The organism is Sideroxydans sp. CL21, from assembly GCF_902459525.1.
GTDB lineage: Bacteria > Pseudomonadota > Gammaproteobacteria > Burkholderiales > Gallionellaceae > Sideroxyarcus.
In genome coordinates this window covers 3,145,147-3,374,925 of sequence record NZ_LR699166.1, presented here as the reverse complement: position 1 = coordinate 3,374,925, position 229,779 = coordinate 3,145,147, and the positions used below count along the sequence as shown (strand labels likewise).

The window sequence follows — 229,779 nt, the reverse complement described above, 5'->3', positions numbered from 1 at the left end:
CACGGGCCAAGATGTTCTGGCAATCGCTCATCGCGCTGTCGGTCGGAGTCTTCCTGTGGTCGCATGCGACATTGCCCGCACATACCGAACTCATTGTGCCTTTCTTCAAGCATCTGGTATTGCCGCTGGGTATGGTGGGTTTCATCGTGCTGGTCTATCTGGTTATCGTCGGCAGCAGCAATGCAGTGAATCTGACGGATGGCCTGGACGGTCTGGCCATCATGCCCACAGTCATGGTATCTGCAGCGCTTGCGATTTTTGCCTACGTTGCCGGCCATGCCGAATTCTCGAAATATCTGGGGGAGCCCTCGATTCCGGGCGCCGGTGAGCTGGCCGTCTTCTGCGCGGCGATCTCCGGCGCCGGACTGGCCTTTCTGTGGTTCAACGCCTACCCCGCCGAAGTATTCATGGGCGATGTGGGTGCGCTGGCACTGGGTGCGGCACTGGGCGCGGTGGCGATCATCATCCGCCAGGAACTGGTGCTGTTCATCATGGGCGGCGTGTTCGTGGTGGAAGCAGTGTCGGTGATGCTGCAGGTGTCTTACTTCAAATACACGAAAAAGAAATACGGAACCGGCAAGCGCATCCTGCTGATGGCTCCGTTGCACCATCATTTCGAGCAAAAGGGTTGGAAAGAGACGCAGGTTGTTGTCCGGTTCTGGATCATCACAATGCTGCTGGTGCTCATCGGTTTGGCTACGTTAAAACTCAGATAAAGAATGAATCAACTGCGCGGACAATCAGTGCTGGTGCTCGGTCTCGGTGAAACCGGGCTCTCGCTCGCGCGCTATCTGAGCGGGCAGGGTGCGCGCTTGCGTGTGGCTGACAGCCGCAATACCCCGCCCGGCGTCGCGATATTGCGCAGCGAGTTGCCGCATGCCGATGTGCAGTGCGGTCCGTTCAGCGACGAGTTGTTGCAGGGCATAGACCGAATCGCCATCAGTCCCGGTGTGCCGCTGGCCGAGCCGTTCGTGCAGCGCGCCATTGCGCGCGGCATTCCGGTCGAAGGCGATATCGAATTGCTGGCACAGCAAATCAATGTAACGAAACCGAAGCCCAAAGTCATTGCAATCACGGGTGCAAACGGCAAGACAACCGTCACCAGTATGGTCGGAGCAATGTGTGCGGCAGCAGGTCTGGATGCGCAGGTTGCAGGCAACATCTCGCCCGCCGTACTGGATTCGTTGCGTGAACGTGGCGGAAAACAACCGGCGATATGGGTGCTTGAGCTTTCCAGTTTTCAGCTTGAAACGACTTACACGCTGAACGCGGATGCCGCCGTGGTGCTTAACGTCACCGAAGATCACCTCGATCGCTACGATGGGATGGATAGTTATGCGGCGGCCAAGGCGCGCATCTTCCGCGGTAACGGCACTCAGATCGTGAATCGCGAAGACGCCCGCAGTGCGGCGATGCTGGTTGAAGAACGTGTGCAACTCAGTTTTGGGCTGAATCCGCCACTGGGTGCAGATGACTGGGGCATCAATCGTGAAGGTACAACGGTCTGGTTGATGCAGGGTGCGCAAAAGATCCTGCGCGCCGACGAGTTGCAGGTCAGCGGATTGCACAATGTCGCGAATGCATTGGCGGCTCTGGCGTTGTGCCGTGCGCTCGATTTGCCGCTTGAACCGTTGTGCGCAGCGTTGCGCGCCTTCAAGGGTTTGCCGCACCGTGTGGAGAAAGTCGCGGAAGTCGCTGGCGTCACTTATTACGACGATTCCAAAGGGACGAATGTAGGCGCGACCGAAGCGGCACTGAAAGGTCTGGGCAAACCGGCGGTAGTCATTCTCGGCGGTGACGGCAAAGGGCAGGATTTCACACCGCTGAAAGATGCCGTGACAAAGCATGCGCGTGCCGCGGTGTTGATCGGGCGCGACGCGTTGCTGATCGAGCGGGCGCTGCAAGGTTGCGGCAAGCCGGTACTGAAAGCACGCGACATGGATGAAGCAGTTCGCCTCGCAACAGCGAATGCACTGCCCGGCGATGCAGTATTGATGTCACCGGCCTGCGCCAGCTTTGATATGTACAGGAGTTACCTGCATCGCGCCGAAGTATTCATCGCGGCAGTGAAGAAACTGGAAACGGGGGCGGCATGTTCGACACAACACTGAACGCTCCCCGTCGCAATGTGGCGGAATACGACAACGTGTTGACCTGGATCGTCACTGCATTGCTTGCCATCGGTTTGGTGATGGTCTACTCGGCGTCGATCGCGACCGCCGAAGCAGGCAAGTACACCAATTACCAGCCGACATATTATCTGGTGCGTCATGCCATCTTCATTCTGGCCGGCGTGGCGGCCGGCGTGGTCGCATTCCAGGTCCCGACGCAGATATGGCAGAAGTATGCGCCGTATCTGTTCCTGGTCGGCGTGGTGCTGCTGCTGTTGGTATTGATCCCCGGCGTCGGCAAGTCGGTCAACGGCAGCCGCCGCTGGCTGTCGCTGGTTGTGGTCAATCTGCAACCGTCGGAGCTGATGAAACTATTCGCTGTCCTGTATGCGGCGGATTACGCCGTGCGCAAAGGCGCGGTGAAGGATCACCTGCTGCAACCTTTCCTGCCGATGTTCGGCGTGATGGCACTGGTTGGTGCGTTGCTGCTGCTGGAGCCGGACATGGGTGCATTCGTGGTGATCTGTGCGATCGCGATGGGTACGCTGTGGCTGGGCGGTTTCAACCTCAAGATATTCGGCGGGTTGGTGCTGCTGCTGCCACTCGCGTTCGCGGCACTGATCCTCTCGTCACCCTATCGCATGCAGCGCGTCATCGGCTTCATGGATCCGTGGTCCGATCCGTTCGGCAAGGGCTATCAGCTCAGCCACGCACTAATCGCGTTCGGGCGCGGCGAATGGCTGGGCGTCGGTCTCGGCGGCAGCGTGGAGAAATTATTTTACCTGCCGGAAGCCCATACCGACTTCCTGCTCGCCGTGACTGCGGAAGAACTGGGCTTGGTCGGCGTAAGCGCGGTCATCCTGCTGTTCGGCTGGCTCATCGTGCGCGCCTTCACGATCGGCCGTCAGGCGGCGATGTCGGAACGCCTGTTTGCGGCGCTGGTGGCGCAGGGCGTAGCAGTGTGGCTGGGTGTGCAGGCGATGATCAACATCGGCGTGAACATGGGCGTGCTGCCGACCAAGGGCTTGACCCTGCCATTCCTGAGCTTCGGTGGCAGCGGTGTGGTGGTGAACTGTGTGGCGGTCGCGGTATTGCTGCGGATTGATTACGAGAACCGGCGAGTGGCACGGGGACTTCCAATATGAGCAGAACCATCCTCATCATGGCAGGTGGAACCGGCGGGCACATTTACCCGGGCCTTGCCGTCGCCGACGCGCTGCGTACACAGGGATGGAACGTGGTTTGGCTGGGCGCACCGAACAGTATGGAAGCGGAACTGGTGCCCAAACACGGCTATCCGGTGGCGTGGGTGAATTTTACCGGTGTGCGCGGCAAAGGCATGTTGCGTCTGCTCGCGCTGCCCTTCACCCTGCTGCGCGCGCTGGGCCAAAGCGCGGTTGCGATCTTCAGCTATCGCCCCGATGTGGTGTTGGGTATGGGCGGATATATCACCATGCCGGGCGGTTTGATGGCGGCGATGTTGCGTCGGCCATTGGTCATTCATGAACAGAACTCGATTGCGGGCATGAGCAACAAAGTGCTGGCAAAACTGGCTGCACGCGTGCTGAGCGGATTTCCCGACGTACTGAAACGTACCGAATGGTGCGGCAATCCGGTGCGTGCCGATATTGCTGCATTGCCTGAGCCGAAAGAGCGCTACGCAGCACGCAGTGGCAAATTGAATGTGCTTGTCGTGGGCGGAAGTCTGGGGGCGCAAGCGCTCAACGAGGCAATGCCGAAAGCGCTTGCGCTGATGAACGAGCAAGACCGCCCGAATGTGGTGCACCAGACCGGCAAGAAAAACCTGGAAACAGTGCAGCAACTTTACAAGCAGGCAGGCGCAAAAGCCGATATCCGCCCGTTTCTCGACGATATGGCGACCCAGTATGCACATGCGGATGTGCTGATCTGTCGCGCGGGTGCATTGACTATTGCCGAGCTGGCAGCTGCCGGGGTGGCAAGCGTACTGATTCCGCTGCCGATCGCAGTGGATGATCATCAAACGCATAACGCGCGCTTCCTGAGCGAACGGGGAGCAGCTGTGTTGCTGCCGCAAAAGGAATTGAGTGGGGAAAAGCTGGCGCAATTGTTGCGCGGATTTGATCGGGAAAAACTGCTGGTGATGGCGCAAGCCGCGCGCAATCAGGCCAAGCCTGAGGCCACGCAGACGGTCGCGAAAGTTTGCGCAGAATTGGTTGCAGCATGAGCAGAGAACAGGATTTTCGTATGCAGGATGCAAGCGTCCGTGATTGTCGCATTGCCGAAAAAAGGTGATGCGGAGTGGGCGCGAAAAGGAATGAGGCAACTGGCATGAAACATAAAATCAAACATATTCACTTTGTCGGTATCGGCGGTTCCGGTATGAATGGTATCGCCGAGGTGCTGCTCAACCTGGGATTCAGGGTGAGCGGTTCCGATCTTGCCGACAGCGCGGTTACGCAACGTTTACAGACCCTGGGTGCGATCATTCATCATGGGCACGATGCAAAGAATTTGCGCAATGCCGATGCGGTCGTGGTATCCACTGCAGTGAAAGCGGACAACCCGGAAGTGCTGGCGGCACGCGAACAGCACATTCCAGTCGTGCCGCGCGCCGTGATGCTGGCGGAATTGATGCGGCTGCGTCAGGGTATTGCGGTAGCTGGAACACATGGCAAGACCACCACCACATCGCTGGTGACCAGTGTATTGGCGAAAGGCGGATACGACCCCACCTTTGTCATCGGAGGGCGTCTCAACAGCAGCGGTGCAAACGCGCGGCTGGGCACGGGCGAGTTCATTGTCGCCGAAGCGGACGAGTCCGATGCATCCTTTTTGTATCTCACTCCCATCCTTGCCGTGATCACCAACATCGATGCCGACCACATGGAGACGTACGGCCACGACTTCAACAAGTTGAAGCAGGCTTTCATCGATTTTGTCGAGCGCCTTCCATTCTACGGACGCGCCATCCTGTGTTCGGATGACGAGAACGTGCGCGATATCCTGCCGCGTATCAGCAAGCCTATCACCACCTACGGTCAGGGCGAGGAAGCGCAGATACGCGCCGTGAACGTGCGGCATGAGGCTGGCCGGATGCGCTTCACCGCGCAATGCCGCCACGACGAAAAATGCCTGTTCGAGGGCAAGCCGCTTGATCTCGACATCTCGCTCAATCTGGCGGGTATGCACAACGTACTTAACGCGCTGGCGGCTATTGCGGTCGGTCTGGAGGTTGGTGTTGCACCAGCAGCGATTGTTGCGGCACTGGCCGAATTCGAAGGTGTGGGTCGGCGCATGCAGCGCTATGGCGAGATACCGCTGGCGTCCGGCGGCTCGTTCACTTTGATCGACGACTATGGTCATCATCCGGTGGAAATGAAGGCGACGCTGGCAGCTGTGCGCGGCGCATTTCCCGGCAAGCGATTGTTGCTGGCCTTCCAGCCGCACCGTTTCACGCGTACGCGCGACCTGTTCGAAGATTTCGTCAAGGTGTTGTCCGGCGTGGATGCGCTTGCCTTGGCCGACATTTATGCGGCAGGCGAAGCGCCTATCGTCGCCGCAGACGGGCGCGCCCTGATGCATGCCCTGCGCGTAGTGGGGCAGAGCGAAGCGGTGTTCGTCGAGAACATCGCCGATATGCCGCAGACCATTTTGCAGATGGCACGTGCAGGCGATGTGGTACTGACCATGGGTGCAGGCTCTATCGGCGGCGTGCCGGGCTTGGTGAAGCAATTGGCGCAAAAATGAACATGAGCGAACCGACACAATTCAGTGCGACAGGATTGCGCGGAGAGATGTTCCGCGACGAGCCCATGTCGCGTCACGTGAGCTGGCGTGCCGGAGGTGCAGCGCAGCGTGTGTACCAGCCGGCCGATCTCGCCGACTTGCAGCATTTTTTGCGGCAAACGCCGACAGACGAGTCGCTGATCGCAGTGGGTCTCGGCAGCAATTTGCTCGTGCGCGACGGCGGATTCCGCGGCACGGTGTTGCTAATGGTGGGTGCCCTGACAGAGTTGCGCATGGATGGCCAATACATCTACGCACAGGCGGGTGTGCCTGGGGCGAAGTTGGCGCGTTTTGCAGCATCCAACAATTTGTGTGGCGGGGAATTTTTCGTCGGAATACCCGGAACCGTGGGCGGCATGCTTGCAATGAATGCGGGATGTTACGGCGGTGAAACCTGGCAGAAAGTGCGGCGCGTACAGGTGCTGACGCGTCGCGGTGAACTGATGGAACGTACACCACAGGAATATGAGATCGGTTATCGGCACGTAAAGAGGATTCAGGATTCAGGATTCATGATACGGGATGGGGTTCGGAGTGCGGAGGGTGTTACTGAATCCTGTATCCCGCATCCCGAGGCCTGCGATGAATTTTTCGTTGGTGCATGGCTAAAACTGGAAACAGGTGACGTGGAAGCCGCACGCAAAGAGATCAAGACATTGATGGAGAAACGCAGCGCCAGCCAGCCCCTGCAGTTGCCGAACGCGGGCTCGGTATTCCGCAATCCGCCAGGCAGCCATGCGGCGAAATTGATCGAGGAATGCGGACTGAAAGGCAGGCGCGTCGGCGGCGCACAGGTGTCGGAGAAGCATGCCAACTTCATCGTGAACGTGGACAAGGCGACCGCAACGGATATCGAGAACCTGATCGAGGAAGTACGGGCAGAAGTTGAATCAAAGACCGGGGTGCAACTGCATCCCGAAGTAAGGATCATCGGAGAGCGAGCTTGAAGAATTTTGGAAAAGTGGCCGTGCTGTTCGGCGGGCGTTCCGCTGAGCGCGAAGTATCGTTGAAGAGCGGTACGGCGGTGTTGGCCGCATTGCAGAGGAGCGGAGTGGACGCGCACGGATTCGATCCCGAGACACGGGATCTGCATGCCTTGCGGGATGAGAATTTCAACCGCGTGTTCATCGCTTTGCACGGCCGCTTCGGCGAAGACGGAACGGTGCAGGGTGCACTGGAGTTGATGAACATCCCCTATACCGGCAGCGGCGTGCTGGCTTCGGCACTCGCGATGGACAAATGGCGCACCAAGCTGGTGTGGCAGGCCGCAGGCTTGCCGATTCCCGATTACGAAATGCTCACCGAGCGCAGCGACTGGAACGGTGTGGTGCAACGTCTCGGTTTGCCGCTGTTTGTGAAGCCCGCAAACGAAGGATCGAGCGTGGGTATCACCAAAGTGAAGCGTGCCGAAGATTTGCAGGCTGCTTATGCGGAAGCGGCCAAATACGACAGCCTGGTACTTGCCGAGCGCTTCATCGGGGGCGGTGAGTACACGGTTGCGATTTTGAACGGTCGTGCGCTGCCGGTCATCAAGATTGAGCCTGCGAATGAGTTCTACGACTACGAGGCCAAATATCTACGCGACGACACTCGTTATTTGTGTCCGTGCGGTCTGACTGCGGAACAAGAGAGCGAGATGCAGCACCTTGCCCAGCTGGCATTTGCGCTTATCGGCGGGCAGGGTTGGGGGCGCGTGGACTTCCTGCGCGGCGAGGACGGCAAAGCCTATCTGCTGGAGGCGAACACATCGCCAGGTATGACCGACCACAGTCTGGTGCCGATGGCGGCACGACAGGCAGGCATAGATTTTGAGCAGTTGGTGATCCGGATACTGGAGGGGGCGCATGTGGGATAACACGCCACTGCTGCGCGGCATCGCGAACGTGCTGTTCGGTGCGAGCTTTGTGCTGGTGCTCTACGGCACAGCACGCTACGTGCTGCACTTGCCGGTGTTTCCCCTGCGCATCGTGGAACTGACTGCGGTGCCGCAACGCATTTCGCCCGAGTTGATGGAAAAAGTGGTGCATGAGCAAGTGAGCGGGAACTTCTTCACAGTCGATTTGGAAGCTACGCGACAGGCATTCGAAAAGTTGCCTTGGGTGCGCAAAGTGAGTGTGCGGCGCAAGTTTCCGTGGAGTCTGGAAGTGGAAGTGGAAGAGCAAGTGGCACTGGCCCGCTGGAACGGCACTTCACTCGTGAATACGTACGGGGAGGTTTTTTCGGCGACGACAGACCAGGTGTTGCCGGTATTCATAGGGCAGCCGGAAACCTCGCCGCAGGTAACGCAGATGTACGCCGACTTGAACGCAGCACTGCAGCCGTTGCACCAGCAGATCGTGCAAATAAGTCTGTCGCCGCGCTATGCGTGGCAGGTGAAGTTGGACAAGGGCATGGTGCTCGAGCTGGGCAGGGAAGAGATGCAAGAGCGGATGACTCGTTTCGTCAAAGTGTATCCGTACAGTCTGGCCGCATTGGCACGACCGGCCAACCATGTGGATCTGCGTTATCGCAACGGGTTTGCGGCGTATCTGCCGGGCGGCAATGTTTGAAATGGCAGCAAGGGGAAAGCGATGAGCAAGAACAGAGAGAACAAGAATTTGATCGTGGCGCTGGACATCGGCACGTCGAAGATCGCGTGCATCGTTGCCGAAATCAGGCCGGAAGGCACACTGGAAGTGATCGGGGCGGGCATGCACCAGTCTTCCGGCATGAAGAAGGGCATGGTGGTGAACATCGACGCGACGGTCGGTGCCATCCAGCGCGCGCTGGAAGAAGCGGAGCTGATGGCGGACTGCAAGATACGCGAGGTCTATACCGGTATTGCGGGCAGCCATATTCGCAGTTCGAATGCCAACGGCATGATCAAGATCAAGGACAAGGAAGTGGCACACACCGATGTGGTGCGCGCGGTGGAGACGGCCAGTTCGATCAGCCTGCCGGGAGACCAGCAGATCCTTCACATCCTTGAACAGGAGTTCAGCATCGACGGGCAGGGCGGTATCAAAAAGCCGCTGGGCATGAGCGGCATGCGCCTTGAAGTGGAGGTGCACATCGTCACCGGGGCGGTGGCGGCAGTACAAAACATCCTGAAGTGCATCCACCGCTGCGGGCTGGAAGTGCACGAGATGATCCTGCAACCCCTGGCATCGAGCAAAGCGGTGCTGGCGGACGACGAACGGGAGCTGGGCGTGTGCCTGGTGGACATCGGCGGCGGGACTACCGATGTGGCGATCTTCACCAACGGGGCGATCCGGCATACGGCGGTGATCCCCATCGCCGGTGACCAGATCACCAACGACATCGCGATGGCGCTGCGTACGCCGACCAAGGATGCCGAGGACATCAAGATCAAATACGGGTGCGCCTTGCGCCAGTTGGCGAACGATGCACCAATCGAAGTGCCGGGCGTGGGCGAGCGCAGTGCGCGCATGCTTTCGCGGCAGACCCTGGCGGAAGTGATCGAACCCCGCGTGGAGGAACTGTATTCACTGGTGCAGCAAGAGCTGCGCCGGAGCGGGTTCGAGGACCTGTTGTCTTCCGGCATTGTGATCACCGGAGGCAGCAGCGCCATGCAGGGCATGGTCGAGTTGGGCGAGGAAATATTCCATATGCCGGTGCGTATGGGCGTGCCGCGCAACATCGGGGGATTATCGGATGTCGTGAAAACGCCGCGCTACGCGACGGGAGTCGGTTTGCTGTTGTACGGGCTGGAGCAGCACAAGCGCGACGAAGTGTCGCGCGTTAATTCGGGATCGTTCGGCGATGTGATGGCAAGTATGAAGACGTGGTTTCAGCGCAATTTTTAGTAGTTTGGTTCAGGGTCGGTTTGCAATTTAGAAAAGGAGAAAAACATGTTTGAACTAATGGATGCTCAGCCGCAAGGTGCAGTGATCAAAGTGGTAGGGGTGGGCGGCTGCGGCGGGAATGCAGTCGATCACATGATCGATCAGGGAGTGCAAGGGGTCGAATTCATCGTCATCAACACCGACGCGCAGGCGCTGCGCCGCAGCAAGGCGCGTGTGCAGTTGCAGATTGGCGCAAACCTGACCAAGGGCCTCGGCGCAGGCGCCAAGCCCGAGATCGGCCAGGCTGCCGCGATCGAAGACCGCGAGCGCATCGCCGAGATCATCAGCGGCGCCAACATGGTGTTCATCACCGCGGGCATGGGGGGCGGAACAGGCACGGGAGCCGCGCCGATCGTTGCGCAAGTGGCCAAGGAGATGGGCATCCTCACTGTGGCAGTGGTGACCAAGCCGTTCATCTTCGAAGGCAAGCGCATGACGCTGGCTCAAAGCGGCATCGAGGAACTGGCAGTCTATGTCGATTCCCTCATCATCGTTCCGAATGCCAAGCTGATGGAAGTGCTGGGCGGAAAGACTACATTGCCGGAAGCATTCAAGGCGGCGAACGGTGTGTTGCAGGGAGCGGTGGCCGGTATCGCAGAAGTCATCAACGTTCCAGGCATGGTGAATGTGGATTTTGCCGACGTGTGCACGCTGATGTCGGAGAACGGCATGGCGATGATGGGTGCGGCATCCGCATCCGGAGAAGGCCGTGCGCAACGTGCCGCAGAACAAGCTATCGCCAGTCCCTTGCTGGAAGATGTGGATCTTTCCGGCGCGCGCGGTGTGCTGGTCAACATCACCTCCAGCAGCAGCCTGACTCTGGAAGAGCTGCATGAAGTGATGAATTGTTTCCAGTTTGCCGCACAAGAAGCGACGGTGATTGTCGGCTCGGTATTCGATGAGGCAATGGGTGATGAGATGCGCGTGACCATCGTGGCTACCGGTCTGGGCGTTCCAATGGCACGCAAGCAGCCGAAGCCGGTTCTGGCGTACGAGAAGCAACAGCGTACCGGAACGCACGATGCGCCGATGGTTAACTACAACGAGCTGGATATGCCTGCAGTGATACGCACCGGACGCCATCGCGAAGCAGTCGAAGCGATGAAGCAATCCGGCGTCGATCCGCTCGATATTCCGTCGTTCTTGCGCAAACAAGCGGATTAAGGCAGGAATTAGGATTTTGGACTTAGGACTTGCAGGGAGCGTTCGTGCAAAATCCCAATTCCCAGTTCCCAAATCCTGCCTTAGGGCTATGTTAAACTTCGCACCGATTTTGTCAGGTCATCACAAATGGTCAAGCAACGTACATTGAAAACGATGGTGCAGGCGACGGGCGTCGGTCTGCACACCGGCGAAAAGGTCTACCTGACCTTGCGTCCGGCTTCCATTGACAGCGGGATCGTGTTTCGGCGCATTGATTTGCCGGATTCCGGGGATATTCGCGCCGAGGCTCATGCGGTTAACGACACGCGGCTTTCCACTTGTCTGGAAGCGCATGGCGCACGTGTGGCGACGGTGGAGCACCTGATGTCGGCTTTGGCCGGCTTGGGTATCGACAACGCCATCGTCGAACTGACCAGTTCGGAATTGCCCATCATGGACGGTAGCGCGGGAACATTCATATTCCTGCTGCAATCGGCCGGCATCGTCGAACAGGCTGCAGCCAAGAAATTCATCCGGATTAAAAAAACGGTGGAAGTGAAGGATGGCGACAAATGGGTACGTTTTGAGCCGTATAACGGCTACAAGCTGAACTTCACCATCAATTTTGCCCACCCGGTGTTTGCCAACACCAAACAGACTGTGACGGTCGATCTTGGGGAACATTCTTATATTAAGGAAGTAAGTCGCGCCCGCACTTTCGGCTTCATGCAAGAAGTTGAATACATGCGTTCGCAAGGATTGGCGCTGGGCGGGAGCCTGGATAATGCCATCGTGATGGACGAATATCGTGTCATCAACCCGGATGGACTGCGTTTTGAAGACGAATTTGTGAAACACAAGGTTCTGGACGCCATTGGCGATCTTTACCTGCTCGGACATCCATTAATTGGCGCATTTTCCGGCTATAAATCCGGCCATGCCTTGAATAACGCCCTTTGTCGGGCCTTGTTGGCCGACGAGACGGCATGGGAATTCACCACATTCGACAAGCAGGAAGAGGCCCCCGATTTCCTGCGCCTGCAGCTACAGGCGGCCTGATTCGGCAGCAGCGATGCTTATCCGCCTCGCTATATTGCTCTCCATATTGTTGATTGTTTCATCCGCTGCCTTATATTTGGTCACGCGCGATCCGCGTTATCCCCGCTTCATATGGCAGGTGGTGCGATTCATGGGCTACGTACTTTTGGTGTTCGCTGCGTTATACCTGCTTGAACGCTATGGATTGGTTGCCTGGCGGGTACTGGTTTGAGCTAAACACGCTTGATCAGTCGCCTTAAAGCTGCTTTGAGGGGCGATTCGGCCAGATTTTCATCCAGTTTGTTCAAAGCTTCTTGAGCGGATTTACCCAATTTGCGCGGTTCGGAAGGCATGATGTGGGGAGGGGCCGTGACTTGCACCCTGATTTGAATTACAGTAACCTCGCATCCCCTTGCTTGAAAAAGGGAAATAAGGTCCGCGGACATCTGTCGCAGCTTGGCGGCCACCGCGCCGTTATTTGCAGCAATGACCATCGTTTGCTGGTTCAATCGTAATACCAGGCTGTTGCGTGCCAGATTGGGTGGAGCGATGGCTTCGTAGTGCTTTTGCAGGGCTGCAGTTTGCTTGGCTTTGCTCGAAAGTTGCCGTAATTCTTGATTGGAGGCCAAATAGGCGTTCAGGCGGGACGGCACAGTAGGTTTACAGGAATCGCATCAAAAAGGGGGTTGCGTGAATATTATTCTAGTTTCCAACCGATTTGCAAAAGCCCGGAGCATTTCGCTGACGGGAACGCATCTGGCCGTTCTGGCAATCTTGGCCGCACTGATGTTCGTTGCGGCGGTATTGGCCGCACAATATGCCATTGTGCGCTTCCAACCGGGCATGATGAGCAACGAATTGCGCGCCTGGATGGCCAGCGCCCAACAGGATGAGCAGCAAAAACAGGAAACCTTCATGCACAAGAGTCTGGATACTCTGGCTATGCGGCTTGGGCAGATGCAAGCACAAGTGCTGCGGCTGAATGGTTTGGGAGCACGCCTGGCCAAAATGAGCGGCATGAAGCCGGAAGAGTTCTCGTTCGACAAACCGCCTGCACAGGGGGGGCCTTACCTGCCGTCAGCCCTGCAACAACAAGTTTCCATGTCGAGCATGGAGCAACAGATGGCGGAGTTGAATGAGCTGCTGAGCGACCGTAGCGACAAACTGGTGGCGCTGGAAACATTGTTAATGCAGGACAAATTGAGCAAAAAGCTGTTGCCTTCGGTTCCTCCTATCAATGAAGTCTGGTATTCCTCCAATTTTGGTTGGCGTATTGACCCCTTTACCGGCAAGAATGCCATGCATGAGGGGGTGGATTACATGGTTCCGGAGGGTACGCCGATCCATGCTTCGGCTGGCGGGGTGGTGGTGTATGCGGACATGCATCCGCAGTATGGTAATATGGTCGAGATAGATCATGGCAATGAGGTAGTAACGCGTTATGCGCATGCGTCCAAGCTGTTGGTCAAAGTAGGACAGATGGTCAGGCGTGGGGATGAGATCGGTTTGTCGGGAAGCACGGGCAGATCGACCGGCCCACATCTGCATTTTGAAGTGAGATACAAGGGCATCGCCCAGAACCCGGTACGTTTCCTGGAAAATGCCAGGAGTTGACCGTTCAGGTTTTGCAGAAGGGTGAGGTGTGTGCCTCACCCTTTTTTATTTGTTTGTAACGGCAGCATAAGAAAATAACAGCATGATCTCAAAAATATTGAAGTCCGTATTCGGCAGTCGGAATGACCGTTTGCTCAAACAGTATCGCCAGACCGTTACTCGTGTAAATGCGTTGGAGGGACAGATATCCGCCTTGTCCGACGAGCAATTGCGTGCCAAGACGGCAGAATTCAAACAACGGGTGCAACAGGGTGAGCCTCTAGACGCGATCTTGCCGGAAGCCTTTGCCGTGGTGCGCGAAGGCAGCAAACGGGTATTGCAGATGCGGCACTTCGATGTGCAGCTGATTGGCGGCATGGTGCTGCATTACGGCAAGATAGCCGAAATGCGAACCGGTGAAGGCAAGACCCTGATGGCCACATTGCCGGCCTACTTGAACGCACTTTCAGGCAAAGGCGTGCATGTGGTGACGGTGAACGACTATCTGGCAGCGCGCGACGCCGAGTGGATGGGCAAGCTGTACCAGTTTCTCGGGCTGTCCGTCGGCGTGATTCTGACCAGTATGGAGCATGCGGACAAGCAGGTAGCCTACGGCGCGGACATCACCTATGGTACCAATAACGAGTTCGGCTTCGACTACCTGCGCGACAACATGGCAGCTAACGCCGAGGACCGTTTTCAGCGCGGTCTGAACTTCGCCGTTGTCGACGAGGTGGACTCCATTTTGATCGATGAGGCGCGTACGCCGCTCATCATCTCCGGCCAGGCTGAAGACAATCTTGATGTTTATTTGCAGATGAATAAACTGGTGCCGAATTTGAAACGTCAGGCAGACGAGAATGCGCCGGGCGACTTCCATGTCGACGAAAAGAACCACCAGATTTTGCTGAGCGAGTCCGGCCACGAGCATGCCGAACGCTTGCTGGCACAAGCCGGTCTGTTGCCGATTGGCGGCAGCTTGTACGACCCGGCCAATATCACGCTGATACACCATTTGTATGCCGCATTGCGGGCGCACAACCTGTTCTTTCTCGACCAGCATTATGTGGTGCAGAACAATGAAGTCATCATTGTCGATGAATTTACCGGTCGCCTGATGGCCGGACGTCGCTGGTCGGATGGCTTGCACCAGGCGGTGGAAGCCAAAGAAGGCGTTGAGATCCAGAAAGAGAATCAGACGCTGGCTTCGATCACGTTCCAGAATTATTTCCGCATGTACAACAAGCTGTCCGGCATGACCGGCACGGCAGACACCGAAGCCTACGAGTTCCAGAGCATCTACAATCTCGAAACGGTCATTATCCCGCCGCATCGTCCCACGGTACGCAAGGATATGATGGACAAGGTTTATCTCACTACGCGCGAAAAATATGCGGCGGTTATTGCCGATATCCGCGATTGCCACGAGCGCGGTCAACCCGTGCTGGTTGGTACGACTTCCATCGAAACCTCCGAATTGTTGTCGGGTTTGCTGGCAAAGGAAAAACTGCCGCACCAAGTGTTGAATGCCAAACAGCATGCGCGTGAAGCCGAGATCGTTGCTCAGGCCGGTCGTCCGAAGATGGTTACGATTGCCACCAACATGGCGGGACGCGGCACGGACATCGTGCTGGGCGGGAACGTGGAAAAACCCATCGAGCTGGTGCGTATGGACGAAAGCCTGGATGCGGCTGCAAAAGAGCAACGCATCGGGGAATTGCGTGCCGAATGGGAGCCGATCCACAAGCAGGTGATCGCGAGCGGAGGCTTGCATATCATCGGTACAGAGCGCCACGAATCGCGGCGCGTGGATAACCAATTGCGCGGCCGTTCCGGGCGTCAGGGCGATCCCGGCTCCAGCCGTTTTTACCTGTCGCTGGAAGATCCGCTATTGCGCATCTTCGCATCCGACCGCGTAGCGGCGATCATGAACAAGTTCAAGCTGCCGGAAGGCGAGGCCATCGAACACACTTGGGTGACACGCGCGATAGAAAATGCGCAACGCAAGGTGGAAGCGCGCAACTTCGATATGCGCAAACAGATCCTGGAATACGATGATGTCGCCAACGACCAGCGTAAAGTAATCTATCAGCAGCGTGCCGAATTGCTGGAAAGCACCGATATTTCGGAGACCATCAATGCAATGCGCGAAGGTGTATTGTCAGATACGGTTGCCGAACATATCCCGCATGGGAGCATGGAAGAACAATGGGATGCGGCGGGCCTGGAAAAAACACTGGGTGCAGAATATCAGTTGCACCAACCCGTGGCGCAATGGCTGGAGCAGGAAAAGCAACTGGATGAAAACGGCCTGCGGTCACGCATAATTGAAGCGGCGCAACAGCAATATCAGGCCAAGGTAGAACATGTAGGTGCCAACGTGATGCATGGCTATGAACGTATCGTCATGTTGCAGAGTCTGGACCAACATTGGCGAGAACATCTTGCAGCGCTGGACCACCTGCGGCAGGGCATTCATCTTCGCGGCTATGCGCAGAAGAACCCCAAGCAGGAATACAAGCGCGAAGCATTCGATCTGTTCGCTACCATGCTTGAAGCGATCAAGCGTGATGTGACGCAGACACTGATGAACGTGCAGATCCGCAGCGAGGCAGATGTGGCGGCAGCAGAAGCGCCCCATGCGCCTGAAAACGTGCAGTATCATCATGCCGATTATGAAGAAGCACTGGCTTCGACAGACAATACGGAAACTGAGCTCAAGCCTTTTGTGCGCGGCGGTGAAAAGATCGGTCGAAACGATCCCTGCCCTTGCGGTTCAGGTAAAAAATACAAGCAGTGCCACGGAAAGCTGGCTTAATTAACATAATCAATGCGTTAGTTTTTTGATGGCACCTTAATTTGTGTAATGAAAAATGGACTGAAACCTCAATTGTTCCGGCCAGATCATGTTTGAACTTATCTGCCCTCCAAACTGCAGAATGACGGGGGCCGCGATTTCAACTTCATTTGGCAGGATCAATAATGTAAAAAACGGGAGCTTGGGCTCCCGTTTTAGATGAAGCATCACCGCAGATCGCATGATGTTACTTTTTCTACGACGCGCAATAAAACAGACCAGAGCCAATCCTTCCAGAAGCATCGTGCATGAATTGAGTTCATGGACGGGCGAGATTGCGTTGTAAAATATTTTACCCATTCCAAATGAATGACCAATTGCTTAATAATTGGTAACCACCTGTATTATAAATAATAATTCATCATTGGAGGCTGAGCAAGTGCGCGAATCAGGTTATTTGCGCAGCCAAGGTGTCGACGATGGAATGGGTTTGAGGGGCATCCGCTGTGCTGTATCGGCGACCTGTGCGACATACAACAGTTCGCGTGCCCGCGCCAAGTTCCAGTATCTGTCAGTCGCGACTCAATACAGGCAGCGTTGAGATAAGGGGCCGCGTAGCGGCGTTCCAGGTTATTTCGGTCAACCAAGTGTGAAAACACCTGGTTAACCGAACAAAATTAATTACATTTTCGGATGCGGTGTTTGGTCTGGATTGGGATGAGTGTCATCTTCCAAATAGCAGTGCTTCAAATACTCATCTTTCTTCATTCCATCCAACTTCATGTTTTTTGCATTCTGATCGCATTGCTCCGCTTTTTCACTAAATTGAAAAGCTGTCATGTCGATTCTCTTCAAGCATGACTTCAAGAAAATATCTCTTTGATGTTTATTGGAAATCTTCGCACCTTCTTTAGAGCATTCTTTAGCATATTCAGCATCATGTGCAAAAGCGGGGGCGGCAATAGCCGCCAGCAGAAAACTGGTTAGTACAACCATATTCTTAGACATAAATTTCCTCGTCGCGTGTTAGCGTTTCCGGTTTCAAATTATTTCGGCCCAGCCAATACGGCAGAGCCTCTGGACATTCGTTTCTTTATTGCTGCAGTTTAGTCAACGCTTGCCAAAAGTGCCGGGAATGCCACTATCAATGTCGCAATAGCGGCCACGATCCAACGAACGTACTTGGCTGCTTCTTTGTATATGAGTTTCATTTGTTATCTCCAATTCTAATGGGATCCTGATTCAATATTTGGCGACTCCTGTCGTGCATTCCAGCACTGTTGAGTTAGGCAAAGCTGGCCAAAGCAGCGATGGACACCGCGGCTGCAGCAAGCCAACCCAAAACCGATTGGAACTGGATATCTGCCTTGTCTTCGCCGTTGATGATCTTGTCGTTCATGATGTTCTCCTAAAGTTTTCGATGAGATGAATTGCGTACGATTACAAGCTGGCGGCAATAGTCGCGATGCTGACAGACAGCGCCGCCAACCAGCCCAGATTCCCGATGAACTTCGTGTCATCGTTAGTCAATTCTTCCTTCTTGTTGATCTTCGCATTGATTCTGTTCAATTCCGCCTCAAGTTCTTTCAGGTTCCCTTGTTGCTTAAGAAGATCCTTGAGTTTTTCTTCATGTACCAATCTCAATGCGCTGGTGTCCAAACTCTTGTCCATTTCAAATTTCCTTTCAGTTAATGATTTAATGATTGCATTCGCGTCTATCAATCAGTTACCGTGCTATTTCTATTCGCGTCGTGAATCGTGTTGGTGATGCGATGTGTGCATATTGCTCGCAAACATGCGGTATGTATTTCAGTCGAATCTGATCATGGCCTAGGAAATTTCTGATGTGGCACTGGGAGTAATCTTCCGGATTCAGGTTTAAGCTGGAAAAGCCATAACAGTAACGTTTGCAAACGTCTTGTTTAAACGGCACAGAATGTGCAAAATGCCCATAAATAATCAATATGATAAAAATACTAATTGCAGAGGATCATGCCATCGTCCGAAACGGGCTGAGGCAGATCTTTTCAGACACGACCGACCTTGACGTTGTAGGAGAGGCGACCAATGGCTCAGAAGTATTGGAACTGGCACGCAAATTCGACTTCGATCTGCTGTTGCTGGACATGACCATGCCAGGCGTGACCGGACCGGAATTGATCAAGAGACTGCTTGCGGAACACCCCTCGATGAAGATACTGGTCCTGTCGATGAACAACGAATCACAATCCGTCAATCGAGCCTTGAAGGCAGGTGCTTCGGGTTATGTGACGAAAGATAGCGACCAGATTGTGCTTCTCGCGGCCATCCGCAAGGTAGCTACCGGACACAAATTCATCGACCCGGCCTTGGTGGAGGCGATGGTATTCGACAACGCCACCGGTGAAGATTCGCGCCATTCAATTCTGTCTGACCGGGAGCTGCAAGTATTGCAGATGCTGGCATCCGGTCTCAACCCGGGAGAGATCGCCGAATCACTTTTCTTGAGTGCGAAGACGGTGAGCACTCATAAGGCGAATCTGATGCAGAAACTTGGAATCGACAATAATGCGGATCTTGTGCGTTATGCGATCAAGCATGGCTTGGCGAGAGAGTGATTGCAGGATGGTTGGTTTTCGAATCAGAAACTTTCGTTGAAAGGAAGATCGAGGGATATTTTCGTCCCACCTCCCTCGCGCGAATCGATAGATAGCTTCGCACCGATAAGTTGAGCCCGGTAATACATATTCAGCATGCCAAACCCCTTCCTTTCTTCCTCATAATTTCTTGGCAATCCAACACCATTATCAGCAATTGTGAGCAGGATCTGTTTTGCATCCGAATAAAGATCGATCGAAAGGTGACTGGCCTTGCTGTGCTTCACAGCATTGTTGATGGCTTCCTGGGTAATGCGATAAAGATTTGTGGCGATCATGAAATCAATGATTTCGACGTCACCGCTGACATGGACTTCGCAGGGAATTCCCGAGACGATCACCACATCTTCTGCAAACTGTTCGAGCCCCTGCCTTAATCCGCGATTGGCTACATTGAAGGGGATCAGACTATGGGAAATATAGCGTGATCTCTTGATAGCATCCTGAGCAATCCTTTTCAGGACTTCCGCCTGTTCGCTGGCTGCATGATCAATCTTCGATAAACGGTTCGCCAATGACCCGGCCATGTATGCAGCACCAGTCAGCAACTGGCCAAGGTCATCGTGCAATTCCCTGCCGATTTGCGCTTGTGCCTCTTCGCTCACCTCGAGGACTTTCCGTTCCAGTACCTTTCTCGCCAACATTTCCTGTTCAAGTTTATTTTTCGTCGCCAATAGGTCCTGCGTTCGTTCGACCACCCTGACTTCCATCTCATCGCGTGACTTCTGCAACGCATCCTGCAAAGCGGATGCTTCCGTAATATCAGCCATGATGCCAATGATGCCCTGACTATTGGCGCCATCACCCGACAACTTGATCTTGGTGATTTCAAGCAAGTGGGGTTTTCCGTCCGACAGCTCGATAGTTTCGCGGGATATGACCGGTTGATTGCTTTTGAAGCAAAATACATCCGATCGTGCCAGTTTCGCACTGGCTTCACTGCCGATGACTTCGAAAGGATGGATCGATTCGAACCGCTGCTCCTGCACTCCAAATGCATCACAGAATGCCTTATTGACGAATCGATAGCGGCCATCAAATCCCGAGAACCAGATTCCAATGGGTGAGTTATCCAGAATTGCTTGTAACGTGGCCTTGCTCTCTGTAATCCTGGCCTTGCTTTCAGTGATCTCAAAAGCTGCTTGCAGTGCTCTTGCCCTATCGCGAACCAGGACCCATACAAGAATTGCAAGCAGGATGCTGATCCCGATTCCAGATTTAATAACAAGCAACGGCTTGGACTTGTCCAAATGAGCCTCGAAAGCAGGTAAGGACGACGTCTCGATTGTCCAGGGGTATCCTTGAACATCGATATGACGGATGGATTGAAACCAACTGGGGTAGAGGGCCTTATCGGTACGGCTATTATCCGTATCGAATAGCAGCGAGTTGTTGTTTGACTCCTTGCCATAAAAGATCTCAATGTCAATGTCGGTCTCGTTTCCGCCCAGAACGCCCGACATTAGGTCGCCAAGTACGAAAGTTCCGACAACGAACCCAATGCAATTTTCACGCCTTGACTCCGGAGTATCGTGTTTGCTTATCCGGTTGCTTGCTGAATCGAATTTGTACACAGGAACAAACATCAAAAAACCGGCCTGCTCGTAACCATCGGATATTCGGCCCACCGAAATCTTGTCCGTTACCCCCACTTCACCCGATGCGACAGCGTTCTCTTTAGCCGTCAGGCTTTTTGGATTCGAAAGTAAGCTTTCAAGTAGTTTTCTTTGATCATTTTTCTGGAACTGCTCGGTATAGAGCAGTCTGCCAATTTCGGATTTTGGAGTCGAGTTGTTCGTTACAAACAATATGCTGTGAATGCCGGGAAAGTTTTGCTCGAGATTGAGTGAGTTCACATAGGTATGAAACTCGCTTGAGTCAACAAATTCCGGCTTTGAAAATAGTGATTGGACTCCAATCAGAATTTGTTTGTAGGACAGGAGTCTTTCGGCTAAGCGATTGATGACATCATTAGAGCGATATTCAAAATCGATCTTGAGGTCAACCATGCTGGCGCGCTTGACGGCACCCCAAGTCTGATAGGTGAGTCCAAGAGCGATTGCCAGCACAAGTAATGGCAAGTATCTGAACATCATCAGTCTGGATATCGATTTCACGAGATTGTTATAAGTTATGTTCTATGAATGCGCACAATTAACTGTTGTAAGCCATGATGAGGCAGGTAATGATTAAAAAATGGCCGCCACGCAAATTTTAAGGGGAATTCCGGAATGACGTGCAACTTTGAGACATGCCTGTATTTAAGGCGCCGAAAACTGTCGAAGATATTTATGCATCAGTGGGCGCTATAACTGTAAGTGCAGGACATGCAACGCAAATTAAGTTGCTGTTGCCAGCAGCACAAATTAATAGCGTTCCATAAGGTGCCGTCAGAGGGTAATATTATTTGCAAGTAAGCTCTAAGTGCGTGCACATCAGGCTACTTCATATTCATGTAATGCAATGTTGTGTTAAATTGGCAAGCTGATGCGCTGAATATTGAGCACAATTGCCATGTTCTACAAATTTTGTATGCGCAATTTTTACTATTAAATAGATTAAATAATCAGTCTGGTATGGACGTTGCGTGGCAATACCAGCAGTGCCATGAAAAATTGAGCTGAACACCAAATTTTGGGAGAATTAAAAATGCCGACACACAATCTGGTTTTGCAAACACTGAACAATTCGACGTTGACGGAAGAATTGCGCGATGCCGAGATCGAGATACTGGCACGACTGTTCGAAGTCAAGGAATTCAAAAGCGGTGAAGCCCTGCTGCGCCCAGGCGAGGAGCGTCTGAAGAACTCCCTGATTGTTCTGGCCAGCGGAGAGGTGGAGGCGACTGCAACTCTGGGCGGAGAGCAAGCGACCCTACACCTGCTGCAGCCGGGAGACTTGGCCGGCATCATCACTTTTGCCGGGGGCAATGTTTCGCAGATCAGTGCGACCGTGATGGCAAAAACGGATTGTCAGGTGCTGCTGTTGGAACGCTCGAAATTTGAAGCCCTGCTGAACACACAACCCGCTATTGTTTATTACGTGATGCGCGGTATCGTGCGTCATACGCATGGAATTGTTCGCCGTATGAACACCGAAACTGTCGAAATGAGCAACTACATCTACAAGACAAAAGGACGTTTCTAAAGGAAGTTAAATGCCGGTAAATCTCTCAGCGCCCGTTGCGGCACAACTGTTGCCCGTCGCGGGCGTTTCTTTGGGGACTGCGGAAGCGGGCATCAAGCGCGCCGACCGCAAGGATCTGTTGGTTATCAAACTGGATGAAGGCGCGACCGTAGCGGGCGTGTTCACCGCCAACCGTTTTTGCGCCGCGCCTGTCACACTTGCGAAGCAACATCTCGCCGCGAACAAAGGAATACGCGCGCTGGTGGTAAACACCGGTAATGCCAATGCGGGAACCGGCGAACAGGGTATGGCGACTGCGCGTACTACCTGCGCTGAGCTGGCAAAATTGTTGGGCTGTGTGCCCGAGCAAGTGTTGCCCTATTCCACGGGCGTCATCATGGAACCGCTGCCCGTGGACAAAATCGTTGCCGGAATGCCGCAAGCCGTGGCGAACCTGAATGCCAATAACTGGTTCGATGCCGCAAACGCCATCATGACCACCGACATCGTTGCCAAGGCTGTGTCGAAGCAAGTGCAGATCAACGGCAAGACCGTCACTGTCACCGGCATGTCCAAAGGCTCAGGAATGATCCATCCCAACATGGCGACCATGCTGGGTTATATCGCGACGGACGCGGCCATCGCCCAACCGCTGCTGCAACAGATGGTGAGCGAGGCAGCCAATCGTTCCTTCAACTGCATCACAGTGGATGGCGACACTTCCACCAATGATGCGCTGATGCTGATCGCCACCGGCAAGAGTGGCGTCCTCGTTGATGCCGCGAACCGCGCGGCGATGCAAGCCGTCGTCACGGAAGTGGCAACCCTGCTGGCGCAAGCCATCGTGCGCGACGGCGAAGGCGCGACCAAGTTCATCACCATCAAAATCGAAGCTGGCCGCGATGAAGCCGAGTGCAGGAAGATCGGCTATGCAATCGCGCATTCGCCACTGGTCAAGACAGCATTCTTTGCCTCGGATCCAAATCTCGGGCGCATTCTTGCCGCGATTGGTTATGCCGGGGTGGGTGACCTTGATGTAGAGAAACTCAAGCTGTACTTGGACGACGTGCTGGTGGCCGAGAATGGCGGACGCGCGGGCAGCTATCAGGAGCAAGACGGGCAGCGTGTGATGCTGCAGAGCGATATTACAATTCGCGTGGTACTCAATCGCGGGGCGGTGAATGCGACCTTGTGGACATGCGACTTTTCATACGATTACGTAAAGATCAACGCCAGCTACAGAAGTTGAATCGCGGTTTCGGCAGCGGAGAGGATAGCAACGTTCCATGGACAAGTTAGACAAATTCCTCACCCGCGCCGAAAGCTTGCTCGCACGACTGGAAAATGTACTGCCCGGCGCGCAGCTGCAATCACCGGACTGGCAAGCTGCCGCTGCGTTTCGTTGGGATCATCAGCAACGCGCATTGCATCCCGTTCCGAATTTTCAGCGCATCGCGCTCACCGATTTGCTCGGTATCGACGACCAGAAACAACGCATCCTGCAGAATACGCTGCAATTCGTCCGCGGCGGCACGGCAAATAACGTCCTGCTTTCCGGTGCCCGCGGCACGGGCAAGTCGTCGCTGGTCAAAGCCCTGTTGAATGAATATGCCGACCAAGGTTTGCGCGTGATCCAGATCGACAAACAGGGGCTGATAGACCTTTCACACATCGTCGGACTGGTACAGGGCCGGGCCGAGCGTTTCATCCTCTACTGCGACGACCTCTCCTTCAATGATGCCGAACCCGGTTACCAATCGCTCAAGGCTGCGCTGGACGGGGACCTGGTGGCCTTCTCAGACAACCTGCTGATTTATGCCACGTCCAACCGTCGCCATTTGATGCCGGACTACATGCAGGACAACCTCGCTACGAAACATGTGGGTGATGAAGTGCATCCGGCGGAAAGCGTTGAGGAAAAGGTGTCGCTGTCGGAGCGTTTCGGTTTGTGGATTTCATTTTATCCGTTTGCACAGGATGAATATCTGGCCGTAGCCGAGCATTGGCTGGCTCATCATGGGTGGAAGCAGGGACTCACTGATGAGGTGCGAACAGCGGCGTTGCAGTGGTCGTTGATGAGGGGATCGAGAAGTGGAAGGGTGGCAGGGCAGTTTGCCAGGGATTGGTGCGGAAGGAATTAGTTTATCTCCTTTCGTGGAGAGCATCACAGTCTGTTCTTTCCATGGTCCTTGCCAAGAACGGCCCAAGCCGTCGGAAAACTGAAAGCTTGAAAGATCACATTGAACCCCCAACCCGAAAAAAACAAAATCATTGAAGTTTCCGCCGCTGTATTGCAACGGCCAGATAACTCCTTTCTCCTCGCCCAACGCCCTCCCGATAAAATCTGGGCTGGCTACTGGGAATTTCCCGGCGGCAAGATCGAGCCGGGCGAGACGCCATACACCGCACTGGTTCGGGAGTTGCATGAAGAACTCGGCATCACCGTCCAAACCGCTTATCCCTGGCTTACCCGCATCTTTACTTATCCGCACGCAACAGTGCGTCTGAATTTTTTCCGCGCGACGGCATGGAGCGGCGAGTTGCATCCGCATGAAGGCCAGCAATTCTCCTGGCAACAACCGGCTTGGGTTTTGGTCGATCCCATCCTTCCCGCCAACGCTCCCGTTCTGCGCGCACTTGAATTGCCGGTTTTGTACGCCATCAGCAATGTCGCCGAGATGGGGGTTGGGCCGTTCCTGGCAAGCCTGCAAGCCAAGTTGAAAAAGGGACTGCGGCTGGTTCAGTTGCGCGAAAAAGACCTCTCGCGTAGCGAATTGCGCGAGCTTGCACTGCGCGTAGTGGCATTGGCACACAAGTGCGGCGCGAAGGTATTGCTCAGCGGCGATGTGGCATTGGCACAGGAGGTGCGAGCGGATGGGGTGCAACTGACTTCGATTCAGCTTGCGGAATTGAAGGCGCGCCCGGCAATCGATTGGTGTGCGGCTTCCTGTCACAGTGCAGATGAATTACGCCGTGCTGAAACGTTAGGCTGTGATTTTGCATTACTGAGTCCGGTGTTGCCGACCAAATCCCATCCGGGAGCGCCGCATCTGGGTTGGGAGAAGTTCGCCGCAATGGCGGCAGGTTCAACGATTCCGGTATATGCCTTGGGTGGCTTGAACAAGGAGGATATGCAGACTGCGTGGCAGCACGGAGCTCACGGAATTGCTTTGCTGCGTCATGCTTGGTGATCAGAATCAGGCAATTCCTGCTCGCGTTGTTCAACGCGATATTCCTCGTTTGCCCATTTGCCAAGATCGATGAGTTTGCAGCGCTCGCTGCAGAACGGGCGGAAACGATTGTTGGTGTCCCATACATGCTCTTTGCCGCAAGTCGGGCAAGTGACGACAGGCGGTTTGCTCATTGCAGTGAACAGAAAGTCAGATCAAAAGGAACATCCTGATCGTAGAGCGCGGTCTTGGCGGCATACTTGGCCTCGACGAAGCGGATGTTGAGTGCGTATTTATTGGCACTGATCTCGGGAATGCACGGCAGGTCTGGATCGAGCGAAATGCGTAACATCTGCGCCACACGCCCCCCCTGCATTTGCTGGAAACTGCCGTGAAAGGCGGTGAAGTGGTGCACTTTGCCATTCTCACGCAGCAGCTTGAGCAAAATGGTAATCCCATCGTGTAATGGCAAGAGGGGACCGAGCCAGACGCCTAGACTCTGGCGACGGCGTTCCGGGCTTTGATGTTGCCAGTAATGATAGGAGGGGAGATCGAATTCGCAGACGCCGCCCGGGATGCAAGCGCGTTGCTTGATACCCATCAGCCACTCATCGTCGCGCAGATGCTGGCCGATCTTGCCACCCATGCTTAGCAGTCTTGAGCTGGCCCCTTCGATTTCGCCGAGTACCGCATCCAGTGCGTCTTCCAGGATTTCGGGATTGTTATGGAGGTTGTTTAACGCTTTCTTTTGGCGCTCCAGTTCTTGCAGCAGTTCGGATTTGAGATCGGCGCGGCTGGCAACTTCGAGTATCTCGAACAGGACGCCCAGCGCAGCATGATGGTCCGTACTTCTGTCGCTTTCGATAAACCGGTCGATGCGAAAGTAGAGGTCCTCAAGACGCAGCATGGTGCGAACTCTTTCATTGAGAGGGAACTCGTAGTTGATCACTTTCAGCTAGCGGGGAGGGGTTTAATTGGTTGCGAAAGATATAGCCAGTGCGGCATGCCGTCAATCGCTTTCCGTCGCCAATTCGGATAAACGGCGGTGCATTCCGACAATCTGCATTTTCAGGTCGCCCAGGCTGCCATTGTTGAGGATTATCTCGTCGGACAATGCCAGCCGTTCCTCGCGGCTAATCTGCTGGGCCATGATGGCCCGCACGGCAGACTCGTCCAGTTTGCTGCGTTGCATGGTGCGGGCTATCTGTGATTCTTCCGGGCAGTCCACGGTAATCACGCGTTGCAACCAGTTGGCATAGCGCCCGCTTTCAAACAGCAATGGAACCACAACCAGTGTGTAGGGAGCTGCAGTGGGGGATGCAGCTTGCTGCCTGGTCTGGGCGAATATAAGTGGGTGCAGAATGGCTTCCAGCTGCTTTTTTTTGGCAGGGTCATTAAAGACAATTTCGCGCATTTTGCTGCGATTCAGTGCGCCCTGTGCATCGATGATATCTGCACCGAAAGCGTTGCGTAATGCCGGAATGGCTGCCCCGCCAGTTTGCGTCAACTGGTGTGAAATGACGTCGGTATCGACGATGCGTACGCCTAGCGCGGCGAATATGTCAGCGACGGTGCTTTTGCCGCTGCCGATTCCGCCTGTCAATCCAACCAGATAGTTCACGGCGCCAGAAGTTGCAGATAATTCTGTGTCAGCGTTTGTCCCCAAAACAGGGCAATCAAACCTCCTCCTGCCAGATAGGGACCAAAGGGGATCGGGATATTCCGGCCGCGCTTGGTGAAAATGATGAGTGAGATGCCGACCACGGCTCCGACCAGCGAGGACAGCAGGATGACCAGCGGCAGTAAGGTCCAGCCCAACCATGCACCGATGGCGGCGAGCAATTTGAAATCGCCAAAGCCCATACCTTCCTTGCCGGTGGTCAGTTTGAATGCCCAGTACACGCTCCACAACGAAAGATAGCCAACCATGGCGCCGATGACCGCATTCGGTAAGGAAGTAAATGTCCCGTTGAGATTGAGCAGCAGACCCAGCCAGAGCAATGGTAGGGTGATGTCGTCCGGCAGCAGCTGGGTATCAAAGTCGATGAAAGCAAGCGCAATCAGCGCCCAAATGAATACAATCGCGGCAAGTCCGGCGAATCCGAAGCCGAAATTCCAAGCAGCATACGCACTCAGTATGCAGCTGGTAGCCTCTACCAGGGGATAGCGCGGAGATATTGCAGCTCCGCATCCGGTGCATTTGCCGCGCTGAAAGAGATAGCTGAGTACGGGAATGTTCTCTGCGGCGGTAATGGCGTGGCCGCAAAGCGGACAGGCGGATCGCGGCACCAACAGATTGTATTTGGGGGAGTCTTCCGGCGCTTTGCCGCTGAGTTCTGCGCATTGTTTATGCCATTCGCGTTCCATCATTTTGGGCAGGCGATGGATGACGACATTGAGAAAACTACCGACAACCAGCCCGATAATTCCGGCGAATAGGGAAAAAATCAGGGGGGAGGTTTGCAACAGAAGCAGCATCGAATCACCTTGGCATATAAAAAAGGCGCGGTCATCGCCGCGCCTGTTTGCGAACCGGTCGATTAGCCGACGGCCTGACCCATTTTGAAGATCGGCAGGTACATCGCGATCACCAAGCCGCCGATGAGCGTACCCAACACCACCATAATTACCGGCTCCATCAGGCTCGATAGAGCTTCCACCGCATCGTCCACTTCGGCTTCAAAAAAGTCGGCAACCTTACTCAACATGCTATCCAGCGCGCCGGACTCTTCGCCGATGGCGACCATTTGCAATACCATGCTGGGAAAAACATCGGTATTCTGCATGGCGACGGTCAGGCTGGTACCCGAAGTCACTTCGCGCTGAATGGCCTTGGTCGCATCGTAATAAACAACATTACCGGCAGCGCCCGCCACTGAATCGAAGGCTTCCACCAGTGGAACGCCTGCCGCGAACATGGTGGCCAGGGTGCGAGACCAGCGCGCGATGGAGGCTTTACGTACAATAGGTCCGAGAACGGGGATTTTTAGCATCAGTTGATCCATGCGTCGTTGCATGGTCTTGTTGCGCTTCCAGGCGTAAAAGAAACCGTACACACTGCCCCCGATGATGGCGAAAATCGCCCACCACCATGCCACGAAGAAATCGGAAATGGCCATGACCACCAGAGTGGGGCCGGGCAAATCGGCACCGAAGCTGGAAAATAACTGTTTGAACGCCGGGATCACGAAGATCATGATGACAGCGGTAATGACAAAGGCGATGACAATGATGGAGATCGGGTAGAACAACGCGGATTTTATCTTGCTCTTGATGGCAAGAATCTTTTCCTTATAGGTTGCCAGACGATCCAGCAGGCTGTCCAGAATACCCGCAGCTTCGCCCGCCCCGAGCAGATTGCAATACAGGTCGTCGAAATACAGCGGGAACTTGCGGAAAGATTGTTCCAGGCTGCTTCCGGTCTCCACATCGGTCTTGATGTCGAACAGCAAGCGCGAAACTGCGGGGTTGTCATGACCTTTGCCGACGATGTCAAAGGCTTGGAGCAGCGGTACTCCGGATTTCAGCATGGTGGCGAGTTGCCGGGTAAAAAGAGTGATATCTTTTTCCGTGACTTTGCCCCTGCCCGATGCACTTTTTTTGATTTTGGTGACGGTGATGCCTTGGCGGCGCAAGTGCGCGGATACACTGGCTTCGCCGGCACCGCGAATGTCGCCTTTGACTATCTTGCCGGCTTTATCCTTGCCTTCCCAGCTATATTGAATTTCTTTGGTTTTTGCAGACTTGTCGACAGCCATCCGGTTACCTCGATTCAAATGCGGTCCAGGGAAACTTCCCGTTAATTATCAAAACCAGCACAGACACGCCAGATTTTAAAGGATTTTTGAATGATGCACGGCTTTCTATTCTTTGTAAAGCGGCTAACTGCTTGGTTTGTTGGGTTGTACCGGGAAAATGCGCGCGACTTTGACGGCACGATCCTGGGTCTGAATAATCTCGATCGGATAGTTGCCGATCTTCAAACTGGTACCTGCTTCCGGGATGTCTTCCAGATGTTCCAGAATCAGGCCGTTGAGTGTTTTTGCCTCGCCCAAAGGCAGATGCAGGCCCAGTTTGCGATTCAATTCGCGCAGGCTGCTGCTGCCTTCGAGTAGCAGGCTGCCATCGTCCTGGCGCAGGAATTTTCCGGTCTGGGATGGAGATTGCGTCGTGAAATCGCCCACAATTTCTTCCAGAATGTTCTCCAGCGTCACTAGGCCGAGTAACTCGCCGTACTCATCCACTACCAATCCCAAACGGGTCTGGCGTTCCTGAAATTGCTGCAATTGCTTGAGCAACGGCGTGTCGGAAGGGATGAAATAGGCATCGTTGAGTATCTCGCGCAATTGCGTAGTATCCAGCGCTTCTTCCAGCAGCAGGGGCAATACCCGTTTGATGTGCAGGATTCCGATTACATTGCTGGGCATTTCGGAGTACACCGGTAGCAACGTATGATGGCAGGTAATGATTTGCTGGCGCAATTCTTCCGGCGCTGCATCGACGTTCAATGCCTCGATCTGGTTGCGCGGAATCATGACGTCATTGACGGTGATACGTTCCAGATCGACCAGATTGAGCAACATCTTCTGGTGTTTGCGCGGCAGAAAATTTTCGGCATCCAGTACCAGTGAGCGCAATTCTTCCAGGCTCATCTTGTGGTGGCTGTGATCCGTCTGCACCTTGATACGTAGCAGCCACAACATGCCTCGTACCATGGCGGTGGCAATGGATACGACCGGATAAAACAACTTGATAATGAGCGCCAGCGCATAGCTGGATGGCAAAGCCACGCGTTCTGCATGACTGGCGGCAATGACCTTGGGCATGATTTCGCTGAATACCAGAATTGCAAAGGTGATGGTCAGTGAACCGACCAGCAGCGCTGTGCTGTTGTCATGTCCGAACAGCCGCAACACGATGATTTCAGCCAATGTGGCAGCCGCTACATTGAGCAGGGTATTGCCAAGCAGGATGGAGCCGAGCAGTTTGTCGGTCTGCGCGAGTAATTTTGCGGTGAGTTTTGCGCTTTTGTTGCCTTTGCGCACCAAGTGGTTCAGACGGTAGCGGTTGATCGCCATCATGCTGGTTTCGGATGCAGAAAAGAACCCGGAGCAGATCAGGATAATCAGAAGGGCAATAAACAGCACGCCCGGCGAGAAATCGTCCAAAGCAAACAACCTTAAATTAACGCGATGTGCGCAGTATCGGGGCGGGGGATGGCAGTGTCAATCGCAGCGGCGCCTTACCATTCCTTGAACACGATGCCGATGCCGAGGGTCGTTTGCCAATGGTTGTAGTCGATCAGACTGTCTCCATAGCCGCTGGTGAATTGCAGATTGAGCTGGGAAGAATGACCGAGCTTGAACGGGCTGGCCCAGTCAAGTTGCATGAAGCCCTTATGCCCGTGCGGATCGAGGTTGCTGCGCAGCAGCAGAATGACTTCATCGTCGCGGTCCGGCGACCAATGAGTGACCAGTTCGGCACGCCCCATATAATTGACCATGTCCGGATTGTCGTCCTTGGAGGCATTTTCAGGGATGCGCCACCAGCCCCGTCCTGTCATATAGAAATCATCCCATTCCCAGCCGCCCTGGAGATACAAACGGTTCCAGCTCCGCGATTCCGGATTGCCGCGACCGTTCGATTGGTGCGATAAACCGAGATTGAGCAATTTCCATCCTTGCGCGTTGCCTGTGCCGAAGGTCCCGATTAGCTCGGGTTCGTAGTTGGAGTCGCGGAAAGGAGAGGATGCGCCCACATTGAACGCCTGCCAAAACGATTGCTGGGTGAATGCTCCCCAAACTCGAAAGTTCTTAAAACCCAGAAATTCCAGATCGCGGTAATTTCCTATCTCGGATTTGACGCTGTACTGGAATTTAATCTCTTCATTCTGATAGGGGTAAGGTGTCAGAACCGTATGATTGGGCGAAGGAGAGCTCGGCGAACTGTTGATGTTCGAGGTATGGCGCATCAACAGATAGTTCTTGCGATAGGGTTCCAGGCGGCGTATGCCGCTGGTGTCGGGATTCCCCTGTCCATCCAGATCCCATGCCCGGGTCAGGTAGCTGCGGGTTGGCGGCTTGGCGGCGGCGGCCTGGTCGTAACACTTCAGGCGGTCAATCTTGTTCACGATGCTGGAGCATGCTTCAAAAGCGGAATTTTCGGCATATGCAAGATTGGGGAGAAACGCGCAAATGAAAGGGAATACAAGGGCGCGATGCATGGGGCGAGAGTTTAGCGGGAAGCGCGGCGATACGACCAGATCATCAGGGCGATGCCGGCAATCACCATTGGCAGACTCAACCACTGTCCCATACTGATGCCGAATGTCATCAAGCCAAAGATGCCGTCGTCAGGGTTGCGCGTGAATTCGCCGATGAAGCGGAAGCAGCCGTAGCCGATGAGAAACAGGCCGGACACTGTACCCACTGGGCGAGGCTTGTTGGAGAATATCCACAACAAGGTGAACAGCGCGACACCTTCCAGCGCAAACTCATACAGTTGCGAAGGATGGCGCGGGATATTGTCCGCCTGGGGGAATATCATGGCCCAGGGCACATCGGTCGGACGCCCCCACAACTCTCCGTTGATGAAATTGCCCAGCCGCCCGAAGGCTAGGCCCGGCGGTACGAGAGGCGCGATGAAATCCATGAGCGCCAGCCACTGGATGTTGCGGTTGCGCGCAAACAGTATCATCGCCGCCAGTACACCGAGGAAGCCGCCATGGAACGACATGCCGCCTTCCCATACTGCGAAGATCTTCAACGGATGCGAAAAATAATAGCCCGGGTTGTAGAACAATACCTCGCCCAAACGCCCGCCGAGCACGACGCCGAGCACGCCGTAAAACAACAGATCGTCCAGGAATTTTTCGTCCCAGCCTGGACGATTGAGTGCGCGCAGGCGCTTTCTGCCCAGCCAGATGAACGTCACAAAGCCGAGCAGATACATCAGCCCGTACCAATGGATGCCAAAAGAGCCGAGATGGATGGCGACAGGGTCGAATTGTGGGTGAACGAGCATAGTGCGAATCGGTTAGAATTGAGCGACGGATTATACGTGCATCATCATTACATTAGAGAGACATCATCATGCCAGCTTATCGTTCCCGTACCTCCACCCACGGCCGCAACATGGCCGGCGCGCGCGCGCTGTGGCGCGCCACCGGCATGGTTGACGGCGATTTCGGCAAGCCCATCATCGCGATCGCCAATTCCTTTACCCAGTTCGTGCCCGGACACGTCCATCTTAAAGACATGGGGCAGCTGGTGGCGCGCGAGATCGAGAAGGCGGGCGGCATCGCCAAGGAATTCAACACGATCGCCGTTGATGACGGCATCGCCATGGGGCACGACGGCATGCTGTATTCGCTGCCTTCGCGCGACCTGATTGCCGACTCGGTAGAGTATATGGTCAACGCGCATTGTGCCGATGCGCTGGTGTGCATTTCCAACTGCGACAAGATCACGCCCGGCATGCTGATGGCCGCGATGCGCCTGAACATCCCGGTGGTATTTGTTTCCGGCGGGCCGATGGAGGCGGGCAAGGTGACCTTGCAGGGCAAGTCCAAAGGTCTGGACTTGATCGACGCGATGGTGGCGGCGGCAGACAGCAGAGTCAGCGACGAAGACGTGGCCGTGATAGAACGTTCCGCCTGCCCCACTTGCGGTTCATGCTCCGGCATGTTCACTGCGAATTCGATGAATTGCCTGACCGAAGCCCTGGGGTTGTCGCTGCCCGGAAACGGTTCGCTGGTGGCGACGCACGCCGACCGCAAACAACTGTTCCTGCGTGCCGGACGCACCATTGTCGAATTGTGCAAGCGCTATTACGAGCAGGACGACGCCTCGGTATTGCCGCGCGGCATCGCCACCTTCGAAGCGTTCGAGAATGCAATGACGCTGGATATCGCCATGGGCGGCTCGACCAATACCGTGTTGCATCTGCTCGCCATTGCGCGCGAAGCGGAAGTGGATTTCACCATGAAGGACATGGATCGATTGTCGCGCCATGTGCCGACCCTGTGCAAGGTTGCGCCGTCGTCCGAATACCACCTGGAAGATGTGCATCGTGCCGGCGGCATTGCCGCGATATTGGGCGAGCTGGATCGGGCAGGCTTGCTGCACGGCGAGGTGAGTACGGTACATAGCAAGACGCTGCGCGACGGACTCAAGCAGTGGGACATCGCGCAAACGCAAAACGAGGAAGTGAAGAAATTCTTCCGTGCGGCGCCCGGCGGCATCATTACCACCATCGCCTTTTCGCAATCCATGCTGTATCCGGACCTGGATACGGATAGAGCGCAAGGCTGCATACGCGACAAGGCGCATGCCTATTCCAAAGACGGCGGATTGGCGGTGCTGCACGGCAACATTGCGCTAGACGGCTGCATCGTGAAAACAGCCGGGGTGGACGAGAGCATTTTGAAATTCAGCGGGCGCGCGCGCCTGTTCGAAAGTCAGGACGCGGCGACTGCAGGTATCCTGGCCGACCAGATCGTCGCGGGCGACGTGGTGGTGATCCGTTACGAAGGACCGAAAGGCGGGCCGGGCATGCAGGAGATGCTGTATCCGACTTCGTACCTGAAGTCGAAAGGCATGGGCAAGGTATGCGCATTGCTTACCGACGGGCGTTTTTCGGGAGGTACGTCCGGTTTGAGCATCGGTCACGTTTCGCCGGAAGCTGCCAGCGGCGGTGCGATCGGCCTGGTGCAGGAAGGCGACCGCATCGAGATCGACATCCCGAATCGCAGCATCAATCTGGCGATCACGGACGCCGAGCTGGCGCAACGACGCGCTGCAATGGAAGCAAAAGGCAAACTCGCATGGAAGCCGGTGGAAGTTCGTCAGCGCAAAGTATCGTCGGCGCTCAGGGCTTACGCCGCCATGGTGACCAGCGCCGACAAGGGAGCAGTAAGAGACGTGTCACAGGTGGAGAACAAGTAGTGCAATAAAGCAAGGGAAGGACGGTAGCGTGAAAGCAATACTGGTTGCAAATCCCAAGGGCGGCAGCGGCAAAACTACGCTGACCACCAATATCGCAGGCTACCTTGCTTCGCGAGGGCAACGCGTGGCGATACTGGACCTGGACCGGCAAAAATCGGCAACGCAATGGCTTGCAAATCGACCGCGCAATCTGCCCGGCATTGAATTGATGCATTCCGAATCAGATATGAATGCGCCGGTGGACTGGCTGGTGATCGATTCTCCCGCCGGCTTGCACGGAAAAAATCTGGAACATGCCTTGAGGCTAGTGCACAAGGTGATCGTCCCCATTGCCCCATCGGCTTTCGATATTCAGGCCAGCCGTGACTTTCTGGAAGCACTGCATCATGAAAAAACTGTGCGCAAAGGAAAGATATTCGTCGGCGTGGTCGGTATGCGCATGGATTCGCGCACTCGTGCAGCACTTACGCTGGAGCAGTTCCTGAAAGGTTTGGATTTGCCAATTCTCGCCTATCTGCGTGAAGCACAGGTTTACGTCAATGCAGCTTTCGAAGGCAAGACCCTGTTCGACCTGTCACCCTCGTTGGCAGAGCGAGAACTTGAACAATGGGCCTACCTTACCAACTGGCTGGAGCGTTCGGAAGAATAGCCTTGGGGAAATGCAGAATCACATGGTTTATAAAAATTTAATTGGATCAATAGGCTATCGAATTCGGATAACGATATTAAATGGGTGTCAACTCTGCCGACCATTGTGGCGTTATTAGAATGCGCTAATGAAGGTTTGCAAACAGGCCCATGTTGTTTAGAATGCACTTCCGTTTGTTTGACTTTCATTTCACGCTTGTTTGACAAATAGACATAACTAAAAATGGAGAAAGATATGAAATCTATCGTTGTTTGCATGATCGCAGTTGCAGGCCTGATGGCGGCAGGTTCTTCAATGGCAACTGATATGCCCGATCTGGCCAAGAAGAGCAACTGCACAACTTGCCACAAGATCGACGGTAAGTTGGTTGGTCCGGGCTGGATGGACGTTGCCAAGAAGTACAAGGGCGATGCCGGTGCAGAAGCCAAGCTGGAAGCCAAGGTTGCCAAGGGCGGTGGCGGTGTTTGGGGTTCCATGCCTATGCCTGCAAATGCTCCCAAAGTTTCAGATGCAGACATCAAGACTCTGGTTAAATTCATTCTGGGTCTGGCCAAGTAAGCTTGAAAGCGATACTTGCAAAAAAGCCGACGCAAGTCGGCTTTTTTATTGCGCTGATTCGCTGAATTGACAAGGGATAGGGCGCTCCGCATAATCCGGACACTTTATTAACCCGCCGGATTTCAACAATGTTGATCAATAAATTTTCCCTGTTTGTCCTATTCGGCATCGCACTCGCCGGATGCGGGAAAAGTGAGACAGCATCGAAGCCCGCTTCTGATGAACTCGTGGTCAAGATCGGCGCAGCGGCTCCGCTCACCGGACCTCAGGCACATATCGGCAAGGACAATGAGAACGGCACGCGCATGGCGATCGACGACGCGAATACCAGGGGCGTGATCATCGGCGGCAAGAAAGCGCATTTTGAGTTGCTGAGCGAAGACGACCAGACCGATCCAAAAACGGCAACCATCGTGGCGCAGCAACTGGTTGATGCAAAAGTGAATGGCGTGATCGGACACCTCAATTCCGGTACCACCATCCCCGCTTCCGCCATCTACTTCAAGAACGGCATCCCGCAAATCTCGCCTTCCGCTACCGCAGTCAGATATACCGCCCAGGGTTACAAAACTGCATTTCGCGTGATGAGCAACGATGCCCAGCAAGGCAAGGCGCTCGGCGAGTTTGCGGCCAAGGTACTGGGAGCGAAGCAAATCGCGGTCATCGACGACCGCACCGCCTACGGGCAAGGACTGGCGGATGAGTTCGTCAAATCTGCCGAAGCCAATGGCGCGAAAATCATCGTGCGCGAGTACACCACCGACAAGGCGGTGGACTTCACTGCAGTGCTCACCTCGATCAAAGGCAAGCAGCCGGACCTGTTGTTCTTCGGCGGCATGGATCCGCAGGGCGTGCCCATGATCAAGCAGCTGCGGGCATTGGGTATCAAGTCGCAGTTCATGATGGGCGACGGCGGCTATACGCCGAAGCTGATCGAACTGGCCGGCGATGCAGCGGAAGGTGTGTATGCCTCGCTACCCGGTGTGCCGCTGGACAACATGCCGAGCGGGCGCGATTTCGCCAAACGCTATGAAGAACGTTTCCATCAACCTATCCAGCTCTATGCCCCGTATTGCTACGACGCCGTCAACGTGATGATCGCAGCGATGCAGAAGGCCGGTTCTGCCGAGCCCGAAAAGTATCTGCCGGAGCTAGGCAAGATCGAAATCGATGGCGTGACGGCGAGGATCGCGTTCGACGAGAAGGGTGATATCAAGGGTGGCGCAGTCACCGTGTACCAGGTGCGCCAAGGTAAATGGTTTGCCGTGCAGACGATGGGCGGCGCGCCCGCAGCCAAGCCGTGAGCCGGTTTGCAGTCATGGAAAGCGACACCGGGCGTGTCGCTTTTTCTTTGTATAGATTGCCAAAGTAACCGTGGAAATCCTTCTTCAGCAGATCGTCAATGGCCTGGTTCAGGGCAGTGTCTACGCTCTCGTTGCGCTGGGCTACACCATGGTGTACGGCATCCTCGGCCTGATCAACTTCGCGCACGGCGAAGTGGTGATGATAGGCGCGATGATCGCGATGACCGTGTTGCAAGCCCTGTTAACCGCGGCTATGGCACCCGTGCTGGCAGTATTGCTCAGCCTGCTGACGGCAATGGCGGCTTGCATGGTGCTGGGTTACGGCATTGAGCGCATCGCCTACCGTCCGTTGCGCAATGCGCCACGCCTGGCACCCCTGATCACCGCCATCGGCGTCTCCATCGTGCTGCAGAATGTGGCGATGATGATCTGGGGGCGCGAATATCATTCCTTTCCGCTGCCGTTCAACAGCGCCTCCCACCAGCTTGCCGGGGCAATAGTGAACGATGTGCAAATCGCCATTGTCATCGTCGCATTGCTCATCATGACCGCCTTGATGTGGCTGGTACATCGCACCCGTATGGGCAGGGCGATGCGCGCCGTGTCTGAGAATCCGGCAGCGGCAGCGCTGATGGGCGTGGACATCAATCGCGTCATTTCCGTCACCTTCATGCTCGGATCCGCTCTGGCGGCAGTGGCCGGCTTTATGGTGAGCGCCAACTATGGCATCGTGCATTACTACATGGGTTTCATGCTGGGTTTGAAGGCCTTCACTGCGGCGGTTCTGGGCGGCATCGGCAACTTGCGCGGGGCGATGCTGGGTGGCGTGTTGCTGGGCTTGATCGAAAGCCTGGGGGCGGGCTACATCGGCGACATCACCGGCGGCTTTCTCGGCAGCAACTATCAGGATGTATTCGCCTTCTTTGTCCTGATTGCGGTATTGATCCTGCGCCCGTCCGGCCTGCTCGGCGAGAAACTGGCGGAGCGCGCATGAAGCTGCATCGTTCATCGTCGAGCCGCTTTGTATTTGTTGCCGTGTTGCTGGTGCTGCCCTTCGTCATTGATGCGTTGCTCGGCCACGGTTGGGTGCGCATTGCTGACTTTGCATTGCTCTACATCATGCTCGCGCTGGGACTCAACATCGTGGTCGGTTATGCGGGCTTGCTTGATCTGGGTTACATCGCGTTCTTTGCGGTGGGCGCTTATACCTACGCCTTGCTCGGCTCACCGCAGTTCGGCCTGCACTGGCCGATGTGGATCACTCTGCCGCTGGGGGCGCTCATCGCCTGCGGGTTCGGCGTATTGCTTGGCGCGCCCACGCTCAAGTTGCGCGGCGACTACCTCGCCATCGTCACTCTTGGCTTCGGCGAGATCATACGCATCTTCCTCAACAACCTGAATGCGCCGGTCAACATCACCAACGGCCCGCAGGGCATCAGCGCGATCGATCCACTGCAGATCGGCAGCTTCTCGTTCGGCAACTCGTACAAGTGGTTCGGTTTGCGCGTGGACGACGTGCACCTGCATTACTACCTGTTCCTTGTCTTCACCCTGCTGGTGATCTTCGTTTCGCGCCGTCTTGAAGATTCGCGCATCGGCCGTGCCTGGGTGGCGATACGCGAAGACGAGGTCGCCGCCTCGGCGATGGGGATCAATACACGCAATATCAAATTGCTGGCCTTCGCCATGGGCGCTACCTTTGGCGGTATCTCCGGCGGCCTGTTCGCGGGCTTCCAGGGTTTCGTCAGTCCGGAGAGTTTCAGCCTGATGGAATCCGTGATGGTGCTGTGCATGGTGGTGCTGGGCGGCATGGGCAATGTCGGCGGCGTAGTGCTGGGCGGCATACTGCTGGTGGTGTTGCCGGAACTGTTCCGCAATGCGGCCGGACCGGTACAGCAAGCGCTGATGGGTCGTGTCGTGGTCGACCCGGAAAGCCTGCGCATGTTGATGTTTGGCTTGGCTCTGATTCTGGTGATGCTGTGGCGACCTGCCGGTTTGTGGCCTTCCACACAGCGCCGTCGCGAATTCGATGCCCAGGACAGTGTGCTGCAACAAGAACAGGAAACGGTGTATGGCGCCAGCAAGTGACCGCCTGCTCGAACTCGCCAATGTCGGCAAACACTTCGGCGGAGTGACCGCCCTGGCCGATGTCTCGCTGCACATCCGGCGGGGCGAGATATACGGCCTGATCGGGCCCAACGGTGCGGGCAAGACCACGCTGTTCAACGTCGTTACCGGGTTGTACCAACTGGACAATGGTTCGTTCGATTTCGACGGCCAGCGCTATGCGCACTGCAAACCGCATCTGCTGGCGCAAGCCGGCATCGCGCGCACCTTCCAGAACATCCGCCTGTTCGCCAACATGAGCGCGCTGGAAAACATCATGGTCGGGCGCCATCTGCGCACGCACACCGGCATTTGGGGCGCGCTGACGCGGCATGCCGCCGCCCGTGCCGAAGAGCGCGACACCGTGCAGCGTGCGCGCGAGTTGCTGGAATATGTCGGTATCGACTCCGCACACCAGACCCTGGCCAAGCATCTGTCCTACGGCGAGCAACGCCGCCTGGAGATCGCCCGCGCTCTCGCCACCGAACCAAAATTGCTGGCGCTGGACGAGCCTGCAGCCGGCATGAACGCGACCGAAACCGTCGCGTTGAAAGCGCTGCTGCAGAAGATACGTGTCGGCGGCGTCACCGTGCTGCTGATCGAACATGACGTCAAACTCATCATGGGGCTGTGCGACCGCGTTGCCGTGCTGGACTACGGCAAGAAGATCGCCGAAGGTGTGCCGGAAGAAGTGCGTCGCAATCCGGCAGTGATTGCCGCTTATCTGGGTGGCAGCGCAGGAGGCGATGCATGATGAATAGCCTCCTGGAAGTGGAAAACCTCAAAGTTTCCTACGGCGGAATCCAGGCGCTGAAGGGCATCAGCCTGAACATCGCTGACGGCGAACTCGTCACACTCATCGGCAGCAACGGCGCGGGCAAAACCACCATGCTCAAAGCGCTGGCCGGATTGCTGCATCCTGCCTCCGGCAAGCTCCATTATCGGGAAAAGTCCTTGCTGCATGTTCCGGCACATCAGCGCGTGGTTAATGGCATCGCGCTTGTACCGGAAGGCCGCGGTATCTTCGCACGGCTCACGGTGGAAGAGAATCTGTTGATGGGTGCTTACATCCGCAGCGACAAAGGCGGGATCACCGCCGACCTTGAACGCCAATACCTCCTGTTCCCGCGACTTGCGGAACGCCGCACGCAACTCGCAGGAACACTTTCCGGTGGAGAGCAGCAAATGGTCGCCATGGCGCGCGCTTTGATGAGCCAGCCGAAATTATTGATGCTGGACGAACCCAGCATGGGACTCGCGCCGTTGATGGTGGAGAAGATATTCGAAACCATACGCAGCATCTCTGCACAGGGCGTAACCATTCTGCTGGTCGAACAGAACGCCAAACTGGCACTGGAAGCCGCGCAGCGTGGCTATGTACTCGAGAGTGGTGCTATCAGCTTGTCGGGTACGGCGGGTGAGTTGCTGGGGAGCGATGCTGTGCAGCGCGCGTATCTGGGAGCGTAACCGGAATTGATTTGCTGGTGTCCCATTTCGGCGCAGCTTGCTTTGCCGGGATGTTCCTGCAACACCAAGCGGCCGCATGATTTTTATAAAAATCAGACGCGGCCAACTGGCTAGCAGCAAATTAAGAGCAGATCAAATTTTCAACCGTTCCACTGCCCTGCTTACCGAATCGTCACTCTTGGCAACCTTTTGAGCCGCAGCGATCAGCCCGTCTTCGGTCAGTTTCTGCTTGTCCGGACTTTCATTCCTGGCATTCAGGAAAGCCTTGAGTGCTTCCTCGAACCGGTCATGTTGTTCTTTGGATTTGGCGACCGATTTGTGGATGGCATTTATAATGTTACGAAGTTTTTCCTGCATCAGCGAGAGATTGTTCAGCAAGCTTCCGGAACGAGCCTGCCCGATCTCCACATCCAGATTTCCGGCTGCAATTACAGCCATTGCCGCACTGGCCTGTGAAGGCTCTCCGCCGAGCGGGGCCACCACCATGGATTCGATCAATAAACCAACCAGCACACTGAGTATCAGGGCGAGCGCTAGGCCGCCGCCGATGATGATTGCGGCAGTGGTCAGGGCACCTTCGCGCAACTCGGATTTCGGGTAGGCTGCGTATACCTTATAGCCCCATCCGGCAACATCACGCGAGTTCACACTCCAACCTGCAGGAACGGATTTGATGGTGGATTCCGCCTGTTCGGGGGAGATGCCTTGCGTGCTGAAACGGACTTTTCCCTTGCCGTCCACCAAAGCCAGAAATCCGGTTTTTAAAATTCTCGTCTTTCCTACGGCAGCTTCCACACTGGCGAGAGAAGCTTCATAACCGACGTAATATATGCCGATCAATTTGTTCTGGCTGTCCATCATCGGTTTGTATATGGTGAAAAAGGGATTGCCCAGAATATCGACCACACCTTCATATTCCCGATTGTCCATGATGGCCGCGAAAGCCGGCCCTTCCGGGTCCAGAACGGTGCCGACAGCCCTGGATCCATCCTGCTTCTTGACATTGGTTGTGATGCGGACAAAAGAGCCGTCAGACTTGGAAAAAATGGTTGCCGTGCCGCCGGCAAGTTGGGTTACCTTGTCCACGATGCGGAAATTGCCGGCTTGTGCTTCCTTGCCAAAGGAGATGTTGGGTGCGCTCACGCCGGGAACAATAACCAAGGAGTCGCCTGCCGACGCAGAACCTGCCGCGCTGGAAATATCCTCCAGGATGCTCATTGAAGTCGTTGTTTTCGTCGTCATCAAACGTGCGGATTCCTGCAGCAGACGTTGCACGGAGTCGAGATCGGACTGGACTTTCTCGGTCGCCGCCTTGTTTTGCTCAGAGTAGACGTTGAATGCCAACGCTACGGCGCCCAGAATGATCAGCACTATCGTCGGAACTACGACGGATCCGATGATTTTGGTTTTAAAGCTCATTGCCATACGTTTTTTCCTTTGTGGTTATTCTGTCGTCTGGTTGATCCGGTGTAACAATAAAGTGAATTCTTCGGCCAGGTCATTCCGCTCTGTATAGAGCAGATGCAGGATCGGCTTGAGTGTGGTTTTGAGATCGGCGACAGAATTGGCGTTCTGTATGGAACGGGCGAATTGCAGATTCTCGGGAAAGTGATTCAGGCAGAAATCCCCAAGGGAAAATTGTGCTTCGATGAAATCCACATTATCTACAAGTCTCCATGACTGATTTGGACTGAAAGGCGTATTGTCTTTCGAGCTTCCCATCCTTGCTCCCAGAGGTTTTTCTGATCGATAGAAATTGAACTGAATTAACCGCTCAAACCAATTAATTGTGTTAATTCTACATGAAGTGCCGCATGTCCAGCTCAACAAATCCTGTAGAAGTTCTGCGTAAAGTATCAATCGTTATAACAATTGAGAGGATATGTATAAAGGAATTCTGCAATGCAGATATTGGTTGTACATCGACCCTTGCGCCATTGATTAACACCTATCGATTCAAATTTGCAGTCACGGAAGGCTGGGGATGCTGCCTATAACCTGAAACGATTCACCAGATTTTGAAGGTTAGATGACATCTGCTCCAAATTGGCGGCAGCACCAGCCAGATGCCCGATAACCGATGTGTTTTCCTCTGTCATCAGCGCAATCGTCTCGACATTGCTGGCTATTTCGTTGCTGGCGATACTTTGTTCCTTGGTTGCGGCACTTATTTCCGTGACCATCACCAGTGTGTTGCGCGTTTCCTGGCGTATCATTCCCAGCGATTCCCGCGCGCGATTCGCCAGAACAACTCCCGATTGAACCTGGGTCTGACTTTGGTTCATATTGAGCATAGCATCATTGATTTGCTGCGTGATGCCGTCGATCATGCCCGATATCCGCAACGTTGCCGCGCCGGTGCTCTCGGCCAGTTTGCGCACTTCGTCGGCAACCACAGCAAATCCACGTCCCTGCTCACCGGCCCGGGCGGCTTCGATGGCGGCATTTAGCGCCAGCAGGTTGGTCTGGTCAGCCACCTTTTTTATGACCTGGACAATTTCACTGATCTCTTTCGAACGCTCGCCGAGTGAAGCGATGACTTGCGACAGATTCTTTACAGAATCGGCGATTCTCGATATCTCTGTCGATGCATCCTGAACAATTCGCTCACCTTCTTCCGAAAGAGTGCTTGTCTTGATTGAATTCACCTCGGTCGAACTGGCATGGTCGGAGACATGATTGATGCTCACTGTCACTTGTTCGACTGCGGCAGCCGTCGTGGTGGCCGCCTCGCTCTGGCGCCTGGAACTGCCGGCTACCTTTTCAGTGTTGACTGCCAGTTCGGTTGCCGCACCTGCTACTGCTTCAGATGCCTTGGTCAGGCCGGCAATGAATCCGCTAAAATCTGCTGACACCTTGTTGATGCCCCGTGCCAATGCAAGTATTTCGTTGCCGGAGTCATTGCGATACACCAGTTCCTGGCCGACAAACAAGGCTCCGATGGTCTGTCCCTGCTCCGATTTCACCGGTTCGTAGTGGGTCATGTAGGTTTTGCCGAACAACTGCGCAATCCCGGTATAAACCTCACCCTTTTGCAACTTCAGGTAAGCCCCGCCGGTGCTGTCGAGCATGGTGCCAACGACGCGCGAACCGTCTGGTTTTTTTAGCGAAGTGGCAATCCGCACCAGATCGTTGCCACGCATCGCAAAGATAGTGGCAACACCGCTATTGTTTTCGGTGATCCTGTCTACGATTTTCGTTTCAAGGTTGAGCGTTGTTTGGCCGCAGCGCAAGGCAGGGACTCGGATCTTGCCGACGGTGACAGGAGTGTCTGGGTCAAGTGAGAATGCTCCACTGAAATTCCCCGCAAAATCCCTGGCCAATTTTTCAGTTCTGGCCGCCAGCTCGGGGTCGGGATCGGTTTTAACCGGTGCCGCCCAAAGTATATTGACGCTCAGGTCTCCCCGGCCCAACGATGATACCGCTGTGACCAGTTCGCCCAACTGGCGGATGCGGTAATTCAACAGCCTGTCAAAGAGAAGTGTGGCCAGCAGTGCCACTGCGATGCTTGTCAGTGCCCATGCCGCAAAAGACATGGTCTGAACCAAACCGCCGACGGTGGCCAGCGCGAGTTCGGACAGCAGTAAAAGGCAAAGAAAGGAAAGTCTTATTTGCCAACTGATGGATAGATTTTTACTGTGTTTGGACAAGGTGTATACCTCAATTCGATTCAAAGCTTCATACAAATGCCGTGACGGCCTATCCGGATTGCTGCGATGATCTTCAACTCTATCGGCACAAAATCGATTTTATTGAAGGAGGTGGGCAGGAGTTTCACGCTCGAGCATTTAATTTCAAATACATACCTTTGCAAATTGATCATGAGGGGGCATGGGTTGCTTTTAGGCTGTGCTCGGAAGAAATGTTGCGTGTTCAAGTGTAAGCGAGCCGTGGCTTGATGCAAGGCATCATGCCGATGAAAACAACGATGAGTCTATGAGTCTTGAGCCAGCTTGGTCGTGATGAACTTCCACTCGGCAGGGTCAAGTGGCGTGATGGAAAGCCGGTTGCCGCGCTGAAGAGTGCGCAGGTGCTCCAATTCTGCATGTTTGCGCAATTCGTCTATGGAAATGAGTTCAATTTTCTTTACCAGCTTCACATCCACGTTGAACCAGCGCGGAGTCTCCTGCGTTGCCTTGGGGTCGAAGTATTTACTTTTCTTCTCGAATTGCGTGGCATCGGGATAAGCCGTGCTGCTGACCTGCGCGATACCGGCGATGCCGGGTTCCTTGCAGTTGGAGTGGTAGAACAGCACTCCGTCGCCGACCTGCATCTGGTCGCGCATGAAGTTGCGAGCCTGATAGTTGCGTACGCCATACCAGGCCACGGTTTGATCCGGCAACGCCGCAAGGTCGTCTATGCTGCAATCGCCGGGTTCCGATTTCATCAACCAGTATCTCATGCCAAACTCGCTGAAAAGAAAATGCGGCTTGCGCCGCATTTTGAATGGAGTCCCCCGCCTGTGCCGTTGACTCAATATCTTGAACCGGGGTTCAAGAGGGTCGGTTCCCGGTTACATCAGGTGCATCCGCGGGGGATGCTCACAACAGTAACTTTAATGGGGCGCAACCTAAGCATTAGCTCATTGGTTCAAAGAATTATGAGTCTGACGAACACCGCAGGGGACAAACTAAAACAACTCATCCTGTTCCGCTAACGTCGCGTCGATGGTTGCCTGCATGGAGTCCATTCTACGCTTGAATTCGGCGAGGTCAAATCCCCCGCCAATGCGTGTGGTGAGGAGCTCATGGGTGATGTTGAGCGCGGCCATGATGGCAATGCGTTCGATCGACGCGATCTTGCCGGCATCGCGTATCTCGCGCATCTTTTTGTCCAGATAAGCAACCGCATCAAGCAGTTCGGCGCGCTCATTGTCGGGACAGGCGACGCGCAATTCGCGGTCGAGGATAGTCACATCAAGTGAACTGACTTTGCTCATTGTGTATCCTCGGGAAGTTGGGACAGGAGCTTTTCCAGTCGCTGCGCCGCCTCGTTAACTTTGTCTTGGCTCTTGCGTTGCTGGCTTACAGCAGCTGCGATCTCCTGACGCAATTGCAGATTCTCGGCGCGCAGGCGCTGGGTAAGCTGTACCAGTTGGGCCAATTTTTGGTCGAGGACATCGAGTTCGCTATGCATGCCCGAACTATAAATTTAAAAAGCCTGTTAAGTCAATCGGTAACAGTGTGTTTTGCAAGTGCTTTGGAATTTACGCTATTAACCTCTGGTAGAATCTGGAATGCTTCAAGGTGCAGAAAGGTGCGAGCCTTTCAGTTAAACGGGAAACAGGTAAGGAGGCATTAACTCCAAAGCCTGTGCTGCCCCCGCAACGGTAAGCAAGTGTGGATTTGCCAATTGGCCACTGTGAGCAATCATGGGAAGGCGGTGAATCAAGACTTGTGAGCCCGGATACCGGCCTTGAGCTAGGTTCAGGAAATGCTGCGGGAGGCGCATGGATGCTCGTTCTTCAAAGGCCATCTTTTCTTCTCGCTGTATTCCTGATTTTGTTCAATGTTCCAACGGGGACGCTTGGAACCTAAAATTAGGAAGCATCATGAAACAAAAATACCTTTTTACCGCATTATTCTTCGCAGTCACCCCCCTCGCGCAAGCTGCAACCGATAGTCTGGACGAAGTGGTTGTTACGGCTACACGCATGCCACAGCCTTTGGACAAGACCATCGCGGATACCACCGTTTTGAACGAACAGGATATACGCAATTCCGGCGCGACGGACGTGCCGACACTGTTGCGTTCGCTGGCGGGGGTCGAGGTCGCCCAGTCCGGGGGATTAGGGGCGCAGTCCGGCATTTTCATGCGCGGGACAAATTCCAATCAGGTACTGGTGCTGATAGACGGAGTACGCGTCGACTCCGCCACAACGGGCTCAACCGCGCTCGAGCACATCATGCTGGACAGCATCGAGCGCATTGAGGTGGTGCGCGGCAACGTCAGCAGCTTGTACGGTTCCGAGGCCATAGGCGGTGTGATCCAGTTGTTTACCAAACATGGAACGGGGGCCCCGGCCTTGAATGCCAGTGCGGGTTTGGGCAGCTACGGTACACAACGTTTGTCAGCCGGAGTTTCCGGAGAAGTGAATGACACCTCGTTCAATGTGAATGCGGGCAGAGTCAAGACCGATGGCGTGTCGGCAATCAATCCGCTGCTTGCTCCGGGTACAAATACAAATCCAAACAACAATGGTTATGACAACAACACTGTCAATGCCCAAATCAAGCACACAATCAACGCAGATCACGCATTGTCTGCTTCCGTGTTCAGCACGCGCGGCAATACCTCGTTTGACAATCCGTATAATCCGGCCGTCACCGATGTCAACAATACCGTAGAGAGCATCGACAAGTATTCGCTGGCTTCCGACGACCAACTCACAAATATTTGGCACAGCCAGGTGCGTCTCGCACAAGGCGTGGACGATAGCCACACCTATCTCAACGGTGCACTTGCGTATCGTTACCGGACCCAGAACAATCAACTGGCCTGGCAGAACAATTTCAAGATTGCGGACGGTCAGCAATTGAGCCTGGCAACGGAACATTTGGGCCAGTCGGTCAACTCCGACACGATGTACACACAAGTCAAACGCAATGTGAACAGCGTACTGGGTGGTTACACGGGAGACTATGGCGCGCAGCAAATCCAGCTCAACCTGCGCCAGGATGACTATTCGGATTTCGGTACGGCAAATACCGGTTTGCTGGGTTACGGCCTGGCCTTCGCGGACAATTGGCGCGCTACGGCCACGGTCAGCAGTGCCTTCAAGGCGCCAACCTTCAACGACATGTATTACCCGTTGACGTTCGGTTATCAAGGCAATCCGAACCTGAAGCCGGAGCGTTCGCACAATAGAGAAGCCGGACTGCATTATGCAGCGAATGGACAGCATGTGGATGCAGTGTATTTCGATAACCGTATCAGCGACCTGATCGCAAACAACGCCGGATTCACAACCGTCGTGAACATCAACCAGGCGCAAATCACCGGCCAGGAACTAAGTTATGCGGGTGATTTCGGCGATAGTCATTTGAAAGCCAGCGCTACTTTCCAGGATCCCCGCGACGTTGGTACCAATGCGGTGCTGCTGCGTCGAGCCAGGGAGTTTGCGAGCGTTGCCGCGACTCATGATTTTGCGGCGTGGAATCTGGGGGCCGAGGTGCGATACAGCGGTGCGCGTCAGGATGCAAATTACTATACATATCCATCCACGGCTGTCACCCTGCCGGGTTACTCGTTGCTCAATCTGACATCGAGCTACAGTATTGACAAGCACTTCAGCCTGAACGCGCGCGTGGACAATCTGTTCAACCGCAATTATTCCGAGGTGTACAGCTACAACACGCTGGGCCGCACCTTGTTTGTCGGATTGAGCTATCGCTGATGGGTCGGCCGGGACGGCCGCTGTCGCCCGCCCCGGCCTTTTCTGTTAAAGTTGGCGCCAATTCAGGCTTGGCACGCACATATTAAGGAGACAACATGAAAATTTTGCAAAATAAAACGATATGGATAGGCGTGGCGCTGGCGTTGTTGATGGCGCTGACGCGTTTCAACCACTTCGGCTCGTCGGCGGTTTTGCCCGACGCGTCGTACGCGGTGTACTTTTTGGGTGGCCTGTTCCTTGGGCGGATACGCGGAGCGCTGGTTGTGTTGGCGTTGTTGCTGGTAGAAGCCGCGCTGGTGGATTATTACGCGATCAATTTCCTCGGTGTCAGCGGATGGTGCGTGACTTCGGCTTACGGTTTCCTCGTGTTTGCATATTCCAGTTTGTGGTTTGTCGGGCGCTGGTACGCGCCGCGCCATGATCTGACAAGCAAAAGCCTGGTTGGTTTGTTTGCTGCGGCAGTGGTTGCGGGCAGCCTGGCCTTCGTCATCGCCAACGTAAGCTTCTATCTGTTGGCCGGATATTTCGGTCGCATGAGCGCAGCAGAATATACTTCCAGCGTGGCGCAATACTTTGCCCCTTATGTCGAAGTGGCAGTGATGTACATCGGCGGGGCCGTCGTTTTGCAGATGCTGTACTCCATTTTGACGGGCAAGCAGCATGGTGCAAAGGCAGCCTGAATCGGTTTGCTGGCAGGAAGTCCGCTTCCGAATCCGAACCAAACCTGGACTTCGTTGAGCCGTTCGGTGTCTTTCAGTGCAACTCATTGAAGTCTGGCTACCTTGGATTTTGAGGAACAATGCATCAGGCTGAGCATTGTCTTGAAAATGGGAGGCAATTCAGTTGACACTGCTAACATATCTGGTAAATTTGATACCCGAGAAATTCACTCAACCAAATCTCACTAATTTCCCCAACCACTTTTTCAGGAGATCATCATGGCCGTACTCGTAGGTAAGCAAGCACCCGATTTCAACGCTGTTGCCGTCATGGGCAACAACGAGATCAATGAAACTTTTAACCTGAGCAAACACATCAAAGGCAAGGCAGCCGTAGTGTTTTTCTACCCGCTGGATTTCACTTTCGTGTGTCCTTCCGAGATTATCGCCTTCGATCACCGTTTGGATGAATTCAAGAAACGCAACGTGGAAGTGATCGGCGTCTCCATCGACTCCCACTTCACTCACCTTGCATGGAAGAACACAGCCGTCAACAACGGCGGCATCGGCCAAGTGCGCTACCCCCTGGTGGCCGACATCAAGCACGAAATCTGCAAAGCCTACGATGTGGAAGCTGCAGGCGGTGTAGCATTCCGTGGCTCATTCCTGATCGACAAAGCCGGTGTAGTGCGTCACCAAGTGGTGAATGATCTGCCGCTGGGCCGTAACATCGACGAAATGCTGCGCATGGTCGACGCGCTGCAATTCCACGAAGAACACGGCGAAGTCTGCCCCGCAGGCTGGAGCAAAGGCAAGGCCGGCATGAATGCATCGACGGAAGGTGTGGCCAAGTATCTGGCTTCGCACGCCAAAGAGCTGTAAGAAGAACAATCTGTTTCAGCAAAAAAGCTCCCTCGGGAGCTTTTTTGTTGTCATGAATACCGGGGGTATCTCAGTTGAGGCAGGGAGGTTAACTGCTTTTCAGCAACACCCATACTGCACCGCCGCCCCCTGCCTGCGGGGGTGCCTCGCAGAATGCCAATACTTGCGGATGCTGGGTCAACCAATGGCGGGTATGAACTTTCAATATGCCGTCCCGTCCTTCGCTGCGCCATCCCTTGCCGTGTATTACGCCGATGCAGCGCAACCCGCGTTGCGTTGCTTCATGCAAAAATTCTGCAAGCAGTTTTCTTGCCGCATCGGAGTTGAGGCCATGCAAATCAAGCTCGTCCTTCGGCGGCCATTCCCCGCGCCGCAATTTGCGCAGGGTCATCCGGTTCAAACCGGGACGAAGGAACTCGGTGACCGCGCTATCGCCCGCACCGTGATCGGACAAGACGTCGGCAACGGGAGGTGAAACAGGGTTGTCACGCCTGATGGATTTGCGCGGCCTGGCGGATGGTGCGATGCGGTCGGGTGGTGCAAGCGGTGTGACGCCTTCCAGTGCTTGCCGGAACAAGTCTGTGTCCTGTTCCGGCTTTTCCTTCACCAGTTACCCCAGTGACGAAAGGTACTTGTCCGCATCCAGTGCAGCCATGCAGCCGGTTGCCGCGCTGGTGCAGGCCTGGCGATAAACGTGATCCTGTACGTCGCCCGCCGCATATACGCCGTCGATACTGGTCACTGTAGCGTTACCTTCACGTCCGCCGCGGGTGACGATGTAACCGTTCTCCATCTCCAGTTGCCCGGCGAAGATGTCGGTATTGGGTTTGTGGCCGATCGCGATGAACACGCCGGCGACCTTGATGTCTTGCGTTGCGCCGCCTTGCACCTGCTTGAGACGCGCGCCGGTCACGCCGCTGTCGTCGCCCAGTACTTCATCCAGTGTCTGGTTCAATTGCAGGGTGATCTTGCCTTCTTTCACTTTCTCCATCAGGTGATCGATCATGATGCGTTCGGCACGGAAGGTATCGCGTCTGTGTACAAGCGTGACATGCTTGGCGATGTTGGCCAGATACAGTGCCTCTTCAACCGCGGTATTGCCGCCGCCGACGACAGCGACATCCTGGTTGCGGTAAAAGAATCCATCGCAGGTCGCGCAACCGGAAACGCCTTTACCCATGAAAGACTCTTCCGATGGCAGCCCGATATATTGCGCCGATGCGCCGGTGCAAATGATGAGCGCATCGCAGGTGTAGATGCCTGCATCGCCGATCAGCAGGAAAGGTTTCTGCTGCAGCTTGGCTGTATGGATGTGATCGAATACGATCTCAGTATTGAAACGTTCCGCATGCTGCTGGAAACGCTGCATCAGTTCCGGTCCCTGTACGCCGTTCACATCGGCAGGCCAGTTATCCACGTCGGTCGTGGTCATGAGTTGCCCGCCTTGTGCCATGCCGGTGATGAGTACAGGTTTGAGGTTGGCACGCGCGGCATAGACGGCGGCGGTGTAACCGGCAGGGCCGGAACCAAGAATGATGAGGCGGTGATGCTGGGTTGCTTTTTCCATATCGATGATATTGCTTTTCCGGGGTTGAGTATGGGCCGAAATTTAACAGTGACGGCCCCTGCTGTCGAGTAGAATGAGCCGATTCGCAACACCGAGGCGCTATGAAGAAACGATTATTCCTTGTCCTGTTGTTCATGCATTGCACTGCGCAAGCGGTAGATCTACCAGGTATCCCGGCCTTCATCGACGAGATGGTGGCCAAACACCAGTTCAAACGCGAGGAGTTGGAGCAGGCATTCAGGCTTGCCGAATTCCGCGCCGACGCCATCGACTCCATCACCAAACCAGCGATCCTCAAGCCCTGGGTGGAATACCGACCGAACTTCATCAATCCGCAACGCATCGGCGACGGTGTGCAATTCTGGGAAAAATATTCGGCTGCGCTGAAGCGTGCCGAAAAGCAGTACGGTGTTCCGCAAGAGATCATTCTCGGCATTCTTGGTGTGGAAACGATGTTCGGCCGCAACCTGGGGCGCTACCGGGCGCTGGATGCGCTGACGACCCTTGCTTTCGATTATCCGCGCCGGGCCGATTTTTTCCATGATGAACTGGAGCAATACCTGTTGCTGGCGCGGGAACAGGGATTCGATCTCCTGTCTGTTCAGTCTTCCTACGCCGGCGCGCTCGGTATACCGCAGTTCATGCCCAGCAGTTACCGCCGCTATGCGGTGGATTTCAACCACAACGGCAAGATCGATATCATGAACGAGCCGGAAGACGCGATCGGCAGTGTCGCCAACTATCTCAGGCAGTACGGCTGGCGCAGTAGCGAACCGGTGGCAATCCTGTGCAAGATCGAGGACGAAAAACGCCTGGGCATCGTGGGAGAGTCGCGCCCGTTCATTGCCTGGCAGGATGCAGGCGTGGTGCCGGTGAAGAAGCAGGAGGGATACCTGCCGCCTTCATGGCTGCTGGATTTCACGGTAGAGTCGGGCAAGGAATACTGGCTGGTGTTCAGCAATTTCAACGTCATCATGCGCTACAACAACAGCAACTACTACGCGATGTCGGTGTTCCAGCTGGCCGAAGAAATCCGTCGCGCGCGCTACTGAAGCGTGCGGTGGATGCGCCGCGCACCGTTGTAACGTGTTTTCCAATAGCGCATCTGCATCTGCTCGGTGCGCACACTTTCCCCGGTCCTGGGTGAGTGCACGAACTTGCCGTCGCCGACGTAGATGCCCACATGCGAGTAGGCCGCATGCTGGGTGTTGTAGAACACCAGATCGCCCGGACTCAATTCATCCACGCTGATCGGCGTACCGACGCGGCTGATTTCCCGGCTGGTCCTCGGCAGGGTTATGCCGAGCGAGTGGCGGTATACATGGTCGACAAAGCCGCTGCAATCAAAGCCGCCATTGGCCGAGTTGCCACCGTAGCGATAGGGGGTGTCGGCCAGGCTCACGGTATACATAACCAGATCGTTCATCCGGTCATCCGAGGCGGTATATTCCCGGTTGGGAGCCGCGCTGCAGGCGCTTAGCAGCAACAAGACGGAAAGAGTCAGCGGAATTTTCATGGGCGCAATGTAAGGCAGCGCAGGTATGCTGTAAAGCGCGGGTATTTTTCCGGCATGCCCGCGCACCGTGGAGCAAATGCCGACCTCTAACGGGTGATTGACCGCATCCCAAGTCGGGGCTATGGTGAGCCACTCTGGTATAGAATTATCCACTCGAATATTCGCAGGAGCAGACAATGAGTTTTACTGAAGCCGACGTACAGAATGCACTGAAGGGGCTGACTGATCCCAACACCAAAAAGGATTTCGTCAGCAGCAAGTCCGTGAAGAATATCAAGATCAACGGATCCGATGTCTCGCTGGATATCTTGCTCGGCTATCCTGCCAAGAGCGTGTGGGACGAGATCAGACAGCTGGTCGAAGCGCATCTGAAATCCGCATTGCCGGGAAGCGGCAAGGTCAGCGTCAACGTCAGCAGCAAAGTCGTGCCGCATGCCGTGCAGCGCGGTGTGAAACTGGTCGACGGTGTGAAGAACATCATTGCCGTGGCGAGCGGCAAGGGCGGTGTCGGAAAAAGTACCACCGCAGTGAATCTGGCGCTGGCCTTGGCTGCCGAAGGCGCCCGTGTCGGTATCCTGGATGCCGATATCTACGGACCTTCGCAACCCACGATGCTGGGCATCACGGGGCAGCCGGTTTCCAAGGACGGCAAGTCGATGGAACCCATGGAGGGACATGGTTTGCAAGCGATGTCCATCGGCTTCATGATCGAAGGTGACGATGCGCCGATGGTCTGGCGCGGCCCCATGGTGACACAGGCGCTGGAGCAGTTGCTGCGCCAGACGAATTGGGACAATCTGGATTACCTGGTGATCGACCTGCCTCCCGGCACGGGCGACATCCAGCTCACCCTGGCGCAAAAAGTGCCGGTCACCGGTGCGGTGATTGTCACCACCCCGCAGGACATTGCACTGCTGGATGCGAAAAAGGGCCTGAAGATGTTCGAGAAGGTGGATGTGAAAATCATCGGCATCGTCGAGAACATGAGCACGCATATCTGTTCCAAGTGCGGACACGAAGAGCATATCTTCGGTGCGGGCGGCGGCGAGAAGATGTGCGCCGATTACAAGGTGGAATTTCTCGGCGGACTGCCGCTGGATATCCGCATCCGCGAACAGGCCGATTCCGGCAAGCCGACGGTGGTGGCCGATCCCGATGGCAAGCTTGCCAAGGTCTACAAGCAGATCGCACGGCGCGTCGCGGTCAAAGTCGCTGACATGGCACAAGACCACAGTGCGGCCTTCCCCAAGATCGTGGTGCAGAACACCTGATCTGGAGAAAGTGACTGGCGTAGCGAACGGGCCGGGAAACCGGCCTGTTCTTCATGGCGTGAATGGTCAGATAGGGTTTGCCGACAAATGAACGATCAACAACTACTGCGCTATAGCCGCCATATCCTGTTGGAAGAGATCGGCATTGAAGGCCAGCAGCGTCTGCTGGGCAGCCATGCGCTCATCATCGGCGTCGGCGGGCTGGGTTCACCCGCTGCGTTGTATCTGGCTGCAAGCGGCGTCGGGCGGCTCACCTTGTGCGACCACGACACGGTTGATTTCAGCAACCTGCAGCGCCAGATCATCCACCGCACAGCAATGGTCGGCCAGCCCAAGGTCGTTTCGGCGCAGACTGCACTCCACGAGATCAATCCCGAAGTCGAATGCGTCGCCTTGCCGATTCGCGCCGACGAAGCGCGCTTGAACGAACTGGTCGCACAGGCCGATATCGTGCTGGATTGCAGCGACAACTTCGATACGCGCTATGCGGTCAACCGTGCTTGCCTGGCCCGGCGCAAGCCGCTGGTATCGGGTGCGGCCATCCAGTTCCACGGCCAGGTCGCCGTGTTTGATTACCGCCGCGACGACACGCCCTGCTACAACTGCCTGTTCCCGGAAGACAGCGAGGCGGAAGAATTGCGCTGCGCGACGACCGGCGTCTTTGCGCCGCTGGTGGGCATCATCGGCACTTTGCAGGCAGCGGAAGCGCTCAAGCTGCTGATCGGAATAGACCGCGGCCTGAGCGGCAAACTGCTTTCCGTGAACGCACTGGACATGAATATCCTGCGCAGTACCTTGAGCAAGGATCCTTCCTGTCGTGTGTGCGGTCAGAAGACAACGCCTGCATTTGAAAAAAGAGTGACTCAATAAATGGACAAGCTGACCCATTTCTCCGACGCAGGCCGTGCGCGCATGGTGGATGTTTCCGAAAAATCCAGCACCCAGCGCGTCGCCATCGCCAGTGGCGTGCTGCGCATGCAGATCGCCACGCTGGAGCGCATACGTACCGGGCAGATCGCCAAGGGCGATGTGCTGACGGTGGCGGATGTAGGCGCGGTGATGGCCGCCAAGCGCACACCGGATATCATCCCGATGTGCCATTCCATAGCGCTGTCCGGCGTGGAAGTCGAATTCAGCGAAATCCTTGAGCCGGACGCAGAAGGCTGTGTGGGCATCAGGGTGGTGACCACCGCCAGTTGCGTCGGCCAGACCGGTGTCGAGATGGAAGCGCTATGCGCGGCCAACGTCGCGTTGCTCACCATCTACGACATGTGCAAGGCGATCGACCGCGGCATGCGCATCGAGTGCGTGCAACTCGAAGAGAAGCGAGGCGGCAAGAGCGGCGTGTGGAAACGCGGTATGGCGAAATGATAAAGATACTGTTTTTTGGCCCCGTCGCCGACCGGGTGCAGATGCGCGAGACGCAAGTCGAATTCACGCCCGGGATGACATTGCACGATGTCATCGTGCACCTCGGCGCCCAGCACCCGAGCGCCTTCGGCATCGTCAGCTTCATCGCCGTCAATCAGGCACAGGTTCACGACAAGCAGTTGATCCTGCACGATAACGACGAGATCGCCTTTATGGCGAAGTTTTCGGGAGGTTGAGATGAGTCCGCTAACTTCTTCAACTATTTGTACGTTCGCCCTGAGCTTGTCGAAGGGAGGGTGGACAACTTATCGGTGCATTGGCGATGAGTGACCCTGTCCGCATTCAGGAAGCAGACTTCTCCCAGGACGAAGAGATCAGGGCATTGCAAGCCAGCTCGAAGCGCATGGGAGGCATCGCCACCTTTCTAGGGTGCGCCCGAGATTTCTCCGAAGGTCGCGAAGTATCCGAGATCAGCTTCGATGCCTACGGCAGCATGGCGATATCGGAAATGAACAAGCTGCGCAGCGAGGCCATCGAGAAATTCGGCCTGCTGGATGCGCGCCTCGTGCACCGCATCGGCACGGTGAAAGGCGGCGACAACATCGTGTTCATCGCGGCCGGAGCCGAGCATCGCGCCCCGGCGCTGGAAGCCTGCTGCTGGATGATAGACGAGCTGAAACAGCGCGTGCCGATCTGGAAGAAAGAGATCACGCCGCAAGGCGATGCCTGGGTGACGCCGCATCCCTAGTGATCGCCGATGAGGATTTCTGAATCAGGAATCGCTGAAGGAAACGGTCGGCTGGTATGACAGTTTTTGGTTGCTTTTAAAATCAGACGGAGGAGTTGGCAAATGAAAAACTGGAAGATGGCTACGCTTGCAGCCGCGTTTTGTTTATCCATGGTGTCCTCGGCTTGGGCAGAACCAAATGCAAAGCCCTGTGCAGAAGATGTCGCCAACTTTTGCAAGGGCGTGCAGCCGGGGCAAGGGCGTTTGGCGCAATGCCTCAAGCAACATTCAAATGAACTGTCGCCTGCCTGCAAGGATGATCTAAAAATAAAGAAAGAAAAGTTCCAGGATTTCGTCCAGGCATGCAAGGCAGATGAAGAAAAACTTTGCAGTGACATAAAGCCAGGGCGAGGCAGAATCGTTCGATGCCTCAAACAACATGAAAGTGAATTGTCTTCGGAGTGCAAAGAGAAGATGGAGCAACCAAGAAGTCGGTAGTGATCTGTAAGTCTGTTATCGGCCAAAAGCAGTCGTTTATTATTGTTAGTTTTGTTCAGAGCGCGCTTTTACTCATGATTATTGTCTTTGCTATAGATTCATTCGACAGTTGAAGGGCTTGTACGTGGACGAAGATATTTTCAAGAATATGACTGCGAGCTTCTTCAATCCTGAGATTCAGGGGTGCTTGTCGGCAGTGCAATCAATTACTGGCTATCAACTCTCTGCGGTCGATAGGCAACCCTTTCTCTACTTTCATAATTACCTGACAAATCCAGAGCCTGAATTTGTCTCGGCGTGGCGTGCAGACCCAGCGCTTGAAACGTGGTATCACAAGTTTTCAAATGGCGTTCTGATGGATCTTCAGAACACGTTGGCGTGCGTCTCTTACCATTATGAAAGACTTGTTGCTATTGAAACTGAAGTAATCGAAAGCATCGAGAAGTTTGATTACAGAAAGGTATTAGGTAATTCAACAATAGCTCTTGGTAATACCTTGGTTTGGGATTTCGAGTATCAAGCTTTCATCCTTGCCTACCGTCGATGTCTTGACTATTTGGCCAGAGCGATATGTACTTACTTTAAGAATGACTTTCATTCTTTTAGACGACTCGGCACATACCTTAAGAAACTTAAGCCTGAAAGCATAGCCAAGCCACTTATAGTGCTACACGAGAAGTACCGTCCAATGTTCGAATTCGTTCTTTCCGAAGGTGATCGAAAATCACTTCGAGATCAGATCTCACACTACGGGTATGTACAGGCAGGAACTATTAATTTGAGTCAGCGGGGCTTTATGCTAGCTGGCGGAGGTGAGGAATTGGGGTTTTCGCACGCATCAGGTGCAATTGCTTTATCCGAAGTACTCAACAGACATATGGCGAACCTAAAGTCTTGTGTTCGCGAAATGGTCTATCAATACGTAGATGCAATACGCGCCGCGCAGGTGACTTCACGTTGACCGCCCTGTTGAAATCGCAAGTGGCCGCTTCGGGTTAAATGCAGTCAGACATATTGAAACGAGTAACAACATTCATCGAATCCAACAACTGAATCCAGGCTCTTGTGAACAATGACAGTCATCTCAATCGTCGGGCATTCCGGTTCCGGTAAAACCACCCTGGTGGAAAAGCTCATTCGTGAACTGTGCGCTCGCGGTTTGAAAGTCGCGACGATCAAGCACGCCCATCACAAGGTGGAGCTGGATACGCCGGGCAAGGACAGTTACCGCTACAAGGATGCCGGAGCGGTGATGAGCATGTTGCTCACGCGCGACGCGCTGCAACTGGTGGCGGATGCCAAGGAGGAGCGCGAGCCGGAACAATTGGCGCAACGTTTTCTGGGCGAGGCGGATGTGGTGCTGGCGGAGGGTTTTTCGCATGCGCCGGGAGCAAAGATCGAAGTGCTGCGCCGTGCATGTGAACAGTCTCCGCGTTGCGCTATCGCAGACGGGTTGATCGCCATCGTTACCGATATGGACGAGGTCTATCCGCAATTGCCGCACTTTGCGCTCGAGGATGCGAGTGGTATTGTCGATTTCATCCTGAAACGGACTAAATGAAAGTGGCAAATTGTTTGTGGAACAAATGGTCGTTCGCTCCGACCCTTCAGCCAAGCCCGGGATTAAAGGCCATATCGAACGGTCGTTCATGGTTCGACAAGCTCACCACGAATGGAATGTTCTTATGAAGATAACGGATTGCACGGCGCTGATTCTGGCGGGTGGCGACTCAAGCCGCATGGGGCAGGACAAGGCGGAATTGGTGCTGGATGGGAAGACGCTGCTGGAAAGTGTTACGACGACTATGCACTCCGTCTTTCCCAAGGTGATCGTCAGCGTGCGGCAACTGCGTACAGGAGTGGATGTGCCGCAGGTGCGCGACGAACACACTGCCAGTGGGCCGCTGGCCGGGTTGGCGGCAGGGATGAAAAGTGCGGCCACACCATGGATATTTGCCGTGGCCTGCGACATGCCCTTCATCAAGCCGGCAATGATCGAGTATCTTGCGGGGCAGCGTGCGGGTCATCAGGCGGTGGTTCCCCTGGTGCGCGGCATTCCGCAACCGCTCGCAGCGTTCTATGCGACAAGTTGCCGGGATGTGGCAGAAAGCATCCTCAACGGAGAAGGCAAGCACAGCCTGCGCGCGCTGCTTGAAAAATTGTCGGTGTGCTATGTGAACGAGGAGCAGATGTTGGCGGTCGATCCGCAGCTGCGCAGTTTTTTTGATCTGGATACGCCGCAGGATGTGGCGATCGCGATGAACGAGGTGAAGAAGTAATGGAGCATTTACGTGCAAGCGAGGCGCTGAGCCTCATACTCGAATCGGTCCCGCTATCCGGGGTCGAGACAGTGATGCTGGAACAGTCGCTGGGGCGCGTGCTGGCCGAGGCGATCAGCGCCAATCGCGACCTGCCGCCTTACGACGTGTCGGCGATGGACGGCTTTGCCGTGCGCAGTGTGGATGTGGCGAATGCGCCGACCCGGCTTGCCATCATCGAGGATATCAAGGCGGGCGACATGCCGACCAAGACCGTGCAGGCCGGGCAGTGTGCGCGCATCATGACCGGCGCACCGATGCCGCGAGGTGCGGATGCGGTGATAAGAGTGGAAGATACGAAGGCATTGCCTGCAGGCGATGTGCAGATCGACAAGATAGTGAAACCCGGTAACGACGTCCGGCCGCGGGGTGAGAGCATGAAGAATGGCGATGTGGTGCTGACGGCGGGTACCGAGATCACGCCGGGGGTGATCGGTGTGCTGGCGACGGTGAAGGCGGCGCAGTTTACGGTGTATCGCCGCCCGAGCGTGGCCATCCTTTCGACGGGCGACGAGCTGGAAGGCATGCGCGATCCGGTCGATTCGAACAAGATCCCCGAATCCAACACCTATGCGCTGATGGGGCAAGTGCAGGCACTCGGCATCGAGCCGGTGCTGCTCGGCATCGCACGCGATGAACCCGCTGAATTGCGCCGCTACCTGCAGGAGGGTTTGCAGTTCGACGTATTGCTGGTCTCCGGTGGCACCTCGGTTGGCGTACATGATTATGTGCGCCCGACACTGGAAGCGTTGGGTGTGCAGATGAAGTTCTGGCGCGTTGCGATCAAGCCGGGGCACCCGCTCGCATTTGGCAGGGCCGATAAGACATCTGTGTTTGGTTTGCCCGGCAATCCGGTTTCCAGCATGGTCTGTTTTGAAGAGTTCGTCGCCCCGGCATTGCGCCACATGATGGGCAGCACGCGTCTGTATCGCCGCACCGTGACTGCCCGGCTTGCACACCCGGTGAAATTCCGTCCCGGGCGTACCGAGTTCGTGCGTGTGCAGCTATCGCGCGATGCCGCCGGATACATCGCGAGTTCCACCGGCTCGCAAAGCAGCGGGGTGTTGATGTCCATGGCCAGGGCGGACGGCTTGCTGGTGATTCCATCAGACAGCACCGGGCTGGCAGAGGGTGAACAGGTCACTGTGCAACTGCTGGACGGCACAGTCTTTCAGGACGAAATCGGGTACAGGGAGTAAGCATGAGCATCGCACGCATCGGTATTGTGACCATCTCGGACCGCGCCAGTCGCGGCGAGTACGAAGACAAAGGAGGGCCGGCGATGCGGGCATGGTTTACGCGCGTGTTGACCTGTCCGTGGGAAGCCGTGGCGAGGGTGATCCCCGATGAACAGGCGCTGATCGAGGCGACCCTCATCGAATTGAGCGATGTTGTTGGCTGCAGCCTCATCGTCACCACAGGCGGCACCGGCCCGGCCTTGCGCGACGTGACGCCGGAAGCGACCGAAGCTGTGTGCGAGAAGATGCTGCCGGGTTTTGGTGAGCAGATGCGCGCGGCATCCCTGAAGTTCGTGCTGACTGCCATCCTGTCGCGGCAGACAGCGGGGGTGCGCGGCAAGAGCCTGATACTCAACTTGCCCGGAAAGCCTTCCTCAATAGACGATTGCCTGAATGCGGTGTTTCCGGCGATCCCTTATTGCATCGACCTGATCGAGGGGGCGTATCTGGAATCCGATCCCGAACAATGCAAGGTGTTCCGTCCGGCACACGCAGTGCGTCAAAAGTAGGAGTTGCTCTGGGATATCAAGGATCTATAGCCGGGAACCATGATTTGAATAAATGCCCGGCGAGGCGTTCTTATTTTTTGTTCAAGTGGGCTTTAAAGTAAGTTTGAATGGAATCAAACTTTTCAGGAGTAGGAAACTGGCCCTTGTGAAACACGAACTGCTGTTGCTTGCCTGCGCCATCCAAACCCGAAATGCCGAATGTCTTTCCCGAATAGTCGGGGAAGTAGCGCAGGTTCTTCACCAGATTAACCTGGGTACCGTTACGCTGGACCAAGCCCAGATTCTCGTCTGTTACCTTGAGTGATATCGGCGCAGAGGGTAAAAGCATCAACCTGGTTTTGAATACCCGGTTAAACCCGGCGATGAAAAAGAAGCAAGTCAGGAAGAAGAACAGGTAACCCATGTTGTGGTCATCGTCGTACCAGAAACCAGCAGCGATCGAAGCCAGCGCCACCACGGTTGGAATGTACAGCAACAAATCCCATACCATTCCTTTGCGATCAGGCACCAAATCGAAATTCATCGTCTCCTTCATAAGCTGTCTACCGTATTCTGTTCAAATTGTATTTGCGGCAGCAACCAGGATCGGTTGATTGCCTCAAATGACAATTTTCAATTGATTGTTTTCAATGCACTGTCCATTTCACCGAGCAGCATCCTACCGGCTTGTTCAAACTGAACGACGCCATGCTTGTCGATGATAAAGGTCCAGGGGTCGCCCATGACTCTATAAGCCTTATAGGCCTGGGGATTGGCATATTGGTCTATGTGGATAAATATGATTTTGTCCTGATACTGATCCATCACGCCCTTCAGCATCTGAAGCTGCTGGTCGCAATTGGTACAGTGTCCCGGCGTGGCAAATTCCAACACGATCGGCTTGCCCGTCAGCAATGCCTTATCAACTGAATATTGATACATGCGGGGATCCGGCTGGCGATAAGTCGTGACCTTGCTGAAGTTTCCGTCGGCATCTGCCAGGGTTTTGGTGGGCAAACTCGGCGCGTGCATTCCTACCGCAAAACCGGCGGATAAATTCTGCTCGCAGCCGCTAACCGTGCTCAAAAGAGCCAATGCCAAGCATGCCGACAGGAACTTGCGTTTCTTCATAATGGCTTTTGCCACCCGACTTTGGTTGTTTTATACAAGTTATAGCCCCAGATGATGTTTGCAGACAGAACCAGCATGCCAAACATCCCGACAAAGGCCAGCAAATGACTCACTACTTTTTCGGTATTTTCGCCCGAGCCCAAGCCGCCAATCAGTCCGGCTGAAAGGAAAAAAACCACCATTCCGATCAATCCGAAATTGTGCATCCAGAAGTGTATTCTCACGAGACGCACGCTGTATATCTGGCGGCGGGAAACCGTAGGGACGACATAGTATAAAGCGGCGAATATCGCCATTTCAACCCACCCCAGCAGGTTGATGTGACCATGTGCCAGCGTGATCAGACGCCCGTGCGCGCTATAGTCCACAAAATAGCGGAAGGCCGGGACGCCACCCATAACTGCTCCCCACGTGAAGCCGATAATGCTGTAAATAATGCACGCGTAGACGAACCATAAAAGGTATTTGTTAAAGTCTTCGAGTTGTGCGGCGCTGTGCTCAATGCTTTGTTTCATGTTGCTCCTCTTGAGGTTTTGTTTTCATCCAATCGCGAATATCTTTGTATTGTGATCTCCAGCCGTCCGGAGCCCACATATCCAGCATGGCATCAATAAAACTTGAATCGCCCTTTGGTGGAATAAAAGACGAAGATGAACCCTGGTCAGACTTTAGCTCGGATAGAAAAACCGCCACGGTGTGCAATTCCGCATCCGGAAGCTCGGACACATAAGCGGCATCTTTGGGAGGGGCCCCATGATCCATGGTCTTTGAACCGTAAGTCTGTTCCGGCTTTTTAAGGAAAGCATAGAAGTAATCAACGTCATGCTTTGAACCCAGGCCATCGAGACTGATGCCCATACTCGTTCCGCTGCCAACCGCCCTATGGCAGGTATAGCAGTCTCTTTGCTGATATATCTGGTAGCCGCGCAAACCTTCGTCTGAAAAAACGAAGTGAGTCAGAATAGGAAACAAGGGCTTGTCCGAGTTTCGTCTAATTGATTCCAGGACCGTAAAATTGATCACCGTAATAACTACGAGTAGCGCAACTATCCCAAAAAGGATCTTTTCTCCTTTTTTCATGTTTCTCCAATCTTGCTACTATTATGAATTCGCGCAGTGCTTGCCTGTCAGGCAGAGACTAAAAAACAAAAAAGATACTGATCGCTATGATAGATCAGTATCCCTTTTAGTTCCAGCGCCAGCCAGTTGGCGCTGGTAGAAAATACCCGATGTCTGGCGTTTAACGTACTACCTTCAGCTTTTCCAGAACCGTCTGATTGCCGATTTCCATGCCGTCTCCACTCGTGCTATCCGGAGCCTGTGACAAGAAGGTGGCTACGTCAATGATGTCATCATCGGACAGGTTGTGGGCGACTTTTCGCATTTGCCCCATAGGGTCATTGGTACGGGTGGCGTCACGCCAGTTAGTCAACTGAGCAACCAGGTAGGTATATTTCTGCTGACCGATCTTGGGATACACCGGATCGGCACCGCGGCCGTTAAAGCCATGGCAGGATGTGCAAGCAGATACTCTATCTTTTTCTGCCACGCCCGGACCATTCCGTCCATAGCGAACAAGGATCGAGCCTTTGTAAGCCTCGCCAATTTTTGTTCCATCAGTTTTAAGCTGATTCAGGTCGGAGAGTTCGGCATTCCTTGGGAAGCTGTTCTCATATGCAGCCAGGTCGCGACGATCCTGTTCGCTCAAAGCCTTAGCAATGCCATTCATCTGCTGCATGATATTGTCGGTACGCTTGTCTTCAGCGAAATTCGTTAGTTGCTTGACGATGTACACATATCCAATATTTGCAAGCCTGGGTGCTTTCATTGCATCTTGCCCCATCGCCTTGTCGCCATGACATGTGGCGCAAGCTGGTACGCTCCCGTCCGGCTTGCCATTTTCGAAAATGCTTTTGCCGTTGGTTAAATTCACACTTACGGCGCTGCCGTCAGCCAAACTTGCACCTGAAAAAACCAGCATGGCGGCCGTCCCCAAACACGCCATTGCCAAATTTGATAATTTACGCATGTGCCTCCCCCTCAAATTATTAATTACCTGCAATTCATGCAGGACAAAGCCATTTCATTCCTTACATGCAACCGGATTCAGGTCCTGCCGATATTAAGAATGCTTTTTCATCAGAATAAAAGCCAAGCCGAACAAAAATACGAAAATACCTGCATACATAATAAGAACTTCGCTGGTCGTTACATCTGGCTCAAGCATGTGTATCTCCTTGATCAATCATCGTTATAAGAACATCCGCACTAAAAAATATACCCTTTCAGACGGCGCGATATTAGCACCAAGAAATCCCCGAAGCAATAGTGTTATTGCGCTCTTCTTACGTTAAATATGCGTTAAATTAACGTTAAATTGCGGTAAATCACGGTAAATACGCTGGAACGCATACAATTCCCTTGACAAGTTGAGGGGATGGTAATTACCATCTGGAAAACAAAGTTTGTATTAAAAATTCGTTGTTGGCCGCAATGCTTCAACTGATTGATTTTTAGATTTAAATGTAATTCAAATGAAATTCGATTGTGTCTCGAGTTATGGGGTAACCGGTTTTTTTGGCAAGTTTTGATTTTTATTAATTTAAGGGGGGTCATGAGTACAAAGAAAAAATCTCTATCCATTTGGCTGATTCTTGTGAGCGGGATGCTGACGGGAATGGGTAATGGCAGCGTTTTTGGCGCGACTTTAATGTGCCTGATGGGGCGCGGGGGGTTTAGTAACTGGGGTGGATCTGCGTGGATGGCGTATGACCCGTCAACCTTCACCGGGTTTATTGATGAGGCAATGATCGTTTTCGGAATTGCGTTTTGCGGAATTCTGTATGTTGGCTTGAATCGCCACTATAAATTGGAAGGCGATGCTGCCTGAGTTAGAGGGGCGGCCTCGTGCTTTCTGTTGATACTAATTATTTGAGGGGTGTGCTATGGCTTTAATTGCGGGTTCACTGGGCGTGCTATTAGCGTTTTCGAGCATGTTGTTATCGTGGTACATACTTGTCCCACATGAAGATGACAGCAGTGGCGATAATCACTAATTTTTCGAGTTGAGGGGGAGTAACATGTTTAAATATTTGTTTGCCAAGAACGAAGATATACCCGCCGGTTCGGCGGCGGTGTTCTTCGGATTTTCAGCGATTATCTGGTTCGTAATCGGTACCGGACTGGGATCGTTTAATGCGGCGAAACTTGCATTTCCGGATTTTGTGACCGGGAATATTTATTTCGCCTTTGGTCATATGCGCCAGGTTCACGTGATGGCGGTTATTTTTGGCTGGATTTCCATGGCGTTTGCCATGGCCATGATGTATATCACGCCGGCGTTGGGCAACACAAAGCTGTGGTCCGAAAAATTGGGTCTGTGGAACTGCTTGCTGTGGAACGTGGGGCTGACACTTGGCCTGACCGTTTTGTGGGCGGGTATCACGTCCGGCCGTGAATATTCGGACTTTCCGTGGCCTATAGACTTGTACTTGGCCTTCTTCGTGTTCATCCCGTTGGCAATCAACGTCTGGATGACGGTTTTGACTCGCCGTACTCAAGGTATTTACACCACAAACTGGTTCTTTGCTTCTGCCATTTTCATGGTGATCATCGTGTTCCTGGTGGGTAACTCTCCTGAGTTTTTCCACCTGACCGGTCTTACCGAGGCTTATCTGACTTGGTGGTTCGCGCACAACGTACTGGGACTCTGGATCACTCCGGTGGCTGCTGCGATCGCTTATTACACCATCCCCAAGGTCACGGGAAATCCGCTGTACTCGCACCGCATTGGTCACTTGCACTTTTGGTCTGTTGTGGTGTTCTATTCCACTCCGGCGGCGCACCACCTGATGTCGGCGCCTTTGCCTGAGTGGTTGAAGTCTTTCGCTTCCGTTGAAGGTGTGCTGATCCTGGTGCCAGCGATTGCGTTCGTATCGAACATCATGCTGACGATGAAGGGCAAGTGGCATATGTTCGTCGAGAACATCGAGGTGCGTTTTACCATCACGGGTTGCTTGATGGCTATTCCCCTGAATATGCAAGGCGGTTTCCAGCAAACTCGTGCGATTAACTGGTACATCCACGGAACAGGCTGGATCGTTGCTCACGCACACTTGGCTTTGCTCGGATTCTCTACCTTCCTCGAGGCTGCTGCGGTTTACCTGGGCTTGCAAACAATCATGAAGCGCAAGTTGTACTCCTTGACGCTGGCCAATATGCACTTCTGGCTGTTGCTGATCGGCTTCTCGATTTACTGGGTTTCCATGACGATTGCCGGTCTGATTCAGGGCGCTGGCAAAATTTACGAGGTTCCGTATATCGATGTTGTGATTGCTGAGCACCCGTACATGATCGCCCGTTGGATCGGCGGTACCCTGGTATTCACTGGCAACATTCTGTGGCTGTACAACATGTGGATGACAGCGCGCAAGGGAACTGAAGTGCCTGAGGGTCGTATGCCGCATGAACTGGGATACGAGCGCTAATATTAGCCAGTGTAAAATTTAGGGAGAATAAGCATGGCTGGATTTAGAGAATATAAAGTTGGTGCGAGGTTATTCGCCATGGCATTTGGCGGCTCGATGACGATTACGTTGTTTTTTCCGAGCATCAATATTGCGTCGGTATCTTCGACTGATGTAGCGCTTTCGAAGCAACTGGCAGTGGGCCATGAAACGGGCTTCAATCTGGAAGACCCGTTTCTGCAGGGCAAGAACAAGCCTATGGTTGTCGCTCTGAAGGCTGACCCGAAAACAGGCCAGCCGCTCGGAGAGCCTGTTTCAGTGTTCGTGTATCAACCGGGAACGACATTTCCTGCCGGGATATTGCATCCGCGGATTCTGGGGCAGGGTATCGAGCAGCTGAGCGTTGAGCAGGGTCATATTACCGATGCGCAAAAGGCCTACGGCGCGGTCTTTACCGTAAGCAAAGGGACGTACCAGGGGAAAGAGTTCAGCTATATCGATAATCTGACTGCTACCAAAGGGTGGATGCCGGCCGACGTGATGCACTTAGCCAAGGATGAGGATATTTCTCATGCAGGCGCCGGCAAGACGTATTTTGTGCGTGAAGGGTGCTGGTGGTGCCATACCCTGCTTCCGGAGCAGACACAGGACTGGCAGGTATTCGGTGCGCCCCCGATGCTGGGTGACTTCAACGGCGAATCTCCAACCGCGTTCGGTTCGGACCGTAAGGCTCCAGACTTGATGCACGTAGGTTCTCGCAACTCTTCCAAAGAGTGGTTGATGATGCACTTCTTCAATCCACGCCTGGTCCAGCCGCATTCGATCATGCCGCGCTTCGACTATCTGTGGGGCGAAAAGGATGCGTCCGGTAACAAGATCGATTACGACAAATGGCGTGCAGAGTATGACGAATATCGCGAAGGCAAACGTGTATCGCCTCCGGATGTTCCTGCTTATGCCAGCGATTCTGAAATCCGCAGTCTGATTGACTTCATGCTGAGTCTGAAGTAACGAGGAGGATACAAAAATGTCTTGGAATTTTAATAAGCCGCTAGTCACGATGTGCGATCCCGCGACAAACGAGGCCGATAAAGTGCTTTGGGAAAAGGAAAACTTGGGTGGAATCACCGAAGACAACCATCGCATGCCTATGCCTGTTGTATTGCTCGTTGTGTTGACTGTTCTCACTGCTTTTGCAGTTACTTTCCCGTTGTGGGGGCAACGCCCAAATGCAGCAATCTACGAAGGCTACGTAAAAGCGATGAACACTCCTGAAGTGCAGGCGATTCAGGATGATGAAGCTGCAATGAAAAAGATCGTTCAGATGAATTTGGGCGGCAAATATGATGAGCTGTTGGAGCGTCACCCTCTGAGCATGAATGATTTGCGCATCATCAAGCCACAAATCGAAGCATTGATGGCTAAGGGTGTGGATTTGCAGGAATACAACATCGTTGGAGATAGAGTGGTTCTGGCGAATTTCGAGGGCAACGTCAAGGCAGACGGAACCCCTGAAAGAAAGCAGCCATGGTGGGACAGGGGCTACACCATCGATATTTTCTACGTACTGTATTTCTTTACGATGGTGATTATCCTGATCAAGAGATTGCCGCCTTCAACCTGGCAGCCTAAGCATACGCATTGATAATTCGTATCGGATTGGCCTGAATTAATAAGGTCAATCCGGTTCGTCGGCAAACAATATAGGAGCAATTATTATGATAGAAGTCGATTTTGGGCCTGGCGTACTTGGCGGGATAATATTGATAGTGTTTATAGCGCCGACAATTTACTCGTTCTTTATTGATCGCATTAAGAAATAATCAAATCAATTTCAGCTGGAGTCAAATTTACCAGCATGATTGAAGCTATTTTGATAGGATGCGAATGGGTAAATAAATCGATGCTTTCAGTTGAATGGGTGCGCTCAGGAAATGAAGGCAAAGTCCAGCCGTAGCACTTTAGGCAAAATTAATCCCGTTTAAATAATTAGACGGTATGGAACCCCGGCTGAAACCGGGGTTTCTAATCAGTACTTATCAAATTGTTGCGGGAGTCTACGATTCAAATCTCCGATTTAAATTCCGCCGTTCCCGCTGTTTCGCAAATAAGCCCAGAAATTTCTCCGAAACTTGACCTCAGTATCGAAGGGATGCGCAGTCAACAGTTCAGTGAGTGGATTTTCGTATTTTTGCTGATAAGCATCATTATCTTTTCAGGGATTGTCATTGCTTTTATATTCAGCAAAAATCGACCGAAAGAAATGAAGTTGGGTGAACGATTCATGTTCACAGCGATAATAATGGGTATAGTCGTTGCTGTAATTGTAGGCGCAGTGCAAATGCTGGGCGGCTACCTTTTCTGAATATTTTGGTGGAGGAACATAATGGCAAATTTCATTGAAAATCTTCCCGATGGTTGGACCATATACCTGTGGCTGATTATAGGAGCGGTAATTATTCTTGCCGTAATTTACTGGATACGCTGGGGCATAAAAAATGAGCAGTTTGATGAAGATATCAAATATGTGCTTTTTGACGAGAAGGATCGGCCCAAGATGGCGCCGGAAGAGTTTGCAAAAAGCCAGTCTGTAATCAAAGCCCAGATTGCAAGCCGTGATCGATTTTTGGCTGCAGATGCCGAGAAGCACAAGTCCGGGGCATGAAGCGCGGAGAAAAAGCCGTACTGCTCATCATTGGGCTGGTCGTTGCGGCAGGGATGCTTAGGTCCCTGCTGCATGTCGAAGAGCAGCATGACCGGGAGATTCCTTTCTACAGCACTGCCAGCAACGATGTTGCCAGCAAAGCGATGGACATCTACCGCAGCAATAACTGTAGAAACTGCCATACGCTCTGGACCTTGAAAAACATGATGGAGTCGGTACCGGCGCCCATGTTGGACGGAATAGGTTCAATACGCACGGAATCATGGATTTACGATTATCTTTCATCTGCAGATCCACAGTCAGTATTACCTTCAAGACTGAAAAAGGAATATCGGATGCCTTCCTATTCAAAAATGCCGGATGAAGAGCGGCGCGTTCTATCAGCATACCTGGCAAGCTTGAAAGTTAAAGACTGGTATCTCGATCAGACTAAGAAATTAGAGTTTGAGAAATTGAATGGAACGGAGCCCCAGAAATGAAGCATAGATATCTAACGGGTCTGGTAGCACTCCTGGCAGGCATAGCCCTGAATCATTTGGGCGACAGATTGCTGGGGGTGAAAATAGAGCTGTTTTCAGGATTGTCGACCTTCAGCTTTGCTTGGGGAGTAGATTTGTTCGTTTTACCGTTTTTTGTCGGATTGGTCGTGTCCTGGATATTCGGCATGGGCGGAAAATGGCTGTGTTATTTCCCGCCATTGATAGTGCGCAGCATAAGTTATGCTGAAATTCTGTATGTCACAGGTGTTCCCCATGGGAGCATATTGCACCCGATGGGCTGGTGGGGATTTTATGTAATCCTGGCAATGGAAGCGGCTGGAATAGGCGGAATAGTTGGTGAAGTCATGATCAAGAGGGTGTATGGACGCACAAAAATAACTGCCGCCGCGGACAAGTCGCCGATCGCGGAAAGGAACTCCTGATGTCGAAATTGGACAAAAAGATCATATTAAGTCCGGCTGAACAACTTCGAAGAAAGCGCTTCTTTTCAGCCACAATAATTACATGCATAGCGCTGGTGGTTGTCGGAGGAAGTTTGCACGTAGTCAAACTGGGTTCGATACGTATGGGTGAAATGCGCGCTCTGGCAACCTATAACCTAAAGGAAGAATCAACCAGGATACGTGCTGCGGGAGAAGATATTGCTCTTCACGAAGAAAACGAAAACCGCAAGAATCAATCCGCAGGTTATACGGTGTCTGAAGCAGACGCGCTGCTGACAAAAGAGCAGTGGAAAGAGTTGGATAGTATGGTAACGATTCCTGCCGGGAAGTTTCTGATGGGCACAAACCTGAAAAATGCCGATGCGGCTTCCCATCCCCAACACCAAGTCAATCTGGATGCATTCCAGATCGATAAATATTTAGTGACCAATGCACAGTATGCAAGATTCATCGCGGCGACCGGACATCGTCCGCCATCCGATTGGAAAAACGGGAAAATTCAGGAAGGCACCCTGCAGTATCCTGTTACCCTGGTCAATTGGTACGACGCGTCAGCCTATGCGAAATGGGCTGGAAAGCGCCTGCCTACGGAGGCTGAATGGGAAAAGGCAGCTCGAGGTACAGACGGCAGGCGTTGGCCATGGGGTAATGAAATGGATCCGGCCCGCTTGAATACTTACTACAATGTGGGATCAGCGACTAATGTAACGACATATTCAAATGGTGCAAGTCCATATGGCGTGTTTGACATGGCCGGAAATGTGAACGAATGGGTGGAAGACGATTTCCTGCCTTATAAAGGCACGGATGCAGAAGCAGAGGTATTCAAGGGGAAAATCGCCAAAGTCCAAAACGAGCAGGACCAGGCGATGAAAGTAGCCGATTTGGTGCCGGTAAACAAGTACTACAAAGTCTTGCGCGGCGGGTCCTGGAAGGGCGATCCATTTTCGACCGCAACGTACCATAGGGACTATTCCTGGCCCAACTATGCCTCAGACTTTTATGGGTTTCGCTGTGCATCAAGCGTGAAAACTAATTAATTATCGGAGGTATATTATGAGTTCCATCTGGATGAGAACTGCCCTGATCCTCATCGGTCTGGCTGTGGCTCCACTGGCGCAGGCGGCAGTCGATAGCTACCGATTCGCACACGTTACTATTGCAACTCCATGGTACATTTTCATCTTCTTGTTGATGGGAGTTTTTGCACCATTTGTATTGATGGTTATACTGGCATGGAGAAATGCCATGCGAAAACCGACTTCTGAAATTACAGAAGAAGGCCAGAATCCTTCGCATCAATAGACAATTTTACTGAAAATCATATGACATTTTTCGGATTATCGATTTCTCGAACCTTTCCTGTTTTGCTGGCATTCCTGTTGTCGGTTTCTTGCGTTATTCCTGCGTATGCAGAGGACGCACCCCATGAAGGTGAAAGCGCCCAGATTTTGCAGGCATTTAATAAACAACACAGAGAAACAGAGCATGCAAAATCAATCACCGATAAAGACAAACAGCGCGTCATGTTTTTGTTGGGGGCCTCGCTGTTAACCCTCGTACTGATTACCGGAGGGTTGGGAATCGCGATGGGGCTGTTCGGGAAGTCGGTGTTCGTGGCTCACATGATATTTGCCGGGCTCAGCATGACGCTGGCTGTGGTTCACGCGGTCGTGGCATTAGTGTGGTTTTATCCTTTCTAGGAATTAAACAAGCAGATTGCCTGTTGCGCTCTCAGGCATCGCGCAATTTGTTGCGCATCCCCTTCGTAGCCTTACACAAATTCCACTCCCATTTAAGCCTCAGCAATTTCGAGTAGTACCAACGCCACTCATTCCGCCCATGAACATCAATTCAGGAAATACACACAAGATATGGTGGCTGGTAGCAATCCTGTATTTCTTTTCGGGCTTGACAAGTCTTGCCTATGAAGTGCTGTGGTCGCGCATGCTGTCCATGCAGTTTGGGGTCAGTATCTTCGGCGTGGTCCTGACTGTTGCAGCCTTCATGATTGGATTGGGCTTGGGTAGCCTGGCGGGAATCAAATGGGCCGGGCAAAGTAAAAACCCCATATCAGTATTTGCAGTTCTTGAAATTGGAATAGCAATATATGCCCTTTTACTTCCAATATTTCTCCGTTACACAAGCGGATGGATGGAAGGACTTTCAAGTCAACTGACCTTGCTGCAGTGGTATCTGCTCCAAGGTGCGGGAGCATTGTGTTTGTTGCTGATCCCGGCGTTTGCCATGGGAGTAGGTTTTGCGCTGGTGCTGAAAGTGGTTGAGCACACACCAATTTCCCTCGGAAAAATCTATGGGTTGAATACGTTAGGCGGAGTAGCCGGAGCAATATTTCCGTTGTGGAGTCTGCCGGCAATTGGATGGGCCGATTCAGTGAGAATCATGGCGGTATTAGGTTTGGGAGTCGGGATTACAGCACTGGCTTTGTCTCGCTCAATCAGCCAGGCAAGGGCATCATTACCGGAAAAGAAGAATGACGAACGACCACCCGTTTCGGCGCTGATGATTTATGCCGGGATCGGGGCCGGAAGCATCATGCTCGAGATTGGATGGGTGCGCATATACGGCATGATCATGTTACGCACAGAATATGTGCTTGGCTTGATACTGGCCGTGTTTCTTTTGGGGATCGCACTGGGCAGCCTTTTTTTGCCGCGATTGAAGAAATACGGTCTGTCAATTTTGATGCCGTTTGCAATTGGTGGAGGTGTGTTGCTGGGTTTGTTCCTCTTGCCGGCCACTTCTGCCTGGATAGAGCAAAGTGATTTCAAATCATTTTTTTGGGCAACAACATATCAGGCATTGATTTTGGGAATATTTACACTCCCGATTACATTGGCCCTGGGAGCCTGGTTACCGCTGTTGGCAACCCGTTACGAAAATGCTGAGTCAAGCGGCGTTTGGTTGTATGGGGCAAATTGCCTGGGCGGGGGTGCCGGAGCAATTATCGCCTGTTTGGTTGGCATTCCTCTGCTGGGCACCGTAGGGATGATTGCTTTGTGCGCAGTTGCAATCCCCGCATTTGGCCTGATCTGGGCAAATTCGCGCAGAGCCTGGTTGGGATTTGTCGTACTGCTCGTGGCAGCTTGGCCGTTGCGCACCATGCCTCCTGTGCATGAGTTGCTGCCCAAAATCGAAGCAGATAGCCGGAATCTTTATCTGTATGAAGATGCGATTTCGTTAACTCATGTTGTCCGCCAGCCGGATGGACAACGGATATTGCTGAGCGACCTGCAGCGTATGGATGCCTCAACCGATCCGAGTGCGGTTGAAATACAGAAAGATCAGGCCAGACTTGCATTGCTACTTCACCCTGCACCGAAAAGTGTATTGTTCCTTGGGTTGGGAACCGGAATCTCAGTGGCAGGATCCAAGCCATTTCCAAGTCTGATTCGAAGTGCAGTGGAACTATCACAGGGCTCGATTAACTCGGCCAAGTACCTCTTCTCGCCGGTCAATGGAAATATTCTGGATCAAGTACAAATACAAAGGGATGATGCAAGACATTTCCTGAGCAGCACACAACGCCACTACGATGTCATCGTGGGAGATTTATTTCACCCGGATATAGCAGGAATGGGGTCGCTTCTATCAGTGCAGCAATTTGAAAGAGCAAAAAACAGGCTGAACCAGGGCGGGGTATTTGTGCAATGGCTGGCGCTTAACCAATTCGAAATAGAATCACTCAAGGTGGTGCTGAGAAGTTTTGAGCGCGTGTATCCAAACGCACAATTGTTTATGGATGGCATGCATTTGGCCTTGGTTGGTCCCAAAGATGAATTTACTGGAGCAAGTTCGATTTTACAGAACTTAATGCGGATGGATGTTTCGGAGCAAAGCCAGGCAACAGGTGGAGAAGGGGGCTGGACCTGGATAGGACGATATTGGGGGCCAATAGATGAAATGAACGGTCCGATTCAGGACGAGTGGGAGCCATATATCGAATATAAATTGCCGAGAGCTCGCTACGATGGCAATGTGAATCTTGCTAATTTGATGTCGTGGTTGTTGCAACGTCATCCAGCGCCAGAATCCGCGATGAAAATGTTGGCAATAGATGAGAGTGACAAGAGTAAATTCGGGCGCGACTATGTGGCAACTGAACTCACAGTTCGTGCGTGGGTTTTATCCATTCAAGGTGATGCCGCAAAGGCGGGAAATCTGATTTGGTTGGCCTATCAGGCTAACCCTCAAGATCGCTGGATAGCAAATTCACTAGCTGATAGCATGTGGCAGTCCTTAACACAAGCCAAGGAACGGGGGCTGAGCGAGCGTGATGCCTTGCAGCGCATCATTAAAGTGTACCCGGACCATGTTGGTGCTTTACGTGCCCTGTGGCATCTGGAGTCAACTGAGGGTAAACCACAAATAGCAGAGCAGTACCGTTCACGTTTGCTTGCAAATTCACCCTTGGACAGTGAAGCGAGATCAATTCAATAAATTTGTAAATTATGCAGTTAGTTAAGAGGTAAACATGTCCTCCAGTATGCACAAAGCGCTATCCAGCATTCCAGTCAAAGTGATCGGTCCCGGCATGAAAAATGGGGCTGGGAATTATCAATGGAAGCGCCGCTCAATTCAAATAATCATTCTATTTCTGCTGGTGATCATTCCGGTGTCCGGACTGTTCCGGATTGACCCTGAAAATGGGGCGTTAGTTGTATTGGGCTGGCAAATCTGGTTCGCCGATTTTTTTCTGATATCCGGCCTGTGGATAATGATAGCCAGCGCATTGGTCGCGCTGTATTCCATCGCAGGTACTGTGTTTTGCGGATGGGCCTGCCCGCAAAACACCATAGCTGAATGGGCGAATCACATGACCCATAAACTGCTAGGCAAACGTGCTGAAGTCAGCCTGACCGGTGAAGCGCCAAAAGTGGCTGCAGCCAAGAATAAAGCGCTGAACTGGACGTTGCTTGCGCTCTCGTTCATAGGCGCGGCGATGTTTTTTGCCTTGTTGCCATTGCTGTATTTTTACCCGCCGGATGTGGTTTGGTCTTTCATGATTTTCAGAACGGATTCGAGACTGGCTGGTTCCTTGTATTGGATTTATTCTGTATGGGTAATGATGATCCTTTTGGATATAGCGGTGCTCAGGCATTTCTGGTGCCGTTTTGCTTGCGTCTACAGGGTTTGGCAACATTCGTTCAAAACCAAGGAAACGTTGCACGTGCTTTACGACGCCACCCGGGCTAACGAATGCGAAAAATGTAATTACTGCGTGACGACCTGTTTTATCGAGTTGGACCCCCGAAAAACAGAAATTTATGACAGTTGCATAAATTGCGGTGATTGTATTGATGCATGCAACAATTTGCATGCAAAAAAGGGAGGAATTGGCTTGCTGCGGTTTGAGTTCGGACAGCGAGCATCGGGCAAGATCCAAAAGCTTAGAGATAACACGATGTCGTTACTATCGAGATTTCGCTGGACCGCCCCCTTTGCAATTCTGGGTATCATTCTGTTTACATGGGGAGTATGGTCATATCAGCCATATCACATCGCGGTGGGCTATTTGCAGACGGAACATAATCAAACTGCGCGCGATTACCGTATCGAGATATCCAGCAAACGTTATCGTCCATCTGAATTAAGCGTTGCTGTGGAAGGCTTGCCTGAGAGCGCATTCACCCTGAGCAGGCCAACAGTAAGTATGCAATCGGTCGGCAGAACATCAGTCTTTCTTACCGTGTCACCGAAATTGGAGCGAGGCTTGCATCCATTTGCAGTGGTGGTTCGTTCCAATGATGGCTGGACCGGACGTTTTAATCTTCAGCATTTTGTTGAATAGGGGTATCTAGTCATGGAAAACACAGACAAAAAATTGGAACATTCGGATGAAATGACCAAATGGGGTGAGCTGCGCAAGGATAATTTCGGCTACAAATCCGATCAAGAACGCCTGGAAAAACGTGGGCTGGAAGATTGGGAATTGGTGGAGAAAATTCCAGAATCTCAACAAAAAGTCCCATATTGGTTCATGGCGGTTGTGGTGATTGTATTGCTCGTGGGGGTTGGGCTAAGTTTTCCATTCTGGGGCCTGCGACCGGGGGTGGTAGTCAATTGGGTTGATTGGGTAAAAGACCCGGGATTCCTAGGTTCGCTTGTATATATAGCTGCAGCTGCCGCATTTGTGTATTACATGGTGAATATGTACGGCTCGAATGTTGGAGGAAGACTTGATTCCGACAAGGAAAAGCAGAATGAAGAAAAAAATGAAAAGAATAAACAAGGTGGTAGCTCGGATAAATAACTAATGAAAAAGCTACTGCCAGTTATATTGAGTTTTATCGTGATGAATCTTGTCGCGTGCGGCGACAATAGCAAGCAGATTTTGATTCCTGCACAGCATTGGAAAGAGGCAGACGTTCGTATAGAAACACATCCAAATCCACCGCTCGCCGGAATGTCCGAAATTGTCGTTATTGTGACGGGACTACGCGGACGTCCTGTCCAGGACTTGACGGTGTCGCTGCGTGGAAATGACTCTATGCAATGGGTGCAGGCGATACAAGATGGAAATATTGGAGTGTATCGTCGGGGTATAGATATTGGAGACGGTGAATCAGTAGCACTTCAGGTGCAATTGCAACAAGGTACGGATAAAAAGGTACTGATATTCCCACTGAAGCTGGCAAAGAATAATACTTAAGTAACCGTAATGTCGTCCTTGGATCGGGATGTTATCGTCAAAATCACATTTGCCAGATAGGTACAAAAGCCTATGGCCATTGTTGTGCCGGAAAGCGCCATAACGGGCCCATAAAATCGGTGTACCGAAGCCATGTCTCCTGGGTTACTTATTAGAAGACCTTCCCAAATACCAAATACCATTTGTATTATGTAAAAGCTATACACCCCTATGCTGACCCACCAGAATGTATGCTGAACCAGTTTTATGGAATATATTTTTTTTCCAGTAAAAATTGGCAGTAAATAATATGTTACGCACATAGCAAGCAGAACCACGCCACCTACCAAATTCATGTGTGCATGAGCCAAAGGGTCAATCATATGGCCGGGACCACCGTAAGGGCTACCAATTGAATCAAGCCACGCGCGAACGGGGGGCATGACTTGAAACATGCCGTGAATGGTACCAATAAAAAATGAAAGAGCAGAAAGTAGCAGAAACTTTAAGAGATGCCGATGCAGAATGTTTGTTGTCATCGCAGGGTGCTAATGTACATATACGAGTCCTCGGACGACTTTGAACTGATTAAGGAGTTGTCTGGACTTGAGTGGATAAAATAAAGCATCAGAAAATGTCTGGCAATTCCCCAGAGTTTTCTGATGCTGTATTAGTCAATATTGTTGGATATTATTTACTTCTTATCAACGATGCGATCAATTCCCATTCCGGAAAGATGAATAGCAACCGCGACTCCCAAAGCAAAAATTGCAACCGGTACTAGAAGTTCAACTGGCATGGCACACTCCCCTTCAAAGATATATAAATGTATTTAAAAGTAAACAGACTGGCTGTCTAACTTTGAGGTCAAGTCTAGCGGAATCCACATACTCCCGCAACTCTTTAAAATGCATTTGAATGAATGCCGAAACTAATGGCGAAGCGGCTATTTTTTGCCTACGCGCCTTGCAATAACATCCCATGCCATACACACAATTGCACAAGCAACCAAAAGACAGGCAACGCCTATAATCTGATACTCGGATTCAGTGCTGACCAATCCACCTATAAACATATGCACGGCGAAGCCGGTAATAAACAACCCGCAAATTGCGGCAAGCAAGAAAATCAATAATTCAACAATCATGATTTCTTATCTGGAGTTATATCGGAAGAAGGGTGCTTGATTTGAACGATTACCCCACCTAGTTGCAAAGCGACGGTTTCCACTCTTCCTGCATCCATCATCGCAAGGTTATGAGAAAGAGAGCTGTTTTTCGGATTGCGCGGATCGAATATCAAATAATTGATACCTTTGAGCATTGAAAATAACGCTTCACTGTCCTGTGCGTTTGGGGGCAGGGGAAGCGCATCACATCTACAGGCCAGCATAGTTAATCCTGGCCACTGACTTGCCACCCGCATAGGAGTTTTTGCATCAGAAGATTGATTTAAATCACTATTTGAAAATAATCCGCTATCTTCCGCTAACGTTTTGATCAGAGCATCTCGTGGCGATAGATAATCCATAGGCAGTAATTGATAATTTTCCTTGTCAATTACCATGAAGGTCGTAGAAATAACGAAAGATAGTAATAAAACCGATCCTTGTTGTGTCCAAAAGCCTCTGTGTTGATTTGTGGATTTCTGCAACAAAAGCGGAAAGCCCCAATACAGGCATATTACCAACGCTACAACTCCAAATATTTCATCGCCGGTTAGTAAGCCAATTATGAGCGCGAATATAAGTATTCGACCAAGAAAGTCCGCCCATAAATTGCCGAATTGCTTCCAAATTACCAAGATCAAAGTGAACAATATTCCAATGCCGCAAAACCAATGGAAAGGGCCAAATGTGTCGCCCTCGGCCGTGCCTAAAAAAACTCCTGATAAGCTTTTGATCGGATTGGCAAACCATTCAATATTGCCCCATCCGGAAGTTAATGCGAGAGCCATAACAACAGCAAATGCTACTCCGCTATAAAAATAGATTCGATGTTTTTGGTCGAGCGGATTTTTATACCAAGACCATAACAGTGCTAAAGGATAGGCAAGGCCCAAGGGGTGAAGAGTGATACTGACTAAACATAATAAAATTTGAGCAAAATACATTCCTCCGAATGCCTGCTTAGATTCACGGTAAAGTTGATCAGACCAAGCTCCTAGCGCAAAGACAAACAGGAGGTATGGCGCGACAGATATTGTGTCAATTTGACTTATTAGCAGCGGAGAGATCAACAGCAATCCAGTGGCCAATAGTGAACTTTCGCCATATCCGCTACGAAAACGCCAAGCATGAAAAGCCCAGGCTGCAATTGCCATTACAAGCATTGTTGTTAATTTGGCTGCGAGTATATTTCCGGTCCATAAGATGCCGGCGGGGGCAAGAAAGATCGTACGAAAATCAGGGAAGCCTAAAGTTACAATCGGGCTGACAATGTTGTCTGATACCGACCAGACCAGCAATAAAGCATGAGCTGCGCCTTCATCAATTCCATAAGATGTTTTGTGCAATAGCATGAAACCGAGTATCGCCCAAATTGAAAGGGCGAAATAAGCTAAATACCTGTTTGGAATTCGAAATAGCCAATTGTTCATCTTAGAATTTAAGTCCTCAAGGATAGTTAAATTAATAGCATTACCGGTTAATTTGGGCCGACCCAACTATACATTGAGGTCAAGTATTAATTGTGGATTTTCTCATGAACGACCAGCGGTTGCCGACGACATATATAAATTAAAAATTGGCCTCTTTAAATTGACATCTTCCAACTCAAAGAATAGTATAAAAACGTAATTCAGAAATAATTTTGGCTGACTGTTCGATCGTAACTTTTTGTTATAAAACATATCACTACGAGGTGAAATTTTATGGAAAAAAAATCTGACGCCGGCACATTAAAAGCAAACCAACAAGCAAAGCTGAAAGAATTGCAAATGCAACAGGCAAAACTTAAAGAGTTGCAGGTTGAACTGGAAAGAATCAACGCCAAAATTAAAAATCACGAGAAACTTTCAACTGAAGATACCAAATTTATTGGCGATCTCGGTTGGCTCACTGCGTTATCAGTCACAATAGCTAGTATTGCAGCCAGTCTTTAAAGCAGATGCTTGGGGAGTTCGCTCGCTTACGGGGTGCATATTAAAAACCGCCCCGTAGTGAGTTAATCGCAAGGCCAGCTCAATGCTGGCCTTTTTTATTGGCGTCCCCGGCAGGGCATGCTTGCTTGGAGGCCTTCTACCCGATCTTCTGTAAAAAACATTATCAGCGATTGGTTTGTTCCATGTGCGCATTACATTTACAATGAGCCGAGTTTGAATTTGCCGCTTGCATGCGGCTGTCTGTGGAGTGTGCCGCATGAGTCGCTTATTATTCTTCTTGGCTGTCATCATCTTAGTCTACCTTTTGTTGCGATCATATCGCAGACAATCACTTCGGCAGGATACCCCGCCTTCTGCGGAGGAAATGGTACGCTGCGTAAAGTGCGGCGTTCATTTGCCCAAAAGTGAAAGCATTCTGGCGGGCGGCAATTTCTATTGCAGCGATGCGCACCGCCGCGAACATACCTCAAAATAATTTGAATGCGGGATAGTCTATCCCTCACTGGCTTATTTCCCTCCTTGCAAACGGCGGCGCCGTTATCGCAGGAAAGTTTGTGGCGTTCTATCAGTTTCTTCAATCTTTACCGCATGGTCCTCGGCGGGATGATGTTGCTTGTGCCGGCGTTATTCGGCGAAATGTTCTCGCTGAATGTTCATGACCGAACCTTGTTCTTCTGGGTTGCCGTTGCCTATACCTTGCTGGTGTTGATTTCGGTGCTGGCGGTAGGTCTTCGCAAGCCGCGAACTACCTTGCAATTAGCCTTCCAGATATGCACCGACATCGCTGCTATTGCATTGTTGACATATTTTAGTGGGGGTGTGCAGAGCAATCTGGGTATGTTGTTACTGGTGTCACTGGCACTGGCCGGAATGATCGGTCGTGGCCGCATCACCTTGTTGTTTTCCGCACTTGCCAGTATTGCCATGCTACTGGAACACGGATATGCAGTATTGACCCGGGACGCAGCCGGGGCGCAGTTCCTTCAGGTGGGCATCCTGAGTACATCCTACTTTGCAGTGGCTTGGTTGGCCCATACCTTGTCGAAGTATGCCGTGGCCAGTGAAAAACTCGCGTTACGTCGCGGAGTGGATCTTTCCAATATGGCTGAAGCAAATCGCCTGATGATTCAGGATATGCCGGATGGGGTGCTGGTAGTGGATGAGCGCGGGGTAGTGCGCCAATCAAATCCCGGTGCGGAAAGGCTGTTGGGCTATGTTTTTCCGACAAATGTTAAAACTCAGTTAGCCGAGTGCTCTCCTTTGCTGGATGCGATGTTCGCAGCATGGCGCCAAAACAAGGCGCTTGGACATGAGGTGCTGCGCTTGCCCGGAACTAACCATCCGGTACGTGTGCGCTTCTTGCCCGTGCAGCGCGACGGCTTTTGGGGTGTGGTGGTGGTACTGGAAGATATGCAGCGGGTTCAAGAACAGGCACAACAGGTCAAACTTGCGGCGTTGGGGAGGTTGACTGCAAATATCGCGCATGAAGTTCGCAACCCCTTGTCATCCATCAGCTATGCGACTGAGTTGCTGCAAGAGCAGGAGCATGACTCGAAACAGGCGAGGTTGCTGCAAATTATTTTGGATAATACGATGCGCCTGAATCGCATCGTGCAGGATGTAATGCAGGTCAACCGGCGCGATCGGCTGCGTCCGGAAAGCTTGAATCTAGCGTTGCGTATAGAGGAGGTTGTCGAAAACCTGTGCCAAGTCTCGCAGGTCTCGCGCTCAGTGTTCGAGTTGCGGCTTGATCCGGCATGCACGGCACATTTTGATAAGGGACATTTCGAGCAGGTGCTTTGGAATCTGTGTCGCAATGCTTTGCGGTACAGCCAGAAATTGCCGGGCAGTGTTCGTCTGCATGCATTTGCTGCCGATGGCGGGAGGGTGGTGCTTGAAGTGTCCGACGACGGAGCGGGCGTGCCAAACGATGCGGTGCAGAAGTTATTCGAACCATTTTTCACGACCGATGCAAGCGGGACGGGGCTGGGGTTGTATATTGCACGCGAACTTTGCGAAGCGAACGGAGCGATGATCGAATACAAGCGAGCCATCGATGGCGGAGCATGTTTCCGCATCATATTCAGGAGTGACGATGAGTCTTAAGTCAAAAAAGATCCCGCGTGTGCTGATCGTGGACGATGAGGCGGACATCCTGGAATTATTGGAGTTGACGCTGGTGCGCATGGGGTTGGAGGTAGTGCGTGCAAGCGGCGTGAAACAAGCCAAGGAACGCCTGGACTCGGAAAGCTTTGATCTGTGTCTGACCGATATGCGCATGCCGGACGGTGAAGGACTTGAGGTTGTGCGGCACATTGCCGAGCGCAGTCTGGATGTGCCGGTGGCGGTGATTACTGCCCATGGCAATCTGGAGAACGCAGTGGCAGTCCTCAAGGCCGGGGCGTTCGATTATTTGTCCAAACCGGTAGCGCTGGATCAATTGCGCACGCTGGTCACCTCAGCGCTCAGATTGCCCGGGCAAAGTGAGTTCAAAAAAGGCGAGGAAAGCGTTTTGCTGGGGAGTTCGCCTGTCTTGGCGCAAGTTCGTGAATTGATCAACCGTGTGGCGCGCAGTCAGGCGCCGGTGCATATCAGCGGTGAATCCGGCAGTGGTAAGGAGCTGGCAGCTCGACTGATCGTAGAAAAAAGTTCAAGGCATGGTCAGCCTTTCATTGCAGTAAATTGCGGCGCAATTCCCGAGAATCTGATGGAAAGCGAATTCTTTGGCTACCGCAAGGGTGCATTCACGGGGGCGGAAAAGGATAGGGAAGGGTTCTTCCAGGCGGCAAATCAGGGAACCTTGCTATTGGACGAGGTGGCTGACTTGCCAATGGCGATGCAGGTCAAGCTGCTGCGGGCTATTCAGGAAAGGAAAGTGCGCCGTGTCGGTTCTACGCAAGAAGAGTCTGTGGATGTGCGCATCCTCAGCGCAACTCATCATGACCTGGTTGCTTGCGTGCAACAAGGCAGGTTTCGACAAGATCTCTATTACCGCCTCAACGTCATTTCGTTGCATATGCCCTCATTGCGAGAGATGCGCGAGGACGTGCCGCAAATTGCCAACCAGGTTCTGGAACGCTTGCGCGGAAGCTCGACCGCCAAATTCTCAGCAGAGGCGCTGCGCGAACTGGAAAGGTATGACTTTCCCGGCAATGTGCGGGAACTGGAAAACATCATTGAGCGTGCACTGGCGTTGTGTTTTGATAACGTCATTGCGCCCGTTGATTTGCAGTTGATGCCGTTGCAGTCGGCACAAGGCGAGGTAATGCCAGGAGGGGTTGGCAAGTATCCCCTGACCGATTATCTGGATCGAATCGAGCGTGATGCCATTCTGGAGGCGCTTCATCAAACCCGTTTCAACCGCACTGCCGCAGCCAAGATACTGGGCGTAACGTTTCGTGCGCTGCGTTATCGCATGGAGCGCTTATCCATTACAGATAAGGACAACATCGATTGAAACCCGACTCGCAGGATTGGCTGAGCGGTGTGAGGCGGGTGGCATCGCCAAATCATGATGGTCGCCCCCCACATACCCATATCAATATGCTGGTCATCCACAATATCAGTTTGCCGCCCAATGAATATGGCGGGGATGCGATCAAGAGATTTTTCACCAATACATTGGACCATTCTGAGCATCCATATTATGAGCAGCTTAAGGACGTCAGGGTATCCTCCCATTTTTTGATTCGGCGAGACGGCCAGATCGTCCAATTCGTTCCCTGCAGCAAACGTGCATGGCATGCCGGCGTTTCAATGTGGCGAGGGCGTTCGCGTTGCAACGACTTTTCCATCGGCATTGAGCTGGAGGGTAGCGACTTTGAGCCATACACCGAGCGACAGTACAAGGCATTGGTGCGACTGGTTCGGCGCCTCAGGCGCATGTATCCCATAGTTGATATCGTCGGCCATTCAGATATTGCACCGGGTCGCAAGACCGATCCAGGGCCTTTCTTCAATTGGGATTGTTTTTCGGAAAGACAAAAATAACCGGCATCTCACGGTTATATTTCTAAAGAAGAAAATAAAAACCACGGACCGTGAAATATAAAGATATAGACCAAAATTCTTCTTGCATAAATTTAGTGATGCACTAGAATTAGTAGAAATGTATAGGTTGTACCACTAAATATAGTGGTTTTTTGTTTTCTGGCTGGATTCGGCTTCATATAACTGGTTCCGGCTCAAGCACACAAGGGGAGTTGTATGCTGATTGCTTCAAATAATGTTTCCACATCTGTTCCATCCACGCTTGCTTATCACGATTCCGAGTCTGTCGCTTCCTCCAGTAGTTTGCCCTTGGATCAATACAAAGTTATTCGCCGTAATGGTTCCGTGGTTGCGTTTGAACCAGGCAAGATATCCATCGCTGTGACCAAGGCATTTCTTGCGGTGAACGGCGGCCAGGGTGCGGCGTCTGCGCGAGTGCGCGAGCTGGTGGAGCAATTAACCGCGAATGTAGTGAATGCGCTGGTCCGTCGCCAGCCGCACGGCGGAACCTTGCATATCGAGGATATCCAGGATCAGGTCGAATTGTCACTGATGCGTTCCGGCGAGCATGATGTGGCGCGTTCCTATGTGCTGTACCGTGAACAACGCACGCAGGAGCGCTCAAAAAGCAAGAAAGACGCTGAGCCCGCGCATGTTCTGAATGTGAAAGACGGCGATGCGATCCGCGCGCTGGATGTGGATGCATTGATTGCGCAAATCAAGTCGGCCTGTGTGGGCTTGGGGTCTGCCGTCGATGAGGAAAAGATACTGAAGCTTACTTTGAAAGACCTGTATGACGGCGTTGCTATCGAAGAGGTGCGCAAGTGCGCCATTCTTTCCGCGCGCACGCTGATAGAGCAAGATCCGGCGTACAGCTTTGTCACGGCGCGTTTGCTGCTCAACAACATCTTTTGTGAGATTCTTGGCGAAGAGGTGGTTCAGGCCGACATGGCGGCACGCTACGCTGAATATTTTCCAAAATTCATCAAACGAGGTATTGAGGCCGAACTATTGAACGAAGAGTTGGCGCGTTTTGATCTGGACCGTCTCGGTAAGGCGCTGGATTCCAGTCGTGACTTGCAGTTCAATTATCTTGGGTTGCAGACGCTCTATGACCGTTATTTCCTGCATGTGAATGATGATCGCATCGAATTGCCGCAAGCATTTTTTATGCGGGTGGCGATGGGTTTGAGTCTGAATGAGGTCAATCGCGAAGAGCGCGCCATTGAGTTCTATCGCCTGCTGTCCAGCTTTGATTTCATGAGCTCCACGCCGACCTTGTTCAATTCGGGCACGCGTCGTTCCCAGTTGTCTTCCTGTTACCTGACTACGGTTGCGGACGACTTGGACGGAATCTACGAAGCACTGAAAGAAAATGCATTGCTGTCCAAGTTCGCGGGAGGGTTGGGAAACGACTGGACCAATGTCCGTGCACTGGGTAGCCATATCAAGGGCACCAACGGCAAATCCCAAGGAGTGGTGCCTTTCCTGAAAGTGGTGAACGATACTGCCGTAGCGGTAAACCAAGGCGGCAAGCGCAAGGGGGCGGTGTGTGCCTATTTGGAGACTTGGCACCTAGATATCGAAGAATTCCTGGAGTTGCGCAAAAATACAGGCGATGACCGCCGCCGCACGCACGACATGAATACGTCGAACTGGATTCCGGATATGTTCATGAAACGTGTGATGGAGGGTGCAGAATGGACGCTATTTTCGCCCTCGACTTGTCCCGACCTGCATGACAAGTTTGGCAAAGAATTTGAAAAGGCCTATCTGGGTTACGAAGCGAAGGTTGCAAGCGGTGAATTGAAGTTGTTCAGGAAAGTGGCGGCACAGTCGCTTTGGCGCAAGATGCTGACCATGCTGTTTGAAACGGGCCATCCTTGGGTGACCTTCAAGGATCCATGCAATATCCGCAGCCCGCAGCAGCACGTCGGCGTCGTACACAGCTCCAATCTGTGTACCGAGATCACGTTGAACACCTCCGATAGTGAGATCGCGGTGTGCAATCTCGGTTCTGTCAATCTGGCGGCCCATCTATATCCCAAAACACATGCCAAGGCAGGGCAGATCGATCATGACAAGCTCAAACGCACGGTAACGACGGCCATGCGCATGCTGGATAACGTGATCGACATCAATTTTTACGCGGTGGCCAAAGCACGCAATTCCAACCTCAAGCACCGTCCTGTTGGGCTGGGGATCATGGGTTTTCAGGATTGTCTGCACGATTTGCGCATTCCTTACTCGTCCAATGCTGCAATGGAGTTTGCCGACCGTTCGATGGAGGCGGTTTGTTTTTACGCCTACTGGGCTTCTACCGAACTGGCAGAAGAGCGCGGGCGCTACGCCAGCTATCGCGGCAGCCTGTGGGACAGGGGTGTTCTGCCGCAAGATTCCCTGGAAATGCTGCGCGAACAGCGCGGTGGATACGTCGAAGTGGACATGTCGTCCAGTCTGGATTGGGACGCGCTACGCGCCCGCATCAAGCAAAATGGCATGCGCAACTCGAATTGCGTCGCCATTGCCCCCACGGCGACGATTTCGAACATCATCGGTGTGTCGGCATGTATCGAGCCGACTTACCAGAACATTTTCGTGAAATCGAATCTGTCCGGCGAATTCACCGTCATCAATGAGCATTTGGTGAGTGACTTGAAGGCGCTGGGCTTATGGGATGAGGTGATGATCGCCGACCTCAAGTATTTTGACGGCAGCCTGGCCAAGATCGACCGTATTCCGGCTGATTTGCGCGAGCTGTACGCCACGGCATTTGAAGTAGAGCCGACATGGCTGATCGAAGCAGCTTCGCGCCGCCAGAAATGGATAGACCAGGCGCAATCGCTCAATATTTACATGTCCGGGGTGTCGGGCCGGAAACTGGATGAAACGTACAAGCTGGCATGGGTGCGCGGTTTGAAGACCACTTATTACTTGCGCGCCTTGGGGGCGACGTCGGCAGAAAAATCCACTTCTCGCGCCGGTTCCCTGAACGCGGTATCGAGCGGCAGTACGGGCGGGATGTCCGCTGTGCCCGTTGTCGAAGAAGCGAAATTTTGTTCGATTGACAATCCTGAATGCGAGGCTTGCCAGTAACAATAACCTGTTCGCCGCGCCAAGCGGTGAACGCTAAGTTGCAAAGGAACAGAAATGCTAAATTTTGAAGACGACATGACTGTGGCGGCGACAACAGTCGGCATGCGTGCGGATGTTATGGGAATCGGCGCCGCTATCAAGGCCGATTCGAACGAGCACACCTACACCATTGCCTCGACCTCCACCGGTCGTATTCGAGTCGAAGACAAGCGCATCATCAATAGCAATGCCGATGTGAACCAATTGGTGCCGTTCAAGTACAAATGGGCATGGGAGAAATATCTTGCTGGCTGCGCCAACCATTGGATGCCGCAGGAGGTCAATATGTCTGCGGATATCGCTTTGTGGAAGAACCCCAATGGCTTGACCGACGATGAACGCCGCTTGGTGATGCGTAATCTGGGTTTTTTCAGTACCGCCGACAGTTTGGCCGCAAACAATATCGCGCTTGGCACATACCGCCACATCACGAACCCGGAATGCAGGCAGTATTTGCTGCGCCAGGCATTTGAAGAGGCCATCCACACCCATGCCTACCAATACATCGTGGAAAGTCTGGGGCTGGACGAGGGGGAAGTGTTCAACATGTACCACGAGGTGTCCAGTATTCGCGACAAGGACGAGTTCTTATTGCCCTTTATCGATGTGCTGACCAACCCGGATTTCAAGACCGGCACGCCGGAAAACGACCAGAAACTGTTGCGCAGTCTGATCGTGTTCGCCTGCATCATGGAGGGCCTGTTCTTCTATGTTGGTTTTGTGCAGATCCTAGCGCTGGGTCGCCAGAACAAGATGACCGGCGCTGCCGAGCAGTACCAATACATCCTGCGCGACGAATCTATGCACCTGAACTTCGGTGTGGACGTCATCAACCAGATCAAACTGGAAAATCCGCACTTGTGGACCCCGGCATTCCGTGAAGAGATACGCGGCCTGATCCAAAAGGGTGTGGAACTGGAATACCGCTATGCCGAAGACACCATGCCGCGCGGCGTACTGGGCCTGAATGCGGGCATGTTCAAGGAATATCTTCGTTTTATCGCGAACCGTCGTTGCCAGCAGATCGGTATCGACGTGCTATATCAGGGGGCGACCAACCCGTTTCCATGGATGGCTGAGATGATAGATCTTAAGAAAGAGAAGAATTTCTTCGAGACTCGCGTGACCGAGTATCAGACAGGTGGTGCGCTGTCCTGGGATTAATGACTAGTCAGCCTTCTGGGCGGACGGCCCGCATAAATAAGCCCAGCCCGTTGAATTGATATACCGGACGCCCCTTTGCAGGGGCGTTTTCAATTTCACGGGTGAGCCTATTGCTTCGGTTATGGCCGGTCTGAGGAAACAAACAGTCGCTACGCGTCGGGATATTTAATTGCATTTTGTTGTTTCAGGCGCTGAACCGACTCTGAAGCGTTAGATTTTTGGGGGAAGTCGAGCAGGGTATTCGGTGACGAGGCGGTCTTGATAAATAATTTTCGGCGAGAAAAATTCTTTTGCGCGGTCAGAAAAGAATCTTGATCGAGGGTGTGCCAGTGGTCAGCAATAAAAAAATTGGCGGCGATATAGCAAAAAAATGCAAAAAACACAATTTATATATTGACAGCAAACATATTTAAGATAAAGTTGCAACCGCAAGATGTAGTAATAACTTTCTACGCCAAACACTAGCTGTAGTGTTCAAAAGATGCATAAAGATGCATAAAGAGGCAAATAAGGGGATTTCGCTTGCGCGAACTTGAAGATCGAGATTTGACTTACATAGCGCCGATGGCGCAAATCAAAAGCGAGATTCTTTCTCAGGGGTTCCTCTCCCTCCAAATTTCCAAGCTGCCTGTAGCGTCGTCAAGTCGGCTTGATCAACCTTCATCATTGCGTATCAATTCCACAACTGACTATGAGCTATAGCTGCTTGGGGGTTCCAAATACAGGTTCAATTCAAACCGGGAACTTTTCGGGGCAGGGCGATGCGCCTCTGCTGGAGAATAGTGTGCGGAACACAACGTTCGTGAAGCGATCTTTCGCTTGCCAGACGGGCGTTACTTTGTATTGAGGCGGGATTTTCAGAGGCTGCTTGGCAGCCTTTGTTGCAAGGGCTTCAGCCATGCCGTTTGCGGTATGTTGGAGGTGTAGTAGTTGTCTAGTTGTAGTGTGTTTTTTTGTTAACTTTCATCATTCAAGGAGGTTGAAATGGCATCAGCAAAGAAAGCTAAACCCGCGGCAAAAAAGGCGGCTGCAAAGAAACCCGCAGCCAAAAAAGTAGCAGCAAAGAAACCCGCTGCTAAAAAGGCTGTAGCGAAGAAGCCGGCAGCCAAAAAAGTAGCAGCAAAGAAACCCGCTGCTAAAAAGGCTGTAGCGAAGAAGCCGGCAGCAAAGAAAGTCGCTGCCAAAAAGCCGGCAGCCAAAAAAGTAGCAGCAAAGAAGCCCGCTGCTAAAAAGGCTGTAGCGAAGAAGCCGGCAGCAAAGAAAGTCGCTGCCAAAAAGCCGGCAGCCAAAAAAGTAGCAGCAAAGAAGCCCGCTGCTAAAAAGGCTGTAGCGAAGAAGCCGGCAGCAAAGAAGGTCGCTGCCAAAAAGCCGGCAGCCAAAAAAGCTGCAGCGAAGAAGCCTGCCGCAGTTGTAGCCAAACCAGTTGCAGCTCCGGCGGCAACATCACTGGCTCCATCTGCACCGGCCCCGGTTCGTCCGGCTGCGACTTGGCCTTTCCCTACACCCGGCATCAGCAAGCCGAACTAATGTGGTGGGAGGCTGTGAAGGCAGCCCCGATCAGGCAGTAGGACGGGGCTGATTCACGGTTGTCGGATAGCGAGCCGGACAGGCTTGGTAGTTTCTGTGCGCTTGGGAAAGTGCGGGGGTTCTGTCTCCTCTAAGAAACGTTCATTGTGTTGCTTGGCGTATCGTAGTTGGTCTGTGCAATGCAAAGGCTCGCACCGCTATCTGACGACAAGTTCGGAAATTTTCCACGGCTATGTGGAGGGGGTGTTGTCCTCTATAGGATCAGCTGGTGACTACTCATCGATACGGGTGAGGGGATGTCATACTCTAAAGAACAGTATGCATCCTTGGTTAATTCACTCTTGATGAAAAATTCATCTTTGAAATGTTCAGGTGTCAGCCAATTTGTTTGTCAATTGCGGACAAATGACAGATGTGGCTGATTAAACTGCTTTTGCAATCAGCACGATGTTACAAAACGGGGTGCCTTTGTGCATGGGAAGCGGTTCAACAGTAAAACCGTAGCGTCTAAAAATTTCCAGCCATTCCTGTAGGGTGCGGCAGTAGATGCGATTCAGGCGATGGCCGCGCAGAAAAAATACTGCGCGATCTACCCAGTTGCTGTAATGAAATGGCAAACCACCAGCAGCGTCACCGATACGGGTGATGAACGTACCTCCTGTAGGCAAAGAGGCGCGTATGCGGCGTAATACATCTTCCTGAGCCTCATAGCTGATATAGTGCAACACGTCGAGGATGACCACCACATCGGATTTGCCAAAGTCTGTGTTACAGATGTCTCCAAGTGCGAATTCTGCCCGCGTGCCGAGTGCGGCACGGGCTCTTTCCACATCCTTGGGCATCAATTCCAAGCCCCAGATATTCTCTATTTTAGGCGCGGCAGGCCATTGAACAGGCCAGTTGCCCGATTCATGCAGTGTTCGGGCTTCAAGCAGCCATGATGCTAGCAGACCTTGGCCGCAGCCGAGGTCGATCAAGCGTTTGGCACTGGGGATCAATCCATGCTCAAGCAGTCCGAAGAATGCAGGGTCTCCTTTAAGTTTGCCTTTCGCGAAGTTCCAGGCAAAGAATCCCGAAGCGCGGTAAGGCTGCGCGGCTCTGGCAAGTAAAATGCGGCGAAAGCGTTCTGTCATTTGATGGCGGAGCGAAGTGAAACGGAATGAAGATTCAGTTCTGCCAAACTATTCAGCAGACGCGGCAATACATCAAGGATGACAGGTCTTCCTTCAGGGGTTCGGGCGGAATTTCCATCGTGCAACAGCAAGATATCGCCGCATTTAAGGCCTTGAACCAACCTGTTGAAAACTATATCTGGTTCGCTCACTTGCGTGTCGAATCCGCGCCTGGTCCAGCTACACAGGCGGAGCCCCAGATGGGCAAGCACAGGATCAAGTTTGAAATTTCGGAAACCCGCCGTAGCGCGAAAAAAAAGCGGTTGCTGACCGGTGATGTCGCTCAGCAGTATCTGAGCGCCACGAACTTCACGAAGGATGCTCCAGGGGCCGAGCAACGAAAAATACCACTTGTGGGATAAGCTGTGATTCTCAATGGAGTGGCCGCGACGAATAATCTCGCGGCACAATTCAGGATATTGAGCGGCCAGTTTGCCGATACAAAAAAAAGTGGCTTTAGCTCCGTAGCAATCAAGAATATTTAACACTTGCGGAGTAACCTCGGGGTCTGGTCCATCGTCGATGGTAATTGCTACCTCTCTGCGGTTTTCAGCATCATGCGGCAAGCGAATGATATTTGGCCCGAGCAGAGTGCTACGTGGCAGCAGTCCGGCAATAGTGAAAATTCCGTGATTAATGAAGACGACGCCTAACAACCATGGCCAAAACCAGGTTTTCCACAGGGTAAAGATCACACAGCTGGCGAGTACCAGTATGGAAAGCCTGATTGCGAGTGGTGGCTTCCAATTGTGGCAGGGGAATTGCATCGGCACGTTACATATTGGATTTTAACCGCATTATACAATGTCATGCTGAGTATATCGCCACGGAGTTACTGTGCAAGTAAGCAAGATAATTTGTGCAATTTTTATCCTCGTCCTGAGCGCGTGCAGCACGCCGCCGCAAAAACCTGTTTCCAACGTGCGGGGAGATTACACCTTCACCAGGGAGTACATCACCTGGTTGATCGAGCGCGAGATGAATGATGCCGATGTAACCGGACTGAGCATAACGCTGGTAGATGACCAGCATGTAGTGTGGGAGCAAGGATTTGGGTACGCCGACAAGCAGGCAAACATCAAGGCAACACCGGACACGCTGTATCACTTGGGCTCCATTGCCAAAGTGTTCACTGCCACAGCGGCGATGCAACTCGCCGAGCAGGGCAAACTGGACATCGATCAGCCACTGCAAACATATTTGCCGGAATTTTCAATCAGGAGTCGCGCAGGCGACATCAACAAGATCACGCCGCGCAATATCATGACGCACCATTCAGGGCTGCCCTGCAACTGGGTGCATGGCATGAGCGAACGGAATCCTGGTCCGTTCACCGAGGTGGTAACAGCATTAAAAGATGAATACATGGCCTATCCGCCGGACTATGTGTTTGCTTATTCAAATCTGGGCGTGACCCTACTGGGGGCAAGTATAGAAAAGCGGAGCGGGGAATGTTACGCATGTTATATGTATAGTCATCTGCTGCAGCCGCTCGATATGATGCATTCTGAATTCGCGCCACGAATCCCGGGTAAAAGCTACGACAGGGGTAAAGAAATCGAAGCCATACCGCTGCGCGATTTGCCTTCAGGCGGCCTGATTTCGAGCGCAAGCGATATGGCGCACTTCATGCAGATGGTGTTTGCGGATGGCAAATATGCTGGCAGGCAGATTGTGACGCCGGAATCATTGCGAGAGATGTTCAGCGTGCAGAACGCTAATGTGGCGCTGGACTTCGATTTCAAGATGGGACTGGGCTGGATGCTGAGCGGAATAGATGTGCCGCGCGCAGGGACAGTAGCAAGCCATGGCGGCACTACGCTTAATTACCATAGCATGATGGTGGTATTGCCCGAACAAAAGCTGGGCGTGGTGGTGATGTCCAACTCGGTTACGGCAGAAGCTATGGTCGGCAAAATTGCAACCGAGACACTCAAACTTGCTCTGGAATCAAAGCGCGGCATCGTTCAGCCTGTAAAGATGGTTCAGGAAACGAAAGAAGTTCCACTCACCGAGGCAGATGTTCGGGCCTATGATGGATATTTTGATACGCTGATCGGGCTTGTAAAAGTAAGCGCCAAATCCGGAGATCTTGTGGCTGAAATAATGGGGCAGAAGCTGGAATTAATACCGCGCGAAGAAAATCAATTCGGTGCGAGATTCAAACTGTTTGGTTTCATTCCCCTCAAGATTGATGCGCTGGACGAATTGAATATTTCCCTGCACAGAATCGATGGGCACGATGTTTTGGCCTTGAAGAGCAATAATCAATCCATGCTGATTGGCGAGAAAATTGAGCCTGTTACCATTCCGCCGCGCATGCTGGATTATGTCGGCGAATACGAAATCATCAATAAATACGATGGTCCTTTGCCGCAATCGGTGCGCATTGTGTATGAAGACGGTCTGCTCATCGGCGAATTTACGTTCGCTGAAAAGCCGGGTTTCGTGTTTCGCGTAGCATTCAAGCCGGTCGCCGCTGACGAGCTGGTAACGGAAGGCCTGGGGCCGGGCAAGGGCGAGACGCTGCATCTGAAAAAGCTGGGAGCCGAGCCTCACATATATTTTTCCGGCTTCGATTTGCGCAGGAAGCCAGTCAACCATAGCTGATATGCGTCTACCGGAAAACGCAATTTACGATATAGCGCCCGTCGAATCTGGCGAACCTATCATGCTACTTATGTTGCCGGGTGCAATGAATACCCCCTGGCATCTAAAGGAAAACGGCCTTATTCAATCCCTGAGGGAAAGGAATTTGCCGGTTGATGTCCTTGCCCTGGATGCCCATGCCGATTTGTATCTAGATCGCGTCGGCATCGAGCAGCTACTTCACCGCACGCTGGATGAGGCTCGTTTGCATGGCTACCGCCGAATCTGGCTGCTTGGAATCTCGCTTGGCGGTTCGGGTGCGATGATTTGCGCTACACAACGCGCGGCGGAAATCGAGGGCATGTTCCTGCTGGCGCCCTTTTTGGGGACGCGTGGAATTATCGCAGAAGTGGAGGCGTCGGGCGGTCTGGCATCCTGGCAAGCAGGAAAGATTGAAAGCCGCGACCATGAACGTGCGCTGCTTGAACAGATCCGGTGCAGTCAGATTGGCTTGGATCAGTTTCCTGTCGTCTATCTGGGATTTGGGAGTGAAGATCGTTATCGAGGGGCAAGCATGTTATTACTCGATCGTATCCCGTCACATTGTGCAATCGTCAAATCAGGTGGGCACGATTGGGAAACTTGGAAGGTACTTTGGAATGCCATGCTGGATAAACAGCCTTTCGCCATGTAGCCAAGCGTAAATATAGAATTGACACCTGTTTGGCGACAACGTGCTGGAACAAGTCGCGGAAGTCCTCAAGCATACTGCGCTGAGAGCGGGAGACTACGTGTTTCGTTATGGAGGAGGAGGATTCTCCATCGTGACTTCCGGGCTTGATAGACAAGAATCCGGACAATTCACGGAGAAGTTACGACAAGGTATTTTTGCACTGAACATAGAGAACCTGAAATCCCCGCATCAACGTTTGACAGTTTCCGCCGGTTTTTGGTGTGTTACCGATCTGAGGAACATCATTCCAAGCGAGTTGCTGCTGAATGCCGACAATGCACTATACCGGGCAAAGGATGCAGGGCGAAATACGGTTGTGGATTTTGATGCGATACCTGGTTTTGAAACAGAGGAAAATCAATCGCAAATTACACCAGCCTGAGTAGGGTAGTGGCGTGGCGGCTTTGCCATTACTTGAATTCGCGCAATTCTTTCGGTGTGTCGTCGTGATTGCCATGCGGATGAAGATCGTAGGCTTTGACGAATATCTCTTGCGAGTTGTTCTTGGTTCGAGGCTCCGGAGTCTTTAAGTTATGGTACTGAACGTCTTCGCAGTAGTGAATCAGTTGATTCCTGATCTTATCGAGCAGGCTGTACTCCAGACAAAAGCCTTCACGGGTGAGCGCATTTTCCAGTGCCTCAAGAGAGTAATGTTGAACGCTATAACGGATCAAAAGACTGTTCGGCTGCGAACCAATTTCTACGTGGAAATTCTCCAGCCCAATCAGCAGCAGATATGCGTGAAAAAGCTGGTTTGGCGGGTCACCGCTGAAGACCAGCAGACGTTCCTTTTGCAGTTCGAACGGATTAATCACGTTACTTCCCGCGCAATATGTTCAAGCCCTTAAGCAGATTCAGGGCCTGGTTCAATTGGTAGTCGTTTTTCGCACCAAATTCGGCAACCTCGACTTTGCTGCCGTCGCCATCTTTGGCCTTGGTTTCGCTCTTGCTTGTTTTTGTTGTCGATTCACTCTTGTCCTCACCCTGGCTGTTGCTCAGGTGTTTGTCCAAATCGACCTCGCGCAGGCGGAATGCATTATCGAAACTGGCAGTCGCCGGATCTTCGACCACGATGTCGGGCACGATCCCCTTGGCCTGGATGGAACGTCCGCTGGGAGTGAAATAACGAGCAGTGGTGAGCTTGATCGCGGTATTGTTACCCAACGGCAATATTGTCTGCACCGAGCCCTTGCCGAACGATTGCGTACCCATGATGACGGCACGTTTCTGATCCTGCAGCGCACCTGCGACGGTCTCGGAAGCTGAAGCCGAGCCGCCGTTTACCAATACGACCATCGGAACCTTTTTGAATGAATCCGGTAGATCTTTCAGGTAATCGTTCCTGCTGCTGCCACGCAGGTAATTGTCAGGGTTGGCAGTAAGGTGCATTTTGGCGTCTTCCGTGCGTCCCTCGGTATAGACCACCAGCGCGTCCTTGGGCAGGAAGGCGGCGGATACCCCGACGGCGCTAGTCAGCAAGCCGCCCGGATCGTTGCGCAGGTCGAGTACTAATCCCTGGAGCGGACCGTTGTTTTGCTTCTGCAGATTATTCAACGCAGTGGCGAGGTTCTCCCCCGTATGTTCCTGGAACTGGGTGATGCGCACGAAACCATATCCCGGTTCTTCCAGTTTGGATTTCACGCTCTGCACCTTGATGACCGCGCGTGTCACGCTGATCTGCAAAGGCTTGGGTTCGTTCTTGCGCAAGATAGTGAGTACGATCACGCTTCCGGGCTTGCCACGCATGCGTTTCACCGCGTCGTTCAGGGTCAGGCCTTTTACCAGCGTGTCGTCGAGCTTGATGATGAGGTCACCGCTCTTGACTCCGGCTGTATAAGCGGGTGTGTCTTCTATCGGTGAAATTACTTTGACCAGGCCGTCTTCCATGCCGACTTCAATGCCCAGTCCCCCGAATTCGCCCTGTGTTCCGACTTGAAGTTCCTTGAAAGCATCGGCATCCAGATAGGCAGAGTGCGGGTCGAGTCCGCTCAACATGCCATTGATGGCTGACGTGATGAGAGCCTTGTCACTCACCGGTTCGACATAATCGCTCTTGATACGGCCAAACACTTCGGAGAAAGCGCGCAACTCTTCAACCGGCAGCGGCAATTCGGTATCTTTATCCGCAACGGCAGAAAAATTCAGGCTGACCAGAATACCTGCCACCAGACCGATGACCACAAGACCATATTCCTTGAAGCGACGACTCATTTGATTTTCCTTGTTAACGGATATGGTGAATATACCACCCCGGATGTTGACGCTTGTTTATGTCTGTTTCTCTCTAACTCTCTGTTGAAACAACTAGCCATTCGGCTGGACTAGCAAAAGAGCGGTGGTAGCCTAGTCGGGGGCAATCCCGCAAGCGGGAGAGAGGCAATCCGGACTTCAATGCCTGACCCATTTGCCCGGGTCGAAGGGTTTACCTTCAAATCGCAGTTCGAAGTATAAACCGGAATCTGCGTTGCCGCCGCTGCTACCCACGGTGGCGATAAGGTCGCCGCCGCGCAGACTGTCACCTACCTGCTTGTAGAGTGTTTCGTTGTTTCCGTACAGGCTCATGTAACCTTGTCCATGGTCGATGATGAGGAGATTGCCGAAGCCGCGCAACCAATCGGCATATACCACGCGACCGGGAGCCACCGCTTTGACCGGTTGGTTAGGGGAGGTGCGCAGGAACCAGCCGGTCCAGGCCATGGTGCTTTCCGGGCGCCGCGCGCCGAACCTGTTGGTCACCTTGCCTTTGACCGGCAAGGTCAGTTTTCCTTTGAGCGACTTGAATGCGACGCTGTCTGCCTGGGTGTCGGGCAAAACATGCGCGAGTTTCTCGACCAATTGCGACAGACGGCTTTCGTTGCGTTGCAAATGTCCGATCTCGCGGCGCTGTTGCTTCATCTGCTGCGATATTTTGTTCAGCATCAACTGGTGTGCATGTTTGTCCTGTTCCAGAAGCTGCCGTTGGTCGCGCTCTTCCGCTTGCAACGAGGCGATTTCGTCGCTCTTTTTGCGCGCCTGATCGGTTACCGCTTGCAACCTGGCACGGCCGTTGCGCAAGGACTGCAGGGTGGCAGCGCGGTTGCGCGCGATGTATTCGTAGTAACGCAACTCGCGTGCGACCTGGTTGGGGTCGTCGTTATTGAGCAGCAGTTTGAGGTATTCCTGTTCGCCCCCGTCCATATATTGCTGGTACAGCAAGCGTCCAAGCATGGCCTGTTGGCCTTGCAGTTCCTTGTCAATTGCCGAGGCGCGCTGCTGCAACTGCGAGAGCTCACGGTTGGCCGATTGCTGTTGCTGTGCGAGCTCGTGCAGTTTGCGGTTGCTGTTGCTGATGGCGCGTTCCGACTCGCGCAGGTTATCTGCCGCTTCGGCTTTGGATTCGTTGGATTTGTCAAAATCCTGCTGCAGGACGGAAATGCGCTTGCGCAATTTTTCCAGGTCATCCTGCTGCGAGGCTTGTGCCGCTCCTGCGAGGAGCAGCATCGCCAGCAGAGCGAAGCGAGACAATACGGTCACAGAATATGGATAAGCGACTTGCCGGTCATTTCCGGCGGTTGCGGCAGTCCCATCATCGCCAGCAAGGTCGGGGCAACATCTTGCAATGCGCCGGTTCCGGGTTCATCAATACTCGCCTTGCGCCCAATGTAAACGAAGGGAACCAGGTTGAGGGTATGGGCGGTGTGGGCTTGGTGTGTGGACAAGTCCCGCATTTGTTCGGCATTGCCGTGATCGGCGGTGATGAGCACCTCGCCGCCGCACTCCAGCATCGTCTTCACTACGCGACCTATGCAGATGTCCAGCGCTTCCACCGCCTTCACGGCCGCTTCCAGGATGCCGCTATGGCCGACCATATCGCCGTTGGCATAGTTGCACAGGATGGCCTGGTATTGCCTGCTGCGGATTGCGGCTTCGAGTTTGTCGGTGACTTCGAATGCGCTCATTTCCGGCTTCAAGTCGTAAGTGGCCACTTTGGGCGAAGGCACGAGCGTGCGGTCTTCTCCAGGGTAGGGCTGTTCCCTGCCGCCATTCATGAAGTAAGTGACATGCGCGTATTTTTCGGTTTCGGCGATACGCAGTTGTTTCAAGCCCAGATTGGAAAGATATTCGCCGATACCGTTATGGATGGAATCTGCCGTGTAAGCACAGGGCAGATGAAAATCTTCTCCGTAGCTGCTCAAGGTGGTGTAGTTCCCCAGTCTGGGGAAGCGAGTGCGGGCGAAGCCGTCGAACTTGTCGTCGGTCAGGGCACGCGTGATCTCGCGTGCACGGTCGGCGCGGAAATTCATGAACACCACTGAATCCCCGTCCTGCATTGCGGCGGATTCGCCGATGATGGTTGCCTGCACGAATTCGTCGTTCTCTCCGCGCGCATAAGCCGCATCTAGGGCAGCTTGGGGCGTGGCAAAACTGAACGACGCCTTGCCCAAAGTGAGCATGTCGTAAGCGATCTGCACGCGTTCCCAGCGATTATCGCGATCCATGGCGAAGAAGCGCCCCACGATGGTGGCAATACGTCCCGTGCCGAGTTGTGCGCATTTGTCCTGCAGTGATTGCAGGGACTGTGCTGCGCTGCGGGGCGGGGTGTCTCGTCCGTCAAGGAAGGCATGGATGAAGATTTTTTTCAGCCCGGCGCGCGCGGCCAACTCCAGCATGGCGTGTATGTGTGCCTCATGGCTATGCACCCCGCCGGGAGACAGCAGACCGAGTATGTGCAGCGCTGTTCCACGTTGTTTTGCGGAATCAACTGCTTGCACAAGTGCGGAATTGGTGTAGAAGCTCCCGTTCTCGATGGCCAGATCGACTTTGGTCAGGTCTTGGTATACCACTCGCCCGGCACCGATATTCAAATGGCCCACTTCGGAATTACCCATCTGACCGGTAGGTAATCCGACGCGCAATTCGGAAGCGTTGATCAGAGTGTGCGGATACTCACTCCATAATTTGTTCCAATTCGGTTTGCGAGCATTGGCAACGGCGTTGAAATCGGGATCCTCGCGATAACCGAAACCATCGAGGATGAGCAGAAGAACAGGAGTGATTGGTTGAGTCGATTGTGCGGTCATGCTGGCTTTTTTCTCACCAAGATATCAAAATATAAGTAGTTGCTAATTTAGTGCACCACGAGGCACCAGTGCGTCAGTGCAGAATTTTAGCCGATTTCGGGGCGAGACATGCCCCCACTTCCAAAGATGGCGGGCGAAATAATGACGAATAAACTGATCGATAAAGATGAACATATCATGGAAGCTTCGCTGGCGATCAAAGCCATCGCGCATCCGCTACGCCTGAAAATATTGTGCGTGCTTGCCGGCGATGAGTTAAGCGTTCAGGAAATCGTGGACAGCGTGGGTACGACACAGAGCAATATCTCGCAACATCTTGCAATCCTGCGCGACAAAGGCGTACTGGCCACGCGCAAAGACGCCAATCGGGTGTTCTATCGGATAGGCGATCCGCGCACACTCAAGCTGGTGGGGATGATGCGAGATGTGTTTTGTTCAACCTGAACATGGCTCAGTTCTTCTGACCGAAGTCGGCCAGACGCAGCAATAAGCCATGCCATACATGAAATTCCAGTAAAATCCCTGACCTTAAGGAGTTTTAAAAATGAACGCTGAACGCATAGTCCGTATCGTCGCAGGCAGTTTCATCCTGTTGTCATTGGCATTGGGTGTGGAAGTCAGTCCATTGTTTGTCAGTAAATATTTTTTGCTATTCACCGCTTTCGTAGGATTGAACCTGTTTCAGAGCGGTTTCACGCAGATATGTCCCTTGAATAGCATTCTTGCCCGCTTTGGTATCAAAGGCAGTTGCTAAACAAACCTTCTTCCTTTTCATTCGGCCTTGCCCGCATCAGTCTGACCTTCGTTGGTCTGATGTGGGTTTTGCCTTTTCTGTACTACAACCACGCCTATCCCATCACCACCTTCTACCAGGAGTGGGGCGCCGGTTTGCTGGGTTTGTGTGCGATGCCGCTGCTGCTGACAAGTCGTTATTGGCAAGCACCCGAAGTACCGCGCATTGTGATGTTGCCCATTGGACTGATGCTGTTGCTCATGGTGCAGTTCCTGGCCGGGCGCATCAGCTACTTCGATCACTTGATGCTTCTGGCGTTGTACTTCATGTTTGCCGCATTGCTCATTATGTTGGGGCAGCGTCTGCGGGTTGAGTTGGGATTGCCGGCATTGGCGACAGCACTGGCCGTATTTCTGCTGGCGGGAGCGGAACTGAATACGCTGGCGGGTATTTTGCAGCATTACCGTTGGAATACATTCCTGAACCCGGTCATTACTGCCAAGACCTCTCACGCAGTGTATGGCAACCTGGCACAGCCCAACCACTATGCCAATTACATCGCGTTGGGCATGATCTCGCTGGGGTTGCTGTATGCAAGGTTTTCCATGCGCATTTGGCAAGTGGCACTGCTAGCGGTCCCGATGCTGTTTGTCATGGTGTTGTCCGGGTCGCGCAGTTCCTGGCTGTATTTATTGTCCGCTGCCGGTTTGGCTTTCCTGTGGCAACGGCGAGATCAAACGCTACGACCACTGCTGTACTTCACTTTGGCACTGCTGCTGGCGTTCGGCCTGATGCACTTCGTGGTGCAAATACCCTGGCTGGAAGGTGCAACCGGAAGCGTGACAACGACGGAGCGCTTGTTCGGGGATAATGCCAGCGGCGCAATCCGATTGCACTTGTGGCGCGAGGCGGTGTTGATCTTCCTGCAATTTCCGTTGCTGGGGGCAGGTTTCGGGCAGTTTGCTTTTCAGCATTTTCAGCTCGCAGCGGAATTGCACAATACGGCCCTGACGGGCTTATACAACAATGCACACGATCTGGTGATGCAGACTGCGGCGGAAGCCGGCCTGTCGGGCGTATTGATTCTGCTGGGTACATTGGGCATGTGGTTCCGGCAATCTGTGCGCGGGGCGCAATACACTATTTATCACTGGTGGGGGTATGCGATTCTGGCTGTATTGGGTATCCATAGCCTGCTTGAATACCCGCTGTGGTACCTGTATTTCATGGGCGTGGCCGCAATCATGTTGGGTATATTCGATACGACGACCTATCGTTTGGAGTTGCGCAATGTAGGGCGCGCATCCGCCGCCGCCATGCTGGTTTTGGGCGCGCTATCGTTGACGCAGATGTTCTTGGGATATAAACGGCTGGAGAACGCACTGGTGATGAAAGGCAAGACAAGCGCCGATCGCAGTCTCGTTCCGCGCGTTCAAGACGAGTTAATGGCTGTTCACCAGTCTCCGCTGCTGGGCTCGTATGCCGACTTATTCATTGCCAGTACGATGGAGCTCAGCGCCGACCATCTGGAGCAGAAATTGGAGTTGAATGAACGCGCGCAACGTTTTATTCCGATCGCACCAGTGGTTTATCATCAGGTATCACTGCTGGCGCTATCCGATCGTGAGGCGGAAGCCAAGGCACAATTGGAACGAGCCATCTGGTCTTACCCCATGGATTACCCAACAGCACGTACTGAATTGGAAGAGTTGGCGCGCAAGGACCCCGCGCGGTTTTCCGCTCTGTTAGAATTCGCCACCCAAAAATACGAGGAGTACCAACGTGCTGCAATTCCTGCAAAATAACAGCTGGACAGTCCTGGTCGCAGTGTCCAGCGGAGCGATGCTGTTCTGGTCGTTCTTTGGCAACCGTTTGCGCGGTATCAAAGAGGTTGATCATATGGCCGCAATGCAGTTGATCAATCACAAGAACGCATTGGTTTTGGATGTGCGCGAACAAAACGAATATGATTCCGGGCATATTTTGAACAGCAAGCTTATTCCGGTGGGCAAGCTCCTGGAACGCATCGGTGAGCTGGAAAAATATCGCGAACGCCCCATCGTCGCGGTGTGCCGCAGCGGCCAGCGTTCGGCTTCCGCCTGTGCCGTACTGGGCAAGCAGGGATTTGCCCAGGTCCACAACCTGAATGGCGGTGTGATGGCCTGGCAAAAAGCCGGTCTGCCGCTGGAGAAATGATGGCCAAGATCGTCATGTATTGCACGGAAGTCTGCCCGTATTGCGTGCGCGCCGAACATCTGTTGCAGCGCAAGGGGATAAAGGATATCGAGAAGATACGCGTCGATCTCCAGCCCGAAATGCTCGAGATTATGATTCGGGAATCGGGTCGCCGTACCGTGCCGCAGATCTATATCAATGGCGAACATGTCGGAGGATACGACGACATGGCGGCACTGGATCGGGCGGGAAAACTGGATGCCATGTTGGCGAAAAATCAATGAGGAAAATGTCATGACTGAAGCAGCACAAACAAACACGCAGCCCGTCTTCAACATCGAAAAACTGTACGTGAAAGATCTGTCGCTGGAGATACCCAATGCTCCCGGTATATTTCTGGAGCGCGAAAATCCCCAGATCGATCTGCAATTGCAGACCCAGGCTGCGCCTCTCGAAGAAGGCTTGTTCGATGTCACCGTCACGGTCACGGTCACGGCAAAGCTACAGGGAAAAGACAAAGTGCTGTTCCTGATCGAGGCCAAACAGGCCGGTATATTCCAGATACGCAATTTGCCGGCGGAAGATATGGAAACGGTGCTGGCGGTTGCCTGCCCCAATATTCTTTATCCCTATTTGCGCGAAGTGGTGTCGGACGTGGCGGTACGCGGCGGATTTGCACCGGTTCTTCTCAATCCGATCAATTTCGAAGGACTCTTTCAGCAGCAAAAGCAGCAGTCACAAGCTGAAAGCCAGGCTACAGAGGCGGTCAAGCACTAACGGGCATTGCGATAGAGTCATCATTCGATAATGAAACTCGACATGCCCCTAACCCTCGCACCAACCCTCTCCCATAGGGCGAGGGAACGAACGAATCGCTGCGCGAGTTTAAGGTTGGCGAGACGCCTGGCGACAGTCCTGCTGTTGTTGGGCGTCGTCCATGCGGCCCACGCTTTTGACTTTGTTTCGGTTGCCGAGCCTGCCATCCTCTACGACGCCAATTCGCTGAAGGCGAAAAAATTGTTCGTAGCCACACGCTACCTGCCCTTGGAGCAAGTGGTTGTGCTGGACAACTGGGTCAAGGTGCGTGACAACTCGGGCAAGTTGTTCTGGATAGAAAAACGCCATCTGAGCAGCAAACGCTACGTCATGGTGACGGTTCCAACTACTACTGTGTATCGCAATCCTGACAATAATTCAGACGTGGTATTCAAGGCCACACAGCAACTCGGTCTGGAATGGCTCGGCAATACAGGTACAGGTTGGGTCAAGGTACGCCATGCGGACGGTAGCACGGGTTACCTGAAGTCCGGCGATGTGTGGGGCGACTGATGAAAATCGCAGTATTGGGTTCCGGGGCATGGGGAACGGCACTGGCAGTCAGTTTCGCCCCGCGCCACCAAGTCACCCTGTGGGCACGAGATGCGCACAGGGTAGAGGCGATGCGCAGCTCTCGCCAGAATCAACGCTATCTGCCCGATATCACCCTGCCTGCAGAACTGAAGCTTTCCGCCGATCTGGACGAGGTCCTGGCCGGTGTCGAGTTGGTTATCGTTGCCGTTCCGGTTGCGGCGCTGCGCAGCACGTTGCAACAGATTGCTAGCCGTTTCCCTCTCGCTGTTGAATTCCCTGCAGTGATTTGGGTGTGCAAAGGATTCGAGAGCGGTACTTCTCAACTTCCCCATCAGATCGTCACCGAGACATTGCCCGCCTCTTTTCCGCGCGGTGTGCTGTCCGGTCCCAGTTTCGCCCAGGAAGTGGCGCGCAGTCTGCCGACGGCCTTGACGCTGGCCTCCGGCGATGGCGAGTTCGCGCAAAGCACGGCGAAGGCGCTGCACCATTCCCGTTTGCGCATTTACTCCAGCACCGATGTGGTCGGCGTCGAGATCGGCGGAGCGATTAAGAACGTACTGGCCATCGCGGCGGGCATCTGCGACGGCATGCATATGGGCCTGAATGCACGTGCCGCCTTGCTCACCCGCGGATTGGCCGAGATGACACGGCTGGGCCTGCAAATGGGCGGTCATGCTGAAACATTGGGCGGGCTGTCCGGCGTGGGCGACCTGATACTCACCTGTACTGGCGATCTTTCACGCAACCGTCAGGTCGGCATGCTGTTGGCACAAGGCAAGTCGCTCGCGACTATCCTTGATGAGTTGGGACACGTGGCGGAAGGTGTGTACACGGCACGCGAAGTACACTGCATTGCCGCGCAACGCGGGGTTGAGATGCCGATCTGCGAGGCGGTATATCGCGTTTTGTATGAAAACCTTGCGGTGGGCAAAGCAGTCGAGGCGCTGCTGAGCCGTCAGCCCGGCAGCGAATTCATGGGCTGACTGCCGGCAAAGTTGCACTGCCGCCAAGCTTCGAACACCACCACGGCCACCGTATTAGACAGGTTCAAACTGCGGTTGTCCGGCAACATCGGCAAACGCAAGCGCCGCTCCGGCGCGATCGATTCCAATACCTCGTTTGGCAGTCCGCGGCTTTCCGGCCCGAACAAAAAGGCGTCCCCGGCTTGATACTGCACCTCGTGGTAGTGATGTACGGCCTTGGTGGTAAAGGCGAACAGGCGTGCCTGAGGCAAACTGCGCAAACAATCAGCAAGGCTGTCATGCACTTGCATTGATGCGTATTCGTGATAATCCAGGCCGGCGCGGCGCATATGCTTGTCGTCGAGCGCAAACCCCAGCGGGCGGATCAGGTGCAGGCGGACACCGGTGTTCGCACACAAACGGATGACATTGCCGGTGTTGGGCGGGATTTCTGGCTCGTACAAGATCACGTTAAACATGAAGAAAACACTCAGAAGGCTTGTCAGTACAGGGAAAAACGGCTAACTTCCGTCCCCATCAACAAGGTTTGGAAAGTCACAAGGGGGGAATTATGGCGCGTCCGGAGAAAATCCGCTTAGGCGATCTGCTGGTGCAGCAGAAACTCATTTCACTGGATCAGCTCCAGTTTGCATTGGAGCAGCAAAAGCGCAGTGGTCGCAAGCTCGGCCGCGTGCTGGTGGATAATGCTTTCGTCAGCGAAGATCAGATATCCGAAGGCATCGCCAAACAGCTCAACATCCCCTTCATCAACCTCAAGTACTACAACGTCAATCTCGAGATTGTGCGCCGCCTGCCGGAGAACCAGGCGCGGCGTTTCCGGGCGGTCGCGCTGGAAGAGCGCAACGGTGCGCTGCTGGTTGGCATGGCAGACCCGACAGATCTGTTCGCGTTTGACGAGATTGCGCGTCTGCTCAAGCGCGATATTGATGTTGCCGTCGTTACCGAAGGCCAGTTGCTGGAGACCATAGACCGTGTCTACCGCCGCACCGAAGAAATTAGCGGTTTGGCACGCGAAGTTTCGGAAGACTTGGGCGATAGCTACATCGACTTTGGTACCCTGAGCGATTCAGTCGGACTCGAAGAAGCGCCGGTGGTCAAGTTGTTGCAGACCATGTTCGACGATGCGACCCAGGTACGCGCTTCCGACATCCACATCGAGCCGCAGGAATCGCGCTTGCAAATACGCTTCCGCATCGACGGGGCATTGCACCTGCAAACGGAGACGGACAGCAAGATTGCGAATGCCCTGGCCTTGCGCCTCAAGCTGATGTCCGGCCTGGATATTTCCGAAAAGCGGTTGCCGCAAGACGGACGTTTCAACATGCGCGTTCGCGACCAGGCGATCGATGTGCGTATCTCCACCATGCCGACGCAATACGGAGAATCGGTGGTGATGCGTCTGCTCAACCAGAGCGGCAGTTTTCTGACCCTGGACAAGCTCGGCATGCCGCCGGATATGCTCAAGCGTTTCCGCGAAATTATCCAGCGTAGCAACGGTATGGTACTGGTCACCGGTCCGACCGGTAGCGGCAAGACCACCACGCTGTACGCCGGTCTGGCAGAGATCAACACCATCGACCAGAAAATCATCACCGTGGAAGACCCGGTGGAATACCGCTTGCCCGGCATCAACCAGGTACAGGTGAACGAGAAGATCGAACTGACTTTTTCGCGTGTGCTGCGCTCCGCCTTGCGCCAGGATCCGGACATTATTCTCGTCGGCGAAATGCGCGATGCCGAAACGGCACAGATCGGGATGCGCGCCGCGATGACCGGTCACCTGGTGTTGTCCACACTGCACACCCGCGACACCGCCGGTACCCTGTTCCGCCTGGTCGACATGGGCGCGCCAAAATACATGGTGGCTTCGTCGGTGCAGGCCGTGCTGGCGCAACGTTTACTGCGCCGCGTTTGCGAAAGCTGCAGCGAAAAACATATTCCTACGCCGCAAGAAGCCGAATGGCTGGAAGCGGAAGGCGTATCCCGTAACGATTGGGGCACGTTGCTGCATGGCCGAGGCTGTTCGCATTGCAACGGCACGGGGTATCACGGGCGCATGGGTGTCTACGAAATGCTGGAGATGGGGCAGGCACTGGTTGAGGCCGCCGCGCATGACGACAACTCGCACTTCATGCAAGTCGCGCGCGATCACCTGAAAGGCAAGACCCTGCTTGACGCTGCCTTGCGTGAAATGAAGCTGGGACGCACCAGCGTCTCGGAAGTCATGCGCATCAGCAACCAAGTTGAAGACTGATGCCCGTATTCGCCTACAAGGGAAGAAGCAGCCGCGGCGACCTCGTTCAGGGTTCGCTGGAAGGGGTGGATAGCGGAGTCGTCGCCGACCAGTTGTTGAAAACAGGCATTACACCGACCGACATCAAGCTGACGTCCCAGGTTGTTCGCAGTACCAGCGGTGCTCAGATAAGTCTGTGGAACAGGCTTACGATGGAGAAGAAGGTCGACACACAGGAAGTGATGTTGTTCAGTCGCCAGATGTATACCCTGCTCAAGGCGGGCGTGCCGATCATGCGCGCTCTGGCCGGACTGCAGGAATCCACGCAGAACCCCGCATTTGCCGCCATGTTGCAAGATCTGCGGGAAAGTCTGGACAGCGGACGAGAACTTTCTACCGCGTTGCGCCGCCATCCCAAGGTGTTCTCCCCGTTTTATCTGAGCATGGTGCAGGTCGGTGAAATGACCGGCATGCTGGATGTCACCTTCCTGCGGCTGTATGAGCATCTTGAGTTTGAGAAAGACATGAAAGACCGCATCAAGGCGGCTGTGCGCTATCCGATGTTCGTGGTGATTGCGATGGGCATCGCCATCGTCGTCGTCAACATCTTCGTCATTCCCGCTTTTGCCAAAGTATTTGCAGGTTTCCATGCCGAGCTGCCGCTGATGACCAGGATTTTGATGGGCTTCTCCGGCTTCATGGTGCAGTCCTGGCCGATCCTGCTGGCGTTGCTGATCGGTGCGGTGGTAGGGTTCCGTTCTTGGATTAGTACTGTGGACGGGCGCTACAAATGGGATCGCTACAAGCTCCACATCCCGATTGCGGGCAGGATCATCATGAAGGCGACATTGGCGCGTTTTGCGCGCAGTCTGGCGCTGTCGTTCAAGAGCGGCATTCCTATCGTGCAGGGTTTGAATTCGGTCGGGCTGGTGGTGGATAACGAATTCATGCGCAGCCGTGTCGAGCAGATGCGTGACGGTGTCGAGCGCGGAGAGAGCATCTTGCGCACTGCGGCGGCTACCGGTGTATTTAACCCGACCGTGTTACAGATGATTGCCGTGGGTGAAGAGACGGGTGACATGGACGGCCTGATGTTCGAGATCGCCGGCATGTACGAGCGCGAAGTGGAATACGAGATCAAAAGCCTGAGCGCGAACATCGAACCCATCATGATCGTCTTGCTCGGAGGCATGGTTCTGGTTCTCGCGCTGGGCATCTTTTTGCCGATGTGGGATTTGGGCAAAGTGGCGTTGCACAGATGAGGATGCGGGATGCAGGATATGGGATACAGGGTGATGAATACGCTCACCGATTTGGGGTGCCGCCTGATTCCCGTATCCTGCATCCTGAATCCTGCAAAGGATTTACCCTCCTCGAACTGATTGTTGTCATCAGCGTCGTCGCGATATTGGCGGGTTCATTGTTATCGCGTATACCCTATTATCAGGAACAGGCAGAAAAGACGGTCGTGGAGCAGACGGCGGGCGCGTTGCAAAGTGCATTGGTAATGCGTACCGGTTCCCTGATGACGCACGGAGCTGCGACAGAAAAAGAGTTGAATGCACTTGTTACAGGCAACCCGATAGACTTGCTACAGCAGAAACCCAAGAACTACGCAGGCGAGTTTTTTGACCCGACATCCAAGACCGTCACGCCGGGCCACTGGATGTTCGATCTGAAGTCGCATGAACTGATCTATGTACTGGATCGCAGTGATTATTTCACTCCCGGCAAAGACGGGCAGAAGTGGATACGTTTCCACGTCAAGCTTGAGTATGAATCGCCGGTAGGTGATGCCGCGGGAAGTAAAAAAGAGCTGGCCTCGACTTTATTCGAGCCTACCGAGCCTTATCGCTGGTTTGATTGAGGCACTTGTGAACCCCATCGTCGAAGCACTGTTGTTACGTTCTGCCGTCTTGTTTCTGATGCTGGGCAGCCTTGCCGGTCTCGTCGTCGGTGCGTTGCTGTTGTGGTTTCCGCAACGTTTACGAGCGGTCAGCAGTTTGCTCAATCGCTGGATATCCACCCGCCATCTGGATCAAACGTTGGATCGCGTCGTAGAGATTGACCCATGGTTCTATCGCCATCACCGCACCAGTGCCTGGCTGATTTTGCTGGCCTCCGCTTACATTATTTATTCATTTACCGTCGGCCTGAATCGAACGAACACTGTCATCGGGCTTTCCAGGTATTTCCATTTGCCGGAAGGGCTGGCTGGCGGATTGCTGGATGCAATGGTGTTGAGTGCCCTGTTGGGTGCATTGTTTTCCGCGTTCGTCAGCCTGTTTCTGTTGCTGCGCCCCAGCATGTTGCGCGACTTCGAACAAGGCGCAAACCGTTGGGTATCGCTGCGTCGCGGGTTGAAGCCATTGGAAATAGGGCGCGCAGGGGTGGATGAATATATCTTCAAATATGGCCGTCAGGCGGGCATCCTGCTGGTGCTGGGTAGTCTCTATACACTGACGTTGCTGACCTTCTGGTTCAGTCATTATCGCTGACCTTCTGTCGGTAATACTTTAACCGTTCATCCTAAGTCATTGCTGCAAGAATGATTTCGCTTGTTTTTTGAATGCAGATCAACTAGATTGGCAATATGTTCGGCAGGGTTGGGTGTTGCGGCATCAGGCTCTATGGACGGTTTGAAACAATATACGGGGCTGCGGTCCTCAATTTTTAGGAGAGAAATATGAGAAAGCAACAAGGTTTTACACTGATCGAATTGATCGTGGTGATCGTGATTCTGGGCATCTTGGCGGCAACGGCATTGCCTCGATTTATAAATGTACAAACAGATGCTCGAATCGCTTCAGTAAATGGTGTGGCAGGCGCGCTTCGTTCTGCTGTCAGTTTAGTCGAAGCAAAATATATGATAGTTGGTAGCAGCACAGCTACAACCGTAACTATGATGGATGGGACGTTAGTGACAGTTACTGCCGGCTCAGGTGTTCCAGTTGCTACCGCTGCAGGCATTGGTAATGCGATGCAGACCGGCTCTTCAGGTTTAATTGATGGCTATACTGTAAATTATTCAGGTACCGCCACTTTTTGGCCAAATAATGGTGGCTCTGCAACTTGCGGGATTTCCTACAACGGCACGACTGGTGTCGTGACTGTATCAGTAGGTACCTGTTAAGTTGGGTATGATGCAATAATTGCCTAGAAATGTACCAGGAATAATTAAACAGGGGGCTTCGGCCCCCTGTTTAATTATTCCGCAACCTTGTGCTTTGTTACACTGCAATACCGTGTGAATTGCAGGTTGTAAGGGATATTGTGACATGCTACTTAGTACTGAACAAACTGAAGGTATCAAGCAAGAGGTGGGATATCTCAGCCACGTTAAGGTAAAGATGCAGTCCTTCGATTCGGGCGAGAAAAACGAACGGGGCTTCACGCTGGTCGAATTAATCACAATTATTATCATAATTGGCATAATTGGTGTCGCCGCTATCCCGCGATTCGTTGACCGCGGCACATTCGATAGCCGGAGTTTTTATGATCAGGTAATTTCCACCTTGCGTTATGCGCAAAAGGCAGCCATTTCACAAAGACGTTTCGTCTGTGTCGTGATAGCGAATAACGCCGTCACCCTGACCTACGATGCGACTCCGCCCGGTGCGGGGCATACAGTGGCAAGTTGCCCAGGCAGTCCTTTAGCCAACCCTGCGACCGGGGTTGTGCCAGTCTCCACGTCGACGGGCGTGACGGTTACTGCGGGGACCTTCAATTTTGACGCTCTAGGAAGGCCGAGTGCACCGCAGAGCATTACGGTCAGCGGCAACGCGCCCATCACAGTGGAAGCGGAAACAGGCTATGTCCACTAATTCATTGTCTCGGACTCAGCGCGGCATCAGCCTCATCGAACTCATCATGTTCATCGTCATCATCAGCGTATCGATGGTCGGGATATTGCTCGTGATGAATCTGGTCATGGGACATAGCGCCGATCCGCTTGTTCGCAAGCAGGCATTTGCGGTCGCCGAATCGATGCTGGAAGAAATCGAGCTGCAAGCTTTGTCCGGTACAGCATGCGTAGGCACGCTGGGAGCGAATGCGGCGCGAGTCAATGTGAGTAGTGTGTGCGATTACAACGGTTACAGCACTACAAATGGTATTCGGGACTTTTCTACCAATGTGCAAGTATCCAGTTTGGGAAGCTACAACATCGCCAGTGTGGCCGTGACGCAAATCCCCACATTGGGCGGCACGCCGATCACGGCAGGTAGCGGAGTCATGATTACCGTGACAGTCGCTGACCCGACAGGGGCAACGGTAGGCGTGACAGGCTACAGGGCGGGTAAATGATGCATGCGCATCTGAAATCACAGTGCGGCTTTACCTTGGTCGAGATGATCGTGGTGATCGTCATCACCGGCATCATCGGCGGTATGGTTGCTATGTTCATCCGTGCGCCGGTGCAGGGTTATGTGGATAGCGCACGCCGAGCCGAGATGACCGACATCGCGGATACCTCGTTGCGGCGGCTGGGGCGTGATTTGCGCACGGCAGTTCCAAACAGTGTGCGTGTGCCTGCTCCGGCGGGTTCGACGTATGTCGAGTTTATGCCGACGAAGGATGGCGGGCGTTATCGGGTAAGCGCAACGGGGGGCGGCGGCGGGTGCGGCGCTGCGGGTGACGATCTTAATTTTGCTGCGGCAGATACGTGCTTCGAGATCGTCGGCTCACCAATCACTTTTGCAGCTGGTGACCAGATTGTGATCGGCAGCACGCAGTCCAGTGGCAATCCGCCCTATCAGCTTCCAACTTCGGCAACCGGCGTTCGTCGCGCTTACAACGGTGTGGTCGGAGCGGCGACTGCGGTCGTCATGACATCAACTGTTGCGTTACCTGTTTTTGCCGAACAGGACGGGCACCGTTTCGAAGTTGTGCCGAACGATCAGCAGGCAGTGACTTATGCCTGCCTGAATTTGGGTACCGATACCAATGGAGATGGAACAGGCACGCTTACCCGTTATTGGGGATACGGCTTCAACCCGATTCAAATAGCCCCTCCACTGGGTGGTTCCAACGCTATCCTTGCAGACAAGGTGAGTGCATGCAGCTTCGTTTACAACACCAGCAATGCACGCGACAGTCTGGTGGCGATTTCGCTTACCCTGACGCGTAGCGGCGAGAACGTAAGCCTCTACCACGAAATTCATGTGAACAATATACCGTGAGGAAGAAGCGAAAGTGAATCAACTTCAGCGTGGCTTCAGTCTGGTTTCCGCCATTTTCCTGCTAGTGGTGCTGGCAGTACTCGGTGCGGCGATGGTCACTTTTTCGACGACTCAAGACCAGGGCCAGGCGCTGGATGCAATGGGTTCGCGCGCTTATGAAGCGGCCAATGCGGGTATCGAATGGGCGGCGTATAACATCGCAATGAATCCCGGGGTGGCGAAGGCGGCCGCTCCGGTTTTCGTGCCGGGCACGGGTACGGCGCTCGGCGGGAAGTTGGCGCCGTTTACCGTGAATGTGGGGTACACCGCTGTCGCGCACAGCGATGCCGCAACAGCAGGTGCACTGGTTGGAAATATGTGGACATACGACATAGCTGCCAGCGCCGTGTATGGGATGCCGGGCACGACGGATTATGTTGAGCGCGTCGTCAATGCAAAGATGTAGAAATAATGGTTCCGGGAAACGCAGATGTTTAGTCTGTTTGCCGCACGAACGGAGAACTTGTCAGCGCCATCCCGATTAATCTTTGGAAAGTTGGAAAATGAGAAGAGTAAATCATTGGTTGAGGATGTTCGGTTTGATTGCGCTGACGGCCTTTGCGCAGAGCGCGCTGGCTCGAACCTGCACGGCGAAAACAGGTAATGTCAATTGGAGCAGTTCCAACAGTTGGACCGCTTGTGGCGGCAACACTCCTCAGAGTGGTGATGCGGTAATCATTCCGAATGGCAGTACGGTTACGCTAACTCAAAACAACAATGCGATTGCTAGTTTGACCATCAGTAACGGCGGCATCATCAACGACAATGGCAACAACCTGACCGTCAGCGGCAGCATTACGGTCAATGGAACGTTTGGCGTTGTAGGGGGCGGCGGCTCGCTGATTGCCAATGGTACCAATGTAGCTATATCCGGTACCGGTACTTTCGCTGATAGTGTTTTGCAAATCAACAACAGCGCGACGATTGCATCAGGCAGCACGCTTAATTTCAGCGCAGGCGGCATGATCGATGTCGGCCCCAATGCGCCGCCGCCCAATACCGTTACGCTCAATATCGCCGGGGCAATTACTGGAAGTGGGCAGCAAAATGGCAACACCATCCTGAACGGAAATGGCAACGCGAATATCACCGTTGCAGGTGGCGGTTCAATCAATGCGCCCGTGTCTGACATCACCTTGGTTGCTGGCGATGTACTGACCAACAACGGCACGGTAATATCGCAAACATTGACCACAGACTCAGGTGTGCCGTGGACACAAGGTGCCAACTCAAGCCTGACTCTGGGTAGCGCTGCAGGATTTCAGGGCACACTTTACGCATCTGCAAACGGAAATACGGTGACTTACCCGAATGGCACTGCACCGATAATCCCGTCGGGCAGCACCTACTTCAATCTTTACGGCCCGACATGCGCCCAGGTTCAATCTGCCGCACTAATCATTCTGGGTACCGGGCCATGCGGTGCGACACTGCCGTACTTGCAATACCATATGGATGAAGCGTCATGGGCGGGTACGCCCGGTGAAGTCACAGACAGTTCGGGCAATGGACTTAACGGTATGGCTGTCAACGGCGCGACTACAGCAAACACAACACCGGCTATTGCAGGGAATCCGGGCACTTGCAGCTATGGTGTATTCGATGGAATTTCAAATTATGTCGCGCTCCCCAACGCGTTTCCCAACCTGACCGCCAACTTTACTATCACCGCTTGGATGCGCACCACCGACAACACTAAAAGCGGTCAGCGTATCCTGATTGACGACCAGAACAATACGGGCGGTTACGGTTTTTCGTTGGGCGATGGCGGCACGGGCATGCTGCGTTTTTACGCACGGGGTTCTTCGCAAATTATCCTCGATACAGCCAATGTAATTAGCAACAACACTTGGTATTTTGTTGCTGCGGTAGCCGATATCAGCAATGCCAAGCGCTACATTTATGTGTACAACGCGACGGGCGGGTTCGTGACCAGTGCCAATATCAATTCGACGGGCTGGGGCACAGACAATGGTGCGGCTTCCATAGGCGGCGAAAACAACAGTTCTGCCGAGACCGGACCTTATTTTCACTTTTCCGGCAATCTCGATGAAGTGCAGGTATTTAACGGTGCGCTTACACAAGCGGCCCTGAACACTCTTGCCGTGCAAACCCATCCGTGCACAGGCGGTAGCGGTGGCGGCACGCCCAGCAGTTTCAACGCCATTGATGAAGCGTATACGCGCAGTGATGCGAATGCCCTGCAGGGTCATCTATATACCAAGTTGGCGGGCACGCCTTTTACGGTAAAAGTGGCCGCGTTGAATTCGACAGGTACAGGCATTCTGTCCGCATATGCTTCGTCAGGAAGCAAGACGGTCACAGTGAAACTGATCGATGACAGTGTCGGTACCTCCTGCAACGTTTCCGCCTCGGCGTGCTTGGCATGTAGCAAGTCGGTGGTTGCAACGCAGCCAATGATCTTTACTTCATCAGATGCCGGATTCAAGCAGTCTGCCAACTTTACTGTTCCCGCCTATTCCAATTTGATCGTGCAAATGAGCGACGGCACGACCACGGGGTGCTCAACGGATGCTTTTTCCGTGCGACCGTCCGGCTTCGCATCGGTGGCGGTAACATCTACATTGGGTATGTACAAGGCCGGCAGCGACAATATTGCGCTTGCGGCAACCACCACGCCAATTAGCGGCAATAGTGGCTATACCGGTGGTGTCCCCAAGATCAATGCTGCTTCAGTGCAGGTGGCTAGTCCTGCCACGGTGGGTACTCTGTCAGGCAGTTTCGCGGCTGCAACTGCCGGAACCTCTTCGGCTACTGCTTCGGGCAACTTTACCTATAGTGAGGTGGGAAATTTCTATTTCCAGGGACCGGACTTTACGTTAATACCTACCCGCATACCCGGCGTCTATGATGACACCTGGACCGCCATCGATAGCGGCGCCACAGCCGACTGTATCTCGGGCACGTCAGCAACGGCCTATTCAAACATCAAGGATATCAACGGTAAGTACGGTTGCAACTTTGGGATAACAGCCGATACCGGAAGTTTAGGCAGGTTCATTCCGGACCATTTCATTACCGTTGTGAATTTTTCTGCGGGCGTGCCAATGGCTTGTCCGGATAGCACGTGTCCGTTGCTTTATAACGGCATGGTTTATTCCGGACAACGGTTCAGTCTGACCGTGACTGCGCAAAATGCTGGCAACCAGACTACTCTCAATTACAGCACCGCGACTACTTTCGCTAAAACCGCTAATCTTACCGTTGTGGGCGCGCCTGGTACTACGACCGCACCAACAGGAGCAGGTACTCTGGGTGTATCAAGTGAGACGGCGTTTGTATTGGGTACGCTTACCGAAACCAACGAGAGTTATTCGTTCACTACAATACCGACCTTGCCAACCAACATTTTCATTCGTGCAAATGACGGCGAGGCAAGTTCGTTGCGGACGGTTAACCCAACTACCACCTCAATCGAAGGTGGCGTTAAGGTGGCAAGCGGACACATCAAGGTGTCCAATGCTTATGGCAGCGAGTTGCTGCCGCTGACGTTGTCAGCGACAGCGCAGTACTACACTGCGACTGGGTGGTTAAATAGCACAACCGACAGCGTCACGCCGTTGACGTTGGCGACAAGCTACCCTGTGGGAGGGGGCGCAACTGCGGTTACGCTGAATCCTGCAACCGGTATTTTGTCCGGCGGGGTGTTGACCATCACCTTGGGCAAACCAAGCGCCGGTGCGGGTATTGCGACGGTTACTCCGACAGCACCCAGTTACTTGCCGGTCATATCCGGGACTGCAACTTTTGGGGTATACAAGAACAATAACAATTACATCTACCGCCGGGAAAGCTATTGATGTCGCTAGATGTATTTTTGGATGAAAAATCCCTTGACAGCAATAGGTTAGTGAATTAACTTCACGCCAATTATGGAAATCCCGCAAATTTTTAAAGCTTTTCAGCGAAGTAGCCGCGATAGCAGTTGGGTTGCTGTCGCCATCAGCAAGCGTGGCATCCATATTGCACAGGCCAAATATGTGGGTACTCGCCCGCAAGTGACGAAGTGTGCTTTTTATCCGCTCGCTGAAGTTTCGGCTTCAGCGTTGGAAAAGGTACGCAAGGATGCACAACTTGATACCTCCAGATTCACCACGCTGCTTTCCGCCAGCGAATATCAATTGATGATGGTGGATGCGCCGAATGTCCCGGTCGATGAGTTGAAGACCGCGATACGCTGGAAGATCAAGGATGCACTCAGCTACCACATCGACGATGCAACCGTCGACGTCATGCAGATACCGAGCAATAAATACGGCAGCGACCGTCCGCAATCGCTCTATGCTGTCGCCGCATCCAACGAGACGATACGCAAGCGCATCGCGCTGTTCGAAAAAGCAAAAATCGAATTGAGCGTGATCGACATTCCGGAAATGGCACAACGCAACATCGCCGCCTTGTTCGAGATGGAAGCGCGCGGCTTGGCGATGCTGACATTCGGCGATGAGGGCGGGCTACTCACCATTACATGCGACGGCGAGTTGTTTTTGGCGCGCCGGATCGATATCACGCTGGGACAGCTGCAGGATGCGGACGAAAACCTGCGCCAGCAATATCTGGACCGCGTGGAATTGGAGGCGCAGCGTTCGCTGGATTACTTCGATCGCCAGTTCCAGCACATTCCGGTGAGCCGCATATTGCTTTCCGCGCCGCAATCGTTAGGGCTGGACAAGCTATTGACCAGCAGTCTGGGGATGCCTGTGGAGATGCTGGATCTGGCGCAGGGGATGGATATTTTTGCTGTGCCGGAGCTGTCGGACAGTGAATTTGCCAGCTACGCATTGCCCGTGCTGGGAGCCGCATTGCGCCAGGAAAAGAAGGCGCTATGAGCCAGCAGATCAATCTGTTCAATCCGATCTTCTTGAAACAGAAGAAATATTTTTCTGTGGTCACCATGCTGCAGGCGCTGGGTTTGATCGTGTTGGGTTCGGCAGTGTTCTATGCTTACGCTGTTTATCAGGTTGCACAACTGTCCAGGCAATCGGAGGAAACGACCAAACGTTATGCGGCTGAACAAGTCAGGTTGGCCAATTATTCCAATGAATTTTCACTGCAACGCTCTGGCCAGATGCTGGAAGATGAGTTGAAGCAAGTCGAGGCGCAGGCAAAGGCGCAAGACGCAGTGCTGACAACGTTGAAGAGCGGCATTATCGGCAATACCGAAGGCTATTCGGAATATATGCGCGCCTTTGCGCGGCAATCTGTCAATGGACTCTGGCTTACCGCGTTCGACATTGTCGGGGACGGAGTACAAATGAGCTTGAGCGGTGCTGTGGTGAACCCGCAACTGGTGCCTTCGTATATCCAGCGGCTGGGCAAGGAGAAGATCATGCGCGGCAAGACGTTCTCCACGTTGCAGATGCAGCAGCCGAAGAAGGATGGTGACCGACTTGTGCCACGCTATGTCGAATTCAACCTGCGTTCGATTGCGTTATCCGAGGACACGAAGAAATGACCATGCAGGTGCAGCTCAATAAAGTCGTTTCCAAAGTTGACGCGATGTCTTTGCGCGAACGTGCATTGATCTTCGCCGCCGCTGCGTTTCTGCTTGTATCGTTGATCGATGCCCTGTTTCTTGAGCCGCTGTTGGTCAAACAGAAGATGCTTTCCACCCAGGTTGTCCAGCAGCAGGAAAAAATGAAGGAAGCGCAATCCCAGATTGCCGCGTTATTGCAGGCCAAGCAGGCGGATGCCAACTCACCCCAGCGCGAGCGCATACGCTTATTGCGCCAGCAGATCGTCGATGGGAATGCCTACCTAAATGATCGACGCGACAAGCTGGTGCCGCCGGAAAAAATGGCTCAACTGCTGGAACAAGTGCTGAACAAAAATGACCGTTTGAAATTGGTCGCACTCAATACCTTGCCTGTGAGTCTGCTGATCGAGCCATCCGCGGATGCGCCTCCCAGCCAAACAACGGGGCTGGAAAGACAAATATATAAACACGGTGTAAAGATCACCGTGCGCGGAAGTTATGCAGACTTGTTGCAGTATCTGACCGCTTTGGAAAAATTGCCTACCCAGATGTACTGGGGGGTGGTAAAAATGGATGTGGTGCAACATCCTACCGTTGAACTGACCCTGACGCTATACACCCTAAGTTTGGACAAGACATGGCTACAGGTTTGAGGATGCTGTTATGTTTGCCCCTGCTGTGTGCGTCTTTGAATGCGGCGGCAGAGTTGTTGCCTGATCCGACCCGTCCTTCCATAGACCTGAATAGTAGCGGAGCGGGCGGAGCATCTGAAGTTTTGCCAACCGAAGATGTATCGCACGGACTGCAGTCCATCATTATCTCTACGCAACACCGGGCAGCGATCATCAATGGCGAGACGGTGAGCATCGGCGGCAAGTCTGGAGATTCCAGGCTGGTCGAGGTGAGAGAGAGCAGTGTCGTGCTGCAGAATGCGCAGGGTCGGCGCGTGCTGGAGTTGTTTCCCAAAGTAAACATCAGGATAAATGGGGACACTAAACAAGAAGCGCCAGCACAAGACAACATATCAGAGCAGGCTATTCTGCCGGGGAAAGCCGTAGGAGGAATTAAATGAAACGAGTGTCAGTATTGCTGACGGTATTGCTGTTGTCTGCCTGCGCAACGGGCGGCAACCCCAAGAACGTGGCGGCGGAGAAGATCAATCAGGAGATGGATGCAGCTGTCGCATCGCACGAGGCTGCAAAGCAGGAGGCTGTAAATCAGGCACTGTTGCCTCCATTGGCGGTCGCTACCCAGTCCGACAGCAAGCCTCCTGAAACCAGGTTCGATCTGGCGGTCAACAGCACTCCGGCAAAGCAGGTGTTCATGGCGATCGTTTCCGGCACACGTTACAGCGTGCTGGTGCATCCGGACGTGAGCGGGAATATTTCTCTTTCCCTGAAAGATGTGACCGTGTTCGACGCGCTGGAATCGATACGGGAGCTGTACGGCTACGAATACAAGGTGGACGGCACCCGGATCTACATCCAGCCGTTGACATTGCAGACGCGCATTTTCCAGGTGAATTATCTGACCGGAAATCGAGCCGGGACCTCCTCGGTGCGCGTGACATCAAGTGCGCTGACCGACAGTTCTTCAACATCGTCAGCCGGCGGTGCCGGCGGCGGCGCAAGTCAGAATATGAACCAGGGAACGACGATAGTCGGCGGCGGAGAAAACAAGAACCTGAAATTCGAGCGCGGCACCGACAACAGCAGCAAAGTCACCACCACGACGTCGACCGACTTCTGGAATGAATTGAGCTTGGCACTCAAGACGATTGTGGGCGACGAGAAAGGCCGCAGTATCGTCATCAGTCCGATGTCGGGAGTGATTGTGATTCGTGCCATGCCGGACGAATTGCGGAGCGTCAGCGCATATCTCAAGGCTTCGCAGATATCCATTGAGCGCCAGGTGATCCTTGAGGCCAAGATCGTCGAAGTACAACTGAACGAATCTTTCCAGTCCGGCGTTAACTGGGCGATATTCAAGAACGGACCGAATAGTCACTTGACCGCCGGGCAGGGCAGCCCAGGCAGTTCCCTGACTCAGCCCGGGACGGCATTGTCGAGCATCCCGCTCACGGCGACGGCTGGCTCATCGCTGCTTCCGACAGCGACTACGGCATTGCCGGCAGGTACGACTCCGGGAACAATGTTCGGCATGGCTTTCCAGAACAGCAACTTTGCCTCGCTGCTGAATTTCCTGGAGACGCAAGGCGATGTGCATGTGCTGTCCAGCCCTCGTATCGCCACCTTGAACAACCAGAAGGCCGTGCTGAAAGTTGGCACGGACGAGTTTTTCGTGACGGGGGTTACGGGCGGCATGGCATCGACGCAGTTGGTGCCGGGTATTCCGCCCACAGTCACGGTACAGCCGTTCTTTTCCGGAATCGCTTTGGATGTGACACCGCGCATCGACGAGAACAACGAGATCATCCTGCATGTGCATCCTTCAGTGAGCACGGTTTCGACCGTCAACAAGTTTGTAGACCTGGGCGTGCTGTTGGGAACCATGAATTTGCCATTGGCATCGAGCTCGGTCTCGGAAACGGATAGCATCGTGCGTGCGCGCGACGGACAGATCGTGGCCATAGGCGGCTTGATGCGTCAGGCAGAGACTAACGACAATTCCGGCATACCGGGATTGCCTAAATCGATCTTCGGACAGACTAACAGGACCACCGAGAAACGCGAACTGGTGATACTGATCAAACCGACCGTAGTGGACAGCGACAAGGACTGGTCGGACGATATCGCGCGCAGCCGTGAGCGCTTAAGCAACATGTCCAAATAATATGTATCTTGCGCACTTCGGCCTGCGCGAATTGCCGTTCTCGCTGACGCCCGACACCAGCTTCTTCTTTGCCTGCACCAATTATCAGGAAGGCCTGAACACACTGCTGGTGGCGGCGCGCACCGGCGAAGGCTTCATCAAGATCGTGGGCGAGGTGGGTAACGGCAAGACTTTGCTGTGTCGCAAGTTCATCGCCACGCTCAACAGTGACCGAGAAACCACCACGGCCATCGGAACGCAGGACGGCGGTGTCAGTGGACGCCATGCGGCGAAATTCATTACCGCTTACATCCCCAATCCCTACTTGGAACCGCGCAGCCTTTTGCTGGCGCTGGCGGAAGAGTTTCGCATCGAGGTAGATAACTCCTTTGACCAGCACCAATTACTGAAGGAACTGACGCGTACCCTGCTCAATTTTGCGCGCGATGGAAAGCGTGTGCTGGTGTGTCTGGATGAAGCGCAGGCAATGCCGCTGGAAAGCCTGGAAATGCTGCGCCTGCTCACCAATCTGGAGACTGAAAAGCGCAAACTGATGCAGGTAGTGTTGTTCGGGCAGCCGGAACTGGACGAGCGCCTCAAGCAGAATTCGGTGCGACAGTTGCGCCAGCGCATCAGCTTTCAATATGAACTGCAAGGACTGCATCGGGACGAAATGGATCGTTACCTGCGCCATCGCCTGGCCGTGGCCGGCTTCAAGGGGGAGACGCTGTTCGGTCCGAGGGCTGTCAATCTGCTGCACCGGGTTACGCGCGGCACGCCCAGGCTGGCGAACATCGTCGCACACAAGGCATTGTTGCTAAGCTATGCGGAAGGTCGCCAGCAGGTTCAGGCGCGGCATGTGCGCAAAGCCGCGGCCGATACGCCGGAAGCATACAAGGACTGGATGGTATGGGTCTGGTCGGGAGCTGCCGCGGTGGCGGTGTCTGCGCTTGTTGCGTTGGGAATGTGGCTGAAATGAGCCTCATCAACCAGGTATTGAACGAGCTGGAAAGCCGGGGTGCAAACGTGCCCCTGGGCGAGCAAACGATACGTGCCGTTCCTCCCCGCAAGCAATCGCATGTGATGCGCTATGTTTTTGCGGCGGTCACGTTGTTGATCCTGTTGGCGTCGGCGAAGTGGTATCTGGGACGCACAATGATTATTGCGCACGAACAGCCTGTAGTTGCGGTTATACCGAAGGTAGTCGTGCTCCCGCCAGCGGGTCCGGCATCGGCGATAGTTTCAGCCCCCGTCGAGACTGCGGGCATGACTCCCGGGTCCGGCATATCTCCGCCTGCCGCTGATTTGCATGGCAAGCAGATACTTGTGGTGAAGGGCGAAGAACAGCCTGTAACCGCGCCTGATGCGAAGAAGGCCGTGCACAAGCCTAAGCATGTGACGGATCGGATTGCCGACAACTCGGGTGGCATACCTGCAGAAAACTCTCAGGACCTGCAACTCAAGACAGTCAGCCCGCAACAACGGGCTGAGGGCGAATATCGCAAAGCCAATCTGGCATTGCAGGAAGGGAGAACGAATGACGCGCTGGCGGACTATGAGAATGCGTTGCTCATTGATTCATCGCATAAGGATGCGCGCAAAGCCTGGGTCGCTTTGCTGATCAGCCTTAAACGCAACGAAGACGCCGAACGCGTGCTGCAAAAAGGGTTGAAGCGCGACCCGCACGACGCTTCCTTTGCCATGTTGATGGCGCGTTTGCAGGTGGAGCGCGGCGCTATGCCGCTGGCCCTTGAAACGCTGCAGAAGACGTTGCCATATGCCGAGGATCAGGCCGATTACCAGGCATTTCTGGCAGCCTTGTTGCAGCGCCAGAACCTTCAGGAAGAGGCCGTTGCACATTATCAAGTCGCGCTGAAACTGGCACCCAATAACGGTATTTGGCTGATGGGTCTTGGAATCTCGCTGCAGGCGCTAAAACGCAACGACGATGCCCGTAACGCCTACCAGCGCGCGCTGGCCTCGAATAGCCTGAGCGCCCAGTTGCAGGCATTCGTGCAGAACAAGCTCAAAGAACTCTGAATTTAACCTAGAAACCTCAGTTGGACGGAGTGTAGTGTATGTTCATCGTGGTGCAGGGCAAGGCGCGACAACGAGGAATGGACATTCCATTCCGAGGAGGAGCAACGCCGCCATGCGCCGCGAGGGACATGCAATGCACTTCGTAGCGACTTCACCAAATGGGTGAGCGTAGACAAGTATCGAATTGTTTTCATATTCACTTCCTTACAACCTCAATGAAGCGGTCAACTGAGGTTTCTAGGTTTAATGGTCGTGCGGCAATGTCCGTGCCACCACCCAGGCGCTCACTTCACGTGCACCGGCCAGCTTCATGGCCTGTGCCAACTCACCGATTGATGCGCCTGTCGTCATCACATCATCCACGATCGCAACATGTTTGCCGCGCACATCGGCGTCGGGCTTGCAGGTGAAGGCCTGGCGCATGTTCTTGTCGCGTTCCTTCCACGGCAGCGAGGATTGCGGCGGCGTGTTGCGCACCCTCTCGCAGGCATGCGCAAGCAGGGGTATGCCCAGCCTGCGCGAGATACGGCGCGCCAGCAGCATCGATTGGTTGAAACCCCTTTCACGCAATCGCAATGGATGCAGCGGCAAGGCGACCAGGCAATCGGGCATTGTGTTTACCCGCTTTACAACGGCATCGGCCAGATAATTGACCAGTATCAATCGTTCGCGAAACTTGAGTGACTGGATCAGCTTGTCGAGCGGGAAGTTATAGCTGAACGCGGCCACGGTATGGTCGAAGGCTGGAGGTTGCTTCAAACATTCCCCGCACACATCGCCAGCCGGGGTGGGTAGGGCGCAAACCGGGCAGTGCTTTCCGGTCAGGCGCGGCAATTCGGTATCGCAAGCCGCGCAACACAGACCGCTCCGGCTGGGCGCGCCACAGAGCAGGCAGGGCTGTGCAGGCAACAGGTGTATAAATTTTGCACTGATGTTTAACAGGCGATGGGATAAAATAGACAAGTCGTTCCGATCCTGTGATGTTCCGGGGCGAAGCTCATTCCCTGTCATTCTACTTGCTTGCTCATATTTTTATGCAAACCAAAACCGTCGAATTCGCCCGTCCCGCCCAATCCCAAACGACGCCGCAGCGCTGGAGCGTCGCGGAAGTTGAGGCACTGTTCAAATTGCCCTTCTCGGACCTGATGTATCGCGCGCAACAAGTGCACCGCGAGCATTTTGACCCGAACGCGGTGCAGCTTTCTACCTTATTGTCGATCAAGACAGGAGGCTGTGCCGAGGACTGCGGTTACTGCTCGCAGTCGTCATACCACTCCGCTGGGGTGGAAAATACCAAAATGCTGGAACTTGACGAGGTTTTGAAGGCAGCCAAAGCGGCAAAACAAGCCGGTGCCGGCCGCTTTTGCATGGGAGCCGCGTGGCGCGAACCTTCCAGGGAAGATATGACGGCTGTGCTGGATATGGTCAAGGAGGTGCGGGCACTGGGTTTGGAGACTTGCGCGACGCTGGGCATGCTGAACGACGAGCAGGCCGGACAGTTGCGGGACGCCGGGCTGGATTACTACAACCACAACCTGGATACCGCACCCGAGTTCTACGGCAACATCATCAGTACGCGCGACTATCAGGACCGCATCGACACGCTGGAACGCGTGCGCAACGCAGGCATGCATGTTTGCAGCGGCGGCATCATCGGCATGGGCGAGAGCTTGACGCAACGCGCCGGCCTGATCGCGCAATTGGCCAACATGGATCCTTACCCGGAAAGCGTGCCCATCAATAATCTGGTCAAGGTGGAAGGCACGCCGCTGGCAGATACAGAAGATATCGACCCGCTGGATTTCGTGCGCACCATTGCCGCCGCGCGTATCACTATGCCGCAAGCATTTGTGCGGCTCTCTGCCGGACGGGGGGAGATGAGCGATGCGGTACAGGCGCTGTGCTTCCTCGCCGGGGCCAACTCCATTTTTTACGGCGACCAGTTATTGACGACGGGCAATCCTGCAGTCGAACGGGATCGCGCGCTGATGGATAAGCTCGGCATGCACCCGCTTACGGATAACCACTAGTCACCGGGAACACAGAGTATGCGGAGAATGTAAAGCAGAGGGCGCTTTTCGCTGTGTACTCTTTGGCAACAATGCCTTTCATACAATTACAAAACGAGCTGGATGAACGCGCGACACTTGGTCTGTTGCGCAGCCGCCGCACGCTATCCAGTCCGCAGTCCCCTCACATCATTGTGGACGGCAAACCCTATCTTGCCTTCTGCAGCAACGATTATCTCGGCCTCGCCAATCATCCGCAACTGATCGCGGCGCTGCAACAGGGTGCGCAGCAATGGGGAGTCGGTGCGGGAGCAGCGCATCTGGTGAACGGACACTTTGACCCACATCACCAACTCGAACAACAGCTCGCCGTGTTTGTCGGCAAGCCAGCAGCACTGCTGTTTTCCACCGGTTACATGGCGAATCTTGGCGCAGTGCAGGCACTGGTCGGCAAGGGTGATACGGTGTTCGCCGACAAGCTCAACCATGCTTCGCTGAACGATGCGATGCTGCTCTCGCGTGCCGAGGTGACGCGCTACCGGCATGGGGATGTGGCGCAACTGGAAAAGCAGCTCGCACAAACGCGCAGCGGGCGCAAACTTGTCATTACCGATGCCGTGTTCAGCATGGATGGCGATATCGCCCCGTTGCGAGAATTGCTGGCCTTGTGCGAGCAATATGATGCATGGCTGTACGCGGACGATGCGCACGGTTTCGGTGTTGTCGGCGAGCAGGGACGCGGTTCAATGGCGCATTTCGGCATCGCGTCCGAACGTATCGTCTACATGGCAACATTGGGCAAGGCAGCAGGCGTGTCGGGCGCATTCATCGCGGCCGAGCAGGTTGTCATCGACACGCTCGTCAACCATGCACACAGCTACGTCTACACCACGGCCACGCCGCCTGCCTTGTCTGTTGCGCTGTCGCAGAGCCTGCAGCTGATCGCCCAGGGTGATGGATTGCGCATGCATCTGAAGAAGCTCATTGCGCAGTTGCGCAACGGTCTGTCTGATCTGCCATGGCAACTGATGCCTTCGGATACCGCGATACAACCGCTCCTGGTCGGCGATAACCAGCTGGCACTGAAGCTGAGTGAGAGTCTGCGCGGGCGCGGCATCTGGGTCGCGGCGATCCGCCCGCCTACCGTGCCGCAGGGCACGGCAAGGTTGCGCATTACGCTATCGGCAGCGCACAGCGCGGCAGATGTGGATCAACTCATCGGGGCACTGCATGAGCTTGCACAGGAGTCGTAAATGCGCGCAGTGTACGCTTGGCCCCTCTCCTTTCGGGAGAGGGTTCGGGTGAGGGAGGCTCTATGCATATTGAAGTGACTGGCAGCGGAGCGCCGTTGTTGTTGATTCACGGTTGGGGCATGCACGGCGGTGTCTGGGAAGAGGTGGCACAGAAGCTGGCCGCAGATATCCGGGTGCATAGCGTCGATCTGCCGGGTTATGGCTACAGCGAAGCGGGAAAAATCACCACGCTCGATGCGATCGTTGACGAGCTGTCTGCCAGTTTCGATGAGCCGCTTGCAGTATGCGGCTGGTCTTTGGGAGGTCAGATCGCATTGCACTGGGCGGCACGCGAGCCCGACAAGGTTCGGCGCCTGATCCTGGTTGCGAGCACGCCGTGTTTCGCCCGGCGCGCAGACTGGAGTTGCGGCATGGAGAGCGAGGTATTGGCGCAATTCGCCGGCGATCTGGAGCAGAACCATGCGACCACCCTGCGCCGTTTCATCGCGTTGCAGCTGCGCGGCAGCGAGAACGAACGCGAATTGCAGGTGCGGTTGCGCGAACGCCTGTTCAGTCGCGGCGAACCGGACATGGTTGCCCTGCGTGCCGGATTGGATATCCTGCGTGATGTCGATCTGCGCGGAGAATTGCAGCATATCAAGCAACCAGCCATGATTATTGCCGGTGAGCGCGACAAATTGACGCCACCCGCAGCGTCGCGCTATCTGGCGCGAGCCATGCCATCGGCGCGATTGATGGAAGTGGCAGGTGCGGCACATGCCCCCTTTCTGTCGCACCCTGAAATTTTTGTCGAACAAATAAAGAGTTTTCTGCATGAATGAATTCGAGATAGACAAGCGGCAGGTCAGGCGCGCCTTCAACCGCGCAGCTCAACAATACGATGCGGCCGCAATCTTGCAGCGCGAAGTGTGTACGCGCATGCTGGAGCGACTGGACTACGTCAAGCTGCAGCCCACGCGCTTGCTGGATGTTGGTAGCGGCACGGGGTGGGGCACGCGCCAATTGGGCGAGCGCTACCCCAAAGCGGAAATCACCGCGCTGGATATCGCCATCGGCATGCTGCAACTGGCGCGCGGAACGTCGGGCTGGTGGAGCAAGTTGTTCTCGTCCAGGCGCGAGAATTACCTGTGTGCCGATGTCGAGGCTCTGCCTGTCGCCTCAGGCAGCATCGGGATGGTGTGGTCGAATCTGGCGCTGCAATGGTGCAACGATCTGCCTGCCACCTTTGTCGAATTGAACCGTGTGCTTAAAGTGGACGGCTTGCTGATGTTTTCCAGTTTCGGCGTGGATACCCTGCGGGAGTTGCGAACCGCCTTTCATGACGTGGATGGCTATAACCATCTCAGCCGTTTCGCCGACATGCACGATATCGGCGATATGCTGGTGGCGGCAGGTTTCACCGATCCGGTGATGGAAATGGAACGGATCACGCTGACCTACAACGATGTGCGGGCGGTGATGCAGGACCTGAAAAGCATCGGTGCGCACAATGCCACCGCCGGTCGCGCGCCTGGCATGATGGGCAAGGCGGCATGGCAGCGGGTTATCGAGAATTACGAAAAGCTGCGCCGCGACGGCAAACTGCCGGCCACTTTCGAGATCATCTACGGCCATGCGTGGAAACCTGCGCCGAAGGCGACTGCGGACGGGCGCGCCATCATCAGGACGGATTTCAAGCTATGAGTTATTTCGTCACCGGAACCGATACCGGCGTGGGCAAGACGCTGGTGAGTTGTGCGCTGCTGCACGCCTTCTCCGCGCGGGGCAAGCGTGTGGCCGGATTCAAACCGGTGGCGGCGGGTTGCGACGATGACGACCACAACGAAGATGCCAAACTGCTGCGCGCCGCGAGCACGGTGCAGGCCACCTACGGCCAGATCAATCCTTATTGTTTCCATCGTCCTATCGCCCCGCATCTGGCCGCACGGCATGCCGGCGTGAACATTGAGTTCCCGCGCATCATGGCCTCGTACCGGGAGCTGGCCGGGCAGGCCGACGAGGTCATCGTCGAAGGGGCGGGAGGATTCTGCGTGCCGCTGAACGACAGGCAGACCAGTGCTGATCTCGCCAGACAGCTCGGGCTGCCGGTCATACTGGTGGTGGGTATGCGGCTGGGATGCCTGAATCATGCCTTGCTGACGATGCACGCTATCGCCCATTACCAACTAGAATGTGCGGGTTGGGTGGCCAATGTGCTGGATGCGGGCATGCCCGCTTTGCAGGAGAACATCCAGGCATTGCGCGAGCGCATTGCGGCGCCGCTGTTGGGTGTCATTCCCTGTCAGCCGCAACCGGATGCCAGGGCGGCGGTTGCGCATTTGAATTTGGAGATGTTGGAGATAAAAGAAACCGATGGTTGAATTCAGTCTTGTCGCGGTGTTCCTGGTCGGGTTGCTCAGCGGCGTACATTGTCTGGGCATGTGCGGTAGCATCGTCGGTGTCTTTACCGCGCAAGTGCCGAAAGATGCGGCGCGCTGGCCGTTCCACCTGGCCTACAGCAGCGGGCGCATCATGAGTTACGCGATGGCAGGGGCGCTGGTCGGTGCGGTGGGGCAAGCCGGCTTGCTGATGCGCGACGCGGTTCCGGTGCAACATTTGCTCTTTACGTTGTCGAGCCTGATGCTTGTTGTGCTGGGCCTGTATCTTGCCGGTGTGTGGGGGGCGGTGCGGCAACTCGAACGGTTGGGCGGAGGTCTGTGGAAACGCCTGCAGCCCTATACGACCAGACTGTTGCCGGTGAACACGGTGCCGCGTGCGCTGGGATTGGGTGCGCTATGGGGCTGGCTGCCGTGCGGGCTGGTGTACAGCGTGTTGCTCACCGCACTGGCCAGCGGCAACGCGATGCGCGGCGCACTCATCATGCTGGCTTTCGGTCTGGGCACCCTGCCGAATCTGCTCGCGATCGGTCTGTTCTGGGAAGGTATCAAGGGCTGGGTGCAGTCGCCCCGCGTCAGGCTGATGGCGGGGTTGCTGGTGGCGATGTTCGGCGTGTACGGCTTGATCAAGGTCGGATACACATTTTATATAAACGGATGGAGCGGTAGCTGTCATGTCCCTGCGTAACCTGTTGCTGTTCTTGTTGCTGTCCCTGCTTGCCGCGTGCGGCGAGCAGACCCTGCCCTCCCCGTTCCAGGCCGGCGACGTGAGTGCCAAGTATGCACAAGCGGATTTTCATCTGAACGATGCCACCACCGGCAAGCCGGTCAGTCGGGAGGATTTTCGCGGCAAGGTCGTGGTGCTGTTCTTCGGGTATACGCATTGCCCGCAGGTGTGCCCGACCGAACTCGCGGAACTGGCGCAGATGATGCGCAAACTGGGGAAAGATGCAGACAGGGTGCAGGTGCTGTTCATCACGCTCGACCCGGAACGCGATACACCGGAACTGCTGGCGAAATATCCGGCGGCGTTCTATCCGACTTTCAAGGGACTGTCAGGCGATAGTGCGGCAACCGCGCAGGTGGCGAAGGCATTCGGCGTGACTTACGAGAAACAACCGAACAAGAACGGCGGTTACGATCTGGATCATTCTGCCGGGACCTATTTCATTGCGCCCAGGGGCCGCCCGATCCTGCTGTCGCCGTTCTGGCAACATTCCGACATGTGGGTGCAGGACGTCAGGTTATTGCTGGCATTCAGATGAGTTCATTGATCGACCTGTTGCGGTTCGAGCTGGACGAAAAAAATCTGCAGATACGCGCGGAGCAGGTCCGGGCACGCATCGACAGTTATCCGCTGATGCTGGTTGCAGAACTGATACTGGCACCGATGCTGGTGATGCTGATGTGGAACAAGATTTCTCATGTCGTGCTACAGGTTTGGCTGGCAATAGTTTATTGCGTGCATGGAATCGAGTATTTTTTCTGCCGCCGCCGCGGCACGCTCACCAAAACCGTTTTGCAGAACCTCGACTGGGATCGCACGTTCAGGCGTTTGACCGCGCTGGTTGCAATCACATGGGGCAGTGCCGGCGTGCTGATGTTCGTCCCCGGCGACCTGGCATATCAGGCACTGCTGATCTGCGTGGTGATGGGCATGTCGGCGGGCGCGGCGACCAGCAACCCGTTCCATCCTCCGTCGATGTTCATCTACCTGACGATCATGATCCTGCCACTGCTGGGGCGGCTCGCATGGGAAAACGATGCGACGCACTGGATATTGTTCGGCATGTTGATCATGTTCTTCATTTTCGTGCTCAAGTCGTCACTCGAGTTGATCCGCACCTTCGAACAGTCGCAGCGGCGCAGGTTCGAGAATGAGCTTCTGGTGGGCGCTCTGCTGGAGCGAAAAAGGGAAGCCGAAGCTTCGCGCCAGGTGGCCGAACAGGCCAATCAGGCAAAATCGAAGTTTCTCGCGACCGCCAGTCACGACTTGCGCCAGCCTTTGCAGGCATTGCGGTTGTTCTCCGATGCCTTGCAGGATACGGCCAGGGAAAAGGATACGATCCGCCTCGCTGAACAGATCGGCAAATCGGTCAACGCCCTGGTCGATATGTTTGATGACCTGCTGGATGTATCGCGTCTGGACGCGGGTATTGTTGAGCCGCGCAAGCAGCATTTCATGCTGGGGGAGTTGTTCGACCGGATATACGGCGACTTTGCTCCGGTCGCACAGGCTAAAGGACTGAGTTTTCAATTGCCCCTCTGCATCGGCAACGAGTGCGGCCCGCAAAACGTATGCAATGTGGCGATCTATAGCGACCCTTTCCTGCTGGAACGCATGCTGCGCAACCTTATTTCCAATGCCATTCGTTATACCGATACCGGCGGCGTAGTCGTTCGCTGTACCTGCAAGCTAGGGATGGTTGGTCTTGAAATTTCCGACACCGGCATCGGTATCCGGGCAGAAACTTTGCCCCACATCTTCGAGGAATATTATCAGGCCGACAATCCGCACCGGGACCGGCGCAAAGGACTGGGGCTGGGTTTGTCCATCGTGCGCCGGATCGAGAGTCTTCTGGAATGCGAAGTGCGGGTCAATTCGACGCCAGGGGTCGGGTCGGTATTCAGTTTCGAGGTTCCGATAGGCAATGCCGAAAACCTGGCACAACCTTTCGTCATCACCCATTCACACTACGACTTGAACGGTCGTGTCGTGGCGCTGGTAGAAGACGATCCGGATATCCGCGAAGTGATTGTCGACCTCCTGGAGCAATGGGGATGCAAGGTGCGGGCCGGAGAGTATGCCGAAGATGTCATGCGCAAGCTGGATATCGCCGGATTGCGGCCCGATTTGCTGGTGTGCGATTTCCGCCTGCCCTACGGCATGACGGCCATCCATGTCATCAAAATGATGCGTGAACAATGGGGCAATGATTTGCCGGCAGTGGTATTGACAGGCGATACCGCCAGCGCAACCCTGCAAGAGATACATGACAGCAACGCGATCCTGCTGCACAAGCCGATCGCGCCGATACGCTTGCGGGCGATGATGCATTTTGCCCTGCAAGGTGAAAACCAGAAGCCATTGCCTGGAGTGGTATGATTGCAGGCGAAGATTGAAGAGGGTCTTCACGTTCTTACTCTCGCTTGTGGGGAAAGAGTTCGAGAGAGGGGCTTCTTGCAAGGATTGAAGAGATATTAGGGGGGGTATGAAAATCAAGGTGCTGATGGCGGATGACCATGCGTTGTTCCGCGATGGCATGCACTATGTTCTGCAGCAGCTTGCTGACGAAGTCGAGATTCTTGATACCGGGAATTTCCAGGACGCATTGCAACTGGTAAATGACAATACCGACATCGATCTTGCGCTGCTCGATTTGAACATGCCCGGTAGCGAAGGTGTTCCCTCCATCCAGTTTTTTCATCTGCGCTACCCGGATATCCCGTTGGTGGTCGTCTCCGGTTCCGATCATCGCGACGACATCGAGAGCGTAATGGAATCGGGCGCGATGGGATTCATCTCCAAGATGTCGTCCAGCAAGATCATGTTGTCCGCGTTGCGCATGGTGCTGGAGGGCGGAGTCTATCTGCCTCCGCAACTCCTGCAGCAAGCGATGAACAGCGTCGACCAGGGCGAGACGCAGGTGAACAAGCGCTCGCAACGCGCTGCCAAATTCGGGCTTACCTCGCGCCAGCTCGAAGTGTTGACCTTTCTTGCCTCGGGGTTGGCGAATAAGGAGATCTCCAAAAGGATGAATTTGGCCGAGGGCACCGTGAAGATACACACTGCGGCGGTTTATCAGGCCTTGCATGTCAATTCGCGACTGGAAGCAGTCAGTGCGGCACGTCGCTTGGGATTCCTTCCGCCCGCCCCCAACGACTCCGAGGGAATTTAATGGCGCCACCCGAAAGCCCCCGCCCGCCGTTGCCGGAAAGATTGCTCGGCCTGTTGCGCGAATCGCGCTGGCTGCTGCTGGTGGCGGTAGCGCTGTATTTGATTCTCATTCTGTTTGGTTATGACCGCGCCGATCCCTCCTGGTCGCATAGTGCGAGCGCTGCCGTCACCCACAATCCCGGCGGAGTGCTGGGCGCGTGGCTGGCGGATGTCCTGCTCTACCTGTTCGGCTTTTCTGCCTGGTGGTGGGTGACGCTGATGTTGCAGCGCGTATGGGCCGGCTATCACCGCATTCGTGCCGACAGCATTTTCGACCAGCGCGCGCTCTGGGTCTCCTTGCTGGGTTTCCTGGTGTTGCTGTTTGCCAGCAGCGCGCTGGAAGCCCTGCGCCTTTACACATGGAAAATTGCATTGCCGCTGGCACCCGGCGGCATGTTTGGTGCCGCACTGGGGGGGGCGTTGTCGCATGCCCTGGGTTATATCGGCGCCACCTTGTTTCTGCTCGCATTGATGGTGGTGAGCTTCAGTCTTTATACCGGGTTGTCCTGGTTGCGTTTTGCCGACTGGCTGGGGACGGTGCTGGAAGAGGCCTGGTTCTGGGCGCGAAATGCCTGGCAGACGCGGCAGGACAAACGCATCGGCGCGCAGGCGATGCAGGAACGCAGTGTGGTGGTCGAAGAAGAAAAAAAACGCGTGGAAGAACACGAGCCGATCCACATCGAGATGCCGGTTTACGAAGTGCCGCGCTCGGCGCGGGTGCTAAAGGAGAAGCAGGTCTCCCTGTTTGCCGATATGCCGGATTCGGATCTGCCGCCGTTGCATCTGCTGGATGAGGCAAAGCAGCAGGTCGAAGTGGTTTCCGCCGAGACGCTTGAATTCACCTCGCGCCTCATAGAACGCAAGCTCAAGGATTTCGGCGTCGAAGTCAAAGTGGTCGGTGCCTATCCCGGTCCCGTCATCACGCGCTATGAGATCGATCCCGCCGTCGGCGTAAAAGGCAGCCAGATCACCAATCTGGTGCGCGACCTGGCGCGCGCCTTGTCCGTGGTCAGCATCCGCGTGGTCGAGACCATTCCCGGCAAGAGCTACATGGCACTGGAACTGCCCAACCCGAAACGCCAGATCGTGCACCTCTCGGAAATACTCGGCTCCCAGGTCTATGCCGAAATGCATTCACCGCTGACCATGGCGATGGGCAAGGATATTTCCGGCAAACCGGTGGTCGCCGATCTGGGCAAGATGCCGCATGTGCTGGTGGCCGGTACCACGGGCTCCGGCAAGTCGGTGGCGATCAACGCCATGATCCTGAGCCTGCTATACAAGTCCACGCCGCAGCAAGTGCGCCTGCTGCTGGTCGATCCCAAGATGCTTGAGCTTTCCGTGTATGAAGGCATTCCGCACCTGTTGGCCCCCGTAGTCACCGACATGCGTCAGGCCGCATCCGCCCTCAATTGGGGTGTGCAGGAAATGGACAAGCGCTACAAGTTGATGTCCGCACTCGGCGTGCGCAACATCGCCGGCTACAACCAGCAAGTACGCGACGCTGTCAAAGCCGGAAAGCCGCTGACCAATCCGTTCACGATCACGCCGGAGAATCCGGAAGCGCTGGAAGAACTGCCGTTCATCGTTATCTTCATCGACGAACTCGCCGACCTGATGATGGTGGTGGGCAAGAAGGTGGAAGAGCTCATTGCGCGCCTGGCGCAGAAAGCGCGCGCTGCGGGCATCCACCTGGTGCTGGCGACGCAACGCCCCTCGGTCGACGTGATCACCGGGTTGATCAAGGCCAACGTACCGACGCGCGTCGCGTTCCAGGTATCGAGCAAGATCGATTCGCGCACGATTCTCGACCAGATGGGGGCGGAAGCGCTGCTGGGCCAGGGCGACATGCTCTACCTGCCGCCGGGCAGCGGCTATCCGCAGCGCGTACACGGGGCGTTCGTTTCCGACCAGGAAGTCCATCGCGTCGCCGAATATCTCAAGGCGCAGGGCCAGCCGAACTATGTCGAGGGCGTGCTGACGTCGCTGGATGAAGCGGCCGAGGGTGAATACGATGGCGGGGGAGGCGAAGCCGAGGTCGATGCGCTGTACGACCAAGCTGTGGAGATCGTGCTGAAAACGCGCCGTCCTTCCATTTCGCTCGTGCAGCGCCATCTGCGCATCGGCTACAACCGAGCCGCGCGCCTGATCGAAGCGATGGAAAAAGCCGGGCTGGTGTCTCCCATGCAAAGCAACGGCAACCGCGAAGTGCTCGCACCAACCAGAGAAGGGTAAAGGGAGAAGGGGAAAGGGTAAAATCTGCAGCGGCACGGTTCTTACCCTTCCCTCTTCCCTCTTCTCCCTTCCCCCAATAACTCAGGTTTGGAACATGTTAGAAAAATCACTCATCACACTTTTATTGCTTGCATCGACAACCGCGCATGCGAGTGCCATCCAGAAGCTCCACACCTTTGTCGTGTCGACGCATTCCGCACAGGCCGACTTCACGCAGGAGGTGCTGGACAAGAACGGCAAGCGCATCCAGAGTGCTTCCGGCACCATGCAGTTCGAGCGCCCCGGACGGTTCCGCTGGGTCTATAAAAAGCCGTATGAACAGCTCATCGTCGGCGACGGCAAGAAATTCTGGATGTATGACGCCGACCTGAACCAGGTCACGGTGAAGAAACTGGATGCGGCGCTGGGCAGCAGTCCCGCTGCGCTGCTCTCGGGCAGCAACGAGATCGAACGCGACTTTTCGCTCAAGGACGTTGACGATCGCGATGGCCTGGAATGGCTGCAAGCCACTCCGAAATCGGCCGAGACGACTTTCCAGAAAATACTCATGGCGTTCAACGTTAAGTCGGAATTGGTGGTGATGGAATTGCACGATGCTTTCGGACATCACACCGTGTTGCGTTTTTCCGGCTTAAAAAACAATCCGTCTTTCGGTGCACAGCAGTTCAAATTCGTGCCGCCCAAAGGTGCGGACGTGCTGGGCGAGTAATGAGCGGCGCGGATCTGTTCGCCCCCAACCAGCCCGCCGCGCCCCTGGCCGAACGGCTGCGGCCCAAACACATCAACGAAGTCATAGGCCAAACGCATCTGTTGGGTGAGGGCAAACCGTTGCGCCTCGCATTCCAGTCGGGCAAGTTGCATTCCATGATCCTGTGGGGACCGCCGGGCGTGGGCAAGACCACGCTGGCCAGATTGATGGCATCGGCTTTCGATGCCGAGTTCGTGCCGTTGTCGGCGGTGCTGTCGGGGGTGAAGGACATCCGCGAAGCCATCGCGCAGGCCGAGCAGACTTTGCAGCAGAGTGGCCGCCACACCATCCTGTTCGTGGACGAAGTCCACCGTTTCAACAAGTCGCAACAGGACGCCTTCCTGCCGTTCGTCGAACAGGGATTGGTCACCTTCATCGGCGCGACCACCGAGAACCCCTCGTTCGAATTGAACAACGCTTTGCTGTCGCGGGCGCAGGTATATGTGCTGCAATCCCTGTCAGAAGCCGAGATGGCGCAATTGTTCGAGCGGGCGCGGCAAACGGCGTTGCCGGACATCACATTCGATGCGGCGGCGCGGGAGCGCGTTATCGGCTATGCGGATGGCGATGCGCGGCGGCTGCTCAATGTGCTGGAGCAGTTGCAGACTGCGGCGGCTGCGGCCAAATTGAAGAACATCGACGTCGCCTTCCTCGACAACACACTGGCGCAAAAACTGCGCCGCTTCGACAAGGGCGGCGAAGCCTTCTATGACCAGATCTCCGCGCTGCACAAATCGGTGCGCGGTTCCAACCCCGATGCTGCCCTGTACTGGCTGGTGCGCATGCTGGACGGCGGTGCCGACCCGCGCTACCTGGCGCGGCGTATCGTGCGTATGGCATGGGAAGATATCGGCCTGGCCGATCCGCGTGCCATCCAGCTGTGCAACGATGCCGCGGCTACCTACGAACGTCTTGGCTCTCCGGAAGGCGAACTGGCACTGGCGCAAGCCGTGCTGTATCTCGCGGTCGCCGCCAAGTCGAACGCCGGATACGTCGCGTATAATGCCGCCCGCGCCTTTGTCAGTCAGGACGGCTCGCGCGAAGTGCCGTTGCACTTGCGCAACGCGCCGACCAAATTGATGAAGCAACTGGATTACGGCAAGGACTACCGTTACGCACATAACGAAGAGGGCGGTTATGCGGCGGGCGAGAATTACTTCCCCGACGGTATGCCGGAAGTAAGTTTTTACGAACCCACCGAGCGCGGGCTGGAAGCAAAGATTTCGGAGAAGCTGGCGCATCTGCGCGAGCTGGATGCAAAAGCAAAGAAAATGTAGGTCGGGTTAGCGCCGCGTAACCCGACATTTGCAGTTGATCGGAATTTCATGTCGGGTTACGCGATGAAGCCGCTAACCCGACCTACACAGGAGCAGAGATGTTAGACATACAAGCATTACGCAACGACCTGGCCGCCGTGGCGGCACGTTTGGCGACACGCGGTTACACGCTGGATACGGCGAAGTTCGAGCAACTGGAAGCGGAGCGCAAGACCATCCAGACCCGCACACAAGAGCTGCAAGCCAAACGCAACGCTTCATCCAAACTGATCGGACAAGCCAAGGCCAAAGGTGAAGACACCACAGCAATCATGGCGGAGGTCGGTGCATTGGGCGACGAGCTGAAACAGCTCGAAGCGAAGCTGCCTCAACTGTTGCAGGAGATGGATGCGTTCCTGGCGGTCATTCCGAACACGCCGCACGCGACGGTGCCGGTGGGCAAGTCGGAAGCCGACAACGTCGAGGTGCGCAAGGTCGGCGAGGTCCCGAAGTTCGCCTTCGAGGTGAAGGATCACGTCAGCATCGGTGAGGGGCTGGGCGGACTGGATTTCGAGACGGCGACGAAAATCGCCGGTGCGCGCTTCTCGCTGCTGAAAGGTCCGCTGGCCAGGCTACACCGCGCACTCGCCCAGTTCATGCTGGACACGCACACCGAGAAACATGGCTACACCGAGACCTATGTGCCTTACTTAGTGAATGCGGATTCGATGCGCGGTACCGGCCAGTTGCCGAAGTTTGAAGAAGACCTGTTTTGTACCTTTAAAAATATCGACGAAAGTAACACGGAGGCTTTCAAAGAGTTCTGTGCATCGTTTTATGATTCGGTAACTAATATTACGCAAGCGGCGCGCTCTAACGAGAGCGAAATAGCTATATTGGGAGTGCTTGAGAATTATTTACAACAAAACAAAGGCTATTACCTAATCCCCACCGCCGAAGTTCCCGTGACCAACATGGTGCGTGACACGATCACGCCGCTGGAAAAATTGCCGCTGAAATACGTGGCGCACACGCCGTGCTTCCGCAGCGAGGCGGGTTCCTACGGCCGCGACACGCGAGGAATGATCCGCCAGCACCAGTTCGACAAGGTGGAGTTGGTGCAGATCGTGCATCCGGAAAAATCCTACGAGATGCTGGAAGAATTGCTCGGCCATGCCGAAACGATCTTGAAGAAACTCGGCCTGCCGTATCGCGTAGTCAAACTGTGTACCGGCGACATTGGTTTCTCTGCCGCGACGACCTACGACATCGAAGTATGGTTGCCGGCACAGAACACTTACCGCGAGATTTCTTCCTGCTCCAACTTCGAAGCTTTCCAGGCGCGGCGCATGCAGGCACGCTTCCGCAACGCTCAAGGCAAGCCGGAGCTGGTGCATACCATCAACGGTTCCGGCCTCGCCGTGGGACGCACATTGGTGGCAGTGCTGGAAAACAATCAACAAGCAGATGGAAGCGTGAAAGTCCCTGAAGTATTACGCCCCTATATGGGCGGGATTGAAAGCATTCGGGCAAGTTGATTGTTTTAGTTCCGGCGTAACCCGAATGCGGGTTAGCCTACACAGCAAGAATACTTGTGGCGGAGGCTAATATGAGCGCAGCGAATGTTAAACGAGCGATAGCGAGTGGCCGTAGCCAAAACTACCAGCAGGCCGACGGCAGCGTGCTGGTGCCGGAAGTGTTGCGCCCTTGCATGGGCGGACTGACCTCCATCAACGCGATCTGATTTCCGGGTGGGGCCAGCATGATGGAGCTGACACCCTTCCGTAAAACGGTGCTGGTCATGCTATTGGTCGCCATCCCGTGGCTCCTGGTCGGCGTAGTCAGTGTTGCTTTCCTCATGCAAGCGCATCTGGAAGAGGGAATGAAGTACTCGTTCGGCATGAAGATCTCCATCGTTGTTGGCGGGATCATGTGCATGCTCGCCCTCGTGGTGTGCGCCGATGCCGTGCGTAAGCAACAGGCCAATCCCTTGCTGTATATCTTTGCATTCTCCGGTTTTTGGTTTCTGCTCGAATGGCCAGGCAAAGCCTTGATGGCGATTCTGCGCTCGTGACGTGAGTTGGGGAAGGCAGCCTGACCTCGTTAAAAGTTCCTCGCGGTCGGATCGGAACTTGCTCCGTCAGCCTCGCACTGTGGATCAACCGGTTCCTGTTGTCGGCGCGACGGTAAACCTAATTGATGAGACTGCCCACGAAACTGTTTTTCAGAGTTGGCGGCAATTGATACAGATTTTCCTGGGCATCAAGGCGTTTCAGCATGTCCTGGTATAAGCGCACGGTCTCGACGAGGATCACTGCTTCACCGCCGCGCGCCTTGCCGTGCTTGGCATTGTTGTAAAACGAAGGGCGCGACAGCAAAGGCATCATGCGTTTTACGTCGGCCCACACGTCCGGGTTCAATCCGGACTGGCTTGCCAGGACGCGTGCATCCTCCAGATGCCCCATGCCCTGATTGTAGGCAGCGAGCGCCATCCACAGCCGATCTTCTTCGCTGATGCGCAGCGGCAGCTGTTCCTTGAGCAATTGCAGGTAACGGGCACCGGCAAGGATGCTGGAATGCGCGTCCAGGCGGTTCTCCACATTCATGCGGTCTGCAGTCTCGTCGGTCAGCATCATCATGCCGCGCACATTGGTGTATGAGGTGGCATTGGGATTCCAGTGCGATTCCTGGTATGAAAGCGCGGCAAGCAATTGCCAATCGATGCCGGTGAGATCGGCGGCTTCCTGGAACCAGTGCTTGAAATGCGGCAGCAGGGTACGCGTCTGGGCGATGAAGGCTTCGGCATCCATCGCATCGAGACGGTCATTGTGGCCGTAATAGCGGTCGATCAGTTGGCGCAAGGAACCGTCCTGTTTGATGCGGGCGAAGAATTGCTGCGCTTCGTCAAACAGTTTTGGATCGCCATCGACGGCAAAAGCCCAGGACATATCTGAAGGCGAATCGATATCCAGGGCGACCCCCAGTTCCGGGTAGTAATTTCGTGCGGTTGCGAGCTGCTCCTCGTTAGCAACCGTGCAGTCCAGTTTTCCGTAGGCGACTTCTTCCAGCAGTTCGGCGGACGAGGTATTGCGCTGCGATCTCCAGCCCAGCTTGTCATGCTCGTGACGCACTTCGCGCAAAGCCGCCTCTTGCGGCGATCCGGCGGCGACGGCGAGTTCACGGCCTTCAAGGTCGTCCAGATCATCCGGCGTCTTGCCGTGACAGATCAGCAGTTCTTCAAGCGATTGATAAGCCTTGCCGAAGCGCACCGCGTAATCGCTTGTGTTGCGGACGCCGGTTGCCAGATGGGCCTTGTGCGCGGTCAATGCAGGAAGGGCCTGGCCGACCGGAAGCGGAACAATCTTCAGTTTTACCTGCAACTGTTGGGCAAACTGTTCGGCGAGTTCGGTTTCAAAAGCGTTTTCTGCTTCCATTTCTGCAGGCGGAACGATGACCACCAGTTCGCCCTGATGCCAGTCTGGCAAGGGATCGATGGCGGTGGTCTTCATCCAGAGCCATGCGCACAGCGCAAGGACGACCGCGAGTTGTAGAGGGAGCAAGCTGCGCATTCAGGAACCTTCAATTGAGTCCCCCATGACCGCGCACACGGTTTTGCGGGATGGGATGCAAGGAAAACGACAACGCGAATGGTTATTCCATTCGCTAGGAGTTTGACGACGCAAACCGCCCGCAAAACCGTGTGCCCGAAGGGTTGCCAACAAAAATGGGCGCTCGCGGCGTTGCGCTCCTTGGCATCGTAGTAACACTGCCGCCATGACACGGTGCGTGAAGCGGTGAGTGCGGGAGTGGCGGCATGCGACTGCTCCCGCAAACGGCTGGCTTTGCCAGTAACGTGTCGCAGGCGCTACCGGCGTCGCGCGCCTTGCGATCATCCCATTTTTGTTAGCAACGCGGTTCATGGTGGACTCAATTGGAGGTTCCCCAACATTCTGCCCGAAAATCAAATGTTGCTGGTAAAATGCGCGCCCTCGCGATGCCAAGCATTATCGGCGCAGGTTGCGGGGTAGTATCCGGAGAGGTGGCAGAGTGGTCGAATGTACCTGACTCGAAATCAGGCGTAGGTGTGAGCCTACCGAGGGTTCGAATCCCTCCCTCTCCGCCAATATATGTCATACGCACAAGGCATTGTGCATCTGTCTCGCAAAGGCCCGCCACACGCGGGTCTTTGTTTTTTCAAGGTACACTTAGCGTTAGTCCCAAGTGTATTTTTACCCCACTGTCAGAGCCTTTGAATGAGCACTCAAATCCAGCCCATAAAATACGGACTCGATAGCCTCAAGACGGTCACGGAATAGATCGCAAAGTTCGCTGCGAACCCGTTCTCCACGTCACTCCATCGCCTTGGCATTTTTCGAAGAATACAAAAGCTGCAGGGAGCAGATTTAAGACAACACGTCGATTAAATTAACGGTAACTCCCCCTTGCGGTTCTGGATGACCTTTCGTCTTTCTTTCAAGGAAAAGTTCTATTGGTGTTTTGTTTTAATTGACGAGGATCAAAGTTAAATGGATTACTTTGGGTAAAGTGGCCCAATCAGTAATGCAATTCAACACTCATTCTATTTTCTGAGCTGAATTACGGCGACTGTTCCATCCATCTCAAAGATAAAGAATGAACATGACCGCCCGCACCATTTCCCTGTCTCCTGCGACAACACAGTTACACATGACCGATGCTGAACATCCCATCGTTGGTGGTCGCGTCGAGCTGCAACTTCTCACCACGCTCAAGTGCAATCTGAAATGCAGCTACTGTTCAATGAGCGTGGGTGAAGTGCTGGGCTCGCAAACCGAGCTGAAATACGGCATCGAACAACTCGCCGCCTTCATTGAACGGAACCTCGGCGGCAAGGAAATCTATGTCACATTCTATGGTGGCGAACCAACGCTCAACCGGGAGATGATGGAAACGGTGATGCGCCGTTTCCCGTCCTTCCGCTACCAGTTGCAGACAAACGGTACGCTTCTGGATAACTTGCCTGACTGGATGCTGCACAAGTTGTCCAATGTTCTTGTCTCTGTCGATGGCGGGGAGCAAACCACGGACGGTTACCGGGGCAGGGGTGTCTGGCGTCAAGTGCACAAAAACGTGAACCATGTGCGTGACCGGCTGGGTGGCAGTGTCACCGCACGCGTGACTTGGGGGAGCTCCGATACCAGCTTCGGGGAACTCGACGATCTCGCGGAATCGTTCGATTACTTGTATTGGCAGTTCGTCGCCGACGAACAATATTTCGGCGATTCGCTGGACAAGCGCAAAGCAGTACTGATTCAGCTTATCGACAAATTCTTTCTTCGCACGGACAAGCTTTACCCATTGATCCCGATCATGGGCATCGTGCGCAACAAGGTGTTGCCGAATCGCGCCAAGGAGCTCTACGCCGGACAAACACAGTGCCGCGTCTCGACGCACATCATCAACGTCATGCCGGACGGCAAGATATTTCCCTGTCCCGACATGACATACGTGCCGAGTATGCAGATGGGTGAGATACAGGGTAACTGGCTTAACAAAAGCCCGTTGCAATTGCATCCCGATATGCCATGCGCCGCCTGCGAAGCCTATTCTTGGTGTCGAGGTAACTGCATGAAGAATCTCTACTTGGGGTACGTGAAGAAGGACGAACGCTACCGTATCAATGTAGTCGAGCCGATTTGTGAATTGGTCCGTTTTATGGGGCGCGAGATCGACAGACATGATCCCCATGCATGGTTCGCCGAGGCTGCTCTGCCGGTGAGAAAGGAACTGATCGATGCGGAGATTTACGAGTACGTTGAGATCATGCCATAAAGATGCGCGGGGGCGGCAGTCTCCTTAAGATTGATTCCACTTCTCAATCAATAGTGAATTGGTGGCATCCCCTCTCCCGCATGCGGTAGAACGGAGTAAAATCAACCTTCACAAAGAAACAGCATGGCCAGCATGAGCCGTTCTGACCAAATGCAGCATTTACCATTTTAATTGCCCATGTTTTCACTGCCATCCATTTGGAATCTGATTATCTCCACTATCGTGTTTTCAATAGCGGCCAAATACATCCGCAACCATCTGCATGATCGTGGAATTCCGGAAGGTAGAAAGCGTAACTTGTGGGTGCTGGGGCTTGCCTCATTACTATCCTGGGGAGCAGGAGATGCGGCAGATTGGACAAAAGAAAAAATGGAAGGACAGCAACCGGTTACGCAAGCTTCGGTTGGGCCATCGCAATCGATGAAGGCTGCGGACCAAATCCCCAAGTGAACTGATGATCGTGTAGTACCCCCTTGCTTCCGGCTAAACTACCCGACAATAACCTTCAACTCATTTTGTAAACCGCTTTTCTCGGGGATTGAAAGCGTGACATGCGTGACGGCATATTTGCCGTGCTTTGAGTCAATGAATCAAGCGAGATGGCAGCAAGCATAATCAAGGGCGGCGAAATCGGCTGGAGGATGAGCCAAATGCCTCGCGGAACTTATTGCCGGGCTGGAATAAAGCCGATCTTGATATAGGGAAACGCCGAACAAACCACCTCTCTTTTGGAAGAGGGGAAAGCAGACTTGATCAGCGCTTCCTTGGTTTTAGTATGTGCACCGGTTATATGCGGTAAAGTAATACTCGTTGAGGAGGTTATTGCATGGCTGGATCGAACGGCAAGGATGCGGCAGCCTGGAATGAAGGCCTGGAACGCCGCACAAACCTGCATTTGCGCGACTTGTTCGAAAACGCCTACCGGGTTGCCTATCCTTTGCTTGATTCCGGCCAAGCCCTCAGCAATGCCGGATCGGCGCATTTTCTGAGAGTTGTTCTGCACGATTCATTTCCGGATCTTCATCCGCAAGACATCGCCATTCTGTCTGTCTCAATCGAGCGCGTTTTCAGGGAGCGGAGCAAGACAGCGAGTCAATAAGCGCATTGTTCGGCACAACCGCGTGTTTTTCGATCATTCGCCGAGTACAACCCTGCCATGGCAGGCCGAGCAGTTGGAGCGGCTTTTCACTTCGGGATTGACCCATTCCTTTTCGTTGATTACGTGATGTTCATGCTTGAACCACGGCGTATCGCTAATGCGCAAGCTGGCTGCACTATACCTTTCACCGCTGCCGGCATTCTGTTCCAGAAAAGCGAGAATTTTCTTGTTGTCTTTGGCGTCGAGTGTTGCATTTGTTCCGAAGTGCTTATCCAGGCCGCCCATCAGGCTTCGCCAGTTGTCTGCCGACAGCAGCTGCGGAGGGTAGGGGGTATGGCAGCTGCCGCACTCTTCTTTCCATTTGGGATTGTTGGGAGCCGTCAACCTGCCGGCCTCCGCGTGCGCCAGATTCATTCCAAACACCAGCAATAGTGCTGCTACCCGCTTCATGCTTGTTCTCCTTGAGTAACGATTGATTTAAAGGCCGTTGATTCTATCGCCGTGCATTCTACCCCCAAGCCGAACTTATCTTCCAGGTCTCCCCGCTCTTTTTATTGCATGCTGCTTACAGGATATGCACCACAAACCATTGTTCATCGGGAGTCTCGATAAAATGCGCGTCCTGCTTGCATGTCGGGCCGCAATGCCAATGAATACGCCAATGCAGGGCATTTCATGTTATGCGTTGCCGGTTATTTCCGTCGGTAAAACGCAGCTGCGGTGGTAAAATCGGCGCCTGAAATTTTAGCCGCCGACCATGCACCCTTCCTTCGTTCACCTTCGTCTGCATAGCGAATATTCCATCGCCGACGGGATCGTGCGCATTGGCGAAGCGGTAGCGGCAGCGAAGGCAGACAGCATGCCGGCGTTAGCGCTTACCGACTTGTCCAACGTGTTCGGGTTGGTGAAGTTTTACAAGGAAACGCGCGGCGCGGGCATCAAACCCATCGTTGGCTGCGACGTGTTCGTGACCAATGACGCAGTGCGCGATCAGCCATACCGTTTGTTGCTGTTGTGCCAATCCCATGCGGGTTATCTGCGCTTGTGCGAACTGCTCACGCAGGCTTATCTGGAGAATCAGTATCGCGGCCGTCCCGAGATACGCAAGGAGTGGCTCCGCGCCGGAACGGATGGATTGATCGCCTTGTCCGGTGCGCACTTGGGCGAAGTCGGGGCGACGCTGATGAACGGCAATGCGGCGAGTGCGAAAGTCGTCGCGCAGGAATATGCGGGGCTGTTCCCCAACCGTTTCTATCTGGAAGTTCAGCGCTATGGTGCGCCGCGCGAAGAGGTGCATCTGCGCGATACGGTGAAGCTGGCCGCAGAACTCGGGCTGCCGGTAGTGGCCACTCACCCTGTGCAGTTCATGACCGTTGACGATTTCAAGGCGCACGAGGCGCGCGTATGCATCGCCGAAGGCTATGTGCTGAACGACAAGCGCCGAGTGAAGCAATTTACCGCGCAGCAATATTTCAAGACGCAGGCCGAGATGGCGAAGCTGTTCGCCGACCTGCCGGAGGCTTTGCAGAACAGCGTGGAGATCGCCAAACGCTGCAACCTCACGCTGAAACTGGGCAAGCCGCACCTGCCGGATTTTCCCACGCCCAACGGCGAGACGCTGGACGACTTCCTGCGCAGCGAATCGCAGCGCGGACTGCAGGAGCGCATGCTGCATCTGTATCCCGATGCGGTGCAGCGCGCGGCCAAAATGCCGGAGTATCAGGCGCGCCTGGAATTCGAGGTCAACACCATCATCAACATGAAGTTCCCCGGCTACTTCCTGATCGTGGCCGACTTCATCCGCTGGGCAAAATCCTTCCGCGACGAGAAGTTTCCCAACGGTGTGCCGGTGGGGCCGGGGCGCGGTTCCGGCGCGGGCTCGCTGGTGGCGTATTCGCTGGGCATCACTGATCTCGACCCGCTGCGCTACGAACTGCTGTTCGAGCGTTTCCTCAATCCCGAACGCGTCTCCATGCCCGACTTCGACGTGGACTTCTGCCAGGATGGGCGCGAGCGTGTGATCGAATATGTGCGCCACAAGTACGGCGTGCAGAACGTGTCGCAGATCGCCACCTTCGGCACCATGGCTTCCAAGGGCGTTATTCGCGATGTCGGTCGCGTACTGGATTTTCCTTATGGTTTGTGCGACAGACTCTCCAAGCTGGTGCCGGTAGAAGGCGTGAAGCCGGTGTCGCTGAGAAAGGCGCGCGAGATGGAACCGGAGTTTAATGCCGTCATCGCCAGTGAAGAGGGTGTGGAAGAATTGATGGAGCTGGGCGAGCGTCTGGAAGACCTGACGCGCAACGTCGGCATGCACGCGGGCGGTGTTTTGATCGCTCCGGGCAAGCTCACCGACTTTTGTCCGCTGTATTGCGCCGAGGGCAGCGAAAGCACGGTAAGCCAGTACGACAAGGATGATGTGGAGTCCGTCGGCTTGGTCAAGTTCGACTTTCTGGGCTTGCGCACGCTGACGATTATTGATTGGGCGGTGCGATACATCAAAGGGCTCGGGATACAGGATCCTGGATACAGGATACAGGGGGAGGGTAGCGGCGCGCAGGGGGCAGCGGGTTCTACTGTATCCCGTATCCAGGATCCTGAATCCTTTGCAATTGAAAACATTCCCCTCGACGACAAGGAAACCTACGACCGCATTTTCAAGACAGCGAACACCACCGCCGTGTTCCAGTTCGAATCGCGCGGTATGAAGGACACGCTGGTAAAGGCGAAGCCGGACTGCCTGGAAGACCTCATTGCTTTGAACGCCCTGTACCGGCCGGGCCCGATGGATTTCATTCCCGATTACATCAACTGTAAACACGGTCGCCAGCAGGTGATTCTTCCGCATCCTCTGCTGGAGAAGGTGGTCGGCAATACTTACGGCATCATGGTCTACCAGGAACAGGTGATGCAGTCGGCGCAGGTGGTGGCGGGTTACACGCTGGGCGGTGCGGACATGCTGCGCCGCGCGATGGGCAAGAAAAAGGCCGAGGAGATGGCCGAGCAGCGCAGCATTTTCGTTGCGGGTGCGGGGAAAAACGGTATCGAAGAAAAAAAGGCGAACGAGATCTTCGACACGATGGAGAAGTTCGCGGGGTACGGCTTCAACAAATCGCACGCCGCAGCTTATTCGCTCGTGGCGTACCAGACCGCATATCTTAAATGCCACTACCCTGCCGCGTTCATGGCGTCGACCATGACCTCGGAAATGGTGAACACCGACAAAGTCAGTTTCTTCTACCAGGATACGGTACAGCAGGGGCTGACCATCCTGGCGCCGGACATCAATTCCTCGTGCTTCCGTTTCCAGCCGGTGGATGCGAAGACCATCGCCTATGGATTGGGCGCAGTAAAAGGCACGGGCGAGGCTGCGGTGGAGAACATCGTGGCAGCGCGCAAGGCAGGGCCGTTCAGAGATTTGTTCGATTTTTGCCACCGCGTGGACAAACGCATCGTGAACCGCCGCTCCATTGAGGCGCTGATCAGGGCCGGCGCGTTCGACAAGATCAACGATCATCGCTATCAACTGATTGCATCGCTGGATGCGGCACTGGGCAGCGCGGAACAGAAAGCGCGTGCGGCGAACCAGAACAGCCTGTTCGGCGACGACGAGGCGCACGCCATGCCGGTACGGATGGCGGATGTGCCGCGCTGGAAGATGCGCGAGCAATTGGCGCAGGAAAAGACCGCGCTGGGGTTTTACCTGAGCGGGCACCCGTACCAGGAGTTTGCGGAAGAGTTGTCCAACTTTGTAAAAATCAAATTGGCTGATATCACGCCGGACATCGTTGCACCCGCAAGCGGGAACGGCGGTTATGGCAATGGTGGCGGCGGACGTCGCAATAACGCGAAATCGCTGGTACTGGCAGGCATGGTCAGCGGTGTGCGCATCCTGCAGACGCGCCGCGGCAAAATGGCGGTGGTGACGCTGGACGATGGCAGTGCACAACTTGAAGTGACGGTGTTTAACGAACTCTATGACATGAACCGTGTCTGGATGCGCGACGACGAGCTGCTGGTGGTGAGTGGCAAGGCGAATCTGGACGATTACTCGGGCAATATGCGCGTTACGGCAGAAGAGCTGTTCCCATTTGCCGAGGCGCGCGCGACCTTCGCCAAACGGCTGGACATCACCTGCTCAATCGACGACAAAGTGCGCGTTCCGCAACTGGCTGAACTGCTCAAGCCCTATTGCGGCGGAAAATGTCCGGTACAGATCAACTATCGCAACCTGATCGGCAGCGCTCCTCTGCGGCTCGGTGATCCATGGCAGGTCACCTTGCCGGATGAATTGCTCGACGGATTGCGTGCGATGTGTGGTGCGCAGAACGTGCAGGTCGTCTACGCATAACCCTGTTTTTTGCTCTGTTAATGCCTGATATCTCCATTAGTGTGTGCTACCGTACAGACTGTTTCAGGCCTACCTTGTTACTCTTGTGGCCCGATGGGTTTGTGGGAGTTCGCGTTTCTCCATAAGAGGTCGTTTCTCCACCAAGAGGTTTAGGGGTCAGCTGAAACAATGCGTCGTTGAGCGCAGAGGCGCGAGTCAAATAATAAACAGGGACTCTGATGTCGCACCACCATAACCCCAACCAGAATCGTCTGCTGGCCGCGTTGCGTCCGGACGAACTTCAGGAATTGCTTCCGCATATGCAGGTCGTCCACCTCAAGGCTGGCGAGCAGATTGCCAGGTCGGGCGAACGGCTGAGCAATGTGTACTTTCCGATCGATAGCGCGATAGCGCTGTTCTACCGGCTGGAAAGCGGAGAGTCGGCGGGTGTTGCCGTTGTCGGGAACGAGGGTATGTTCAGCGTCGCCGAAGTTTTGGGCGGCGCGGCAATGCCATATTGGGCGACCGTGGAAACTTCCGGGCATGTGTTTCAGGTAACGTCGGACACACTGAGCGAGATGAATGGGCGCATGGCAAGTTTGCGCGATACTTTGCTGCTTTATGCGCAAGCCTCGCTGACCCAGATATCGCAGACGGTGGTCTGTGAAAAGCACCACTCTCTGACTCAGCAGCTGTGCCAGCATTTGCTGCTGATCAACGACAAGTCGCTTTCCGACGATTTCCGGCTCACGCATGAGGCGATCGCCAACATGCTGGGTGTGCGCCGGGAGAGCATTACCGAGGCGGCAGGCGAATTGCGCGATCAGGGATTGATCGACTACAACCGGGGCCACATCAAGGTATTGAACCGTCCCCGGCTGGAAAAGATGTGTTGCGAATGTTACGCCGTGGTGCGGGACGAGTTCACGCGACTATTGGGTGGAATGCGATAGCGTTCCCGTGCTGCGAAACAACGCTTTGCCGGGCGGGCTGTACATAACAATGAACACACAACAACGATTGATCGACATTGCCACACGCGACGTCACCTGCCTTCCGGTCGATTCCAACCTCGGCGAAGCTGCGCTCCTCATGGCGCGGCGCCGTTTCTCTTCCGTCGTGGTGACCGACAAGGACGCACATCCGGTGGGTATCGTCACCGAGCGCAACATCCTGCACGCCATGCGTGCTTCCTCTCCGCTTGAAACTCCGTTGCGTACCAGCATGTCTGCGCCGGTCGTTGTCGTCCCCTGCACGATGGACTGCCTGGATGCTTATCAGGTCTGCCTGCGCGAAGGGATACGTCATCTGGTGCTGGTGGGTGACGACGGTGCGGTTGCCGGCGTGGTCAACGAAACGGATTTTCGCCTGCACCTGAATCTTAGCGCGCTGGCAGGGCGGCGGCAGCTCATCTCGGTTGCGCAACGCGCCGTTCCGAGCCTGCCGCCCCACAGCAGCCTGATGCAGGGACTCAATCTGATGCAGGCAGTGCGCGCGAGCTGCGTGGTGGTAGTCGAAAACGAGAGGCCGGTTGGCATCGTTACCGAAAGGGATGTGGTGCGTTTCTATGCGAGCGAGCCGGAGCGGCTCGCCGTCCGGCTCGCGGACGTGATGACATCGCCGGTGCTGACGATCTCCAGCGATGCCACCATCAACCATGCCGCCGAGCAGATGCTGGAAAAGAAAGTGCGGCACCTGGCGTTGGTCGACGACACGGGCCGCATGGTCGGCCTGGCCGACGAGCACGACCTGACCCGGACCATGGCGTCCGGGCTGCTGGACGAAAAGCTCCAGGTGGACGAAATGTTTCTGCGGACTTTCGTCGATACCATCCCCGACATGGTCTGGCTGAAAGATATCGACGGTGTCTATCTCGCATGCAACCGCCGATTCCAGCTCCTGTACGGTGCGGAAGAGAAAGACATCGTCGGCAAGTCCGACCGGGATTTCGTGGACCAGGATACCGCCGAAGCCTTTCGCAAAAACGACCTGAAGGCGATGCAGGAGGACCGGACGATCTTCAACGAAGAATGGCTGACCTTCGCGGCTGATGGATATCGCGGATTGTTCGAGACCATCAAGACGCCGATGCGTGACAGTCAGGGACAGTTGATCGGGGTGCTGGGCGTATCGCGCGACATCACCCGCCGCAAACAGACCGCGCAGCAACTGGATAACTATCGGCAACGCCTGGAAGGACTGGTCGTGGAAGAATCGACCAAGTTCCGCGCACTGGTGGAACAATCGCTGGTCGGCATCTACATCATTCAGGACGGGTTTTTCCGCTATGCCAACCCCGGCTTGCTCGATATGTTCGGCTACGACTCGGCGGATGAACTTGTGGATGTGATTCCCGCCATTCAGTTCGTCAAGGCCGAGGACAGGGCGCTGGTCGAGACGAACCTCCGGCGCCGCCTCGATGGCGAGGTGGCTGCAATGCGGTACAGCTTTACCGCGTACAAGCGCAATGGCACCGCGATGGTCGTGGATGCACATGGACGCCGTATCGAATATCAGGGACGGCCTGCCGTCATCGGGACGCTGGTGGACATCACCGAGATGCGGCGCAGCAAGGAAGAGCTCAGGCGCTTGGTGGAGGAAAAGTCGGCCAAATTGCACCAGAGCGAAGAACTGCTGCGCACGCTGATCGAGGCGATTCCCGATCCCATCCAGTTCAAGGATGGTGAGGGACGCTGGCTGGAATCCAATCGTTCCGCTCGCCATGCGTTCGGCCTGGAAGGGCTGGACTGGCAAGGCAAGACTGATCGGGAGCTTGCGGAGACCGCCGACCCGAATTTCGGGGAGGTGCTGCTTCATTGCCATGAGACAGACGAAAATGCCTGGCACAAGGACGATGTCCTGCGCATTGAAGAGACCATCCCGCAGCCGGATGGCGATGAGCTGACATTCGATGTCATCAAAAAGCCCCTGTTCCATCAGGCAGGCGGGCGCAAGGGGCTGGTCATCATCGGGCGCGATATCACCGAACTGAAACGGGCCGAGGCGGGATTGCGCATCACCGCGAGCGTGTTCGATAACAGCCGGGAGGCGATTGTCATCACCGATGCGGAAAATTTCATCGTGAATGTCAATCCGGCATTCACGCACATCACCGGCTACGATCGCCAAGAGGTGCTGGGTCGAAACCCGAGGATACTGAGTTCCGGCCACCAGGACAGTGCGTTCTATACCGACATGTGGACATCGTTGAAAGACAAGAGCGCATGGCGCGGCGAGATATGGAACCGGCGCAAGAACGGCGAGATCTATGCCGAACTGCTTTCCATTTCGGTCATCCGGGACGATGCTGGCAAGGTACAACGCCATGTGGCGGTGTTTTCCGACATCACCTATTTCAAGGCGCATGAGGCCGAGCTGAGCCGCGTCGCCAATTACGACGCGCTCACCGGGATTCCCAACCGTCGCTTGCTTGTGGATCGTCTGGGGCAGTCTATTGCTCATGCACGGCGCAGCGGCAGGATGCTGGCCATCTGCTACATCGATCTAGACGGTTTCAAGGTCGTCAACGATCATCACGGTCACGAGACCGGGGACCGGCTGTTGGTGGATATCACGCGGCGGCTGCAGGAGATCTTGCGCGAGGGCGATACCCTGGCGCGCCTCGGCGGGGATGAATTCGTGGTGTTGTTCAACGAGCTGTCCCAGGAGTCCGAGTGCTTCCAGGTGCTGGACCGGATCACGCAGACGATCGCGATCCCCATACAAATCGGCGGGATCCAGGTCGCCGTGTCGGCCAGCATCGGCGTCACCTTTTACCCCGCCGACGATGAAGATGGCGATACCCTGCTGCGCCATGCCGATCAGGCCATGTACATCGCCAAACAGAGCGGCAAGAACCGTTACCATCTCTATGATGCCGTTTACGACCAGCGCATGCGTCTGCTGCGTGAAAACAGTCAGCGTATTTCGTACGGTCTGGGGGCGGGTGAATTCGAGCTGTATTACCAGCCCATACTGGAGTTGGCTAGCAGCAAGGTAACGGGCGTGGAAGCGCTAATCCGCTGGAATCACCCGGATCGGGGGGTATTGCATCCGGCGGCGTTCCTGCCTGGCATCGAGAATTCCGAGATTGGGATCAAACTGGGCGATTGGGTGATGGAAACCGCACTGGCGCAAATCCAGGCCTGGGGGCAGGCCGGAGTGAATTTGAAAGTCAGCATCAACATCTCCGCAGGTCATTTGCATTCCCCGGATTTTGTCGGCAAACTGCAACGCAAGCTGCGGCAGTATCCGGAATTGCCGCACGGCAGACTGCAGATCGAAGTGCCGGAAACGGCTGCATTGGAAGACATCGGCCAGTCCGCCGAAATTTTCGAAGCCTGCCGCAAACTGGGCGTCAGCTTTGCCCTGGATGACTTCGGCACAGGCTATTCCTCGCTGGCCTATCTGCGCAAACTCGGTGCCGAGATGCTAAAAATTGATCAGGCTTTCATACAGGGCATGACCAGGAATGACGGTGACAGAGTCCTCGTGCAAGGCGTGATCGCGCTGGCAAAGGCATTCAGTCGGCTGACCGTCGCCAAAGGTTTGGAGGATCCGCAACTGGTGGGAGTGCTCGCTGAAATGGGTTGCGGGTATGCGCAGGGCTATGGCCTCGCCTCGCCGATGCCCGCAAATGAATTTTTTGCCTGGTACGGAAATCGTTAAGCCGCGCGCCTTTTTCAACCATCTTTCTAAATTTCACATAATATCTGTCAAGATTCTTGCCAGGTTCAACGAAAAACGGGGCAACAACCTGTCACGGTTTCGAACTGACTAAAGGCCGCCCCGGCATGTTGTCATTGAATCTTTGCACGGCTTGAATTTGCCAATTCAGATCAGGAGTGTCCTCAAATGTCCAAAATCACCAAAGCGTTGTTCGTGATTGTGATCGGGCTGGGCTTCGCCGCATGTTCCACACCACCCGCCAAAGTGGAAAAAATGCCCGTGTGCATGTTTCCCGATTCCGACGACGCGGCTCCTCTGTGGGTGTGCGGCGCTCCTGTTGAAGGTATGGCAACCGGGGCGGTTGGCTCGGCAGCCAGATCGGATGCGGGTACTGCCTTCATGAAACAAATCGCCGCGAATGACGCGCGTGTCGAACTCGCGCAGAAGTTGAAAGTGCAGGCGCAAAACATGGTCGAACAATATGCCGAAGCAAGCGGTGCCGGAAGCAAGGAAATGATTGGGCGCGTGTGTGCTTCGGTCGCCAGGCAGATCACCGATCAAACGCTGTATGGTTCCCGGATATTCAAAAGCATCGTGGCGACTGACGGGGAGATGTTCGTGCTGGTGGGCTTGGATGAAGCGGGAATTCAGAACGTCGTCGAAACTGCAATCAAGGCCGGCATGAGCAATGATCAGGCTATCTGGAAGCAATTCAAGACCAAAAAGAATCTGGATGAGCTGGCTGCAGAAATTGCAAAACAGAAAACAGGAAATGCTTCAACGGACGCGGGCTCCGGACTACACTGACCGGGGCGCGAGCAATGATGCGTGCAGTTTGTGACAACCCGAAACCGGGCCGGCCAATCGAGGTGTGCGCCGATCTTGATAGCCCCTGCGGGTTACACAGTTGGGGTGAATGGTCCGAAACAGTGATTCGTTTCTTGAACAGCCTCCAAGCGCAGGAGTAGAATCGCACGCCTGCAAGCTGCGCATTCAATCGAGGGGTGTACAAGTAATACCAGATGGACGCCGTTGGAATATTGCCTCTAGATGTAATTGGCTGGCTGGTCCAGTTCTGGATAGCTCTCGGAGTGGCAGGGCTTGCATTGCAACGCACGCCGCGGTTGATCAATCGCGTAATCTTTCCGCTCAGCGCGCTGACATCGCTGCTGATGGCGCTTACGGGGCTGTGGGCCCTGGCCGCGGCACCCAACATCATGGTGCTGCCGCTGGGCCTGCCCGATCTTCCATTTCATCTCCGCCTTGATCCGCTGTCTGCCTTCTTCCTGATCCTGCTGGGCGGCGCATCCATGGGCGTGTCCCTTTATAGCGCGGGTTATTTCAAAACCATGGCGGGGGCACACTCGGTCTGGTATGCCTGGAGTATCACTTGTTCCTCGTCGGCATGACGCTGGTGCTGCTGGCGGACGATGCCTATATGTTCATGGTGGCGTGGGAAACCATGGCGCTGTCTTCCTATTTCCTGGTCACCACCGATCACAATATTCCCGAAATCCGCAAGGCGGGCTATCTCTATCTGCTGATCGCGCATGTCGGGGCGATTGCGATCCTGCTCAGCTTCGGTGTGATGCAGGGAGGGAACGGCATCGCTGCCTACACTTTCGATGCGATGCGCGCCGCGCACCTGAGTTCATTCTGGTCGTCGGTGGCATTCCTGCTGGCCCTGTTCGGTTTCGGTGCGAAAGCCGGTGTCGTGCCGCTGCATGTGTGGCTGCCCGAGGCACACCCCGCCGCGCCGTCGCCGGTATCCGCGCTGATGAGCGGCGTGATGCTCAAGACGGCGATCTACGGCATCCTGCGCGTCACCTTCGACTTGCTGGGCACACAGCTCTGGTGGTGGGGCGTGCTGGCCTTGGCGCTGGGTTTGATCACTGCAGTGTTCGGCGTGATGTTCGCCGCCGTGCAGGGCGACATGAAGCGGCTGCTTGCCTATTCCTCGATCGAGAACATCGGCCTGTTGCTGGTCGGCATCGGGTTGACCATCATTTTTCATGTTTACGGCAAGAACACCCTGGCAGCGCTGTCTCTCACCGCGACGCTGTATCACAGCCTGAACCATGCTTTTTTCAAGAGCCTGTTATTCATCGGCACTGGCGCTATTTTGCATGCCACCGGCGAGCGCAACATGGGACGGTTGGGGGGATTGATCCACCACATGCCCTGGGCGGCAGTGCTGATGCTGGTCGGCGTGCTGGCGATTGCCGGGTTGCCCCCGCTCAACGGCTTCGTGTCCGAATGGCTGCTGCTGCAGGCGTTTCTGCTGTCGCCGGGCTTGCCGAACAGTTACATCAACATGCTGGTGCCGGTGGCCGCGGCGGTGATCGCCCTTGCAGCCGCGCTGGCTGCGTATGTGATGGTGAAATTTTACGGCGTCATTTTCCTCGGCCAACCGCGCGAAAAAGCACTGGAACATGCGCATGACGCGGATTTGTGGGAACGCAGCGGGATGATCTGGCTGGCACTAGGCTGTGTGGTGTTGGGGCTCGCACCGGTGTTTGTGGTGCAACAGATTGATTTGGTCTCGCATGCGTTGATCGGCTCCGGTCTGGGCAATGCTGCCAACTGGGTATTCCTGGCGCCGGTGGATACCGAACGCGCGAGCTATAGTCCGTTGTATTTCCTGCTGGCCGTGCTCGGTGTGATGTTGCTGACCACCGTACTGGTGAGGCGTATGTATCACGGCCGGTTGCGCCGCAGTGCAGCCTGGGACTGCGGCTTCCCGGCGCAGACTGCGCGCATGCAGGACACCGCGGAAGGTTTCGGGCAACCGATCCGGCGCATCTTCGAACCGTTCTTCAAGATAGAGAGGGAAGTGCCGAGCCCGTTCGATACGCATCCCCGTTACCACGGGCAAACCGAAGACCGTCTGTGGTACATCCTGTATCTGCCGATCAAGCTGCTCACCGAAAAGCTCTCTTCCCTGGCTTCGCTATTGCAGCATGGGCGCATCCATTTGTACCTGGCCTATACCTTCGTCACGCTGGTCGTGCTGCTGGTGTTCGTGTGATGGAATTCCAGAACCTGATCTTCGCCATCCTGTTCCAGCTCGCGCAATTGCTGCTGGTGGTATTGCTTGCGCCGCTGCTGACCGGCTGGGTCAACCAATGTCAGGCGTGGCTGCAGAACCGTTCCGGTGCGGGCGTGCTGCAGCCGTATCGCGTGCTGCGCAAGCTGTTCCAGAAGGATGCGGTGATCGCGCACAATGCGTCGCCGTTGTTCCGCGTCACGCCCTACATCGTGTTCGGCTGCATGTGGCTGGCGGCCGCCATCATTCCGATCATCGCGGTGGACCTGCCGTTCTCGCAGGCCGCCGATGTGATTGCTCTGGTCGGGGTGTTCGCGGTGGCCAGGGTGTTCCTCGCGCTGGCCGCGATGGATATCGGCACGGCATTCGGCTCGCTCGGTGCCAGGCGCGAGATGCTGGTGTCCTTTCTTGCCGAGCCGGCCCTGCTGATGGTGTTCTTCACCGCATCGATGATCAGTCATTCCACCCAGTTGCCGCGCATCGTCGATGCGTTGGCGCATCATCATTTCATGTTGTATCCGAGTCTGGCCTTTGCGGCGCTGGCCTTCGTGATCGTGCTGCTCGCCGAGAATGCACGCATCCCGGTGGACAATCCCAGCACTCACCTGGAGCTGACCATGATCCATGAGGCGATGATCCTCGAATATTCGGCACGGCATCTGGCGCTGATCGAATGGGCAAGCAGCCTGAAATTGTTCGCTTACATCTCCATCGGCATCGCGTTGTTCCTGCCGCAGGGCATCATCGAGGTGGGCAACTGGGCGGGCTTGCCGCTGGCCATTGCTTTGCTGCTGCTGAAGTTGCTCGCGGCGGGTGCGGGGCTCGCCGTGTTTGAGGCTATATCGGCCAAGCTGCGCATCTTCCGCGCACCGGAGTTTCTGGGCACGGCGTTCCTGCTCGCCGTGCTGGGCCTGTTGATCCACTTCCTGCTCGGGGCCTGAGATGCAGATTCCGCTCACCCTCCAGTTCATCAACCTGCTGGCCGCGTTGCTGCTGCTGATCGCGTTCGCCATGCTTACACAGCGGCGCATTCTGTCGCTGATCAACCTGTTTGCGTTGCAGGGCTTCGTGCTGGCGCTCAGCACCTTTGTGGTGGCCTATTCCACTTCGCAGCACCATTTGTATTACTCGGCCGGACTCACCTTGTTGCTGAAAGTGCTGGTGCTGCCCTGGCTGCTGCATCGCCTGATCCGCAAACTGAATGTGCGCTGGGACGTAGAGACGATGATCAATATTCCCACCACCATGCTGGTGGGCATCGCGCTGGTGATCTTCTCCTTCAACCTGGCCGCACCGATCTCGCAATTGTCCGAGGGCATTACGCGCGGCCTGATTGGCATCGCGCTGGCCAGTGTGCTGCTGTCGCTGCTGATGATGCTGACGCGGCGCAAGGCAGTTTCCCAGGTGGTCGCCTTCCTGTCGCTGGAGAACGGTTTGTTCTTCGCCGCCACCAGCGCCACGCAAGGCATGCCGCTGGTGGTGGAACTGGGCATCGCGCTGGACGTGCTGGTGGCCACCTTCATCTTCGGTATCTTCTTCTTCCAGATCCGCGAGACGTTCGACAGCCTGGACATCACCCACATGGAGAAGCTCAAGGATGATTGACTCGCAACTCCTGGCGCTGCTGCTCATCCCGCTGTCGGGCGGCCTGTTGCTGGCCGTGTTCGGCTCGCGCAGCTGGGCAGCAGAGCTCAATTCGCTGATGAGCTTCGGCACTTTTGTCGCATCGGTGATCCTGACCATGCGCATCATCGATTCGGGGCCGCAGGTCGCCTTCGGCGAAGAGTTCTTTATCGACCAGTTCAATGTCTTCCTGGTCGCGCTGACGGCGTTCGTCGCCTTCACGACGTCGCTGTTCTCGCGGCCTTACATGCGCATCGAGCAGCATCACGGCAAGCTTTCCGTCGGCATGCTGCACTTGTACTACAGCATGTACCAGATGTTCACTTTCGCAATGCTGGTGGCGCTGACTACCAACAACATGGGCATCGTCTGGGTGGCGATGGAAGCGGCGACGCTGACCACGGTCCTGCTGGTCAGCCTGTATCGCACGCCGGCCAGCCTGGAAGCGGCGTGGAAATATTTCATCCTGTGCGGCGTGGGCATCGCGCTGGCGTTGTTCGGCACCATCCTGTTGTACTTCGCGGCCGAACGCCTGCTCGGCGAAGGCGGCACCGCGCTGCTGTGGACGCACCTGAACCAGGTCAAATCCGGGCTGGAGCCGACCGTGCTCAAACTGGCCTTCGTGTTTCTGCTGGTGGGTTACGGGACCAAGGTCGGCCTGGTGCCGTTGCACAGCTGGCTGCCCGACGCGCATGCGGAAGGCCCGACGCCGGTTTCTGCCGTGCTTTCCGGATTGCTGCTCAACGTCGCGCTGTGTGCGGTGGTGCGCAGCAAGGTGCTGGTGGACGGTTCGCTCGGGACGCATTTCGCCGGCAACCTGATGATGGGTTTCGGCCTGCTCTCGGTGGTGGTCGCTTCGCTCTCGCTGTTCCGGCAAAAAGACATCAAGCGCATGTTCGCCTATTCCTCCATCGAGCACATGGGCTTGATCACCTTTGCCTTCGGCATGGGCGGCCCGGTCGCGACCTTCGCTGGCTTGCTGCACATGACGGTGCACTCGCTGACCAAATCGGCGATCTTCTTCGCGGTCGGCCATGCGGTACAAAAGACCGGAACCCAGGTGATGGAGAATATCCGCGGCCTGCTGCAAGTCAGTCCGACAGTGGGATGGGGATTGGCCATCGGCACCTTTGCCATCCTCGGCATGCCGCCGTTCGGGGTGTTCGCCAGCGAGTTCCTCATCATCACTACTGCCATGCACGAGTATCCCTGGACCACCCCGATTTTGTTGATCGCGCTGGGCATCGCGTTTGCTGCCATCTTCGGCAAGATACAGCCCGTCGTGTTCGGCGAGACGACGGCGATTCGATTGCCCCATCCGCCCGCGCTCATTCCGGTGTTCGCGCATCTGCTGCTGGTGCTGATGCTCGGACTGTATATGCCGCCCTATCTGGCCGATTGGTATCGCCAGGCGGCCGCTCTGCTGGGGTAAACGACCATGCCGATCAAACATCCCAACCTGAAATTGAGCCGACTGAGCGACGCGCTGCCGGCCTGGACGGGCGATATTTCGCCGGACGATCTTCATGAAATTTGCCGGCAGGTGCATGACGGTGGCGGCAGGTTGGTGGCGCTATGGGGCAGCGATGCACGAAAAGCAGAGCGGGCCGATGGCGGCTTTATGCTGCATGTGGTGCTGATCAATGAGACCGGCATGGTCTGTCTGAACGTGCATCTGTCGGCCGAGCAATCCGTGTATCCGGACATCAGCCAGATATTCCCGGCGGCGAATCGCATGCAGCGAGCGACGTACGACCTGCTCGGCATCTATGCACAGGAAGGCCACGATCATCGCAAATGGTTGCGCCACGGCGCTTGGCACAGCGGCAGTTTCCCTCTGCGCAAGGATTTCGATGCCGCGGCGAGCCGCACCGAAGAGCCCGACGACTACGCCTTCGTGCGAGTGGAAGGGCAGGGCGTGCATGAGATACCGGTAGGCCCGGTGCATGCGGGCATCATCGAGCCGGGGCACTTCCGCTTCTCCATCATCGGCGAGCGCGTGCTACGCCTGGAAGAACGTCTCGGCTATGTGCACAAGGGCATCGAGAAACGCTTCGAGAGCATGAGCCTGCAGCAGGGCGCAAAGCTGGCGGGGCGCGTGAGCGGCGACAGCACCGTTGCCTATGCCTGGGCCTATGCGATGGCGGCGGAAAGCATTGCCGGCGTGACGCCGTCGGACCGCGCGCTGTGGCTGCGCGCATTGCTGCTGGAACGCGAACGTGTCGCCAATCATCTGGGCGATCTCGGCTATCTGGGCAACGATGTCGCGCTGTCGTTCGGTCTTTCCCAGTTCTGGATCCTCAAGGAGCAGGTGCTGCGCAACAACGCAACAGTGTTCGGCCATCGCTACCTGATGGACAAGATCGTGCCGGGCGGTGTCACGGTAAACCTCGATATCGAAGGCAAGCGCATCATCGAGCAGGAATGCGACTTGCTGGAGCAGCAGGTGCGGCTCCTGCGGGGCATATACGACGAGCATGCAGGCATGCAGGACCGGTTCATCGGCACCGGCAGGGTAGAGCCGAAACTGGCGGCCCAGCTCGGCCTGTGCGGGCTTGCCGGACGCGCCAGCGCCCAGGCCTGGGATGCACGCGTACAGTTTGCCTGCGCGCCGTATGACAAGCTGAATGTGCAGATGGCGACCTATCGCAACGGCGATGTCGCGGCGCGCGTCATCGTGCGCTTCGATGAACTGTTCGAGTCGTTGCGTTTGCAGGGCGAGATATTGGCCCAGCTGATCAATGAGGAAGAGAAACCGCCGCTGCTGGAAAAGCTGCCCGGCAATGGGTTTGGTATCGGCATGGTGGAAGGCTGGCGCGGGGAAGTGCTGGTGGCGATCCATACCGATGCCGGGGGGAACTTGGCGCGCGTGCATCCGCACGACCCTTCCTGGCAGAACTGGCCGTTGCTGGAACACGCGGTCATCGACAACATCGTGCCGGATTTTCCGCTCATCAATAAATCGTTCAACCTGAGCTACTCGGGGCAGGACCTGTAGGGGCGAGCAGATGTACCAGATACTCAAACAGATCATCAAGACGGGCATCAAGACCGAAACGCCGCCGCAAACGGACGAGGCGATGCGCCATGTCGAACAGCGTTTGCAGCAGGAGATCCTGGATGCCTTCGGCGGCGCGCTCGCGATCCGGCAAGTCGATGCCGGTTCGTGCAACGGCTGCGAGCTGGAGATCCACGCCGTCAGCAACGCCTATTACAACCTCGAAGGACTGGGCATCAGGTTCGTTGCCAGCCCGCGCCACGCCGACCTGCTCCTCGTCACCGGCCCGGTGTCGCGCCACATGGAGATCGCGCTGAAGCGCACTTACGACGCCACGCCGGAACCCAAGCTGGTGGTGGCGATCGGCGATTGCGCCTGCGACGGCGGCATATTCGGCGAGAGCTATGCCACCCGCGGCAAGATCTCCAACGTCATCCCCGTGGACGTGGTGGTAAGCGGATGCCCGCCCACGCCCACTGCCATCCTGCAAGGCATACTGACCGCCATCAGCGCGAAGAAATAATGCACTTCAATCTGTCGGCACAATGCTTATACAAAATTGGGCAAGCACATCGCCTTAATGGCATTAGCGCAGACTTAATCTGACAGACAGTGTCTGAACCTAACTTTCAAATATGCCCAAGAAGTGGTTCTGAACGGCGGCTTTGCGGCAGTGAATTGATATGGGTAGACTTCGGCAGTCGGTCAAAAGCTGACGCCCACTTGTTCGCACAGTAATATGCTTCTGGATATAATTACCCGCTCATCTCTAGCACCTCTCCGCCTCATTGCCGGCAGATTCCGTTTCCCCTCGCGGGTTGAAGTACCGAATTAATCGGCGGTTACATTGTCCTGGAGCTTCACACCAAGCGATTACCAGCTTCGCATGTCCAGGTAGAGAATGTTGATGGAACGACCGGTTTCATCAGTTCATACCACCTCCTGTGAAACAGAAACACGTGCGACTTTCAGGTCGCACGCTGAAATGGCTCTTGATGTAGCCAGTTTGGATATCCCCTTCAAGTTTCTTGAACCGGCACTTTCGAGACATTCTGGAAATTCGAATTAAAAAACAATCCTTCAATTGTTGCACGCCGCAAAACCAGTGCTATGCCAAATTTAGACGAGCATCTGCGAATCCCTACTCCCGCTGATTAATGAGCCAATCGGACTACCCGAACAGCCTTAACTCAACATTATTCTGTCATGGTGAAGTGTAACGATGGTCCATGTGTCATGGACGCATGTCACATGGAAACCAGTCAACAGCCCTTAACCACTAAGCCGTTATAAGGAGCAACCATGAAACAACACCAAGTTTTACTGAGCCGGAAAGTCAAGCGCATTGTGGCTGGCGTTAGCCTAGCATGCTTCGGTTTCTCGTCGCTGGGTATCCCGACGCTTGCCGCAGCAACAACACAGTTGGCCGCAGATATCCCGACTACCTCTCCCATCAAGCACGTTATCGTGATCATTGGCGAGAACAGGACTTTTGATCACGTCTTCGGCGCTTTTCGCCCTTCCAACGACCAGACCGTATCGAATCTTTTGTCCAAGGGCATCATTAAAGCGGATGGATCTCCGGGCCCCAACTTCGCGCTTGCCGCGCAATATCAGGCCACTTTGTCGGGGCCGCTGAAATTTACTATCAGCCCACCCGCGAAAACGGCTTATCAAGTACTTCCCACACCACTGACCGGAAGCGCGCACACCTCGGCGAGCGATACGAATCCACCGCCTTTAGCTTCCCTTGCACTAGCAAGCTATTTGGAGAGCGGCGCACTTCTTCCCGCGGATCTTCCGCTCCTCACAACCGGTGCTACTGGCCTGCCCCAGTACAGCGCAGACACCCGGATTGCCAATGTCGCGAAACTGCCCAGTGGCCCTTTTCCGCTTACTCCAGGTGTTTCGTATGACGCTTATGCCGCCAGTCCGGTGCATCGTTTCTATCAAGGTTGGCAACAATCTGACTGTAATGTGACTCATGCCACGCGGATCAATCCGAGCGGCTGCCTGTCAGACCTGTACCCATGGGTCGAAGTAAGCGTAGGCGCTGGAAGCAACGGCAAGGCCCAGCCAGTCGGGTTTAACGAACAAAGCACGGGTGAAGGCTCCACCTCCATGGGGTTCTATAACGTAAACAAAGGCGATGCGCCATACTTTACGCAGCTCGCCCGGACCTACTCCATGAGTGATAACTACCACCAAGGTGTTCAGGGCGGTACCGGGGCAAATCACATCATGCTTGGTTCGGCCGATGCGTTTTATTACTCTGACGGCAATGGTCACCCTGCCACTCCTCCTGCAAACCAGATCGAAAACCCGAACCCACAACCGGGCACCAATAACTATTACACGCAGGATGGCTACTCTGGCGGCTCATACAGTGAATGTTCCGATACCACACAGCCAGGAGTTGGTGCGGTAGTAGGCTATCTGAAATCGCTGCCGAACCACCCAAACCCGAACTGCGCTCCCGGTGCGTATTATCTGCTCAATAATTACAACCCTGGCTACAACGGCGACGGCAGCGTGAACACCAGCAGTGCGTTCACAATTCCTCCTACTTCGGTGCCAACTATAGGTGATTCGCTCCTCGCCAAGCAGATATCATGGAAGTACTACGGAGAGGGCTGGAACAGCTACGTTGCTAAATCGCCAATTAGCGTCTATTGCAACATCTGCAATCCCTTCCTGTATGAAACATCGATCATGACGAACCCGGCTCTTGTTTCCGAGCACTTGAAGGATACGACCGATCTTTATACCGATATCTCCAATGGCAACCTCCCTGCAGTATCCATCGTCAAACCAGGTGGCCTGCTTGATGGGCATCCGGCTTCTTCGAAACTCGGCCTATTTGAAGGTTTCTCAAAGAAGCTGATTGATGCGGTACAGGCCAACCCTGAACTATGGGCGAGTACGGCCATTTTGATCACGTTCGACGAAGGTGGCGGTTACTATGATTCCGGCTATATCCAGCCGGTAGACTTCTTCGGTGACGGCCCGCGTATCCCCATGATTGTCGTATCGCCATATTCCAAAGGAGGGCGAATTGATCACACGTACAATGATCACGCGTCCATCGCAAAGTTTATCGAACGCAACTGGGACTTGGAACCCATAACTAAACGCAGCCGCGACAATCTGCCTAATCCAATGCAGCTTCCGAACAATCCTTACGTTCCGGTGAATTCGCCGGCGATTGGAGATTTGTTCCATCTGTTTAATTTTCATCAGCAACATGAGGAGTAACCGGTGATTGGTGGTTATGCATAACGTCACCGCCACCAGCATCGTTGTTACAAGCGCCGCAGTTCCTGAAGCTGCGGCGCTTTTTTCTGTGGATCCAATTAAACCTAAGCTGACAGTTACGCGGTAAATTCCAGTAATAACGGACGCCTGCTTTGTGGTGCTTTGGCTAGCCCGCATATTTCACCACCCCGCACCCCAAACCGATTTTGAAGCATCGCAACCGACATCAAGCATCATCTGATTGTTGGATGCACAAGAATTGATCAATTTGGCGAATTGCGGACGAATTCCCCCTTACCCCCGCTGTTTATCATTGTGCCGGGGCAGCACTCGGAGAGCGTTATGGAGCCAGTGCGCGAGCGGCGATCAGATAGACCTTGTGCGATGGATGGTGCGAAGCCAGCATGATGCGTACGCGGCGGGCATTGCGAACGATGGCAGCCCCGATCTTGAGCAGCCTGACACGAAGGGTGGCGGCACAACCTCTCACATGATCTTCTTCGCAACCTGATTCTATGCGGGTTTCAAGCTTGTGCCGATACCTTCCTTATGAAATATCCGGGCTAGTCATCGGCCTTAGCGAACTACGGTAGTTCTCTGAAATGGCTATCGGTTCACCTTTTATTCGTGAAACGATAAGTCAAACTCTCAAAGTTCTTCCAGTTTGCGGCGTAGGAATCGCCTTGCCGGTTCCGTCTGGGCAAGCTGTAAGGCCCGTTCAAAGGCGATACGTGCTGCCTCCATGTTTCCGGTTCGCTTGTACAGCTCGGCCCTTGCCGAATGAGCAAAATGATAATCGAGCAGTTCGCCGCGTGACAATATAGACTCTATCAGTGCAAGCCCTTTGGCTGCGTCATCTCGCATCGCGATAGCAACTGCACGATTCAACTCGACGATTGCCGAAGGTTCAATCCTCATCATCACGTCATAGAGACCTACTATTTGTTCCCAGTCAGTGTCAACCGAGTGCTTGGCCTCGGCATGCACGGCAGCGATCGCGGCTTGTAAGGTGTATACACCGAAGCGGCGCAGAGAAAGTGCCTGTTCGACAAGGGTAAGTCCTTCGGCGATCATCGCCAAATCCCACAATGAACGATCCTGGTCTTCCAGCAGCACGATATCGTCATCCTGAGTCACACGCGCCGCGCGCCGCGCCTCGGTCAGCAGCATTAAGGCAAGCAGGCCGAACGTTTCTGAATCGGGGAGCAACTCGACCAGTAACCGTCCCAGACGTATCGCCTCAACGGACAAGTCGGGACGAAACAACGCCAAACCTGCGGAGGCAAAGTACCCTTCGTTGAAGATCAGATAAATAACGTGCAGCACTGACTCCAGACGTTGCGGAAGTTCAGCCTGTGCCGGCACTTCATAGGGAATCCGGGCGTCGCGGATCTTGGTTTTGGCACGGACGATACGTTGCGCTAGTGTCGGTGCAGGAATAAAGAAAGCGTTGGCGATCTCTTCAGTAGCAAGATCGCACACTTCCCGCAACGTAAGCGCGATCTGTGCGTCAGGTGACAGGGAAGGATGGCAGCAGGTGAAGATCAGGCGTAACCGGTCGTCTTCAATGTTCTCATCACCCTTCTCGGCACGCTCATCTATGATAGCTTCGACTTGCTCATATACATCATCCAGTGCAACGAATCGCCGCATGCGGCGCATGTTGTCGATTGCCTTGAAGCGGCCGCATGACACCAGCCACGCACGGGGATTTGCAGGGAGACCTTCGCTTGGCCATTGTTCCAGCGCCGCGTGAAAGGCTTCATGCAATGCTTCCTCGGCAACGTTGAAGTCGCCGAGCAATCGGATCAGGGTGGCGAGGACGCGACGTGACTCAGTTCTATATACTGTATTAACTGTTTCGACCATGCCTGTCGTTTTGTCCACGCCTGCCACGATGCTATGCTAGTCAAATTCCATGATAGGGCGCACTTCGATACACCCAAAGCGAGCCCCCGGAATCTGTGAAGCTACCTGTATAGCGTCATTGAGGTCCTTGGCCTCAATCAGATAGTAGCCTCCCAGTTGTTCCTTGGTTTCCGCAAAAGGGCCGTCTGTCGTTGAGACTTTGCCCTTGCGCACGCGAACGGTTGTCGCCGTACTGGTCGGCTGCAATGCGTTGCCACCGATATAGCGCCCCGACTTTTTGAGATTCTCACTGAAGACAAAGTATTCACCCATGATGTTGTGCATCTCGGCTTCCGGCATCTTTTGATACATGGTTTCGTCTTCATAAATTATGCACAGGTATTTCATGATTTCTCCTTGTGAAAGTTAGTGAATAATGAAAGCAGCGAACCCACCCGACAAACCATTAGATTTCAGCGCAGGACCGCCTCTTTCAGTCCTTAGTCGAATGGTGCAACGCGAAATCGACATCAACTGATGTTGTCGGAAAATGATTCATAAGCCGGTCGATACACTTCAGCGGCAAAGCAATCCAACGTGGTGGTTGTCGTGTTCCGAGCGGACCGTTCCTCAGTTCCCTTTACCTTTTCTTCGTTGAAACTGCGGCTAATCTCCGCCGCAGCATCGGCATAACTTGCCGACATTCCCAAATTGAGCATTGCCTTTCGCGCATCTTCATATGAAAACTGAATGTATTTCAAGTCGGGCTTTCCTATTGCCACGCCAAGAATATGGGTTGCTTCTTCCATAGTGTAATTGCGCGGGCCCAGCAATTCTCTGATCTGTATATGCCGGGATGGCCTATCGATAAGCAGGTTCGCTGCCATTTTCCCGATATCTCTCGACGCAATCATCGGTAGCGCGGCGTCCGACTTGAACGAGGTTCCATAGAATCCAGCTTGCCTGACAAGCCCCAAACCCCAAAGGTGGTTCTCCATGAAGTAGGCAGGGCGCAGGTGAATCACTTCATCAATGTCCAGCGCATTTAGCCGATTTTCCATGTCGTGGAGTCCCAAGACCGGGCCGGTTCCTGTTTCATACTGGGCATTGAGACTGCTGAGAAAAACTACACGTTTCGCATGGGCTTTTTTCAACGCATCTACCAATTTACCGCCAATCTCATTTTGCCGTGCGCGCAAATCCGGTGCATTCGTCTCCGCAGGAATCATCAGAAACACGCCATCGGTTCCAGAAAATGCGTCAGTTAAGGCACCAATGTCATCGATGGATACGCCCGATCTGCGAGAAACCAACCGTACATTACGGCCCTGAGCCTTAAGCTCTTCAGCCACCACTGACCCGACGTGCCCGGTCGCGCCGACTACTGCATATGTCTTCCCGTTCATTTTCAGTACTCCTTTCAATATATATTCCTGGTCGAACAGTTCAACGCGAATTCGACATCTGTAATGTCGTATTCAATTAATGAGTAGATAGCTACTCAACAAGTAGTCGAACAGGCAGTTCTCAAATCGACATTGATTGTGTGAATTCGGAGAAATTTAACGATGGAGGAATATTGAACGCAACGTTAATGCTTATCTGGAGAAATTGAACTGCTAAGTTTGAATTACCGAAACGGCTGAAAGTGATTGTTCGAAAAATTCTAAGCCGGACATTGCAAAAGGATGGGCCGACAGCCTTTTCAGTAAACCGCCACAGTCCACTTATTCTTTGAAAAATTTGGCGCACTCTTTGACTTCCATGTTCAGATGTTTACCAAGTTGGCGCCGTTCTCGCTGATCAATCTCATAGTTCGGAGAGGACGAGTACATCTTGTATACTTCCCATTCCATCAATCTCATTGTTACTCCCCATGTCCGCGATCACCCAATTCCGAACTGCCGCTCATGAACTGATCGACTTCATTGATGCAAGCCCCAGCCCATGGCACGCCGTGGCGAGTGCCGAGGTACTGCTGCGGGCGCATGGGTTCACCAGGCTTGAAGAAGGTGATCGATGGCAACTTGCGGCGAATGGACGCTATTACGTCGTGCGTGGCGGTGCGTCGACGATTGCATTCGTGCTGGGCAGCCAGCCCATGGCCGAAGCGGGCTTGCGCATCGTCGGCGCGCATACCGATTCACCGGGTCTCAGGCTCAAGCCGAAGGCCGCCATGAGCGGAGATGGCATCTCGCGACTGGCGGTTGAAGTATATGGCGGACCAATATTGGCCACGTTCACCGACCGGGATCTGAGTCTGGCCGGTCGTGTCGTGCTGCGCACGGCAACTGGTCAGGAAACGCGATTGCTGCGCTTCGCGCAGCCGCTGGTGCGGCTTCCCAATCTGGCCATTCATATGAACCGTGAGGTAAATGAGCAAGGCTTGAAGCTCAACAAGCAAACGGAATTGCCCCTGATCCTGGGCTTGATGTGCGAAGGTGATAATGCCGAAGCGCAATTGCGCAAGCTCCTGGCTGACGCGGTGCAGGCCGATGCGGCGGATCTGCTGAGCTGGGAATTATCAGTCTATGACGTGCAGAAGGGTTGCCTGTGGGGAGCGAATCAGGAGTTCATCGCCGATAGCCAGTTGGACAATCTGGCATCCACTCACGCCGCACTCTCCGCGCTGATTGCGACGAAGCAGCCTGCCGCCACCTGCGTGGCAGCCTTTTTCGATCACGAGGAAGTGGGTAGCGAGAGCGCTACCGGGGCAGGCGGCAGTTTCGTCATCGATGTGCTGCACCGCATCAGCCTTCAGGCAGGACTGGACGAGGAGGACAGGCGACGCGCCATTGCGCGCAGTTTCTTCATCAGCGCCGACATGGCACATGCCTACAATCCGAACTTCCCGGGAGCCTACGAGCCCGGGCACAAAGTGGTGGTGAATGGCGGCCCGGTCATCAAAACCAACGTGAACCAGCGCTACACTACCAATGCCGAGACTGCGGCACGTTTCATGACCCTTTGCGAAAAGGCAGGTGTGCCGTACCAGCAATATTCGCATCGTAGCGACCTGGGTTGCGGCAGTACCATCGGTCCCATGATTGCGGCACAGCTGGGCGTCGCGAGTGTGGACGTTGGTTCGCCGATGTGGGCGATGCATAGCGCGCGCGAAAGCGCCGGGGTTCATGATCACGCCTACATGATTGCGGCGCTGTCTGCGGCTTTTGGAAGCTAAAGCAGCGATCAGCCGGGTTGTGGCATGCGAAGTCCGTGCTGCTTCGACCTAACCGAGGATTCCGGTCAACCCCTGCAGTATTTCCCGAATGACCGATGTTGAAAAATGAGGGTCAACCTTATCAAGCGCCATCACGACCAGAAATCCGACTATCAACGGCTGAACGAGAATGAGCCCAAGCATGGCAAAGGTGAAAAGGAAAAGGCGTACGAATTTTCCGGATCGATAATAATTCTTCAGGCGGGTCAGGAAAGCAACTACCTGCTTGCGCATCAACATGATCTCGCTGACCATCAGGAAAAACGCCAGGACGAAACCGGCCATAATTGCGATATAGAGTTCTATGTTCATGATTTCCTTTCGAGGCGCATGACCGCATTGCAGGCACTCTGCTACAGCCGCCAGTCAGCTCAATTATCCGGAAGACCGTCCGCAAAACGAAATCTCGCATGATTTTCGGCAGGCGACTGCAATTGTTCAGTTCACTGCTCGTTTACCTCTTTCGCCCGCTTGTCATATTTCAGCAACATTCCGCGCTTAACATTACTGTAATAATTTCCGGGGCTGGCTTTTTGCTTTGAATCTAGATCGGCAAGTCATCTCCCCGGCGTTTCCGCCAAATATAGCAATCGGCTAATAGCCCACTGAATTCAAGACAAAATGCTACAACATGCAAGCGGCTATTCAGGCACGAATGCCGCCAAATCGATCCTGCTGATTGAAGACGACCCAATGATAGGCCAGAGTTTGACTCGGGCGCTGAATGACATCGGCATGAAGGTCGACTGGGTTCGGGACGGTATCAATGGGCAGACATCAATTGAAACGGGGGGGTATGACCTGGTTTTGCTCGACCTTGGACTGCCCGGAAAATCCGGCATGGATGTATTGAAAGCAATGCGGGCTCATGGAGATCAGACTCCTTTGTTCATTATTACTGCAAGAGATGAAATTGATGATCGGGTGATCGGGCTGGATGAGGGCGCGGACGATTATCTGGTCAAGCCGTTCGGGATTAAGGAACTGGTAGCCAGGATTATCGGTGCCCTGAGACGCAACAGCAGCAACCCCCAGACATTGCTTGGCAGCGCCGAGATCACAATAGATACGATGACCAAAGAAGCGACTTACCGCGGAAAAACCCATGTGCTGTCCGCAAGAGAATTTACCCTGCTGCATGCGCTCATCGAATATCCGGGAATGATCCTTTCGCGCAGCCAGATTGAGGAACGCCTGTATGGCTGGAACGAGGAAGTCGAAAGCAATGTCGTTGAAGTGTTGATCCATGCTGTGCGGAAAAAATTCGACAACGAAATTATCCGCAACGTGCGCGGCATCGGCTGGATGGTGACCAAACACTCCTCATGATCTCACTGAAACGGCAACTTATCGTCTGGGCGCTCGGGCTTTTCACCGTAGTGGGGCTGCTTGCGGGCGGAATTTCCTATTTGCTCGCACTTCAGGATGCCAATGTCCTTCTCGATCATCAGTTGCTTCTGGTTGCCGGAAGTATCGACGAGGGTTCGCAGTTGCCTGCAATGCAGGCCAAATATCTGGGTGAAAGCAAGGAAGAGCAGGAGTCCGATTTCGTGATTCAGGTCTGGTACGAAAATGAGAAAGTGCGTTCATCGCACCCGGACTTCGAACTGCTGAAGGGAAATGCCACGGGGTATTTGAATGTGTCGCTGCACGGGCAAAAATGGAGAGCGTACACCATCGTGTACCCGGACCGTACAGTGCAGGTTTCCCAATCGCATGAGGTGCGTCGCAAGATCGCCACCAATGCGGCGTTGCGCGCATTGATTCCCATAGCCGGGCTGTATCCCCTGTCATGGGTGCTTGTTGTGTTCGGGGTCGGACACATTCTGAAGCCATTGGCCATAGTGACCAAAGCGGCAACGCAACGTGACGCTTCCAGCCTGGACCCGCTTCCCACAGAACACCTCCCGACAGAAATCGCGCCCCTGGTTACCGAAATGAACGGCCTGATTTTGCGTGTGCGGGAAACGATAGATACGCAACGGCATTTCATGCTGGATGCAGCGCATGAATTGCGCACCCCGCTTGCCGCACTGCAATTGCAGATCGAGAACCTGTCGCAAAGGCGCTCGCAGGAAGACCTTGAAGCACGGATCGCGGAATTGAAATCAGGCATACAGCGTGCGTCGCATCTTGTCGGGCAATTGTTGCACATGGCCCGATACGGGGCTGAAAAGCAGACGATCCGGACCGACCTGGATTTGGGCAAACTTGTGAAATCCTGCATCGGTGATTTCATACCCATCGCCGAAAAGCGCCGCATTGATCTCGGCATGATTCACGATGAGCCTGCACTTATCCGGGCCAATGCGGGCGACCTGCGCATCCTGTTCAATAACCTTCTTGATAATGCCATTCGCTATACACCGGAAGGCGGGCGGATCGATGTCAGCATTGTGGTTTCGGGCCAGAAGGCCAGGGTTGAAATCCTGGATAACGGCCCGGGAATTCCGGAGGCACTACTCCCGCGCGTATTCGATCGATTCTTCCGGGTAGGTGGCCATGAAATCGAAGGAAGCGGTATCGGGCTTGCCATCGTGACTGCGATTGCAACCCAGGAATCTGCCGAAATCAGCTTGAGCAACAGACAGGATGGGAGCGGCCTGCTTGCGGCGGTCTCATTCAATCTATCGATGTCACCCGCCTGAATGAGCGGATCCCATAAAAATGAAACCCTTCAGCAGCTTCCGCGGAAGATCTCATCTCAATTTCAAGTTGGTAATGAAAATGTAATAAATATTTCACTTTGGTTTAAGTCTGCCTGCGTACTTTGCGTCCTCGCTAAGTTCAGCCATCGAGCAACTGCATGATGTTAGCGCCGATTTAATACCATTCTTCAGGAGGAAGTGATGCAAGTCAGCTTTGATTTCAAAATGAAACACCTTACGCAATTGATATTGTGCGCAGCACTGGTAACTGCCGCGCAAGGATCGTTCGCCGATGACGTCGTCGATCTGGGTACAGTACAAAACACCGCAGCCGCCGATGACTCTGCAGCAAAAGCCAAAGATACTGCGGCCTATCAGGCACCAACCAAAGGTTCCCTGATTGCGACCCAGCCACAGTCCGTGATCAGCCAGCATTACATTCAGGAAAACGCGTCCGCCGCGTCCAATTTTTCCGACATCGTGAATATCGCTCCCAGCGTGTTCAGCGTCGACCCCAACGGCCCAGGCCTGATGGAAACCCAGAGCCTGACCATGCGCGGCTTCCAGAACGGACAATACAACGTCACCTTCGACGGGATCCCCTGGGGCGACTCTAACGACTTCACACAACACACCACGTCCTATTTCATGCAGCAGGATATCGGCAATGTCGTCGTCGATCGCGGTCCCGGCGATGCCAGCAATATCGGCAATGCCACCTTCGGCGGTACGATCGCCGTCAATTCCAAGGATCCGATGCAGGAAGCGAATACCAACCTCTATGCATCCCTCGGCAGCTTCAACACGCGCCTGTTCGGCGCGCAATTGGATACCGGTGTCTTGAAGAACGACGGCGACGCGAGCGCGTTCGTCGATTACAAGAATCTGACCTCGGACGGCTACCTGACCAACGCCGGCCAGCGCCGCGAAAACGTCTTCTTCAAATTGTCCAAGCCAATCTCGGACAATACCGTGCTGACCTTTGTAACGATGCAGAACAAGCTGCATCAGAACGTGGCTTTGGGTACGACCGCAGCCAATATTCAAAAATACGGAGCGAATTTCGGGCTTAACAACGATCCGACCAGCCAGGACTACGCTGGATATAACTACGACGACATTACCTCCGACTTCGAATACCTCGATCTGAAATCCCAGCAGGGCGACCTGACGGTGGACAACAAGCTTTACACCTATGCCTACTACCATAACGGATTCAACGGCGTTGACCCCGGCCTTGGCCAGGCGAACGGCACAAGTTACGGTGCAAACAATGTTCCGGGACAGATGATGACCATGAACTACAGGTCAGTCGGCGACATGCTGCGCATGTCCGAGGCCATGGGGGCAGGCAAACTGGACTTCGGCGCGTGGGTCGATTACCAGACCAACAACCGCTGGCAGAAGGAAGTCGATTTCTCGCTGGGACAGGCAATCAATCCGGCAGGCGGCGGCGTGAACGGCGTAGACCGGAATATGAGGGATAGCTTGACTACCATCCAGCCCTATGTGCAGTACGAGTGGAAAGCATCCGAAGCGTTGACCGTGACGCCAGGCCTGAAGTATGTGTCGTTTAACCGCATGATGGATGCGACCGTGAATCAGGGTGCAACCGGCGCTCCGCTGAACACTTCACAGACTTGGACCAAGGCCTTGCCGACGTTGACTGCTCACTACATGATCCAGCCGGAATGGTCGGCTTATGCACAGTATGCGCAAGGCATGCTGGCACCGAACATCAACGCGTTCTATCCTAAAGGAGGAACGACTGCGACGCTTCCCTCGCAACTCGCTCCCGAACAATCGACGAACTACCAGCTCGGCACGACCTGGGCCAGCAAGCGCCTGACCCTTTCCGGCGATGTCTACATGGTCGACTTCTCCAACCAGAACACCGGCACGCCTTGCGGTATCTATACCTGTTTCAACAATACAGGTGGCGTGAAGTACAACGGTGTCGAAAGCGAAGGCACCTACGTTCTGGGGCAGGGGATGAGCCTGTACGGCAACTATGCCATCAACAACTACTCCATGAGTACAGCCGGCGGAACATTGCAAAATGTGCCCAAGAACACGGCAACCGCAGGACTGATCTACAACCAGGGGCCGGCTTACGCATCCCTGATTGCCAAGGAGGTTGGGCAGCGTTATAGCGGCACGGATTACAGCGTGAATCCAAATGGCAATCCCATCTCTATGGGGAGCTACACCATCGTGAACTTTGCCTCAAGCTATACATTTAGTAAGGATGACGGTTTGGGCAAGAACACAAAGGTCGGTTTCCAGATCAATAACCTGCTCAACAAGAACAGCATCTTTGCATCGTTCGCCAATGACGCAAGCGCCGCACAGAATCCGATGTTCTACACAATACCGACACGCAGCTTCATGGTGTCGCTGTCGGCTGATATGTAATTACTTTCCGGCCAACCAACCTGTGGGGGAGCTCGTCTCCCCCATTACCAATTAGAGATCATGAATATTTCACACATACTTGAACTTGCAAACGCTTCGGGCGGCACACTTTATTTGATGCTGCTGCTGTTGCTGGTCGCGCTCACCGTGATCATCGAACGCACCCGCTATCTATCCAACATGCAGCATGGCGGCGAACAACTGATCGCAATGCTGAAAGAAGGAGCGCAGAAAGCAACCCTGGCTTTGCCGGAAAAGCTCGCGCAACTCCCGCATGCGAATCTGTTCACCACCCTGCAAAACGAGCCTGTCAGCAATGCGGACCGCGCCACGCTAGATGGACATCTGGAAGAGGTGATCATGCACGAGGTGCCCACGTTGGACCGTTCGCTCTGGATGCTGGATACGGTGATCACGCTGGCGCCACTGCTGGGATTGTTCGGCACGATCATCGGCATGTTCAACGCGTTTCATGCGCTGGGCGATGTCCAGAACGATGCAACGCAGGTGACGGGCGGCATCGCCGAGGCGCTGATCGCCACGGCATCCGGCTTGTTCATCGCCATGGTCGGCCTGGTGTTCTTCAATGCCCTGCATACCCGTGTACGCATCATCTTGCACCAGCTCGAAACGATCAAGATCATGATGTTGAACCGTCACGACCAATTCAGGACCCAGGCAGCACCGGCTCGCTGTGCAGTTGAAGTGCTTCATACCCAGGCGAGGGCATGAGATGAGGTATCTGGAAACACGCAAGGCCAGGATCGAGATCATTCCGATGATCGACATCATGCTTTTTCTGCTGGTCTTTTTTGCGATGCTCACGTTGCGCATGATTCCGAGTTCCGGTCATGTGACCAAGCTGCCGACAAGCTCCACTGCCGTTGCGATCCCGCACCCGAAGTTGCTGGTTGAAATCAATCCGGACGGTTCCCTGCAGGTGGAAAACCATACCCTGACTCCCGCGCAATTGACGGAACTGCTGCACCAGCGCGACAGCAGCAAAACCGCAGTGACGATCGCCGGCAGCGATACTTCTTCGCTGCAACAGGTCATGACTGTCATCGATGCAATCAAGGCGGGTGGCGCAACCGAAGTCGGGCTTGCTACCCGCACTGCTGCGGGCAAATAAATCATGGCCGGGAATAGTCGTTATCAATTTCAGGCCGTTGGGCTGGCGGCCCTGATTGAATTCGGTCTGCTGGCGGGGGCGGCGATCGCCTTGGCCAGCACGTCCTCGACGAAGCCGGTGCTATCCGGTTCCGAGACCATCTCGCTCGTGAATGAAGACCCGCAGACGCCTGTTCCGAAGCCGAAGCCGCAATTGCAGCCACAACCCAAGGCGCAGCCGAAACCGCAAGTGGCTCCCGAAGAGCCCAAGCCGGAATTGCCGCAAGTAGCGGAAGCGCAGGCAAATGCATTTACCGAACCCACTCCGCCCCCGCCTGTTGCTGTGGCAGGCAATGCCGAACCCAGCGCAGAATATGCGGCGAAAGTCCGGGCTGCGGTGCAGGCGGCGCAATTCCTACCTCCGGCAGCGTACAGCCTGCATTACACAGGACGCGTGAAGGTGGAGTTCCACATGCGCGATAAAGTGCCCAGTGCAGTCCGCGTGCTGGTTGGCAGCGGTATGGGCATGATAGACCGGGTCGCGTTGCAGTCCGTGCAAAATGCGAAGTATCCCGAGCCGCCACCCGAAATTCAGGGCAGCGATCATGTTTATCAGGTTTGGGTTGAGTTCCGTCGCGAATAGCAGACAATCGGCAACTCATATTCATCGGAAGCATTCCATGCAAATGCAATTCGGCGTTCCGTTTCGTCGTCCGTTATTCATGATTGCGGTTGCGAGCCTTCTGTTCGGTTGCGCCACACCGAACAAGCAACTGCCTGCCGCTACACGCACTGCCTATGTCGTGATGGGAGAAAACGGAACAGCGGTTGCGCGGCTGCTGACCACAGATGCGCAATGTCCCGTCATTCGATTCGATACTCGCGAGGTACGGATGGAGCCGCGCGCAGTACCGGGTTCCATGCCATTGCGTACCACGATATCGGCGGCCGCCGATTCCAAACCGTCCGAGTTTCCGATTCGCGTTTGCGAGAAATCAATTCCCACCGATGCTCAGAAGGCAACCATCGGCGATATTTCACTGCCGCTGCCCGCAGCCGAGATCAAACGCATTGTCGTGATCGGAGACACGGGTTGTCGCCTGAAGAAAGGCGAGGCGGCATATCAGGCCTGCAACGATAGCGATCAATATCCATTCGCCAGGGTGGCAGCGGCGGCAGCAAACTGGAAACCCGACCTGGTGATCCATGTGGGAGATTTTCTCTATCGCGAAAATCAGTGTCCCGCAGACAATCCGGGCTGCGCGGGCAGCCCTTGGGGTTACGGCTGGGATGCATGGCGTGCCGATTTCTTCGAGCCCGCAGCAGCCTTGTTGAAAGCGGCGCCCTGGGTGATGGTCCGCGGCAATCACGAATCCTGCGTGCGTGCAGGGCAGGGCTGGCGGCGCATGATCGATCCGCGTCCCCTGCTGCCGGGACGCGATTGCAACGATACGGCCAACGACGAGACGGGTGACTACAGCGATCCCTATGCGGTTTCACTCGGCGGCGATGCGCAATTGATCGTGCTGGATACTTCAAATACTTCTTCGGGTGTGATCCCCGAAGGAGACATCCGCCAGATCAAATATCGCGATATGTATGGCAAGCTTGAGAAGCTGTCGCAGCAAGCGTCTTACAACATTGTGGCCAATCACCATCCGATACTTGGGTTTTTTGCCAGCCGGGACAAGCAGGGTAAAGTGACGGTGTGGCCGGGCAACCAGGGTGTGCAATCCGTATTCGGCGCCATCAATCCGCTGATCATGCCGCCACGCATCAACGCGCTGCTTTCTGGCCATGTTCATATGTGGCAGGAAGTCAGCTTTTCCAGTCCGCACCCCACACAGTTTGTGGCCGGCTTTTCCGGAACCATGGAAGACGTGGTTCCGCTGCCGGTCGAGCTTCCGCGCGGCGCCACACCGGCACCGGGTGCCGTGGTTGAACACCACAGTTCATGGGTCGGCGGTTTCGGCTTCATGACGATGGAACGCACAGGCACCAACCAGTGGGAGGCCAAGGTGTGGGATACCACAGGACATCAAGTCAATTCCTGCAGCATGAATGGCAGCCATTCAGCCTGTGAACTGGTGCAGGTCAAATAGCAATCCGATCTTCTGGCGATAATTTTTTGGAAAACAATATGCATATCAAAACACTGATTCGAGCTATTTTCTTTGTTTGCCTTTTGGGCAGTCTTGCAGCCCAGTCGGCTCAACCCGCTGCAAATGTCGAATTCAAACTGGCCAATCGCTACCACGTTGGCGGCGATGAAAAATGGGATCTGCTCGCTTTTGATGCACAGCGTCATCGCCTGTTTATCAGCAGGTTTACCCATGTTCAGGTTGTTGATACCGACTCAGGAAAAGTCATTGGAGAAATTCCCGGTACGGACGGCGTGCATGGCATCGCACTCGCGGATGATTTGAATACCGGGTTTACCAGTAACGGCAAAAGCAACTCAGTCACGGCATTCGATCTGGCCACGCTGAAGGTCATTGCAACCATCAATATTTCCGGTTTGAATCCGGATGTGATTCTGTACGAACCGAAGTCAAAACATATATTCACTTTCAATGGCCGCTCGGCCAACGCCACAGTAATTGATGCGCTATCGCTCAAGGAAATCGATACGATTGCTTTGCCCGGGAAGCCGGAACTGGCAGTCAGCGACAATGCGGGCAAGGTATTTGTGAATATCGAAGATAAAAATGAAATCGCTGTGATTGATGGTGTCTCCAACAAGGTTCTCGGAAGTTACTCGTTGGGCAATGGAGTTGAGCCCACCGGATTGGCAATCGATCGCCAGCATGACCGGCTGTTCTCGGTCTGCGCCAACAGGAAAATGGTCATACTGGATTCTGTCACCGGAAAAATTATTTCCGAAGTCGCCATTGGCGAAGGTCCTGACTCGGCGGCCTTTGACCAAGACCTGGGAATCGCTTTCAGCTCGAACGGAGACGGAACATTGACCGCAGTCAAGGAAGATGACCCGGACCATTTTTCCGTATTGAAAAATATCAAGACGCAAAAGGGGGCGCGGACCATGGCTTATGATGCGGTCAAGCATCGTGCCTATCTTGTGACGGCTTCATTTGGCAAGACTCCGCCAGCATCGGCAGAGCAGCCGAAACCGAGGCCGGCAATCATTCCGCGCAGTTTCGTTGTGCTGGTCATTTCATCGTATCCTTGATGTATCGAAAATCAATAAACTGTGTTGAATCCCAATGAATAATTCCGCTGAACACACCTTGAGCAAGGTTCCGGAAGTCACCTTGATATTCTGGATCATCAAGATCGCTGCCACCACATTGGGCGAGACCGGCGGCGATGCAGTATCCATGTCGATGAACCTGGGCTACCTTGTCGGTACAGCAATTTTCGCGGCAGTGTTTATTGTTGCCGTGATCGCACAGATCCGGGCGAAAGGCTTTCATCCGTTTCTGTACTGGGCAACCATCATTGCCACGACAACCGTCGGGACGACCCTGGCCGATTTCGCAGACCGTTCGCTGGGTATCGGCTATGCCGGAGGAACGACTTTGCTGTTTGCCCTCTTGATGGGCTCACTGGTTGTCTGGCACAGATCGCTGGGCTCTGTTTCGGTTGAGACAGTGAGCACCCCGAAAGTTGAAATGTTTTATTGGATAACGATCATGTTTTCCCAGACCCTGGGGACCGCACTGGGAGACTGGACGGCCGACACCGCAGGGCTTGGATACGGCGGCGGGACGATGATCTTCAGCATCCTGCTGGGAGTGGTGGCCGCAGCCTACTACTGGACAAGTATTTCCAGGACTGTGCTGTTCTGGGCTGCGTTCATTCTTACCCGGCCGCTGGGGGCTGTCGTGGGCGATTTTCTCGACAAACCGCTGAATGCGGGCGGCCTTGCACTGGACCGGTATTCAGCCTCGGCAGTGCTCATGGCGATAATGATTGCCTGTATCCTGCTTTTCCGGCAGCGCGCCGGAAAAGCTCAAGAGATAACTCGTTAAATTTTCACCCTCACACTACTCGACTGCATGGTTGATGCATTGCCGCACATCCCCTTTTACTTTTAAACCCAACAACGTTGGGAGTAGCCCTACAGCTGAAGCTGTTCGTGGTGAGCTTGTCGAACCATGCATGACTGGACGCATAGTTTGCCGGGGGTTGCCCTGCGGCAAGTTACTTTCTTTTGCTTCGCCAAAAGAAAGTAACCAAAGAAAAGGCGACCCCGGTGCGCCGCCTCGATATTTCACCAACAAGCGGGGCTGCGCAACTCGCCCTGGCGGGGCACACAAACCGTGCCCCACTGCGGAGCTCAAACAGTGCTCGCCTAAACCTCCGCTTGCTGGTGAAATATCGAGGCGGCGCACAGGGGATAGAAAAGCAAAATCTAAAACACCGCGTGGGCACTGCGTGCCCACCCTACTCGACTGCTACGTCTATAATTGGTTCTCTTATCGGAGGTGGGCATGAGTGCAGCTATATTTTCATTGATTGGTATCGTTGCAGGTGGATCGCTTCAGTACTTTTTTACGCGTCACCTCGACAGTCAGAAGTATCACCGAGATCTGCGAACAAAGTCCTACACTGACTACTTGAAAAGTGTCTGCGATCTGGCGAATCTAGGAATTCAGCCCAAATCGCCGGAAGCTCGTGAAATGTTTGCCAAGACAGCCGATGCAAAAGCTCGTATCTGTTTGTATGGATCAGTTGCTGCAATTGCAGCGTTCGCTGAATTCGAGAGACTTGGTGCCACCATGAACACTGCTGAACAGCGTGCTACGTTCACACGCATGGTAGCCATCATGCGTAGCGACTCTGGAAGCAAGCAAGATGTCGTACTCAAGGATTTAGAAGCTGTGCTTATTGGGGTGAGACATTAGCCAAGTAGGGTGGGCACGCAGTGCCCACGCGGTGGTTTTGAATTTTTGCTTTTCCTTCCCCTGTGCGCCGCCGAGTAGCGCAGGCTGGTCAGGGAATTCTGACGAATATGTTTGAGCACGTGGACGCGCAGCGGATCGTGCGAGTTTATGAGGAAGCCTGACCAGTCGAGCAACGCAGGGAACCCCGAAGGGGCGGCAAACCGGGGTCGCCTTCTTTTTGGTTACTTTTTCTTTGGCGAAGCAAGAAAAAGTGACTAGCTGTCGGGCTACTCCCGACGGTGTTGGTTTAGAGGAAGGTTCATGCTTCGACAGGCTCAGCACGAACGGCTGTAACCAGCGGGCTTCGCCCACCCTTCGACAAGCTCAGGGCGAACGGTCATCAGGTACTTAAAAAATGAAACCAAAGAACAACACCTGGGTCTGCTATCTCCTCCAATGCACCGACAACACCCTCTACTGCGGTATAACCAACGACCTAAGCAAACGCCTCGCCGCCCATAACTCTGGCGAAGGCGCCAAATATACCCGCGGCCGCACCCCGGTCACTTTGGTTTACCAGGAGCCCTGCGCCGACAAGTCCTCCGCGTTGAAGCGCGAGCGGGAGATCAAGTCCTTGCCGCGCGCGGACAAGCTTGCGCTGTTTTGCTGATGCATAGCCTTAATCTTGACTCGCAATAGATGCCGTGAGCCGACCGGGTTGCCAGCTCTGTTGCGTAAAGGCCGCACCATATCGTTTTTCTTCAACTTTCCGGTCACTTCTGGAAGAATCAAACACCCATCGCAACCAACAGGATGGGAGTAGACTGATTTAAGGGAGGTTCCGGACGATTTTCTTTTCCGTCGGAAAAGGACAAACTGGTTCGGCGCATCCCTGGTTATTTCAAACAATGAGGAGTTTGCATGAAAAAAAATTTGGTGGTTTCCGTTGCTCTGGCGGGTGCATTGTTGGCGGCAGCATCGGCGCACGCAGAGGTTAGGCACGTGGCCGATACGAACGAAGTCGCGGCTACGGTCGACGTGAACAATTCCACGATCGGGGCGTCGCTTGGGCACTGGTTTAGCGATAACGTTGGCGCATCGATCGGCTTGAGCAGCGGTAATAGCTTCACCATAACCGAAATTCGCGGCACATATCTGATCGACAAACCGTTCGATATCGCCCGCTATCCGGCGCTTCCTTACGTTGGCGCCGGCTTTATTTCCATTAGTGGCCCGACCTATTCTGTGGGTGGCGCGAGCTCACAAAGCAAGGGCTCCGGCTTGGAAATATTCGGCGGTGTGCAGTGGCAGACACCGTGGGTGAAGAACCTGCTGTTCCGTGCTGAAGCACGGCTTTCGACGGTCACGGTCAACACCACGGTCAATTTTGGTGGGGGTGCATATCCATACGATGCAGGCTACAACAACCTGAGCGCACTTGCTTCTGCTGTTTATCAGTTCTAAACACGCAACGGCAAGCGGTTCCTTTGGAGCGAGGAACCGCTTGTTTTTTGCGGCGCTTGAATACCGGGGCGATTCCGGCTATTTTTTCCAAGGGGCCGGGCGCTGCCATGCTGTATCGCCTGCTTGCTTGGGGCAACGTTACTTAACAGGTACGAATTACGTTCCCGGCGCCCGCCACGGGGATATTGCGGCGTGACGTAACACGCGGGAACCCGTAAAATGCGGCCTTTCGCAAATACTGGCGGTTATCGAGCATATGCAAACCTTTGGTTCCGACGTCACGCGCGCTGCGCATGAGTCTTCACCCCAACGGGGTTTTGGTTCCGACATCACGCGCTCTGCGCATGAGTCTTCACCCCAACGGAGTTTTGGTTCCGACATCACGCGCCCTGCGCATGAGTCTTCACCGAAAGTCGGCCAAGGGCCGACTTTTCAGCAAGTCATCCTGACGCTGCAGCAATTCTGGGACAAGCAGGGCTGCGCGTTGTTGCAGCCCTACGATATCGAGGTCGGCGCAGGCACGTTCCATACGGCAACCTTCCTGCGCGCGATCGGACCCGAGCCTTGGCGCGCTGCCTACGTGCAACCTTCGCGCCGCCCGAAAGACGGTCGTTACGGAGAGAACCCCAACCGCTTGCAGCATTACTACCAGTACCAGGTGGTACTGAAACCTTCTCCCGACAATATCCAGGAACTCTATCTCGATAGCCTGCGCGCGCTGGGCATTAACACCGGCGAGCACGATATCCGCTTCGTCGAGGACGATTGGGAATCGCCGACGCTGGGCGCCTGGGGGCTGGGCTGGGAAGTGTGGCTGGACGGCATGGAGGTGACGCAGTTCACCTATTTCCAGGAAGTCGGTTCGCTGATCTGCAAGCCGGTACTCGGTGAGATCACTTACGGTTTGGAGCGTCTGGCCATGTACCTGCAGGGCGTGGAGAACGTGTTCGACCTGGTGTGGACGAAGAACGGCGACACGGTCATCACCTACGGCGACGTGTATCACCAGAACGAAGTCGAGCAGTCCAAATACAACTTCGAGCATTCCAACGTCGAGATGCTGTTCCGTCATTTCAATGAATACGAATCCGAGGCGAAGCGCCTGATGGATGCAGGGCTGCCGCTGCCCGGTTTCGAGATGGTGATGAAGTGCTCGCATACCTTCAACTTGCTGGATGCGCGCGGTGCGATCTCGGTGACCGAACGCGCGGCCTACATCGGCAAAGTGCGCGCTCTGGCGCGGCAAGTGGCCCAGGCATATTACGATTCGCGCGAAGCATTGGGTTTCCCGATGGCAAGGATCGGGGGCAAGAAATGAAAGCGACGTTACTGATCGAACTGCTCACGGAAGAGTTGCCGCCGAAGGTGCTGGAAAAACTCTCCACCACTTTTGCGAACGAAGTGTTTGCTGCCCTGAAAGAGCAGGCCTTGCTGAGCGAAAACAGCGTGTGCACGCCCTATGCCACGCCGCGCCGCCTCGCGATCAGCATCACCGAAGTCGAATCGCAGCAGGCCGACCGCGTCATCGAACGCAAAGGTCCGGCGGTCAGTGCCGGACTGGATGCCGCTGGCACGCCGACCAAGGCACTGGAAGGGTTCATGCGCTCGGCCAATGTCACGCTGGCGCAGTTGCAGCGCTTGGGCGACGGCAAGACGGAATACTTCATCGCTCGTGTTGAACAGAAGGGCAAGTCGCTGGAAGAGCACCTGCCGGAGATGGTTGCCCAGGCGCTGAAGAAGCTGCCGGTGCCCAAACTGATGCGCTGGGGCGATTCGGAGCATCAGTTCGTGCGTCCGGTGCATGGCTTTGTGGTGCTGCACGGCAAACGTATCGTACCGGTGGAGGTTCTGGGGCTGACCAGCGGTAACGTCACCAGCGGCCACCGTTTCATGTGCAGCGAACGGGTCACGATCGACAATGCGGACGACTACGAAGCAATCCTTGCGCGTGACGGGCGCGTAATCGCCAGTTTTGCGCGACGTCGCGAAAGCATCGTGGCGCGCCTGGACGACCTGTCCGAGCAGAACGCGGCGATCTGGGTAGGGCACGCCAATTTCGACCTGGAAAAACTGCTCTCCATGTCCAACGAAGAGCGCGGTGTGCTGAGCACGTTGCTGGACGAGGTGACAGGGCTGGTTGAATGGCCGGAGGTGTATGTCGGCGAGTTCGAGAAGGAATACCTCGACGTTCCGCAGGAATGCCTGATCCTCACCATGCAGCAGAACCAGAAATATTTCCCGCTGCTGGACGCAGGCACCGGTAAGCTACTGAACAAGTTTCTCATCGTGTCTAACATGCAGGTGAGCGATCCGCATCACATCATCGAAGGCAACCAGCGCGTGGTGCGCCCGCGTTTGTCCGATGCGCGCTTCTTCTTCAATCAGGATCGCAAACAGAAGCTGGAATCGCGCGTCGAGAAACTTGGCAAAGTCGTTTATCACAACAAACTGGGTTCGCAGTTGCAGCGCGTCGAACGCATCACCACGCTGGCCGGGATTATCGCTCGTCTGTTGCAGGCGGATAAAGCCAATGCGGAACTGGCGGCGCGCTTGTGCAAAGCCGACCTGATCACCGACATGGTCGGCGAGTTTCCCGAGCTGCAGGGCATCATCGGGCGCTACTACGCCTTTCACGACGGCGAAGAGCTGGAAGTGGCGAACGCCATCGAGGCACATTACCACCCGCGTTTCGCCGGAGACTCGTTACCCATGGGGGCGGTGTCATGCTCGGTGGCGCTGGCGGACAAACTGGAAACGATAGTCGGTATCTATGGAATCGGACAAGTCCCGACCGGCGACAAGGACCCGTTCGGTTTGCGGCGCCAGGCCCTGGGTATCCTGCGCATCCTGATCGAGACGCCGCTCGACCTGCCATTGCCGGCTCTGCTCAACGCGACGGCGGAAAATTTCCCCAAGGGGATGTTGAGCACGACAGTCGCGGCGGATGTGGAAGGTTTCATGATGGATCGCCTGCGCGGCTATCTGCGTGATCGCAGTTTCGACATATCGCATATCGAGGCCGTGCTGGCCGTGTTGAACGGCCGTCTGCACGAGGTGATGCCGCGCTTGCAGGCCGTGCGCGGCTTCGCTGCGATGGATGTGGCGAAGGACCTGGCGGCAGCGAACAAGCGCGTGCAGAACATCATGCGCAAGAACCACGAGGAGCTTGGCGCGACGATGGCGAGCGCGACATTCGATGCGGGTCTGATGACGGATGATGCCGAACGCAACCTGCACCAGGCGATGACGGATATCGCGCCGTTCGTGCAGGGCTATTTTATCCGCGGCGAATACGGGCAGAATCTGAAGGCGCTGGTGACGCTCAAGTCGTTTGTCGACGATTTCTTCGATCAGGTGATGGTCATGGCTGAAGACCAGAAGTTGCGTATCAACCGCGCGTTGCTGCTCAAGCAACTCGGCGGCCTGATGAATCAGGTTGCGGATATCTCGAAACTGGCAGCATGAGCAAACTCATCATTCTCGACCGCGACGGCGTCATCAATTTCGACTCCGACCAGTTCATCAAGAATCCGGACGAATGGAAGCCCATTCCCGGCAGCCTGGAAGCGATCGCGCGCCTGACCCAGGCCGATTATCGCGTGGTGGTGGCGACCAACCAGTCCGGCATCGGGCGCGGTCTGTTCGACATGCCGACGCTGAACGCCATCCACGACAAGATGCACAAGGCGTGCGCGCAATTGGGCGGACGCATCGATGCGGTGTTTTTTTGCCCACATACCAATGATGCAAATTGCGGTTGCCGCAAGCCCAAGAGCGGCATGCTCGAAGAGATCGCCGCGCGTTACGGTGTCAGCCTGAAAGGTGTACCCGCGGTGGGCGATTCGTTGCGTGATCTGGAAGCGGCGGCGCGCATCGAAGCGCAGCCTATTCTCGTGCTCACGGGCAAGGGCGGCAAGACACAGGCCAAAGGCTGTTTGCCCGAGGGTACTTTGATCTACCCCGATCTGGCGGCCGTGGTGGCGACACTGGTATGACGTTCATACGTTCGCTGATATTTTTCCTGGTGCAACTGGTCTGGACGCCGATCTATGCATCGTTGTTTTTCCTCACCTTCCCGCTCAAACCGCACACGCGCTATCGCGTCGCCACCGGTCTGGCCTACAGCACGATATGGCTGTTGCGCGCGATCTGCGGTATCCGCATGGAAGTGCGCGGTGCGGAGAACATCCCGCAGCAGCCGTGTATCGTGATGTGCAAACACCAGTCTGCTTGGGAGACTTTTTCCCTGCAGACGGTATTTCCCGACCAGGTGTGGGTACTCAAGCGAGAATTGCTTTGGTTGCCGTTCTTCGGTTGGGGATTGGCGCTGACCAGCCCGATCGCAATCGACCGCAGCAAAGGCAAGCAGGCCATGCGGCAATTGCTGGAACAGGGCAAGGCCAGGCTGGCGAGCGGCTTCTGCGTGGTCATCTTTCCCGAAGGCACGCGTATGCCCTATGGGGTGCGCGGCAAGTACAAGATCGGCGGCGCGATGCTGGGGGTAAGCTCCGGCGCCCCCGTGGTGCCGGTGGCCCACAATGCAGGCAAGTTCTGGGGGCGCAACTCCTTCCTGAAACATCCCGGCACCATCGTCATGAGTATCGGACAGCCCATCGATCCGGCGGGCCTCAAGGCGGAAGAGATCAACCGCCGCGTGGAGGACTGGATAGAGGCTGAAATGATCAGGCTCGACTGATGTTCAAAGCATTACGTCGAAAAGGTCCTCCACCTGTCGTTGAACAACGCAACATCCACCTGTCCGGTAAAGAAATCAGTTTCACCCTCAAGCGCAGCGGCTACCGCAGCAGCATCAGCCTGCGTATCGACGACCGCGGCCTGACCGTCAACGCGCCCTTGCGTGCTTCCGAAAAATGGCTGCACAGCGTGCTGCAGGACAAGGCAGAATGGGTAGTCGAAAAACTCGACGGCTGGCAATCCAAGAAGGCCCCGCCAATATTCTGGGCAGAAGGCGCGCGCATCCCGTTCCGCGGCGAAGAATTCCTTGTAACGCTGACACCCAGATCGCGCGGGGCCGCGCCGCAATTGCACGGCGAGGTATTGCACGTACCGGTCGGCGTGGAGGCGGAGGCGGCGCAAATTGAAAAGGCAGTGACGCTCTGGTATCGCAACGAAGCGTTGCGGGTATTCGAAGAGTGCGTGGCGCATTTCGCGCCATTGCTGCAAGTGTCGCCGCGGGAGATCAAGCTGACGGCGGCACGCACCCAATGGGGCAGTTGCACCGTGCAGGGCGTGGTGCGGCTGAACTGGCAACTGGTGAAGATGCCGTTGCACCTGATCGACTACGTGGTGGTGCATGAGCTGGCGCACCTGATCGAGATGAACCACTCGCCTGCGTTCTGGCGCGTTGTGGAAAGCGCATGTCCGGACTACAAACAGTGCCGAGCGGAATTGCGCAGCTACGGGGTGGCGGAGTAGCAAAACAGGGCGCATGTTGCCTGCGACAATATGACGCATTCCAAAATGACTAAAATGGCTTTAGAGTCCGTCTTGCCAAGCGGAGAGGAAGCGATACACAGTAGTCTCCTCCCCCAGATGACTGAAGTTTCGACACACCGAATCCCTTTCGCTTGGCACTTCATCTATTACCAATAACTCGTTCAGCGTTGTTCGCCAAACCGGCGCTTTAGCTAGAAATCCAGATGTTGCCCTGTTCCCAGTTTTACCAGTTCGCTTAATTTGGCGAAAAGTTCGCTGCCGTCGCGCTGGCTGAACCAGCGCTCGTTTTCCAGTGCGTAATGGAATCCGCCGGATTTTGCGGCCAGCCAGATCTCCCTGTTCGGCACATGGCGGTTGACGATAAGCTTGCTGCCGTCCGCAAATTCCATTTCCAGTACCGTGCCGTTGCTGTCGTAATCGATATCCGCATCTGCATCGTCTATTGCCAGTTCGATGCGCTGGAATACGGCATCGGCCAGTTCGTTGAATTCACTCTCAGTCATGTGTAGTCCTTGGTTAACGCCGTCCGATCAGCATGCTGCTGTCGTTCTGGCTGATTTGAAAATTGCGCAGCACGTTGGCGCCGAGCAGGTTGGTTTCCAGGTTGTTCATCACGGCCACGGTGATGTTCTCCATTGTAAAGTTACCGACGGTCATGTGAGGCACAAGTGCGATACATCCGTTCGCTGCACCGTTTGCAGTCTGGAACTGCACTTTCTTGCAGTTGCGGATACCGGCCCGGCGCGCGAGCTCGCCGGAGATGGAAGTGACCGAAGCGCCCGTATCCACCATGAAGGTGACCGGTATCGCGTCTATGGTGCCGGGCAGGTAGAAATGCCCGTTCGCCCGACGTTGTACCTCCATGCTGCCGTCGCCGTTGAAAGTCGGCGCTGGCGCGATCACCTCGGGACTGGTTGTTTTGACGAACAACTGAAAATCCTCCATCCCTGTTCCGGACGACTGTATGGCGAGCTGTACCGGTTTGTCCGTCTGCACAGCCAGGGGTTTGTCGAACTTAAGCAAGCGCCCCTCCGAGAAACCGCTATGCGGATTGCACCATGTGGTGCCGACGCTGAACATCATGTCGTACAGTCCGGGTGGCAGGTGCAGTGAGGTACTCTGCCCTGCATGAACCAGCACCGACAAGAGGGGAATGGCGGTATTCGGTGCAGAGAAGATCAGAAGCGCGGGATGGGCATGATCGTTTCTTAGGGTGATCTCGGGATCGTTCGGATTGTCGGCGCGCAGGCCACCTTCGGCAAACAGGGCGATGCTGCCATTGGCAGGGAAGCTGCTTTCGCACGGATAGTCCAATTTGCTCCGGGACTGTGTTTGCTTGCTTGATCCGGTATCGGCCGAAACTTGCGGGCGGTTGAATCTTTGTGCTGCCCAGAAGCCGGCAGTAACTGCCAGCAGGATGATAAGCACATTGCGCAGGCTGTGATTCTTCCTGGCTTCATAAAGATAGACGGGAGCAGGGCGTAGGGTCTGTTGGGCAGGTGCGCGAGCATTGATCGGATTGCTGACAATAGCCTGTTCAATGAGCTCGCGCAGTCTGGCGAACAGTTCGCTCTGGTCATGAGCGCGCCAGGTGCTGTCGCAATGGATGAATTCAATGCCACCGGAACGTGCCGCCAGCCATACGTTATTCGTTTGCGCGTCGATGTTGACGAGGATGCGCTGGCCATCGGCGAAATCCAGGTGCAGTGCATTGCCGTTCAGATTCTGGCGAATGTCCACCCCGCGTTCGTTTACTAACTTCCGGATACGAGCGAACAGCGCGCTGTCCGGTTCGTTGCCTGGACTTTCCATCATATAATCCCGCCCGTTCCGATTCCAAACATTATGAAAGATAAAGTCATGCGCATCCTTGGCATTATGTTGCTGTTGGTACTCATGCTGCAAGGCTGCGGGCGCAAAGCTCCGCTGTTCTTGCCGCCGCCGAAAATCGCCCCCCAAACTGCTCCACAGGCTGCTTCTCAAGTTGTTCCGGCGCAACCCTCTGCCGAAAATCCCGAAACCAAAAAATGATCATGAACGAATATTTTAGCTATCAGCAAGACCGCCTGTTCGCCGAAAACGTGCCACTGGAAGACATCGCCCGGCGTTTCGGAACACCGTGCTACGTCTATTCGCGGGCCGCCCTGACCGACGGCTATCGCCAGTTCGCCAAAGCGTTCAAGAGCCGCGAGCATCTCATTTGCTATGCGGTGAAGGCCAATTCCAACCTTGCCATCCTCAATCTGTTTGCGCGTCTGGGCGCCGGCTTCGATATCGTTTCCGGCGGAGAATTGCAGCGTGTGCTGGCGGCGGGAGGTACCGCGAACAAAGTGGTTTTCTCCGGCGTAGGCAAGAGCGAAGCCGAGATGCGGCAGGCACTTGAGGCCGGAATACTTTGTTTCAATGTTGAATCTTCGTCAGAGCTGGATAGCCTGAATATGGTTGCGGGCAGCATGGGCAAGGTCGCGCCGATCAGTTTGCGCGTGAACCCCGATGTGGATGCCAAGACCCATCCCTACATCTCGACCGGGCTCAAGCAGAACAAGTTCGGTGTGGCCTACACCGAAGCGCTGGCACTATATCGCAAGGCTGCTGCCATGCCGCATTTGCGAGTAACCGGCATGGATTGCCACATCGGTTCGCAACTCACCGAGACCAGCCCGTTCATCGCGGCGGCGGAAAAAGTGCTGGCACTGGTGGATCTGCTGGCTGCCTCCGGCATTGTTTTGGAGCATCTCGACCTGGGAGGCGGTCTCGGTATCCGCTACGACGACGAGACTCCTCCCTCTATCGCCGAGTATGCAAAAGCCCTGCTGGGCGCGCTACAAGGGCGTTCCGAGAAGATCATCGTCGAACCTGGCCGGGTGCTGGTCGGCAATGCCGGGGTACTGCTTACGCGCATCGAGTACCTCAAGCATGGAGAAGAAAAGAACTTCGCGATCGTCGATGCTGCGATGAACGACCTCATGCGTCCGGCACTTTACGATGCCTGGCACGCCATCCTGCCGGTTCGAAAAAGAGAGGGTGAGACACAGCAATACGACGTGGTCGGGCCGATCTGCGAGACCGGGGATTTTTTTGGTCATGCCCGCGAGATGGCCGTGGATAAAGGAGATGCGCTTGCTGTGATGTCGGCTGGCGCATACGGAATGAGCATGAGTTCCAACTACAATTCCCGTCCTCGGGCAGCCGAAGTGATGGTTGACGGCTCGGTCGTGCACCTGGTTCGGGAACGCGAAACAGTAAGCCAGCTCTACGCTGCAGAGAAAATCATCGCGTGAAATTATTTCGCGAAATATGCATAAAAGTGTTGCGCATTTTTTTTAATCGCGCATAGAATGCAGCCACCGTGCGTGTTGGGAGATTTCAAGCTGTAGAAAGGCGCATCGGGAGTGCAGTTGGTGCACGAAAATTTTAACTGGTTAGTCCATCAATTTTTATAAGGAATGAAAATGGCTGCAACAACCAAAGCAAAAAGCACCACTACCAAGAAGGCTGCCGCAAAGAAGCCAGCTGTTAAAAAAGTCGCAGCAGCTAAAAAACCGGCCGCCAAGAAAGCCGCAGCAAAGAAGCCAGCCGCCAAGAAAGTAGCCGCCAAGAAACCGGCAGCGAAAAAAGTGGCAGCAAAGAAGCCAGCCGCTAAAAAAGTAGCCGCCAAGAAACCGGCAGCGAAAAAAGTGGCAGCAAAGAAGCCAGCCGCCAAGAAAGTAGCCGCCAAGAAACCGGCAGCGAAAAAAGTGGCAGCAAAGAAGCCAGCCGCTAAAAAAGTAGCCGCCAAGAAACCGGCAGCGAAAAAAGCAGCAGCGAAAAAACCTGCCAAGAAAGCCGTAGCGAAGAAATCCGCTCCTGCTGCAGGAAAAGGCATCCTCGGCGCCTAAGCTTCGTAGATTGGGGCGGGCGCCGGGTCGTTGCGTTTCGCCCTTTCTGCGGACTCCGTTTTGTACGGAGTGCAGTGCGTTTCATTTAGTGTTTGTTGAGCCTCTTCAGCGAACCGTGCCCGCTTACCTCCCTTTATTACGCATGCTTTGAAAGCGGCGCGTATAAGCTATCTCTCTATTGTTATTAATTTTTTATGGCATGGCGTCGGCGATTCGCCGATCGAAAGTGGATCGGGGTATTGAAGGAGTTGCGATGGTCCGGGTTAATCCAGCAGAGCGACTACCTGCTTTGCCTCGGAATACAAAAATTCCATATCGTCTTCGTCGATCTGGAGTGTTTCCAGGCAAGCTACGCCGAATTTTGACCATTCCTGCGTCATATCCAGACCCAGTTGCTGTTGGGAGAAGTGTTCAGCGAAATGCACGGTCGCGATGAACAGCCGGTTGGGTTTCGATAAAGTCGAATCCGGGGCTAATGCCTTCAGGCTGTGATGGTTGCGGATGGACAGGCACATGTCTGCATCAAGCCACCAGCTTTGTGCCAGTGCACTGCCGACTTCGGCATGGTTGGTTTTGATCAGTGAATCTTCCGAAGCCGTGAATTCATGCAGGCTGTCGCGGTTCGCCTGCCCCAATACGTCCCTATAACTTGGAAAGCGGGACATCAGAATCGGGATACCGCAATCGTGGAACAGACCGAAAGTGTAGGCATCGTCCGCATTGAATCCGTGGATATCCAGCTTGTGGGCCAACCAGGCGCAAAGCCGTGCCTTGCGTGCCGAGGCATCCCAGAAGCGTGTCAGGTTCGGCGTGCTGGGAAAAATGTTGCGCAGAATAATACCGGCGATAGTGTGGCTGGAGGCCCTGAGACCGAGAATTGTCAGTGCATCGTGCACGGAGCGCGCACGTTGCGAGCGTGCAAAAAAAGGCGAGTTGGTCGTTTTGATGAGTCCTGCTGCAAGGGCGACATCGGCGCTGATGATATGGCTCAGGCGATGGTAATCGGGTTCTTCTTTATCCATCTCCGCCATGATTCGAACAAGGATCTCCGGGCAAGGGGGGATGCCGATATCCAGTAGTGCGTGTTCAAGCAGTGGATCCGGTGTGGATGAGCTATCGGTCATTTCCGTGTCGGGTGCGTGGTAATATTACTGCGATGATATGTAAATCAACAAGGTCGGAAAATAGCACACGTCCCGTTTCGCTGGCTATGAGTTTTCAGCATCGAAGACGAATTCTGTCCGACAAGTGCAATATCCACACGCTTTCGGGCGGAAAAAAATAATCTAAGTCCGGTATGGTCCGGGCAGGAGAGATTCGCTTCGATGAAAAAATTCGAAACGTTCAATTCGGATGCGTCCGATATGGAACGGAATCACAGATACAAGCTGAAATTCCTGAACAGCGTGCTCTTCCTCAATGGAACGGCCGCTTTCCTGATGGGCTTCATACGCTGGCAAGCCAGTGCGACGATGGGGATGATCGATTTCGGTTTTGCCGGGCTTTGTCTGGCTTTTCTGGTTTATCTGTACCGCTACCCGGGCAAGGTCGAACAGGTGAGCTCCACCGTGCTGGTGCTTTCGTTCGTTCTGTTCATGGCCGTCTATCTATTGGCGCCCTACAACACTATGCGACTGTCGCTCTTTTTCCTGCTGTTGTCCGGGGCGTTCTTTCTTAAAGGGCGCAATGCCGGACGCATCTGGCTGAGCATCATCCTGCTGAGTATCGTGGCTGTCCATGTATTGCCGTATGTCGACACGGGTTATTCCCGCTTCGACATATTCTCTACTTGTCTCTATCTGATCGCGCTGTCCTTTGTGCTCGAGAATTACCAGACATTCAAGGAATCCAAGACCACGAGTGAAGGTGAACAGGAAGTGCAGCGCCTGACAGAGCAGCGCTGGCGCCATGCGCTGGAAGGTTCCGGAGATGCGGTGTGGGACTGGACGCCGGAAACGGGAGAGTTTCACTACTCCAGGCGTTTCGCCGAGATATTGGGGTATGACGACGGAGAGTTCGGGGAACATGCCGAGCAATTTTTCAGGATCATCCATCCCGACGACGAACTCAGGGTCAGTGACGAACTGCAGGACTATCTCAAGCGCAATGGCGGGCATTACGTTTCGGAAATGCGCGTGGCATGCAAGGATGGTAGCTGGAAATGGCTGCTCTGCCGGGGTACTGCCATACGGCACGCTGCAGCCCACCTGCGCATGGTAGGCACATTTACCGATATCACGCTGATCAAGCAGCACGAGAAACAACTGGAGCACATCGCGCATTTTGATGCGCTGACAGGCATACCCAACCGTCTGTTGTTGGCTGACCGGTTGCAACAGGCATTGGCGCACAGCAAACGGGAAGGATCTATTCTTGCTGTCTGTTATCTTGATCTGGATGGGTTCAAATTCGTCAACGACACGATGGGTCATGAGGCGGGCGACAAGGTGTTGATCGAGGTGACCAAGCGTATCAAGGGATCGATCAGGGAAGACGATACGGTAGCGCGTCTGGGCGGTGACGAGTTTGCCGTGCTGCTGCTTGGACTGCACGCGGCGGAAGAGTGTTCGGCCAGCCTGAACCGCTTGCTGGAAGCGATCAGCCAACCGATCGAGATCAGGAATAAGCTGTTCGAGGTGAGCGCCAGCATCGGTGTTGCGACCTACCCTGGCGACGATCACGATGCGGATACCCTGTTGCGGCATGCGGATCAGGCCATGTACACCGCCAAACAGTCCGGCAAGAACCGCTACTATCTCTACGATGCAGAGAACGACCAGCGGGCGCGCACTCATCACGAATTGTTGCGGAGGCTCAAACTTGCACTGGAGAGAAACGAATTCGAACTGTATTACCAGCCCAAAGTCGACATGCGTTCGTTGCATCCGGTCGGGGCTGAAGCCCTGATCCGCTGGCACGATCCGGAGCGCGGAATGCTCGCGCCTTCCGAATTCCTGCACGAAATCGAGGGGACTACCCTGGAGGTTGAGTTGGGCGACTGGGTTGTCGCGACGGCACTCACTCAACTGGAGCGATGGCATTTTGCCGGGTTACCGATGGAGCTGAGCATCAACATCTCGGCGCGCCATCTGCAAGCGAAGGATTTCGCCTGGAAGATGAAGCGCAAAATGCTGCGTTATCCGGATCTGCCGAGAGGCTGCCTGCAGATCGAAGTGCTGGAGACGGCCGCACTGGAGGATATTCCCAGAGTCAGCGACACCATTGAGCGTTGTCGCAAGCTGGGCATCAGTTTCGCTCTGGATGATTTTGGCACCGGCTATTCCTCGCTGTCTTATCTGGGACGCTTGCCGGTTGATACGCTCAAGATCGACCAATCCTTCATTCGCGACATGATGCACGACAAGGGAGACAGGGCGATCGTGCAAGGGGTCATCGCACTGGCCAAAGCGTTCGACCGCAGGATCGTGGCCGAGGGCGTGGAATCGGAAGAACTGTTCCGCGAGTTGGTGGAAATGGGTTGCGAATACGGGCAAGGCTATGGAATTGCCCGGCCCATGCGAGCCAGCGCGTTGCCCGCCTGGCTGGAAAAGTGGAACAGCGAACCGTTCAGCTGAGTGGTGAAAGCCTGACGGATCAGGAAGCTCGTTGCCAAACCCGGGGAATATAAGATCCTTGCACCGCTTACCACCCGTCCGATTTCTTACACATCGATTGAACTTGAGGGATTAATGCGGGGCATCGACCAGTTCAATCCTCCGACGAAATGTGTCCGATCCTTCAACAGTTGTAAGGCTATAATTTACCCCATGCCGAACGAGCCTAACATTCAGAACCAGAACCATCGTCAGGCTGTGCTGACTCTATTGGAGAAGCGCAGAGTGACCGAAGAAATGGTGCATAAACAGGACATGCCCCACCATGATCTGGTTGAAACACTGGTGCGGAAACAGAATCTGGCGCGCATCCAGTTGCTGCTGAGCGAGATGGCACCCGCCGAGATCGCCGAATTGCTGGAAATCCTGCCGGATGCAGACCAGCTGTTCATCTGGGACCAGATCGACGAGCGGCGCAAGGAACAGGTGCTGCCGGATGTCTCGGCTTCCATTCTCCATTCCCTGGGTAAACGGGCGTTCAAGAATGATCGTTCCCGTATCAAGGCCTTCGAACTGTTCGAAGGCCGCATGCGCGAGATACTCGTCAGTACTCAGGAAGATCTGATTAGCGCCAAACCGATCTGGATAGACATGGTCGACCCGTCTTTCGAGGAGCGCGCCTGGGTCGGCGAGGCTTATGGCATCGAACTGCCCGATCCGGACCGGGTGAGCGATCTCGAATCCAGTGCGCGTTTTTATGTGGAAGAGAACGGCGAGATACATCTGCGTTCCGACTTCCTGCTCGACAAGGAAGATGTGTCGCGCAACGTGGGAGTGAACTTCATCCTGCATCAGGACATCCTGTTCTCGGTGCGCAAGGAAGAGTTGCCCGTGTTCCGCTTGCAGCGCCTGCGCGCCTTCTCCCAGCCGAACTATGTTTCCGACGCGCGCGATGTGCTGCTTGATCTCTATGCGGCGGATGTCGAATACTCGGCTGATGCGCTCGAAGATGTCTATCAGGGGTTGGAGAGAGTCGGCAGCCATGTGCTGAGCAAACAGATGACCGACGAAGAGGCGGCCAGGATGCTGGCGGATATCGGCCAGGAGGAAGACCTGAACGGGCGCATCCGCCGCAACGTGCTGGATACCCGCCGCGCGGTTTCCTTCCTGATGCGTAGCCGGGTCATCGAGCGCCACCAGCTGGACGACGCGCAGCAGATCCTGCGCGACATCGAATCGCTGGACGGGCATACCACCTTCCTGTTCGGCAAGATCAACTTCCTGATGGATGCCACCGTCGGCTTCATCAATATTAACCAGAACAAGGTCATCAAGCGGCTGACGGTGCTCAGCGTCGTGTTCATGCCGCTCAACGTGATTGCCGGCATCGGCGGTATGTCCGAATTTTCCATGATGACACAGGGCATACCCTGGCCGATCTCCTATGCCGCGTTTGCCGTCGGCATGGTGATCGTCGCGTGGATCACATTCGAATTGCTGCGCCTTGCCGAGAAGCGCGAGAAACTTCGGCTGAACAAATAACCCTTGTGGATGACGTGTTGGGCCGTATGGCACATTGTGCGATGGAACTGCAGTACACGCTCTGAACTCGCCATTCGTATGGCAGCCTCCCTTCCCATCCGATACGCCCTGAGTGTCAGCAATGCCGTCCGGATCGGCAGTTGGCACGATAACTAATCGCGGGGGATGGACAGCTTTGCCTCGGTGCCACCGAGGGGGCGGGGAAGGAGCTCAATCTTCCAGCCGTTGGCATCCGCCAATTGGCGGGCAATGGCAAGTCCCAGTCCGCTTCCGCCAGTGGAATTGCTACGCGAGGATTCCACGCGGTAAAAGGGATGAAAAACATTTTCGAGTTCCTGCGCCGGAATGCCGTTGCCCCTGTCCAGTATACGAATTACCGCAAGATTGTCCTTCAGGGAAAGATCGATTTCCACCGGCTTGTTGGCGCCGTAATGAACGGCATTGCTGAGGAGATTGTTCAGTATCCTGCGCAATGCCATGGGGCCTGCAGATAAAACAGCATTGTCGCGCGTGCGAAATTTCACGTCTGCACCCTCATTCCTGGCATTGTCTGCCAATTCTCCCAGCAGCAGGCTGACATCAACCTGTTGCGCGGGTTCTTTATGCAATTCACGGCTCAGAACGAGAAACTGACCGATGAGCTGATTCATTTCTTCCACATCATGCTGTAAGCGGGCCACCAGCTTAGGATCGGTGCTTTCAGGCAGCAATTCAATCGCCAGGCGCATACGCGCCAGCGGCGTGCGCAGATCATGCGAGATGCCGGCCAGCATCGTGGTGCGGTTGGCGAGCAGCTCGCGCACCTGCAGCGCCAGTTTATTGAATGTGGAGGCCAGACCCGAAAGTTCACTAATACCCGTCTCCGGAAACGACTCGGGAATGCTCCCTTCCCCGATGCGTTGGGCCGCGGCATAAAAATGCGTCAGGGGCTTGGTGACCCGCCGTGCAAGTACCAGCGCGGTGAGCAGGGTAAACGCAACTGTTGCAACCAGTGCCAACAACAACATCGAAGGTGGATCCATATTGAGGCGATCCTTTGGAAAACCGATACGGATCAGTTTGCCGCCCGTATGTATCTCGGCCCAAAACCAGGTGGTATCAATATGGGTCACCTTGATTGATACCGGTTCGCCGGTTCGAGATGTCAGCGCATTGTCCAGCAGTGCCAAATAGGGGTAAAAGCCCTTTCGGGGCGGCAATATGGCGGCATCTTCAAACAGCATGAACTGGTGTTTGTTGGCCAACTCAAGTTCGAAGTCTTTGCGTGTCTCGGGCGGAAGCTCGACCCAGGTTTGTGCCGACAACACCAGTAGTGCAGCCAGATCGTCCGCAGACCGCTTTGCCATCGGCAGCATCACGTAATTCAGAGTGGCAGCGATCAGGATCAACTGAAATATCAGAAGCGCGGACGCTATCGTGGATGCAATGCTGCGAAACAACGAACGGGAACGGTGCGCGCTTATCATTATTGACTGTTGCCGCCGGGTGCAAACAGATACCCGGTCCCCCAAACGGTACGGATATACATGGGCGAGTTTGGATCATCCTCGATCTTGCGGCGCAACCGGGTGACTTGCACGTCGATGCTGCGATCGAAAGGAGAGCGTTCATAACCCTTGAGCAGATCCATAATAATGTCACGGCTCAAAACGCGATTGGGATGCTCGACAAATACGTGCAACAGGTTGAATTCCCCCGCGGTCAACGGAACGTTCATTCCGTTCCTGTGCAAATCATGCGTGTCGACGTTCAACAGGAAGTCGCCGAACCGGTAGGTGCTCTGTTTTGTTGTTTCAAGACTGGCACGCGGAGTACTGTCGCTGCGGCGCAGCAAGGCGCGAATGCGAGCCAGCAGTTCGCGCGGATTGAAGGGTTTGGCGAGATAATCGTCCGCACCCACTTCCAGGCCCACGATACGATCCACATCTTCCCCGCGTGCCGAAAGCATGATGATGGGCATATCACCCTGCGCCCGCAATTTTCGGGCCAGTGCCAAGCCGTCCTCACCCGGCAACATCAGATCGAGAATGACGAGATCCGCAACATGAGCGGCAAGATGCGCATCCATTGCCATGCCGTCGGCGACGGTTGCCACCTGATAACCTTGCGCGGTGAGATATTCCTGCAGAAGTTCGCGCAAGCCTGCATCGTCATCCACTACCAGAATATGTTTGGTATCCATGCAGTCCACTATACATGAGGTGGATTTGCTCTGTCACAGGCGGAAGCTTTCCTGTAACACATCGTTACAACTTGCTGCAAAACGGAAATCGTTTGGCAACAGCCTTGTCGCACCATGCATCCATCAGGACACGCCTGATTTTGACGAAATAAAACAATCGACAGGAGATCATCATGAACACGAAGAAGATATTGCCCCGTATTGCACTGGCTTTAGGGCTGGTCGTAACCGGATCGGGTTTTGCTGCGGATGAGCCAGTTGCCAATCAGGTACAGGATCGCGAAACGGTCCGCGCGCAGCACCGTGAAGAAACCAAAGACATGACGCAACAGGAGCGGGAAGAATACCGGGCCCAGAAGCGGACTGAAATGACCACAGAGCAGCGAGCTGCAGTGCGAGCCTCCAAAGAAAAAGGGGCAGGAAACGGTAACGGACTGAAAGCGCGCGACGGATCCGGAGCTGGTTCCCAGGGCGGCGGAAATGGCCCGCAGGGGGCAGGTGGCGGGCAGGGTATGGGGCGCTGATCAGATGGATTGAAGCTGCGAATGGAGCGACATCGTCTTGGGGATCTCGGGCCATTCGCAGGTTTCAATTCGCGCAAGATTGTTGGTCTGCCGCGAGATTAAGGCAGCAGAGATGAAAAAAACCAGAATGATTATATTGAGCGTGACGATGTCACTGTATTGTGGTCTGTACGCCGCGGTGGCTGCGGCAGAAGAAGCGTATGGTGCCAATCATAAGCAGATGAAATCCATGAGTCCGGCAGAATATGAACAATATCGTCTGCAACTCGATCAAGAAGTGAAAGATGCCACATCCGGCGCGCAGAAGCAGGGCGCTGTAACAGGTGACGGGACGGAAAAAAGCGAGGCTGATCAGAAGGAAATCAAACCTGCCGATAGCGGCTACGGAAAAGGATATCGCGCACGCATGGAGCATGATGGAAGTACGGGTGGCGGTGCCGCTGGTTTTCGAGGCGACCCGATGAACCGGGGCGGCGGACGCAATCGATAATGAAGGGGTATAGCATGAAATGCCAAACCAAATGGATAGCATGCATGCTGGCGGCAACGATAGAGCTTGCCGCTGGCGCAACTCATGCAGAAGAAGACCGGTATGCCGGACTAATTGCCGGTTACGAACATACGTCGGGAACGTATGGTACCGCTTCGACGACCGACATCGTCACGATTCCCGTCACGGCGTTTTACACGACCGGACCGTGGTCATTGAAATTGACAGTGCCGTATCTGCAAGTCACCGGTGACGGCGAGGTAATCGCCAGCGGCGGTTACAGAGGGAAGGGTGCAAATTCCTCAACAACCACAACGGTTAGCAGACGGCGCACAACCCAGTCCGGCCTGGGTGATGTGGTGAGCATGCTGACCTACAATCTTTATTCCGGGGAAGAGCAAGTTTCCGGCATCGACCTGTCCGGAAGGGTGAAATTTGGGACGGCAAGCACGGCATTGGGCACCGGTCAAAATGACTATGCAGTTCAAATGTTCGCTTATCGGGGGATAGGTGATTTTGTTCCCAACGTGATGTTCGGTTATGAGGTGTTGGGAAGCTCGCCTCAACTGGTGTTGAATAATGTGTACTATGGGGCAGTGGGGAGCAGCTACAATTTCAACACCAAGACGAGCATGGGGGTGGAATATAAATATGTTCAGAAGCCCTCGGCCATCCTTTCGGAACAACGGCAGGCCACGCTCTACGCCAGCCGCCAAATCGGCACGAGTGTCTATCTGCGCGGTTACCTGCTGAAGGGGTACGCAGCGGGAAGCCCTGATTCCGGCTTCGGATGCATGGTCTCCAGCATGTTTTAATCAATACGAAACTGAAGAAGTTATTCCTTGGTGTTGCATTCATTGCATTGAGAATTTATACCTGCATGAAAGTTACTGGTCCGGCAGGCGACGTGCAAAGGCGTTGAGCATTGCAAGAACAGGTACAAGGACCAACAGAGGCAAGACCAGAAACACGGGTGTCCAGGGGCTGGTCGGCGGTGGTACGAAGTCCAGGCTGAACCATCCGTAAGCAAGCAGAAAAATGCCGAACGCGAAAAGCAGCTTGCCTCCATACGCGTTGATTTCGTACCAGTTGTGCTGCGAGGCGCACGCCTTCCTGATGCGGATTCCATATACCCGGTTCATCGGGACTTTCTTCAGGATCAGCGGAATGGAAGTCAGGGCCGTCAGCAACCCGATTCCGCAGTGGACATACGGTATTGGAACGATCATGGATACTCCTCCAAAGAAGTAGGTGCCGCTCTAAAATCAAACAACCGGGTATGGCTCCGGATTTCCCGCTCAGGGAATATCGGCATCCGGCATGCGATCCAGGATGACAATGGTCTTGGCCAGCATGCCGCGAGCTTCGCGGTGCCTGTCGTAGTAGCGCGGGTTGGGCACCATGGCGGCGAGTTTCGCCGCTTGCTCGGGGCTCAGTTGCGCGGCGCTGACGCCGAAATAATGCCGAGCCGCCGCTTCAGCGCCAAATACACCTTCTCCCCACTCGATCACGTTCAGGTATATCTCCAGGATGCGCTGTTTATCCATCACTGCCTCCAGCATCAGGGTGATGATCGCTTCTTCCGCTTTGCGCCACGGCGTGCGCTTGGTGGAAAGGAACAGATTCTTCGCCAGTTGCTGGCTGATGGTGGAACCGCCCGCAACGATCCTGCCCTTCTTCCTGTTCTTCTCGTAGGCCTTGGCGATACCTTCCCAATCGAAGCCTTCGTGATCCACGAATTTTGCATCCTCGGAGGCGATTAGTGCACGCTTCAGATTGTCGGATATCCGGTCGTAAGGCACCCACTTGTACTGCAGCTCCGCTTTTGGATTCTTGTCCTGCATCACTTCCAGGCGGTCTTCCATGAAGGCGCTTGTGGCAGGATTGAACTTGATCCACCAGCAGACATGCGCAAACAGCCACAACTGATACAAGACCAATAGCAGAAAAATCGCCAGCAGAATGCGCCAAAAAAGACTTTTTGTCTTTTTCATTTGCGCAATTGGCCGAGCACAGCTTGAGTGTTAGGGCGCACATTGCGCCACAGGTAAAAGGCTTCGGCGGCTTGCTCCACCAGCATGCCTAGCCCGTCCGAGACAGTTGTTGCACCTTGCCTGCGGGCAAATGCCATGAACGGCGTCTCGCGTCCGTACATCATGTCATAGGCGAGTGCGCCGGGTTTGAACAAACCGTCCGGCAACGGCGGCAACTCGTCCGACAGACTGCTGGAGGTGGCGTTGATGACGAGGTCGTATTGTCTTCCGGCCAGTTCTTCATAGCGGCGAGCGTAGACCGTGCCGGAACCGGTGAATTCCTTGGCCAGGATCTGTGCCTTTTCGATGTTGCGGTTGGCGATGTCCACCCCGACCCCGGCGTTGAACAGCGGCCACAGCACGCCCGATGCCGCGCCGCCGGCACCCAGCAGGAGGGCATTCTTCCACATCAATTTGAAACCGAGGTTCTGTTCGATGTCGTTGAGCAGGCCCGCACCGTCCGTATTCGCGCCGAGTATCTTGCCGTCCTGGAATATCAGGGTGTTGACCGCCTTCGCATCGCGCGCGCGTTCGCCGAGTCTGTCGCATAGCTGGTATGCCTCCAGTTTGAACGGCACGGTCACGTTGCAGCCTTTGTAATCTTCTGCGCGCAGTCGCCGGATGGTCGCGGCGAAGCCGTCGAGCGGCGCTTCGATGGCTTCGTAACTCATGTCCTGTCCTGTCTGCTGCGCGAACAATTGGTGGATCAGGGGAGACTTGCTATGCGAGATGGGGTTGCCGATGACGGCGTAACGGTCGGTCATGCTGGTTCGGGCGTCAGAATCGAGAAGCGGATTATATCGGAAGCATCCCCCCAATTTATGCGCTTAAGGGCAATACGACAGACGCTTCCAGCCCACCCGACGGATGGTTTGTCAGTACCAGCTCACCGTTGTGACGTTGTACGATGCTGCGGGCGATGCTCAGGCCCAGACCGGTGCCGCCCGACTCGCGCGAACGGGAGTGTTCGATGCGGTAGAAGGGGGTGAATACGGTTTCCAGCAGTTCGGGCGGTATTCCGGGGCCGAAATCGCGGATGCGGATATGGCACTGGCGCGCGTCGCGGCTCAACGAGACTTCGGCGCGCTGCCCGTATTTCACCGCATTGTCCAGAAGATTGGACAATGCGCGGCGCAAGGCCAGCGGATGAGCCTTCAATTGCACGGCTGTATGTTCGATGTAATCCACTTGCTGTCCGGCTTCGACTGCATCGCTGCACAGGCTGTCCAGCAGCGAATCGAGATCGAGCAGTTGCGTCGCCTCGCTGGTATCCAGGCTGCGCGCCAGTTCCAGTCCTTCCTGCAACATCTGCTGCATGGATTGCATGTCGCCGACCAGCTTGTTGCGCAATGCTTCGTCCGGCAGTTTTTCCAGGCGCAGCCGCAGGCGGGTCAGCGGTGTTTGCAGATCGTGTGTGATCGCGGCCAGCATGCCGGTACGTTCACGCACATCGTCATAGATGCGCCGCTGCATCCGGTTGAAGGCCCGTGTCGCAACGCGCACTTCGTTGCTGCCCTGTTCGGGCAATGGTTTGCCGACGCGGGAGATATCGAGGTTGTCCGCGGCATCAGCTAACTGGCGCAAAGGACGGGTGGCGATGCGTGCCACCAGCCAGGCCAGCAGACCGATGCACAGTGCGAACAACAACATTGCACTCCAGACCGGCGGCGGGTAGAGCTGCCCGCGCATCGGCGGCATGGGCATGAGCAGTGAAAATCTGCTGCCGTCCTGCAACACAATGTGTACACGCTCGCACTGTGGTGGTTCATGCATGCGTCGCGGCCATCTTATGGGCTCACCGGCGCAAGCCGCATCATTCGGCAATTCGGCTTCAATATCCACTCCGTCCAGTCGCTGGTGCAGTGCATCTTCCAGCAGGGCGTCCCGGGCTGTGATGGGAGGCAATGCAACGTTGTCCAGGTGCCCGCGTATACCCATACCGTGCGGTTCATGCAGGAAATCGTCGCGCTGCGGCAGCGGGATCCGTTCCAGCGACTCCGCCATCTCGGCGATCTCGGTGGCCAGATGCTGGGCGCGTATGCGGTCAAACATCTCCTGCTGCCTGGAATGGGTGAGCAGCACGGTGCCGGCGGCTGTCACGATCATGCCGGTCAACAGGATCAGGAACAGGCGGCCATGCATGGAGCGGTAGATCGTCAACATCTCATTCACCTCGCTTTACTGTAGCCGCCAGCAGATACCCTTCGTTGCGCAGCGTCTTGATGAGTTTCGGCGCACGGGCATCGTCGCCCAGCTTCTGGCGCAGGCGGCTGATATGCAAATCGATGGAACGGTCGAGCGGGTCGGTCTCGCGGCCCTGGGTCAGGGTCAACAACTGGTCGCGATTGAGCGCGCGGTTGGGGCGTTCCAATAGGGCCTTGAGTAAACGGTATTCGCCACCGGAGAGCATGACCACCAGCCCGGCACTGTTCTGCAATTGCCGGGTGGTCTCGTCCAGCGTCCAGCCGGCGAAGTGCCACAACGATGCGGAGCCGGATATTTCATTAGTCACCGTACTGCTGCGGCGCAAAATGTTGCGGATACGCACCAGCAATTCGCGCGGTTCGAACGGCTTGCACAAATAGTCGTCGGCGCCCATCTCCAACCCCAGGATACGGTCCAGTGGTGCGCTGCGCGCAGTCAGCATGATGACCGGAATGGTGGAACGCGCACGCAGATCACGGCATAGGGTCAGCCCGTCGCTGCCGGGCAGGGTGAGATCCAGCACGATCAAGTCGATCGGCGTGGTGTCAAGCACCTGCTGCATGGTTGTACCATCCTGTGCGGTGCTGATCAGCCAGCCTTGCTCGCCGAGGTAGTCGGCCAGCAGGCTGCGGATGTCTGCATCGTCATCCACGACCAGGATGCGCGGCGGTGTGGCAGTTGTCGTCATGGGGCGGACATTACAACGAAATCGGCGATTGCGGGCGGCCGATACAATTCTGTACAAAATGTTCGTTGCCTGACATACACCGGATACATGCAACGAGTTAAATGGGCACCGTGCTTCGAGGCACGTCATTCAACCGATACGATGGAGAACGATTATGAATAAATCAGTGAAGATGTTATTGGCGGGGGTGGCAATCGCCGCCTTGTCCGCAAGTGTGTATGCCCACGGCGGCGAAGACTGCGGATACGGAGGGCACGGCGGCATGATGGGCTGGGACTCGGCCAAGATGGAAAAGTACCACGAGCAGCATCTGGCCAAATTGCACGACAAATTGAAATTGACTGCGCAGCAAGAAACCGCGTGGAAGAAATTCGCGGCCCAGCCACCGATGATGGACGGCACGACCCGTCCTGATCCTGCCGAAATGGATAAGCTGAATGCGCCGCAACGTCTGGAAAAAGGCCTGGAACACATGAAAGCCATGGAGGCAAAAATGACCGATCATCTGGCTGCGCTTAAAGAGTTCTACGCGGTACTGACGCCGGAACAGCAGAAGATCTTCGACGATCAAATGCCTCATCCGGGAGACCGTGGACATTGGCGCGGCAAGTAACCATCATTGATCCAGTGCAACACCGCACTGCTTGAGAGTGCTGGCGTTGCCAGCCATCCTGCCAGGCGGAAACTTCGAGCAACGGGCGCGGCCTTCTATCAGGCTGTGCCCGTTGTCATTTGTGCAATCAAACCAAACCGTGTTGATCGCCATGATTATGAATATCTCAGTTGTGCCATCTGCGGAATTTCACATATGCCAAACTGAACGACCGGGATTGATTGCGCAACGGGCACCGGCGAGTAAAATGTTTGACATCCCGCAGTCGGACAAAGCGGTCATTTGATTGTGGCTGCTCGCAGTGGTAAGTCAACCTTGGGAGTACTGCTTTTACATACCGAAAGAGACTTTCAAGACTCCCTTCATTAGGTGATAAGGCATGGTTGAAGAAAATTTATCGAATTCCCCAACCGGTGATACCGCTGACTTGCCACCGAAAGACATTGAGGAGATCCCGCCAAATACCAAGGTTGGCAGTGGCGATGGCGTCCCTATTGCCGATGTAATTCCAACTGCCACTGCTGATCAAAGAAAGACCAGAGACATACATGACGAGCCTCACCCACACTTCAAATGGCATGCCGAAGTGCGTGTTGACGGACACGATGTATTCCAAGGCATAGTTAAGGATATTTCGATGAAAGGGCTTAATTTAGTCCTCGATCATAATTTGCAAAATTCAAAACTCGTCAAATTGCATATTCATATACCACCCGCCGATATTTCAAGCCCACATCACGTTTTGGAAGTATCAGGGAAAATAACATCCACGGTCTTCGATAGTGCTGAGGAAGCGTTCCGTTCAAGCATAAGTTTTATCCAATTTACACTGGATTCTGACCAAACATATCTTCAATCACTTCTCTCGTAGGAAACGAAATTGGCAAGATGAGCCAGAAGTTGACCTGCATTGCGGAGGTTGCGCAGGGCAAAGACAAACGGGCAAGAAACGGTCCTTCGCGTGGCCGAAGCGCGCAACCTCGCGATTGGCGCAGAACGTCTTTGTCGCATCCTGTATACCCAACCAAACTCATTCGGGCTATAAAAATCAGAACGCTACCAACCCCTTTGGGCTACCTCTTTAGGTGCCAGGCATTTTTGTGCCATTCTGTGTAGGATAAACATGGGGATATGGATGCGTTACAGGAAATCTTGCATCTTGCGAATAATGGTTCCTGCATACCTCTTTGTTCGTAGTCAAATGCAATTGATTTCGCTCGCATGCGGAGTTTTGAAAGAACCTCACAGGGAGATAATAAATGGATCTTAATGTCGCCATTGTTCTAAATATCCTGGCTATGTTCTACTGTTCATATTTGGTCCTATCGCTCAAGTCCCGCATCCCGGCCGGTATGGCAGGCAAGTCGATTCTGAATCAACCAAGGAAATTGAAAGTATGATCCCCTTGTTCTCTGAACAATGGATTGCCAACCTGAAGAATGAATGGAACTCGGCGCCCCAAGTCTTCGAGCCCTTGCAGAAGGCATCGTTTTCTTCCCGTGTCGGTTACGGTTTCATTGGGGAACCCCGGCCGCGGGGTGTACTCGTCATTGAGCACGGAATGGCGACTTCGACGCTTTCCGGAATCAGCAGCAGCGAGGTCGATTGGGATTTGCGCGCAACGGAAGACAACTGGAAGGGCTGGATCGAAAATGGATTCTCCCTTTACAACCTGGGCATTGCATTCGCCACCCATCAGTTGCAGTTCCAAAAAGGCGATTACGCCCAGATGCTGAAGAACCCGCTGCTGAGCCGGCCCTTCGTAAGGCACTTTGAACTGTTCGAGAACATTCAGACCTATCAGACCAACTCGGGACTCTTTTACCGGCTAGGGCTAAAAAAGAAGAAGGGAGTCTTCGAATCGGACAATTCCGGACAGCGCTCCGGGTTGGACCTGGCTGAAGCGATTCAGGCTCATATCAAATGGAAAGCGCGCTTCCAGAATGCGATCAATGGCGAATCTAAAGAGACTTTCAGTCCCGGGGAAGTTTCCGTTGACACGGGATGCGAGTTGGGCAAATGGATCCACAGCCCTTTTTCCAAGATATTCCACGACCAACCCCATTTTGAAAACCTCAAGAAAACCCACGCCGAGTTTCACAAAATCGCCGGGGACATCGTAATCAAGATTCAAAGCAATTCGGGGGAAAGCCTGGATCAGTCGATAGACGAGTTCAATCGCATTTCTCGCAGCTTGATTCGGGATCTGCATCAGCTGGCCAAGTTTATGTAGGCTAATCCGGCCGCCCTTCATCGCCCTGCTGCGCGGAGCGGACGTCTGCAAGCAAGATGAACAAAGTACAAAAACCGGCCCAAAGGCGTCGGCAGCAAATCTAAATCAACCGCAAATTGCGGATGCCCGAATGTTATTGCCAGTGCAGAGTCAGCGTGACAAATGCCCGCCGATTGAATAAAGCGGTGGCAATGTATTCCGTGTAAGCAGTATTGAACATATTCTGCACCACCACGGCCACCTCGCCATTCATGCCGCCAAAATCCCTGAAAGGCTGGGCAAGGCGCATGTCGACGCGGCGGTGCGTGGGCTGGAAATCGATGGGCCCGCGATCGAATCCGAGCATGGAGGATTGGAAGTAGTAGGCTGCGCTGAACATCGCATCGTTCGGCAACCGTTGCGCATACAGCGTGCTGATGATGGTTTTCGGCAGGCTTCCCGCCAGTGAGTTAAGTTGCCCGAGCGACAGTGAGCCGCTGTTGCTGTCGACGTTTTCATCGGTGTAGTTGAAAGTGAGATTGCCGGAATCGCTGAATGCGTATTTGACGGTCGTTTCAACCCCGCGGTAGCTGGCCTCCATGCCGTTGCCCCACAGGGCGGAATTGGGCAGCGGGTAGATCATGTTGCTCATCTGGTCATTGAAGAGGCGCAGATCGATCGAGGTGTTCAGGTCGCGCAATTCGCCGAGATAACCGATTTCGCGCGACAGGATCTTCTCGGGTGTCAGACCGCCGGAAGTGGGATAGGGGCTCAGTTCATACTTGTATCCGAGCTGGTACGGATTTGCCTGGCTGGCATACTGTTCCCCGAGCGACGGCGTGCGATGCGCGATTGACGCGCCTGCCCGTACCGTATGTTGCGGCGTGAGATGGTAGTTCAGGGAAGCGCGCGGCGAAAATTCCCGGTTGCCCATGGCATCCTTTTCCAGCATCCCGCCTGTGTTGACGATCAGTTTGTCGTTGAAACGCCATTCGTCGTTGGCAAACGTCCGGAACTCGGTGACGGCAAACGACGCCGGGAAAGACGATGGAACCGCGACCGGATAGTATGAGTTTCCGTCCACCTTGTCCTGGCGATAACCGGCGCCGTATACCAGCCTGTTGGATTCGGAAGTTCTCAAGGTATGCTGCAGCTCGATCTCGTTGCGCCCGGTGTCCATCGAAGTGGCAACAGTGTAGGCAGGCGTTCCGAGCAGGTAGTTCTCGTTGGTGCTGTGCTGGATATGGTAGAAGCGCAGGCTCACTTCGGACGTGTTGTCGGTGCGGTGCAGCCATTCAATCTGCTCGGTGTTTGAATAGCCGATCATGTTGTGCGGCTTGTCGAGCGAACTGTCCCAGAAGCCGACGCCCATCACATCGTGGGTAAAGCCGAACTGCACGTCGATGTCGTTCACGGCATCGGGGTGATAGGTTGCGCGATAGTTCATCAGGCGCGCCTGATTGCTGTCGTTGGTGTTGTTGAGCAACCCCGTGTTCTGTGCCTGGGCCATGGTGATGTTGTTAGGCGGGGTGGTGAGGTTGTCATAGCCGTTATCGGCTGTATAAGCCAGCGTCATCCGGTAATCCAGCGTCTCTCCGTGCTTTCCAAAATGAACCGCGCCGTCGTTGATGCCTTTGTTGCCCCGTGTGTTGGAAATGCTCATGCCTTCAACTGCACCGGCATCGCGGGTGATGATATTGATCACGCCATGCACCGAATTTTCGCCATACGAAGCCGCGGCAGGTCCGCGTATTACTTCGATGCGTTCGATATCATCCAGAGTGATCGGCAGCAGCGCCCAGTCCACGGTATTGAAAGGAGGGAGATACACGCTGCGGCCGTCAATCAGGACCTGCATGCCAGGGGCATCCTGGCTTAATGCACCATGGTAGGAAACAACCGCCTGCGAGCCCGCGTAATAACTGACATACATGCCGGGAACCAGTTTGAACACGTCGGGGAGCGAGCGAAAGCCGGATTCGGCGATCATCTTGCGATCAATGACCGTCATTGCATTGGGGGCTTCCGACAAAGGTTGCGATAAGCGCGAAGCACTTAATACAACCGGGAATTCCTGCAAATAATCCTGGTCGCTTGCATAGTCGCTTGCCCATGTTCCCTTTGCAACCAGGCACAAAATGGAAACGGAAAGAATACGATATCGTGCCTTAGTCTTCATATCAGGGCTATTCGTTTTTATTAATCAAAAAAATATAATTCATTACTGCCGAAGCACATATCTTCTGGCATGTCCGCGTCGATGCCGGCAAGATCACCGTAAGCAAACAATATTGAAGAGTCCGCATTCAATACCCTGATTGCTCTCGCGTCGGGGCGCCGCAACAAACATGTTGCCACAGATTTTCGCATCACCGTTTTACCCCACCCCTATTTTCGATTTGCATATGCAGCGAATCCGGCGATTTTATTGTTATGTCTAACGTTCTGGCGACTTCCCGATTGACGGCGATGGTAAAAAGCGCAGGGGGCTGCGGGCCGGGCAAATGTCGCGATTGTGCAAACAAAAGGACCTCGGCACTTGCTTGTGCAGCCAATTGCTCCGGGGTGGAAAATATTGCGCACAATGCGCCAGCATTGACATAAGCTTGGGACAGCCCGACGAGGGGTATGTGCTGCCGGTAACTGCTCAGCAGGATATTGCGGATATAGCTGCTGTTGAAAATATTGCTATCCGGGATTGCGAGCAACACATCGCTATGTTCCAGCACATCATCCAGATCGGAGGACAGGGTCTCACTGCCTTGCATTTTCTTTGCAATCAGCTTATAGCCTTGCCTGTCCAGTTCATTGTGCAATTCCTTCAGGTCTATTCGCGACCCTTCAGAATACAGTACCCCTACGCGTCTGCTCTCGGGCAATGCCGCGCTTAACAAAGCCACCTGCCGCGACAAAGGCTGATCTATATAGATCGCGGAAATCTGTTTAACGCGAGTTTGCTTTATCTGCAGATCAAGGTACATCGTGCTGGGTATCATCACGGCCAAAACAGGTGCGGCTTTGTCCATCATCAAATCGGTCGCTTTGACTCCTACCGTTACTATCAAATCTGCCTGCTGATCATTTACTGAAAATTCCTCGGGATGTTCCAATACGCTCACAAGGATATTTGAAGGCAGATTCTGCCGGAAGGTTTTCGCAAAGGTCTGATATGGCGTCAAGCTCTCGCTGAGCACCACCAAAACGCGCAAGTCATCCGCGCCATACGCGAGCAAGGGAAGGGACAGCAGAAAAATCAAACTACAACAGATCTTCCAACACCGCACGAAGCGTGGCAATTCTGATACAGGCTTATCCAAGTTTCTGCAATTCGTAGGTGTTCATGTCAACCACAAGGCGGCCAAGATGTTTTTGGTTATGTTTAACAATATACCTGAAAAAGGTATGTGTACGAGGCCACAAAAAAACTATCCTGACGGCTTTTGATTGCTCTCCGGAATACGTTTCTGCCTGTAAACATTGTACATTGGAACTTCATTGCCGCGGCAGCGGACACGCTGTAACTGCAAGCTTTGGGCTGAGTTCTGACTGCCTACATCCCTCAGGCCAAGCATCTGTTTTTCCAGTCTTAACGATTCACATTTCAAGCGCCCACTTAACCATTCAAAAAATCGGGATTTAACTTTCACTTCCCGATTACGTAACTCTGTGACCTGCGGCTTGCCATAACTTATTGATGTTCGAGCTTTCAAAGCTGCAAACTCCAGTCGGGCAAGATGCTATGACAATCAGTTGGGAGATTGCCGACGGTATATAATTACCAAAGAAACAAATTCATGGCGAACAAAAAAAATCAAAGGAAATATTAAAATGAAAAAATCAATAGCCCTTTCTCTACTTGCCACCTTCTTTGCGATGGTCAGCATGCAGGCAATTTCGGCAACAACAGCACCTAATGGATATGCAGTAAATTCAACCGGACAAATCGTAACGAACAATTTTGGGCAGTGCTGGCATACCGGCTTCTGGACTCCTGCCATGGCGATTCCGGGATGCGATGGCGTTCCCGCAAACGAGGGCATGCCGACGTCACCCAAAACAACCGCACCGGCGCCTGCACCGGCAGTTGCTGTAGCTGCCCCCGCACCAGTTCCTGCGCCTGCCCCTGCCCCGAAGACAATCTTCACTGACAAGCCCATTACCATTGAAGGTGCCAATTTTGATACGGGTTCGGCGAAGCTCAAGTCGGGAGCATTCGGGCAATTGGATACCGTTGTGGAATTCGCGGCAAAATACAAAGATGCGAATTTGGCGGTTGTAGGTTATACGGACAACCGCGGAAAAGAGGCGGCCAATCAGGTCCTGTCCAGGGAACGCGCGGAATCAGTCAAGGCATATCTGACCGGTAAGGGTGTTGCTGCAAGTCGTATTACAACCGATGGCAAGGGTTCTGCAAATCCGGTTGGCGACAACGGGACCGCAGCAGGTCGCGCACAGAACCGCCGTGTGGAAATCAACTCGGTGGAACATGTAGCGCAGTAATCCAGACTTTACTTCATGACGAGCGGGCTGCCTGCAGCCCGCTTTTTTATGGCTTAAACAATTCTCAGATCGGGCAATGTTCTTCCCCAATTCTGATTTGCAACCGTCAGATCAAAGAAAGTACTGCTACTCCCGACTTCGGCTTCTCGGCCAATTCTGGCCCTTCACAATTCAGGTTTACCAAAGACCGTTAATCGCTCGATCACGATCATTGCGATTGATCATATTCGCGTACCCATTGTTGATAGGTGATGCGCGAAACATCGAATCGATCGGAAGTACGACAATAAACTGAAGGCGAACCGAGCCGCCCGATGGGTGTAAAGTTGTTGATATGCAAATGCGCATCTATCAAATGGTCCGCCACATGAAACATCACCACTTCGCCAATAAACAGCGTATTGGCACCAAGCACCTGCGTGCTGAATAATTTGCACTCGAGACTGGCTTGCGCCTCGGCCACACGGGGCACTTTGATATGAACCGAGGGTGATGAGTGCAGGTGTGCCGCAAGCAATTCGCTTTGCCCGGGCGGAAAGTCCGCCGCCGAAATATTCATTGCTTCGAACAAATCCTCGGAAACGAGATTCACCACAAACTCACCGTTGGCGAGAATATTCTTTGCGGTGTCTTTGGATTCGCCCGCATCGTTGTGGCCGATGCTGATGATTACATATAGCGGATCGCTGCCTACCGCATTGAAAAAACTGAATGGTGCCAGATTGATAATGCCACTTTCATTCTGGCTGGTGACCCACGCGATCGGACGGGGAACTACCAGATTTGTCAGCAACTTGTAGTTGTCTGCTTTTGAGTGCAGGGAAGGATCGATTTGCATGCGTATATTTACCGGGGAAAAACCTGTCGGAATGGAATGTGTCCTAAGCCGAGCAACTGCAACAGGCTGACAAAGCCAACAGCCGTAGCTTGCCGGTGGATATCAAATTGCTTAGCTCCTGTGGAAAACCGATTGCGCCAAGTGCATGGATATGCTCGACCAGACGACACTTATTAGCAGCCAGCCGGCTGCAATAAGCATGAAAATCAAGAAAAATTTTTTCACTGCAAGACTCCCATATCAATCTATCAGTAAGTTTGGGTTTGACTTGCCAATTCTATAGCAGCTTTTATTACGCCAGTGCCGCGATTTGGGAAAAACCTGTCCTCTATCCCATATTTTGAAAGGGGAAAGCGGGTTGGTGGATGATTTGTTGTCAACGCGTCGCTGCGGGCTGCGGCATCAGGGACAGTTTGAATACTCCCGGGCTGACTTCCGGGCCGAGATGGTGCAATAACTCGTTCAGTTGCACAGCCGCTTCACCGGGGGCGGCTTGTGCGGTTCCGTTGATGAGCATCCCGTTCACTCTGTCGAAGCTGCCGGTCGCGGACAGCAACAGTTTGCCGGAAAGCGTGGACAGTTGTGCATCCAGTCCCGCAGCATGGCCCTTGAGCAAGATGCGATAGTCGCCCAGCGGCCGTATTTCGGACAATGCGGAAGCGGCGCGTAACCAATCCACGGTGACCTCGCCGTCCAGTCCGGCGGCGTTCAGTGCAAGATGTTCGCCGGCCACTTCGAGTGAGCCCTGAAGCTGGTAGGGACCGAGTTGGGGGGCGGCGAGTTCGATTGAAGAAGCGGGCAGGACGAGGTGCAGATTGTCGATATCGATACGTTTGGCGAAAGGGGCGTAATGCAGGGTCATCGGTGCGGATTCGCCGGTTTGAACTTGCAGTGTCGTGCCGGGGAATTTCAGGCTCCAGCGATAGCTGCCGAGCGTCTGATAGCGGGCATCCTTTCGCAACAGTGCAACCCCGGAACCCTGCCACAGGCTGCCCTTCGTTTGCGCCAGCGACAGCGTGCCGCCGGTGATGCGTTCGAGCGCGTAGCCCATCAGTGCGGCGGGTGCGAAGACACACAAGCCGATGACGAACACGCTGCCGAACATCAGTGCCAACAGCATGCGGCGTAACGTCATTGGTCCGCTCCGTTGGTCAGCGTGGCTTGCACCTTGACCATGCCCGGTTCGGGCGATGCTGCCAGCATCGCGGTCGAAACGCGGATGTGCTGGTTCAGTTCCAGTGCGTGCTGCCATTGCAGCCAGTGTGCAAAAGAGATGCTATCGGCGCTGATGCGCACGCTGTTCTGTTCGCCCGGCAAGACCTGCAGCGGCAAACCCGCCGCCTGTGCCGATTTTTCCACGGCGATTTTGAGGGCATCGCTGTCCAGCACGGCAAGCTGGGGTTTCTGGCGCAACGATTGCGCTTGCCCGGCGAGCGACTGCATTTGGTCGGCTTGCGCGCGCAGTCGCGGCAAGGTTTCCTGCAGTTTGGGCAAAGCCTGGTGCGCGGGTTGCCACAGCACCCCGTACATCAGCAGCGGTATGAGTAGCAACGCGCCGCGCAATAGGGTTTTTTGCTCGGTGGCGCTGAGCGTATTCCAGTGACGTGTCTTCAGTTTTTCAAATATTGCTTTCATCGCACACTCCCCGCAGATACGCGCAGCTGTACCGTTATGGTGCCGCTCGCATCGTGTTTGTCCACCACCTGCGCGGTCAACCCCGTTTCGGCGATACGCTGTTGCAGCTTGTCGAGCATGGTTGCACTCGCGAGCGCCATCTCGATATCCAGTTTGCCGTCGGCATAGCGCAGCGTGCGCAAGGTGCTGCCGGGGAGTGAGCTCGAAGCGGCGGCGAATTTGTCCAGTAGCGGGGAGAAATCGGCGTCGTCGCTGATGCCCGCCGCATGGCGCAGACGCGCCAGGTTGCGCCGCATTTGCAACGGAGCATCGACGATGGTGGCGTCCGCGCCGAAAGTCTCCTGGAACGTCTCCGTCATGCTGTGCATCAGTTGGCGCTTTTCGTTGGCGAGCAGCGCCCATTCCAGATTGCTGGTGCAGACTTCCACGCCGAACAGCAGCAGCGCTGCCATCAGCGCCGGGCGCAGCCACGGCCAGAGTTCGCTGATACGCGGCGGCGGAGCCAGTTTGCCCCACAGCAGGTTGGGAACATCGCCGGGAATGGGTGCCTTGCGCCAATCGATACTCTGCTTTTCGCAAATGACGGGAACACCGAGTCCCCAGTTCGGCACCTGAACTTCGTTGCCAAGCGAGAACAGCCGCAGCGCGGCGGGCGCATCCTGTTGCAGGCGCAGTTGCAGCGATACCGGTGCATGCGCATCGTCGCCGCTATCCAGCGCGCCGCCCAGGCTGTGTGTCGTCGCCAGGAATCCTTGCGTTCCGTCCCACGCCAGACTCCATTCGCCGGCGCGCGTCGGCAGCAGGCAGAATTCGGGAACGACGCGGCGCACGCGCACTTTTGCAGCGGCGCTGGCGGCAAGGAAACGCGCGAGCCAACTCCTGTTCAGCGTGTACAGCACAGTGCGTCCGTCCGGCAGTTTCGCGCCGGGCGTGACATGCGCCTCGGTAGCATCGTCTATCAGCGCATCTTCCAGCGCGAAGGGCAGTGCAGTTTCAAGTTTGCTGCGTTTGATCCTGGGCAATACCGCGGTCGTTGCCAGCACGCGCTCTGCCGAGACAATCACTGTTGCCTCGTCGCTGTGCGGCATCGATGCAAGTGTGCCGTTGCCGGATTCGCGTACATTGCCCGCGTCGTCCAGCAGCACCCAGGCACAGCCCGATGCGGCATCCTGCCAGTGTGCAGTGAGGTAAATACGAAGATTCATTGCAGGCTCTTTCTGACTTGTGTCGCCCAGATACCGGCGCGATGCAGCAGCACATGTGCCGACGAAGCACCGTCGCCCTGGGTGGCATATCCGGTCACCATAAAATATTGGCTGCTTACGCTGAGTAACAGGGTGCTGTCTTGTATCACGGTTTTGGGTAACCGTTGTAAAAAATCCGCCAGGCTCATGAACGGGGTCGAACTTGCCTGCAAGGCCAATTGCCGTGCATCCTGCAGCGTCAATCCCGGCAGTATCGCCATCAACACTTCCGGCGGCGCAAAGTTCACGTTCACTGCCGTATTCGATTCCGGCAACACGCTCACGAATGGCTGCAGCCGCTGGATGGTAGTGGCATCAAAACCCCTTACCCAAACCAGCTCGCCGATGTCGGAGAGCGGGAGATTGGCGCAGCGGTAGGGTTTGTCGAGACTCATGTAATATTCGTCTTCAGCACCGTTTGGCATCGTCTCGCTATTCGCATCCATCCAGTCTACCAGCGTGTTGCCGAGTTCCTGCGGCAGGCCCAGTGCCGCGAGCAGGCGCTGGAAACGCGCCAGATCGGGCGCGCTCAACACGCCGTTAGCGACCAGATTGTTCAAGTTGAACAATCCCTGCTGGTCGACGATGGTGCCTTGCACTTCGCCGCCCTCCACCGGGATGGCGGGCAACTGCATCGCCCACATCTCGCGCGCGTTGTCGACTCCCGGATTGACCGACTCATCGTCCGCCAGCACCGCTCGCGCCCAGTCGATTCCGGCTTCGGCGATGCGACGCGCCTGCGCGCGGTCGCGGCCATTCTCCATCTCGCGCTGCCAGAAAGCCTGCTGCTGCGCCATGAATGCGGCGATGGTGGTGGCCATGGCCACGATCAACAGTACCAGCACCAAGGCTACGCCATGTTGTGTTTGTGTCTTCATTGCAGCGCAAAGAACCGGGTCAGTTTATCGCCACCCTTCAACACCAGTTCCACTTTCACCGCTTTGGGCAGTGCTGAAATATCGGGAAAGGCGGGAGGCCATTGTGTCTCCCAGGTCAGGTGGCTGGTCAGGTAAAGCAAATTGAATTCGCTTACGTCTTCCAGCACGGTATCCACTGTTGGCACATTGTACGGGGCGCTATCCAGCGCAGTCCAGCGCAACATCTCCAGTTTGTTCTCCCGCAGCCGGTAGCCGACGCGCTGCGGCGACAACGGATTGCCGTCGGCATCGAATCCGCCATTGCGCGTGAAAGCCAGTTGCACATCCTCCAGGCTTTCAGTGGTGGAAGGCGAGCCGACCCAGGCGGGCGCCAGCTCGCCGCTTGCCGTGCGCACCGGACGCAGCAACACCTGTGCCGTCTCGCCGTCGAGGCGCGCGAAAAAACGCTCCAGCGCCTGCCATTTGCGCGTCTCGCGATCGATATGGGCGCGCGCCTGGGTCACTGCGTTGAGACCGCGATAGGCGGTGACTGCCAAAATCGCAAATACGAACATTGCAACGAGCAGTTCGATCAGGGTAAAGCCCTTTATGGAATTGTTCCTCATCGCGGATATTGCACCAGATACCCGGTCAATTCGCGCAGCTTGAATTTGCCGTCATCCGGCGAATACACGCTGACGACGATGCGACGCATGGTGGGATTGGGGGTGTCGATGACTTCTTCCTGCCACGGGTAGGTTTGTCCCGCCTGATCTTCACTGCCCGTCTGGATGCCTTGTGCAGGCCAGTCGCTCATAGCCTGGTGGTTAGCCAGGCGGTTTTGTGCCACCCAGTCGGCGATAACGCGAATGCGCAAGGCATCGACATTGCGGATGCTGGAACTTGCGGTGCGCGATACCGCGGCCATGGCGATGGCGAGGATGGCAAGGGCAACCAGGACTTCAAGCAATGTGAAGCCTGCTGAGTTGCGGGGCAGACTCATGGCGTTCTCCCCGCCACGACATCCACCTTGCCCAGGCCGTTGCCGACGATGTCGGAAACCATGCCGTTACTGAGCAGGCTCACCCGAAAATCCTTGGCCGATAATTCGGGGCTGAGCACAATCAGCGAGCCCGGCTCGATGCTGCGCCCGTCGAAACTGACTTTGCCTATGCGGACCGTATCCGGCAGGATGCGGGGATGCAAGAGGTTGTCGCGTTCGATGCGCTCCCATATGCCGTCTTTTGTGCGCTTCCAGAAACGGTAGCTGTTGCCGGTGCCGGACCAGGCCAGAGGTTGTCCGCCTGCCTGCGAACTCATCGCACCGTTTTCCATCAGGAAAGCCAGTCGTTGCGATTCATCGCGCAACACGGTCTGTGCGTTAGGCATCAGATTCAACGTCGCCACAGTGAGCATGATGCTGGCGACGACCAGCGCCACCATCATTTCAAGCAGCGTGAAGCCGTGCATTCCCCCATCCGAACCCTTGATGGAATTCCTGTTGAAACTTCCTGCTATCTGACCAAGCCGCTGGAGCGGCAAGTCACCGGTTATCGCCCGGTGGGGGCGCTTGTCTTCCCTCTCCCCCCGAGGGAGGGATTGAGGGTGGGGAATAAAGCCGCGAGGAACAATCACTCTTGTTCGGAGAAGTGTCAGTCCTGCCACGACCCGATGTCGGCATCGTTGCCTTCACCACCGGGGACGCGATCCGCGCCGAAACTGAACACGTCGATCGCGCCATGCACGCCGGGTTGCAGGTATTGGTATGGCGTGCCCCACGGGTCCTTCGGCACGCGGTCCAGATAGCCCTCGCTCTTCCAGTTGTTCGGGACAGGGGAAATGGTGGGTTTTTTCACCAGTGCGGCCAGTCCCTGTTCTGTTGTGGGATAGCGCTGGTTATCCAGCTTGTAGAGGTTGAGCGCCTGGGTGATGGTGGCAATATCCTGCTTGGCGGCGGTTACGCGCGCTTCGTCCGGGCGGCTCATCACCTTGGGCACGATCAGCGCGGCCAGCACGCCGATGATGAGGATGACGACCATCAGTTCGATCAGGGTGAAGCCTTTGCTAGTGCGTATGGATTTCATGATTTGCTTTCCTTTGTAAAAATTACATCAAAACCGGATGACCGATCGTTTGGTCACTTTACCATCTGATTCATCTGGATGATGGGCAGCAGAATCGCCAGTACGATCAGCAGCACCACCGCACCCATGAACAGGATCAGCAACGGTTCCATGATGGAGGTCAGTGCGGTGGTAAAGCCGGCGACTTCCTGCGTTTGTTGCTTGGCGACGCGATCCAGCATGGTGTCGAGCCGGCCACTCTGTTCGCCGCTGGCGATGAGGTGAATCAGCACGGGCGGGAACAGGCCGGAGGCGGCAAGGGCCCGGTTCAGCGTCACGCCTTCGCGTACTTTAATCGCCGCGTCTTCCAGCGCCCGGCGCATCGGCAAGTTGCTGACCACGCCGCAGGCGGCATTGAGTGCGGTGAGCAGCGAAACTCCGCTACCGGCAAGGATCGCCAGGGTACTGGCCATGCGAGCGGTGTTGCTGCCTCGTATCAGTTTGCCGACAACGGGCAGGCGCAGCAGTTTGAGATGCACTTGGAAGCGCAGTGCCTCCTGCTGCAAGGCGCGATGCGCGGCGAAGGAACCGGCCGCCAGTATTGCGATCAGGTACAGCCAGGTTGCGGTCAGAAAATCGCTGAGCGCGATCAGGGCGCGGGTAAGGAAGGGCAGGGCCTGGCGTGTCTGCTGGAATACTTCGACCACGGGCGGTACGACGAAGAGCAGCAGGCCGCCGACCACAAGGACGGCAACAGTGATGACGATGGCGGGATACACCATGGCCAGGCCGATTTTTTGTTGCAGGGCTTGTTGCGCTTCCGAGTAGCTGGCGAGTTTGTCCATCACCGTGGCAAGTTCGCCGGATTCTTCACCGGCGCGGATCAGCGCGCGGTGAATTTCGGGGAACACGTCGCGGTATTTGTCCATGGCGCGCGCCAGCGTGTTGCCGGCGAGTACCTCCGAACGCAAGGCGGCGAGTACCTGGCGCATGGCGGGATTTTCGCCTTGCTCGATCAGCACGCCCAGGGCCTGTTCCAGCGGCAATCCGGCTTCCAGCAAAGTGGCGAGCTGGCGCAGTACCAGGCTTACTTCGGAAAGCGGAACACGCTTGCGGAACCGCAGAGTGAAACTGCGCGAACCACCCTGCAACGTACTGTCGTTGAGCGCATTCAGTTCCACCACGAACAGGCCGTTTTCGCGCAACTGGGTGCGGGCGAGCCGTGCCGAATCGGCTTCCATCATGCCCTGTGCGGGTTTGCCCTCTGCGTCGAGCGCGTTGTAGTGGAATGTGGCCATGGTTTATGAATTAAAAAAGCTAACAGCTAAAAATACAGGATCGTAGGGTGCAATAAGCGTAGCGCATTGCACCGGTTGTTTAGGCCCCGCACATACGGCGCAATGCCCGTTGGTTATTGCGCCCTACGCGAGATCGAGACGAACGGCGAATGTATCGAACCGCTATCTATTGCCTTACAGCAATCCATCCCCGCCTCAATCCCGCGTTACGCGGATAACTTCCTCCAGCGAAGTGTCGCCGGAAACAACCCAGCGCAGTCCGTCGTCGCGCAGGTTCAGCATGCCGTGCTGCATCGCGTAATCGCGCAGATGCTGTTCGCTTTCGCGCGAATGGACCATGGTGCGCAGGGCTTCGTCGACTTCCAGCAATTCGTAAATGCCGGTGCGTCCGCGATAGCCGGTCTGGTTGCAGCGCGCGCAGCCGGTCGGACGATACAGCACGTCGGGCTTGCCGTGGGGGGCGAGCACCTTGAGCTCGGATGCGTCGGGTGCATAGGCTTCGCGGCAATCCGGGCACAGACGGCGTACCAGACGCTGCGCCAGCACACCGACCACGCTGGAAGAAAGCAGGAATGGTTCGACGCCCATGTCGGTTAGACGGGTGATCGCGCTTACGGTGTCGTTGGTGTGCAGCGTGGCGAGTACCAGGTGTCCGGTGAGGCTCGACTGCACGGCGATCTGCGCCGTCTCCAGATCGCGGATCTCGCCGATCATGATCACGTCCGGGTCCTGGCGGAGAATGGCGCGCAGCGCCCTGGCGAAAGTCATGTCTATGCGCGCGTTGACCTGCGTCTGGCTGATGCCGTCGAGATCGTATTCCACCGGGTCTTCCACCGTCATCACGTTGGTCACGCTGGCGTCTACGCATGACAGCGCGGCATACAGGGTGGTGGTCTTGCCGGAACCGGTGGGGCCGGTGACGAGCACGATGCCGTGCGGTTGCGCGGTGAGCCGCATCATGGCTTCAAGCGACGTCGCGCTCATGCCCAGCTTGGTGAGGTCGAGGCGTCCCGCTTCCTTGTCGAGCAGACGCATCACCACGCGCTCGCCATGTCCGGTGGGCAATGTCGATACCCGCACATCGACGGGGCGCCCCGCCAGACGCAGGGCGATGCGGCCGTCCTGCGGCAGGCGTTTTTCGGCGATATCGAGATCGGCCATCACCTTGATGCGCGAGATCATGGCGGCATGCAGTGCGCGATGCGGTTCGGCAATGTCTTTGAGCGTTCCGTCGAGACGGAAGCGCACGACGGAACGCGTCTCGAACGGTTCGATGTGGATGTCCGAGGCATTGTCGCGCACGGCCTGTGCGAGCAGCGCGTTGATCATGCGGATGACCGGTGCGTCGTTCTCGGATTCCAGCAGGTCCGCCGATTTGGGCAGGTCGTGCAACAGCATGGACAGGTCCATGTCCTGCTCTGCATCGTCGAGCAGCATGGCAGTGGATTCGTCGGCTTGCGAGTAGGCATCGCTCAGCATGCGCTCGAATGCTTCCGCATCAACCAGTGTGGCATCGACGGGCAGGGCAAGTTGGCGCATCACCTCGGCGATGGCTTCGGGTTTCGCGTCGCGACGTACTGCCAGCGCAGCGCGCTCATCGCAATCGGTCAGCACCACGCCTTGTGCCTTGGCAAACGAGTAAGGCAGGCGGCGGGCGGCACGGCGATTGATCGTTTGGATCACGGCTTCGTCTCGACCGGAGCAGAAGGCGTCGCCGCAGCCGGTGCGCTGGCAGCCTCGGGTGCAGGCACCGTTGCAGCTGGCGCACTGGCGGCCTCAGGTGCCGTTGCGGCTGGAGCGCTTGCAGCATCAAGGCGAGGCGTTGCAACAGGAGCACTGGCAGCGGGACCCCTGTCTTCGGGTGACAGCGGAGGCAGAGCCTTGTCCTTGTCGTCGTTCTGCATGACCATGCTGTCAGGCATGCGCAAGGCCTCGCGTGCGTTGCTCGCCTTGTCGTAGTTTTCTGCGGTCACTTTCTTGTAACTGTCGCTCTGGTACATGATGTAAGGACGGATGAACACCATCAGATTGGTCTTCACTTGCTCCCGCGTCTCGTAGCGGAACAGCGCGCCGAGGAACGGGATGTCCCCGAGGACCGGTATTTTGCTTGCCGTCTGGTTGACCGAATCCTGGATCAATCCGCCCAGCACCACGATCTGGTTCTCATCCACGATGACGGTGGTATCGATGGAGCGCTTGTTGGTGGTGGGACCCGAGACAGCGGAACTCGTCGAAGCGACCACGCTCGAAACTTCCTGGGATACCAGCAGTTTTACCGAGCCGCCCTGCATGATCTGCGGTTTGATCTTGAGTGTCAGGCCGACGTCCTTGCGATCGATGGTCTGGAACGGAGTGGCGGTGGCGACGGCACCGGTTTGAGCATAGGAACCGGTAATGAACGGTACGTTCTGGCCGACCACGATCTTGGCTTCTTCGTTGTCCAGCGTCATCAGGTTGGGGGCGGACAGGATATTGGCGTTGGTGTCGTTCGCCAGCGCATGCGCCAGCACGCCGAGGTTGAGCACCGTGCCGATGCCGGGCAGCGTGGTCGTCCCGCTCACGACACCGACGTTCAGGCCATTTCCGACCCCCATGATATTGGTTGAAGCACCGATGATATTGTTATTTGAGCCGAAGTTGGTACCGCCGATGACGTTGCTGCCGCTGCTGTTGACGCCGGACAGAGTCTGCCACTGGATGCCGAGTTCGGAGGCCTTGTCCGCCGTTACTTCGACGATGAGTGCCTCGACAAAAACTTGCGGACGCCGCACGTCCAGCCTTTCAATCACGGCGCGCAGGTTGTTATAGACCGGTTCGGAGGCGGTGATGATGAGCGTATTGGATGCAGCATCCGCCTGAATGATGCCGCCGCCCGAGGGCGCGCTGCTGCTGGTCGGCTGTGTACTGCTTTGCGTTGTGCTCGAAGAAGACGAGGATGAAGATGAAGGCGACGAGGTATCGCCGCTCATCACCGAACGCAGGGTCTGCGCGAGTTTGGTGGCATCGGAGTTTTTCAGTGTCACCACATGAATATTGCCCGGTGAGTTCGATTCACTGTCCATCTTTGCCACCAGGTCTTTGACACGTGCAATGCGTCCCGGGTTGTCCGAGCGCAGCAGCAAACTATTGCTGCGGCTGTCGGCCAGCAGCACGAAGCGCTGGTTGTCATCGCCGCCGGTCTGCGGCGCCGAGGCTTCCGGCATGAGGCGGTTGATGATGCCGGCCAGATCGACAGCCGATGCATGCAGGACCGGAATAATGATGGGTGCATCGGAATTGGGTTGATCAATGGAGTCGATGAGTTTTTCAATGCGGTGCACGCTGCTGGCGTAATCGGTAACGACCAGCGCATTGCTGGATGGGTAGGCCACCACCACGCTGTTGGGCGAGATCATGGGGCGCACGACGGTGACCAGTTGCGAGGCCGATTCGTATTTCAGCACGAACACGCGGGTGACCAGCTCGTCGCCCCTGCCTCTTGCCAGAGAGTCGACGTGCAGCTTGGCATCGGCCTCGGGAATGATCTTGGTGACACCGCCCGATTCCACCGCCGCGTAACCCTGCAGGCGCAAGGCGGAGAGCAATATGTCGTAACCCAATGCGGGTGAAACCGGTGTGGCGGACACGATGTTGATGGTGCCTTTGACGCGCGGATCGACCAGGAAATTCTTTTTGGAAATTTGCGAGATGGCGCGAATGACTTCCTGGATGTCGGCGTTGACGAAGTTCAGCGAGACCAGTTCATCTTCCTTCTTTACTGCGCCTTCCGCGTGACAGGGAGTCGCGATAAAGATCGTCAGGCAGAATGCCAGCAGGGCTCTTCGCACGATGCAGTTAATCAATGTTTTCCCCTTATCAATTCTTGTTGCTGCAGCTGCAGTATCTTTCGTTGTTCCGGCGAGAGCTTGTTGAGCGCCTGTGCTTGGGCGTCAGCGATCGGATCGCCGTGAACCGGGCTGGCAACGTGAACCGGAGCGGCACCGCCGGCAGCAGGTGCTTTGCTCAGGTCGACGCGTTGCCGGGAGCCGTCCCGCTCCAGTATTACATAGTCGCTATGCGTCTCGACCAGACGCACACCCGGCACGATCTGCCCGCCCAGGCCCACGCCGATCTGTCCGGTTTCGGTTTGCATCACGGCAAAACCATTGTTGCGGCTTGCGAAAATGCCGATGGCCCGGATTCCGCCCAGCGATGCAGTCGAGGCGGCGGTATTGACCGAGCCGAACAGTTGTTCAGTTTGTGCCGCTTGCGTTGTAGTTGTAGTACTGGGCACGGCATGTTCGGAAGGCGCGAACAGTACCCATGCATGTTTTGCCAGCAACAACATTGCCAGCAATCCGCCCCAGAGCGGCCAGTTAATCCAGATTCTGGCGGGTGCTGCAAAGACCTTTCTAGCCAACGACATGCGACATTCCTTCGTATGCGGTGGGCGAATATAACACACCTCCGCGTAGCGGAAATGTGCGGTCTGACACGTTTTGAGACCGATCAGTGCTGCTTTGGAGCAAACAACATGCCCCCCCCGCACAACATCAGCGCCCAAACGATGGCGGCACCCGTCGGCAAGTCGAGCCAGACGGAGAATAAAAGTCCGGCGGCATAGCCCGCGATGCCGACGGTGAAGGCGAAGAGATAACGCCGTTTTAGATGGCGATGGGTTGCCAGCGCAGGCACGATCAGACTGGCGAACACGAGATAAACACCGACCAGTTGCACCGAGGCGGTAATGGCGATGGCGAACAGCGCATAGAAGCCAAAGTTGCCGAGGCTTTGCCGCAGCAATTTCCAGATGGCTAGCAAGGCTGCGGTGAGGACTGCGGTGGCGATCAGCTGGCTGTTGCTCACCCACAGTATCTGACCCACCAGCAGGTCCTTGAGGTGTTCCCCCGCATGCACGTCATGACTCATCAGCAGGATGCCGAGGGTGGCGGAGAGTACAAATGTGAGGCCGATGCAGGCTTCCTTCACTTCCGGCAAGCGCCGCTCGATCCATGCCAGCAATGCTGCACCGCACAGTGCGCTGCTGGCCGCAATGAGCTGCACCAGCAGCGGATGTTCGGTGAGGTCGAGCAATCCGGCGATGACGACACCGAGTCCGGCGATCTGCGCCACGGCAAGGTCGGCGAAGATCACACCGCGCTGCAGCACGCGCATGCCGAACGGGATATGGGTGGCGAGTACCAGCAGGCCCGCGATGAAAGCGGGAAGCAGGATGTCGAACTCGATGCTGTTCATGGCGCCCCCTGTTTCAATCCCGCCAGCAGACGCTGAATGGTATCGTCGAACAGCGAGAACAGGTCGGTGGCTTGCGGTGTGCCGCCCACGGTAAAGGGCAGCATGACGGCGGGAATGTGCGCGCGGTCCGCAATCCATTCCGAAGGCCGTTCGCTCTGATAGGCGGCACGCAGGACCATGCGCGCCGGATGTTGTTGCAGTTCGTTCAACACTTTTTCCAGATAGGAGGCGCTCGGTTCCATGCCGGGCTTGGGTTCCAGTTCGGCAACCTCGACCAGTCCCAGCCAGTCGTTCAGGTAAGGGAAACCTTTGTGGTGCACCACGACGGGTATGCCACGCAGCGGAGCGGCCTGCTTTTCCCACTTCACGATCGCGGCGCGCCATTGCGGGTCGAATGCGCCATATCGTTGCTGGTAATACGCGGTGTTTGCAGGATCGAGCTGGATCAGGCGTTTGCTCAGCGCTGCCGCGATCGGCAAATAATTGCGCGCATCAGTCTGGATGTGCGGATTTCCGGCCGCATGCACATCGCCGTCGGCACGGTCCAGGCGACCGGGCACTTCCAGCATGGTGATGTACTTCGCCGCTTCAAAGTACCCGATGCTGCCGGGCTGTATATTGTTGTTGGTGGATTCGCGCACGACCACCGGCATCCAGCCGATCTCCAGTTCCGCACCGGTACACACCAGCAGTTGGGCGCTTCGCGCTTTGGCGATCAGGCTGGGGCGCGCCTGCACCTGGTGGGGATCCTGCAGCGGGCCCGTGGCGGTGTAGATGCTGGCTTTGTCGCCCGCGAGTTGTTGCGTAAGCGCGGCCCATTCCGGTTCGCAGGCGAACACATTGAGCGCGGCGTGTACATTGCCGCTCAACAGCAACAGAAAGAACGTACCCAGAATCTTCTTGGCGACGGCATAACTCCCGCCCAGGCGGGGATCGGCCTTCACCGGAACTGCATCTTGTTTCGCTTTCATGATTATTCCTTTTGGAGTACGCATATCAATACTGGTGGGCGCCGTGCGCGCCCATGCTCATGATGTATTGCAGGAAAAGCTGGTTGTCCGTCAAACCCTGCCGCGAGTTATCGTGCGTCAATTGCAAACGTATGCGCGAGAATTCGCTGGCGCTGTAATCCGCCATCCAGGTGACGCGCGTCGGGTTGAAGGCATAGTTGGAGATGACGTTGCCGACATTCAGGGCGCCCACGGTGGCGATGCCCGGATCGAGCCGGTCATAACGCAACCCGGTGCGCCAGGTCGGCATGAACTGGTACACGCTTTGCACATACCAGCCGCTTTGCGTATCGATGTAACGGTCGGGGAGGTTCGCGCCGCCCAATTGGGTGCCATAGGTCAAAGAGCCATCTTCCTTGCGCCGGAAATATTCGCTTTGCACCTTCAGGTAGCGCTCGCGGAAGTTGCCGTTGGGTGCGTATTTCCAGATGAAATCGAGTCCCGCAGTATTGCTGTTTCCGCTGAAACTGTCGCTCACACCGCCCGCGGTGTTCAACAGGTCGGGCACTGCGGTGCTCTGGTAATCCGTCTGCCGGGTGTGGTATGCCGACATGCCCGCGCGCCAGCTTTGCTCGATGCCGATGTCGTCGCCGATGTGCGCGAACAGCGTGGCTGCACCACTGCCGTTCTTCGGGGTGTTCGTGCCGGGGAAGCTGAGGCCCCTGCCAACTTCCCCGCCCACTTCGACGAACATCTCGGTCGGTGCCAGCCACTTGAGTTGCATGCCGTCCTCAATCACTTGGGTGTTCCAAAAGGTGTTGTACACCAGCGGCTGATCGACGAAATCCCAGGTATGCGCGTGCTGCTCGTTCAGATATCCGAAGCCGGAAAAGAAGCGTCCGAACTTGAGATTGAGCCCGTTGCCCAGCGAAGTGGTTTGCACAAAGGCATTCTCGACACTGATACTGGCGGACAAAATGGCAAAGGTGGCGAACCCGCGAAAGTCCGGGTCAATATTGGAAGCGATGCCCAGCTCCGATTCCCCGAGGCTGAAACCTTGCGTCTGCGCCGGATTCGGATTCATGGCGAATCCCGTGGCGGGGATCGCGGGATCGCGCTGCATGTTGCCGTAGGTGCCGTCCAGGATGAGGGACAAGGCCGGGTTAAAGGCATTATCGCTGCTTGTGTCGGCGGCAGACGCGCCGATGGAATGGCTCAACAGTACGGCCAGCGCCGTATTCGAACAGATTTTCGTGAACATGATTTACTCCAAAAAACACACAAACCCCGCGCGATTTGCAGCGGGGAGTCGAATTGTCTTAAGCAGAGTAAGGCGGGGCGCGCGCCGCGAATGCGCTGAACGCGAAGGAACGGAAAGTAACGGAATAGGTGGTGAGAGTTGCCTCGAAGGATGAGGCAAAATCGAAATCAATATGGCTGACGCCGACCGCGCTGCCGATCTGCGCATAGGCCGCGCACAGGTCGCAATGTTTGTCGTGCGGCAGCGATTGGTCTTGCGACTGCTCGGCCAGCACATGTGAAATGCTGTGCGTAATTGCGCCTTGCTGGGCAAACAGCAGGGCGAAGGCGAGCAACGATTTCAGAAGGATGGAGCGCAACATGGGCCGCATTCTAACTGCCATTGGCTTGCCAAGTACAGGGTTGTGGGTATCTAGACCGTTTGGCATATTGACGAGTCCGCTGGACTGGATAGGGTGCGGTTTGCTGATGGCCTGCTTGCAGCCGAAGGAGGCCATCTTCGTACCAACACGCCACGGAAGTGAAGGTCAATTAAATTAACATGGAGAAAATTATGGCAAAGGGATATTGGGTTATTCGTGTAGATGTAACCAAGCCTGAACAATTCAAAGCTTATGCAGAAGCCAATGGTTCAGCACTCAAGAAATACGGAGCTAAATTTCTGGCAAGAGCTGGTAACTTCGAAAATCCGGAAGGTAATACTCGGTCTCGTAACACCATAGTCGAATTTCCATCGTACCAAGCTGCCGTCGATTGTTGGCACTCTCCCGAATATCAAGAGGCCATGAAACTTCGCCGACATGCGGCGGCTATGGATCTTGTAATTCTTGAAGGATATGAAGGTCCGCAACCGTCATGAATTCATGTGAGCATGTCCGTAAATAGGATTCTGAACGTCGTCTGAGGAGGCGGACGTTTAACCCCGCAAATGGGGAACTTGCCCACTACGCTTGTCGCTAATCCCCGCTCTCAAGCTTGTCGCTGCTGGTAAAGGTCCAGGTGCGCGTGATGCTGAGGATGTCGGTGTCTTTGGCGATGTCCGGCGGAAAGGGCGAGAAAGGTGCAGAGAGTTTGACGATGCGGACGGCGGACGCGTCGAGTATGCGCTGGCCGGAGGAGCGGTTGATCTCGATGTCTTCCACGCTGCCGTTGGAGCGGATGGAAACGGTGAGGGTGAGGCTGCCGTAGATCTTTTGAGTGCGCGCGATCTCGGGGTAGTTCAGGTTGCCGATGCGTTCGACTTTGGCGCGCCAGTCCTCGACATATTGGGCGTAGCGATATTCCTGCGTGCGCGCGCCGATGAATTTCCGCTTGGGCATTTTTTCATACATGCTCAGGTTCTTGTTGATCTGGGCTTCCAGGCGCACGATCTCCAGCGAGCGTTGCACCAGGTCATGGCCTTCGGCATTGGAGCTGTCCTGGTTTTGTTGCTGTGTCTTGTTCTGCGCGACGCTGAAATCGCTCGTGCTGCGCGTCAGCAGGCGCTGGCTTTCCTGTTGCGTCTGGCGCAAGCGTTGGGCAGTCTGTTCGGGGGTGAAGTGTTGCGCATCGCCGAGTACGGGGAACGGGGTCTTGGCATGACGATCGTCTTCGGTGTTGCCGCCGCCATCAAGGTTGTTCTGCGCATACGCGGTGGCGTTGTTCGGACGGCGGCTTGATTTGCTGTTGACCAGCACGACTTCCAGCGGCTGGCTGAGGGTGGGGATGTTTTTCGAGTTGGGCACGACAAAAGTGATGCCGAACAGGAAAAATGTATGCAGGGCAAACGAGAACAGTACGGCAAACGTCAGGCGTTGCCCGGACTGTTGCAGCACGTTGACGAGCCGCTGTTTCATGCGGCAGGCGCTTCCACGTTAGCCTTATATCTCGCGTCGAAATCCAGGTCGAGCAAGTCGATCTTGCCTATCTCCAAAGTCACATTGGTATTCGGCGGCGTCTCCGGCAGCGAGGGGATGCGTCCGACCAGCGGAATTTCGGCAAACTTGACCAGGTTCTCGCGCAGCACGGTTGCCTCGGCCTGCTTGACGTCTTCCTGCAACAACCAGCGCAGGCACCAGTAACGCTCCATGTTGCGCTGGAATTCATTGTAGGTGGTGTAGGCCGTGTCGAAACTGCTCAGGATGGAAAACAGCGCGGTGTCGTTCCGCGCGTAGGCCGGCGGTTCTCCGCGTAACACACTGATGATCTGGCGCTGGTTCACCATGTCCACGTAGCGGCGCAGCGGGGAGCTGGACCACGCGTAATGCGCCACGCCCAGGCCCTGGTGCGGCGCAGCGATGGTGCTCATCTTGACCTTGCCGTTGTTTTGCGTACGGTAGATGCCGGCCACGTCGTGGTCGTCCAGCAGCTTGCCCCACATGCTGTTGGCAAGAATCATCAGCTCCGACACCACCTTGTCGATGGGCGAGCCGCGCAATCGCTGGCCGATGGTGATATGGTCGTTCTCCACATGGAAGGTGTAGTCGATCTGTTGCGTGCTGTTGTCGGCGGATTTGCCGCGTGCCGCTTCCAGCTTTTGCGCAAAGTCCCACAGCAGTTTGAGTTCGGGTGCGTAGGCGTAATCGAGTTTGCCTGCGGCCAGGGTCTCTTCGTTGAACAGGGGTTCCAGTGTGTCGTGGCGCAGGTTGGCCGCGATGTGCAGCCGCTCGATGCGGCTTTCGCTATTGACCACCGCCAGCGTCGCGGCATCCGCTTCCACATACAGCGAGAGGGCGGGGCAGACCTTGTCCGCGCAGAGCGTGAATGCCTGCACCACATTCTCCGGCAGCATGGTGATCTTGTCGCCCGGCATATAAACGGTAGACATGCGTTGGGCGGCGATCACGTCAATTGGTGAGTTCGGGGCGATGCCCAGCGTGGGTGCGGCGATGTGGACGCCGATGCGCCAGTTGCCGTTCGGCAGCTTTTCGAGCGAAAACGCATCGTCGATTTCGGTGGTACTCGCATCGTCGATGCTGAAGGCGGTGACGCCGGCCAGCGGCAGTTCCGGATGCTCTTCAACCGTCACCTCTGGGAAGCCGGTGCCGCGCGGGAAGTTCTCGAACAGGAACTTGTTCAAGTGATAATCGTGCGTGGACGGCAGCGCGCCGCATTGCTCCAGCAGGTGCGCCGCAGACAGGTGCGTGACGGCACAGGCAGCTTCCAGCGCCTTGACTTCGATGGTGTTGCGGTCCGGCTTGTACAAGATCATGGACAGATGATCGGCGAATTCCGCGGGCAACTGGAAGTTGCCGAGTTGTTCGGTATAGCGTGCCTGCAGTTCGGCCTGCAGGCGCTTTTTTTCAACGCTGGCGAGTGCAGACTTCAGCGCATCGGGCGGCGCGGCCTTGTAGCGGCCCTTGCCCTTCTTGTAGAAATGCATGGGCGAGCCATGCAGGCGGATCAGCGCGCCTGCCGCTTCGACGGGATTCGGCACATGGCCGAAATATTCCTTGGCCAGGGTGTCGAAATCGAACTCATCCGGCGGCGATGCTTCCCACAGGAAGTCCACATCGATGTCGGCGGCCACTTGTTCCGCCTGCGTCAGGAACTCGGACAGGCCGGGCTGGGCGAAACGCAGCATGACGTTGGCCGATTTGATCTTGCTGCGCTTGCCGTGGGTATTCTCGACCTGCAGGGAGGTGGTGTTGTCGGTAAGGATATTGCCGACCTTGAAACCGCCGTCTTCTTCGTAAAATATGTTCATTGGGAGGTGCTGAAAAAATTCCGGCGGATTATAACCTGCCGACCCTCCGCTGAACTTCCTTCATGTTAATCTGTCTGCAATGACGCCGCCGCGCGAGACGTGCGGGCCGATTAACCAGACAGGAGAGTAACCATGAAAGCTTTTCCCCGATTGATCATGATGGGCAGTCTATTGTGCGCCGCGCCGCTGGTTCACGCTTGCGATGTCGGCCATCACGGCGAATATGGCGACTATATATTCAAGGAAATGGACAAGAACGGCGATGGCGCGATCAGCAAGAAGGAGTTTGATGCATTCCATAACGCGCAATTCAAGAAATTCGACCTGAACCATGACGGCAAGATCACGCAGGAAGAAATGGATTCCGTGCACGAAAAAATGGCCGGAAAATGCGAAACGGGTCCCGGCGGGCACGAAGAGACCTTCGATGAACGCTTCGACGAGTCCGATATCAACCATGACGGTGCGTTGAGCAAGGACGAGGCGGAGATCGGGATGCCGATGCTGTTCGCACATTTCGACGAGATCGATGCGAACCATGACGGCAAGATCACCAAAGAAGAAGTGGCCGCCGGCATGAAAAAAATGCATGAAAAGATGCACGAACAGTACGACGAAGACATGAAAAAATCCGACCAGAAGTAAGCCTGAGGCATTTTTGAATGAAACAGGCCGGCTTGAAGCCGGCCTGTTTGTTATGGAGGGCAGGTTTGCCTGGCGGGGATAATGCAGGCGATTCTCTGCGCCGACAGGGCGTTTTGGCCTATGTGGCGCGAAATGTTACCATCCGGCTTATTTTGCATCGCAAGGAAGAATCATGGCAGGTCACAGTAAATGGGCGAACATCCAGCATCGCAAAGGCCGTCAGGATGCCAAACGCGGCCAGATATTCACCCGGCTAATCAAGGAGATCACCGTCGCATCCAAGCTGGGGGGCAGCGATCCGGACATCAATCCGCGTCTGCGTCTGGCAATGGAAAAGGCCTATGACCAGAACATGCCCAAGGACAACGTCGAACGCGCAATCAAGCGCGGGGCGGGCGAACTGGAAGGCGTCGATTACATGGAACTGCGCTATGAAGGCTATGGAATCAATGGCGCGGCGGTGATGGTGGATTGCCTC

Annotated in this window: 228 protein-coding genes, 1 tRNA gene, 1 other RNA gene, 2 pseudogenes and 1 riboswitch (2 of these 233 cut by a window edge); of the genes and pseudogenes, 156 read left to right on the top strand and 76 right to left on the bottom strand. The window is 55.0% G+C overall.

All coding sequences use genetic code 11. The features are described from left to right. The 12 genes from mraY to QOY30_RS16050 all read left to right on the top strand — a co-directional run. A protein-coding gene (gene mraY / locus QOY30_RS16105) for a phospho-N-acetylmuramoyl-pentapeptide-transferase (protein ID WP_283745639.1) crosses the window boundary here: on the top strand, window positions 1-716 show its 3' portion. Its footprint begins 388 nt before the window's first position; 716 of the gene's 1,104 nt are visible here — the last part of the coding sequence; its start codon lies beyond the left edge, outside the window; its stop codon occupies window positions 714-716. A gap of 3 nt (window positions 717-719) precedes the next feature. Then, window positions 720-2,111: a UDP-N-acetylmuramoyl-L-alanine--D-glutamate ligase gene (murD, locus tag QOY30_RS16100; protein ID WP_283745638.1), complete on the top strand. Its 1,392-nt coding sequence runs from the start codon at window positions 720-722 to the stop codon at window positions 2,109-2,111. Continuing rightward, complete coding sequence (gene ftsW, locus QOY30_RS16095; RefSeq protein WP_283745637.1) at window positions 2,093-3,256, top strand: putative lipid II flippase FtsW; 1,164 nt, start codon at window positions 2,093-2,095, stop codon at window positions 3,254-3,256. Before murD ends, ftsW begins: the two co-directional genes overlap by 19 nt. Beyond that, window positions 3,253-4,317, top strand: coding sequence for an undecaprenyldiphospho-muramoylpentapeptide beta-N-acetylglucosaminyltransferase (gene murG / locus QOY30_RS16090; RefSeq protein WP_283745636.1), 1,065 nt, complete (start codon window positions 3,253-3,255; stop codon window positions 4,315-4,317). The genes ftsW and murG overlap by 4 nt, the downstream gene beginning before the upstream one ends. A 104-nt stretch (window positions 4,318-4,421) precedes the next feature. Beyond that, window positions 4,422-5,840, top strand: coding sequence for a UDP-N-acetylmuramate--L-alanine ligase (gene murC, locus QOY30_RS16085; protein ID WP_283745635.1), 1,419 nt, complete (start codon window positions 4,422-4,424; stop codon window positions 5,838-5,840). Continuing rightward, complete coding sequence (gene murB, locus QOY30_RS16080; RefSeq protein ID WP_283745634.1) at window positions 5,837-6,826, top strand: UDP-N-acetylmuramate dehydrogenase; 990 nt, start codon at window positions 5,837-5,839, stop codon at window positions 6,824-6,826. Before murC ends, murB begins: the two co-directional genes overlap by 4 nt. After that, window positions 6,823-7,734 (top strand): D-alanine--D-alanine ligase, encoded by a 912-nt coding sequence (locus tag QOY30_RS16075; protein ID WP_283745633.1) that lies wholly within the window; start codon window positions 6,823-6,825, stop codon window positions 7,732-7,734. The genes murB and QOY30_RS16075 overlap by 4 nt, the downstream gene beginning before the upstream one ends. Beyond that, the gene (locus QOY30_RS16070; RefSeq protein ID WP_283745632.1) at window positions 7,724-8,428 is read left to right on the top strand and encodes a cell division protein FtsQ/DivIB; all 705 of its coding nucleotides are present in this window, start codon (window positions 7,724-7,726) and stop codon (window positions 8,426-8,428) included. Before QOY30_RS16075 ends, QOY30_RS16070 begins: the two co-directional genes overlap by 11 nt. A 21-nt stretch (window positions 8,429-8,449) precedes the next feature. Then, entirely contained in the window at window positions 8,450-9,685 is a 1,236-nt protein-coding gene (gene ftsA / locus QOY30_RS16065; protein WP_283745631.1) for a cell division protein FtsA, read from the top strand. Between the two features lie 45 nt (window positions 9,686-9,730). Beyond that, window positions 9,731-10,888 (top strand): cell division protein FtsZ, encoded by a 1,158-nt coding sequence (gene ftsZ / locus QOY30_RS16060; RefSeq protein WP_283745630.1) that lies wholly within the window; start codon window positions 9,731-9,733, stop codon window positions 10,886-10,888. A gap of 126 nt (window positions 10,889-11,014) precedes the next feature. Continuing rightward, complete coding sequence (gene lpxC / locus QOY30_RS16055; protein WP_283745629.1) at window positions 11,015-11,926, top strand: UDP-3-O-acyl-N-acetylglucosamine deacetylase; 912 nt, start codon at window positions 11,015-11,017, stop codon at window positions 11,924-11,926. A gap of 13 nt (window positions 11,927-11,939) precedes the next feature. After that, on the top strand, window positions 11,940-12,137 hold the full coding sequence (locus QOY30_RS16050; RefSeq protein ID WP_283745628.1) for a hypothetical protein: 198 nt from the start codon (window positions 11,940-11,942) through the stop codon (window positions 12,135-12,137). Window position 12,138: 1 nt separating this feature from the next. Here the strand turns inward: QOY30_RS16050 and QOY30_RS16045 are convergent, their stop codons facing one another. Continuing rightward, the gene (locus tag QOY30_RS16045; RefSeq protein WP_283745627.1) at window positions 12,139-12,558 is read right to left on the bottom strand and encodes a DciA family protein; all 420 of its coding nucleotides are present in this window, start codon (window positions 12,556-12,558) and stop codon (window positions 12,139-12,141) included. Window positions 12,559-12,595: 37 nt separating this feature from the next. Here QOY30_RS16045 and QOY30_RS16040 point away from each other — a divergent pair, with 37 nt between their 5' ends. Both QOY30_RS16040 and secA read left to right on the top strand, forming a co-directional pair. Further along, a complete protein-coding gene (locus QOY30_RS16040; RefSeq protein WP_283745626.1) occupies window positions 12,596-13,519 on the top strand; it encodes a M23 family metallopeptidase in 924 nt (307 codons plus the stop codon). 82 nt (window positions 13,520-13,601) lie between these two features. Beyond that, the gene (secA, locus tag QOY30_RS16035; protein WP_283745625.1) at window positions 13,602-16,316 is read left to right on the top strand and encodes a preprotein translocase subunit SecA; all 2,715 of its coding nucleotides are present in this window, start codon (window positions 13,602-13,604) and stop codon (window positions 16,314-16,316) included. A 660-nt stretch (window positions 16,317-16,976) separates the two neighbouring features. On the opposite strand, the gene QOY30_RS16030 is transcribed toward secA, so the two are convergent. After that, window positions 16,977-17,303, bottom strand: coding sequence for a hypothetical protein (locus QOY30_RS16030; protein WP_283744194.1), 327 nt, complete (start codon window positions 17,301-17,303; stop codon window positions 16,977-16,979). A 432-nt stretch (window positions 17,304-17,735) separates the two neighbouring features. Then, on the bottom strand, window positions 17,736-17,966 hold the full coding sequence (locus QOY30_RS16025; RefSeq protein ID WP_283745624.1) for a hypothetical protein: 231 nt from the start codon (window positions 17,964-17,966) through the stop codon (window positions 17,736-17,738). A 293-nt stretch (window positions 17,967-18,259) separates the two neighbouring features. Between QOY30_RS16025 and QOY30_RS16020 the strand changes: the two genes are divergently transcribed. Beyond that, entirely contained in the window at window positions 18,260-18,892 is a 633-nt protein-coding gene (locus QOY30_RS16020) for a response regulator (protein ID WP_283745623.1), read from the top strand. Between the two features lie 23 nt (window positions 18,893-18,915). Here QOY30_RS16020 and QOY30_RS16015 read toward each other — a convergent pair whose 3' ends face one another. After that, window positions 18,916-21,027 (bottom strand): sensor histidine kinase, encoded by a 2,112-nt coding sequence (locus QOY30_RS16015; protein ID WP_283745622.1) that lies wholly within the window; start codon window positions 21,025-21,027, stop codon window positions 18,916-18,918. Between the two features lie 553 nt (window positions 21,028-21,580). Between QOY30_RS16015 and QOY30_RS16010 the strand changes: the two genes are divergently transcribed. The 4 genes from QOY30_RS16010 to QOY30_RS15995 all read left to right on the top strand — a co-directional run bounded on the left by QOY30_RS16010 (window position 21,581) and on the right by QOY30_RS15995 (window position 25,248). Continuing rightward, on the top strand, window positions 21,581-22,078 hold the full coding sequence (locus QOY30_RS16010; protein ID WP_283745621.1) for a cyclic nucleotide-binding domain-containing protein: 498 nt from the start codon (window positions 21,581-21,583) through the stop codon (window positions 22,076-22,078). A gap of 10 nt (window positions 22,079-22,088) precedes the next feature. Further along, window positions 22,089-23,306, top strand: coding sequence for a bifunctional glutamate N-acetyltransferase/amino-acid acetyltransferase ArgJ (gene argJ / locus QOY30_RS16005; protein ID WP_283745620.1), 1,218 nt, complete (start codon window positions 22,089-22,091; stop codon window positions 23,304-23,306). A 37-nt stretch (window positions 23,307-23,343) separates the two neighbouring features. Beyond that, window positions 23,344-24,198, top strand: a complete 855-nt coding sequence (locus QOY30_RS16000; RefSeq protein WP_283745619.1) for an ATP-binding protein — start codon at window positions 23,344-23,346, stop codon at window positions 24,196-24,198. 99 nt (window positions 24,199-24,297) lie between these two features. Continuing rightward, a complete protein-coding gene (locus QOY30_RS15995; protein ID WP_283745618.1) occupies window positions 24,298-25,248 on the top strand; it encodes a Nudix family hydrolase in 951 nt (316 codons plus the stop codon). Here QOY30_RS15995 and yacG read toward each other — a convergent pair. The 8 genes from yacG to lgt all read right to left on the bottom strand — a co-directional run bounded on the left by yacG (window position 25,236) and on the right by lgt (window position 32,250). Next, complete coding sequence (gene yacG / locus QOY30_RS15990) at window positions 25,236-25,421, bottom strand: DNA gyrase inhibitor YacG (protein WP_283745617.1); 186 nt, start codon at window positions 25,419-25,421, stop codon at window positions 25,236-25,238. The two genes, QOY30_RS15995 and yacG, sit on opposite strands and share 13 nt — an antisense overlap. Next, window positions 25,418-26,176, bottom strand: a complete 759-nt coding sequence (gene zapD / locus QOY30_RS15985) for a cell division protein ZapD (RefSeq protein ID WP_283745616.1) — start codon at window positions 26,174-26,176, stop codon at window positions 25,418-25,420. Before zapD ends, yacG begins: the two co-directional genes overlap by 4 nt. Window positions 26,177-26,236: 60 nt before the next feature. Continuing rightward, entirely contained in the window at window positions 26,237-26,848 is a 612-nt protein-coding gene (gene coaE / locus QOY30_RS15980; protein WP_283745615.1) for a dephospho-CoA kinase, read from the bottom strand. Further along, window positions 26,845-27,705, bottom strand: coding sequence for a prepilin peptidase (locus QOY30_RS15975; RefSeq protein ID WP_283745614.1), 861 nt, complete (start codon window positions 27,703-27,705; stop codon window positions 26,845-26,847). The genes coaE and QOY30_RS15975 overlap by 4 nt, the downstream gene beginning before the upstream one ends. 62 nt (window positions 27,706-27,767) lie before the next feature. Beyond that, on the bottom strand, window positions 27,768-28,985 hold the full coding sequence (locus tag QOY30_RS15970; protein ID WP_283745613.1) for a type II secretion system F family protein: 1,218 nt from the start codon (window positions 28,983-28,985) through the stop codon (window positions 27,768-27,770). 123 nt (window positions 28,986-29,108) lie between these two features. Continuing rightward, complete coding sequence (locus QOY30_RS15965) at window positions 29,109-30,395, bottom strand: HlyC/CorC family transporter (RefSeq protein ID WP_283745612.1); 1,287 nt, start codon at window positions 30,393-30,395, stop codon at window positions 29,109-29,111. Between the two features lie 74 nt (window positions 30,396-30,469). Beyond that, complete coding sequence (locus QOY30_RS15960) at window positions 30,470-31,357, bottom strand: phospholipase A (protein WP_283745611.1); 888 nt, start codon at window positions 31,355-31,357, stop codon at window positions 30,470-30,472. A gap of 104 nt (window positions 31,358-31,461) precedes the next feature. Further along, window positions 31,462-32,250, bottom strand: a complete 789-nt coding sequence (lgt, locus tag QOY30_RS15955; protein WP_283745610.1) for a prolipoprotein diacylglyceryl transferase — start codon at window positions 32,248-32,250, stop codon at window positions 31,462-31,464. Between the two features lie 68 nt (window positions 32,251-32,318). Between lgt and ilvD the strand changes: the two genes are divergently transcribed. The 8 genes from ilvD (at window position 32,319) to QOY30_RS15915 (ending at window position 40,256) form a co-directional block, all read left to right on the top strand. Then, on the top strand, window positions 32,319-34,172 hold the full coding sequence (gene ilvD, locus QOY30_RS15950) for a dihydroxy-acid dehydratase (RefSeq protein WP_283745609.1): 1,854 nt from the start codon (window positions 32,319-32,321) through the stop codon (window positions 34,170-34,172). Window positions 34,173-34,200: 28 nt separating this feature from the next. Continuing rightward, a complete protein-coding gene (locus tag QOY30_RS15945; protein WP_283745608.1) occupies window positions 34,201-34,821 on the top strand; it encodes a nucleotide-binding protein in 621 nt (206 codons plus the stop codon). A 234-nt stretch (window positions 34,822-35,055) separates the two neighbouring features. After that, entirely contained in the window at window positions 35,056-35,379 is a 324-nt protein-coding gene (locus tag QOY30_RS15940) for a c-type cytochrome (RefSeq protein WP_283745607.1), read from the top strand. A 128-nt stretch (window positions 35,380-35,507) separates the two neighbouring features. Next, window positions 35,508-36,683, top strand: a complete 1,176-nt coding sequence (locus tag QOY30_RS15935) for a branched-chain amino acid ABC transporter substrate-binding protein (RefSeq protein ID WP_283745606.1) — start codon at window positions 35,508-35,510, stop codon at window positions 36,681-36,683. 70 nt (window positions 36,684-36,753) lie between these two features. Next, a complete protein-coding gene (locus QOY30_RS15930) occupies window positions 36,754-37,677 on the top strand; it encodes a branched-chain amino acid ABC transporter permease (RefSeq protein ID WP_283745605.1) in 924 nt (307 codons plus the stop codon). Beyond that, window positions 37,674-38,771: an ABC transporter permease subunit gene (locus QOY30_RS15925; RefSeq protein WP_283745604.1), complete on the top strand. Its 1,098-nt coding sequence runs from the start codon at window positions 37,674-37,676 to the stop codon at window positions 38,769-38,771. The genes QOY30_RS15930 and QOY30_RS15925 overlap by 4 nt, the downstream gene beginning before the upstream one ends. Then, window positions 38,755-39,543: an ABC transporter ATP-binding protein gene (locus tag QOY30_RS15920; protein WP_283745603.1), complete on the top strand. Its 789-nt coding sequence runs from the start codon at window positions 38,755-38,757 to the stop codon at window positions 39,541-39,543. The genes QOY30_RS15925 and QOY30_RS15920 overlap by 17 nt, the downstream gene beginning before the upstream one ends. Next, complete coding sequence (locus QOY30_RS15915; RefSeq protein WP_283746077.1) at window positions 39,543-40,256, top strand: ABC transporter ATP-binding protein; 714 nt, start codon at window positions 39,543-39,545, stop codon at window positions 40,254-40,256. Before QOY30_RS15920 ends, QOY30_RS15915 begins: the two co-directional genes overlap by 1 nt. 132 nt (window positions 40,257-40,388) lie before the next feature. On the opposite strand, the gene QOY30_RS15910 is transcribed toward QOY30_RS15915, so the two are convergent. The 7 genes from QOY30_RS15910 to QOY30_RS15880 form a co-directional block, all read right to left on the bottom strand. After that, window positions 40,389-41,675 carry a Cache 3/Cache 2 fusion domain-containing protein gene (locus QOY30_RS15910; protein WP_283745602.1) on the bottom strand — a complete coding sequence of 429 codons (1,287 nt, stop codon included), beginning with the start codon at window positions 41,673-41,675 and terminating at the stop codon, window positions 40,389-40,391. 24 nt (window positions 41,676-41,699) lie between these two features. Beyond that, entirely contained in the window at window positions 41,700-41,915 is a 216-nt protein-coding gene (locus tag QOY30_RS15905; RefSeq protein ID WP_283745601.1) for a hypothetical protein, read from the bottom strand. 332 nt (window positions 41,916-42,247) lie between these two features. Continuing rightward, on the bottom strand, window positions 42,248-43,906 hold the full coding sequence (locus QOY30_RS15900; protein WP_283745600.1) for a methyl-accepting chemotaxis protein: 1,659 nt from the start codon (window positions 43,904-43,906) through the stop codon (window positions 42,248-42,250). 284 nt (window positions 43,907-44,190) lie between these two features. After that, a complete protein-coding gene (locus tag QOY30_RS15895; protein WP_283745599.1) occupies window positions 44,191-44,658 on the bottom strand; it encodes an EVE domain-containing protein in 468 nt (155 codons plus the stop codon). Window positions 44,659-44,705: 47 nt separating this feature from the next. Further along, window positions 44,706-44,884, bottom strand: a non-coding RNA gene (gene ssrS / locus QOY30_RS15890) — 6S RNA. Window positions 44,885-44,886: 2 nt separating this feature from the next. Continuing rightward, the gene (locus QOY30_RS15885) at window positions 44,887-45,195 is read right to left on the bottom strand and encodes a cell division protein ZapA (protein ID WP_283745598.1); all 309 of its coding nucleotides are present in this window, start codon (window positions 45,193-45,195) and stop codon (window positions 44,887-44,889) included. Beyond that, window positions 45,192-45,392, bottom strand: a complete 201-nt coding sequence (locus QOY30_RS15880) for a hypothetical protein (RefSeq protein ID WP_283745597.1) — start codon at window positions 45,390-45,392, stop codon at window positions 45,192-45,194. Before QOY30_RS15880 ends, QOY30_RS15885 begins: the two co-directional genes overlap by 4 nt. Before the next feature lie 91 nt (window positions 45,393-45,483). Next, window positions 45,484-45,688: riboswitch (cobalamin riboswitch) on the top strand. A 119-nt stretch (window positions 45,689-45,807) separates the two neighbouring features. Between QOY30_RS15880 and QOY30_RS15875 the strand changes: the two genes are divergently transcribed. From QOY30_RS15875 to QOY30_RS15865, 3 genes are all read left to right on the top strand, one after another. Further along, window positions 45,808-47,652 (top strand): TonB-dependent receptor domain-containing protein, encoded by a 1,845-nt coding sequence (locus QOY30_RS15875; protein WP_283745596.1) that lies wholly within the window; start codon window positions 45,808-45,810, stop codon window positions 47,650-47,652. 95 nt (window positions 47,653-47,747) lie between these two features. Further along, entirely contained in the window at window positions 47,748-48,332 is a 585-nt protein-coding gene (locus QOY30_RS15870; RefSeq protein ID WP_283745595.1) for a hypothetical protein, read from the top strand. A gap of 258 nt (window positions 48,333-48,590) precedes the next feature. Further along, complete coding sequence (locus tag QOY30_RS15865; RefSeq protein WP_283745594.1) at window positions 48,591-49,193, top strand: peroxiredoxin; 603 nt, start codon at window positions 48,591-48,593, stop codon at window positions 49,191-49,193. An 88-nt stretch (window positions 49,194-49,281) separates the two neighbouring features. Here QOY30_RS15865 and QOY30_RS15860 read toward each other — a convergent pair whose 3' ends face one another. Together QOY30_RS15860 and trxB are read right to left on the bottom strand one after the other, a co-directional pair. Then, complete coding sequence (locus tag QOY30_RS15860; RefSeq protein WP_283745593.1) at window positions 49,282-49,800, bottom strand: Smr/MutS family protein; 519 nt, start codon at window positions 49,798-49,800, stop codon at window positions 49,282-49,284. A 3-nt stretch (window positions 49,801-49,803) separates the two neighbouring features. Continuing rightward, the gene (gene trxB / locus QOY30_RS15855) at window positions 49,804-50,760 is read right to left on the bottom strand and encodes a thioredoxin-disulfide reductase (protein ID WP_283745592.1); all 957 of its coding nucleotides are present in this window, start codon (window positions 50,758-50,760) and stop codon (window positions 49,804-49,806) included. Between the two features lie 101 nt (window positions 50,761-50,861). On the opposite strand from trxB, the gene mltB reads away from it, so the two are divergent. Beyond that, on the top strand, window positions 50,862-51,812 hold the full coding sequence (gene mltB / locus QOY30_RS15850; RefSeq protein WP_283745591.1) for a lytic murein transglycosylase B: 951 nt from the start codon (window positions 50,862-50,864) through the stop codon (window positions 51,810-51,812). On the opposite strand, the gene QOY30_RS15845 is transcribed toward mltB, so the two are convergent. After that, a complete protein-coding gene (locus QOY30_RS15845) occupies window positions 51,806-52,429 on the bottom strand; it encodes a C40 family peptidase (RefSeq protein ID WP_283745590.1) in 624 nt (207 codons plus the stop codon). The genes mltB and QOY30_RS15845 overlap by 7 nt on opposite strands. A 17-nt stretch (window positions 52,430-52,446) precedes the next feature. Between QOY30_RS15845 and apbC the strand changes: the two are divergent. The 11 genes and pseudogenes from apbC to mog all read left to right on the top strand — a co-directional run. Then, window positions 52,447-53,547 (top strand): annotated as a pseudogene (gene apbC, locus QOY30_RS15840) (iron-sulfur cluster carrier protein ApbC); the annotation flags it as partial. Between the two features lie 87 nt (window positions 53,548-53,634). Further along, on the top strand, window positions 53,635-54,417 hold the full coding sequence (locus tag QOY30_RS15835; protein WP_283745589.1) for a HesA/MoeB/ThiF family protein: 783 nt from the start codon (window positions 53,635-53,637) through the stop codon (window positions 54,415-54,417). After that, window positions 54,418-54,918, top strand: a complete 501-nt coding sequence (gene moaC, locus QOY30_RS15830; protein ID WP_283745588.1) for a cyclic pyranopterin monophosphate synthase MoaC — start codon at window positions 54,418-54,420, stop codon at window positions 54,916-54,918. Continuing rightward, entirely contained in the window at window positions 54,915-55,154 is a 240-nt protein-coding gene (locus QOY30_RS15825) for a MoaD/ThiS family protein (RefSeq protein ID WP_283745587.1), read from the top strand. Before moaC ends, QOY30_RS15825 begins: the two co-directional genes overlap by 4 nt. 86 nt (window positions 55,155-55,240) lie before the next feature. After that, the gene (locus QOY30_RS15820) at window positions 55,241-55,666 is read left to right on the top strand and encodes a molybdenum cofactor biosynthesis protein MoaE (RefSeq protein ID WP_283745586.1); all 426 of its coding nucleotides are present in this window, start codon (window positions 55,241-55,243) and stop codon (window positions 55,664-55,666) included. 102 nt (window positions 55,667-55,768) lie between these two features. Further along, entirely contained in the window at window positions 55,769-56,143 is a 375-nt protein-coding gene (locus tag QOY30_RS15815; protein WP_283745585.1) for a cysteine rich repeat-containing protein, read from the top strand. A gap of 124 nt (window positions 56,144-56,267) precedes the next feature. Then, complete coding sequence (locus tag QOY30_RS15810) at window positions 56,268-57,104, top strand: hypothetical protein (protein ID WP_283745584.1); 837 nt, start codon at window positions 56,268-56,270, stop codon at window positions 57,102-57,104. A 111-nt stretch (window positions 57,105-57,215) separates the two neighbouring features. Beyond that, entirely contained in the window at window positions 57,216-57,704 is a 489-nt protein-coding gene (mobB, locus tag QOY30_RS15805; protein WP_283745583.1) for a molybdopterin-guanine dinucleotide biosynthesis protein B, read from the top strand. A 124-nt stretch (window positions 57,705-57,828) separates the two neighbouring features. Beyond that, on the top strand, window positions 57,829-58,422 hold the full coding sequence (mobA, locus tag QOY30_RS15800; protein ID WP_283745582.1) for a molybdenum cofactor guanylyltransferase: 594 nt from the start codon (window positions 57,829-57,831) through the stop codon (window positions 58,420-58,422). Continuing rightward, the gene (locus QOY30_RS15795; RefSeq protein WP_283745581.1) at window positions 58,422-59,660 is read left to right on the top strand and encodes a molybdopterin molybdotransferase MoeA; all 1,239 of its coding nucleotides are present in this window, start codon (window positions 58,422-58,424) and stop codon (window positions 59,658-59,660) included. Before mobA ends, QOY30_RS15795 begins: the two co-directional genes overlap by 1 nt. A gap of 2 nt (window positions 59,661-59,662) precedes the next feature. Beyond that, window positions 59,663-60,208, top strand: coding sequence for a molybdopterin adenylyltransferase (gene mog, locus QOY30_RS15790; protein ID WP_283745580.1), 546 nt, complete (start codon window positions 59,663-59,665; stop codon window positions 60,206-60,208). Between the two features lie 70 nt (window positions 60,209-60,278). Here mog and QOY30_RS15785 read toward each other — a convergent pair whose 3' ends face one another. The 5 genes from QOY30_RS15785 to QOY30_RS15765 form a co-directional block, all read right to left on the bottom strand. Beyond that, window positions 60,279-60,731, bottom strand: a complete 453-nt coding sequence (locus QOY30_RS15785; protein WP_283745579.1) for a hypothetical protein — start codon at window positions 60,729-60,731, stop codon at window positions 60,279-60,281. An 89-nt stretch (window positions 60,732-60,820) separates the two neighbouring features. Then, window positions 60,821-61,318, bottom strand: coding sequence for a TlpA family protein disulfide reductase (locus QOY30_RS15780; RefSeq protein WP_283745578.1), 498 nt, complete (start codon window positions 61,316-61,318; stop codon window positions 60,821-60,823). Further along, window positions 61,315-61,833, bottom strand: coding sequence for a cbb3-type cytochrome c oxidase subunit I (locus tag QOY30_RS15775; RefSeq protein WP_283745577.1), 519 nt, complete (start codon window positions 61,831-61,833; stop codon window positions 61,315-61,317). The genes QOY30_RS15780 and QOY30_RS15775 overlap by 4 nt, the downstream gene beginning before the upstream one ends. Next, entirely contained in the window at window positions 61,817-62,398 is a 582-nt protein-coding gene (locus QOY30_RS15770; RefSeq protein ID WP_283745576.1) for a c-type cytochrome, read from the bottom strand. Before QOY30_RS15770 ends, QOY30_RS15775 begins: the two co-directional genes overlap by 17 nt. Before the next feature lie 160 nt (window positions 62,399-62,558). Next, on the bottom strand, window positions 62,559-63,347 hold the full coding sequence (locus QOY30_RS15765) for a c-type cytochrome (RefSeq protein WP_283745575.1): 789 nt from the start codon (window positions 63,345-63,347) through the stop codon (window positions 62,559-62,561). Window positions 63,348-63,932: 585 nt separating this feature from the next. Between QOY30_RS15765 and QOY30_RS15760 the strand changes: the two genes are divergently transcribed. The 14 genes from QOY30_RS15760 to QOY30_RS15695 all read left to right on the top strand — a co-directional run bounded on the left by QOY30_RS15760 (window position 63,933) and on the right by QOY30_RS15695 (window position 76,065). Then, window positions 63,933-64,208, top strand: coding sequence for a hypothetical protein (locus QOY30_RS15760; protein ID WP_283745574.1), 276 nt, complete (start codon window positions 63,933-63,935; stop codon window positions 64,206-64,208). 202 nt (window positions 64,209-64,410) lie between these two features. Further along, a complete protein-coding gene (locus tag QOY30_RS15755) occupies window positions 64,411-65,805 on the top strand; it encodes a cbb3-type cytochrome c oxidase subunit I (protein WP_283745573.1) in 1,395 nt (464 codons plus the stop codon). 33 nt (window positions 65,806-65,838) lie between these two features. Further along, entirely contained in the window at window positions 65,839-66,795 is a 957-nt protein-coding gene (locus QOY30_RS15750; RefSeq protein ID WP_283745572.1) for a cbb3-type cytochrome c oxidase subunit II, read from the top strand. 16 nt (window positions 66,796-66,811) lie between these two features. After that, entirely contained in the window at window positions 66,812-67,429 is a 618-nt protein-coding gene (locus QOY30_RS15745) for a hypothetical protein (RefSeq protein WP_283745571.1), read from the top strand. A 741-nt stretch (window positions 67,430-68,170) separates the two neighbouring features. Beyond that, complete coding sequence (locus QOY30_RS15740) at window positions 68,171-68,449, top strand: hypothetical protein (RefSeq protein WP_283745570.1); 279 nt, start codon at window positions 68,171-68,173, stop codon at window positions 68,447-68,449. Beyond that, the gene (locus QOY30_RS15735; protein WP_283745569.1) at window positions 68,446-68,928 is read left to right on the top strand and encodes a c-type cytochrome; all 483 of its coding nucleotides are present in this window, start codon (window positions 68,446-68,448) and stop codon (window positions 68,926-68,928) included. The genes QOY30_RS15740 and QOY30_RS15735 overlap by 4 nt, the downstream gene beginning before the upstream one ends. Then, window positions 68,925-69,371 carry a hypothetical protein gene (locus QOY30_RS15730; protein WP_283745568.1) on the top strand — a complete coding sequence of 149 codons (447 nt, stop codon included), beginning with the start codon at window positions 68,925-68,927 and terminating at the stop codon, window positions 69,369-69,371. Before QOY30_RS15735 ends, QOY30_RS15730 begins: the two co-directional genes overlap by 4 nt. Then, complete coding sequence (locus QOY30_RS15725; protein WP_283745567.1) at window positions 69,371-70,432, top strand: formylglycine-generating enzyme family protein; 1,062 nt, start codon at window positions 69,371-69,373, stop codon at window positions 70,430-70,432. The genes QOY30_RS15730 and QOY30_RS15725 overlap by 1 nt, the downstream gene beginning before the upstream one ends. Window positions 70,433-70,448: 16 nt before the next feature. Continuing rightward, window positions 70,449-70,697, top strand: coding sequence for a hypothetical protein (locus QOY30_RS15720; RefSeq protein WP_283745566.1), 249 nt, complete (start codon window positions 70,449-70,451; stop codon window positions 70,695-70,697). Between the two features lie 20 nt (window positions 70,698-70,717). Next, the gene (locus QOY30_RS15715) at window positions 70,718-71,095 is read left to right on the top strand and encodes a hypothetical protein (RefSeq protein WP_283745565.1); all 378 of its coding nucleotides are present in this window, start codon (window positions 70,718-70,720) and stop codon (window positions 71,093-71,095) included. Window positions 71,096-71,234: 139 nt separating this feature from the next. Further along, a complete protein-coding gene (locus tag QOY30_RS15710) occupies window positions 71,235-73,853 on the top strand; it encodes a spermine/spermidine synthase domain-containing protein (protein WP_283745564.1) in 2,619 nt (872 codons plus the stop codon). Window positions 73,854-73,887: 34 nt separating this feature from the next. Beyond that, window positions 73,888-75,204: a 4Fe-4S binding protein gene (locus QOY30_RS15705; RefSeq protein WP_283745563.1), complete on the top strand. Its 1,317-nt coding sequence runs from the start codon at window positions 73,888-73,890 to the stop codon at window positions 75,202-75,204. A gap of 12 nt (window positions 75,205-75,216) precedes the next feature. Next, entirely contained in the window at window positions 75,217-75,666 is a 450-nt protein-coding gene (locus tag QOY30_RS15700) for a hypothetical protein (RefSeq protein WP_283745562.1), read from the top strand. 3 nt (window positions 75,667-75,669) lie between these two features. Beyond that, window positions 75,670-76,065, top strand: coding sequence for a hypothetical protein (locus QOY30_RS15695; protein WP_283745561.1), 396 nt, complete (start codon window positions 75,670-75,672; stop codon window positions 76,063-76,065). Here the strand turns inward: QOY30_RS15695 and QOY30_RS15690 are convergent. From QOY30_RS15690 to QOY30_RS15680, 3 genes are all read right to left on the bottom strand, one after another. Beyond that, window positions 76,062-76,583, bottom strand: a complete 522-nt coding sequence (locus QOY30_RS15690) for a cbb3-type cytochrome c oxidase subunit I (protein WP_283745560.1) — start codon at window positions 76,581-76,583, stop codon at window positions 76,062-76,064. The two genes, QOY30_RS15695 and QOY30_RS15690, sit on opposite strands and share 4 nt — an antisense overlap. A 407-nt stretch (window positions 76,584-76,990) precedes the next feature. Then, window positions 76,991-77,191 (bottom strand): hypothetical protein, encoded by a 201-nt coding sequence (locus tag QOY30_RS15685; protein ID WP_283745559.1) that lies wholly within the window; start codon window positions 77,189-77,191, stop codon window positions 76,991-76,993. Continuing rightward, a complete protein-coding gene (locus QOY30_RS15680; RefSeq protein WP_283745558.1) occupies window positions 77,188-78,642 on the bottom strand; it encodes a hypothetical protein in 1,455 nt (484 codons plus the stop codon). Before QOY30_RS15680 ends, QOY30_RS15685 begins: the two co-directional genes overlap by 4 nt. Window positions 78,643-78,915: 273 nt before the next feature. Between QOY30_RS15680 and QOY30_RS15675 the strand changes: the two genes are divergently transcribed. The 8 genes from QOY30_RS15675 (at window position 78,916) to QOY30_RS15640 (ending at window position 88,962) form a co-directional block, all read left to right on the top strand. Next, the gene (locus tag QOY30_RS15675; RefSeq protein WP_283745557.1) at window positions 78,916-79,146 is read left to right on the top strand and encodes a hypothetical protein; all 231 of its coding nucleotides are present in this window, start codon (window positions 78,916-78,918) and stop codon (window positions 79,144-79,146) included. 256 nt (window positions 79,147-79,402) lie between these two features. Beyond that, entirely contained in the window at window positions 79,403-79,621 is a 219-nt protein-coding gene (locus tag QOY30_RS15670) for a PP0621 family protein (RefSeq protein ID WP_283745556.1), read from the top strand. 77 nt (window positions 79,622-79,698) lie between these two features. Next, on the top strand, window positions 79,699-81,252 hold the full coding sequence (locus QOY30_RS15665) for a two-component system sensor histidine kinase NtrB (protein WP_283745555.1): 1,554 nt from the start codon (window positions 79,699-79,701) through the stop codon (window positions 81,250-81,252). After that, complete coding sequence (locus QOY30_RS15660) at window positions 81,242-82,603, top strand: sigma-54-dependent transcriptional regulator (protein WP_283745554.1); 1,362 nt, start codon at window positions 81,242-81,244, stop codon at window positions 82,601-82,603. Before QOY30_RS15665 ends, QOY30_RS15660 begins: the two co-directional genes overlap by 11 nt. Next, the gene (ampD, locus tag QOY30_RS15655; protein WP_283745553.1) at window positions 82,600-83,136 is read left to right on the top strand and encodes a 1,6-anhydro-N-acetylmuramyl-L-alanine amidase AmpD; all 537 of its coding nucleotides are present in this window, start codon (window positions 82,600-82,602) and stop codon (window positions 83,134-83,136) included. The genes QOY30_RS15660 and ampD overlap by 4 nt, the downstream gene beginning before the upstream one ends. A gap of 216 nt (window positions 83,137-83,352) precedes the next feature. Then, window positions 83,353-86,232, top strand: a complete 2,880-nt coding sequence (locus QOY30_RS15650; RefSeq protein WP_283745552.1) for a ribonucleoside-diphosphate reductase subunit alpha — start codon at window positions 83,353-83,355, stop codon at window positions 86,230-86,232. 54 nt (window positions 86,233-86,286) lie between these two features. Continuing rightward, window positions 86,287-87,435: a ribonucleotide-diphosphate reductase subunit beta gene (locus QOY30_RS15645; RefSeq protein ID WP_283745551.1), complete on the top strand. Its 1,149-nt coding sequence runs from the start codon at window positions 86,287-86,289 to the stop codon at window positions 87,433-87,435. A 984-nt stretch (window positions 87,436-88,419) separates the two neighbouring features. Further along, window positions 88,420-88,962 (top strand): histone H1-like DNA-binding protein, encoded by a 543-nt coding sequence (locus QOY30_RS15640; RefSeq protein ID WP_283745550.1) that lies wholly within the window; start codon window positions 88,420-88,422, stop codon window positions 88,960-88,962. 422 nt (window positions 88,963-89,384) lie between these two features. Here the strand turns inward: QOY30_RS15640 and QOY30_RS15635 are convergent, their stop codons facing one another. Together QOY30_RS15635 and QOY30_RS15630 are read right to left on the bottom strand one after the other, a co-directional pair. Next, on the bottom strand, window positions 89,385-90,095 hold the full coding sequence (locus QOY30_RS15635) for a class I SAM-dependent methyltransferase (RefSeq protein ID WP_283745549.1): 711 nt from the start codon (window positions 90,093-90,095) through the stop codon (window positions 89,385-89,387). Then, window positions 90,092-90,829, bottom strand: coding sequence for a polysaccharide deacetylase family protein (locus QOY30_RS15630; RefSeq protein WP_283745548.1), 738 nt, complete (start codon window positions 90,827-90,829; stop codon window positions 90,092-90,094). Before QOY30_RS15630 ends, QOY30_RS15635 begins: the two co-directional genes overlap by 4 nt. Window positions 90,830-90,971: 142 nt before the next feature. Between QOY30_RS15630 and QOY30_RS15625 the strand changes: the two genes are divergently transcribed. The 3 genes from QOY30_RS15625 (at window position 90,972) to QOY30_RS15615 (ending at window position 93,838) form a co-directional block, all read left to right on the top strand. Next, entirely contained in the window at window positions 90,972-92,744 is a 1,773-nt protein-coding gene (locus QOY30_RS15625; RefSeq protein WP_283745547.1) for a serine hydrolase domain-containing protein, read from the top strand. Between the two features lie 61 nt (window positions 92,745-92,805). Continuing rightward, window positions 92,806-93,417, top strand: a complete 612-nt coding sequence (locus QOY30_RS15620) for an alpha/beta fold hydrolase (RefSeq protein WP_283745546.1) — start codon at window positions 92,806-92,808, stop codon at window positions 93,415-93,417. 25 nt (window positions 93,418-93,442) lie between these two features. Continuing rightward, window positions 93,443-93,838 carry a GGDEF domain-containing protein gene (locus tag QOY30_RS15615; protein ID WP_349496714.1) on the top strand — a complete coding sequence of 132 codons (396 nt, stop codon included), beginning with the start codon at window positions 93,443-93,445 and terminating at the stop codon, window positions 93,836-93,838. A 28-nt stretch (window positions 93,839-93,866) separates the two neighbouring features. On the opposite strand, the gene QOY30_RS15610 is transcribed toward QOY30_RS15615, so the two are convergent. The 4 genes from QOY30_RS15610 to gpmI all read right to left on the bottom strand — a co-directional run bounded on the left by QOY30_RS15610 (window position 93,867) and on the right by gpmI (window position 98,516). Beyond that, entirely contained in the window at window positions 93,867-94,271 is a 405-nt protein-coding gene (locus QOY30_RS15610; RefSeq protein ID WP_283745544.1) for a hypothetical protein, read from the bottom strand. Between the two features lies 1 nt (window position 94,272). Continuing rightward, the gene (locus QOY30_RS15605) at window positions 94,273-95,667 is read right to left on the bottom strand and encodes a S41 family peptidase (RefSeq protein WP_283745543.1); all 1,395 of its coding nucleotides are present in this window, start codon (window positions 95,665-95,667) and stop codon (window positions 94,273-94,275) included. Window positions 95,668-95,844: 177 nt separating this feature from the next. Beyond that, on the bottom strand, window positions 95,845-96,969 hold the full coding sequence (locus tag QOY30_RS15600) for a murein hydrolase activator EnvC family protein (protein WP_283745542.1): 1,125 nt from the start codon (window positions 96,967-96,969) through the stop codon (window positions 95,845-95,847). Beyond that, entirely contained in the window at window positions 96,966-98,516 is a 1,551-nt protein-coding gene (gpmI, locus tag QOY30_RS15595; protein WP_283745541.1) for a 2,3-bisphosphoglycerate-independent phosphoglycerate mutase, read from the bottom strand. The genes QOY30_RS15600 and gpmI overlap by 4 nt, the downstream gene beginning before the upstream one ends. A gap of 141 nt (window positions 98,517-98,657) precedes the next feature. Here gpmI and QOY30_RS15590 point away from each other — a divergent pair, with 141 nt between their 5' ends. The 8 genes from QOY30_RS15590 to QOY30_RS15555 all read left to right on the top strand — a co-directional run bounded on the left by QOY30_RS15590 (window position 98,658) and on the right by QOY30_RS15555 (window position 103,757). After that, window positions 98,658-98,960, top strand: coding sequence for an ArsR/SmtB family transcription factor (locus QOY30_RS15590; RefSeq protein WP_283745540.1), 303 nt, complete (start codon window positions 98,658-98,660; stop codon window positions 98,958-98,960). Window positions 98,961-99,060: 100 nt separating this feature from the next. Then, on the top strand, window positions 99,061-99,270 hold the full coding sequence (locus tag QOY30_RS15585) for a YgaP family membrane protein (protein ID WP_283745539.1): 210 nt from the start codon (window positions 99,061-99,063) through the stop codon (window positions 99,268-99,270). Continuing rightward, window positions 99,264-101,054 carry a PglL family O-oligosaccharyltransferase gene (locus tag QOY30_RS15580; RefSeq protein WP_283745538.1) on the top strand — a complete coding sequence of 597 codons (1,791 nt, stop codon included), beginning with the start codon at window positions 99,264-99,266 and terminating at the stop codon, window positions 101,052-101,054. The genes QOY30_RS15585 and QOY30_RS15580 overlap by 7 nt, the downstream gene beginning before the upstream one ends. After that, window positions 101,032-101,445, top strand: a complete 414-nt coding sequence (locus QOY30_RS15575) for a rhodanese-like domain-containing protein (RefSeq protein ID WP_283745537.1) — start codon at window positions 101,032-101,034, stop codon at window positions 101,443-101,445. The genes QOY30_RS15580 and QOY30_RS15575 overlap by 23 nt, the downstream gene beginning before the upstream one ends. Further along, window positions 101,445-101,708 (top strand): glutaredoxin 3, encoded by a 264-nt coding sequence (gene grxC, locus QOY30_RS15570; RefSeq protein ID WP_283745536.1) that lies wholly within the window; start codon window positions 101,445-101,447, stop codon window positions 101,706-101,708. The genes QOY30_RS15575 and grxC overlap by 1 nt, the downstream gene beginning before the upstream one ends. Before the next feature lie 10 nt (window positions 101,709-101,718). Then, entirely contained in the window at window positions 101,719-102,201 is a 483-nt protein-coding gene (gene secB, locus QOY30_RS15565; protein WP_283745535.1) for a protein-export chaperone SecB, read from the top strand. Between the two features lie 114 nt (window positions 102,202-102,315). Continuing rightward, entirely contained in the window at window positions 102,316-102,753 is a 438-nt protein-coding gene (locus QOY30_RS15560) for an SH3 domain-containing protein (protein ID WP_283745534.1), read from the top strand. Beyond that, on the top strand, window positions 102,753-103,757 hold the full coding sequence (locus QOY30_RS15555) for an NAD(P)H-dependent glycerol-3-phosphate dehydrogenase (protein ID WP_283745533.1): 1,005 nt from the start codon (window positions 102,753-102,755) through the stop codon (window positions 103,755-103,757). Before QOY30_RS15560 ends, QOY30_RS15555 begins: the two co-directional genes overlap by 1 nt. Here the strand turns inward: QOY30_RS15555 and trmL are convergent. Next, entirely contained in the window at window positions 103,730-104,215 is a 486-nt protein-coding gene (trmL, locus tag QOY30_RS15550; RefSeq protein WP_283745532.1) for a tRNA (uridine(34)/cytosine(34)/5-carboxymethylaminomethyluridine(34)-2'-O)-methyltransferase TrmL, read from the bottom strand. The genes QOY30_RS15555 and trmL overlap by 28 nt on opposite strands. Window positions 104,216-104,307: 92 nt before the next feature. On the opposite strand from trmL, the gene QOY30_RS15545 reads away from it, so the two are divergent. The 17 genes from QOY30_RS15545 (at window position 104,308) to QOY30_RS15465 (ending at window position 121,518) form a co-directional block, all read left to right on the top strand. Next, complete coding sequence (locus tag QOY30_RS15545; RefSeq protein ID WP_283745531.1) at window positions 104,308-106,011, top strand: GspE/PulE family protein; 1,704 nt, start codon at window positions 104,308-104,310, stop codon at window positions 106,009-106,011. Next, window positions 106,011-107,252: a type II secretion system F family protein gene (locus QOY30_RS15540; protein ID WP_283745530.1), complete on the top strand. Its 1,242-nt coding sequence runs from the start codon at window positions 106,011-106,013 to the stop codon at window positions 107,250-107,252. Before QOY30_RS15545 ends, QOY30_RS15540 begins: the two co-directional genes overlap by 1 nt. Next, window positions 107,249-107,857, top strand: coding sequence for a prepilin-type N-terminal cleavage/methylation domain-containing protein (locus tag QOY30_RS15535; RefSeq protein ID WP_283745529.1), 609 nt, complete (start codon window positions 107,249-107,251; stop codon window positions 107,855-107,857). Before QOY30_RS15540 ends, QOY30_RS15535 begins: the two co-directional genes overlap by 4 nt. A 7-nt stretch (window positions 107,858-107,864) precedes the next feature. After that, window positions 107,865-108,488 (top strand): hypothetical protein, encoded by a 624-nt coding sequence (locus tag QOY30_RS15530; RefSeq protein ID WP_283745528.1) that lies wholly within the window; start codon window positions 107,865-107,867, stop codon window positions 108,486-108,488. Between the two features lie 188 nt (window positions 108,489-108,676). Beyond that, a complete protein-coding gene (locus QOY30_RS15525) occupies window positions 108,677-109,123 on the top strand; it encodes a type II secretion system protein (RefSeq protein ID WP_283745527.1) in 447 nt (148 codons plus the stop codon). 145 nt (window positions 109,124-109,268) lie between these two features. Then, window positions 109,269-109,814, top strand: a complete 546-nt coding sequence (locus tag QOY30_RS15520) for a prepilin-type N-terminal cleavage/methylation domain-containing protein (protein WP_283745526.1) — start codon at window positions 109,269-109,271, stop codon at window positions 109,812-109,814. Next, complete coding sequence (locus QOY30_RS15515) at window positions 109,804-110,295, top strand: type IV pilus modification PilV family protein (RefSeq protein ID WP_283745525.1); 492 nt, start codon at window positions 109,804-109,806, stop codon at window positions 110,293-110,295. Before QOY30_RS15520 ends, QOY30_RS15515 begins: the two co-directional genes overlap by 11 nt. Continuing rightward, entirely contained in the window at window positions 110,292-111,170 is an 879-nt protein-coding gene (locus QOY30_RS15510; RefSeq protein WP_283745524.1) for a PulJ/GspJ family protein, read from the top strand. The genes QOY30_RS15515 and QOY30_RS15510 overlap by 4 nt, the downstream gene beginning before the upstream one ends. 13 nt (window positions 111,171-111,183) lie before the next feature. Further along, entirely contained in the window at window positions 111,184-111,615 is a 432-nt protein-coding gene (locus QOY30_RS15505; RefSeq protein WP_283745523.1) for a hypothetical protein, read from the top strand. A 97-nt stretch (window positions 111,616-111,712) separates the two neighbouring features. Further along, window positions 111,713-115,030: a LamG-like jellyroll fold domain-containing protein gene (locus tag QOY30_RS15500; RefSeq protein ID WP_283745522.1), complete on the top strand. Its 3,318-nt coding sequence runs from the start codon at window positions 111,713-111,715 to the stop codon at window positions 115,028-115,030. Between the two features lie 72 nt (window positions 115,031-115,102). Continuing rightward, complete coding sequence (locus QOY30_RS15495) at window positions 115,103-116,059, top strand: type IV pilus biogenesis protein PilM (RefSeq protein ID WP_283745521.1); 957 nt, start codon at window positions 115,103-115,105, stop codon at window positions 116,057-116,059. Then, on the top strand, window positions 116,056-116,685 hold the full coding sequence (locus QOY30_RS15490) for a PilN family protein (protein WP_283745520.1): 630 nt from the start codon (window positions 116,056-116,058) through the stop codon (window positions 116,683-116,685). Before QOY30_RS15495 ends, QOY30_RS15490 begins: the two co-directional genes overlap by 4 nt. Continuing rightward, on the top strand, window positions 116,682-117,359 hold the full coding sequence (locus tag QOY30_RS15485) for an agglutinin biogenesis protein (RefSeq protein ID WP_283745519.1): 678 nt from the start codon (window positions 116,682-116,684) through the stop codon (window positions 117,357-117,359). Before QOY30_RS15490 ends, QOY30_RS15485 begins: the two co-directional genes overlap by 4 nt. After that, window positions 117,344-117,778, top strand: coding sequence for a hypothetical protein (locus QOY30_RS15480; protein ID WP_283745518.1), 435 nt, complete (start codon window positions 117,344-117,346; stop codon window positions 117,776-117,778). Before QOY30_RS15485 ends, QOY30_RS15480 begins: the two co-directional genes overlap by 16 nt. Then, the gene (locus QOY30_RS15475; RefSeq protein ID WP_283745517.1) at window positions 117,775-119,499 is read left to right on the top strand and encodes a secretin GspD/PilQ domain-containing protein; all 1,725 of its coding nucleotides are present in this window, start codon (window positions 117,775-117,777) and stop codon (window positions 119,497-119,499) included. The genes QOY30_RS15480 and QOY30_RS15475 overlap by 4 nt, the downstream gene beginning before the upstream one ends. A 1-nt stretch (window position 119,500) precedes the next feature. Then, complete coding sequence (locus QOY30_RS15470) at window positions 119,501-120,457, top strand: ExeA family protein (RefSeq protein WP_283745516.1); 957 nt, start codon at window positions 119,501-119,503, stop codon at window positions 120,455-120,457. Then, window positions 120,454-121,518 carry a tetratricopeptide repeat protein gene (locus QOY30_RS15465; protein ID WP_283745515.1) on the top strand — a complete coding sequence of 355 codons (1,065 nt, stop codon included), beginning with the start codon at window positions 120,454-120,456 and terminating at the stop codon, window positions 121,516-121,518. Before QOY30_RS15470 ends, QOY30_RS15465 begins: the two co-directional genes overlap by 4 nt. Window positions 121,519-121,761: 243 nt before the next feature. On the opposite strand, the gene QOY30_RS15460 is transcribed toward QOY30_RS15465, so the two are convergent. Further along, window positions 121,762-122,481 carry a ComFC family protein gene (locus tag QOY30_RS15460; protein ID WP_283745514.1) on the bottom strand — a complete coding sequence of 240 codons (720 nt, stop codon included), beginning with the start codon at window positions 122,479-122,481 and terminating at the stop codon, window positions 121,762-121,764. Between the two features lie 71 nt (window positions 122,482-122,552). On the opposite strand from QOY30_RS15460, the gene bioB reads away from it, so the two are divergent. The 15 genes from bioB (at window position 122,553) to QOY30_RS15385 (ending at window position 137,405) form a co-directional block, all read left to right on the top strand. Beyond that, a complete protein-coding gene (gene bioB, locus QOY30_RS15455) occupies window positions 122,553-123,548 on the top strand; it encodes a biotin synthase BioB (RefSeq protein WP_283745513.1) in 996 nt (331 codons plus the stop codon). Between the two features lie 71 nt (window positions 123,549-123,619). Continuing rightward, window positions 123,620-124,780, top strand: coding sequence for an 8-amino-7-oxononanoate synthase (gene bioF, locus QOY30_RS15450; RefSeq protein WP_283745512.1), 1,161 nt, complete (start codon window positions 123,620-123,622; stop codon window positions 124,778-124,780). A 62-nt stretch (window positions 124,781-124,842) separates the two neighbouring features. After that, the gene (gene bioH, locus QOY30_RS15445; protein ID WP_283745511.1) at window positions 124,843-125,601 is read left to right on the top strand and encodes a pimeloyl-ACP methyl ester esterase BioH; all 759 of its coding nucleotides are present in this window, start codon (window positions 124,843-124,845) and stop codon (window positions 125,599-125,601) included. After that, window positions 125,594-126,463, top strand: a complete 870-nt coding sequence (bioC, locus tag QOY30_RS15440; RefSeq protein WP_283745510.1) for a malonyl-ACP O-methyltransferase BioC — start codon at window positions 125,594-125,596, stop codon at window positions 126,461-126,463. The genes bioH and bioC overlap by 8 nt, the downstream gene beginning before the upstream one ends. After that, on the top strand, window positions 126,460-127,140 hold the full coding sequence (gene bioD / locus QOY30_RS15435) for a dethiobiotin synthase (protein WP_283745509.1): 681 nt from the start codon (window positions 126,460-126,462) through the stop codon (window positions 127,138-127,140). Before bioC ends, bioD begins: the two co-directional genes overlap by 4 nt. Beyond that, window positions 127,133-127,843: a sulfite exporter TauE/SafE family protein gene (locus QOY30_RS15430; protein ID WP_283745508.1), complete on the top strand. Its 711-nt coding sequence runs from the start codon at window positions 127,133-127,135 to the stop codon at window positions 127,841-127,843. The genes bioD and QOY30_RS15430 overlap by 8 nt, the downstream gene beginning before the upstream one ends. Continuing rightward, the gene (locus tag QOY30_RS15425; RefSeq protein ID WP_283745507.1) at window positions 127,830-128,420 is read left to right on the top strand and encodes an SCO family protein; all 591 of its coding nucleotides are present in this window, start codon (window positions 127,830-127,832) and stop codon (window positions 128,418-128,420) included. Before QOY30_RS15430 ends, QOY30_RS15425 begins: the two co-directional genes overlap by 14 nt. Beyond that, on the top strand, window positions 128,417-130,261 hold the full coding sequence (locus tag QOY30_RS15420) for an ATP-binding response regulator (protein WP_283745506.1): 1,845 nt from the start codon (window positions 128,417-128,419) through the stop codon (window positions 130,259-130,261). Before QOY30_RS15425 ends, QOY30_RS15420 begins: the two co-directional genes overlap by 4 nt. A 106-nt stretch (window positions 130,262-130,367) precedes the next feature. Then, entirely contained in the window at window positions 130,368-131,054 is a 687-nt protein-coding gene (locus tag QOY30_RS15415; protein WP_283745505.1) for a response regulator, read from the top strand. After that, window positions 131,054-133,327, top strand: a complete 2,274-nt coding sequence (locus QOY30_RS15410; protein ID WP_283745504.1) for a DNA translocase FtsK — start codon at window positions 131,054-131,056, stop codon at window positions 133,325-133,327. The genes QOY30_RS15415 and QOY30_RS15410 overlap by 1 nt, the downstream gene beginning before the upstream one ends. A gap of 94 nt (window positions 133,328-133,421) precedes the next feature. Continuing rightward, on the top strand, window positions 133,422-134,036 hold the full coding sequence (gene lolA, locus QOY30_RS15405) for an outer membrane lipoprotein periplasmic chaperone LolA (RefSeq protein ID WP_283745503.1): 615 nt from the start codon (window positions 133,422-133,424) through the stop codon (window positions 134,034-134,036). After that, a complete protein-coding gene (locus tag QOY30_RS15400) occupies window positions 134,036-135,352 on the top strand; it encodes a replication-associated recombination protein A (RefSeq protein ID WP_283745502.1) in 1,317 nt (438 codons plus the stop codon). Before lolA ends, QOY30_RS15400 begins: the two co-directional genes overlap by 1 nt. Before the next feature lie 98 nt (window positions 135,353-135,450). Beyond that, window positions 135,451-136,869, top strand: a complete 1,419-nt coding sequence (gene serS / locus QOY30_RS15395) for a serine--tRNA ligase (protein WP_283745501.1) — start codon at window positions 135,451-135,453, stop codon at window positions 136,867-136,869. A 71-nt stretch (window positions 136,870-136,940) separates the two neighbouring features. Then, on the top strand, window positions 136,941-137,075 hold the full coding sequence (locus QOY30_RS15390) for a hypothetical protein (protein WP_283745500.1): 135 nt from the start codon (window positions 136,941-136,943) through the stop codon (window positions 137,073-137,075). A gap of 18 nt (window positions 137,076-137,093) precedes the next feature. After that, window positions 137,094-137,405, top strand: coding sequence for a hypothetical protein (locus QOY30_RS15385; RefSeq protein WP_283745499.1), 312 nt, complete (start codon window positions 137,094-137,096; stop codon window positions 137,403-137,405). 118 nt (window positions 137,406-137,523) lie between these two features. Here QOY30_RS15385 and mltF read toward each other — a convergent pair whose 3' ends face one another. Beyond that, a complete protein-coding gene (gene mltF, locus QOY30_RS15380) occupies window positions 137,524-138,900 on the bottom strand; it encodes a membrane-bound lytic murein transglycosylase MltF (RefSeq protein WP_283745498.1) in 1,377 nt (458 codons plus the stop codon). Between the two features lie 464 nt (window positions 138,901-139,364). Here mltF and QOY30_RS15375 point away from each other — a divergent pair. The 4 genes from QOY30_RS15375 to QOY30_RS15360 all read left to right on the top strand — a co-directional run bounded on the left by QOY30_RS15375 (window position 139,365) and on the right by QOY30_RS15360 (window position 142,241). Then, window positions 139,365-139,454 (top strand) — tRNA-Ser (locus QOY30_RS15375). A gap of 509 nt (window positions 139,455-139,963) precedes the next feature. Continuing rightward, complete coding sequence (locus QOY30_RS15370; RefSeq protein ID WP_283745497.1) at window positions 139,964-141,142, top strand: radical SAM/SPASM domain-containing protein; 1,179 nt, start codon at window positions 139,964-139,966, stop codon at window positions 141,140-141,142. Window positions 141,143-141,319: 177 nt separating this feature from the next. Then, window positions 141,320-141,592, top strand: a complete 273-nt coding sequence (locus tag QOY30_RS15365; protein WP_283745496.1) for a hypothetical protein — start codon at window positions 141,320-141,322, stop codon at window positions 141,590-141,592. Window positions 141,593-141,968: 376 nt separating this feature from the next. Continuing rightward, window positions 141,969-142,241: a hypothetical protein gene (locus QOY30_RS15360; protein WP_283745495.1), complete on the top strand. Its 273-nt coding sequence runs from the start codon at window positions 141,969-141,971 to the stop codon at window positions 142,239-142,241. A 33-nt stretch (window positions 142,242-142,274) separates the two neighbouring features. Here the strand turns inward: QOY30_RS15360 and QOY30_RS15355 are convergent, their stop codons facing one another. Beyond that, complete coding sequence (locus QOY30_RS15355; RefSeq protein ID WP_283745494.1) at window positions 142,275-142,691, bottom strand: cytochrome C; 417 nt, start codon at window positions 142,689-142,691, stop codon at window positions 142,275-142,277. Window positions 142,692-142,998: 307 nt separating this feature from the next. Between QOY30_RS15355 and dnaE the strand changes: the two genes are divergently transcribed. The 12 genes from dnaE (at window position 142,999) to QOY30_RS15295 (ending at window position 162,161) form a co-directional block, all read left to right on the top strand. Then, window positions 142,999-146,592 (top strand): DNA polymerase III subunit alpha, encoded by a 3,594-nt coding sequence (gene dnaE, locus QOY30_RS15350; protein WP_283745493.1) that lies wholly within the window; start codon window positions 142,999-143,001, stop codon window positions 146,590-146,592. Between the two features lie 218 nt (window positions 146,593-146,810). Next, entirely contained in the window at window positions 146,811-147,524 is a 714-nt protein-coding gene (locus tag QOY30_RS15345) for a Crp/Fnr family transcriptional regulator (protein WP_283745492.1), read from the top strand. A 49-nt stretch (window positions 147,525-147,573) separates the two neighbouring features. Next, window positions 147,574-151,239 carry a PAS domain S-box protein gene (locus QOY30_RS15340; protein WP_283745491.1) on the top strand — a complete coding sequence of 1,222 codons (3,666 nt, stop codon included), beginning with the start codon at window positions 147,574-147,576 and terminating at the stop codon, window positions 151,237-151,239. A gap of 186 nt (window positions 151,240-151,425) precedes the next feature. Then, window positions 151,426-152,046, top strand: coding sequence for an LPP20 family lipoprotein (locus QOY30_RS15335; protein WP_283745490.1), 621 nt, complete (start codon window positions 151,426-151,428; stop codon window positions 152,044-152,046). A 215-nt stretch (window positions 152,047-152,261) separates the two neighbouring features. Further along, window positions 152,262-152,648 (top strand): hypothetical protein, encoded by a 387-nt coding sequence (locus QOY30_RS15330; protein WP_283745489.1) that lies wholly within the window; start codon window positions 152,262-152,264, stop codon window positions 152,646-152,648. Beyond that, entirely contained in the window at window positions 152,630-154,267 is a 1,638-nt protein-coding gene (gene hyfB, locus QOY30_RS15325; RefSeq protein WP_283745488.1) for a hydrogenase 4 subunit B, read from the top strand. The genes QOY30_RS15330 and hyfB overlap by 19 nt, the downstream gene beginning before the upstream one ends. After that, a complete protein-coding gene (locus QOY30_RS15320; protein ID WP_283745487.1) occupies window positions 154,267-155,226 on the top strand; it encodes a respiratory chain complex I subunit 1 family protein in 960 nt (319 codons plus the stop codon). The genes hyfB and QOY30_RS15320 overlap by 1 nt, the downstream gene beginning before the upstream one ends. Window position 155,227: 1 nt before the next feature. After that, on the top strand, window positions 155,228-155,890 hold the full coding sequence (locus QOY30_RS15315; protein ID WP_283745486.1) for a formate hydrogenlyase: 663 nt from the start codon (window positions 155,228-155,230) through the stop codon (window positions 155,888-155,890). Next, the gene (locus QOY30_RS15310; RefSeq protein WP_283745485.1) at window positions 155,883-157,340 is read left to right on the top strand and encodes a hydrogenase 4 subunit F; all 1,458 of its coding nucleotides are present in this window, start codon (window positions 155,883-155,885) and stop codon (window positions 157,338-157,340) included. Before QOY30_RS15315 ends, QOY30_RS15310 begins: the two co-directional genes overlap by 8 nt. A 6-nt stretch (window positions 157,341-157,346) precedes the next feature. Continuing rightward, window positions 157,347-158,906 (top strand): hydrogenase large subunit, encoded by a 1,560-nt coding sequence (locus QOY30_RS15305; RefSeq protein WP_283745484.1) that lies wholly within the window; start codon window positions 157,347-157,349, stop codon window positions 158,904-158,906. A gap of 10 nt (window positions 158,907-158,916) precedes the next feature. After that, the gene (locus tag QOY30_RS15300; protein WP_283745483.1) at window positions 158,917-159,429 is read left to right on the top strand and encodes an NADH-quinone oxidoreductase subunit B family protein; all 513 of its coding nucleotides are present in this window, start codon (window positions 158,917-158,919) and stop codon (window positions 159,427-159,429) included. Window positions 159,430-160,208: 779 nt separating this feature from the next. Further along, a complete protein-coding gene (locus QOY30_RS15295; RefSeq protein ID WP_283745482.1) occupies window positions 160,209-162,161 on the top strand; it encodes an alkaline phosphatase family protein in 1,953 nt (650 codons plus the stop codon). Between the two features lie 340 nt (window positions 162,162-162,501). Here QOY30_RS15295 and QOY30_RS15290 read toward each other — a convergent pair. The 4 genes and pseudogenes from QOY30_RS15290 to QOY30_RS15275 form a co-directional block, all read right to left on the bottom strand. Beyond that, window positions 162,502-162,648: pseudogene (locus QOY30_RS15290) on the bottom strand (transposase); the annotation flags it as partial. Between the two features lie 161 nt (window positions 162,649-162,809). Further along, window positions 162,810-164,057 carry an RNA polymerase sigma factor gene (locus QOY30_RS15285; RefSeq protein ID WP_283745481.1) on the bottom strand — a complete coding sequence of 416 codons (1,248 nt, stop codon included), beginning with the start codon at window positions 164,055-164,057 and terminating at the stop codon, window positions 162,810-162,812. A 9-nt stretch (window positions 164,058-164,066) separates the two neighbouring features. After that, window positions 164,067-164,417 (bottom strand): YciI family protein, encoded by a 351-nt coding sequence (locus tag QOY30_RS15280; RefSeq protein ID WP_283745480.1) that lies wholly within the window; start codon window positions 164,415-164,417, stop codon window positions 164,067-164,069. A 122-nt stretch (window positions 164,418-164,539) separates the two neighbouring features. Further along, the gene (locus tag QOY30_RS15275; RefSeq protein ID WP_283745479.1) at window positions 164,540-165,415 is read right to left on the bottom strand and encodes an NmrA family NAD(P)-binding protein; all 876 of its coding nucleotides are present in this window, start codon (window positions 165,413-165,415) and stop codon (window positions 164,540-164,542) included. Window positions 165,416-165,885: 470 nt separating this feature from the next. Between QOY30_RS15275 and QOY30_RS15270 the strand changes: the two genes are divergently transcribed. After that, on the top strand, window positions 165,886-167,190 hold the full coding sequence (locus tag QOY30_RS15270) for a M18 family aminopeptidase (protein WP_283745478.1): 1,305 nt from the start codon (window positions 165,886-165,888) through the stop codon (window positions 167,188-167,190). A 48-nt stretch (window positions 167,191-167,238) separates the two neighbouring features. Here QOY30_RS15270 and QOY30_RS15265 read toward each other — a convergent pair whose 3' ends face one another. Continuing rightward, window positions 167,239-167,541, bottom strand: a complete 303-nt coding sequence (locus tag QOY30_RS15265) for a hypothetical protein (protein ID WP_283745477.1) — start codon at window positions 167,539-167,541, stop codon at window positions 167,239-167,241. A gap of 309 nt (window positions 167,542-167,850) precedes the next feature. Here QOY30_RS15265 and QOY30_RS15260 point away from each other — a divergent pair, with 309 nt between their 5' ends. The 17 genes from QOY30_RS15260 to QOY30_RS15180 all read left to right on the top strand — a co-directional run bounded on the left by QOY30_RS15260 (window position 167,851) and on the right by QOY30_RS15180 (window position 185,149). After that, window positions 167,851-168,558, top strand: coding sequence for a response regulator transcription factor (locus QOY30_RS15260; protein WP_283745476.1), 708 nt, complete (start codon window positions 167,851-167,853; stop codon window positions 168,556-168,558). Next, the gene (locus QOY30_RS15255) at window positions 168,555-169,877 is read left to right on the top strand and encodes an ATP-binding protein (RefSeq protein WP_283745475.1); all 1,323 of its coding nucleotides are present in this window, start codon (window positions 168,555-168,557) and stop codon (window positions 169,875-169,877) included. Before QOY30_RS15260 ends, QOY30_RS15255 begins: the two co-directional genes overlap by 4 nt. A 201-nt stretch (window positions 169,878-170,078) precedes the next feature. Next, window positions 170,079-172,292, top strand: coding sequence for a TonB-dependent receptor (locus tag QOY30_RS15250; protein ID WP_283745474.1), 2,214 nt, complete (start codon window positions 170,079-170,081; stop codon window positions 172,290-172,292). Between the two features lie 60 nt (window positions 172,293-172,352). After that, window positions 172,353-173,024 (top strand): MotA/TolQ/ExbB proton channel family protein, encoded by a 672-nt coding sequence (locus tag QOY30_RS15245; protein ID WP_283745473.1) that lies wholly within the window; start codon window positions 172,353-172,355, stop codon window positions 173,022-173,024. Between the two features lies 1 nt (window position 173,025). Continuing rightward, window positions 173,026-173,424 carry an ExbD/TolR family protein gene (locus QOY30_RS15240; protein ID WP_283745472.1) on the top strand — a complete coding sequence of 133 codons (399 nt, stop codon included), beginning with the start codon at window positions 173,026-173,028 and terminating at the stop codon, window positions 173,422-173,424. Between the two features lie 3 nt (window positions 173,425-173,427). Next, window positions 173,428-174,045 (top strand): energy transducer TonB, encoded by a 618-nt coding sequence (locus tag QOY30_RS15235; RefSeq protein ID WP_283745471.1) that lies wholly within the window; start codon window positions 173,428-173,430, stop codon window positions 174,043-174,045. A gap of 37 nt (window positions 174,046-174,082) precedes the next feature. Beyond that, on the top strand, window positions 174,083-175,504 hold the full coding sequence (locus QOY30_RS15230) for a metallophosphoesterase family protein (RefSeq protein ID WP_283745470.1): 1,422 nt from the start codon (window positions 174,083-174,085) through the stop codon (window positions 175,502-175,504). A gap of 38 nt (window positions 175,505-175,542) precedes the next feature. Further along, entirely contained in the window at window positions 175,543-176,592 is a 1,050-nt protein-coding gene (locus QOY30_RS15225) for a YncE family protein (protein WP_283745469.1), read from the top strand. Window positions 176,593-176,626: 34 nt separating this feature from the next. Continuing rightward, the gene (locus tag QOY30_RS15220; RefSeq protein ID WP_283745468.1) at window positions 176,627-177,394 is read left to right on the top strand and encodes a COG4705 family protein; all 768 of its coding nucleotides are present in this window, start codon (window positions 176,627-176,629) and stop codon (window positions 177,392-177,394) included. 462 nt (window positions 177,395-177,856) lie between these two features. Next, window positions 177,857-178,270, top strand: a complete 414-nt coding sequence (locus QOY30_RS15215) for a hypothetical protein (RefSeq protein WP_283745467.1) — start codon at window positions 177,857-177,859, stop codon at window positions 178,268-178,270. Between the two features lie 394 nt (window positions 178,271-178,664). Further along, window positions 178,665-178,919, top strand: coding sequence for a GIY-YIG nuclease family protein (locus QOY30_RS15210; RefSeq protein WP_283745466.1), 255 nt, complete (start codon window positions 178,665-178,667; stop codon window positions 178,917-178,919). A 251-nt stretch (window positions 178,920-179,170) separates the two neighbouring features. Next, the gene (locus QOY30_RS15205) at window positions 179,171-179,713 is read left to right on the top strand and encodes a hypothetical protein (protein WP_283745465.1); all 543 of its coding nucleotides are present in this window, start codon (window positions 179,171-179,173) and stop codon (window positions 179,711-179,713) included. Window positions 179,714-179,969: 256 nt separating this feature from the next. Then, on the top strand, window positions 179,970-181,031 hold the full coding sequence (gene glyQ, locus QOY30_RS15200; protein WP_283745464.1) for a glycine--tRNA ligase subunit alpha: 1,062 nt from the start codon (window positions 179,970-179,972) through the stop codon (window positions 181,029-181,031). Then, entirely contained in the window at window positions 181,028-183,178 is a 2,151-nt protein-coding gene (glyS, locus tag QOY30_RS15195) for a glycine--tRNA ligase subunit beta (RefSeq protein WP_283745463.1), read from the top strand. The genes glyQ and glyS overlap by 4 nt, the downstream gene beginning before the upstream one ends. Then, entirely contained in the window at window positions 183,175-183,708 is a 534-nt protein-coding gene (gene gmhB, locus QOY30_RS15190) for a D-glycero-beta-D-manno-heptose 1,7-bisphosphate 7-phosphatase (protein WP_283745462.1), read from the top strand. Before glyS ends, gmhB begins: the two co-directional genes overlap by 4 nt. Further along, on the top strand, window positions 183,705-184,409 hold the full coding sequence (locus tag QOY30_RS15185) for a lysophospholipid acyltransferase family protein (RefSeq protein WP_283745461.1): 705 nt from the start codon (window positions 183,705-183,707) through the stop codon (window positions 184,407-184,409). Before gmhB ends, QOY30_RS15185 begins: the two co-directional genes overlap by 4 nt. Continuing rightward, complete coding sequence (locus tag QOY30_RS15180) at window positions 184,409-185,149, top strand: M48 family metallopeptidase (RefSeq protein WP_283745460.1); 741 nt, start codon at window positions 184,409-184,411, stop codon at window positions 185,147-185,149. Before QOY30_RS15185 ends, QOY30_RS15180 begins: the two co-directional genes overlap by 1 nt. A gap of 212 nt (window positions 185,150-185,361) precedes the next feature. On the opposite strand, the gene cyaY is transcribed toward QOY30_RS15180, so the two are convergent. Continuing rightward, a complete protein-coding gene (gene cyaY, locus QOY30_RS15175; protein WP_283745459.1) occupies window positions 185,362-185,673 on the bottom strand; it encodes an iron donor protein CyaY in 312 nt (103 codons plus the stop codon). A gap of 13 nt (window positions 185,674-185,686) precedes the next feature. Beyond that, on the bottom strand, window positions 185,687-186,985 hold the full coding sequence (locus tag QOY30_RS15170) for a TIGR02281 family clan AA aspartic protease (RefSeq protein ID WP_283745458.1): 1,299 nt from the start codon (window positions 186,983-186,985) through the stop codon (window positions 185,687-185,689). A gap of 30 nt (window positions 186,986-187,015) precedes the next feature. On the opposite strand from QOY30_RS15170, the gene lptM reads away from it, so the two are divergent. The 3 genes from lptM to QOY30_RS15155 all read left to right on the top strand — a co-directional run bounded on the left by lptM (window position 187,016) and on the right by QOY30_RS15155 (window position 189,048). Next, window positions 187,016-187,201, top strand: a complete 186-nt coding sequence (gene lptM, locus QOY30_RS15165; RefSeq protein WP_283745457.1) for an LPS translocon maturation chaperone LptM — start codon at window positions 187,016-187,018, stop codon at window positions 187,199-187,201. Between the two features lie 2 nt (window positions 187,202-187,203). Then, a complete protein-coding gene (gene lysA, locus QOY30_RS15160) occupies window positions 187,204-188,451 on the top strand; it encodes a diaminopimelate decarboxylase (RefSeq protein ID WP_283745456.1) in 1,248 nt (415 codons plus the stop codon). Window positions 188,452-188,622: 171 nt separating this feature from the next. Further along, on the top strand, window positions 188,623-189,048 hold the full coding sequence (locus tag QOY30_RS15155; RefSeq protein WP_283745455.1) for a histone H1-like repetitive region-containing protein: 426 nt from the start codon (window positions 188,623-188,625) through the stop codon (window positions 189,046-189,048). Window positions 189,049-189,311: 263 nt separating this feature from the next. On the opposite strand, the gene QOY30_RS15150 is transcribed toward QOY30_RS15155, so the two are convergent. Continuing rightward, window positions 189,312-190,172: an HDOD domain-containing protein gene (locus tag QOY30_RS15150; RefSeq protein ID WP_283745454.1), complete on the bottom strand. Its 861-nt coding sequence runs from the start codon at window positions 190,170-190,172 to the stop codon at window positions 189,312-189,314. A gap of 201 nt (window positions 190,173-190,373) precedes the next feature. Between QOY30_RS15150 and QOY30_RS15145 the strand changes: the two genes are divergently transcribed. Next, a complete protein-coding gene (locus QOY30_RS15145) occupies window positions 190,374-192,623 on the top strand; it encodes a putative bifunctional diguanylate cyclase/phosphodiesterase (RefSeq protein ID WP_283745453.1) in 2,250 nt (749 codons plus the stop codon). A 192-nt stretch (window positions 192,624-192,815) separates the two neighbouring features. Next, window positions 192,816-194,144, top strand: a complete 1,329-nt coding sequence (locus QOY30_RS15140) for a magnesium and cobalt transport protein CorA (protein ID WP_283745452.1) — start codon at window positions 192,816-192,818, stop codon at window positions 194,142-194,144. 152 nt (window positions 194,145-194,296) lie between these two features. On the opposite strand, the gene QOY30_RS15135 is transcribed toward QOY30_RS15140, so the two are convergent. Both QOY30_RS15135 and QOY30_RS15130 read right to left on the bottom strand, forming a co-directional pair. Continuing rightward, on the bottom strand, window positions 194,297-195,610 hold the full coding sequence (locus tag QOY30_RS15135; RefSeq protein WP_283745451.1) for an ATP-binding protein: 1,314 nt from the start codon (window positions 195,608-195,610) through the stop codon (window positions 194,297-194,299). After that, on the bottom strand, window positions 195,610-196,326 hold the full coding sequence (locus QOY30_RS15130) for a response regulator (protein ID WP_283745450.1): 717 nt from the start codon (window positions 196,324-196,326) through the stop codon (window positions 195,610-195,612). Before QOY30_RS15130 ends, QOY30_RS15135 begins: the two co-directional genes overlap by 1 nt. Before the next feature lie 173 nt (window positions 196,327-196,499). Between QOY30_RS15130 and QOY30_RS15125 the strand changes: the two genes are divergently transcribed. The 3 genes from QOY30_RS15125 to QOY30_RS15115 all read left to right on the top strand — a co-directional run bounded on the left by QOY30_RS15125 (window position 196,500) and on the right by QOY30_RS15115 (window position 198,155). Next, the gene (locus QOY30_RS15125; protein WP_283745449.1) at window positions 196,500-196,850 is read left to right on the top strand and encodes a hypothetical protein; all 351 of its coding nucleotides are present in this window, start codon (window positions 196,500-196,502) and stop codon (window positions 196,848-196,850) included. Window positions 196,851-196,962: 112 nt separating this feature from the next. Beyond that, the gene (locus tag QOY30_RS15120; RefSeq protein ID WP_283745448.1) at window positions 196,963-197,340 is read left to right on the top strand and encodes a hypothetical protein; all 378 of its coding nucleotides are present in this window, start codon (window positions 196,963-196,965) and stop codon (window positions 197,338-197,340) included. 14 nt (window positions 197,341-197,354) lie between these two features. Further along, on the top strand, window positions 197,355-198,155 hold the full coding sequence (locus QOY30_RS15115) for a hypothetical protein (RefSeq protein WP_283745447.1): 801 nt from the start codon (window positions 197,355-197,357) through the stop codon (window positions 198,153-198,155). Window positions 198,156-198,227: 72 nt separating this feature from the next. Here the strand turns inward: QOY30_RS15115 and QOY30_RS15110 are convergent, their stop codons facing one another. From QOY30_RS15110 to QOY30_RS15090, 5 genes are all read right to left on the bottom strand, one after another. Next, entirely contained in the window at window positions 198,228-198,569 is a 342-nt protein-coding gene (locus QOY30_RS15110; RefSeq protein WP_283745446.1) for an SdpI family protein, read from the bottom strand. A gap of 69 nt (window positions 198,570-198,638) precedes the next feature. Then, window positions 198,639-199,334, bottom strand: coding sequence for a monofunctional biosynthetic peptidoglycan transglycosylase (gene mtgA / locus QOY30_RS15105; protein ID WP_283745445.1), 696 nt, complete (start codon window positions 199,332-199,334; stop codon window positions 198,639-198,641). Then, window positions 199,331-200,137: a shikimate dehydrogenase gene (aroE, locus tag QOY30_RS15100; protein ID WP_283745444.1), complete on the bottom strand. Its 807-nt coding sequence runs from the start codon at window positions 200,135-200,137 to the stop codon at window positions 199,331-199,333. Before aroE ends, mtgA begins: the two co-directional genes overlap by 4 nt. A gap of 55 nt (window positions 200,138-200,192) precedes the next feature. Beyond that, entirely contained in the window at window positions 200,193-201,536 is a 1,344-nt protein-coding gene (locus tag QOY30_RS15095; RefSeq protein ID WP_283745443.1) for an ATP-binding protein, read from the bottom strand. A 1-nt stretch (window position 201,537) separates the two neighbouring features. Beyond that, on the bottom strand, window positions 201,538-202,266 hold the full coding sequence (locus QOY30_RS15090; protein ID WP_283745442.1) for a response regulator: 729 nt from the start codon (window positions 202,264-202,266) through the stop codon (window positions 201,538-201,540). A gap of 154 nt (window positions 202,267-202,420) precedes the next feature. Here QOY30_RS15090 and QOY30_RS15085 point away from each other — a divergent pair, with 154 nt between their 5' ends. From QOY30_RS15085 to QOY30_RS15075, 3 genes are all read left to right on the top strand, one after another. After that, a complete protein-coding gene (locus QOY30_RS15085; RefSeq protein ID WP_283745441.1) occupies window positions 202,421-202,879 on the top strand; it encodes a Spy/CpxP family protein refolding chaperone in 459 nt (152 codons plus the stop codon). A gap of 379 nt (window positions 202,880-203,258) precedes the next feature. Beyond that, window positions 203,259-203,750, top strand: coding sequence for a PilZ domain-containing protein (locus QOY30_RS15080; RefSeq protein WP_283745440.1), 492 nt, complete (start codon window positions 203,259-203,261; stop codon window positions 203,748-203,750). A 525-nt stretch (window positions 203,751-204,275) separates the two neighbouring features. Continuing rightward, window positions 204,276-205,112, top strand: a complete 837-nt coding sequence (locus QOY30_RS15075; RefSeq protein WP_283745439.1) for a CZB domain-containing protein — start codon at window positions 204,276-204,278, stop codon at window positions 205,110-205,112. A 133-nt stretch (window positions 205,113-205,245) separates the two neighbouring features. Here QOY30_RS15075 and QOY30_RS15070 read toward each other — a convergent pair whose 3' ends face one another. Together QOY30_RS15070 and QOY30_RS15065 are read right to left on the bottom strand one after the other, a co-directional pair. Then, window positions 205,246-207,270: a TonB-dependent receptor plug domain-containing protein gene (locus QOY30_RS15070; RefSeq protein ID WP_283745438.1), complete on the bottom strand. Its 2,025-nt coding sequence runs from the start codon at window positions 207,268-207,270 to the stop codon at window positions 205,246-205,248. 190 nt (window positions 207,271-207,460) lie between these two features. Beyond that, the gene (locus QOY30_RS15065; RefSeq protein WP_283745437.1) at window positions 207,461-208,408 is read right to left on the bottom strand and encodes an ABC transporter substrate-binding protein; all 948 of its coding nucleotides are present in this window, start codon (window positions 208,406-208,408) and stop codon (window positions 207,461-207,463) included. Window positions 208,409-208,919: 511 nt separating this feature from the next. Here QOY30_RS15065 and QOY30_RS15060 point away from each other — a divergent pair. Continuing rightward, window positions 208,920-209,591 carry an OmpA family protein gene (locus QOY30_RS15060; RefSeq protein WP_283745436.1) on the top strand — a complete coding sequence of 224 codons (672 nt, stop codon included), beginning with the start codon at window positions 208,920-208,922 and terminating at the stop codon, window positions 209,589-209,591. A 208-nt stretch (window positions 209,592-209,799) separates the two neighbouring features. Here the strand turns inward: QOY30_RS15060 and QOY30_RS15055 are convergent, their stop codons facing one another. The 17 genes from QOY30_RS15055 to QOY30_RS14975 all read right to left on the bottom strand — a co-directional run bounded on the left by QOY30_RS15055 (window position 209,800) and on the right by QOY30_RS14975 (window position 225,333). Then, complete coding sequence (locus QOY30_RS15055; RefSeq protein ID WP_283745435.1) at window positions 209,800-210,429, bottom strand: flavin reductase family protein; 630 nt, start codon at window positions 210,427-210,429, stop codon at window positions 209,800-209,802. A 376-nt stretch (window positions 210,430-210,805) separates the two neighbouring features. Continuing rightward, window positions 210,806-211,564 (bottom strand): type II secretion system protein N, encoded by a 759-nt coding sequence (gene gspN, locus QOY30_RS15050; RefSeq protein ID WP_283745434.1) that lies wholly within the window; start codon window positions 211,562-211,564, stop codon window positions 210,806-210,808. Beyond that, window positions 211,561-212,064 (bottom strand): type II secretion system protein M, encoded by a 504-nt coding sequence (locus QOY30_RS15045; RefSeq protein ID WP_283745433.1) that lies wholly within the window; start codon window positions 212,062-212,064, stop codon window positions 211,561-211,563. The genes gspN and QOY30_RS15045 overlap by 4 nt, the downstream gene beginning before the upstream one ends. Then, complete coding sequence (gene gspL / locus QOY30_RS15040; protein ID WP_283745432.1) at window positions 212,061-213,269, bottom strand: type II secretion system protein GspL; 1,209 nt, start codon at window positions 213,267-213,269, stop codon at window positions 212,061-212,063. Before gspL ends, QOY30_RS15045 begins: the two co-directional genes overlap by 4 nt. Then, window positions 213,266-214,186 (bottom strand): type II secretion system minor pseudopilin GspK, encoded by a 921-nt coding sequence (gspK, locus tag QOY30_RS15035; RefSeq protein ID WP_283745431.1) that lies wholly within the window; start codon window positions 214,184-214,186, stop codon window positions 213,266-213,268. Before gspK ends, gspL begins: the two co-directional genes overlap by 4 nt. Then, window positions 214,183-214,791: a type II secretion system minor pseudopilin GspJ gene (gspJ, locus tag QOY30_RS15030; RefSeq protein WP_283745430.1), complete on the bottom strand. Its 609-nt coding sequence runs from the start codon at window positions 214,789-214,791 to the stop codon at window positions 214,183-214,185. The genes gspK and gspJ overlap by 4 nt, the downstream gene beginning before the upstream one ends. Further along, entirely contained in the window at window positions 214,788-215,168 is a 381-nt protein-coding gene (gene gspI, locus QOY30_RS15025) for a type II secretion system minor pseudopilin GspI (RefSeq protein WP_283745429.1), read from the bottom strand. Before gspI ends, gspJ begins: the two co-directional genes overlap by 4 nt. Beyond that, window positions 215,165-215,635 (bottom strand): prepilin-type N-terminal cleavage/methylation domain-containing protein, encoded by a 471-nt coding sequence (locus tag QOY30_RS15020; protein ID WP_283745428.1) that lies wholly within the window; start codon window positions 215,633-215,635, stop codon window positions 215,165-215,167. Before QOY30_RS15020 ends, gspI begins: the two co-directional genes overlap by 4 nt. A gap of 182 nt (window positions 215,636-215,817) precedes the next feature. Further along, a complete protein-coding gene (gene gspG / locus QOY30_RS15015; protein ID WP_283745427.1) occupies window positions 215,818-216,249 on the bottom strand; it encodes a type II secretion system major pseudopilin GspG in 432 nt (143 codons plus the stop codon). Between the two features lie 53 nt (window positions 216,250-216,302). Then, entirely contained in the window at window positions 216,303-217,526 is a 1,224-nt protein-coding gene (gspF, locus tag QOY30_RS15010) for a type II secretion system inner membrane protein GspF (RefSeq protein WP_283745426.1), read from the bottom strand. 195 nt (window positions 217,527-217,721) lie between these two features. Next, entirely contained in the window at window positions 217,722-219,209 is a 1,488-nt protein-coding gene (gene gspE, locus QOY30_RS15005) for a type II secretion system ATPase GspE (RefSeq protein ID WP_283745425.1), read from the bottom strand. Further along, the gene (gspD, locus tag QOY30_RS15000) at window positions 219,206-221,368 is read right to left on the bottom strand and encodes a type II secretion system secretin GspD (protein WP_283745424.1); all 2,163 of its coding nucleotides are present in this window, start codon (window positions 221,366-221,368) and stop codon (window positions 219,206-219,208) included. Before gspD ends, gspE begins: the two co-directional genes overlap by 4 nt. Then, window positions 221,365-221,931: a type II secretion system protein N gene (locus tag QOY30_RS14995; RefSeq protein WP_283745423.1), complete on the bottom strand. Its 567-nt coding sequence runs from the start codon at window positions 221,929-221,931 to the stop codon at window positions 221,365-221,367. The genes gspD and QOY30_RS14995 overlap by 4 nt, the downstream gene beginning before the upstream one ends. Window positions 221,932-222,014: 83 nt before the next feature. After that, on the bottom strand, window positions 222,015-222,761 hold the full coding sequence (locus QOY30_RS14990; RefSeq protein WP_283745422.1) for a metal ABC transporter permease: 747 nt from the start codon (window positions 222,759-222,761) through the stop codon (window positions 222,015-222,017). After that, on the bottom strand, window positions 222,758-223,732 hold the full coding sequence (locus tag QOY30_RS14985) for a metal ABC transporter substrate-binding protein (RefSeq protein ID WP_283745421.1): 975 nt from the start codon (window positions 223,730-223,732) through the stop codon (window positions 222,758-222,760). The genes QOY30_RS14990 and QOY30_RS14985 overlap by 4 nt, the downstream gene beginning before the upstream one ends. 25 nt (window positions 223,733-223,757) lie before the next feature. Continuing rightward, window positions 223,758-224,972, bottom strand: a complete 1,215-nt coding sequence (locus QOY30_RS14980; RefSeq protein ID WP_283745420.1) for a hypothetical protein — start codon at window positions 224,970-224,972, stop codon at window positions 223,758-223,760. Between the two features lie 58 nt (window positions 224,973-225,030). Next, entirely contained in the window at window positions 225,031-225,333 is a 303-nt protein-coding gene (locus QOY30_RS14975) for a hypothetical protein (protein ID WP_283745419.1), read from the bottom strand. Window positions 225,334-225,524: 191 nt separating this feature from the next. Between QOY30_RS14975 and QOY30_RS14970 the strand changes: the two genes are divergently transcribed. Then, window positions 225,525-225,830 (top strand): DUF1330 domain-containing protein, encoded by a 306-nt coding sequence (locus tag QOY30_RS14970; RefSeq protein WP_283745418.1) that lies wholly within the window; start codon window positions 225,525-225,527, stop codon window positions 225,828-225,830. A 97-nt stretch (window positions 225,831-225,927) separates the two neighbouring features. Here QOY30_RS14970 and QOY30_RS14965 read toward each other — a convergent pair whose 3' ends face one another. Together QOY30_RS14965 and QOY30_RS14960 are read right to left on the bottom strand one after the other, a co-directional pair. Next, the gene (locus tag QOY30_RS14965) at window positions 225,928-226,806 is read right to left on the bottom strand and encodes an energy transducer TonB (protein WP_283745417.1); all 879 of its coding nucleotides are present in this window, start codon (window positions 226,804-226,806) and stop codon (window positions 225,928-225,930) included. Next, on the bottom strand, window positions 226,803-228,656 hold the full coding sequence (locus QOY30_RS14960) for a ribonuclease catalytic domain-containing protein (RefSeq protein ID WP_283745416.1): 1,854 nt from the start codon (window positions 228,654-228,656) through the stop codon (window positions 226,803-226,805). Before QOY30_RS14960 ends, QOY30_RS14965 begins: the two co-directional genes overlap by 4 nt. Before the next feature lie 132 nt (window positions 228,657-228,788). On the opposite strand from QOY30_RS14960, the gene QOY30_RS14955 reads away from it, so the two are divergent. Continuing rightward, a complete protein-coding gene (locus QOY30_RS14955) occupies window positions 228,789-229,301 on the top strand; it encodes an EF-hand domain-containing protein (RefSeq protein ID WP_283745415.1) in 513 nt (170 codons plus the stop codon). A gap of 172 nt (window positions 229,302-229,473) precedes the next feature. Continuing rightward, window positions 229,474-229,779 carry the beginning of a YebC/PmpR family DNA-binding transcriptional regulator gene (locus tag QOY30_RS14950; protein WP_283745414.1) on the top strand. Its footprint extends 420 nt past the window's final position, so only the first 306 of its 726 coding nucleotides appear in the window; it begins with the start codon at window positions 229,474-229,476; its stop codon lies off the right edge, out of view.

Excerpts from the sequence above, each read along its gene's own strand:
- murD (WP_283745638.1), top strand. The coding sequence starts at position 720 with ATGAATCAACTGCGCGGACAATCAGTGCTGGTGCTCGGTCTCGGTGAA.
- ftsW (WP_283745637.1), top strand. The coding sequence starts at position 2,093 with ATGTTCGACACAACACTGAACGCTCCCCGTCGCAATGTGGCGGAATAC.
- murG (WP_283745636.1), top strand. The coding sequence starts at position 3,253 with ATGAGCAGAACCATCCTCATCATGGCAGGTGGAACCGGCGGGCACATT.
- murC (WP_283745635.1), top strand. The coding sequence starts at position 4,422 with ATGAAACATAAAATCAAACATATTCACTTTGTCGGTATCGGCGGTTCC.
- murB (WP_283745634.1), top strand. The coding sequence starts at position 5,837 with ATGAACATGAGCGAACCGACACAATTCAGTGCGACAGGATTGCGCGGA.
- QOY30_RS16070 (WP_283745632.1), top strand. The coding sequence starts at position 7,724 with ATGTGGGATAACACGCCACTGCTGCGCGGCATCGCGAACGTGCTGTTC.
- ftsA (WP_283745631.1), top strand. The coding sequence starts at position 8,450 with ATGAGCAAGAACAGAGAGAACAAGAATTTGATCGTGGCGCTGGACATC.
- ftsZ (WP_283745630.1), top strand. The coding sequence starts at position 9,731 with ATGTTTGAACTAATGGATGCTCAGCCGCAAGGTGCAGTGATCAAAGTG.
- lpxC (WP_283745629.1), top strand. The coding sequence starts at position 11,015 with ATGGTCAAGCAACGTACATTGAAAACGATGGTGCAGGCGACGGGCGTC.
- QOY30_RS16050 (WP_283745628.1), top strand. The coding sequence starts at position 11,940 with ATGCTTATCCGCCTCGCTATATTGCTCTCCATATTGTTGATTGTTTCA.
- secA (WP_283745625.1), top strand. The coding sequence starts at position 13,602 with ATGATCTCAAAAATATTGAAGTCCGTATTCGGCAGTCGGAATGACCGT.
- QOY30_RS16030 (WP_283744194.1), bottom strand. The coding sequence starts at position 17,303 with ATGTCTAAGAATATGGTTGTACTAACCAGTTTTCTGCTGGCGGCTATT.
- QOY30_RS16025 (WP_283745624.1), bottom strand. The coding sequence starts at position 17,966 with ATGGACAAGAGTTTGGACACCAGCGCATTGAGATTGGTACATGAAGAA.
- QOY30_RS16020 (WP_283745623.1), top strand. The coding sequence starts at position 18,260 with ATGATAAAAATACTAATTGCAGAGGATCATGCCATCGTCCGAAACGGG.
- QOY30_RS16015 (WP_283745622.1), bottom strand. The coding sequence starts at position 21,027 with ATGATGTTCAGATACTTGCCATTACTTGTGCTGGCAATCGCTCTTGGA.
- QOY30_RS16010 (WP_283745621.1), top strand. The coding sequence starts at position 21,581 with ATGCCGACACACAATCTGGTTTTGCAAACACTGAACAATTCGACGTTG.
- argJ (WP_283745620.1), top strand. The coding sequence starts at position 22,089 with ATGCCGGTAAATCTCTCAGCGCCCGTTGCGGCACAACTGTTGCCCGTC.
- QOY30_RS16000 (WP_283745619.1), top strand. The coding sequence starts at position 23,344 with ATGGACAAGTTAGACAAATTCCTCACCCGCGCCGAAAGCTTGCTCGCA.
- yacG (WP_283745617.1), bottom strand. The coding sequence starts at position 25,421 with ATGAGCAAACCGCCTGTCGTCACTTGCCCGACTTGCGGCAAAGAGCAT.
- QOY30_RS15975 (WP_283745614.1), bottom strand. The coding sequence starts at position 27,705 with ATGCTGCTTCTGTTGCAAACCTCCCCCCTGATTTTTTCCCTATTCGCC.
- QOY30_RS15970 (WP_283745613.1), bottom strand. The coding sequence starts at position 28,985 with ATGGCTGTCGACAAGTCTGCAAAAACCAAAGAAATTCAATATAGCTGG.
- lgt (WP_283745610.1), bottom strand. The coding sequence starts at position 32,250 with ATGCTCGTTCACCCACAATTCGACCCTGTCGCCATCCATCTCGGCTCT.
- ilvD (WP_283745609.1), top strand. The coding sequence starts at position 32,319 with ATGCCAGCTTATCGTTCCCGTACCTCCACCCACGGCCGCAACATGGCC.
- QOY30_RS15940 (WP_283745607.1), top strand. The coding sequence starts at position 35,056 with ATGAAATCTATCGTTGTTTGCATGATCGCAGTTGCAGGCCTGATGGCG.
- QOY30_RS15935 (WP_283745606.1), top strand. The coding sequence starts at position 35,508 with ATGTTGATCAATAAATTTTCCCTGTTTGTCCTATTCGGCATCGCACTC.
- QOY30_RS15925 (WP_283745604.1), top strand. The coding sequence starts at position 37,674 with ATGAAGCTGCATCGTTCATCGTCGAGCCGCTTTGTATTTGTTGCCGTG.
- QOY30_RS15920 (WP_283745603.1), top strand. The coding sequence starts at position 38,755 with ATGGCGCCAGCAAGTGACCGCCTGCTCGAACTCGCCAATGTCGGCAAA.
- QOY30_RS15915 (WP_283746077.1), top strand. The coding sequence starts at position 39,543 with ATGAATAGCCTCCTGGAAGTGGAAAACCTCAAAGTTTCCTACGGCGGA.
- QOY30_RS15910 (WP_283745602.1), bottom strand. The coding sequence starts at position 41,675 with ATGAGCTTTAAAACCAAAATCATCGGATCCGTCGTAGTTCCGACGATA.
- QOY30_RS15895 (WP_283745599.1), bottom strand. The coding sequence starts at position 44,658 with ATGAGATACTGGTTGATGAAATCGGAACCCGGCGATTGCAGCATAGAC.
- QOY30_RS15885 (WP_283745598.1), bottom strand. The coding sequence starts at position 45,195 with ATGAGCAAAGTCAGTTCACTTGATGTGACTATCCTCGACCGCGAATTG.
- QOY30_RS15880 (WP_283745597.1), bottom strand. The coding sequence starts at position 45,392 with ATGCATAGCGAACTCGATGTCCTCGACCAAAAATTGGCCCAACTGGTA.
- QOY30_RS15875 (WP_283745596.1), top strand. The coding sequence starts at position 45,808 with ATGAAACAAAAATACCTTTTTACCGCATTATTCTTCGCAGTCACCCCC.
- QOY30_RS15870 (WP_283745595.1), top strand. The coding sequence starts at position 47,748 with ATGAAAATTTTGCAAAATAAAACGATATGGATAGGCGTGGCGCTGGCG.
- QOY30_RS15865 (WP_283745594.1), top strand. The coding sequence starts at position 48,591 with ATGGCCGTACTCGTAGGTAAGCAAGCACCCGATTTCAACGCTGTTGCC.
- trxB (WP_283745592.1), bottom strand. The coding sequence starts at position 50,760 with ATGGAAAAAGCAACCCAGCATCACCGCCTCATCATTCTTGGTTCCGGC.
- mltB (WP_283745591.1), top strand. The coding sequence starts at position 50,862 with ATGAAGAAACGATTATTCCTTGTCCTGTTGTTCATGCATTGCACTGCG.
- QOY30_RS15835 (WP_283745589.1), top strand. The coding sequence starts at position 53,635 with ATGAACGATCAACAACTACTGCGCTATAGCCGCCATATCCTGTTGGAA.
- moaC (WP_283745588.1), top strand. The coding sequence starts at position 54,418 with ATGGACAAGCTGACCCATTTCTCCGACGCAGGCCGTGCGCGCATGGTG.
- QOY30_RS15825 (WP_283745587.1), top strand. The coding sequence starts at position 54,915 with ATGATAAAGATACTGTTTTTTGGCCCCGTCGCCGACCGGGTGCAGATG.
- QOY30_RS15820 (WP_283745586.1), top strand. The coding sequence starts at position 55,241 with ATGAGTGACCCTGTCCGCATTCAGGAAGCAGACTTCTCCCAGGACGAA.
- QOY30_RS15815 (WP_283745585.1), top strand. The coding sequence starts at position 55,769 with ATGAAAAACTGGAAGATGGCTACGCTTGCAGCCGCGTTTTGTTTATCC.
- mobB (WP_283745583.1), top strand. The coding sequence starts at position 57,216 with ATGACAGTCATCTCAATCGTCGGGCATTCCGGTTCCGGTAAAACCACC.
- mobA (WP_283745582.1), top strand. The coding sequence starts at position 57,829 with ATGAAGATAACGGATTGCACGGCGCTGATTCTGGCGGGTGGCGACTCA.
- QOY30_RS15795 (WP_283745581.1), top strand. The coding sequence starts at position 58,422 with ATGGAGCATTTACGTGCAAGCGAGGCGCTGAGCCTCATACTCGAATCG.
- mog (WP_283745580.1), top strand. The coding sequence starts at position 59,663 with ATGAGCATCGCACGCATCGGTATTGTGACCATCTCGGACCGCGCCAGT.
- QOY30_RS15785 (WP_283745579.1), bottom strand. The coding sequence starts at position 60,731 with ATGAATTTCGATTTGGTGCCTGATCGCAAAGGAATGGTATGGGATTTG.
- QOY30_RS15780 (WP_283745578.1), bottom strand. The coding sequence starts at position 61,318 with ATGAAGAAACGCAAGTTCCTGTCGGCATGCTTGGCATTGGCTCTTTTG.
- QOY30_RS15775 (WP_283745577.1), bottom strand. The coding sequence starts at position 61,833 with ATGAAACAAAGCATTGAGCACAGCGCCGCACAACTCGAAGACTTTAAC.
- QOY30_RS15770 (WP_283745576.1), bottom strand. The coding sequence starts at position 62,398 with ATGAAAAAAGGAGAAAAGATCCTTTTTGGGATAGTTGCGCTACTCGTA.
- QOY30_RS15765 (WP_283745575.1), bottom strand. The coding sequence starts at position 63,347 with ATGCGTAAATTATCAAATTTGGCAATGGCGTGTTTGGGGACGGCCGCC.
- QOY30_RS15760 (WP_283745574.1), top strand. The coding sequence starts at position 63,933 with ATGAGTACAAAGAAAAAATCTCTATCCATTTGGCTGATTCTTGTGAGC.
- QOY30_RS15750 (WP_283745572.1), top strand. The coding sequence starts at position 65,839 with ATGGCTGGATTTAGAGAATATAAAGTTGGTGCGAGGTTATTCGCCATG.
- QOY30_RS15745 (WP_283745571.1), top strand. The coding sequence starts at position 66,812 with ATGTCTTGGAATTTTAATAAGCCGCTAGTCACGATGTGCGATCCCGCG.
- QOY30_RS15740 (WP_283745570.1), top strand. The coding sequence starts at position 68,171 with ATGGCAAATTTCATTGAAAATCTTCCCGATGGTTGGACCATATACCTG.
- QOY30_RS15735 (WP_283745569.1), top strand. The coding sequence starts at position 68,446 with ATGAAGCGCGGAGAAAAAGCCGTACTGCTCATCATTGGGCTGGTCGTT.
- QOY30_RS15730 (WP_283745568.1), top strand. The coding sequence starts at position 68,925 with ATGAAGCATAGATATCTAACGGGTCTGGTAGCACTCCTGGCAGGCATA.
- QOY30_RS15725 (WP_283745567.1), top strand. The coding sequence starts at position 69,371 with ATGTCGAAATTGGACAAAAAGATCATATTAAGTCCGGCTGAACAACTT.
- QOY30_RS15720 (WP_283745566.1), top strand. The coding sequence starts at position 70,449 with ATGAGTTCCATCTGGATGAGAACTGCCCTGATCCTCATCGGTCTGGCT.
- QOY30_RS15715 (WP_283745565.1), top strand. The coding sequence starts at position 70,718 with ATGACATTTTTCGGATTATCGATTTCTCGAACCTTTCCTGTTTTGCTG.
- QOY30_RS15710 (WP_283745564.1), top strand. The coding sequence starts at position 71,235 with ATGAACATCAATTCAGGAAATACACACAAGATATGGTGGCTGGTAGCA.
- QOY30_RS15705 (WP_283745563.1), top strand. The coding sequence starts at position 73,888 with ATGTCCTCCAGTATGCACAAAGCGCTATCCAGCATTCCAGTCAAAGTG.
- QOY30_RS15700 (WP_283745562.1), top strand. The coding sequence starts at position 75,217 with ATGGAAAACACAGACAAAAAATTGGAACATTCGGATGAAATGACCAAA.
- QOY30_RS15695 (WP_283745561.1), top strand. The coding sequence starts at position 75,670 with ATGAAAAAGCTACTGCCAGTTATATTGAGTTTTATCGTGATGAATCTT.
- QOY30_RS15690 (WP_283745560.1), bottom strand. The coding sequence starts at position 76,583 with ATGACAACAAACATTCTGCATCGGCATCTCTTAAAGTTTCTGCTACTT.
- QOY30_RS15685 (WP_283745559.1), bottom strand. The coding sequence starts at position 77,191 with ATGATTGTTGAATTATTGATTTTCTTGCTTGCCGCAATTTGCGGGTTG.
- QOY30_RS15680 (WP_283745558.1), bottom strand. The coding sequence starts at position 78,642 with ATGAACAATTGGCTATTTCGAATTCCAAACAGGTATTTAGCTTATTTC.
- QOY30_RS15675 (WP_283745557.1), top strand. The coding sequence starts at position 78,916 with ATGGAAAAAAAATCTGACGCCGGCACATTAAAAGCAAACCAACAAGCA.
- QOY30_RS15670 (WP_283745556.1), top strand. The coding sequence starts at position 79,403 with ATGAGTCGCTTATTATTCTTCTTGGCTGTCATCATCTTAGTCTACCTT.
- QOY30_RS15660 (WP_283745554.1), top strand. The coding sequence starts at position 81,242 with ATGAGTCTTAAGTCAAAAAAGATCCCGCGTGTGCTGATCGTGGACGAT.
- QOY30_RS15650 (WP_283745552.1), top strand. The coding sequence starts at position 83,353 with ATGCTGATTGCTTCAAATAATGTTTCCACATCTGTTCCATCCACGCTT.
- QOY30_RS15645 (WP_283745551.1), top strand. The coding sequence starts at position 86,287 with ATGCTAAATTTTGAAGACGACATGACTGTGGCGGCGACAACAGTCGGC.
- QOY30_RS15640 (WP_283745550.1), top strand. The coding sequence starts at position 88,420 with ATGGCATCAGCAAAGAAAGCTAAACCCGCGGCAAAAAAGGCGGCTGCA.
- QOY30_RS15635 (WP_283745549.1), bottom strand. The coding sequence starts at position 90,095 with ATGACAGAACGCTTTCGCCGCATTTTACTTGCCAGAGCCGCGCAGCCT.
- QOY30_RS15620 (WP_283745546.1), top strand. The coding sequence starts at position 92,806 with ATGCTACTTATGTTGCCGGGTGCAATGAATACCCCCTGGCATCTAAAG.
- QOY30_RS15605 (WP_283745543.1), bottom strand. The coding sequence starts at position 95,667 with ATGAGTCGTCGCTTCAAGGAATATGGTCTTGTGGTCATCGGTCTGGTG.
- gpmI (WP_283745541.1), bottom strand. The coding sequence starts at position 98,516 with ATGACCGCACAATCGACTCAACCAATCACTCCTGTTCTTCTGCTCATC.
- QOY30_RS15590 (WP_283745540.1), top strand. The coding sequence starts at position 98,658 with ATGACGAATAAACTGATCGATAAAGATGAACATATCATGGAAGCTTCG.
- QOY30_RS15585 (WP_283745539.1), top strand. The coding sequence starts at position 99,061 with ATGAACGCTGAACGCATAGTCCGTATCGTCGCAGGCAGTTTCATCCTG.
- grxC (WP_283745536.1), top strand. The coding sequence starts at position 101,445 with ATGGCCAAGATCGTCATGTATTGCACGGAAGTCTGCCCGTATTGCGTG.
- secB (WP_283745535.1), top strand. The coding sequence starts at position 101,719 with ATGACTGAAGCAGCACAAACAAACACGCAGCCCGTCTTCAACATCGAA.
- QOY30_RS15555 (WP_283745533.1), top strand. The coding sequence starts at position 102,753 with ATGAAAATCGCAGTATTGGGTTCCGGGGCATGGGGAACGGCACTGGCA.
- trmL (WP_283745532.1), bottom strand. The coding sequence starts at position 104,215 with ATGTTTAACGTGATCTTGTACGAGCCAGAAATCCCGCCCAACACCGGC.
- QOY30_RS15545 (WP_283745531.1), top strand. The coding sequence starts at position 104,308 with ATGGCGCGTCCGGAGAAAATCCGCTTAGGCGATCTGCTGGTGCAGCAG.
- QOY30_RS15540 (WP_283745530.1), top strand. The coding sequence starts at position 106,011 with ATGCCCGTATTCGCCTACAAGGGAAGAAGCAGCCGCGGCGACCTCGTT.
- QOY30_RS15535 (WP_283745529.1), top strand. The coding sequence starts at position 107,249 with ATGAGGATGCGGGATGCAGGATATGGGATACAGGGTGATGAATACGCT.
- QOY30_RS15525 (WP_283745527.1), top strand. The coding sequence starts at position 108,677 with ATGAGAAAGCAACAAGGTTTTACACTGATCGAATTGATCGTGGTGATC.
- QOY30_RS15520 (WP_283745526.1), top strand. The coding sequence starts at position 109,269 with ATGCTACTTAGTACTGAACAAACTGAAGGTATCAAGCAAGAGGTGGGA.
- QOY30_RS15515 (WP_283745525.1), top strand. The coding sequence starts at position 109,804 with ATGTCCACTAATTCATTGTCTCGGACTCAGCGCGGCATCAGCCTCATC.
- QOY30_RS15510 (WP_283745524.1), top strand. The coding sequence starts at position 110,292 with ATGATGCATGCGCATCTGAAATCACAGTGCGGCTTTACCTTGGTCGAG.
- QOY30_RS15500 (WP_283745522.1), top strand. The coding sequence starts at position 111,713 with ATGAGAAGAGTAAATCATTGGTTGAGGATGTTCGGTTTGATTGCGCTG.
- QOY30_RS15495 (WP_283745521.1), top strand. The coding sequence starts at position 115,103 with ATGGAAATCCCGCAAATTTTTAAAGCTTTTCAGCGAAGTAGCCGCGAT.
- QOY30_RS15490 (WP_283745520.1), top strand. The coding sequence starts at position 116,056 with ATGAGCCAGCAGATCAATCTGTTCAATCCGATCTTCTTGAAACAGAAG.
- QOY30_RS15485 (WP_283745519.1), top strand. The coding sequence starts at position 116,682 with ATGACCATGCAGGTGCAGCTCAATAAAGTCGTTTCCAAAGTTGACGCG.
- QOY30_RS15480 (WP_283745518.1), top strand. The coding sequence starts at position 117,344 with ATGGCTACAGGTTTGAGGATGCTGTTATGTTTGCCCCTGCTGTGTGCG.
- QOY30_RS15475 (WP_283745517.1), top strand. The coding sequence starts at position 117,775 with ATGAAACGAGTGTCAGTATTGCTGACGGTATTGCTGTTGTCTGCCTGC.
- QOY30_RS15470 (WP_283745516.1), top strand. The coding sequence starts at position 119,501 with ATGTATCTTGCGCACTTCGGCCTGCGCGAATTGCCGTTCTCGCTGACG.
- QOY30_RS15465 (WP_283745515.1), top strand. The coding sequence starts at position 120,454 with ATGAGCCTCATCAACCAGGTATTGAACGAGCTGGAAAGCCGGGGTGCA.
- bioB (WP_283745513.1), top strand. The coding sequence starts at position 122,553 with ATGCAAACCAAAACCGTCGAATTCGCCCGTCCCGCCCAATCCCAAACG.
- bioF (WP_283745512.1), top strand. The coding sequence starts at position 123,620 with ATGCCTTTCATACAATTACAAAACGAGCTGGATGAACGCGCGACACTT.
- bioH (WP_283745511.1), top strand. The coding sequence starts at position 124,843 with ATGCATATTGAAGTGACTGGCAGCGGAGCGCCGTTGTTGTTGATTCAC.
- bioC (WP_283745510.1), top strand. The coding sequence starts at position 125,594 with ATGAATGAATTCGAGATAGACAAGCGGCAGGTCAGGCGCGCCTTCAAC.
- bioD (WP_283745509.1), top strand. The coding sequence starts at position 126,460 with ATGAGTTATTTCGTCACCGGAACCGATACCGGCGTGGGCAAGACGCTG.
- QOY30_RS15430 (WP_283745508.1), top strand. The coding sequence starts at position 127,133 with ATGGTTGAATTCAGTCTTGTCGCGGTGTTCCTGGTCGGGTTGCTCAGC.
- QOY30_RS15425 (WP_283745507.1), top strand. The coding sequence starts at position 127,830 with ATGTCCCTGCGTAACCTGTTGCTGTTCTTGTTGCTGTCCCTGCTTGCC.
- QOY30_RS15420 (WP_283745506.1), top strand. The coding sequence starts at position 128,417 with ATGAGTTCATTGATCGACCTGTTGCGGTTCGAGCTGGACGAAAAAAAT.
- QOY30_RS15415 (WP_283745505.1), top strand. The coding sequence starts at position 130,368 with ATGAAAATCAAGGTGCTGATGGCGGATGACCATGCGTTGTTCCGCGAT.
- QOY30_RS15410 (WP_283745504.1), top strand. The coding sequence starts at position 131,054 with ATGGCGCCACCCGAAAGCCCCCGCCCGCCGTTGCCGGAAAGATTGCTC.
- lolA (WP_283745503.1), top strand. The coding sequence starts at position 133,422 with ATGTTAGAAAAATCACTCATCACACTTTTATTGCTTGCATCGACAACC.
- QOY30_RS15400 (WP_283745502.1), top strand. The coding sequence starts at position 134,036 with ATGAGCGGCGCGGATCTGTTCGCCCCCAACCAGCCCGCCGCGCCCCTG.
- serS (WP_283745501.1), top strand. The coding sequence starts at position 135,451 with ATGTTAGACATACAAGCATTACGCAACGACCTGGCCGCCGTGGCGGCA.
- QOY30_RS15390 (WP_283745500.1), top strand. The coding sequence starts at position 136,941 with ATGAGCGCAGCGAATGTTAAACGAGCGATAGCGAGTGGCCGTAGCCAA.
- QOY30_RS15385 (WP_283745499.1), top strand. The coding sequence starts at position 137,094 with ATGATGGAGCTGACACCCTTCCGTAAAACGGTGCTGGTCATGCTATTG.
- mltF (WP_283745498.1), bottom strand. The coding sequence starts at position 138,900 with ATGCGCAGCTTGCTCCCTCTACAACTCGCGGTCGTCCTTGCGCTGTGC.
- QOY30_RS15370 (WP_283745497.1), top strand. The coding sequence starts at position 139,964 with ATGAACATGACCGCCCGCACCATTTCCCTGTCTCCTGCGACAACACAG.
- QOY30_RS15365 (WP_283745496.1), top strand. The coding sequence starts at position 141,320 with ATGTTTTCACTGCCATCCATTTGGAATCTGATTATCTCCACTATCGTG.
- QOY30_RS15360 (WP_283745495.1), top strand. The coding sequence starts at position 141,969 with ATGGCTGGATCGAACGGCAAGGATGCGGCAGCCTGGAATGAAGGCCTG.
- QOY30_RS15355 (WP_283745494.1), bottom strand. The coding sequence starts at position 142,691 with ATGAAGCGGGTAGCAGCACTATTGCTGGTGTTTGGAATGAATCTGGCG.
- dnaE (WP_283745493.1), top strand. The coding sequence starts at position 142,999 with ATGCACCCTTCCTTCGTTCACCTTCGTCTGCATAGCGAATATTCCATC.
- QOY30_RS15345 (WP_283745492.1), top strand. The coding sequence starts at position 146,811 with ATGTCGCACCACCATAACCCCAACCAGAATCGTCTGCTGGCCGCGTTG.
- QOY30_RS15340 (WP_283745491.1), top strand. The coding sequence starts at position 147,574 with ATGAACACACAACAACGATTGATCGACATTGCCACACGCGACGTCACC.
- QOY30_RS15335 (WP_283745490.1), top strand. The coding sequence starts at position 151,426 with ATGTCCAAAATCACCAAAGCGTTGTTCGTGATTGTGATCGGGCTGGGC.
- QOY30_RS15330 (WP_283745489.1), top strand. The coding sequence starts at position 152,262 with ATGGACGCCGTTGGAATATTGCCTCTAGATGTAATTGGCTGGCTGGTC.
- QOY30_RS15320 (WP_283745487.1), top strand. The coding sequence starts at position 154,267 with ATGGAATTCCAGAACCTGATCTTCGCCATCCTGTTCCAGCTCGCGCAA.
- QOY30_RS15315 (WP_283745486.1), top strand. The coding sequence starts at position 155,228 with ATGCAGATTCCGCTCACCCTCCAGTTCATCAACCTGCTGGCCGCGTTG.
- QOY30_RS15310 (WP_283745485.1), top strand. The coding sequence starts at position 155,883 with ATGATTGACTCGCAACTCCTGGCGCTGCTGCTCATCCCGCTGTCGGGC.
- QOY30_RS15305 (WP_283745484.1), top strand. The coding sequence starts at position 157,347 with ATGCCGATCAAACATCCCAACCTGAAATTGAGCCGACTGAGCGACGCG.
- QOY30_RS15300 (WP_283745483.1), top strand. The coding sequence starts at position 158,917 with ATGTACCAGATACTCAAACAGATCATCAAGACGGGCATCAAGACCGAA.
- QOY30_RS15295 (WP_283745482.1), top strand. The coding sequence starts at position 160,209 with ATGAAACAACACCAAGTTTTACTGAGCCGGAAAGTCAAGCGCATTGTG.
- QOY30_RS15280 (WP_283745480.1), bottom strand. The coding sequence starts at position 164,417 with ATGAAATACCTGTGCATAATTTATGAAGACGAAACCATGTATCAAAAG.
- QOY30_RS15275 (WP_283745479.1), bottom strand. The coding sequence starts at position 165,415 with ATGAACGGGAAGACATATGCAGTAGTCGGCGCGACCGGGCACGTCGGG.
- QOY30_RS15270 (WP_283745478.1), top strand. The coding sequence starts at position 165,886 with ATGTCCGCGATCACCCAATTCCGAACTGCCGCTCATGAACTGATCGAC.
- QOY30_RS15265 (WP_283745477.1), bottom strand. The coding sequence starts at position 167,541 with ATGAACATAGAACTCTATATCGCAATTATGGCCGGTTTCGTCCTGGCG.
- QOY30_RS15260 (WP_283745476.1), top strand. The coding sequence starts at position 167,851 with ATGCTACAACATGCAAGCGGCTATTCAGGCACGAATGCCGCCAAATCG.
- QOY30_RS15255 (WP_283745475.1), top strand. The coding sequence starts at position 168,555 with ATGATCTCACTGAAACGGCAACTTATCGTCTGGGCGCTCGGGCTTTTC.
- QOY30_RS15250 (WP_283745474.1), top strand. The coding sequence starts at position 170,079 with ATGCAAGTCAGCTTTGATTTCAAAATGAAACACCTTACGCAATTGATA.
- QOY30_RS15245 (WP_283745473.1), top strand. The coding sequence starts at position 172,353 with ATGAATATTTCACACATACTTGAACTTGCAAACGCTTCGGGCGGCACA.
- QOY30_RS15240 (WP_283745472.1), top strand. The coding sequence starts at position 173,026 with ATGAGGTATCTGGAAACACGCAAGGCCAGGATCGAGATCATTCCGATG.
- QOY30_RS15235 (WP_283745471.1), top strand. The coding sequence starts at position 173,428 with ATGGCCGGGAATAGTCGTTATCAATTTCAGGCCGTTGGGCTGGCGGCC.
- QOY30_RS15230 (WP_283745470.1), top strand. The coding sequence starts at position 174,083 with ATGCAAATGCAATTCGGCGTTCCGTTTCGTCGTCCGTTATTCATGATT.
- QOY30_RS15225 (WP_283745469.1), top strand. The coding sequence starts at position 175,543 with ATGCATATCAAAACACTGATTCGAGCTATTTTCTTTGTTTGCCTTTTG.
- QOY30_RS15220 (WP_283745468.1), top strand. The coding sequence starts at position 176,627 with ATGAATAATTCCGCTGAACACACCTTGAGCAAGGTTCCGGAAGTCACC.
- QOY30_RS15215 (WP_283745467.1), top strand. The coding sequence starts at position 177,857 with ATGAGTGCAGCTATATTTTCATTGATTGGTATCGTTGCAGGTGGATCG.
- QOY30_RS15210 (WP_283745466.1), top strand. The coding sequence starts at position 178,665 with ATGAAACCAAAGAACAACACCTGGGTCTGCTATCTCCTCCAATGCACC.
- QOY30_RS15205 (WP_283745465.1), top strand. The coding sequence starts at position 179,171 with ATGAAAAAAAATTTGGTGGTTTCCGTTGCTCTGGCGGGTGCATTGTTG.
- glyQ (WP_283745464.1), top strand. The coding sequence starts at position 179,970 with ATGCAAACCTTTGGTTCCGACGTCACGCGCGCTGCGCATGAGTCTTCA.
- glyS (WP_283745463.1), top strand. The coding sequence starts at position 181,028 with ATGAAAGCGACGTTACTGATCGAACTGCTCACGGAAGAGTTGCCGCCG.
- gmhB (WP_283745462.1), top strand. The coding sequence starts at position 183,175 with ATGAGCAAACTCATCATTCTCGACCGCGACGGCGTCATCAATTTCGAC.
- QOY30_RS15185 (WP_283745461.1), top strand. The coding sequence starts at position 183,705 with ATGACGTTCATACGTTCGCTGATATTTTTCCTGGTGCAACTGGTCTGG.
- QOY30_RS15180 (WP_283745460.1), top strand. The coding sequence starts at position 184,409 with ATGTTCAAAGCATTACGTCGAAAAGGTCCTCCACCTGTCGTTGAACAA.
- cyaY (WP_283745459.1), bottom strand. The coding sequence starts at position 185,673 with ATGACTGAGAGTGAATTCAACGAACTGGCCGATGCCGTATTCCAGCGC.
- QOY30_RS15170 (WP_283745458.1), bottom strand. The coding sequence starts at position 186,985 with ATGATGGAAAGTCCAGGCAACGAACCGGACAGCGCGCTGTTCGCTCGT.
- lptM (WP_283745457.1), top strand. The coding sequence starts at position 187,016 with ATGAAAGATAAAGTCATGCGCATCCTTGGCATTATGTTGCTGTTGGTA.
- lysA (WP_283745456.1), top strand. The coding sequence starts at position 187,204 with ATGAACGAATATTTTAGCTATCAGCAAGACCGCCTGTTCGCCGAAAAC.
- QOY30_RS15155 (WP_283745455.1), top strand. The coding sequence starts at position 188,623 with ATGGCTGCAACAACCAAAGCAAAAAGCACCACTACCAAGAAGGCTGCC.
- QOY30_RS15150 (WP_283745454.1), bottom strand. The coding sequence starts at position 190,172 with ATGACCGATAGCTCATCCACACCGGATCCACTGCTTGAACACGCACTA.
- QOY30_RS15145 (WP_283745453.1), top strand. The coding sequence starts at position 190,374 with ATGAAAAAATTCGAAACGTTCAATTCGGATGCGTCCGATATGGAACGG.
- QOY30_RS15140 (WP_283745452.1), top strand. The coding sequence starts at position 192,816 with ATGCCGAACGAGCCTAACATTCAGAACCAGAACCATCGTCAGGCTGTG.
- QOY30_RS15135 (WP_283745451.1), bottom strand. The coding sequence starts at position 195,610 with ATGATAAGCGCGCACCGTTCCCGTTCGTTGTTTCGCAGCATTGCATCC.
- QOY30_RS15130 (WP_283745450.1), bottom strand. The coding sequence starts at position 196,326 with ATGGATACCAAACATATTCTGGTAGTGGATGACGATGCAGGCTTGCGC.
- QOY30_RS15125 (WP_283745449.1), top strand. The coding sequence starts at position 196,500 with ATGAACACGAAGAAGATATTGCCCCGTATTGCACTGGCTTTAGGGCTG.
- QOY30_RS15120 (WP_283745448.1), top strand. The coding sequence starts at position 196,963 with ATGAAAAAAACCAGAATGATTATATTGAGCGTGACGATGTCACTGTAT.
- QOY30_RS15115 (WP_283745447.1), top strand. The coding sequence starts at position 197,355 with ATGAAATGCCAAACCAAATGGATAGCATGCATGCTGGCGGCAACGATA.
- QOY30_RS15110 (WP_283745446.1), bottom strand. The coding sequence starts at position 198,569 with ATGATCGTTCCAATACCGTATGTCCACTGCGGAATCGGGTTGCTGACG.
- mtgA (WP_283745445.1), bottom strand. The coding sequence starts at position 199,334 with ATGAAAAAGACAAAAAGTCTTTTTTGGCGCATTCTGCTGGCGATTTTT.
- aroE (WP_283745444.1), bottom strand. The coding sequence starts at position 200,137 with ATGACCGACCGTTACGCCGTCATCGGCAACCCCATCTCGCATAGCAAG.
- QOY30_RS15095 (WP_283745443.1), bottom strand. The coding sequence starts at position 201,536 with ATGTTGACGATCTACCGCTCCATGCATGGCCGCCTGTTCCTGATCCTG.
- QOY30_RS15090 (WP_283745442.1), bottom strand. The coding sequence starts at position 202,266 with ATGACGACAACTGCCACACCGCCGCGCATCCTGGTCGTGGATGACGAT.
- QOY30_RS15085 (WP_283745441.1), top strand. The coding sequence starts at position 202,421 with ATGAATAAATCAGTGAAGATGTTATTGGCGGGGGTGGCAATCGCCGCC.
- QOY30_RS15080 (WP_283745440.1), top strand. The coding sequence starts at position 203,259 with ATGGTTGAAGAAAATTTATCGAATTCCCCAACCGGTGATACCGCTGAC.
- QOY30_RS15075 (WP_283745439.1), top strand. The coding sequence starts at position 204,276 with ATGATCCCCTTGTTCTCTGAACAATGGATTGCCAACCTGAAGAATGAA.
- QOY30_RS15070 (WP_283745438.1), bottom strand. The coding sequence starts at position 207,270 with ATGAAGACTAAGGCACGATATCGTATTCTTTCCGTTTCCATTTTGTGC.
- QOY30_RS15060 (WP_283745436.1), top strand. The coding sequence starts at position 208,920 with ATGAAAAAATCAATAGCCCTTTCTCTACTTGCCACCTTCTTTGCGATG.
- QOY30_RS15055 (WP_283745435.1), bottom strand. The coding sequence starts at position 210,429 with ATGCAAATCGATCCTTCCCTGCACTCAAAAGCAGACAACTACAAGTTG.
- gspN (WP_283745434.1), bottom strand. The coding sequence starts at position 211,564 with ATGACGTTACGCCGCATGCTGTTGGCACTGATGTTCGGCAGCGTGTTC.
- QOY30_RS15045 (WP_283745433.1), bottom strand. The coding sequence starts at position 212,064 with ATGAAAGCAATATTTGAAAAACTGAAGACACGTCACTGGAATACGCTC.
- gspL (WP_283745432.1), bottom strand. The coding sequence starts at position 213,269 with ATGAATCTTCGTATTTACCTCACTGCACACTGGCAGGATGCCGCATCG.
- gspK (WP_283745431.1), bottom strand. The coding sequence starts at position 214,186 with ATGAAGACACAAACACAACATGGCGTAGCCTTGGTGCTGGTACTGTTG.
- gspJ (WP_283745430.1), bottom strand. The coding sequence starts at position 214,791 with ATGAGGAACAATTCCATAAAGGGCTTTACCCTGATCGAACTGCTCGTT.
- gspI (WP_283745429.1), bottom strand. The coding sequence starts at position 215,168 with ATGAGTCTGCCCCGCAACTCAGCAGGCTTCACATTGCTTGAAGTCCTG.
- QOY30_RS15020 (WP_283745428.1), bottom strand. The coding sequence starts at position 215,635 with ATGCACGGCTTCACGCTGCTTGAAATGATGGTGGCGCTGGTCGTCGCC.
- gspG (WP_283745427.1), bottom strand. The coding sequence starts at position 216,249 with ATGAAATCCATACGCACTAGCAAAGGCTTCACCCTGATCGAACTGATG.
- gspF (WP_283745426.1), bottom strand. The coding sequence starts at position 217,526 with ATGGCCACATTCCACTACAACGCGCTCGACGCAGAGGGCAAACCCGCA.
- QOY30_RS14995 (WP_283745423.1), bottom strand. The coding sequence starts at position 221,931 with ATGTCGTTGGCTAGAAAGGTCTTTGCAGCACCCGCCAGAATCTGGATT.
- QOY30_RS14990 (WP_283745422.1), bottom strand. The coding sequence starts at position 222,761 with ATGAACAGCATCGAGTTCGACATCCTGCTTCCCGCTTTCATCGCGGGC.
- QOY30_RS14985 (WP_283745421.1), bottom strand. The coding sequence starts at position 223,732 with ATGAAAGCGAAACAAGATGCAGTTCCGGTGAAGGCCGATCCCCGCCTG.
- QOY30_RS14980 (WP_283745420.1), bottom strand. The coding sequence starts at position 224,972 with ATGTTCACGAAAATCTGTTCGAATACGGCGCTGGCCGTACTGTTGAGC.
- QOY30_RS14975 (WP_283745419.1), bottom strand. The coding sequence starts at position 225,333 with ATGTTGCGCTCCATCCTTCTGAAATCGTTGCTCGCCTTCGCCCTGCTG.
- QOY30_RS14970 (WP_283745418.1), top strand. The coding sequence starts at position 225,525 with ATGGCAAAGGGATATTGGGTTATTCGTGTAGATGTAACCAAGCCTGAA.
- QOY30_RS14965 (WP_283745417.1), bottom strand. The coding sequence starts at position 226,806 with ATGAAACAGCGGCTCGTCAACGTGCTGCAACAGTCCGGGCAACGCCTG.
- QOY30_RS14960 (WP_283745416.1), bottom strand. The coding sequence starts at position 228,656 with ATGAACATATTTTACGAAGAAGACGGCGGTTTCAAGGTCGGCAATATC.
- QOY30_RS14955 (WP_283745415.1), top strand. The coding sequence starts at position 228,789 with ATGAAAGCTTTTCCCCGATTGATCATGATGGGCAGTCTATTGTGCGCC.